This window comes from Arachidicoccus sp. BS20 (assembly GCF_001659705.1).
Lineage (GTDB): Bacteria > Bacteroidota > Bacteroidia > Chitinophagales > Chitinophagaceae > Arachidicoccus.
This window is the reverse complement of the sequence record NZ_CP015971.1, coordinates 1,095,757-1,326,442: the sequence shown is the minus strand read 5'-3', so window position 1 is coordinate 1,326,442 and position 230,686 is coordinate 1,095,757. Positions and strand designations below refer to the sequence as shown.

Genomic DNA, 230,686 nt, shown 5'->3' with positions numbered 1-230,686 from the left:
CATTTATCAATGTCATCAAAAACCATCATCATTACAGGCGGTGCGGGCTTTATCGGTTCGCACGTTGTTCGCCGGTTTGTAAACAATTACCCCGATTATCAAATCATTAATTTAGACAAATTAACCTACGCAGGCAATCTCGAAAACCTCAGAGATATTGAACACAAGCCCAACTATACATTTGTCAAAGGCGATATTGTAGATGCTGCATTCATCAACGGATTATTTGCAGCGGAAAAGCCCGATGCAATTATTCATCTTGCGGCGGAAAGCCACGTGGACAGAAGCATTACCAATCCTACGGAGTTTGTAATGACCAATGTGGTCGGAACTGTAAACTTATTAAACGCTGCGCGCGAAGCGTGGAAAGATGATTATTCAAAATATCGTTTTTACCATGTTTCGACCGACGAAGTTTACGGCGCGCTCGGCGAAACAGGTATGTTTACCGAAGCAACCAAGTACGACCCGCACAGTCCGTATTCCGCGTCCAAAGCAAGTTCCGACCATTTCGTAAGAGCGTATCATGATACCTATAAAATGGATTGCGTTATCTCCAATTGCAGCAATAATTACGGCGCCAATCATTTCCCGGAAAAGTTGATTCCGCTTTCTATCAACAATATTAAAAACAACAAGCCGATTCCGATTTACGGCAAAGGCGAAAACGTGCGCGACTGGCTTTGGGTGGAAGACCATGCAAGAGCGATTGACGTGATTTTTCACAATGCAAAAGCAGGCGATACATACAACATCGGCGGACATAATGAATGGAAGAATATTGATTTGATTCGTTTGCTTTGCAAAATCATGGACAAAAAATTGGGCAGGGAAGAAGGAACATCGGAAAAACTCATCACGTATGTTACCGACCGTGCGGGACACGATTTACGCTATGCCATTGATTCTGCAAAGCTGCAAAAGGAATTGGGCTGGACGCCGAGCTTGCAGTTTGAAGAAGGGTTGGAAAAAACCGTCGATTGGTATTTGCAAAACGAAGAATGGCTGGAAAATGTAACCAGTGGCGAGTATATGAAATATTACGAAAATCAATACGCGACAAGATAATGCACATAGAAGAAACTAAACTCAAAGGGTGTTTTTTGCTTCAACCGAAAGTGTTTAAAGACGACAGAGGTTATTTTTTTGAGAGCTTTAATCAGAAGGTTTTTGAAGAAGCCACGGGCAGTACAAATATTTTTGTTCAGGACAATCAATCATTTTCCACTTACGGAACGATACGCGGTTTGCATTTTCAGCAAGGAGAATTTGCACAGGCGAAACTGGTACGTGTCATCCAGGGAAAAGTATTGGACGTTGCCGTTGATTTGCGTAAAGATTCTCCGACTTACGGAGAGTGGGTTTCCGCAGAACTGACGGATGAAAACAATTTGCAGTTATACATTCCACGGGGTTTTGCGCATGGTTTTTCGGTACTGAGTGAAACAGCAATATTTTCTTACAAGTGTGATAATTATTACAACAAAGCATCCGAAGGCGGCTTGCGCTTTGACGATGCTACGTTGAATATCGATTGGAAAATCCCATTGGACAAAGTGGTGGTTTCGGAGAAAGATAAAGTGTTGCCGACATTATAGTTTTAAGACTTATAATATTGAACAATTTTTGAAAATCGGAACACGCTTGAGCGTCATGCCGAACTTGTTTCGGCATCTCAAAAAACAATTGCCAAGAGATTCCCGCCTTCGCGGGAATGACGGCTAAGGTGTTCATTAATTTACAATTGTTATCAGTATTAAAAGTCAAATGGTTCAATTAAAATTGAATAGAAAATATAAACAAAAAATATGAAAGGAATTATTCTCGCAGGCGGTTCAGGAACAAGATTGTACCCGATTACTTTGGGCATCAGCAAACAACTCATGCCGATTTACGATAAGCCGATGATTTATTACCCATTAACCGTGTTGATGATGGCAAACATCAATGAAATACTCATTATCACAACACGGGAAGACCAACCGGGATTCATTCGTTTGCTTGGCGACGGAAGCCAGTGGGGTTGCCGGTTTGAATATATTATCCAGGAAGTTCCGAACGGACTGGCGCAGGCTTTTGTCTTAGGCGAAAAGTTTATCGGGAATGATAAAGTTGCTTTAGTGCTTGGCGATAATATTTTTTACGGAAACGGTTTTTCAAAATTGTTGCAGAGCAATAACGACCCCGATGGCGGTGTTGTATTTGCTTACCAGGTAAACGACCCGGAAAGATACGGCGTGGTGGCATTTGATGAAAACTTTAATGCTTTGTCGATTGAGGAAAAGCCGAAACAGCCTAAGTCCAATTATGCAGTTCCGGGATTGTACTTTTATGACAACAGCGTGGTGGAAGTTGCCAAGAACATCCAACCTTCGCCGCGCGGGGAATATGAAATTACCGATGTGAATAATTATTACCTCCAACAAGGAAAACTTAAAGTGGGTGTATTAAACCGCGGTACTGCTTGGCTGGATACCGGCACACACGATTCGCTGATGCAGGCAAGCCAGTTTGTACAGGTAATCGAAAACAGGCAAGGACTTAAAATCGGGTCGCCCGAAGAAGTCGCATTCAGAATGAAATTCATTGATAAAGAACAATTAATCAAACTTGCCGAACCTCTTAAAAAAAGCGGTTACGGGGAGTATCTTGTGGGAATCTAAATATAATTTTCATCTGTTTATTTTTTAATTGTTTTTAATGGTCAGATGGAATTGGCTGCGCCGAACTCCGTTTCGCCAAATATCAATTCTTCAAAATAATTTTATATAATAAACTCGTAGTGCATTATAAAAAGAGTTGCTCATTTGACTAAAAATTAGTACATTGTATTGATTACAGTGTGTAATTTGTGCTTCTACCGATCTCCATAAAATAAAACCCAACCCCGCAAAATCCGGTTACTTACGCCCAACTTAAAAGTTGCAGCATAAAAAAGAAGCTGACCTTTTGGGACTCTTAGGGTATTCTCATTTTTCTAATCTTGAATGACGTCCCGACGCCTTCATCAGTTTCGGAAATATATAAATATTTGCCTTTCTTTTTAATGTAGCATATATGATTAAATGAAGCATCCAACCCAACGCCATCTTTTGATAAATGAGAAATATATAATGGCAACGTATCTTTCTGTCCAGCAATTGTAGAGGTCTGCCCCGTGGCGATCGACATCCTATCTATTGTACAGTAATCAATTCGTGGTTTATAAATAACAGTATCGCCCTCACCTAATTCAAAATCCACAAAATTGTTATCATAAATATTTGTGGGATTAATCGAACCTGTTAACATATTAAGCGAATATATTCCATACGCGTTAGACAAATACACATAATTGTTATCTTGAGAAACTCGAAATCCCCTTGCTGTATTATAGGTATCAAATTCAAATGATTTTACCATTCGAAAACTGTCATCAATATTGCATATTGCTAAATTATTTTGGATAGGCATATATGCGTACCCAAGGTATCTATTGTTATGGAGAGTGTAAATAAATAATTGATTGCCGACAACTTGCGCATCGTTTATTTGATATAATAAGCCACTCGTGTCATTACGAGCCAATAAAGTATCATTATACTCATCATATTCATGATACAGATTAGGTGTATATACAACCGTGGAAACCATACCTTTTACATCTATCTTTCTTATAACTTCATAGCCTACCCAATTTAAGGCGTCAATAACATACAAGTTCCCATTTTTATCAATAGTTACTCCAACCGGATCCACGAATTTGGCAGAAAGCCTGTCCCCGTTAATATATCCTGTATCGGTGGGCGATCCCGCATAAAGCGTTACAGTCGATCCGGTAATTTTATATATTGCGCTTTTACATGTGCAAAATATATTGCCAGCACTATCAATAGCCAATCCTGTTGCAGTACCCGGCAAATCTGCAATGGTAGTTACTTTATATAAGGTCGTATCTTCTTCATTTGGGGGAGGCGGTGTAATATTCCCATTTTTATGGCAAGAAGAAAGTATTAATATTACTACAACAAATAAATATATATTTTTCATATAAGGACTATATTAGTTGCAAATTAATAATTTTCTGATAATTCCGTAGGTTTGGAGAAATAATTGCTTTATGCCTAATATCTCTCGAGGTTTTGAAGAATTAAAGATAGCTGCTAAAAAATTAAAAGATTTTTCAAAAAGTGATGTAACATACCCAGGAAGTTATCCGGATTGGGATGACTTTCTTATTCATTTGGAATTATGTTGGAAGAAAACTGAAATTGGCTTCAAAGATATCCGGAATAAATTTCAACCTTATCAAGGAATTTATACTAAAAAAAGAAAAGAAGACGAACTCCTAAGCTATTTGTATCATTCCAGAAACTATGTCGAACATAATATACATTTACCATTAACTGAAACAATAATTGATGAAAAAACTGTCATCTATACAAAATGTGTGTTTTACAACTCTCCGGTAGAGAAAGACAAAGAATTGATTGTACCTTTATTTAAGGCTAAACTCAAATTAAATGCCATACAAGACATTGGTATATATTACAATCCTCCAAAATTTTACTTGGGCAAAATACTAAATAATGGAAATGACCCGATAGATGTTGGTTTGCGAGGAATAAGTTTTTACTTTAATTTCTTAAATGATATAGATAAAAAATTCAATAATAATTCCCTAAGCCCGCATCTTGTTGAATTTTGGAGACAATTAAATATTAATGAGATACTTAAAATTAACTCAAATAATTTTTTAACAACAAAGCATCTTGAGTAGGGAACATTTAAGAATATGAAAATATTTTTTCCTCTCAATAAAAAAAGCCCTCTTTCGAGAGCAAATTCAGGATTTTAATATTCAACACGATTGATTTGTTTCTATATTATTTCTTCTTATTGGAAAGAAATTTTTCTTTTTCTTTTAATAGTCTTATTGCATCATTTTGATTTCTAATATTTTCAGCTTGTGCAGAAACTTGGTTTTCTTTTTGAGCCAGTTGATTCTTTAATACTTCTATTTCTTTTTTTAATTCAGCCAATTCATTTTTTCTAAAAGTCTTTAATGGCTCTATTTGATAGTAATAGTTAAAAAAGTCATGATTAGTCGCTTTACAAATCGACAATAAAAGTTCTGTATCAATTGTTTTTCTTTTATAAATATTTGCGACAGTTTTCTCGTGACGATTTATTAAAGCGCCGAATTGCTTTTGAGTTAACCCCTTATCTTCTGCAAATTGTTTTATCTTTTCTCCTATTATAACTGCCATTAAACAAAGTTCCAATAATGATTTATGGCAATCCTAATATAATGTATCAAATAATTATCTAAAAAGGATGAAATTATTATCTATTATTAAAAAATAATATTACTTTTGTAAAAATTGATTTTTTATAAAAAGGAAAATCAATTTAGTTTTGCGACATCTTCATGTAAAAAATATTGAAGCATATCGCTTAGAGTCTTGACTTGAAACCTGAGAATTTCAACGACGACAAGATAATAAGTGAAGATGCTCACGTCCCGGGCGTGGGTACTCTCTTATTGTTGTCGGGCTTCTCAGGGCCTCAAGTCAGTAAGTTGAGTCTCACGCCTTTCTGTTGCGGTGTAGTTGCTTGTTGCGTTTGCTCACTTACCAAAGGCTCATCCAAAACCTTGGATGTTGTATTTGCTATATATAAAACATAAGCTTTTTGTACTAAGCCATGTGCAGGCAGCCCTGCTGCATGGCATCGAATGCTTGTCAATGTGTGTCTCCATAAAAATATTATTCGCCTGCAAGCCAAAAAATCCCATATAACTTTTGGCGGGTAGCGCAGGCAATCGTTTTTCAATTCATGTACTTTCAACGCATTGCCTGCAAAGCCCGCCGTTCTTGTATTTCAGTCAAAATATTTCATCAAAAGCAAAAGGTATTCAACCAATGGCCTTAGAAAAAAAGCAAAGAATGTATGCACGCAGCCGCTTCGTTCCCGGCCTTATGAAAAAGGCGTTAAGAAAATGATGCAGCGCAGCCGTAAAAAACGGATATGTTTGAGCGTAGCGAGTTTATCCGTTTTTAGGCGAGCAAATCATTTTTAGCTTTTTTCATACAGCCTTGACCTTTTGTTTCTTTTCTGTCAAGAGAAAAGAAAGGAAAAAGGATATAATAGCCTTGAACTTTTGTCTCTTTTGCGTCAGGAAAAAAATTAAATCATTACAAAAAATGAAAACGATACTACTCGTACCGGCATTCCTGTGCCTGTACCTAAGCGCCATTGCGCAAAGCAATCGCCCATTTTACACAGGCGAGCGCGTACCGGATATTACGCTGCACCACATCATCAACTATAAAAATAGTTCTGCTGCATTATCCTCCTTCGGGCATAAATTAATTATCCTCGACTTCTGGGGCATACACTGCGGTTCATGCATCGCCATGTTTCCGTTGGAAGATTCGCTGCAAAAGGCTTTCGGTAAGAATGTACAGTTTATCCTCGTTACATCGGACAGCTTAAATAAGACCCTTGCTTTCATACAACAATGGAAACAAAAGCATCATTCGGGATTTTCCCCGCCCATTGTAACAGAAGACCACCTGTTGCGGAAATTGTTCTGGCATTACTACGTGCCGCACTATGCGTGGCTTGCACCCGACGGCAGCCTGCTGGCGCAAACGCTCGACAATTTCATCAATGCAGAGGTTATTAAAAATATGCTGCTGTCCATTCAAAAGAATGAGCAGCATCTCAAGGACGAACGCGCGCCTTCTGATGCATTCGGGTTTAAAGAGCCAACCCAAAAACAAACCAACTTATTCACTCAAATACAAAACAAAAAATAATTGCCCATGAAACAGAAATTTATAACTGTCATTCTTACCATGTTATGCCTACAATATTCGTATGCACAAAATAGTATCATCAAAGGAAAAGTAACCGGTAAAAACGGAGCCGCTATTATCGGCGCCACCATCCAAAGAGCCGACGGCAAAAACACCGCCATAAGCAGCAGCGAAGGCTTTCAGATAGCAATTCCTCAACTTCCTGAAACATTGACCATTTCTTACGTTGGATACCAAACGAAAAAAATTAAAATAACCGATGCATCGGTATTTTTAAACATCGTACTGGTGGAAGACTCGTCGCAGTTGGAAGATGTAGCCATTAATACGGGTTACCAAAAGCTGAAACCCAATGAAGTCAACGGTTCTTATGTAGTCATCGACAACAAAACGCTGAACCAACAATCAAGCCTGGATATTTTAAGCAGGCTCAACGGCGTTACCAGTAGTTTATTAGTCAATGTAGGCAAAAGCAATCCCAACCCGCAAAACGGCACAGGCATTACCATTCGAGGGTTGAGTACCATTAACGGTCCGCTCGACCCGTTGATTGTCGTGGACAATTTTATTTTCAGCGGGGATATTTCTACCATCAATCCCAATGATGTGGAAAGTGTTACGGTACTCAAAGATGCGGCAGCAACAAGTATATGGGGCGCAAGAGCGGGCAACGGTGTGATTGTCATTACGACTAAGAAAGGGAATTTCAACCAAAAGACAAAGATTGACTTTAACAGCAATATTACTTTTACGGGCAAGCCGGATTTATTTTACCGGCCGCAGATTTCATCTTCGGATTACATCGACATGGAACAGTTCCTGTACAATCAGGGTTTTTACAACAGCTTGCTTACCAACAAAGGGCAGCCTGCCATTCCGCCTGCCGTATTGGTATTTCAGGAGAAACAGAACGGCTTGATTTCCGCAGAAGATTCGGCAGCACAAATTAATGCCATGAAGCAAAACGACAACCGTTCCCAATACATGAAGTACTACGAACGCGAAGGAGTAACACAACAGTATGCACTCAACCTGCGTGGCGGCAGCAATAATATTGCATGGCTGGTCTCCGGCGACTATGATAAAAGCATCGGCAATCAGAAAAACGAATACAACCGTATGAACCTGCGTTTTGAGAATACCTATCGTCCCATAAAAAATATGAGCATTAACGCAGGCGTGTATTATACCTATACCACGAGTAAAGACGGGCTTCCGTCATACAGCAATGTTACTACGCTCAATGGCAATCTCTATGTCCCGTACTTGAATATTGCGGGACCCAATGGCGAATCTATAGCTGTTCCCTACAGGTATAATACCAATTATATCGACACGGCAGGCGCAGGCAAATTATTGGATTGGAATTATTATCCGTTGGATGATTACAAGCACAATGTTTCCAAGACCAATGTAGAAGAATTGACGGCGCACATCGGTTTGGATTACCACATCGTCAAGGGCTTAAACGTATCACTGCTGTATCAGTATCAAAGGCAAAATACTATGTCAAATTCTGTTGCGGATACCGCAAGTTATTATACCCGGGATCTTATCAACACATACAGCCAGTTAAACAGGGCAACCGGCGTGGTCAAATATATCATTCCGCTGGGCGGCATACTAAGTAAAAGCTATGCATCGCTATACGCGTATAACTTTCGCGGGCAGTTGAGCTTTGACAGGACATTCAACGGCAAACACCGCATCAATGCCATTGCAGGTATGGAAGTCCGCAACGAGTGGACGCAGGATGCCAGCGGGGAAACGTTTTATAACTATAACGCAGACCCTACCACATTTACATCCTCGCTTGATTTTTCCGGCACCTATCCCAATTTTATCACAGGCGCTAATTCCCATTTGCCGAGCGGGGCATCCCTGCTACCGGAAACGGATAACCGCTTTGTGTCGTTTTTTTCCAATGCTTCTTATACATACAAAGACCGGTATATTTTATCGGGCAGCGTGCGCCGGGACGGCGCAAATGTTTTCGGTGCCAATACCAATGACAGGTGGAAGCCGCTTTGGTCTGCGGGTTTGGGCTGGGAAATTTCCAAAGAAAAATTTTATCGCAGCAATTGGCTGCCTTACCTCAGATTCTCGGCTACCTACGGCGTAAGCGGCAATGTAGATTTGTCGAAAACGGCGCTGCCCATTGGTGGAACAGGCGTAAATAAGCAAACGGGATTTGTTATCGAAAAAATAAGTTCCATCAACAATCCCGATTTGAGTTGGGAACGTTCCTATCAAACCAATTTCAGAGTTGATTTTGCATCGGCAAAAAATATCGTTAGGGGCTCTTTGGAATATTACCGTAAAAGAGGTACAAACCTCTATGCGCAAACGCCGTACGATTATACGGCGTGGGGATTAAACGAAACGATTACGGCAAACGTTGCAGACATGAAAGGTCAGGGGGTAGATGTGGTGTTACATTCCGAAAATCTCGATAGGAAGCTCAAATGGTCAACAGACTTTCTGTTTAATTATAACAGGGCTATAACCACTGAATATTACGGGAATGCTGCCACCAATATTGCCAAATTTATTGGGCATGGCAACATTATTCAGCCCATCATCGGCAAGCCCTTATACGGTATCGCGGCATACAAATGGGGTGGTCTGGACGCACAAGGCAATCCACGCGGTTATCTGGACGATACGCTAAGTGAAGATTATACAGCAATAATACATTCAACCTTACAGGATACGCTCAACAGGGGCAGTTATAAATATATCGGCTCTGCAAGCCCGGATTATTTCGGTTCAATCATGAACACTTTTGCTTTTAAGGGATTTGAACTGTCGTTCAATATCATTTACAAATTTCACTATTATTTGTTCAAGCCTTCAATATCCTATACAGCACTTGTTAATAATGGAATTGCGAACATAGATTACAACAAGCGCTGGCAGCAGCCGGGCGATGAGCATAAAACTAATGTACCTTCTTTTGTATATCCGCTCAATTCTAACCGTGAAGCTTTTTATACAGGCTCGGAAGTTAATGTAATTAAAGCCGACCACATTCGGTTACAGTTTGTGAACCTGTCTTATTCCTTTGCACTACATAATCCACGACTACCATTCAGGAACATCAATCTGTATGTCAATGCTGCTAATCTCGGTATTCTATGGCGGGCAAACAAAGACCATATCGACCCGGATGCTATTGGCGGTGCACCGAATCCCAAAGTGTATACGGTAGGGTTAAGAACAAATTTTTAATACAAAAAAAATATGCAATGAAACGATTATTTAAAAACAATACCTTCGTCTTATATGCTATCCTGCCGTTGATAGCGTGCTTTTTATTTTCCTGTAAAAAATTTCTGGACAAAAAACCGAACAGCAAGCTCGTTGTACCGGCAACGCTTGTTGATGCACAAGCCCTGCTTGACGATGCAACAATTATGAACCAGCAACGGACGTCCTCATTTGGAGAAGCATCATCTGATGAATACTTCCTGAAACAATCGGATTATAACGCTCTGTCATCGGTAAGCGCCATCGATCTCAATGAATACATTTGGTCATTCTATCCGGTAGATGGGATAAATAATGACTGGGCATACGGTTATCAGCCGGTATATAATGCAAACCTGGCTTTGGACTTATTAAAGGACATCGCTAAAACTTCATCAAACAGCGATGCATGGAATAATGTTAAAGGTTCAGCTTTGTTTTTTCGCAGCTACAATTTCTTGTGGCTGCTGTGGGATTATGCAAAGGCTTACGACAGCACAACAGCCGACAAAGATTTGGGGATTGCGTTACGGCTGACTTCCGATTTTAATATACCTTCAGTAAGGGCTTCTAACCGGCAATGTTATGAACAGGTAATTGCCGATGCAAAAGCGGCGATACCGCTTCTGCCGGATTACCCGCAACACGTTTTCCGTCCCTCTAAAGGTGCTGCTTACGGGCTTTTAGCTCGTTGTTATTTATCCATGAGAGATTATAAGGATGCACTGCTGTATGCCGATTCTTGTTTACAGTTAAACAATCAGTTAATGGACTATAATTCTAATGAAGACCTTAATGGAAGCATATCCGCAAGCTATCCTTTTACACAGTTTAATAAGGAAACCGTATTTTATACGGAAATGAATCTTTGTTACAGCGATTTATATCATACTGCTATTCACGCAAGAATGGATACTATATTGTATCAATCTTACGAAGAAAATGATTTAAGGAAGCTGGCGTATTATTCCAAATCTTCGGACGGGTATTATTCATTTAAGGGAAGTTATGGGGGTAGTGTTTATTTTTTCTCAGGTATTGCTACCGATGAAATGTACCTTACACGAGCAGAATGTTTTGTTAGGATAGGGCAAAAAGAAAAAGCAACAGACGATGTAACTGCACTTATGAGCAAAAGATATGCAGCAGGCACTTATACACTTGCCGCAGGTATAACTCCCGGTGCATTGCTTGATACCATTTTGGACGCGAGAAAAAAAGAGCTGGTCATGCGTGGTATGAGATGGATGGATATTAAAAGGCTGAATAAGGAAAGTAGGAATATAATTTTACAAAGAGTGGAAAATGGGCAGACCTACACGTTACAGCCCAATGCTGACTATTATGCGTTGCCGCTTCCACAAAGCTTGATTGATATTACAAAAATGCCGCAAAATTAGAAGAGGCTGAAAAGGGATGTAAGTTGATTTCGAGGATAGATTACATTGTAATCCTCGGTGCATTAGGATAAAAGAGGGTGCCTAAAAATTAAGGCACCCTCGCTCTAAAACAATAACCGGATTATTGTTTTAATTTGCCTGATTGGAAATAACGGCTCCGTCTTCATCGGCTGAAGTAGAAGTAACCTTAGCTACTCCGTCCGCTTCCGAAGCGGTAATGTTGAAAGTGGAATCCAGAGTAGGATTTGTTGTTCCCTCGCCATCCACATAACCCATGCCGCCCGGCAATTCAATGCTGCACGCTTTAGTGTTGCCTAAACACGGTGCAGGCGCTGCGTTATAATGCCAGTTCGCTAAATCCTGAACGGCATCGGCGGAATAATCTGTTCCACCGGGAGGTGCATATTCAAATGTGTATGTATCATCCACACCTTTTGGATGATGTGCCTGCTTAAAAGCGCTGGTGGTAAATGCCAGCACTACGCCCATTGCCATCGCAGCAAAAGGGGCGATTTTCTTTAACTGTGTCATGTTTATAAAATTTAAAAGTGAACAAAAAATGCCATGCACTCGATTTTAAGTGTCGCAACGGCGGTTAAACAATAAGACCTGCTTCTTGTCAGGCGTTAGGTCGTTTGCCTGTTTATTCGCGAATAATATTTTAAACACTTTGCTCGTCATGCTGAAGTTGTTTCAGCATCAGATGCCGTGGTTCGTGGGGACACGAACCATAAATAAGCAGTTGGTCGTGATGTGCCTGCTGTTCCCTCCGCTGTTCGGGATTTGCAATCCCGAACCTGCTGTTCACGATTTGCAACCGCGAACCCGCCCATGCAGGTACAACCCTGTGAAGCTGCAGGTCATAAACACAATATTAAACACAAGATGTACTCCCCAGGGCATCAGTCCGATAACGCCTGCACAAGGGCAGGGAATATGCCCGAATACTCGTGCCATAGCAAGGATGATATACAACGTAAACAAGAACATCAATATACAAGACAGCATCAAGCCCTTCCGTACAGTTGTACTATATAACAGCATCGCTGCTGTTACAATCTCTGTAAAAGGCAATACCATGGATATCGGTACGATTGACCATTCCGGAAACGGCTGTTTTCTCAATGCTGTAAGAAATACGCCATAAGCCGTCAGCTTGCTAAGCGCCGCGTATGCCCAAAGGGTAATAAGCATTCTGATGATGATATTCATAATATTTATCTTTCGCATGACCTGTTATTTAATTTTGTCATTCACAATTTTTTCGCCCTGCTATAGCTCCTCCCTGCTCCCGCTGTTCGTGATTTGCAATCCCGAACCCGTAAACACCATCACAGTTGAAACAAAAACAATCCGCTCTGCTGTGGCTACGTTCCCGGCCTTATGGAATGAACGTTAAAAAAACAAATGAAATGAGCCGTAAAAATCAAATTCCGTTCAAGCGAAGCGCGTTTATTTGATTTTAGGCGAATGAATTTGTTTTTAGTTTATTCCATACAGGCTTGACCTTTTATTTCTTTTCTGTCAAGAGAAAAGAAAACATATAAAACCCCTTGAAAAAAGAAAGGAAAAAGGATATCATTTTTACCTTTTTTTCGCTCTGGTCAATTATTAATTATTAATTACTAATTATTAATTATCAATTAATCTCCGTGTACAAAGCTATAAGCGTATTTTCGGCAGGTAGTGGCAAATTTGATTTTTTTTCGACCGGCAAAAATTTCACGAAAAATCGCCCGGAACATCCATTTGCCAATGTCTCACATTGAAAATCAATAGGTTAAAAATTCAGGAGTACCGGCAAATCAATTGCCGCGGCGCCGGCGGTAGGCAAGGGGAGTGCAGTCATAGGCTTTTTTAAACGCTTTGAAAAACGCCGATACGTCGCCGAACCCGCACATCCAGGCAATGGATTGTACCGGTTCGCGGGTAGTATCGAGAAGCGCGCCGGCAAGCCGCAGTCTTTGTTGGCTGATATATTGGTGGAGGGGTATGTGTTCATGTTCCAGAAAATCACGCCTGAGCTTTGCCGCGTTCTGTGCATATAAGCGCGCAAGGTGGGGCAGGGGCAGCGACTCAGCCAGGTGGTCGTTGATATATTGTTTTACCATGGATAAGCGGTACCGGGTCGCCCGGTCGGAATCTTGTGTTTCGGTAAGTCCGGCAAGGTATAGTCCTGTAAGTTCCAGCATCCCGGAAATAAGAAAAATCCGTAACCGTTCGCCCCTTAGACGGCTGTTGCACAGGCGGTGCAGTTGTTTTTTGATGGCAGGGGTAATCGTGTAGCTTTTCCCGCAATAATTGTCTAATCCGGGCAGCAGTTGTTTTGCATAGACAGCGGGCATGCCTGCATAAAAAAGCAGCAGCTTTCCGGGTGCAAGGCGTAGTTTTAACGGGGTCATAGATAAGAGTAGGGGCATGTGTTGCCTGGGCTGCAGTGTTACAGCCGGCTGTTTGGGAAGGCTGATTTGAAGGCTGCCTTCTGTTACATAAAAAAACAAGAGCAGGTCGGTGTCGCTTCTTAGTTGCAGTTCCGTAAATGCCCGGCTGCGAAAGCTGTCTATGCCGGCGCACAGGTAATCGCCCGGGTAGTACTGTTGCTCGCATTGCCCGTTTGGGTAGTTGAAAGCAGCGGCAGCCGTAAAGGAAACAGCCCCCGGCAGCATCGGTGGTACGGCAGTTCGCTGTATAGGTCGGCTCTTGTAAAGATACTCCTGCATCGTGGTATATAATAAAATTTGTAACCGGCAATAGCCCGGCAGTTCGCTGCCGCTTGTCTAAGCAGACGGCAGTGCCAGCCCCGATTGCAGTGCATATACGGCGAGCCCCGTTCTGGTTTTTACATTCAGTTTCTTATACAGGATGTCCCGGTAAGAATAAATGGTATTGGCGCTCAGGTACATTGCCGCCGCAATTTCTACATAGTTCATCTCCTTGCAGCAATAACGGAGAAACTGTATTTCTTTATCCGTCAGTTTAACCTTTTTGTTGCGGTTTTGCGACGGATGGCAGGCAGCCGGGTAGAAGCAGCCGTGTTCTGCGATACTGTGGAGCACAGCCATTAGTTCTTCGGGACCGGCATTCTTGTTCACAAATCCGCGTGCACCGCTTTGCAGCATCTTCAGGGTGGTATAGTCATTATTGTACATGGATAGTGCGACAACTTTCATATCGGGATAGAGCTCGCAAAGGCGCCGTGTGGTTGCGTAACCGTCCATGACGGGCATATTAATGTCTATAATGGCTATATCGGGCATCGACAAGCGGGATACACTCCTTAGTTGCTCAATGAAATTCTTCCCGTTGGATGCCGTTACCGTAATGCGGAACACGTCAGCATCTGACAATATCTGTTGCAATCCCCGGATAACCAGCGGATGGTCATCGGCAATGCCTACATTGATGATAGTTTCCATATATGTTATTTTTATGAGTAAAATAAAACTTCCTTACTGCCGCGGCTCTTATCCTCCCCTGTGAGACAGCTTGTTTGCATCTTCCCGTTAAAAACCTCAAACAGCAATAAAGCAATGCCGCAATTCAACAATAAATACAAAGCCTCTTTCTTTCCGGTCAATTATTAATTATCAATTAATTCCCGGTTCCCCGCTGTCCCGCTGTTCGTGATTTGCAATCGCGAACCAGTAATGAAACAAAAACAACCCGCTCTGCCGCGGCTCCGCTTTTCCGGCCTTATGGAAATGAACGTTAAGAAATCGAAGATTCACGAACACAAAAAGACATTCTAAATTTCGTGAGTAAAACAAATGAAATGAGCCGTAAAAATCAAATTCCGTTCAAGCGAAGCGCGTTTATTTGATTTTAGGCGAATGAATTTGTTTTTAGTCCATTCCATACAGCCTTGACCTTTTGTTTCTTTTCTGTCAAGAGAAAAGAAAACATATAAAACTCCTTGAAAAAAGAACACGACTGTTTTAATCATCCTGCATCTCTTTTAGAAAAACAGCCTCGGATTCGGACCTTGCCTTCCCGTTAAAAACCTCAAACAGCAATAAAGCAATGCCGCAATTCAACAATAAATACAAAGCCTCTTTCCTTCCGTTCAATTATTAATTATCAATTAATTCCCGCTTCCCCGCCTGTTCCGCGCTCCCCACGAGCATCCGGAAGGCTGGTTTTCACTCCGAAGGGGGTGATATTTTAATAGAAATTTGATGACAAAATTGTTCGACCCTGAAGGGGTCGTATATAAAATCTATTTCATTTTTCTATTAACGTATAATCCCGGTCAGTTCATAATTCCTAACTTATCAGGCGCCGGTATTCTCTATACAAACCACAACGCGGCATCCCTGTCCCGGCGCCGATATAATGTCAAACGTCCCGTTCAGCAACATTGCCCTTTCCCTCATGTTTTTCAGCCCCATGCCTTTGGCGGTCCGGCAGACATTCATGCCCCTGCCATTGTCTTCGATGCTCAGTTGCAGCCGGCGACTGTCCATGTTCAGCGTACATTGAATCCCGGTCGCCTGTGAATGTTTCACGGCGTTTTGCAATGCCTCCTGGGCAATGCGGAAGAGTAGTAATGTCCGGTTAGACGCCGGTAGAGATATGGACTTGTCGATTGAATGTACAAACCGGCAGGGTATTTTGTAAAGCGATTGAATATAGGACAGCTCCGTCTCCAGCGCATTTGTGATGCTGGTGTCTTCCACCATTTTTCCGCTGAATATATAACTGAGTTTCCGGATGTCTTCAATGCTTTGATTGAGCAGTTCGGCAGACTGCGCAATAAGCGCTTCCGGTATTCCGCCGGATGGTTGTTTTCGGAGAGCGTCTTTCAGCATCATGTGCACCATACAGAGCACCTGCCCGATATTGTCGTGCATTTCCATAGATACAAATTGGAGCGCTTGTTCCTGGACTTCATTCCGGGTTTGTAGTAATACCTGTTCCCAGTGGATGTTTGACCGGTAAAGTGCTTCCCGGTGTTGGGTTGCCCGTCGCCGGAAGAGAAATACAAAGCTGGTAAATGCCGCTGTAAACAGTATAAGCATCAGGGAGCCGGAAATAACAAAGGTAAAAATTTGGAAATGGTTATGCATGGTATAGGTTTTTAGGTGCAGGTCTTGGAAAAATAAGCGTTATGGCGATGCCGGTATAAAAAATAAGGGCAAGGTAATAGACGAGTGCATACAGGCGGTGGACTATTTGCCGGTCCGTAGCGCTGTCCGAAAAGAAAGCTACGCTTGCACGTATGAAAAAGCTTCCCGAAAAAAATAATAAGAACAATAATGAGATAATGAATGCCTGTTTCTCAGGGTAGGCGGGACGCCGCCGTCCGGCGCAAACCGAGTAGCAGTGATAAAGGCTGAATGCCGTAAGCGCCACACATTCATATTGTGTAAAAATGCTGTTGATGCCGGTGCTGTACGGAAGGCAGGCTGCTTGTATGCACACGCCGGCAAAGCCGGCAAGATAGCCGGCGTAAAAGCGACGTAATTGTCGGTTTTTGTAATTGAAATACAGTGATGCAAGCAATAGGTTTACCGGTTCCGTATAGGAATAAGCCCTCAGGTTATTACCGTAATGATAGGCGCATAAGGTTGCGATGCATTCGGCTGTGAAGCTCCAGCCCGTGTAAAGGGCTAAGAACAACCATGCCTTGTCGCCTCTCCGGTATTTGAATGCGCTGCACAAAAAAGCAGCGCTTATGGAGATAAGTGTGCTGTATGTCCTCATTTGGTAGCTCATACTGAAACCTGTTGTCCGCCCATTCCGGGTGGGCGGACCGTTCGAAGTCAGGGCAGCAGGTCGCTGCCGGCGTCGCCCGGAGGACATTCCGTCGGGCAGGGGGATACTTCGTTATACACATCGCCGTTGCCGGTTAAAACATAGTGCTCATCGGCGTCAATCCCGGCAATCACTAATGTGAGCCGGTTGCTGTCTGCTGTTGCCCGGCGGCTTTGTTCATCGACAGGGCGTGCAAGAAAAAATTTTAACGCCCGGATATTCTTGTTGTTCAGGTAATGCCGCAGCGTATCTGCGTCTATAAACAGCGAATGAGTAGCGCCGTTAGCGGCGTTGGCAAGGTAAGCCGATATCATTCGGTTGGCTTGCGCCGTACCGATAGGGGAGCCCCCGTAATGTATCGTGTCGCTTATTCCGGAAGAAGCCGGCTTTGCCGGACCTGCGGTGCAGCCTGTAAGACCGGTTTGAAGTAGCAAAGCGATGGCAGCCGGTAGGAGATTCATGTACTTTCTCATGGCGAATCTGTTTTAAAATAAAAAATGAGTGACAAATATAGCAACATCTTCCTATTCGTTTTTTGGTCTGTTTAGACGAAAATTGTGTCTCTCCACCCTTTTTTAGCATAAAAAACGTTCATTTAGACGAAAAAATATATGTTTTACTGTTGCACCTTTATGCAGTAATACACCTTGTCGTGAAATAAACCGTAAGAATTCTGCCTGCCAGGGTATATGGTTCGGACGGGCGTTGACCATTGGAAAACAATAAAAACAGACCGATGAAATGCCCATCAGTATTTTACATACCCAAAGCGATGAATCGAAGATCGACGGAGTCAAATGTAGCGAAGCGGAGTAATTGAGGAAAGTTGCTGTTCGGGATTTACAATCGCGAACTATTATTTGTGCATTTATAGTGAATCTTATGTGAGAATTGCAAATTCGCCGAATACAGCTTCGACATTGCAAATGTCGAAGAGCGAGGCGAAGAGCGAGGAAAGTTGCTGTTCGGGATTTACAATCGCGAACTATTATTTGTGCATTTATAGTGAATCTTATGTGAGAATTGCAAATTCGCCGATACAGCTTCGACATTGCAAATGTCGAAGAGCGAGGCGAAGAGCGAGGAAAGTTGCTGTTCGGGATTTGCAATCGCGAACTATTATCTGTGTATTTATAGTGAATTTTATGTGAGAATTGCAAATTCGCCGAATACAGCTTCGACATTGCAAATGTCGAAGAGCGAGGAAAGTTGCTGTTCGGGATTTACAATCGCGAACTATTATTTGTGCATTTATAGTGAATCTTATGTGAGAATTGCAAATTCGCCGAATACAGCTTCGACATTGCAAATGTCGAAGAGCGAGGGTCGAAGAGCGAGGAAAGTTGCTGTTCGGGATTTGCAATCGCGAACTATTATTTGTGCATTTATAGTGAATCTTATGTGAGAATTGCAAATTCGCCGATATAGCTTCGACATTGCAAATGTCGAAGAGCGAGGGTCGAAGAGCGAGGAAAGTTGCTGTTCGGGATTTGCAATCGCGAACTATTATTTGTGCATTTATAGTGAATCTTATGTGAGAATTGCAAATTCGCCGAATACAGCTTCGACATTGCAAATGTCGAAGAGCGAGGGTCGAAGAGCGAGGAAAGTTGCTGTTCGGGATTTGCAATCGCGAACTATTATTTGTGCATTTATAGTGAATCTTATGTGAGAATTGCAAATTCGCCGATACAGCTTCGACATTGCAAATGTCGAAGAGCGAGGATACCCGAAGCGATGATTATTTTGGGGCATTCCATCTGGCAATTAAAAAACAATAAAAATAAACACATGAAAACGATTAACATGCCCAAGCGTATTTTTATTTATGCCGCCGATGTTTGTGCCATTACAGGCAGAAGCAGCAGCTATAGCCGCCGGTTGTTGAGGCAGCTGAGAAAGCGCAACCGTAAAAAGCCGCACGCGCTCGTATCCGTTTTTGAATTTTGCGAGTATATGGGGCTTACACCCGAACAGGTCGAACCTTTCCTGGAATAGCCGTCTCCCGCGGAGGTCGATTGTTATATGAAGTAAATTTGAGCAAAACCGGTAATGCCTGGTTTTGATTTCCACCTTACGTTATGATAGTTGTCATTCCAAGCAAGCCTGTCAATGTCGTAATTTGTCAATGCTCTTGGTCCAACAATACTCATATCGCCTTTCAAGACATTTATGAATTGTGGTAATTCGTCAAGTCCTGTTTTTCGCAATAGTTGTCCTGTCTTTGTTGGAACTTCATTTACCATAGTTTGAAATTTCAAGATTTGAAAAGGTTGTTTGTCTTTTCCTATTCTGTCTTGTTTGAACAAAACAGAGTGTCGTTCTTTAAATGTCAGCAAAAGAGAAATGATGATTGTCGGAATTGCGAAAATCAGTAATGCAATAAATGAAAATGTTATGTCAAAAATTCTTTTCAATACGCGGTCTCTTAAAATTACAGCCAACTCCCAAATATACCGATCTCCATTCATATCCATTGCGCATATCTTACCTCAAATAGCATAATATCCGCAACTCCTTAAATCAAAAATATCCAAAACGCGCATCTCCAGAAATTGTTTTATTATTGATTATTCCAAGCAGTGAAGCCCGCAATCCTTTCTTACAAACCTTTACTTTGATTATTCAAATCTAAATATATTCTTTCATATAAAATAAAAATGCCCTCATAATTGAGAGCATAATATATTCATTTTAAAAACTAAGCGATATTGTATTAATGCTTCATCAGTATAGCATTTTCGAGCATTTCATTTACCTTTTTTAATTTATCGGCAAACAAAGACTTACCGACAGGGATTTCACTTTTGGTAAAATAAATTACCTCTTCTTTCTGTACCACTTTTTGTACTTTGGAATTTTTACGAATAGTATGTTTTTTTTCTGCTTGCATTTATACAAAATTAAAATGTTAATTTGCAGAATAGCATAAAAAGGTATGGTTTATAAAAACGAAACCAGATAGTTTGAATTACTTCAGGGACCAACAGGAATAAGATGTAACAAAGGTACTTTAATTATTTTATTCTGCCGATGAAAAAGCTGATTGGGCTTTCTTCCCAAGTCTTTTGCCTGCTATTCGTATTTGGGAAATATTCAACTCGTTTCTTTGCAATTCCAATAATTCTCTTTGTAAATTCATTTTATCAATAAGTTTGATAAAATCCAGTTTATCCTTTTTGGAGATACCTAATTGTAATGTCAGGTATTTTTTTAATAGTTGAGTCAAATCTACTAACAGCTCATCTTTCTTTTCGATATGAACTTCACTTTTATAAGTTCTATTAATCGAAATTGCATGGAATACATTTGACATAGCATTGTCAAATTCATCTTCTTCGATTATATTCTCTTTACTAAATCTTCTAATAGCTGCCGTTGTCATATCACACTTCCTCCATTGTGATTAATAAATGATTTTCTTTTTGCTCAATATCCAAAACTCTGAAATTTCTGTTTGGCTTAAACAAGACTTCGTTTTCATTTGATGCGCCAAATATACCAAATTTAGCAATCTTCTCAATTTCTTTCCCGCTTTTTGAAAATATCACAAAAAGGGTATTTCCTCCGTACGCCATTGCATTTAATCTCACTTTACTTGTTGATACAAAAGCATGTTCTTTTATGATTGTATCATTCTCAAATGCAGAAATATATCTGTTTGTTTCAGTATTTGTCAAATTTACGCTTCTGTACACCAAATCTTCAAAGTTGGCGAGTTTATTCAATATCGAATTTAACAACTTTCCGAAGTCTGTATTAATTTTTCCTTTGGACACTCTTAATGTTTCATTTACACTTTCATATCCATCTTCGGAATACTTGTAAATAAATGCTTTTTCATAAATCGTTAAATGTGGAAATTCTGCAACACGAGCGCTATTTTCAATAGCTCTTATCTCTCGTTCCAAATACTGTTTAGCATATTTTTCAATCGAACTTACAGCCACTTACCTACAAATTAATCATTATTCAATTACCAAAAATAAAACTTTTTCTTCTCAACAAAAACTCCTCAATTCAATTATTTACTCAACAAAACCACGCAATTCAAGATTAGACAGCCATTTCATTTTGTATCAATTATTTCCCTGTAAAGCCCAAACGCTCTTATCTTCAATTTTATCAACCTGCATTTGTGGATGATGCGTGCGGACGCGCACCATGGCGTAATTTTAATCCAAAAATCTTATTTCAGGAAACTCTCTCCCCAGCATATCTCTGATATTATCCTCATATAATGAAAGCGATGTGCAAAGTCTATTATTCCTGTTTAAAAATAAATAACCACTAATGCTGTCTTTATATTTTTGGATAAAATGAGCATTGAGATAATTTTGAATTTCTTCTTGTTGAACAAACAATTTATATACCCTGTATCGTATATTATTTTCAGCATCTTCAACAAGCAATTGTCCATGTTCTTTGTCTTTATAATATCTTCTTTCGCCCATAAAACAAAACGATGCTGTAGGATATTCAGATAGCAATATTTGCAACAAATTAAAATTGGTCATCAAAATATTGCGCACATCGCCTTGATTCGTAAGTACGGCATATTTGTTTTTGCCCGAATGATTTTTATCGTAAAACTTTATGATGAACAATTCTATTTTTCATAGTAGAATGCTTCAATTACGTAGGTAGAGCCGTTTCGCAGAGAATCGAAAGTATAACTGAAAAGCCATCGGCTATGCTTTTTGTTATACTTCTTAAATTTTAAGTGTGGTTGATATCCTTCAAATTGCAATGATGATTGAATTTGAGATTAAACGTGGTGCAATTTTTCTTTTGCAGGAGTGTATGTTTTTATATCGTCCTTCTTGGACAATTCTTTATGCAAGTCAATTGTACCCGAAACTTCCACAGGTTTCCAACCGAGCCTTGTAGCTTTAGCTTTCACAGCAGAACTATTAATTGAATTGCTGCCTTTTGTTGATTTTGTATATGATACGGAAGCTTTCATATTTCTCTATCCTTTATGAAACAAATATACAATTAAAATTTCGCTTTTAAGCAACAATAGAGTGATAACCTTCCTCTCAACAAAAAACCAACCCCTTTCTTCAATTATTCACTCAATAAAAACAAGCCATTCAAGCTTAGCCAGCCATTTGTTTTGTATCGATTATTTTATTGATAAACCCAAAACGTTTTATTTCCAATTTTACCAACCTGCATTTTGTTGATTGTTTATGTCGCGTGCGAACACGCACCACGGCGTAAGCCATTCAAAATTGGTAAATAATATTTTTACTTAATCCGCAAGCACTTTTCATTGGATGTTTGTAATATTGTGTCAATCGCAAAATAGAAAAGATTGCGTTAAGGCGAAAGCACATATTCTTTTACTTTGTATCACTCAAATATTTATCAATATAATCATGAATAATGTAATGAATATTTTTAGAAAACATATACATCTCTTCAGATTTCCCATAATGCTCTCTCAAAATGGGTCTGTCAAGCATTTCCAACATTCTATTGAATCGTTCTATTAATTTTCTCTTTTCTGGCTTGGTTTTAAATGATTTCAATTCTCTGTACGTCTCCAGTCCAATCTCATATAACCAGGGAAAATCATCTTTTAGATAACTGATTGCAATTAGAAAACCAATATTCGGTTCGTTTTCTTGCATATCCACATGAATCATTTCCTCGAGCATCATTGGATGGAACATTCTCCTTTTACGCCTTATGGTGGCAGAATCTAATCTTTCATCAATTTTTGAGGAAAAATTATCTAATAATGTTTTTAATTCTTCAAAAACTTTCGATGAGGAAATGCTTTTGTCTGGCGATGTAATAGTACGTCGTAAATCAGATATTGCTTCAACTACGTCGGCAAAAGAACGTTCTTCAATATTGCCGCTTTCTTTTAATATCTTTAAATCAAGGGAAACCGAAATCGGATTATGAATCTTTGCATTGGTTGTCGCGAGTGATTTTACTTGAGAAATAATTTCTTGCTTTGCCTCCGCAACACTGTCTAAATTATGTATATCAAACTGTATTATTCTTGTAGCGGCAACGTCAAAAGGAATAATTTCTCCTTTCTTTATCATCTGCACAAGAGGTTTTCTAATCGCGTGTCTAATCGCCAATTCATAGAAAACATTGGGATTCTTTTCTGTAAGGTCTGCGATTACTAATTCGGCATTGACAATATGTTCAATTATCTGAGTAGTTATGATACCCGGCTCCGAAATTTTATCTGCTCTAATTACTTCATAACCCAAAGGATTAACAGCTTCGGTAATGATGTGTTTTAATACTTGATCAGAACGTTCTCTTGTTGTAGAACCTTCTTCCCCAATTGGAGATATGACGAAACAAGTTTTTGGGTTTTCTTTGTTGCTCATTGTTTTGATTGTTTTATTTTAACTTGAATTTATTGACTTAATTTCTCATTCAAAATAAAGCCATTTGAATTTCTTTTTGAGGAGAAAAAGTACCAATAATCATAAATGGGTTTCGTGATGTATAATGATGCAATTGAGTAGTGCCAAGATAAAAGTATAAATCTTTCGTTTTTGCAAAATCATCAAAATACTTTTTACGCACATCTGCTATTGCCTTTTTCTCATCTTGGTATTTATCAAAGCAATTCCAATATAGTTGTCCGGTTTCCCAATCTTCAATCATCATTTTACTTTCTTTTCCTTGACTGTCTTTAAAAATGAACCTGAATTTATAAGGAAGTTTTCTAACAACATCGAAAGGGTTTTCAGGCTGTTTAAACAAATTCATCTGACGGCGTTCGGCTTCCAGTCTTGCTAATTTTTTTTTATTCCATTCTCGTTCGTCAGGCTCCGCAATAAAATCAATTATTTCGCTCGGTTTAAACACAGCAAGAGATGTACAGATATTTTTATTTTTCGCTTCTGCAACTAATTCAGTAATATTGTAATAGACTTTGCCTAAACAAAGATTCTTTCGTTCATGCCAGTTTCGAGCCGTATCTATGTGTCCCGTAATTTTTATTTCGTTTTCTAAAGATACGGGGCGGTAGCTTTCGGGACGGAAATCACTTTTATTTTTGACGAGGTCTATTTCTATCCAGTCGTATTTTTTGTATTGCTCGTTATATGATTTTTTCCGGAATGGAATAGGATATATTCTTATCCATGTACCGTCTTCTCTAAATCCTGCAGTACATACGAGTTCCTCGTATTTGGTAGAAATTGTCGGGTAAGTCTTAACTGTAATGAGTACTTTAGTTAATGCCATATCATATGTGCTTTAGCTCAAAACGCCAACCGGGCAGCTTTGTAATCGCTTCAGCTAAATGTTTTCTGTGGCACTGGCAAATGTTCGCTTCAAAGCAGGTCAAAGCAATCCGTTGATGTTGTATGAGTAGTTCTAAAATAGCGTTTTGGGTGTCTTGTGTTTTCGTAAGGTTGTCTTTACGGTAAGCGGCAAACAGTTTATCATAATCAGTTTGCGCTTGCAAAGATTGGCGCTGTTCCGATTGTATGCCCACTTCCGGAAAATGTATATATTTTATTCCAAGATTTTCGCAATATCGATTCAACTGGTTTTTATTAAAACCGTATTTCATGCTCATTGGGTTGTTGCGTACATCTACCAATATACGCACATCGTTTTTAATCAGGCGGTTTAAATATTCTTCCAAAGAAATACCTTCATAGCCTATGGTAAACAAAACAGTCTTATCGCTTTTCGGTCTCGCATCCTCTACTTTTTTTAGCGCTTCGGCAGACAAAAGATTTTTCGCCATTAAGCTGTTAATAGCTAAGTAGGGAAAGTTGGTATAAGTATGCCGTATTAGCGTATTGTTGCTCATGTTGCCATACAATTGCTTTATCTCTTGCAGGCTTCTACGGTCGCTATCTCTTAATTGGAGCAGGTAATCAACACTATCTTGCTTCTTAAAAGTATGGTCGGTTTCTTGCAGCAATCCTTTGCCTGCCATCGCAGTCATATCCGCATTGGCGGAATAAGAAAAACCGCCAAACTTGTACGGAATAAAATCATATACTTTTTCCGTGTTTTGTCTTTGTGTAAAGAGGAAAAGCAATTTCTGCAACGGTATTTTTTCAAGCTCCCCGTTAAACACCTGCAACAATGCCATTATGATTTTTCTCCTGTAAAACATAGTGCGAAGGTAAAGTCTTTTTATTTGCCCAAATATACTAAAATATTTAGTATTTAAAATTTATTTTCTCTTTTCCTCTGCTCGCTCTCTGTGAAACTTACCGCAAATGCCGCTCCCCAAAAAGCAACCATTGCTTTATATGCCGTGTATTTTATTTGTCTATTGAGAATTCGGAAATGCAAATCTTGAATAGTAAGATTATCAAATATTCACACAATACAAATAATGTGCTAGCCATTAAAATGGTAATAAATCTTTATGTTTTTCGATTGAGTAAATAGGATTTGCGTTTTCTAAAACAATTCTCAAGTAATCGAAATTTGAATTCTTAATCTTATTTATTAAGCTCTTTTCTAAATCTTGTAAATTGGAATTAATTCTCCTAATATGTTTACCAAGTATTTCAGTAATGGTTTTTTGATCACCAATTTTGAATTTGTCCAAACAATCTAAAACTAAGTCCTCGAAATCCGAATACTCTTTTATAATGGTATCTAAGACATATTTAGCATTCATGTCAATTAGATATTAATTATTAAGCAAATGTTCAATAATATCCAAAACTAGATATAACCTTTTATCGGATGGAATTTCCATTTCGTGAACAGAGTCGTTTCCTAAAAATCTGATTGTATGTAATCGTTCGGCTTCTTTCTCTGTTATAAGCCTATTTTTTACCAAGTTGTTTATTTTTTGCTCTAGGTTTTGTCCCTTAATTTTCTCTTCAATACATATGGCTTCTAATATTGCCCTAAATCCAACAGCTGCTAATAATCTGCTATCACCTTTTAATGCCAAAATTGTTTGCTCATAAACATCCTGAATTCTTGCGGGTAGATAATATATGGACGAGAGCTCCTTTCTATTTTTTAATTGCTTGGGATATATTGCTATTGTCTTATTACTGTCTGCATTTACGTCCGTTTCCTCGTACTGAGCCTTTAAATAATCAATATATTCAGTTCTAAAAGAAATTGATTCACAACCACAACATTCAAGGATATAATATGTTTGCATTCCATAATCTAAATCATCAATTTCTTTTTCTTTAGGTAAGTCTGTATATTCTTTTTCCTGTTCTTCGGTGCTAAATAATTCTACAAACCCATTCTTTTTATAATAGTGCAATGGCCTCTGTTCATTGTAAGCATCTACTACAATGAAGCGGCACCCTGTTTTATTAGCGTTATCTACAAACCACGCTTTTATAAAATCCATCAATTGGTCTCCAACTCTTTGCTCATCGTCACCAAACTGCCTGTAATTTTTATGTACACCTAACCGCCCAATTAAAACTGCTGGATAGCTGCGCATATGTTTCTGCCGGGGAATAGCTTTAATTACTTTGTCTTTTCTGGAACGCGGAAGAAGTAAGGTTTTAATGCTGTCGTTTGAAATGGTAAATGCACAAACAATAATCTCTGGATGCTCATCTAATGTAAAACAACAGCTTTTGCCCAAAAGTTCGGAGGAATAATTCAAAGCATCATTGGCAAAAAATCGTTGAAGTCTTTGTTGCCGCAATCGAAAGGTTCACAAGACTTTAAAATTTCTTCATTATATATACGAAGAGTACATTTATCAAGTAAAAAGCCCAATTCAAATAAATTTAGATTTTTGCTTTAGCTAAAATTTTAGTTGAAATGCTGATTTGCTTGGTAAATTTTACCGAAGATTTGTCCGCGGAACTTTCGGCTACTTTTTTTGTAAAAGTAACTGCCGCTTTATCTTTAAGTACAGGTACTGATTTAATTGTAATAGCTATAATTAATTTATTTTGCTAATGCAAAGTTACACTTTTATTTCCAATTTTCTCAACCTGCATTTATTGATTATATATGTTGCGTGCGGACACGCACCACGGCGGAAGTCTTTGTTGCCGCAATCGAAAGGTTCACAAGACTTTAAAATTTCTTCATTATATATACGAAGAGTACATTTATCAAGTAAAAAGCCCAATTCAAATAAATTTAGATTTTTGCTTTAGCTAAAATTTTAGTTGAAATGCTGATTTGCTTGGTAAATTTTACCGAAGATTTGTTCGCGGAACTTTCGGCTACTTTTTTTGTAAAAGCAACTGCCGCTTTATCTTTAAGTACAGGTACTGATTTAATTGTAATAGCTATAATTAATTTATTTTGCTAATGCAAAGTTACACTTTTATTTCCAATTTTCTCAACCTGCATTTATTGATTATATATGTTGCGTGCGGACACGCACCACGGCGGAAAAATCCTCATGCTCGCTTCTGAGAGCCCGCCGCAGGCAAAGCGCAATCAAAGTGCAATCAAAGTGCAGGTTAATGGCTGCAAACAGGCTGTGGTGTTCAAATATGGTCAAAATGTACAAAATGTATCAGGAGTGACTGTGATGTCCGTTGCGCACTTTTTTGTTGTCTTTCGGAACCGCCTTATTGACTCCGCTTGCCCGTCCGGCTACCTTCGTTGCGTTAATAATTTTTTTACTTTAAAAAACAGAAAAGATGAAACAGAAAAGTTTCCTGAAGCTCAGAGGTACTATTGACGACCTCACTTTTTACCGGACCAAAGACGGGCACCTCGTACGCAAAGCCGGAGGTATTGACAGGCAGCGTATCCTCACAAGCCCCGATTTTGAACGTACGAGAGAGAACATGAATGAGTTCAAGACGATTTCGGCGGCGACGCATTACTTCCGCGTGGCGCTTGCCGACGTACTGAAAAAAACAAAAGACTATCGTTTGGGGAGAAGACTGTTCCGGTTATTCGGTAAGATTAAGAATATGGACACCGTCTCTGCCCGCGGAGCCAGGCAGGTAACGCTCGGACTCGCAGAGGAGGATGCATTAAACCTTTTACGGGGATTCGACTTTAACAGTAATGCTTCATTGTCATCGGTATTGCATGCTCCTTACACCTTCTCCGTCGCCGAGGGCAAGGTGGATATAGACGCTTTTGACCCCGCCGGGCAGGTGGAGGCGCCGGCAGGTGCAACGCATGTGAGTCTGCAATCGGTGGCAGTAGTCATGGACTTCGCTTCGGGCGTATTTAAGTCGGTGCAGAGTGAGGCGGTCAATATGTCGCTCGATGCCGTTCCCGGCGCGGTGACGTTGCAGCCGGAAACAATGCCCGGCGGCACCGGCTTTTTAATGCTCTTACTGCTGGTCGAATTTTTTCAGGAGGTAAACGGTACGCAATATCCGCTGAACAATGGAGGATACAATGTACTCAATCTGTTGGATATTGAGCCGGCGGCTTAAGCAGGATACAGAGGGGCGCCCGGGCGTCCCTCATTTACCGGCAAAGGGCGTATAACAGTAAAAATAGTGGAAAAAGGGCCGGTGCCCGGTATTTAATAACCTTAAAATATGGAAGTTATGTCTATTCATGATATACAGCTGACAGATGCCGCCGGCGATTTTAAAACAGGCAGGTTCCTCGCCTGGGTGTTGTTGTCGCTTGCTGCGGCTGTTTCGCTGTTGTTTACACTCTATGTAAACGCAAACAATGACAAACTACGGATGGTGCTCGACGCCGGGAATGCCGAGCTGCAGTACATCGAAAAAGACAATGAAAACAAAACGCTTGTTATACGGTTACTGACAGACAGGCTGGATAGCTGTTGGGCTGCCCATACGGATGCGGCTGAACGCTAATTATATTTTAAAACTTATAGACTGTTTAAAATGATGAACAAATATAAATATTTCGCACTCGAAGTAGTCTTGTTATGCTATATCGGTTTTATGGCATGCAGGGTAAAAAAAGAAGTACAGCGCAGTAAGCTGTTAACGGATAGTATCGAGGTGTCGCACAGAAAACTACTGTACCGGGAACTGGGGCTGATGAAAGAATCTGCAACCGGGGAACTGGCGGCCGGGCAACGGCGCCGGTCGGCATGGACGGAAATAGACTCGCTTACCGCAGCGGTAGAAGTCTTACCCGGTAATACAGGGAAAATAACATATAGCATACATGGATTACGGGCTGTCGCGAACAGCCGTGAGCGAATGAGGCGGAGCCGCTCATCCGGCAGTAGGGAAGAAAAGGAAAATCGCATTGCCCTGGGTGTTTTGAAAGACAGCGGCGCGGTATACAAAGAGAAAGCTGTCATGACAAAGCGGGTAAGGCGTTCATTACCGGCGCTTTCCATACCGGGGATAATAACCATAGCAGGCATCCTGTATTGGCTGTACCGCCGCCGCAACGGTAGGGGATAACATACATAAATAACTTTTTTACACTTTGGAATATGAATAGGAAGCTTTTTTTGAGTGCAGGTCATTTTTGGGGCGACAGTGGGGCGGCAGGTATCAATGGCAGATGTGAAAATAATGAAACAATACGCCTGCGTAATGCAATTATTGCTCGTCTGGAGGCAGGTATCTGCCTCACGGTCGATGACGATACGGAATCTTTGGCAGAATACCTGAGCCGTATTCATCCCGGTGAAGACAGCCTGTTGCTGGAACTGCATTTTGATGCTGCCGGCGGTAACGCCTCCGGCTGTACGGCATTTTATAAAAACGACGTAAATGGACGGAGCAGGTCTGTTGCCGCCCGGCTAGCTGCCAGCGCGGCGGCTGCCCTGCAGCTGAAATGTCGTGGTGCAAAGCCCGAAAGCGAAAGCAACAGGAAGCGGTTGGCGTTTCTGCATCAGCGGGGCACGGCAGTGCTGCTGGAAGTTTGCTTTATCGACAATCCTGCCGACATGGCAAAGTATGATGCCCGCTTTGATGAGCTCGTTACAGCATTGGCCGGCTGCTTAAATACTTTAATGCTAAACCGTCAGTATTGACCGGGCTATAAGTGCCGGCTTGGTTGGAGGTATGGCTCTCCAACGATTATGTTCCTTATCTTCGTCGGGTATATTCATATAACGAAATAGTAAGTTGTGAAAATCATCATCTACGGTATTAATTACGCACCGGAACTGACCTGCATAGGGAAATATACAGGCGAAATGGCTTGCAAAACAGGAGCACGAAGTGCATGTGATTACGGCAATGCCTTATTATCCCGAATGGCAGATTCATGGTAAATACAAAGGCAGGAAATGGTTTACCGAAATGCTGAATGGCGTGCAGGTACATCGCTGTCCGTTATATGTACCTCAGGTGGTAAATAGTAAGAAAAGAATTATCCACGAGTTTTCTTTTGTATTGTCATCGTCTTTTGCCTGGTTAAGGCAGTTGTTTGCCAAAAAAGCCGATGTGGTGTTCTGTGTAGCACCGCCTTTCCACCTGAACTATCTGCCTGTCTTTTATAAGTTTTTTAAGAGGACCAAGCTGATTTATCACATACAGGATTTGCAGGTGGATGCGGCAAAAGATTTAGGCATGATTCAAAACAAAGCGTTCCTCAGTCTGATGTTTGCCACGGAACGGCGGTTGATGAAAAAAAGCGAGAGGGTTACGTCCATTAGCGAAGGTATGCTCAATAAAATAAAAGCCAAAGGTATCAGCGATGCGCAGGTATTATTCTTTCCCAATTGGGTGGATAGTAATGTTATTTACCCGCTTTCCAAAGAAAATTCTCTAAGGAAAGAATTGGGGATTGATATGAATGCCGGAGTAGTGCTGTATTCGGGTAATCTCGGAGAAAAACAGGGGCTGGAAATTATTATCGAGGCGGCGAAGGACTTTAAAGAAGAAAAGAATATGCTGTTCCTGATCTGTGGTTCCGGTGGTGGTAAGGAAAAGCTGATGCAGCTGGCGCAGGATGCACAGTTGAACAACATTCGTTTTCTGCCGTTGCAGCCGTATGAAAAGCTCTCCGCATTGTTGGCGGTAGCCGATATCCATTTGGTGTTACAGAAAAAATCTGCTGCGGATTTGGTAATGCCCAGCAAGCTTACCGGTATTTTGGCTGCCGGCGGATGTGCTTTGGTAGCAGCCGAACCGGGCACGTCTCTGTATGAAGTTATAAACGAATACCGGGCAGGCATACTGATAGAACCGGAATCTGTGGAAGCATTAAAAGCCGGTATCAAAAATGCCTTGTCGGCAGATTTGGATTCCTTCCGTAAAAATGCCCGTGCCTATGCAGAACGGTTTTTGGATAAAGAGGCAATATTGAACACTTTTCAACATGAATTGAATGCGCTCACAAGCCGGTAACCGGTGGTTGCATATTGGTCATTTAATATCTACGTGATATTCGTTCTTTGCTGTAGCAAAACGGTAATGCAATGTTTTAATCAAATTTATTGAAAGAGTAAATGGATTACTTTTGGTTTCGCCTGTTTTATAAAATTTATACGGAGCTTTGACAAAGAAAACAAAGAATCTCCACAGATGCATATAATTATCCAAATATTTTATCAGGGATATAGCCATGTCAGCAGATGTTACTGCACATTCTCAAAGAGTTTCGTTTTGCTTGTATAAAAATACAAGCATTTTTTCATCTGTTTATTTTTTATTGTTTTTTAATGGTGAGATGGAATGAGCCAAAATAATTATCACTTTGGGTATGCTAAATGTTTATGGCTCATTTCATTGATAAAATAAAAATGCGACCTCATTCCTGAAACCTCCCTTTGTATCACAAAAAAGCCAACCTTCCGATTGACTTCTATACTGACATTGTTCCTCTGCAAATCAAGTGGCTTAAGATTGGACAGCGCTTTGTTTTGTGCCGATTATTTCCTTGCTAAGCTCCCAGACGCTTTTATTTTCAAATTCATCAACCTGTATTTTGTGGATTATGTATGATGCGTGCGGACACGCATCATGGCGGAAAAACCTCCCTTTGTATCACAAAAAAGCCAACCTTCCGATTGACTTCTATACTGACATTGTTCCTCTGCAAATCAAGTGGCTTAAGATTGGACAGCGCTTTGTTTTGTGCCGATTATTTCCTTGCTAAGCTCCCAGACGCTTTTATTTTCAAATTCATCAACCTGCATTTTGTGGATTATGTATGATGCGTGCGGACACGCATCATGGCGGAAAATTCATTCAACAAGTTTTCCAACATTTCATTTGTATGCATTACAAATTAATATTGTAATAGAGAACGGCTTGTATGGCGCATTCTCACTATACGAATTTCATTTTTTTAAATCCGGTAAGATATTCTGTATTGATATTTTTCAAACGCCCGCCAACTATCGTCGTTGTTTTTCTTGTACTTATCCGGAGGATGCACCTCAGATTTTTAGGTAAGAGAAGAGTCATATCAATAATGGTATCACGAACTTTGGCAGCATTTTGCGGAGAATCCCGATAGATATATTTATAGGCTTGCAACAATTCTGCGGCAGCCCTGCTGCTCTATACGACTACCATTGCAAAGATTCTTTTTTAAGGTCTTCTGCCGTGATAAAATGTCCTTGTTCAATTTCATTGTCGCCTTCAAGTAAATCATTATTGTACTCCTCTAAATTTTGAGGAGTTTCTTGCGTTTTATAATGAATGCCCAAAAGATTAAGAGTGCGAAGCAACCATTCGCTTTTAGAGCTTTCTTTTATATCGTCAATATTGATGATTAATTCCATAATTCTACTTTTTATCTTTTTCAAAGTTAGGGTAATTTCTCACACACTTTTCCCTCAACAAAAACCTTCAATTCTCACTCTGTAAACCAAGCCATTCAAGATTGGACAGCGCTTTGTTTTGTGCCGATTATTTCCTTGCTAAGCTCCCAGACGCTTTTATTTTCAAATTCATCAACCTGTATTTTGTGGATTATGTATGATGCGTGCGGACACGCATCATGGCGGAAAAACCTCCCTTTGTATCACAAAAAAGCCAACCTTCCGATTGACTTCTATACTGACATTGTTCCTCTGCAAATCAAGTGGCTTAAGATTGGACAGCGCTTTGTTTTGTGCCGATTATTTCCTTGCTAAGCTCCCAGACGCTTTTATTTTCAAATTCATCAACCTGCATTTTGTGGATTATGTATGATGCGTGCGGACACGCATCATGGCGGAAAGCCTTATTCATCGCTCACAATCATTTCTCTCACAAACCATTGCTTTAATTATCCAAGTTTAAGCATATTTTCATATAAACAAAAAAAGCCACTCTTTCGATTGCCCTCACTCTTCAATTATCTGCTCAATATAATCAAGCAAATCCGGGAGCTTATTGGTTATAACATCCCAAACAATATCGTAATCTACACCAAAATAATCATGAATAAGTTTATGTCTTGTACCGATGATTTTTCGCCATTCAATTTCGGAATGTTCGGTTTTGAAGTCAGGGTCGTTTATTACTTGCTTCGCCGATAATTTCAAGGCTGCGGATAACTGCACGCGACAAAACGGGGTCATTAATCACGGTTTCTTTATCCTTTCCGTCGGTAGCTTTCAGCACAAAAGAAATTTCATCGGCAATATGTTTCAGCAATTCAAGGTTAGATGGCAACATACTCTGCGCTGTTTAAGATATGCGGGCCAATGTGTTTGTTCAAAGATTGCGGAGTTACAATTTCCACTCTTCTGCCAAGCAGGTCTTCCAGAAAAAAAGAAAGCTCCATAAAGTTGTCGTAGCTTTTTTGGTGTGGGGCGAAGTTCACAAGCAAATCCACATCACTTTCAGCATTGGGCACGCCTTTGGCAAACGACCCGAAAAGGCTTAGGCTCTCAACGCCGTAAGACTTTATTTTCGAACTGTTTTCTTTTAGCACGAAAAGCAAATTATCCTTATCCTTAACACTTTGTTTCACAAACCAAAGATAGCAATTTGTTTTGTATCAATTATTTTCTTGCAAAGCCCGCCGCTTTTATTTTTAATTTTACCAACCTGCATTTTGTTGATTATTTATGAGGTGTGCGGACACACCACGGCGGAAGGACACGCACCATGACGTAAACTACAACAACAGCTATAATCTATAAAATTCGTACTTAACAACAAAATCTATAAAGCGATTACACAAGCAAATAATTGAAATTTTGATATATTTACTTCATATTTCTTAAGATTATGGTTTTATCATTTGAAGGGCATCATGGTACGAGCATTATTTCTGCTAAAGCAATTATCAATTCTAATTATCAATTGTCTTATGGCGACAATGAATGGCTTGGTGATGGTGTATATTTTTTTGTGCAAGGTGTTAGTAGCAAAACTATTGAATTAGCGGAAAAATGGGCAGTAGCTCAAGCTTGGGATAATGATAACAAAGAATATAAATATAAAGAATATTGCATTCTACAATCTTTAATTGATGTTGAGGATGCTGAATTTCTTGATTTAACGATAGAAGATGGTGTTGAAATCTTGAATTATTTGGTTGATAAGTACAAAGATAAAATTGAATCCATAGGCAAGAACATAAAGTTTTATGATGGATTAATTTTGAATCTTGCGAGAAACGAAGGAATTTTGCCGTTAGAAGTTGTAAAAGGAAATTTTTATATTAAATTTGCAAAAGAAAGAATTGAAAAAATAAATTTAAGGACAAATAATTGCACAATTTGCACAGTTTATAATCCCTCTAAAAGCATATCCTCAAATTCTATTATTAAAACGGGAACTATAAAATGAAACTTGAAGACGTAAAAAATAGTATCGATAAATTTTTCGACAATATTACCGCTGAAAATTTGTACGAAATTTCTATTTTAAAATATGGTTTTTCCGAAATCACATTTGATTTTGAAAACGAAAATTTTGAAACAGCTAAAATTTCTTATTACGACTCTTTTTATAATATGTTTAATAATAAGAAAAATGAGGTTGATTGTAATTTATCCATAGCTGCTTAAAATGAAAATTCAGTTAAAATATTGGAAAATAGCTAATTTGAATTTTTCACTTCTTGATGATGTGTCAAAAAGAGAAAAGAATTCTTTTGATTTAGAAACAGGAAGCCATTTTTCTGATAAAGAAAGCAGTGATTTTAGGGTGAATTTTAGACTTAAAATAAAGGACAAAGCATTTGATATTCTTCTTGATGCATTTTTTCAATTTGAGTTAGTAGATGAAAAAATAACAGAAGAATTTAAACTATCTTCATTTCCAAAAGTTAATGCTCCTGCAATAGCGTTTCCTTATTTAAGAGCTTTCATCTCTAATCTTACACTTCAAGCAGGATTCGAACCGATAATATTACCTTCTATAAATTTTATAAATTTAGGAGACAAAGAAGAATTCAAGGAAGATTAAAACATTTTCTACAACATAACTATTGTGCGTATCATACTACTAATTTTTATCTTTTTCAAAGTTAGGTAATTTCTCACACACTTTTCTCTCAACAAAAACCCTCAATTCTCACTCTGCAAACCAAGCCATCCAAGATTAGACAGCCATTTGTTCTGTATCGATTATTTCCTTGCTAAGCTCCCAGACACTTTTATTTTCAAATTCATCAACCTGCATTTTGCTGATTATTTATGATGCGTGCGGGCGTGCGAACCGATAAAGCCTGTGCCGCCCGTAATGATGATGGTTTTTGATGACATAACTAAAATCATAATTGTATAAAATAGAATGCAGATAAAGTATGATAGTCATGATTTTGAATAATAAAATCTTAAATAATCAGTATCATCTGCGTTCTATGTTTTTAATATTTTCTGTGTACGTCCCACGCTTCGATTTCTTTTACGACTTCACTTAAAAAAGTTGAGCCTAAAGCGCCGTCAATAATCCTGTGGTCGTAGCTCAATGAAAGAATCATCATGCTGCGAATACCAATGGTGTCGCCGCCGGGCGTTTCAATAACAACGGGACGTTTCTTGATGGTGCCGATTGCTAAAATCGCTACCTGCGGCTGATTGATAATGGGTGTTCCTGTCAGGCTTCCGAAACTTCCGACATTTGTAATGGTAAAAGTCCCGTCCTGCGTATCGCTTGGTTTCAGTTGATTGTTGCGTGCATTGTATGCAAATGAATTGACCGCTTTGCTCAAGCCAACCAGGTTCAAGTAATCAACGTTTTTAATCACGGGAACAATCAGGTTTCCATTCGGTAAAGCCGTAGCCATACCGATATTGATATTTTTTTTCAGGATAATTTTATCGCCATCTACAGAACTGTTGATAAGTGGAAAACGCTTTATTACGCGCGCTACGACTTCGATAAACATTGGTGTAAACGTGATTCTGGTTTGCTCGCGCTTTTCAAAATCATGCTTTATTTTATCGCGCCACATAACCATATTCGTTACATCTGCCTCGGCAAAGCTTGTAACCGTCGCGCTTGTGTTCTGGCTTTCTTTCATGTGATGCGCAATCAGCTTACGCATTCTGTCCATTTCAATTATTTCTGTATTGGCGCCGCCGAAATGTACGACCGGCGTAGGTTCCGGAGCAGCGATTTCTTCTTTTGGAGCGATTTTGTTTACAGGTTTATTTGTTCTGTTTTTTAAATAATCCAATAAATCTTTCTTCGATAAGCGTCCTTCATTTCCTGTTCCGGGAATGTTTGCCAATTCTTCAAAACCAATTCCTTCCTGCTTCGCAATGCTCAAAACCAACGGAGAATAGAATCCATTATTTTTTTCTCCGGCAGACGGGAGATTGTTATCGGAAGCGTGAATGGGAACGTAAGGCACATTTGTTGGTTCTTCTTTTTGTTCTTCCGGTTTTTGCTCTTTGGTTTCCGCAACAGAAGTTTCGTTTTCAGCTCCCGAAGCTGTTTCAATCAAGGCAATTTTAGAACCAATCGGCGCTATATCATTTTCTTTAAAAAACACTTCTTTAATCACGCCGCCGACAGCAGCGGGAACTTCGCTGTCCACCTTATCGGTAGCGATTTCGAGAATCGGTTCTTCTTCTTCAACGGTGTCGCCCACATTTTTCAACCATTTCAAAACGGTCGCTTCCATTATTCCCTCGCCGAGTGCGGGCATTACCAGTTCAACTAAAGCCATAAATTTTCGTTTTAATGGAGTCGTTTTTTTGAAAAAATTTTCGGTGGAAAAGTACAACATAACTACGATATGGGAAAATGTGGACAATATTGAGATTAGATACCTTTTCAATAAGCTTAAAACTTCTGCCTGAAAAAAATATGTCTAACCGCATTAATGCTTACTTTTGCGCAGCGAAAAAAGTTCTTATACAGATATATGATTAGCAGAAGAAACATCCGAATTAAAGTAATGCAGCTTTTATATGCACTGGAATCTTTGGGTTCGGAGAATGCACAACCGGCACAGCTTGAAAAACAATTGCGTAAGCAGATTGACCAAACACGCACATTAATCGCCTATTTATTGTTGAACATTGTGGAAATTGCCCGCTACGCAGAAACGTACGCACGGCAGCGCGCTTCCAAAAACATTAAAACCGAAGAAGACCTTAATGTTAATATTAAAATTGCGGGCAATGAGGTAATGTGGAAAATATGGGAAAATGCAGGCTTCCGTACCATTGTGGAGCAAGATAAAATCGCATTGATGCCCGATGCCGATTTTATCAAAAAAGCGTTTTTACAATTGAGCGAATCGGATGTTTACAAACAGTATATTGCGGAGCAAAGCCGCAATAAAAAATCGGAAACGGAAATTCTGCAATATATTTTCACGGATATTTTATTGGCAGATGAATCGTTTATATATCAAACGGAAGAATTGTTTCAGAATTGGGATGATGATTGTGAAATCGCGGAACAGATGATTTTGCAATACCTTCAAAAACCGCAATCACTGGATTTGCGTGAATCGGTATCGCCCGATAAATGGACCTTTGCAAAGAACTTACTCGTAACGGTTTTGGAAAAAGAAAACGTGCTGATGGATTTGATAAAACCCAAGCTTAAAAACTGGGACCCGGAAAGAATTGCGGTAGTGGATATGCTATTGTTAAAAATGGGCGTGAGCGAATTGCTTTTCTTTGAAACCATTCCTACAAAAGTTACGATTAACGAATATATTGACGTTGCTAAAGATTACAGCACCAAGCAAAGCGGACAATTCGTAAACGGAATTTTAGATTCTATTCATAAAGATTTAATTTCGCAAAACAGAATCAATAAAATTGATTTCAGAAAAAGATAACCGTTTCTTATGAATAAATATTCTTTACCGGCAATCGTAGTAATTGCCGCATTTAGCGCTTGTAAAAGCAATAATGACACTTCCGGCGTAAAGTCTCCTGTAAGTATTCTCGCAGATACTTCAAATTATACAACCATTCAATGGATTGATTCTGTCCAAAATTTCGGTACTGCAAAATTTGGCGACAAAGTGAATGTTGAATATGCTTTTAAAAATGTCGGCAGCAAACCTTTGTACATTACCGAAGTGCGACCGACCTGCGGATGCACAGTTGCCGATTATACGAAAAGCGCAGTGATGCCCGGCGATAAAGGTTTCGTAAAAGCACAATACGACAGTCATCACGGCACGACAGGCTCAGTGCACAAAAGCATTATTGTAAGTTCCAATACCGTTAACGATAAACATTTTGTTCTTTCTTTTACCGGAATGGTAACAAAATAAGATATTTTCAAACTTTTTATTTCATCAAAACAAAGATTAATGACAACAAACGCAGTATTAATGATGGCAGCGCAGGGTAATGCGCAAAGTTCATGGATTACAATGCTTCCTATGCTGGGAATTATTGTAGTCTTTTATTTTTTCCTGATGCGTCCGCAACAGAAAAAAGCAAAAGACCAGAAAAACTTTATTAATAATTTACAGAAAGGAGATAAAATAGTAACTATTGCAGGCGTTCACGGCACAGTAAATAAAATTAATGAAGACGGTACAACTATTCAATTAGAAACAAGTCCCGGCAGTTACGTGAAGTTGGAAAAATCTGCCATCAGTCTGGAATGGACGACAGCTTTGCAAAAAGCCAATGGCGGAACAGCAACTAAATAAATTTTTTTTCAAAAAAATGTAGCAAAGCCGGAATTAAACACGTTTTAATTTTCGGCTTTGTTTTTTATATAAACAAATTTTACAGACACATAGTCAACACTAGAAATGGTTTTATGCGTTTGTTGGTTTAGTGCAGCGATATGACAAACAACGAATAAAAAATTCTCTTATGCTAAGAATCGGCATCACAGGCGGAATCGGCAGCGGGAAATCCACCGTAGCGCATATCTTTCATACGTTTGGCATTCCTGTGTTTGATGCAGATTCCGCAGCGAAAAATATTATGCAGGGCGATAAAAATGTTCATGCAGCGCTTGTGAAAAATTTCGGAAAGGAAGTTTTTGAAAATGGCACGCTGAACAGAAAATATTTATCCGCCGTTGTTTTTAATGATGAAGAAAAATTAAAAACCCTGAACGCGATAGTGCATCCGGCGACTATCCGGGCAGCCGATGAATGGATGGAAAAGCAGAAAACACCTTACGTGCTTAAAGAAGCGGCTTTGCTGTTTGAAGCAGGAACCGTTGCAGGTTTGGATGCAATCATTGGCGTGTACGCGCCGCTCGAATTGCGCGTACATCGGGTAATGCAACGCAGTAATCTTTCCCGGAAAGAAGTAATGGAACGTGTGGTAAAGCAAATGGATGAAGACGAAAAAATGAGTCTTTGCGATTATGTGGTCGTGAATGATGAACAACAATTGCTTGTGCCGCAGGTATTGCTTCTGCACGAAAGGTTTAGCTCGACTTAACTAAAAAGAAGTTAAATATTAAAATTGATTAATCCTTGCTCGATTCTTATTTGTCAAATACGCAATTAGTTTTATTTTTATCGTATAATTATCTAAAAACATAGTTTTAAAACCACAAACACAAAAGGTTATGAAAAAGATATTTTTATGGTGTATTCCTGCAATGCTCTTATTGGCAAGCTGCAGCACTTCACGCCTCACAACAAGCTGGGTTTCTCCAAAAGCCACGGAAACAGGCAAGCACTTCAACAAAGTTTTGGTACTCGGACTTTTAAGCAACAGAAACAGAGCAGTGAAAGTGAATATGGAAAATGCACTTGCGCAAGACCTCGCAACCATTGGCGTTAAAGCCGAAACAGCTACCGATGTATTTGGTCCTGTGGCATTTAGAGGTTTGACAGAGAAACAAGTATTGCATCGTTTGCATTCGCACGATATTGACGGTGTTATTACAATCGCGCTGATTGATAAAAATTCCGGGCACAGGTATGTACCCGGTTATTGGGGACCGTATTATTCATTTTGGGGATATTATTCTTTTTATTCGCCGTATATGTGGGGAGCGCCTTATGCAGGTTATTACGAAAGAACATCGTCTTATTCGTTTGAAACAAACCTGTATGATTTACAGAATAACAACAAACTGATTTATTCTGCACAGTCCGAAACGGTTGACCCGAGTTCGCCTGAGAAATTGGGATACGACTTTGGTAAAACGATTGTGAACGATTTAAAAATGAAGAATCTTTTAAGGTAAAGTTGTGATATAGAATAATCTAAAGTAAAACGAGTTCGAAAAGAACTCGTTTTTTTTATTTGGATACTTTTGCCAACAAGCAAGGCGACACGTATGTGCTACTCTTTCAACAGCTTTGCAGGAGGAAAAAAATATTATCTGTTTTGTTTATTGCATTCTTTTGTCCTTTCGTACAATAATCTATCCTTTTCAAAGATTTGTCTATTTGCGGCGTCTCTGTCTGTAGTTATTTTTGCCTAACAAATATTAATTAGGGGTTATCGGTTTATGTTGATACAGAAAGAGTTTTTAGGAAAATTAGGAGAGAAAGATATTTTTCTTTTTACGCTCGTCAATAAAAATAAAAATTATGTGCAACTCACGAACTACGGGGCTTCTGTGGTTTCAATTGTTGTACCGGACAAAAACGGAATGAAAGAAAATGTGGTGCTCGGTTTTTCAAATTTAGAAGGGTATTTAAAAGACAAATGTTACATAGGTGCGACTGTCGGTCGGTTTGCAAACCGCATCGCCAATGCAGGTTTTAAGATAGATAATGAACGGTATTTTTTGGAAGCGAATGAAAATAATAATAGCAATCATAGCGGCGCAAGCGGATTTCACAAGAGAATATTCGATTACGAAATAAAAAACGATTCCGTTTCTTTTTCATTGTTGAGCAAAGACGGCGAAGGCGGATTTCCCGGCAATCTTCAACTTGCAGTAGCTTATACCTGGAATGATGAAAATGAATTGCTGATTGAATATAATGCCACAACAGATAAGAAAACGATTGTGAATCTGACCAATCACAGCTATTTCAATTTATCCGTGGGAAGAGAAAATATTTTGTCACATGAATTAAATATCGCTTCCGGTAAAATTGTGGAAACTGATGAGCATTATATTCCGACAGGAAAAATCGTTGACGCAGGGAATAAAAAATTTCATCACAATTCAATAAAAGAAAAATTGATTATTACGGATGATAAAGCAATAGGCTTGAATGATTGTTATGTGATTCAACCAAATTCCGAAGCGCCTGTTTGTGAAGTTTTGGAAAAAGTTTCAGGTAGAACAATGAGTGTTTTTACATCTTATCCGGGCTTGTTGCTGTACACGGGCGATTTTCTGGAAAGTAGTGTGGACGGTTATTTCGGAAGAAAATATCAGCCATTTGACGGCTTTTGTTTAGAGTGTCAGTATTATCCCGACAGTCCGAATCATGCAAATTTTCCATCGACAATTTTGGATGTGAATGAAGAATATAACGAGTTTATCAAATTCAGTTTTGGTGTAAAATAAATTGGAATGAAACCACATATGCACATAGAAATTTTTATAAAACGGTTGATTGTTGAAGTTGATTAATATTTACTCGAGAAGAACATCTTGGCATTTTTCATCGAAGATGAAAATCTATTGTGAACTTATCTTCTTCGCTTCATTCATCTATGCAAACTATGTTTCTATGTGGTTTATTTTATTAAAGAGTATAAATGAGATTTTATAAAATGAAAAAGATTTTTTTGTTACTCGGCATCATCATGTCGAATATCTTTTATGCTAATGCAAATGATATAAAACATTTTTCTTTACAGTCGCCGGACAAAAAAATCAAAGCCGAAATAACCGTTAGTGACAGCATTGTTTATGATGTCCGGTTTAATAATTCTTTGGTCTTAAATTCTTCGGGAATATCGATGACGCTTAACAAAGCGGTTATAGGGAAAAATTGTTCAATCAAAAATATACATACAAAAACTGTCAACCAAACTATTGATTTCATCAACGGGAAATTTGATAAACTAAAAGATAATTACAATGAATTGACGATTGATTTTGACAATAATTATTCCGTCATTTTTCGTGCTTATGATGAAGGCATAGCCTATCGCTTCGTTACAAATTTTTCCGACAGTATTAAAGTAATGCACGAGCAGGCAGATTTTAATATTGTTCATCCTACATCGGCAATTGTTGCTGAAACGGACAATTACACAGCTTGGGAATTGTCTTACACGTATCCTTCGTTCAGTAAAATTCCTGAAGACAAACACGCGATTACGCCTGCATTATTTACCGATAAAAACGGAACAAGAATTGTAATTGCAGAGTCTGACGTGTTGGATTATCCCGGAATGTATTTACAAAAATCAAATAATACAATGCAAGGGCTTTGGGCAAATTATCCTTCAAAAACAGTGATGGGCAGTTGGGGAAATTTTGTTTCCGTTGTCAAAGAAAGAGCGCCGTATATCGCTTACACAAAAGGGTCGAGAAGTTTTCCCTGGCGCATCGTCATGGTTACAAATGACGATAAATCTTTATTGACGAATGAATTAGTTTATAAATTAGCAACACCATGTCAATTGCAAAATACAAACTGGATAAAACCCGGCAAAGCTGCGTGGGAATGGTGGCACGATGCGTTATTGCCCGGCGCTGATATTCCTTCGGGTATGGACAACCGCACAACACAACTGTACAATTATTATGTTGATTTTGCTGCTAAAAATCATTTAGAATATATGATGATTGACGCCGGCTGGTCGAATGTTTACGACATTCAGAAACCAAATCCTAAGATTGATATCCGTGCAGTGATTAGTCATGCAAAGTCGGAACACGTGGGCGTTTTCCTTTGGTGTGTGGCAACATCTTTACTGAAAAATTTAGATGCAAATCTGGACTATATTAAAAGCCTTGGAGCGGCAGGATTGAAAGTTGATTTCTTTGACCGCGACGACCAATTGGCGATCGCTTCGATGGAACAAATCGCGAAAGCCGCAGCAGCACGGCATTTGATGATTGACTTTCACGGCTGTACCAAACCTACAGGCTTGCAACGTGCTTATCCGGATATCTTAAACTACGAAGCGGTGCGCGGACAAGAATGTGATAAGTGGGACACAACGGCAAACCCGGAGCATCATCTCACTTTTATTTTTACGAGAATGTTAGGCGGTCCGTTGGATTATACGCCCGGCGGAATGCGTAACAAAACCAAAGCTGATTTCAAGCCGATTGGCGAAGGCTTGCCTTCCGTGATGGGAACGCGCTGCCACGAACTCGCGATGTACGTTGTGTTTGACCAACCTTTGGCAATGCTTTGCGATGCGCCGACCGTTTATGAAAAATATCCTGATGTATTGAAATTTTTATCTATTGTGCCGACAACTTTTGATGATACAAAAGTGTTGGCTGCAAGGGTTGGAGAGTATGCTTTATTGGCAAAAAGAAAAGGAAACGATTGGTTTGTAGGCGGCATGACGAACTGGACCGAAAGAAATTTAAATATGGATTTTTCTTTTCTGCCTAAAGGAAAAACTTTCACGGCAGAAATTTATTCCGACACCAAAGATGATGCTGAGGATGCAACAAAATATAATTACAAAACAATAACGGTAACGCATGAAACCCGCATTCCGCTTCACTTTGTGAGCGGCGGCGGTATGGCGATGTATATTCATGAATAATTTTTTAAATAGAAAATAATAAATGAGATTCCTCACTTCGGAATGACGGCGCATGGGTTTTCAATTTCGTTCAAATGTTATCATGATTGTATAATAGAATTAAAGAACGTGTTCGTCATTCCGAAGGAGGAACGAGTGAGGAATCTCAATAAACATAAACAGTAAATGAAATTCAACAACAAATACATTCTCCGCATATCTTTTATTTCCGCGCTCGGCGGATATCTTTTCGGGTTTGACTTTGCGGTTATTTCGGGCGCATTGCCTTTTTTGCAAAAGCAGTTTATGTTAGATGCTTATTGGGAAGGTTTTGCAACGGGAAGTTTGGCGTTAGGAGCGATGCTCGGCTGTTTGTTCGCAGGAAGAATTGCAGACAAATACGGTCGCCGTTCCGGCTTGTTAATAGCCGCCGCCGTGTTTGCCGTTTCCTCTTTATTGATGGCATTTTCGCCTGCAAGAAATATTTTTATCTGCGCAAGATTTGCAGCCGGCATCGGCGTGGGAATGGCATCCATGTTATCGCCCATGTACATCGCGGAAATAGCGCCCGCGCACGTTCGCGGAAGAATGGTTGCCATTAATCAACTGACTGTCGTTATCGGAATTTTAATTACCAATCTGGTTAATTATACCTTGCGAAATACAGGTGAAAATGCCTGGCGCTGGATGTTCGGTTTGGGCGTCATTCCATCGGGATTGTTTTTACTCGGCGCGTATTTTTTACCCGAAAGTCCGCGTTGGTTGCTGAAAGAAAACAAAGAAGGGAAAGCAAAAACGATATTGACAAAAATCGGCGATGATGTTTATGCAAGTGAATCAATCAACAAAATAAAAAAATCATTGCAAGGCATTACAAAAGCAAATTACAGCGAAGTGTTTTCCAAAATGTTTTTGCCTGCAACCATTGTGGGCATTGGATTAGCGGTGTTTCAGCAATGGTGCGGCAGCAATGTGATTTTTAATTACGCGCCTAAAATTTTTGCGAGCATCGGCGCTTCGCAGGACAATCAATTATTGCAGACGGTTTTTATCGGAGGCATCAATTTAGTGTTTACCATTCTGGCGATGTTGTTGGTTGATAAAGCCGGAAGAAAACCTTTAATGCTTATTGGCGCAGGCGGATTGACGATTTTGTATATCGTAATTGTACAATTATTAGCAACGAATTCATCATCCGTTTCATGGTTTTTAATGGCGGCAATCGGCACTTATGCCATGTCGCTTGCGCCTGTAACCTGGGTGTTGATTGCAGAAATTTTTCCTACAAAAATCAGGAGCGCGGCAATATCCATAGCAACGATTTTTTTATGGGCGGCATACTTTTTATTGGTGTTTACCTTTCCGCCTTTGTTTGAAAAATTCAAAGACGGAACATTTTATATCTATGCAGCAATATGCGCGCTGGGCTTTGTATTTGTATTGTTTAAAGTAAAAGAAACCAAAGGCAAATCGCTGGAAGATTTGGAAGAAAATTTAATGAGACATTAAAATAAAAACATAAAGGCATTGAGAAAATTAAGTTTTGAGTAATTGGTGCGGAATCTTAATTCACTTAACTTCTTAATGGTAAAAAAAAATAAAAAATGCTTTATCAATTATGAATCAGTCTGTAAAAGTTTGGGAAGAAAAAGTTACGATACCGACGTATGAAGTGGGCAAGCCCGACAAAAATCCGATGTTTTTTGAGAAACGTGTTTACCAGGGAAGCAGCGGCGTGGTGTATCCGAATCCTGTGATTGAAAAAATTTATGACGAGAAAATTGATAAGGAATACATTGGATTATTTTTAGAGAATAAATACCTCAAAGTGCTGATTCTGCCTGAGCTTGGCGGCCGCATTCAAATGGCTTACGATAAAATTAAAGAGCGTCATTTTATTTATTACAACCAGGTCATTAAGCCTGCGTTGGTCGGTTTGACCGGACCTTGGATTTCGGGCGGAATAGAATTTAACTGGCCACAACATCATCGTCCGAGCACGTTCGAGCCAGTTGATTTTACGTTGGAAGAAAATGCGGACGGCAGCAAAACAGTTTGGATAAATGAAGTGGAAAGAATGTTTCATACCAAAGCAACTGTTGCGTTTACATTGCATCCCGATACGGCTTACATTGAGATTAAAGCGAAGCTCTATAATCGTTCTGCGTTGCCGCAAACATTTTTGTGGTGGGCGAACCCTGCGGTGAAGGTGAATGATGATTATCAATCGGTTTTTCCTTCAGATGTGAATGCGGTGTTCGACCACGGAAAGCGCGATGTATCAGCGTTTCCGATTGCAACGGGAACTTATTACAAAGTCAATTATGCGCCCGGAACGGATATTTCCATGTACAAAAATATTCCCGTGCCTACTTCGTATATGGCTATTCATTCCGACTACGATTTTGTGGGCGGTTACGAGCATGACACGCAGGCAGGTTTATTGCACGTTGCCAATCATCATGTGTCGCCTGGCAAGAAACAATGGACTTGGGGGCACAGCGATTTCGGGCAGGCGTGGGACAGAAATTTGACGGACGAAGACGGTCCGTACATTGAATTGATGACAGGCGTTTATACCGATAACCAACCCGACTTTTCCTGGCTGATGCCTTACGAAACCAAGACTTTCACGCAATACTTTATGCCTTATCGCGAACTTGGTGTAGTGAAGAACGCGTCGAAAGATATTTTGGTTTCCGTGAAAAATGAAGGAGAAAAGTTATCGCTGAAAGTGTATGTAACGTCCAAACAAAAAGAAGTACGAATTATTTCGTACTTTGATAATAAAAAAATATTGGATGAAGTTGCAACCATTCTTCCCGAAAATGTTTTCACAAAAGAATTGAGCCTTGATGACGCGTATGATGAAAGCAAAATAAAAATTATCATCTATTCAACAGCAGGAAAAGAATTGTTGAAATATGAACCTGCATTGAATAAGCAAAATGATATTCCAACGCCCGCGCAGCCTGCATTACAGCCAAATGAAGTTGCATCTTGCGAGCAATTGTTTTTAACGGGACAGCATCTGGAACAATATCGTCATGCGACATATAATCCTGTTCCGTACTACGAAGAAGCACTGAAAAGAGATGCGACGGATGTCCGCAACAACAATGCTTTGGGCTTGTGGTATCTGCGGCGCGGACAGTTTGCAAAGAGCGAACCTTATTTCCGCGCAGCGATAAAAACCATCACGCAACGTAATCCGAATCCGTATGACAGCGAGCCTTATTATAATCTCGGATTGAGTCTGAAATATCAAAACAAAATTGAGGAAGCCTACGATGCTTTTTACAAAGCAACCTGGAGCCGTGCGTGGAAAGACATCGGTTATTTATCCGTAGCGCAAATTGATATGCTGCGCGGCGATTATAAATTGGCTTTGGAACACGCAATATCCTCGATTGATAACAATGCAAACAATAGCAAAGCCTATGTGTTGAAAGCTGCTGCTGCAAGAAAATTAAATTTGTTGGATGAAGCGAAAGCTGCGTGCGACGCGGGTTTACAAAGAGATAAATTTAATTTGGGTTTGCTTTATGAATTGAGTTTGACGGATGAAAATTATCTCAATGAGTTGAAAAAATTGTCCCGCGATGCAGCGCAAAATTTTATTGAATACGCTTTAGATTATGCCGATGCAGGATTGTTTGAAGATGCTATTGCATTCATCAATCTTGCGTTGGAAAGCAGCCATTATCCGATGCTGTATTATTATTCAGCATATTTTAATCATCAGTTAAATAAAAAAGAAAAATCGCTGAAATGCCTGCAGCAAGCGGCGTATGCAGATGCTTATCTTTGTTTTCCCGACCGGTTGCAGGATGTGAATGTGTTGCAGTTTGCTATTGACAATAATCCTGCTGACAACAAAGCGCCTTACTATCTTGGTAATTTATTTTATGATAAACGTCAGTATGACGATGCCATAAAATATTGGGAAATATCGGAAAAACGAGATGCGGATTTCGCAACCGTTTACCGCAATCTCGGCATTGCCTATTTCAATAAAAGAAATGATAAGGACAAGGCGTTGGCTTATTTTGAAAAAGCATTTTCTTTGGACAAAACCGATGCGCGTGTGCTGATGGAACTTGACCAATTGTATAAAAGATTGAATCATCCGATTGAAAAAAGATTATTGTTTTTAGAAGAAAATTCGGATGTTGCAAATGAAAGAGATGATGTTTATCTGGAAAAATTATCGCTGTACAATTTTAAAGGCGAACACGCGAAATCCTTACAACTGTTGAATCACAGGAAATTCCATCCGTGGGAAGGCGGCGAAGGAAAAGTGTCGGGACAATATTTGTATGCGCTCATTCAATCTGCAAGAAAGGAGATTGAAGATAAAAATTTTGATGAAGCCATTGAGTTATTAAATACCGCAAGAGCGGATTCTTATCCGCACAATTTAGGAGAAGGGAAATTGTACGGTGCGCAGGAAAACGATATTTATTATTGGCTCGGCGTTGCTTACGAAGGTAAAGGCTGTGCGGAAAAAGCGAAAGAAAATTTCGATAAAGCAAGCGCCGGTTTGGATGAATTGTCGGCGGCTGTTTATTACAACGACCAGCAGCCCGATAAGTATTTTTACCAAGCAATGGCTTGGAAAAAATTGGGCAACTCGGATAAAGCAAATGTTATGTTCAACAAATTAGTCCGGTATGCGGATGAACATATTAATGACGAAATAAAGATTGATTATTTCGCCGTGTCATTGCCCGATTTATTGATATTTGATGCAGACCTGAACGAGCGAAACAAAGCGCATTGTTTGTATTTGAAGGGACTTGGAAATTTGGGGTTGGGCAACAATACAGAAGCAAAAGAATGTTTCCGCAGAGTATTAAAAATTGACAATAATCATTTTGGTGTGAAAGGGCAATTGGATTTCATCGGTTAAGCAAGTATTTTCTTCTTTTCGTTATGCTTTTAATTTTTGACTTTTTTATTAATAATTATGCCTTACTTTTAGCGGACATATTTTATAAAACAAGTTTTTAATGGAAAGAAGAAAATTTATTCAGCAAACGGCATTGGCGGGTGCAGGTGTGTTAGCGTCAAAATACGGGTTAGGGAAGAGCTTGCAGCAGGAGCAATTTCCTGTAGTGCGTGTTCCTTACGGGCAAAGAAAGTTCAAAAGTACAGCCGTTGATAATCTTATCAATGAAGTGCAGCAAAATATCGGAAACAAAGAGATAGCGTGGCTTTTCGGAAATTGTTTTCCCAATACTCTGGATACGACAGTTGAATATTCTTTGATTGACGGTAAGCCGGATACATTTGTAATCACGGGCGATATTGATGCGATGTGGCTGCGCGACAGTACGGCGCAGGTAACGCCTTATTTACCGCTTTGTAAGAATGATAAGCTGCTGCAAAATATGATTGAAGGTGTTATCCGCCGCCAGAATAAATGTATTATCATCGACCCTTACGCGAATGCGTTTTATAAAGATGCTACCAAAGTAAGCGAATGGAAAAAAACGGATGTTACCGATATGAAACCTGGCGTGCACGAGCGCAAATGGGAGATTGATAGTCTTTGTTATCCTATCCGTCTGGCTTATTTGTATTGGAAGCAAACGGGCGATACTGCGCCGTTTGATGAGCATTGGAAACAAGCAATGACGTTGGTAGTGCAGACTTTCCGTGAACAGCAACGTATGAGCGGACAAGGTCCGTACAGCTTTCAGCGCGAAACTTCCTGGGCTACGGACGGTGTGCCTTTAGGCGGATACGGTTACCCCGTAAAACCAAATGGTTTGATTTGTTCTATGTTCCGTCCGAGCGATGATGCAACTATATTCCCATACCTTATTCCGAGTAATTATTTCGCCGTAAAAGTGTTAGGCTGGCTGGCGGAAATGTGGGAAGCTATCGGTAAAGACCCGCAAAAAGCAGCAGACGTGAGAGCTTTGGCGAAAGAAGTATATGTAGGCTTGCAGCAGGCAACGGTAATGCATCCTAAGTTCGGAAAAATTTATGCGTATGAAATCAACGGTTACGGAAGTATTAACCTGATGGACGATGCGAATGTACCGTCGTTGCTGGCAATGCCGTATCTGGAAAGTGTTTTTCCTACTGATATTACTTATGCCAACACGCGCCGTTACGTATTGTCGGACGAAAATCCTTTTTATTTTAAAGGTACGGTCGCAGAAGGAATTGGCAGTCCGCATACGGGTTTGAATAAGATTTGGTGCATAGGTATTACCATGCGCGGATTGACATCTACGGATACAAAGGAAATGGCAAGTTGTATAGAAATGCTGCGCCAGTCGCACGCGGGCACGGGGTTTATGCACGAATCATTTAATCCAAGTGCACCGATTGATTTTACCAGAAAATGGTTTGCCTGGGCAAATACTTTGTTCGGCGAGTTTATATGGAAAATGTACCGCGAGCATAAAGACTTACTGAAAGCACCTGTGGCAATGGTTGCTGCTCCGCCGGCAAAGAGAAGATAAAATATGAACACAAAGTTATAAAAAGCATAAGGTCAAAAACTTTATGCTTTTTTATTTTAATGTAGCTTTCTTAAAACTGCAACATAGGTGCATTTTATTTTTTAGACTAATTGATTTAATTTTTTATTTTCGTTAAAGTTTATGTAAAATATAATTGTCTTATGAGCTATAGTAATGCACTTCGCAATGGAAATGAAGAAATATTCAATCAAGTTTATAATGAGTATCACAAGAAGTTATATAATTACATCATAGCGCGTACAAATTCGGCTTATTGTGCGGAAGAAGTAGTGCAATTAACATTTATTAAGCTTTGGAACAGTCGTAAACATCTTTCGGACGATGTTGGTTTGAATATACAGATTTTTCGTATTGCAAAAACTACGCTAATAGATTTTATCAGGAAGACACAAAGGAATGAGGATGCATCGCTGGTGGTAAAAAATAGAAATGTTGAAGTTATAAATGAGGTTTATAAAAATGTATTTTATAGAGAAACTACTTTGAAGCTGGAAAAAGCAGTTGCTTCTTTGCCGCCTATGAGAAGGAAGGTTTTTGAATTGAGCCGGTACAATGAAATGTCTAATAAAGAAATATCTGAAAAATTAAGTATTGCACCCAAGACTGTTGAGAATCACATAAATCTGGCACTCAGGTACATAAGAGCATTTTTGGGGATGTGCCTTTTGTTTGTAGGTCTATTCGATATAAGCTGACCAAGAAATTGTAATTTTGCCGACAAGTATGAACATTACTGAAGAAGTAATAGATAAATTTTTTACGGGAGCCTGTAGTGTGGAAGAGAAAAAAGAGATAGCCCGTTATTTCGAGGAACATCCTGCGGAAGTGGACAAGTATTTTCCGGATGTAGAATGGAATGATGATTCAAAATGGAATGAACCAATAGATTCTTGTGTGTCTGAAAGAATGCTTGACGAAATTCATTATGCCATTAATAAGAAGCGATTGTACCGGAAATCATTATACTACAAGGTAAGTAGTATCGCGGCTGTTGTTGTGCTATTCATGGGAATTTGGTATTATTTTGAACATAAGCCTGCCGTTGAATCTCCTGTTGCTATTGTTCCGGCTGCTAAAGAAATTATCAAGAGTAATATGGGCACAGCTGTGGAACACTTGATATTGCCCGACAGTACGGTTGTTGAACTGTATCCGCAAAGTACGGTTAGCTACCTTGATAATTTTGAGCCTGCGAAGAGAGACATACATTTGAAAGGTGAAGCCGTGTTTAAAGTGTATAAAGATTCGAAACGTCCGTTCACGGTTTACAGCGACCAAATTTCCACAACTGCTTTAGGTACGCGTTTTCGAGTAAAAACGGGCGTTAAAGAAATAGCAGTAACCTTATATGAGGGTAAAGTGCTCGTAAAAAAAGCAGATGATAATCTGAAAGAATTAAGCGTCCACAACAGAAAATATGTTACCAAGGTGGGTAATGCTGCCACTACGGTTTATAAACGGTATTATTTGAATGCAGGTAATGAAATTGTTTATAATATTCGGGAGAATAAATTTTCTTCTATTATTAATTTCCTGTCTCCAGAAAATAGCAAACCGTCGATACTTATTGCTCATGCGGAAAAGTCCTCTTCCTCTTCAATAGTTATGAATAATATTGCCATGTCATCGGCATTGGATATGCTTGCTGAAAAGTTTAACGTTCAAATTGAATATTCTCCTGCCGATGTTGCGGATATTAATATCATAGCTGCCATTAATCCAAGACAACCGGTAGATAAAATACTTAAAGATATTGCTTCTATGAACAACCTGCGCATAGATAAAACCGATAGCCAAAAGTTTATTATTACCAAGATAACAAAATTATAATTTCCCATTTTTCTTCGCCTAAAACAAGTATCCATTATTTACAAACGGTTGTATGTGATGTAATAAAATATTATATATATTAATATAACATATTTTGTTTGAGCAAACGGGGAAATAATAATTTTTTTTTAAATTTTTTTAATTTGTTTGGGGGATAAGCCATTTTTCATCGTATTAACATTTGAATAGTATACTTTAATTAAAAAATAATCTTTGAGGATGGTGCTAAAATTAAAGGTTCATTACAAGCGAATAGCTTTTTTTGCCATTGGTACATTCTTTTCATTTGCAGCTTTTGCACAGCAACCGACTTCAGTTTCTGGTGTCGTAAACAATGAAAAAGGTGTTCATGTGTCAAATGTCACGGTAACTGCAAAAAATCTTTCGACTAAAAAGTCTTACCTGACTACAACAGATACGGCAGGTGTTTTCAGATTTGATAGTGTAGAGGCAAAAGGAACGTACAGTTTCGTGTTTAGTTGTGTTGGTTATAAGCCGCAAACATTATCCGGTTACACGCTTAAAGCTGGCGGTAATACAGCATTGTTAGTATCTCTTAAAGAAGATTCGAGTGCGTTGGGAGATGTGGTTATTACAGGTTATACCACGGTCAGAAAGAAACTATTTAACGGTTCTGCATCTACATTGTCGGCTAAGGAACTGGAGAGAGATGGTTCTCCTGATGTTACCAAAATGCTGGAAGGTCAATTTGCGGGAGTGTCTTTGCAAAATGTTTCAGGAACTTTTGGTGCTGCACCTAAATTAAGAATTCGTGGAGCGACATCTCTTTCCGGAGATAATAAGCCTCTGTGGGTAATTGACGGAATAATCATAGAAGATGTTGTTAATATCTCTAACGAGGCTTTAACTACCGGAGATATGAATACGCTTTTAGGGTCTTCTATTGCCGGTATCAGTCCGAGCGATATCCAGGATATTACTATTTTGAGAGATGCAGCAGCTACAGCTTTATACGGAGCGCGTGCCATGAATGGCGTAGTGGTGGTTACAACCAAAAAGGGGCGTTCCACTGCCAGTGGGTTTCCTTCAATAAATTATGTAGGTAATTTTTCGAGATACATAAAACCTAACTATGCAGATTTTGACATTATGAACTCCGCTGAACAAATGAGTGTATTAACGGAAGAACTTAACAAAGGGTATTTTCAGGCTAATAGTGTTATGGGAGGCAGCAACGGCGGAATTATTTATCAAATGTATAAAGAGATTGAAGAGTATGATGAAAGCAGTGGACAATATGGTTTGATAAATGACTATACTCACAGAAACGCTTTTTTGCAGAGATATGCGAATGCTAATACAAACTGGTTCGATTTAATGTTTAAGAATTCATTGATGCAGGAACATTCTTTGAGTGTGTCATCCGGAACAGATAAGTTTCAAACCTATGGTTCTTTGGATTATTTAAAAGACGACGGATTTACGTTGGGTAACAGTGTACAAAGGGTAATTGGCGATTTTAGAATGAATTTTAAAGTCGGTTCTAAATTTAAAGGAGAAATATTGTCGGTAGGTTCTGTCAGAAATCAAAGGGCTCCGGGTACGCAAGACCAGGTTTCTGAGCCTGTTTATGGCTCCTATATCAGAGGTTTTGATATAAACCCTTATCAATATGCTTTAGGTACTAGCAGGATGTTAACCGCTTATGATGAAAACGGAAATCTTGAATATTTCCGCAAAAACTATGCACCCTTTAATATACTGAATGAACTGAATACTAACTATATGTAGATGGATGTATTGGATTATAAAATTCAGGGTAATGCTTCTTATCAATTACTGCCATCACTGCAATATAGTTTGGATGCAGCGTACAGATATGTAAAGACAGAGAATCAAACCTATGCTTTGGAAAATTCCAATCTTGTTTTGGCATATCAGGCAAATCTGAATGCATTAATGGTTGGAAGCAATGATTATCTCTACACAGACCCCGATGTTTCAAATGCAACTCCGGAAGTCGTGCTGCCGAGTGGAGGTTTTTACGATATTAACGCTACTACTATGAAGAGCTATTATTTGAGAAACTCTCTGAATTTTAATAAAAACTTCGGAAATGACCATGTATTGACGGCTTTTGCTTCTATGGAAGTCAGGAGCATAGACAGGCAAAATGAATACTTCGATGGCGTCGGTTATCAATATGACAATGGAGGGCTTGTAAATCCATATTACAAATATTTTAAACAAGCGGGAGAGCAAGGTAAAGCATATTTTGGTATGGGTCCCCAATATGACCGATTTTTAGCTTATATGGGACAAGTTACCTATTCCTATAAAAGCAGATATACCATTACACCTTCTATGCGCTACGATGGTTCCAATAAAATGGGAGAAAGCAAAACTGCCCGCTGGCTGCCAACATGGAATATTTCAGGTAGCTGGAATATAGATGCAGAACCCTTCTGGAAAGAAAATAAAATTATAACAAGCGCAGTTTTAAGGGCATCTTACGGCTTAGTCGGAAATATAGGAAATGCTACAAATTCTTCTGCTGTATATTATAACATGATTGCGAGAAGACCATATATTACAGACCAGGAGACCTTAACTTACATTGACCACTTGGCAAATTCTGAATTGACATGGGAAAAGCAACATGAGCTGGATTTGGGAGCAAACATAGCTTTCTTAAGTAACCGAATAAATCTTATGGCAGATTATTATGATAGAAAACAATTTAGTTTGATAGGTCCGGTATTAACTTCCGGTATTGGTGGAGAATATCAAAAACAAGGCAACTATGCCAGTATGAAAGGTCGTGGATTGGAATTTTCCCTTAATGCAGAAGTCATCAGGAAAAGAGATTTTGGCTGGACTGTAAGATTCAATATTGCAAAAAATACCAACAAAATCACATCATTGGAAACCGACCCCAGAATATGGGATGCCGTATCGGGAAACGGGGCTGCGATACTGGGCTATCCGGTAAGAGGTATGTTCTCAGTGCAGTTCGCCGGTTTAGACCATTACTTGGGATATCCGAAATTTATTGGTACAGGAGAGGATAAGCCCGTAACCACATATGTCAATCTTCAGAGTGATGACCTGTCTAATCTAAAATACGAAGGACCCACAGACCCGATTACCACCGGAGGCTTTTACACAAATTTCAGATATAAGAATTTCTCAATTGCAGGCTTAATTAAATTCTCGGCTGGCAATGTTTTAAGATTAAATCCGGACATAAGCTCTGCTTATTCAGATATGCAGGCAATGAGTAAAGACATCGCAAACAGGTGGGAAATGCCGGGCGATGAATTAAAAACAACCATTCCCGCAATAATGGACCAAGTATCTCAGGCACAGATAGTTGATAACAATGGTAATTTGGTCAGCGCTGTTTATCCATACAATTTATACAATTATTCTACGGAACGTGTGGCAAAAGGAGATTATGTGAAAGTCGGGTACGTGAATCTCGCATACAATCTGCCAAATGCCTTATGTAAAAGACTGGGGTTGAAAACGACATCTTTTGCTTTCACTACCAATAATATTTGGACGATATATGCCGACAAAAAATTGAACGGACAAGACCCGGAGTTCTTTAATTCAGGAGGTGTAGCATTGCCTCAGCCAAAGTATTTCACTTTTACTTTAAAAGTTGGATTGTAAAATATTAAAAATTATGAAAACGAATAAATTACTTCTTTATAGTTGTTTAAGTATTACCCTATTTGGATCCTGTAAAAAATTTCTGAATAAGAATCCTGATAATAGGACCCAGATTAACACGATTGACAAACTCAAGCAATTAGTAGGTACTGCTTATCCGCAAGCTGATTATTTAACTTTTGCAGAAACCGCATCTGACAATGCAGAAGATAAAGGTTCGGGAGATATTAACGATTATCTGACAGCTTATTATTTTTGGAATGACTATCCAAATAACGATGCAAATACCGCGATATCATATTGGAATGGTTGCTATACTGCAATTGCTGCAGCGAATCAGGCTTTGGAATCTATAAAAGAAAATAATTTTGGAGCAGATGCAGACCCATATAAAGGAGAAGCTTTGGTTTGCAGGGCTTACGCAGAACACATGTTATCTATATTTTTCGCAAAGCCTTATGTAAATGGAGGCGATAATAGTTCGCCAGGTGTTCCTTATCCCGTTACGCCGGAAACGACCCTTTTGGGAAAATATACAAGAGGAACGGTTCAGTCAACTTATGACAGTATCGAGGCTGACTTAACCGAAGGTATGAAGTTGCTTTCTGCAAATGCTTATGATGTTCCCAAGTATCATTTTACGCCTGCTGCGGCTCATGCATTTGCAGCGAGATTTTATTTGTTCAAGGGAGAATGGCAAAAAGTAATTGACCAGGTCGCTCAGATTATTCCGTCCGGCGACATTAAAGATAATCTAAGACAATGGACATCAGTATTTAAACCTTTAAGTCCCCAGGATTTTAATAATGCATTTACCAAAACCGACGTTAAGGCAACTTTGCTGATGAACAGTTCTTATTCCACATACCAAAGAGTATATACGACACCGGAGTATGGTTATGGTTCTACCTTGTCAAATATGTTTTTGAGTGGAGGTAACTGTATCGGAAAGGCGTTGGACAATAAGGTATTTAACTATGGGCTCCCAAACTATACAACATATAAATGGAAAGAGTATTTCTACTATGCTACGGCAAACACAGGCTATCCGTATTTGCCTATGATTTTGTTTACAGTGGATGAAGCTTTGTTAAACAGGGCAGAAGCCTATGCACAATTAGGTCAGTTTGACCTTGCTTTGCAGGATTTGAATACTTTTTATAGTGTAAGAATGTCTTATTATAATCCGATAAATGATGCTGTTACATTTTCCAAAATTATGGCTTACTATTCCATATCAGATGAGAAAGAAGGCGTTATCCGAGCGATATTAGATGCTAAAAAGGCGGAGTTTTTACAGGAGGGATTGCGTTGGTTGGATATCGTCAGAACCGGAATAACGGTAAGACATAATGTGATTGACAGTAGAGGTGTAGAGACTTTTATAGAATTAAAGCCCGATGACCCACGGAGATTATTTCAGTTGCCGGAAGAAGCGAAATTAGCAGGATTAGAACTTAATCCTCGTTAGAAGAAAACTATTATTTACTTATTAAAAACTATAAGTTCATGTTGCAAAGATTTATAATCAAGTCATTATTACTAGTATCTGTGGCGGCGTTATTTTTTTCTTGTAAAAAAGAAGATTTTACACCAGTTGATATGAGCAGCCTGAATGCTGATAGCACCGCAAGTAATACAGCTTTAGATGCATGGTTAAAAGCTAATTTTTTAGACCCGTACAATGTGGATGTTATTTATCATACTAATTCTTATTTCCACGAATATGACAGAAATGTAACGCCGCCAGACCCGAGCGTTGTTCAGCCAAGTATGCAGACTGTATTAAGCGGATACTATGCGCCTTATAACAAAGTGGCTGGAGAGTCGTTTCTAAAAAAGTATGGGTTTAAGCAGTTAGTGCTTTGGGGGTCCACTTCTTATGATGGCTCTTTGGTGGGATATGCGGGTACAGCTTCAGGAGGAATCCGCGTTAATATTTTTGGTTTGGATGGTTTTTCCACGGGTCCCAGTTTTGTCCCGGGTATGTTACACCTTATTCATCATGAATATACACATATTTTACAGCAGACATACACAATGCCGTCTGATTTTCAACAATTTACTGCTGCATACTATAATGCTAACTGGACGCAAACTCCGGCAGATACTTCTCACAAGTACGGTTTTGTAAGCAGCTATGCGAGTGAAAATCCGGTGGAAGACATGGCAGAGACAAATGCTTATATGCTTGTGTCTGGACCATCATGGTTCGATTATTGGGTCAAAACCTCGAGCGCCGGCGCTACCGGATTGAGGGAAAAAGAATCAAGTATCGTGAATTACTATAATAACATGGGTATTGATTACAGAGCTTTGCAAAAAGAAGTGCAGTTATATATAAAAGATACTGTGAAAGACCCATCAGTAACATTCCCTTATTGGTTAAATCGAGGTACACCATATACTTCATTAACAGTTAATTTGACTGATAATATGTATAATTTGTATGGACAATCAACTTCATTTGCAGAGGAGTATAAAGCGTTACAAGATGCTATAAAGGTACAGACAGGCTGGTTAGCCACTGGCATACAGTTATTGTTTACCAGTAAAAATACCATGACGCTTCGTATTCCTTTTACTTACGGGGACGGAACAGGTAATTTTCTTGGCGATTTTGACTTTTCTATGAGTATCAATGAAACCACCGGTACTGTTCAATTTGCAAAGGTTACTAACAAAACGGGAACAACTTATAGTAACGGCAGTTACTTTGCCAGTTCGGTTACTAATACAATACAAGCGTATTTAACAAGCAATGTTTTCATAGGAGATTGGTTGCAATATAAGCCTCAATATAATGTGCCTGCGAATATGTTTACAAAGACAGGGGGCTTCTACGTGCAATCCGACCCGGACAATTATTTTTATGGACCATTATCTGAATAAAAATTACAAATTTGAATGTTAAAAATCCTCGTATTGTTTTCTGCGGGAACATCATTTTTGCGAATTCTTGGATTGATATTTCCCAAAGGGTTAATTGACAAAATTGGAATGACAAAGCCTTTAACCAAATGGCAACTTTTTGGGTATTATCTTTTAAATCTATTATGTTGTATGTATTATTTTATTTCAAAGTAAGACAACTTTTCAACAAAGGCGTTTAGGCACAATTATAAAACCATAAATATTTTTAACCGCTGTTTAAGTGTCAGCATAATGTATATTCACAGATGAAAAAAATATCTTCTTTTCTGTTTAGTTTATTTGCAATAGTTTTCTTTATAAGCAGTTGCAAAAAAGACTCCTATGTCGCAAAATTTGATAAAAGCCCGGAAGCTAGGATGTCTGACACTATTAACTTCGTTAAAAAGACACTGACATCCGCACCTGACGGTTGGATAGTAACGACACCTGTTTATTTCGGTGGTGGTTATGGATTTTATATGAGTTTCGACGATTCATTGCAGGTTACTATGTATTCAGATTTATTAGACCAGTTCGCAAGTACGTCCAAGCAATCTCAAACGCGTCTGAGGGCTGACATGGGGGCGGCTTTAACTTTTGATACCTATAACTATATTACAGAACTGAATGACCCGGATAATAATGTTCGAAACGGTTATGGGGGAGATGTAGATTATATCTATGACCATACCAATGGAGACAGTATCGTATTTTTAGGTAAGCGGTATCGGATGCCGTTAAGTTTTGTGAAAGCCACCGCAGCACAAAAAGCAATATATACTTCAGGCGGATATCTTACGGCTATTCAGGCATTCAGAGATTTCTTTACCGCAAACAGTAATGCATATATTGCATTGGATGATGGGACGAATATTGCCATAGTACCAAATGCTTCTAACGATTTGGATGCAGGAAAAAGAGTAACGTTTACTACTGTAGATGGCAATGGAGATTTAGTGTCCAGTACAGCAAAATTTGCTTATACGGTAGATGAAATGTCTTTGTTGGATAGTGGCGTGAATATAGCCGGCTTGCAATTCAAAAAAATTGCGTGGAAAGATGCACAAACGTTAGCAGTGTACACATCTACTGGTGGAAAATATCCAATATTGCAAAGCCCGGTTCCACTTATTCCAGCTGTAAATGTTTTTACTGGTGGAGGTAGTGTTATTACAGTCGCAAATGAGACCAGTGCATCCGGCTGGGGTAGCGATTTTGTAACAAGAAGAGCCTCTACCAATGCTGGCATAAATGGATGGAATGTCGGTGGATCGCAACTATCTTTAGGAGAAATATCATTTATGAGCATAAACGGGGCAGCAAAAACATTTACATTAAGGGTTGTTACACCTTATGGCTCTTCCTCTTATTTAAATCTTGATTATTCATATTCATACGAAGTTAACAGCGACAATACGCTTAAGTTTACATATAGGACATCTTCAGGTAATGCAAATGCATTATATAGTACTTTGTCTCCATTGCTACAGGAGCGTATTAATACAGATAATTTTGCACTTGATTATTATATTGATCCTGATACCAATGTTGCATATATGCGATTTACAAGTGTAGATAACCCAACATTTGTATTTACCGGAACCTTTTAATCTGATTATGATTTTTGAGTAAATAACTTAGTGTAACTACTGGGTTATTTTAACGCTTCTGTATGTGTCTTCATGTATCAAAATAAAGGGGCTTGTGCGGATATGTATCGAGGCTGCAGCAGATAAAAACTAAAGTTTGAAGAAACAAAAGAGGCTGTTTTCTCAAAACTCCGAGACAGCCTCTTTTGTTTCGGTAAGGTAATGGAGTGAAAAATCAAATACGCGATTCTTAGAGCTTTCAAAAGCCCTTTGAGACACTAATTGTCAGTTATTTATCAATTAGGCATTTGAAGTCAATGCCTGTTTCACAGAATCTTTATTCATTTTGGAAACAGGTATTTTTATTCCATTATTCAATAACAAACTTCCGCCATCTTCTCTCAGCCAGCTTTTTACAAAAGCCGGATTTGCCAGATGCGATTGATGCGTTCTTATAAAGCCATAAGGTTGCAGCATTTCAGCATATTCTTTCAAAGGTTTGGAAACTAAAATTTTATCGCCGTTGGAAAGATGGAAAAATGTGTAAGAATTTTCCGCTTCGCAACGAACGATGTCATTTACCTGAACATAGCGGATTTCCTGCAATTGCGGTAATGCAATTTTCGGTTGCCTGCGTTCTGTTTGCTTTAAGTTTTGAATTAAAAAATCGAGCTGTGTATTCGTTTTTCTTTCGGTAATTTTCTTTTCGGCTTTGGCAACAGCTTCTTTTAGTTCGTTGATGTCAATCGGTTTTAATAAATAATCCAATGCCGCAAATTTGATTGCCTGAATGCCGTATTTATCATAAGCCGTTACAAAAATCACTTCAAAATTTCTTATTGTCACTTTGCCCAACAAATCAAAGCCGGATTGCTTTCCCATTTGAATATCGAGGAAAATTAAATCGGGTTCCAGTTGTTCAATTTTTGACACGGCTTCATCAACCTGAGAGCAGGCGCACAAAACATTGATTCCGCTGAAATGCTTTGCCAGCAAGGATTGCAGGTTTTCCGAGTTTCCGGTTTCATCATCAATTAAAATTACGTTCATTGTTCGAGCCAGTTGTTTAAAACGATTTGAATAGTTGTTCCGTTGTTGTTGGATGTACTATTCATTTCAATTTTTGTATGTGTGTAAATTGCGTTGAGTAAAGATATTCTTTTCCTCGTCAATTGTAATCCGTAACCGTCGTAGCTTTTTGTTGTGTCGAAACCTTCGCCGTCATCAACAACTTCGAGCAACAGTTTTTTTTCTTTGGATGAAAACCGGATTTCGATATTGCCTTCTTTGTTCAAATCGCTGATGCCATGCTTCACGGCGTTTTCAATCAAAGGTTGTAAAAGCATCGCAGGAATTTCTATATTGTCTGCATCAATATTTTTATCAATGATAATGGAATAATGAAAATTAAAACGAAGCTGTTCCATTTTTAAATAATCATCCAATAAGCTCTTTTCTTCTGAAATGCTGATGAGTGTTGATTTTGAGCCGTCGAGTATATTTCTTGTGATGCGTGAAAAGCTGCTTAAATATTCATTGGCTTTATCGGTTTTATTTTTATTCATCAGGTTTTGAATGCCTGTCAAAGCATTGAACATAAAGTGCGGATTGAGCTGGTTTCTTACAGCTTCGAGTTGCAGTTTGGATGTTTCTTTTTGTTGCGTGGCAAGCGCAATTTTTCTTGCATTTTTTGTTTTGATAAAATAATAAATGACGAGAAACAGCAGTAATAACAAACCAATAAGCAACAACATATCTCTTAAGGAAAAAGAAATTTTATTATGCAAATCGGGCAGCACAGTAAACGAATAATGTTTAGCAAGATTGTTGAACAAAACCCATTTGCCATAGGAAGGTTTTGGAGTGGCCATTGTTACGGCTGTTGGCGTAAAAATGATTTCATATTTTCCCGGTTCGTTCCAATAAGTTTTATCAAGATTGTATGTGTCTGCACAAGTTCCTAAATCAATGGTTGCTGTTTTCCCATTGATTGTTTTTTTCAACGTAAGTCGGTAATCATAATTGAGGTTATAGTTTTTATTGGAGAATTGGATGGTGTAAATAGAATCAGATAATCTGATTAATTTATTGTTCAAATTTTTTGTTTCGATGCAATTATAAAATTGAGGTTTTGCCGTTTCATCAAGATTTGCAGAAAACAATATATTATGGTCAAAGCCTTTAATATTTGATTTGTATTGAAGAAATGCTCTCAGCTGAAATGCCTGAAACCCGCGCCAGTCTGCAATATAAGCCGACCTGTCTGCATAATTATTGACATTATAAATTTCAATTCTTAATGTTTGATTTGGTGTGTAATTAAATTTCCCGAGATAGGCATAACTGTATTTTCCATCTTTTGTTTTTAAAAAATTATCCGGTGTTGTCCATGCAACAATTTCTTTGTTATCGTTTTGAATGACATGATAACGATAATTTTTTGCATTACTTTTATCAATCAGCACATCGGCAAACTCTACATAATTTTTGCCATCGATGACTGTCGATGTTATGGGAATATTTCCCCAAGTCTGATTGTTGCTGCCATTGTAAATTGTATCATTCAAACCTGTTTCAAATCTCGGCACAATCGCATCATGGAAATTAAATAAAGCCTCATACACATTGTACCATGTATGTTCATTATAAATCGCTTCGATGCGGTCATATTTTTTTATGCTTTCCAATTGTTGCGGTGTTGCTTTGCGAATGTCGATTAAGCCTATGCTTATACCATCAGTTCGCAAATATTTTAAATCGGGATTTGATTTATCAACAAAGAAATTTCCTATATGCACATATTTGGATGTGTCGAAATGTTGTGCAGATGCAACACCGCAACTTAATAAAAGTATAAGTGTGATAAATTGTTTCATATCTTTTGAATTATTTAAAGCTAAGGTATAATCCAACGCGCCGAGAAAAAATATGAACATAGTAAATGGCTTGTTTCGATTAGTATGTTATTCTTTTTGCATAGAATTTGGATAGAATGTATTACGCCTCGTTGCGTGAAGGCACGTGCCGAAATAAATAAAGGTTCGTGTCGCACAATAGATGTTCGTGAAAAAGTAATAATATTTGTATGATGTATCTAGGCTTTTACTCCCAACGGGATAATATGTTAATAGAAAAGATGTCGTAGATTTTACATACGACCCCGAAGGGGTCGAACTCATTTTATCATCATCAAATTTCTATTAAAATATCACTCCTTCGGAGTGAAAGCCAATTTTTCGCACATCTGTGGTGCGGACACGAATCCACCGCCTCGGTAAGTGTCTTCATTTGCCAAAATAAAATAGAGGTTCGTGTCCGCACGAACCTCAGCAAAAGAATTATCTTTGCCATACTTCAAAAAATCAATTTATTACTATGGAATTTCGTATAGAAAAAGACACGATGGGCGAAGTGAAAGTGCCTGTTGATATGTATTGGGGCGCGCAAACGCAGCGCAGCATCGAGAACTTTAAAATTGCGCAGGATATTAATAAAATGCCGAAAGAAATCATTAAGGCATTTGCTTATCTCAAAAAAGCAGCGGCTTTAACCAATGAAGAATTGGGCGTTTTATCAAAAGAAAAAGCAGACTTAATCGGTAAAGTTGCCGATGAAATTCTGGATGGAAAATTGGACGACCAGTTTCCTTTGGTTGTTTGGCAAACAGGCAGCGGTACGCAAAGCAATATGAATGCGAATGAAGTAATCGCTTATCGCGCGCACGTACTCAACGGCGGCGCTTTGACGGATAAAGAAAAAGTATTGCATCCGAACGATGATGTCAATAAATCGCAATCGTCCAACGATACATTCCCTACCGCGATGCACATTGCGGCGTATAAAATTTTAATGGAAACAACCATTCCGGGAATTGAAAAGTTGCGCGATACTTTGGCAAAAAAATCGAAAGATTTTATGCACGTGGTAAAAATCGGTCGCACGCATTTTATGGACGCTACACCATTGACTTTGGGACAAGAATTCAGTGGCTATGTTGCACAGTTAAATCATGGATTGAATGCGATTAAGAATACGCTGAAACATTTGTCAGAACTGGCTTTGGGCGGAACGGCAGTTGGTACGGGCATCAACACACCACGAGGTTATTCCGAATTGGTGGCGAAAAAAATTGCGGAACTCACAGGTTTACCTTTCATTACCGCTTCAAATAAATTTGAAGCATTGGCTGCACACGATGCGATTGTAGAAGCGCACGGCGCATTGAAAACCGTTGCCGTAAGCCTGATGAAAATTGCGAATGATATTCGTATGTTGTCCAGCGGTCCGCGCAGCGGCATCGGCGAAATTCATATTCCGGATAACGAGCCGGGAAGTTCTATTATGCCGGGCAAAGTAAATCCCACGCAGTGCGAGGCTTTGACGATGATTGCCGCGCAGGTGTTGGGCAATGATGTTGCGATTAACATCGGCGGAGCGACAGGGCATTTTGAATTAAATGTTTTCAAACCTGTGATGATTTATAACTTCCTGCACAGCGCTCGTTTGATAGGCGAAGGTTGTGTTTCGTTCAACGATAAATGCGCCGAAGGTATTGAGCCGATAGAAGCAAATATTAAAAAACACGTAGATAATTCTTTGATGCTTGTAACAGCTTTGAACACGAAAATCGGTTATTATAAAGCTGCGGAAATTGCGCAGACTGCACATAAAAACGGAAGCACGTTGAAAGAAACGGCAGTGGCTTTGGGTTATCTCACGCCCGAACAATTTGATGAATGGGTTGTGCCAAGTAAAATGGTGGGAGATATTTAAGAGTGTTGTATTATTGAAAACGGAACTGTCGCAATATTTGCGGACAGTTCCGTTTTTTATATATGTAAGAGCTTCAAATAAATGAGAATCGCTACTGTTTATTTTTATTTTTCCCGCCGAAGATTCTTTTTAAAAGTCCTTCTTTTTTCTTTTCGGGCTGCTTTTGTGAAGGAGCCGGCATTACTGCTTTGGGTTTGGTCTGTGGTTTTTTTGCCGGAAGCGAAGAATTATCTCCTCCTACCGGTGCTTGATTATCGTTAATATTATCGCCCGAGTCGCTTTCCGGACCAATGTCCTGCGGCTTGATATTATTTGGAAGTAATTTGTTTTGAATGCTGTCGGTTGAATCGGGAATATTATTTGCCCAGTCATAAATAAGCGATTGTCCACCACTATCGCTATTGAAGTTGTTGTCAAATTTTTGATGGACATTCAAACCTGTACTTGGGTCATTTTCGGCTTTATTGAAAAAATATGCCCATATCGGTAAAGCTACGGCAGCACCTTGTCCTTCGGATTCGCTTTGAATATGGATAAAACGGTCGTCGCAGCCGGTCCAGATGCCTACCAGTAATTGAGGTGTGTATCCAATGAACCATGCATCGCTGTTATCGTTGGTTGTTCCGGTTTTTCCGGCAATATCGCCCTGCACATCGTAGTTGTTCAATCTTCTGCCCGTTCCGTAATTGATAACGTCCTGCATCATTGATACCATAGAGCTTGCCGTAATATCACTGATGATTTGTTTGCGTTTTGGTGTACTTGTAAACAATACATTACCGTGTGCATCTTCAATTCTCGTAATGAGCATCGGCTGTACATTAAAGCCGCGACCGGGAAACATGGAGAATGCCTGCATCATCTCGTATAAAGAAATTTCTTCCGAACCCAAAACAATAGAAGGATAAGGTTCGAGCTTAGAAGATATGCCGCATTGTTGCAGAAAATCTACAAATTTTACCGCACCTTCATTGCTATTCGGACCAAGTTGCTTTTCTATGTAAGCTGTGGCACAGTTGCGCGATTCTGCCAAAGCTTCGGACATTGGCATCGTACGTCCTGTGCAACTTGCACCTGTGGCAGGCACGTAGCCGTAACCGTTGAAATATTGTCGTTCATCTTGTACCGGCGTATTGGGCGTGAAGCCGCCTTTTTCGATTGCAAGACTGTAGAGCAGCGGTTTAATAGTTGAGCCTACCTGCCGTTTTGTATTGATGTTTACGTGGTCGTACTTAAAGTGCCTGTAATCAATGCCGCCGACCCAGGCTTTTACTTCGCCGCTTAGCGGGTCCATCGCCATGAAGCCGGCTTGTAACATTTGCCGCATATATTTGATAGAATCAAGCGGTGTCATTACCGTGTCTTTGTGGCGATAATAGTTGTAGGCAAAAACCGTCATTTTAGTTTTTACGTTGAATGTTTTAACGATTTCGTTGTCAGACAAACCGTCATTCTTTTCATTGTTCCAACGAATGGAATGGCGCATTGCCCAGTCAAGCGTACGCTGATGCGCTTTCCATACACTGCCGTTTTTAATATCGCTTTGCGCATTAAGTATCTGTTGCATATAGCTCATGTGCTTGGCTACTGCTTCCTCGGCGTATTTTTGTAAATGGGGATTAATGGTGGTATATATTTTCAACCCGTCGGTATATAAATCGTACGGCGTGCCGTCGGGCTTTGGATTGTTCTTACACCAGTTTTTTAGTTGTTCCACTAAAATCATTCTGAAGTACGGCGCCAAACCGTTGGCTTCGTTTAGTTTATGGTAATTAAGAACAATGGGAGTGGCTTTTATTTGCTGTGCTTCACTTTGGGAAACAAAACCGTTGCGTACCATTTGTCCTATTACCACATTTCTTCTGGCTAAGGCTCTGTCGGGATGTATGCGCGGATTGTATGCAGTAGAAGCTTTCAGCATTCCAATGAGTACGGCAGCCTGAGCTACGCTCAGTTGCGACGGGTCGGTTTGGAAAAAAGTGCGGGCAGCGTTTCTGATGCCGTAAACATTGTCGCCAAAGGGGACGGTGTTAAGATATAAAGTGAGTATTTCGTTTTTTGTGAAATTACGTTCGAGCTTAACGGCAATAATCGCTTCTTTTATTTTTTGGAAAATGCGAATAAGTGTGTTGCGCTTATAATTGGTAAACAGGTTTTTTGCCGTCTGCATAGTAATGGTGCTGGCACCGCCTTCGCCTCCCAGCGAAAAAAATGCTCTTGCCAAGGCATGGGGATCCACGCCGTTGTGGCTGTAAAAACGTTCATCTTCGGTAGCTACCAAAGCATGTACTACATTCGGACTAATGTCGTTAAAAGATACATTGACCCTGTCTTGCTGAAATACTTTGCCCATCAGGGAACCGTCGTCGGCATAAATCTGGCTTGCTTCAGATGCACTTGGGTTTTGTAATTGTTCTATGGATGGCATTTCGCCCAGCAAACCATAGTTTGCCATAAGCAATAAAAGAACCACGCCGATGATACCCGCGAAAAAAATCATCCAGAGTATGCGTACAGCTATATTTTTAGGTCGTTTTTCTTGTGTGGATGTTGTATTCATTCGTATATTGATTCGTCAATTCTTTTGTCAAAAATATAAACTTGCCGAAAGATAATATAAAAATTCCGGAATGTTTTTCTGCTCGGTAAGGAAAAGAATCTATCCGTTTTGTTTGCGCTATGTATTCTTGGTTTATCGATTACTGTTATTTTATTAATTCTCCGCTTTACTTTCTGCCGATTTATATTTTTCGACGTCTGCTTTTGTGTGTAGTTTATTGAGGTTTTCGGGACTGATTTTGATAAACGAATATCCTGTTGTAATCCATGGAATAATCTCGTTTGAAGCATGTGGCTGAATTTTCGATTGGTAATCTTGTGCTTCCGCATTATTTTTAAACGGACCGATTAATATCAATGTTTCATCGCCTATCTGCTGTGAATTTACGTTGTATTGCTTGTTGGGGAACGTTAATAAATTATAGCGGTTAAATGCGTTGCCTGCTTCGGTTGCATATACGGGAGCAACATTGTCCAGCACTATAGTTACATATTGCGGCGCATTATTATTAAACGTAAATCCGTCAACGACACGAGTGGTATTGTTTACAGGCGGATTAACGGTCACTTTTTGTGGCTTTACAATTGCTGAATCTTTTGACTGCGCGGGTTTCAGCGTTTTCGCAGAATCGGTTGGCGGCGTGTTCGGAACATTTATGTTTACTGCGATTTTATCGGAGTCGGGTTTTTCAATGGCATTATCTTGTGTAGTTACAATATTATTGTTTGCCGTTTGTTGTTGATTGCTTTGTGTTTGTTGCTGTGCAGTATCTGTTGCGGCGTTTTGTATTGCAAATGTTTTGTCCGGCGCATTTAACTGCGTGGGCGAGTTTGTACTAATTTTTTCTTCCGGCATATCCACGAGGTTGCCATCCCGGTATAATGCGACTCTGCGTTCGGGCTGATTCATTTTTTGTGATGCTTCTTCCAGTCTTGCAAGTATATTATTCTGTAAATAATCTTCCGGCGAAATATGCAGACTTCGCAAATATGCTTCAATTTCTTTGCGATGCTTCAATACGTCAATCATTGTTTTTGCCTGCGGAAGCATTGGCGATGAGGCGAATGTTTTTATAAGATAATTCAGCTTTCCGATGGCTGTGGAATCTTCATTTTTTGATACATGATAAATGGCTTCAATGTAGAGTAATTGCGGTGTCCAGTAGAAACTTCCGTATTTTTTGTCGGCAATATTTTTTTGCTGCACAGCCTCTTCAAATTTTCCCGAAAGAAACAAATTGTAAATATCGTTGTATGTTTTTGTAGCGCTGTCGGCAAGGCTTGTGGCGGAAACGGCAAAACGATTTTGCTTTGCGAATAGTTTCTTACTCCAACTATCCGACGGATAATTATTCAGCAAATTATTCTTTACCTGTAAGGCATTTGCAGAATCGCCGAGCAAAGTGTAACAAACGAAAATATTGTACAATGCTTCCGGCACTTGCCGTGATTTGGGGAATGTTTGCAGCAGCGAATCATACACAAAAATAGCACCTCTGAAATTTTCCAGACTGTTTTGCAAAATTTTGCCATTGTCCAAAATTGCTTGCGAAATAATATTATTCGCGTTTGCTTTTTGCGCCGATGTCATTGGCAAACCGGCGAGAAGGTCTTGCGCGGTAATTTCTGAACTGTCCAATTTTAATGTGCTGTCTGCATTAAAAGCGTCCGGTATGTCTTCCGCAGTTTGCGGCGTGTTGCGGATATTTGCTGTTCCGCTGATAGCGCTTAACCGTTGCCAGTTATCCACGTTTGGTCGGTTGCCGAACTTTTGTTTAAAACGCTGATAGCCGCTGCTCTTCAGGGGTTGATTGTTGAAGTACCACGCGGCGGCAGAAGCGCCTTGGCTGAACAAATCGGATGTTGTAGGAGTAGTTTGTTGCTGTCTTTGTATTAACCGGTTGGCAAGCGGAGAATTATTTTCTGCTTCATCTTCTCGTTTATCAATGCTTTTACGTATGCGGCGTGCAGCCTGCTTCAATATTGCCGTGCGGTCTTTTTCCGGCATATTGGCCAATGTCAGTAAGCTATCCTGCACGTGCATAGAATCGGCATTAACAGCGAATAAATGTAATGGATGAGAGCGGTGTTGAAGCGTATGTTTATCTATGCTGTCTGTAATGAAATTGGCTGAAACGCTGTCATAATGGGCGCTTGCGGATGCGAAAAGATTATTGTCGTATTCTGTGTTTGCCAATAAGAAAAATGTTTTGCTGCGTTGTTGTCCATTTTGAGGTTGTATGCTTCTGTTGGCAATGACGCTTTGTTGCAGCAAGTCGATTGCTTTTTTGTCGTCATGATTGGCGCGGGCAATTTCCGCTTGCTGATAATAAATCAAATCTTTGTAGAGAAAATATTTATTCTTCCTAAGTAAGGTGTTCAGGTCATTTGCATCGGACCGGTTGTTTAGTGCAGCAATATTTTTTTCTGCATAAATATCTAATTGCGGGTCGGTAGAGTATTTTTTTGCCGCTTCGTAAAAATGAAGTGCTGCACTGTCTGCGCCGGAAAGCTGATACAGTTGCGCTGTGAGATAATGGCGCCGTGCTTTGAGTGTTTTGGAATCATCGTTAAAATGGCTTCGCGATAAATAATATGCGGCGCTGTCGTAAATGTTTTGTTGATAAAAATAATAGGCTTTGGTTTCGTTTAGTAAAGGTTGTAAACGTTCGGGAAAATGAACATCGCGGCTCAAATTGTTTAGAAGAATTTGCGCCTGCACATAATTTTTTTGTTCTATGAAATTTCGTGCGAGCCATACCAAAGCATCGTTGCGGCGATTGATGTTTTTCAGGTTATTTTTTCCTATTCCGCTTTTCTCTTTGTTGGAAATGCTGAATCTTTTGTCTGCACTACTGCTATTGCTGCCAATCGGAATGTCGTAACCATCGTCTTTCGGTGCGAAAGCATAATTGAGGTATTGAAATGTGTATTGCGAGCTGTCATATTTTTTTTCAAAGAAATAACTCTTACCGGTAATAAAGTATAATTCGTCCACGTAATCGTTTCTTAAATCGTGTAACAAAAGTCCGGCTGTCGCGTGTTGGATTACGGAATCAAACCGCTTGTCAGCAGCCAATGCTTTTTCGTCGTATGGATAAAAACGGAGCAGTCTGGCATAGTCGTCCACATTGGATGCAACAGCTTGCTGCATAATGTCGTTGAAAATCCGGTTGGCGTTGAAGAGAAAATTATAATGAACAAATGTGTTTTGGATAAACTTTTTTGCTTTGCCTATTTTGCCGTAAGGCGTTCGTTCTGCAGGCAATGGTTTGTTGGCGTATTCGGGCGGTTTATTTCCTTTTAAACTAATAGTAGTGCCTACCTGCGAAAATGCAGGTATTGCGCAGATGCAACACTCAAGTATGAAAAGAAAAAAACGCCGCTTCATAAAGCGATAAAGCTAAGTATTAAATTTACTTAACTAAAACGTGTAGCAGGAAAAGATATTGTAATGCCTGAAATCCGGATGTATTTGTAATACCGGGTTTTATTGTGCAAATAACTTTTGTGCGATTTCAGCGTCGTGCCCATAAATATCTTTACGGATGTTGAGTTTTCCATCGTTATCCACCCAAGCGGTAAAATATACTAAATATACAGGCGTTGTGTGATTGAGCGTAACCCATTTTTCTTTCACATTTTTGTTCATTAAAGAATCGACAACTACTGGAGAATAAACGGTTGTGTCTTCATCGCGCAGCAACCAGTTTGCCATTTTTTCCGGGTCGGAAAGCCGTACGCAGCCATGACTCAAGCCTCTGTTGCCGGAGTTGAACAAATCATGATTCGGGGTGTCATGCAGGTAAATATTGTAACTGTTTGGAAACAAAAATTTTACACGTCCAAGTGCATTGTCGGGTCCCGGCAATTGTCGTACAACAGGAATTCCTTTGTTGTAGCCGGTTATCTGCATATGATGATTGGCGATATAGTTCGGATTGTTTTTGATGCCGGGCATTACTTCTTTTTTTACAATACTCTCCGGCACATTCCAGTATGGTGCAAACACAACATATTTGATGTTGCCAGAGAAAATAGTGGTGTTATGTCCTGCGGCGCCCACAATTACACGCATAGTAAAAGCAATGGTGTCGTTTTGATATGCTGTTAATTTGTAATCTGGAATGTTTACCCATACATAATTTTGCGGAAATTCTTTGGGAATCCAGCGTGCGCGTTGAAGATTAACTGCCAGCGTTTTGATAATGGAATCGAGCGGAATATTGATAGTACGCATAAATGCCGGACCAACCACGCCGTCGGCAGACAAGCCGTTTCTTTGTTGGAAAGATTGTACGGCAGCTTTTGTTTCTTTATCAAAAACGCCATTGTGCGTATCGTCGCTTAAATCGCCAAGCAGATACAGGCGGTGCTGAATGGCGGCTACATCTTCGCCCGAATCGTGGAGCTTGAGTTTGGATTGTGCAAGTGCAATGCTGTCCCAGCTTTCGCCGCTCTTTTTTACGTCTATATATTTTTGCAAATAGTTTTGTAGTTGTTTGAACTGAGGATTCAGCAATTCCGACTCTACAAGTTGTTTACCATTAATTGCGGAGTCGAGCAAGCCTGAAAAATCTACTTTTTTCCTTGGGATAAACCAACCCAAATCTTCAGCATTAATATCTTTTCTACCTTTAAAAATTTCCTGAGCATGCTTGAAAAATTCGCCCGTAAGCGTCAGTTCTCCGTTGGTAATAGTCGCGTGCGATTCATTTTTGATGCCGCTTTTAAAATAATCTTCTAAGGTCGTCAGTTTCTTCTCGGCAGCGGTGGAGTCGCTTTGTCTGCCATTGCTCAAAAGATTAATGAAGTTACTCGCTTGTTCTACAAGTCCGCTTGTATCGAACCATGCAAATTCAAAATTGCGCTGGCGGTAAAAGTTGATAAAATCTTTTTCAAAAGGTTTATAACTGGTGTCGCTGTTGATAAAAGCCTCAATAGCATTGCTGTCCAGAAACATATTGTTATACGATGTTTCCTGCGTAATGGTGGTGTCAATTTCAACTTTTTGCTGTTCGCCGCCGCCGCAACTTGCGATTGCAATAACGGCGATAAGTGAAATTATTAAACAGAAAGAGTTTTTGATGCTCATTGGTAATTTACAACTGTTTTACATGGTTAATAAAGTTGCAGCTACGATGCCTGCAGTTTCCGTTCTTAAACGAGTATTGCCCAAAGATACAGGTTGAAATTTATTATCCAGCGCAAGTTGTATTTCTTCTTTTGTAAAATCTCCTTCGGGACCAATCAAAATAATTTTGCTTTTCGCGGAATCTGTTGTTTTTAACCCGGTTTTCTGTTCATTATCCACGCAATGCGCCATGTATTTTTCTTCATAAATATTTTCTTGTACAACTTGTTCAAACGCAGTCGGGGCAATAAGTTCGGGCAAATATACCTGCCGGCTTTGCTGCATGGCGGAAACAAGAATATTGTGTAATCTTTCATACTTCACATTTGTTTTTTCCGTTCTTTCGCAATTGAGCAGAATAATTTTTCTCATACCGATTTCCGTTACTTTTTCTAATAGCCATTCCAGGCGAGCATTGTTTTTTGTAGGCGAAACGGCAAGACAAATATTTTTATTCATATAAGGAAAATTTTCTGTTGCATCAATTTGCACTACGCAATTTTTTTTGCCTGAAGAAATAATGGTTGCCGTTGCCAGCAAACCATTGCCGTCCGTGAGTTGCAACCGCTCGCCCGTTTTCATGCGCAATACTTGCACGGCGTGCTTTGCGGAAGTTTCGCTTAAAGAAAATTGCCTGATTGCTGTATCGATATTTGGCTCGTAGAAATAGGGAAGTTGCATTTGTTGTAACAGAAATTTATTACACGAATTACGGCAAATTACACGAATTATTTTACCGTTTTATTTTGTATTAATTTTCAAATCTTAGTAAAACAACTATTAACTTTTGGCTTAACCTTATTATTTTATTTGCGTAGCAGTAGTGTAATAAGGTATTTTCCGACAATGTTACGCAGGTCACTAAGGTTTTTTTTAAGCGAAAAATAAATTTACAATTTCCTCACAATCCTTAAAATCCCACAAATCATGGTTCAGACAATAAGTCATTTTATCTTACTGCAAATCGTTATTTCCGCCAATTTGTGTTCATCTTTGCGCTTGGTATATTAATTGAAAATAAAAGAACCTGCCTCAAAATAGGTTTGAGGCGACATATTGACTTTGTAAATTTTCTTATGGCACAAAATAAATTTTTCTTTCAAAATACAGACGACAGTGAGTTTTTACCCATTCTCCCGATGAATGAAGAAGATGCGGCGGCGGAAAACCTGGTCGTTCCGGACACAATCAATTTACTTCCTTTACGCAACATGGTGTTGTTTCCCGGCGTGGTGATTCCTATCACTGTTGGTCGCGACAAAAGCATTCAGGCGGTAAATGAAGCTTATAAAGGCGACAAATTGATTGGTGTTCTCGCTCAAAAAGATATGAATGTGGAAGAACCCGGAGCGAACGACTTGTACCGAACGGGAACTGTGGCGCAAATCATCCGTTTAATCAAAATGCCCGATGGCGGAACAACGGTAATTATTCAGGGAAAGAAACGTTTTCAGCTCAAAGAAGTATTGCAAAGCGAGCCTTTTTTCAAAGCATCCATCAATGTTTTGACAGAAGAAAAAATTGTAGAAGACGACGATTTTCTGGCGCATCTCGGCAGCATCCGCGATTTAGCTACGCAGATAATTCAGCTTTCGCCGCAACTGCCAACGGAAGCGTCTATTATTTTGCGAAATATAGAAAACGCGGGCTTTCTCATCAATTTCGTGAGCAGCAATCTCAACAGCGAATTGCCCGAAAAACAAGAGTTGCTGGAAATGGATTCCATCAAAGACCGTTCTTTGAGATTGATTGCTTTGCTGCAAAAACAATTGCAGTTTGAAGAACTGAAAAATAAAGTAACCAATAATGCACGCACCGAAATTGACAAGCAGCAGCGCGAATATTTTTTGCAACAGCAATTAAAAAGCATCAAGGAAGAACTTGGCGGCGACAACGATTTGGAAATCGCTGAAATGAAGAAAAAAGCCGAAACCAAAAAGTGGTCGGAAGCTGCGAAAGAATTGTTTTATGCCAACATCGGGAAGCTTGAAAGAATGCATCCAAGCACACCCGATTATTCCGTGTTGTATAATCATACCGATTTTATTTTGAACCTTCCCTGGGAAGAGTTTTCGGAAGATAATTATGATTTAAAACGTGCGCAAAATGTATTGGATAAAGACCATTACGGCATGAAAAAAATAAAGGAGCGCATTCTCGAATATCTTGCCGTGCTGAAACTGAAAGGCGATTTGAAAAGCCCGATTTTGTGCTTTGTTGGTCCGCCCGGTATCGGAAAAACTTCGTTAGGGAAAAGTATTGCAAGTGCGATTGGTCGTAAATATATTCGCTTGAGTCTCGGCGGTTTGCACGACGAAAGTGAGATTCGCGGTCATCGCAAAACATACATCGGCGCGATGCCCGGAAGAATTTTACAAAGTATCCGCAAGGCAAAAACTTCCAATCCCGTAATTATTTTAGATGAAATTGACAAAGTCGGAAATGAATATCGCGGCGACCCTTCATCGGCGTTGCTGGAAGTGCTTGATCCGGAACAAAACAGCGCTTTTTACGATAATTATTTAGAGCTTGAGTATGATTTGAGTAAAGTGTTGTTCATTGCGACAGCGAATAATTTACAAAGCATACAACCTGCGCTGCGCGACCGTTTGGAAATAATAAACCTAAACGGTTATGCTATTGAAGAGAAAGTGGAAATTGCAAAAAAATACCTTGTTCCTAAACAAAAAGAAGCCCATGGCTTGAGTAGAACAAAGTTCAAAATCAGTGATAAGGTTTTGGAAAAAATAATTGAAAGCTATACGCGCGAAAGCGGTGTGCGCGAACTTGACAGGCAGCTTGCCGGCGTGATGCGCCACATTGCAAAGCTCGTTGCGATGAATGAAGAAGTGCCGGCAAATCTTTCCGAAGAATTCATCAAACAAATTCTCGGTAAGCAAAAATATTCCAACGAAATTTATAAAACGGCAAATATGCCCGGTGTTGCAGTGGGCTTGGCTTGGACACAGGTCGGCGGCGATATTTTATTTATCGAAGCCGTATTGAGCGAAGGTAAAGGCGAATTGAAACTTACGGGAAATCTCGGCGATGTGATGAAAGAAAGTGCCGTTACGGCTTTGACTTATGTAAAAGCAAATGCTGAAAAACTGCACATTCCCGCAGATAAACTTGCAAATAAAAATATTCATATTCACGTGCCAGAAGGCGCTGTGCCTAAAGACGGACCAAGCGCGGGCATTACCATGTTGTCTGCAATTGTTTCGGCATTTACCGGGAAAAAGCTGAGACCTTACCTTGGTATGACTGGCGAAATCACGCTACGGGGGCAAGTATTGCCTGTAGGTGGAATCAAAGAAAAAATTTTGGCAGCAAAGCGTGCGGGACTTAAAGAGCTGATTTTGTGCGAAGAAAACGAAAAAGATGTGCAAGAGATTGACCCTGCGTTTATTAAAGGTATGAAATTTAGATATGTAAACTTAATGGATGATGTGGTAAACTTTGCTTTAGGTAAATAAATTTTCCATAAAATTTGGTTATATTATTTCGCTTATTTACTTTTGTGAACGTTGACAGGGAAGCAATTTTTTCTTGTGTCTGAAGTACGACAAATTCTATTGGTTAGATATAAACTTTTTTCATGTTGGTTGTTTTAAGGGTTAAGTTCCCGCATTTCCATGCGGGAATATTTTTTATATAGACACATCTGTCTTATTGCGCATTTTTTATTGCTTTTATTTACTGTATGGCAATCCTGCAATTAATATTGCTTCTGATATATAAGATTCTTCTGCTTCATTTCATTTTTTTTGCTTAAAATTGCGTTTCTCTATATTGAAAAATAAACAAACTCAATGTACCCGAACCTCTATTATTTCTTTTTTGATGTATTCGGAATAAAAATCCCCGTTTTAAAAGTATTCAATTCGTTCGGTTTTTTTGTAGCCATTGCATTTTTGGTATCGGCATGGTTTGCTTCCAAAGAATTTAAAAGAAGACAGTTGCTCGGCTATTTTACTTATTCGGAAAGAAAAATTACGGTAGGAGAGCCGGCAGGTGTTGGCGAGCTTGTTTCTAATTTTTTGGTCGGGTTTGTTTTGGGTTATAAGATTGTCGGTATTTTTTTCATCAAAGATGCGTTGAGCAACCCGCAGCAATTTATTTTTTCGCTGGATGGAAACTGGCTGATTGGTATTTTACTCGGAGCCGTTTTTGCCTTTTTTAAATGGAGAGAAAAAAACAAAGTAAAGCTCGCAACGCCCGAGACTCGTACATTACGCATCTGGCCCAGCGACCGTTTGGGGGATATTGTGATTATTTGCGCAGTTGCCGGGTTTGCAGGTGCAAAGGTTTTTGACAACCTTGAAAACTGGGACAGATTTATTCAAGACCCCATTGGGAATTTGTTTTCGGCGAGCGGACTTACTTTTTACGGTGGTTTGATTTTCGCTATTATTGCTTTATATATTTATTTTAAGAAAAACAACATCAGCTTTATTAATGTGGCGGATGCATTTTCTCCTTCATTAATGCTGGCTTATGGTTTAGGGCGAATCGGTTGTCAGGTAGCGGGCGATGGCGACTGGGGCATTATCAACAGCGCGTATCTTTCAAATGCAGACGGAAAAGTGCATTTATGTACGCCGCAACAATTTCAGCAAGCGGCAGTTATTTTTAAAGACCATACAGAGCAATTCGGCATTGTGGGCGAAATTCAGCACGCTGCATTTAAAGGTGTAAGTTGGCTGCCCGATTGGTTGTTCGCTTATTCTTATCCGCATAATGTAGGTAGCGAAGGCGTGCCGTTGGCAAACTGCAACTGGGGCGAATATTGTAATTATTTGCCTTTGCCGGTTTTTCCGACACCTCTTTACGAAATTATTACGTGTGTGATTTTGTTTGGTGTGCTGTGGAGCATTCGCAAAAAAATATCATATCCCGGTATATTGTTCGGATGGTATTTAATTTTAAACGGAACGGAAAGGTTTTTGATTGAGCATATCCGTGTAAATACGAAATACGATATTCCTTTTCATCCTTCGCAGGCAGAAATTATTTCTTTATGCCTGATAATCATAGGAATTGTTTTGGTTACGATGGCAAGAAAAATTTTCAAGCCTGTTAATATTGCATATACACAAACTTCGTGAAGAAAAAGTTTCTTGTAATCCGCTTCTCATCTATCGGCGATATTGTATTGATGACGCCGGCTGTCAGATGTTTAAAACTTCAATACCCGAATGCGGAAATACATTTTCTTACAAAGAAAAAATTCAAAGCGGTTACGGTTGCTAACCCGTACATTGATAAATTTCATTATTATGATGATAATTTTTCAGAACTGAAAAAAGAACTGCAAGCCGAACGTTTTGATTACATCATTGACTTGCATAAAAATCTTCGTACGCTTCGTTTGCGATTCTCTTTGCGAAGCAAATGGCTTGCTTATAAAAAACTAAGCGTTCAGAAATTTCTGCTTACAAAATTTCACATCGATGTAATGCCCCGAACGCATATCACGCAACGTTCTTTGCAAACTTTGTTGCCGCTTGGCGTGAAAGACGATGGCTTGGGTTTGGATTATTTTATTCCTAAAGAAGACGAATTGTACAAGAGCGATTTGCCTTTAACGCATCAAAACGGTTTCGGCGCAATCGTTATAGGTGCATCTTATTTTACCAAGAAATTACCGGTTTATAAATTGGTTGAACTGTGCGACAATATTGACTTTCCGCTTGTTTTACTTGGAGGAAAAGAAGATGAAAAAGAAGCGATGGAGATTATTACAAAAACAAAAAATAAAAATGTTTGGAACGCTTGCGGAAAATTTAATCTCAATCAGTCTGCCGACCTTGTAAGAAAATCTTCCTGGGTTATTTCGCACGATACGGGCTTGCAATACATTGCTTGCGCATTTCAAAAAACGGTAATGGCTGTTTGGGGCGGCACTTCGCCGAAACTTGCGGTAGAGCCTTATTACGGCACAATGAACGAGCCTTTGTATAAAAATTTTATTGTTGCAAACCTTTCTTGTCAGCCCTGCTCCAATTTTGGGACAAAGGCTTGCCCGAAGAGACATTTCAATTGTATGAATCAACAAAAAATTTCTTTAATAATTGACGAATTAAAAAGAAGAAACTGTTTGAGTTAATTTGCTGTGTACGATGTCCTCGCCGCACAGCATTATTTATTTTCTGTCGCTTCCGGATATATTCAAAAAATGTAACTAATTGGTTAAATAAGTATTATCTTTCAACTTTTGGATGTTTTAACTTTGGCACTCAATTTTCTTAAGTTTATGCGAATCAATAAATTTCTTTTCTCATCGATTATAGTTGTGCTTTGCACGAATGCTTTTGTGTCTGCACAAGTAGAACAAACAGAATTAAAATCTTTCCAACTTCAGTCTTCGACGCAAGTCCCGAACGATGGTAAAATGCTTTCTTCGCCGGATTATCGCCCCAATGTTTTGTGGTACAAAGCAGAAGTCCCAAGCACAGTTCTCACAACTTTGGTCAAGAATAATATTTATCCCGACCCTTATGTCGGATTAAATAATATGTTGATTCCCGATGCTTCGGACACATTCAATGCAATGTACGATTTGGAAAAATATTCTTATTTGCCCAATGTAAAAAATCCGTGGAAAGACCCGTATTGGTATCGCACAAGTTTTGACGCTTCGGGTGCGGACAAAGGCAAAACCATTCAACTCATTTTCGACGGAATCAATTACCGCGCAGAAGTTTGGTTGAACGGAAATCTCGTTGCCGATTCTTCGCAAATGGTCGGTATGTTTCGCGGTTACAATTTTGATGTGAGCAAGTTTGTAAACTATGGCATGAAAAATTATTTAGCCGTAAAAATTTATCCTTTGGATTATGCCGGCTTGCCGGATAGTGCACAGCTCAAGGCTTTCGGTCCTTTTTATTTAAACGGCGGACCAACTGGCGATATTGGTAAAAATGTAACAGAACTTTGCAGCGTAGGTTGGGATTGGGTGCCGGCAGCGCGCGATAGAAATATAGGTATTTGGCAACCGGTTTATATTCGTAAAACAGGCGGTGCTACTTTGAGCAATATTAAATTGGTTACAGATTTGCCCAATCTTCCCGATACAAATACAGCAAAACTAAATTTATCGTTATCTATAAATAATCATTCAAATAGTTCTGTAAATGGCAATTTAAAAATCACTATTTCGCCCGAAAAAAGTACCGAAAATTCTATCGTAGTTAATCAATCTGTTCTGCTGAATGCTTCGGAAAATAAAACCGTGCAATTAGATGCTTCTTCCGTCAAACAATTCATCATCAATCATCCGAAACTTTGGTGGCCCAACGGCTACGGTAATCCGAATTTGTACAGAATAAGAATCCAATTATTGAATAATAATTCCGTTTCCGACGATACAAGTTTTGTGTTTGGTATTCGCTCCGTAAGTACAAAAACATTTACTGAGAACGGAAGATTCAGAAGAGAGTTTTATGTGAACGGCAAAAAAATACATCTTGTCGGTGGCGCTTGGGTTCCCGATTTTCTGCTAAACAGAGATTCGCTGCGCAACGATTATGAATTACATTTATGCCAGAATGCAAACCTTAATCTAATCAGAATCTGGGGCGGCGGCGTTACACCCGAAGAACCTTTTTGGCAAGCCTGCGACCGTTACGGTTTGCTGGTTTGGAACGACTTTTGGGTAACGGGCGATACGCAAGGCGAGTTCAAAGGCTCGCCCGATTATCCGTATCAAAGCAATGTGTTTATCGATAATGTAAAGAGTTCAATTTTACGCATTCGCAATCATCCGAGTCTGTTGGTTTGGACAGGCGGCAATGAAGGCCATGCGCGTAAAGAATTATACGATGCCATGCGCCAACTTGTGATTGACATGGACGGAACTCGTCCGTTTATTCCGAGTTCTTCGGGTTTTGCAAAAATGCAGCAAGGCTGGGACGGCGCATATCCCGATAACGAAACGCCCGGCGTTTTCAGCGGCGGTCCTTACGCTTGGAAAGACCCGAAAGTGTATTACGATTTGGCAGACCATGCAAAAGACTGGGGCTTTAAAGATGAAACAGGCATTCCGTCGATGCCACCTTTGAATACGTTGAAAAAAATTATTCCCAATCTTTGGTGGGATAAAACTTTGCCTTTCCCATTCAACAATTCTTGGGGTTATCATGATGCCTGCACAGGCGCGGCGCAGTATGATAATTATTACAAAGACATGGTTCAACGTTACGGACAGCCAATGGATTTGGACAGCTTCGCCAATAAAATGCAGTTGATGGATGCAACCGGTTATCAGGGAATTTTTGAGGCGGCAGGTTCTAAAATTAATACAACTGGCGGCGTAATGTTGTGGAAATTAAACCCTGCGTTTCCAAGTGTTGTATGGCAGATTTATGATTACTATCTCAATCCGAACGCGGGATATTATTTTATCAAAAAAGCGTGCGAGCCTTTGCACGTGCAATTTAATCAGGATGATTCAAGTGTAGCGATTATTAATCGTTCAAGATTTGATGCGAGTGATTTAACGGTGACTGCAAAAATTTATTCAATAGATGGAAAAAGAATTTTTGAAAAATCGGCAAGCGTAAAATCTATTGATGATATGAATGCTGCAAATGCGCTATCATTGAAAGATGTTTTGCAACAGCATTCGGATTTTAATTTCATTATTCTTTCGTTGAAAAATAATAAAGGCGAAGAAGTTTCCAAAAATATTTATTGGACTGCGAAAGGAAATGATTACAAGGCTTTGAACGAAATGCCGCAAACAAAATTGCAAACAACAATTATCAACTCTTCTATTCGAGGAACTGAAAAAGTTGTTATCATAAAAGTAAAAAATACAGGTAATCAAATTGCTTTCTTTGCCCGAACACAATTAGTACAAAACGGCGAAGAAATTATGCCCAGCTTCTGGAGCGATAATTATTTTTCTCTTGAACCGAATGAAGAAGAAACGCTTACTGTAAAAGTTCCGGTTAAAGAACTGAAAAATGTACCGATTGTTATAAAAATTTCAAGCTGGAATAGTCAAGAAAATTCTGTTGATGTGAAATAAAACTGAGGCAAGAGTTTGCTTTAAAAGCTTCGTGCAACTCTGTGTAAAACCTTTGTGTAACGCTGTGCTAAAGCTATTCCGCAAAGAGCCGTGAAGCAAACACAAAGTTTCGCGAAGTTTTGATTATTCAAGAGGGTTCTTATTTTTCTCTTTCTTCAAAGAAGACTCTCTGATAATCATTTTAGAAGGAATTACAATTGATTTAAACGAAGTTTTTTTATGTCTGTCCACTGATTTTAGTTGCTTAATCAATTCATGTGCGGCTACCTCGCCCATTTGTTTTCCGGGATAATCTATGGTCGAAAGTCTTGGCGTTATCAAATCGCCGATTAAGTCGTTATTGAAGCCAAACACGGCAATATCTTCCGGCACGCGCAAACCTTTTTTGTGCAAAACATCTATGCACACGGCGGCGGCAAAGTCATTGGTAATAAAGAATGCGTCGGGCTTTTGTCCCAACAATTTATCGACGGCTGCAATTGTTTCTTCTTTGTTGCTCACATTGCATATTTGCAATAGTTTTTTGTTGAATTTTATATGATGTTCTTCCAGTGCTTTTTTATATCCTTCAAAACGGTCGTTATACACGTTGCGCGTAAGGTCTGCGGTAATGTGCGCAATTTTTTTACAACCTTGTTCTATTAAGTGTTTGGTGGCAAGTTCGCCGCATTTAAAATTATCGATCACCACTTTGCTACAATTTGCATCGCCGGGTACGCGGTCGAAAAATACAACAGGAATATTTCTTTCAAAGAAAGGATTGAAGTGCGCAATATCTCTCGTACTTAACGTAAGAGAAACAATGACGCCGTCCACTCTTTTGTTTAAAAGATTTTTAGTGTTGGCAATTTCGCGGATGCTGTCTTCTCCGGCATGCGTAATCAGTAAATCGTATTGTTCGGCAGTAGCGACTTTTTCAATGCCTGCGAGAACCGCGGTAACAAAATAACTGTTCACTTCGTGCAGTAAAATGCCAATGGTTTTTGAATGACGCTTCCGCAGATTACTGGCAATTGTATTGTGCCGGTAGCCCAGTTCTTTTGCTGTCTGATGAATTTTTTCGCGTGTCTTTTTGTTGATAAGTGGATTATCGTTCAGACCGCGGCTGACGGTAGTTGCAGAAATGCCGAGTTTTTTTGCAATGTCGTATATTGTAATTTCTTTGTGCATATATTGTTGTTCAAAAATAGAAATATTTAGAACAAAAACCGGTTACGGACTGAAAAGCTTATGTTTTTAATATTACACTTTATCTCTGACACTTGATTCACGAATAATAAGTCTGGAAGGAATAACTATTGTTTTACTATGCCCTGTTTTGCCTTTTGATTTCAGCAGGCTGAAAAGTTCTTTAGCCGCCGATTCTCCCATTTTTATGCCCGGATAATTGATAGTTGAGAGTTTGGGCGAAATAAGATTTCCTAATGTATCGTTGTTGAAACCGAAAACTCCTATATCATTAGGAACGTGAAATCCTTTTTCCCGCAGTTCTTCAATGCATACTGCTGCGGCAAAATCGTTTGTTATAAAAAAGGCATCCGGCTTGTGCTTCAGTAATTGATTTATGACTTTGATAATGTCTTTTTCACTACGGCTGCATATTTTCATTAATTTTTTTTTAAAGATAATGCCGTTATCAGTTAAAGCCTGTTTGTAACCGTTAAACCTGTCGTTGTACACATTGCGCGACAAGTCTGCGGTAATGTGTGCAATGTTTTTGTATCCGTTCTGTATCAAATGGGCGGTTGCTTCATAACCGTTTTTATAATTGTCTATGACAACTTTTACACAGTCTATATTTCTTGGTACGCGGTCGAAAAAAACTACCGGGATTTTTCTTTCAAAAAATGGATTAAAATGCTCTGTGCCTTTAGCACCCAACGACATGGATGCGATGATACCGTCCACTCTTTTGCTCAATAAGTTTTTCGCGTTGGCAATCTCGCGCTGCCCGTCTTCGCCGGAATGCGCAATAAGCAAATCATAACCTTCCTTTGTAGCAATTTTTTCAATGCCTGCAAGCACTGATGTTACAAAATTGCTGTTCAGCTCATGTAACAGCAAGCCAATAGTTTTGGACTGTTGTCTGCGCAAATTGCTTGCGATTGTATTATGGCGATAACCAAGCTCTTTGGCTGTATGATGTATTTTGTCACGTATTTCTTTACTGATAAGCGGGTTGTTGTTAAGCCCGCGGCTAACTGTGCTGGCGGAAATATTCAGGTTTTGAGCAATGTCGTATATCGTAATTTCTTTATGCATTTGTTATTGCTTGATTTATGCAATCGATTGTAATTTACAGAATATTTATAAAATTTATTGCCGGGAACAAACAAATATTTTTTGAAAAAAAATATGCAATCGATTGCAATTGTTTAGAAAAAATATTTACTTTAGCACCTGAAACAGCTTACGAACATAAGTTATAAAGTCATTGAGAAAGTTTGAATAATGTTTCGTCGATTTGTTTATCAGTGTCATTTCCTATAAATATTTAGTCATTTTTGTCTTTCAAAAAAGAGTAAAGCAATGAATTCATCATAGATAAAATACGGACATTAGTAATTTTTAATTGAATGCAATCGATTGCATTCAAAATTTTAGACTTAATTTTTTTTCACAAGTTAAACATTGCTATTATGCAAAAATTCAATTTTCGAAACGTTCTTATTGCTGTGATGTTCATGACGGCAATAAGTCTGTTTGACTCTTCACCGCTGTTTGCCCAACAAGGTCATGCGGTGCACGGGGTTGTAACCGATTCAAGCGGAACAGCTATAAACGCTGCTTCCGTATTAAATGTGAATACAGGTAAAGGAACTTTTACAGACCAGAGTGGCAGTTTTTCCATCGACGTTGAAAAAGGGCAGGTTTTGGAGGTATCCTACATTGGCTACCAGACTAAAAAAATTACTTATTCCGGAGAAGCAAATGTTTCTGTAGTACTTTTTTCTGCTGTTGCAACAAATCTTAATGATGTAGTTGTAATTGGTTACGGTACGCAACGCAAAGAAGCGGTTACAGGATCGGTAGCATCAATAGGAGGAAGCGCCCTCCGGGAAGTGCCGTCAGCCAATTTTACATCTGCTTTGCAAGGGCGTATAGCAGGGGTAACTATGACACAAACCTCTACAAAGCCGGGGGCTACCATGCAAATCCGTATTCGCGGTACACGTTCAATCAATGCCACTAATGATCCGTTGATAGTGCTTGATGGTATTCCTTTTCAGGGAAGTATCTCAGATATTAGCACGGATGATATTAAAAGCATCGACATTCTGAAAGACGCTTCGGCAACGGCTATTTACGGTTCGCGTGGCGCTAATGGCGTTATTTTGATAACTACTAATTCGGGGGGTAGAAATCAAAAAGCACAAATAAGTTATAGTGGATATTTTGGTATGAATAAAGCCGTTAAATTCCCTATGATGAATGCTACTCAATTCGCTGCGCTTCGTGCAGAGGCGAATATGAATAACGCAGGTGCGGACGAACCTACGGACAGCGCCGGCAATTATACGACCAGTACGGATTGGCAAGACCTCTTTTTTAAAACCGGACTTGTAAATAGTCATGATCTAAGTATTATAGGTGGTACTCAGAATGGAAGTTATAAGTTTGGTGCGGGGTTCTATAACGATCAATCGGTAGTTCCTTTGTCTTGGTACAAACGTTATTCTTTGCGTGGATCTGTTGATCAGAAGATTGGTATATTTCGGCTGGGCTTTACTACCAACAATAACTTTAGTTTTACAAATGGAGCAAGCATTGGATTATACAATGTATTGGCAATGAGTCCTCTGGCAAATCCGTACGATTCGACTGGCGCTATAAAGCCAGTTCTGGATATTTCTTCTAATCACGATCAATATTGGACTTATACACGGTCAACGCTAGATGCCTTAGGCGACAGGTTTGCCGATTTGAACAAAGGATTTGCTTCATACAACTCTGCGTATGCTGAAGTTGAAATCCCGGGAGTACAAGGTTTAAAAGTCCGTGTTAACCTCGGTGGAGAATATCGGCAAAGTAACAGCGGAAATTATACTGGTGAGGGCGTATTTAGTAATAATCCCCTAAATCCAAGTAATGCGTCTATCGGTAACTCGACCACATATAGCTGGACGGATGAAAACTTGGTGATGTATGACCGTACATTTGGAAAACATCAGATAGATGCTGTTGCGTTGTATTCTGCCGAACAGGATTATTACAACAGTTCATCTATTTCTAGAAAAAATATTGCTTCTGACCAGTTCCAATATTTTAACCTTGGACAGAGCTCCACCAGTTTAAATGACGACATAACAATAAATCCAGCTAATCAGGGCTATTCGGTAAGTGGATTATTGTCGTATATGGGGCGCGTAATGTATTCGTATGACAGCCGCTATATGATAAGCGCAACACTTCGTTCCGATGGCTCTTCTCACCTGGCTTCGGGCCACCAATGGCATACCTATCCGGCTATTTCTGCAGGTTGGAATATTGCCAAAGAATCTTTTATGAAAAGAATTTCCTGGATAGATGAATTAAAGTTGCGCTTAGGGTTTGGGCAAACTTCTAACCAGTCTGTACCGGCGTATTCTACTTTGGGATCTCTAACCACAGTACCTTACAATTTTGGCCAGACCGGCTATGCCACTGGGTATTATGTATCTACATTGCCTAACCCGACCTTAGGCTGGGAATATTCTACAACTCAAAATGCAGGATTGGATTTTACTTTCTTTCATAACCGTTTATCCGGTACGGTCGAATATTACTCAACACGTACTAAGGATCTTTTGTTAAGCGTGAATCTGCCTTCTACATCGGGTGTAGGTAGTTATATAGGTAATGTTGGACAGACTTCCAATAAAGGCTGGGAACTTTCGTTAAACGGTACTATTATTAACAACGTAAACGGCTGGACTTGGGATGCGGGCTTTAATATATACGGTAACAAGAATAAGATAGTTAAACTGGCATCAGGAGAAACGCAAGACATAGCTGACCTGTTATTTGTAGGGCATCCATTGAATGTTATCTACGACTATAAGAAAATAGGTATCTGGCAACAGAACGATTCTTATTTGAGCATTTTGGAGCCAGGTTCGAGCAATAAACCCGGCATGATCAAAGTACAATACACAGGAGACTATAATGCCGACGGTTCGCCTACAAGAGCGATAAGTTCTGCAGATATGCAGATTATGAATGCAGACCCAGTATTCATGGGCGGCTTCAATACGCACGTAGGATGGAAAGGTATTGACTTAACTATTGTGGGAATTTTCCAGGATGGAGGCATCCTTAACAGCACCTTATACGGCGCATCCGGCTACCTTAATCTGGAAGACGGACGCAGGAACAATATCAATATTGATTATTGGACTCCCACTAATACAAATGCCAAATTCCCCGATCCCAATGGTCCTAAAAACAGCAATAATCCAAAATATGGTTCCACATTGGGTTATTTCAGCGGTTCTTATTTAAAAATAAGCACAGTTACGCTTGGATATAATTTTGATTCAAAATGGATGAAAAAGGCAGGGATAAAAAGATTACGTCCTTATTTTACCGTACAAAATGCACTGGTACTGTTTTCGCCTTATCATAAACAATCGGGTATGGATCCACAGACAAACTCATATGCCAATGATGGCAGTACGATGGCAGTGCCATATTCATCGGTCAGCCGTTTGTTGACCGTGGGCTACAATACTCCTTCAACGCATAATTATATACTGGGTATTAATATAACATTTTAAATTAATAAGACGATATATGAAATCCTGTATGTAAAGCTATGATTATTGGCAGAATCCCTGCCCGTCTGGTCAGGGGGTATCTGGTAATTAAAGAACAATAAAAAGATAAACAGATGAAACGAATAAATAAGACTTTAACTGGAACACTTCTCGTTGGTATGCTTATGACGGGTTGCTCCAAGATTTTAAAAGAAACACCCCGTTCCACATTTACTCCAGCTTATTTTCAAACAGAAGCAGGCGTAGAAGGTGGATTGACATCTTTATATGCTGACCTTCGTTTATGGGGCAGCGGTTATTTTCTTAATGCCAACCAGGACGGAACGGACGAGTCGACCTGGGGTGGAAATTCGGATAATAATATCTGGCAGCTTGATTTTTCCGGAAAGAGTACCATTGACCCTCAAAGTAGTAATACCGGATTCTTGTGGCAGACAGCCTTTCCTGCTATTAATACTGCGAGTGGTGTAATCGAAAATGGTACTGAAGCAGGCATATCAGCTTCATTACTTGCGGAAGCCTATTTCTTCCGTGGATTTTACTATTTCTATTTGGTACAAACTTATGGCGGCGTGCCGTTGGATCTAGGAGCTGGTGAGCTGAAGTTCAATACTTCTACGGTCAGAACTTCGGTACGCAATACCGTCCCCGAAGTTTATACAAAGGCTATTTTCCCGGATTTATTACAGGCTATAAACAATCTTGGTGATTCCCGTTTACAAGGTGGGGTAAGTAAAACGGCTGCGCAGTTATACTTGGCAAAAGCATATCTGACTTATGGCTGGTGGTTGCAGAATCCTAACAATATCCCTACCTATCCGGCAGCGGACAGAACGGATCCGGACGGACATAATGCTGTCTGGTATTTTCAGCAGGCTTATGATGTAGCTACAGCTGCTATTGCCAATCCAAGTAAGGGCTACTTCGGAGATGCACAGACTTTCGCGACTTTTGGGTTGCAGCCAACATTCTATGATGTGAGTAATGGCGCTAATGACCGCAATAGTGAAATACTTTTATATGCCGACCACACACAATCAAGTGAACAATATAATGGGGCCAGCCTTTCGTATAGTTCGGGCGCTCTCGCAGGTCCGGATAACTTTATCGGATGGTTTGAACAGTTCAATTACACGAGTGTATTTAGCAGCACTTCTAATACGTCATGGGCTACAGTTGCATCTGTTCAACGCTCGGATGATCAGTCACTGGGACGTCCGTGGACAATGAATGCTCCTCCGCAAGGCGTATTTTACAATACTTTCGCAGATAAAGCCAATGATACCCGCTTTGATGGAACGTTCGTAACTTCTTATCGTTCCAATTTTAGTCAAAGTGGCCTCGCAGCTAAATATTCACAATTTTATGGCGCTAATTATTTGCCGTTAGGCCAGGATGATGCTGTTTTTACATTTTTACCCGAAGATGTTGGCGGTGTTGATTATTCTAATTCGGTGTTCAATAGCGGTATCGGAGCTGGCGTATTACCGGGCAGGGCTGATTTTGTTGTAGAACCGAGCCATATCAGTAGAACCCGTTATCCTGGTAACTGGAAAATAGGTCCTTATCGCACCGATGCTAATGGCGGATTGGGCAACCCAAATGGCAGTAGCACGCGCCCAGTTAATATTGCTAAGTTTTCGGAACTGTATTTAATAGCTGCAGAGGCTGCTGTAAAAGGTGCAACAGGTTCTATGAGTGCACGCGATTTGGTCAATGTGCTTCGCGCTCGCGCCGGTAAACAAACTTTTAGTAACGGTCTTCATAAAACAGTATCTATTGATAATAGCGCAGCTATGGTTGCAGCGACGCCCGCTACTATCGATATTAATTATATTCTGGCAGAGCGCAGCCGTGAATATTTCGGCGAAGGTTATCGTTGGTTGGACCTCGTTCGCACACAGAAGTGGAACGAGCTTGCTGGTAGCTTTACTATTGTGGATTCTCAGAATGCGAGTGATTGGAGTAATGCTGCGCCAAAAACAATTACGCGCACCATAACTCCGCAAAATTATCTTCGTCCTATCCCTACATCGCAACTTAATGCTATGGATATGAGTGCTGATGCATTGGCAGCTTATCAAAACCCGGGATATAATTAATATTTAATTGTAGACGGTTGGTGAAATAAACACCAGCCGTTCTATTTTATTGACGGACTAAGATTTTTTGATTCAGAGATGCCATACATTCAGTCAAAAGACCTACTACTACAGCAGTAAAGGGAAAATTTATACGAATGAGAAAGAAAGGGATAATATGTTTTGCAATCTTCTATTTTCTTTTTGCAAAAGCTCATGCACAGATTTTTGTAAGCGAACAAAAAAGCGCAACTGATTTTGCGATCGTATCGCAGCATCAGGATGCACATATTTATATTGATGAAGGCGACAACTGGCTGGTGCATAAAGCCGGGGAATTGTTGCAGCAGGACATCCAATCTCTTACCGGGAAAAAATTGATGCTTCTTCACGACAGTATTGATACGAATAAAAATTTTATTATTATCGGTACGCTTGACCATTCTTCTTTTATTAAAGACCTTATTCGCTCCGGCAAAATCAGTATTGCTTCTGTTCAAAACAAATGGGACGCGTACGCTATTCAAACGGTTCAATTAAATGCACATTCGAAAGGCATTATCATTGTCGGAAGTAACAAGCGCGGGGCTGCATACGGTACATTTGAATTGTCGAAACAGATTGGCGTTTCTCCCTGGTATTGGTGGGCGGATGTGCCGGTAAAAAAGAAGAAAGAAATTTTTGTCAGACAAAATATTTCCATCGCTGATTCACCCCGGGTTAAATACCGCGGCATATTTATCAACGATGAAGCGCCTGCTTTCAGCGGCTGGGTAAAGGAAAAATTCGGCGGCGCCAACCATCTTGCTTATGAAAAGATATTTGAACTGTTGCTTCGCTTAAAAGCCAATTATCTCTGGCCCGCAATGTGGGGTAATGCTTTCAACGATGACGATACGCTGAATCCCGTATTGGCCAATAAATGGGGAATCGTGATGGGCACTTCGCATCACGAGCCGATGATGCGCGCGCAGCAGGAATGGAAACGTTATGGAAAAGGCGCATGGGATTATACCACGAACGAAGCTGAGCTGAATGCTTTCTGGAAGAAGGGTATCGAAAATATGGATCATCACGAAAGTGTTGTTACTATTGGTATGCGCGGCGATGGCGATAAGCCTATGACACAGGGGACGGCAATCGGTTTGCTGGAAAAAATTGTTAAGAACCAGCGTAAAATAATTTCGGACGTTACGGGCAAACCGGCTTCCGAAACACCGCAGGACTGGGCTTTGTACAAAGAAGTTCAGGACTACTATGACCAGGGAATGCGCGTGCCGGACGATGTTACTTTGCTGCTCTGCGACGATAACTGGGGCAATATCCGCAGGTTGCCGAAAATAACGGACAAGCCAAGAAGTGGCGGCTATGGAATTTATTATCACTTCGATTATGTGGGCGGTCCAAGGAATTATAAATGGATCAATACAAATAATATTGCAAGAGTTTGGGAACAGATGCATCTGGCGTATGAATATGGTGTGAAAAATATATGGGTGGTCAATGTGGGAGATCTGAAGCCGATGGAGTTTCCCATTTCGTTCTGGTGTGATTATGCCTGGAACCCCGAAAAAATAAATGAAGACAATCTCCCGGACTATTATAAACATTGGGCTTCGGCGCAATTCGGAAAAACTTACGCGGACGAAATCGGAAGCATTTTAAAAAGATATTCGCAATATGCTTCGCGCAGAAAACCCGAATTGCTGGATGCAAATACATACAGTATAGAAAATTATGATGAATGGAAAAATGTTTTACAGCAATGGACAGTTTTATTAGCCGATGCAGGAAAAATAAACGAAGCCCTGCCGGCGGAATATAAAGACGCTTATTTTGAACTCGTACTGCATCCTGTAAAAGCAATGGAAAATTTGCATGAATTGTATTACGATGTTGCCATGAACAAGCTGCTTGCTTCGCATAACGATATTGCGGCAAATGATTATGCCGATAAAGCTAAACAAGCTTTTATCAACGACTCTTTAATATCGCTTCAATACAATCGGTTAAACAATGGCAAATGGAACCACATGATGGATCAAACGCATATCGGCTACAGGTCGTGGCAGGAACCAAGAAGAAATTCGATGCCCGAAGTGGAATATATTTCTAATGATAGTGTTTCTCATACATGGACAAACGACCCGGGTAAAATAAAAGTTAAACTTCATGCCAATGCGTCCAAAAATTCATTCTATCAAAAAAATAATTTTATTTCAATAGAAGCATCCCATTATACCAAAGCCATCAACACAAAAAATATCCAATGGAAGATGATTAAAGATATTGGACGCGATGGCGGTGGTATTACCACTTTTCCCGTAACAAAATCCCTTGAAACGCTTGCTGCATCAAATCCGCAGTTGCAGTACGAAATTTATACAACAGATACAGGCGATGTAAAACTTAACGCTTATTTTTCGCCTACATTGAATTTTCATAACGACTCGACGGGCTTGCAATACGCCGTTTCTATCGACGATGAACAGCCGCAAATTGTTTCGCTGAACAAAGATGATAATAAAGACCGGGTTTGGGGAAGATGGGCGGCCAATAATATTATTATTAAAACAACGCGGCATCGTCTTTCAACAAGCGGAAGGCATATTGTAAAATATTGGATGATTAGCAACGCCGTTGTGCTGCAAAAAATAGTATTAAATTTTGGTAACGGGAAATACAGCTATCTCGGCGCGCCGGAAACTTTATATAAAAAGAAATAATGATGAAAACAATTTGCTACAAAGACACAATGGCACGAAGATGCACAAAGTTTTTTCTTAAAGTTACTTTGTGTCTTTGTGTCTTAATGGTTCTAAACAATACTTCTTTTTCACAAATAAAATTGCCGCAGTTGGTAAGGGACAGCATGGTTTTGCAAAGAGATGCGAAAATCAATATCTGGGGCTGGGCGTCAAAAGGCGAAACCGTAAAGGTTAAGTTCAACAACCAAACGTACAAAACCAAAACAGGTTCCGACGGCAAATGGAAGTTGCAATTGTCTCCTATGAAAGCCGGCGGTCCTTATACAATGGAGATTAGCGGTAAAAACAAAATTATACTGCACGATGTATTGCTGGGCGATGTATGGTTTTGTTCCGGTCAGTCCAATATGGTGCATCAGTTAAGGTTGCACAGTGTGTATTATCCTGATGCGATACCCGATGCGCATTATCCTGAGATAAGGCAATTCTGGATCCCTACATTGACCGCTCTGCAAGGCCCGGCCGATGATTTGCCTTCAGGCTATTGGAAATCTGCCGTTCCGCAGGACGTGGGGGATTTTTCTGCTGTCGCATATTTTTTTGCAAAAGACCTGTACGAAAAATATCACGTTCCCATCGGTATTATCAATGCAAGTGTCGGCGGTACACCAATCGAAGCATGGATAAGCGAAAGTGGTTTTAAAGGTTTTGCTTCCGAACTAAAGACAATTGAAAAGAACAAAGACACGGCTTATATAAATAGTTTAAGTAGAAGAAAAAATACCGGAATGGGAATGTCAAAGCCAATCGATAAAGGACTTGCCGGACAGGCGCCTTGGTACAGTTCTGATTATATTCCCAACGAATGGCGGCAGATAGGCATTCCGGGCTATTGGGAAGACCAGGGATTAAAAAATCTTGACGGCGTTGTTTGGTACAGAAAAGAAATCAACGTGCCTGCTGCAATGACAGGGAAACCTGCAAAAGTTTTTCTCGGAAGAATTGTTGATGCCGATGAATTGTACATCAATGGAAAAAAAATAGGCAACACCACGTATGAATACCCGCAAAGAAGATACGATGTTCCCGCAGATTTGCTGAAGCCCGGCAATAACTTATTTGTAATCCGTGTTACCAATAATTTCGGCAAAGGCGGCTTTGTTCCCGACAAACCTTACTGCTTGTTTGCGGGCAAAGATACGGTTGATTTAAAAGGTTATTGGCAATACAAAGTGGGTGAAGTTTTTGTGCCGCATCACGGCTTTGGCGGCTTTGGTTTCTCTGCACAAAATGCGCCAACGGCTTTGTACAATGCAATGGTAGCGCCGGAAATTAATTATACCATCAAAGGATTTGTTTGGTACCAGGGAGAAAGTAATGCAGGTCGTGCTGCAGAATACGCAAAGCTGCAACCCGCTCTGGTTGCGGACTGGCGCAACAAATGGAACGAAGGCGATATTCCGTTTTTATACGTGCAACTTCCAGGCTATGGCGATTATAATTATTTGCCTGAAGAAAGCGGTTGGGCGGAACTGAGAGAAGCGCAACTGCAATCATTATCCGTTCCAAATTCTGCAATGGCTGTGGCGATTGATTTGGGCGAATGGAACGACATTCATCCCGACAGGAAAAAACCTGTAGGCGACCGTTTGGCGCTGGCTGCGGAAAAAATGGTTTACGGCGAAAAAAATATTGTTACAAGTCCTTTGTATCAATCATCAACGACTGAGGGAAATAAAATAATTGTTTCATTTACCAATGTTGGCAGTGGTTTGATTTTTAAAGATTCTTCTTATACATCGCCGAATACAGATGAAGTGAATGGCGCATTTGAAATTGCCGGTGCAGATAAAAAATTTGTTTGGGCAAATGCAAAAATTGAAGGCGATAAAGTGGTTGTTTGGAACGATGAAATACAAGCACCGAAATATGTGCGTTATGCGTGGGCGGACAATCCTGTAAATCCTGATTTGTACAACAAAGAAGGATTGCCTGCAAGTCCGTTTGAGACTGAATAATGATTTTTAAATTTTAAGACGATGAAAAATAACAGATGAAAAAGTTTATTCTTATTTCCGCCGTCTGTTTTCTGACTTCTTTGTGCATTGCACAAAACCCGATTATCAGAAATCAATATTCTGCCGACCCTTCGGCAAGAGTATTCGGCGACAGCGTTTATGTGTATCCTTCGCATGATATTCTTGCCACAAAAGAGCATGGTCGAATCGGTTGGTTTTGCATGGAAGATTATCATGTTTTTTCTTCCGCAAATCTTACGGATTGGAACGACGATGGTATTGTGGTAAGTCAGTATAATGTGCCTTGGGCAGATTCAACGGCATACAGTATGTGGGCGCCCGATTGCATTTTCAAAAATGGAAAATATTATTTCTATTTTCCCACGAAGCCCAAAGACACGAGCAATGGAAACGGTTTTGCAATCGGCGTTGCAGTGTCCGATAAGCCGTCGGGAAATTTTGTTCCGCAACCTCAACCGATTAAAAATGTTCATGGCATTGACCCGAATGTTTTTATCGATAGAGACGGACAGGCATATTTGTATTGGGCGGAAGGAAATATTTATGCGGCAAAGCTGAAAGACAATATGCTTGAGCTTGCTTCCGAACCGGTTGTGCTGAAAGCCTTACCGGACAAAGGTTTGAAAGAAGGTCCGTATATGTTTGAGCGCAACGGTATTTATTATTTGACATATCCGCACGTAGCAGACAAAACGGAGCAACTTGAATATGCTGTCAGCAATAATCCTTTGGGACCATTTAAAGTTACAGGCGTTATCATGGACGAATCGCCCGATTGCTGGACAAATCATCATTCCATTATTCAGTTTAAAAATCAATGGTACTTGTTTTATCATCATGATGATTACTCGCCGGATTTTGACAAAGCAAGGTCTGTAAGAATTGATAGTTTGTTTTTTAATTCGGATGGTACAATTAAAAAAGTTATTCCCACGTTTAGAGGTGTCGGTCTTACCAATGCCTCTAAGAAAATACAGATAGACAGATATACTGCTAAAAGTAATAATGGCGTTTCCATAAATTTTATTGATACTGCGAATAAATTTCTCGGATGGAAAACTACCTTTACTAAAGCCAATGCCTGGGTGCAATATAGTAGTATTGATTTTGGAATGAAACCATTGAAAATACTTGCTGTGCGAGCGTTTTCTGCAACAGGCGGTGCTATACAAATACGAGCAGATGATATAAACGGAACTGTAATCGCAGAAGCGAAAATTCCTAAAGGCGATGATTGGAAAGAAATAAAAGCTACCGTAAAAAAATATGAATCAGGAATTCATAATTTGTTCATAGTAGTGAAAAATAATTCCAATGTTGCAATTGATTGGATAAGTTTTAAATAAAACATTTTTTGAGAAATAATAAAACCTACATTGATGAAATGAGTCATAAGAACTTCGCATATCCAAAGCGATGACTGTTTTGGCGAAACGGAGTTCGGCGCAGCCAATTCCATCCGGCAATTAAAAACATAAAAAATATACGAATGAAAAAACATTGCATTAAAATTATCTTCGTTTCGTGTTCATTCATTGCAACACATTTCGTGCAAGCACAAATTTTCAGAGACCCTTCAAAGCCTTTGAATGCAAGAGTGAACGATTTTATTTCACGCCTTACACCTGACGAAAAAATCGATCAGTTGATGAACGCAACACCAGCCATTCCGCGATTAAACGTGCCTTCTTATAATTGGTGGAATGAGGCTTTGCACGGCGTAGCGCGCTCCGGCATGATGACAGTTTTTCCGCAGGCAATCGGCGAAGCTGCAACCTTCGACCCTGCGTTGCTTTCAAAAGTTTCTTCCGCCATTTCAAGTGAGGCGCGCGCTCAATTTAATATCGATAGAAAGCGCGGTTACGAAGTTTGGTACGGCGGACTTTCTTTCTGGACACCGAACATCAATATTTTCCGCGACCCGCGCTGGGGCAGGGGACAGGAAACTTACGGTGAAGACCCATACCTCACTTCGCAAATGGGCGTTGCATTTGTCAAAGGTTTACAAGGTAACGACCCAAATCATTTGAAAACGCAGGCAACTGCAAAACATTTTGCGGTGCATAGCGGACCTGAAAAATTACGTCATGGCTTTAATGTGAATGTGAGTAAATTGGATTTGTACGAAACCTATTTGCCGGCCTTCCATGCCTTGGTTAAAGCCGGTGTTGAATCGGTAATGGCTGCATACAATAGTGTAAATGGCGAACCTGCCAGCGCCAGCGGATTTTTGTTGGATACCATTCTTCGTAAAGATTGGGGTTTCAAAGGACACGTGGTTTCCGATTGCGATGCGGTCGATGATATTTATCACGGACATAAAGCCACAGCATCGTTGCAAGATGCGGCTGTGTGGGCAATCAAGTACGGCTTGGACCTCAATTGCGGCAATGCTTTCGGTACGCTGCATGCTGCATTAAAAGCAGGCGCCATCAAAGAATCTGTAATTGACAGCGCGTTGGCAAATGTAACGCGCACGCGCATCAAACTGGGGTTGTTCGACCCGGTCGGTACAAATCCTTATGATAAAATCGGCGCAGATGAAATCAACAGCGAAGCACACCGTGCACTGGCGCGCAAAGCAGCACAGGAGTCTATTGTAATGCTGAAAAATGATGGTGTATTGCCATTGAAAAATGACTTGCCTAAATATTACGTTACAGGACCAAATGCCTCCACCATTACATCTTTGATAGGCAATTATTACGGCATTAATGATAAAATGTCCACAATTCTTGAGGGCATTGCAGGGCATGTTGCAAAAGGAAGCCAGGTGCAATACAAACAAGGAATTTTATTGAATTGGCCCAACTCGAATCCTGAAGACTGGACAACCGGCGATGCGAAACAGTGTGATATTATTTTTGCCGTGCTGGGCATCGACGGAACCATTGAAGGCGAAGAAGGAGATGCGTTGGCTTCGCCTACATTTGGCGACCGAATGGATTATAATTTACCGAAGAATCAAATTGAATTTTTGAAAAAATTACGCGATGGTTATAAAGGAAAAATTGTAACCATTATCACAGGCGGCAGCCCTATGAATTTGCAGGAAGTGCATCAGTTATCCGACGCCGTTTTGCTCGTTTGGTATCCGGGCGAAGAAGGTGGAAATGCAGTCGGCGACGTAGTTTTCGGCGATGTATCGCCTTCGGGAAAACTGCCTGTGACTTTTCCGATGTCGTTGGACGATTTACCTGCATATACCGATTATTCCATGAAAGGTCGCACCTATCGTTATATGGGAAACGCGCCTATGTATCCTTTTGGATTTGGATTGTCTTATGCAAAATTTGAATATAGCAATATTACGATAGATAAAAAATCCATTCATAAAAATGAATCTTTTGAAGTAAAAGTAGCGGTTACCAATCAAAGTAATGTTGCTTCGGATGAAGTTGTACAATTATATATTTCCGCACCGCAACAAAATTATTTAACGCCTTTATATTCATTAAAAGGTTTTCAGCGAATTTCGCTGAAACCCAATGAGAGCAAGACTTTGAATTTTACCGTAACGCCCGAAAAAATGCAAATCATTAATGAAAACGGCGATGCGGTTATTCCAAACGGAACGTATAAAGTTTATATCGGCGGAAGTTCACCTGTTGCACGCAGCCGGGAATTAGGCGCGCCGGCAATGGCTGAAACGAATGTGGTAATTAATTAAAATTTAGAGTTAAGAATTTGAATGCGCTCGCTGTTTGAAGCGTCCTCGCTTCAAACCTTTATTCTGTCGGCTCTTGCCGACTTGTTTTAGTTGCCACGAGGCAACAGAATATTTATGCGAAGCGAGGACACTTAGCATAGCATTGTTAATTAAAAATTTTGTAATTAAAGAATTAATAATTTTTAATGTTGAAGATGATTGAACAGAAATGAAAAACCTTTGCACGTATTCTGAACCCGTTTGGCTTCGCCGATTTTCGATTCAGCATCTCAAAAATGCACTCGTCAAGCGATTGCCGCCTACGCGGCAATGACAACCAACGTTTTCCTATTTTTCAATTATCATCAATCTTTAATAATTAATAAATTTTTCCCATGAAAAAAATATTCATATCGTTTTCAATCGTAGCATTTTTGTTCGGATGCAATTCAGCGAATAATCATCCGAAACCTAATACAAACAAAGGGTTGAAAGATTATTACAAAAATTATTTTCCGATTGGCGTTGCCGTAAATGAACATAACATTACAGGCGTGCAAGGCAAATTGATTTTAAAAGAATTTAATAGTGTAACGCCCGAAAACGCGATGAAATGGGCGCCGATTGAACCTTTTCAAAATGTATATTTTTGGAAAAATGCAGACTCAATTGTCGCATTTGCGAAGCGCAATCATATTCGCATTCGCGGACATAATCTTTGCTGGCATCAGCAAACGCCGCCGTGGTTGTTCGTGAATAAAAACGGTAAAACGGTTTCCAAAGACACGCTGTTGCAGCGTTTGAAGTCGCATGTTTTCACGGTCGTCAATCGATACAAAGATGCTGTGTATGCGTGGGATGTAGTGAATGAAGCGATTGACGATGATAGTACTAAATTTCTGCGTAATTCAAAATGGTATCAAATCTGCGGCGAAGATTTTATCGACAGCGCTTTTGTTTGGGCGCACGAAGCCGACCCGAAAGCACAGTTGTTTTACAATGATTATAATGTCATTCGTCCGCAAAAAAGAGAGCGTGTTTACAAATTGCTCAAAGGTCTACTGGCAAAGAAAATTCCAGTTACGGGCATCGGCATACAAGCGCATTGGTCGGTGTACGAACCTACACAGGATGAATTGGAAACAGCGATTAAAGAGTTTGCTTCGCTCGGTTTGAAAGTGCAATTTACCGAAGTGGATATTTCTATTTTTCCTTGGGAGAAAAATCAGCGTGCAAAGAAACCAAATGAAAACGATACCTATACCGATGCGCTGAAAGCCAAGCAGGCTGCGGAATACAAGATGGTGTTCTCTGTTTTTCGCAAGTACAAAAAATATATCAACAGTGTAACTTTTTGGAACTTGTCCGACAAGGACACATGGCTTGACCATTATCCTGTTGAAGGCAGAAAAAATTATCCGTTGCTGTTTGACACGGCATTGCAACGCAAACCTGTGTATTGGGATGTTGTGAAATGGTAATTCATTTACATTAGGTGTGAATTGTTTTTATTTTATGAAAAAATAAAATTGCAATCGATTGCAATTTTAGAAATTTTAGCTACTTTAGCTTCCAAATTGTTGCATACAAACATAAGTTTAAATTCAGATTTTTAATGATTGACAAAATTGAGCATACATTATTACTCGGCATAGACGTAGGAACGTCGTCAATAAAGGTTTCCGTAGTAGATGCGGAAACACAGCGCAGCGTGGCTTCCGCCACTTTTCCCGAAAATACGGAGCGTGAAATAAAATCTCCCAAGCCTGATTGGGCGGAGCAATCGCCGGAACAATGGTGGAGCGATGTGAAGGCTGCCATTAAGCAAACACAATCAATAAATACATATAATCCTGAGAATATTGTTGCCATCGGTATTACATATCAAATGCACGGATTGGTAATTGTAGATAAAGAAAAAAATGTATTGCGCGATTCAATTATCTGGTGTGACAGTCGTACGGAAAAGCAGGCAGAGAAAGGCTTGCAAGCGATTGGCGAAGAAAAAGCATTATCTCATTTATTAAATTTCCCCGGAAACTTCACGGCATCAAAATTGGCTTGGGTAAAACATAACGAACCTCAAGTTTATGAGAAGATTGATAAGTTCATGTTGCCCGGTGATTATATCGCGATGAAATTAACGGGCGAAATTACTTCCACCATTTCCATGTTGTCCGAAGGTGTGTTTTGGGATTTTAAAAACAAAGAACTATCGAAAGATATTTTGAGTGCTTATGATTTTGATGAATCTGTTTTTCCTGAAACAAAAGCATTGTTCGGCGTGCATGGAAATGTTACAAAAGAGATTGCAAAAGAATTGAACATTCCTGCAGAAATTCCTGTTACCTACAAAGCCGGCGACCAACCGAACAACGCTTTGTCGCTGAATGTTTTTGAACCCGGCGAAATCGCTGCAACTGCCGGCACAAGCGGCGTTATCTATGCCGTTGCAGACGATTTGGTGTATGATAAACTCTCGCGCATCAACACATTTGCGCACGTCAATCATACGAATGAAAATAACAGGCTTGGCGTGTTATTGTGTATCAACGGAACGGGCATCAGCAACCGCTGGATAAAAAATATGGTGGATGAAAAATTATCTTATCAGGAAATAAATGAGCTTGCTTCAACGATTGAGATTGGCTCGGAAGGCTTGCTGTTCCTGCCTTTCGGCAACGGTACTGAAAGAATGTTGTGCAACAAACACGTAGGCGCAGGCTTTTCCGAAATCAATTTTAATATACATAATAAGGCGCATTTGTTCCGCGCGGTGCAGGAAGGTATTGCGTTTTCATTCCGTTACGGATTGGACATTATGCGCGAAAACGGTATGCAAACCAAAGTGGTAAAAGCAGGCAAAGCCAATATGTTTTTAAGCAAAGTGTTCACGCACGCATTTGTAAATACAACAGGCTTAACGGTTGAACTGTACAACACGGACGGCAGTGTGGGCGCGGCTTTGGGCGCAGGCATCGGTTTGGGAATTTTTGAAAAACCGCAGGATGCTTTTTCCAAATTGGAGTTGCTGGAAACCATAGAACCCGATGAAGAATCGGTAAAAAAATATGAAGCAATTTATCGGAAATGGAAGAGTCGTCTGAACGAGGAATTAGTCTGAACCATGATTTGGGAGGATTTTTAAGATTATGGGATTAATCATAACTATCATAAAAAATCAGCGTTCAAATCAATTCGTGTAATTAGTAATAATTCGTGTTATCAAAAAATATTAATAACAAATAAAAATCAATTACAATGGCAATTATTAAAGGAGAAAAAGAATACTTCAAAGGTATTGGAGAAATTAAATTTGAAGGACGCGAAAGTGACAATCCGTTGGCGTTTAAGTGGTACGACGAATCAAAAGTGGTTGCAGGAAAAACCATGAAAGACTGGTTCAGATTTGCATGCGCGTATTGGCATTCGTTCAACGGAAGCGGCGCAGACCCGTTCGGCGGAAGAACGCATTTCTTTCCATGGGACGAAAGTTCAGATGCCGTGCAACGCGCGAAAGACAAGGCTGACGCGGCTTTTGAGTTCATTACAAAAATGAATATGCCGTTTTACTGTTTTCACGATGTGGACTTAATCGACTACACGAATGATGTAGCCGATAATGAAAATCGTTTGAACACGATTACCGATTATCTTGCAGAAAAACAAAAAGCTAGCGGCGTAAAATTGTTGTGGGCTACAGCAAATCTCTTTTCGCATGAGCGTTATATGAATGGCGCTTCGACAAATCCTGACTTTCATGTGCTGGCACACGCGGGTGCGCAAGTGAAAGCGGCGTTGGATGCGACTATAAAATTAGACGGCGAAAATTATGTGTTCTGGGGCGGTCGCGAAGGCTACATGAGTTTGTTGAATACAAACATGAAAAAAGAGCAGGAGCATCTTGCAAAATTCTTGCACACAGCAAAAGATTATGCACGTAAGCAAGGTTTTACAGGAACATTCTTTATTGAGCCGAAACCGTGCGAACCTACGAAGCATCAATACGATTATGATGCGGCAACGGTTATCAGCTTTTTGCGCCAGTATGATTTGATGGACGACTTCAAATTAAACCTTGAAGTAAACCATGCAACACTTGCCGGACATACATTTACGCACGAGCTGCAAGTGGCTGCTGATGCGGGTTTGTTAGGTTCGATGGATGCCAACCGCGGTGATTATCAAAACGGCTGGGACACCGACCAGTTCCCGACAAACCTGAATGAATTGGCGGAAATATGGTTGATAATTCTCGAAGCGGGCGGCTTTAAAGGCGGCGGCGTAAACTTTGATGCAAAGGTTAGACGCAACTCTACGGATTACCAGGATTTGTTTTATGCGCATATCGGAGGCATGGATGCGTTCGCAAGAGGATTGATTGTTGCAGATAATATTTTGCAAAAATCGGAATATAAAAAGCTGCGTGAGGAAAGATACGCTTCTTACGAAAGCGGTGCGGGTAAAGACTTTGAAGACGGTAAATTGTCTTTGGAAGACCTGAGAAACTTTGCTGCGCAAAATGGCGAACCGAAGATGATTAGCGGCAGGCAGGAATATTACGAGAATATTATTAATCAGTATATTTAAAAAAGCTGAACCACAACGACACTTGACGGCACGGCGAAACCGCAACGTTGAGAAACGTTTTGTCATCGTGCCGTTGTGGTTATAAAAATATTATTTCATTCTGATGCCTCGGTACGTGTCTTCACGTACCGAAAATACTAAGCGGTTTGTGCGGACACGAACCACGGCTACAGAAACAACAAAAAACATTCATCCACCAAAAAATAAACTTCGATGGCATTCATCAACACAGGCGGAAGCAACGCTTCGCAGGGTATTCAGAAAAGTAATAATTTTTACATCATATTACTAACATTAGTTGCCACTTTGGGCGGTTTGCTTTTCGGCTACGATACGGCGGTAGTCAATGGTGCAGAGGAAGCGCTTGGGAAATATTTTGTGCAGTCAAAGCCAAATGATTTCTCTTTGTTGACAACTCCATTAATCAATCAATATCGTTGGTTGATGGTCATCGTTTTGTTTATTGTGGCAATTATCATATGCATACAAATGCTCAAATTGTTGGGCAAAAATCGAGGGATAATTGTAAGCGTTATCATTCTCGTTGCATTGATTGTTTGGTCATATTTTTCTGTAAATGAAATAATGCCTTCCGGTGCTGATGCATTGCAAAACATGGCAAATTCCATCAAAGGGTTTATACTTTCCAGCGCGTTGATTGGCTGCATCATAGGTGGCGCTTTGGCGGGAGCGATTTCAAAATCATGGGGAAGAAAGACAGGATTATTCATTGCTGCGTTATCATTTTTATTTTCGGCGATAGGAGCATGGAAACCTGAAGCGTTCAACATTTTCGGTGTGCTGCCCGTTTATTCGTTTGTTGTTTATAGAATTATCGGCGGCTTCGGCGTAGGACTTGCATCCATGATTTCGCCGATGTATATTGCTGAAATAGCGCCTGCAAAAATTCGCGGAAAATTGGTTTCTTTCAACCAGTTTGCGATTATCTTCGGAATGTTGGTTATTTATTTCGTGAACTACGTCATCGCCGGAAAAGGCGATGAACAGTGGCTTACAACGGAAGGCTGGCGTTGGATGTTTTTCTCCGGTGTAATTCCGGCAGCAATATTTTTCATCCTTTTATTTTTTGTGCCAGAAACGCCGCGCTATCTTGCGATGAAAGGCAAAGACGCCTCTGCATTGAAAGTGTTGGGGAAAATAGGCGGCAAAGAAGAAGCACAATCTGTTTTAGATTCTATTAAAAGTACGCTACACGAAACAAGCCGTCCGTGGTTGTCTTACGGTTCGTTATTGATTATCGTAGGTATTTTGCTCTCTGTATTCCAGCAATTCGTAGGTATTAATGTGGTACTTTATTACGCCGGAAATATTTTCCGCAACATGGGTTCTTCCACCGATTCATCTTTGCTGCAAACGATTATTGTAGGTGTTGTGAATTTGTTGTTTACGGTGGTTGCAATTTTTACGGTGGATAAATTCGGTCGCAAACCTTTAATGATAATCGGTTCCGTAGGAATGGCTGTAAGCATGATAGCGCTTGGATTTCTGTTCTATTCCAATAATCTCGGCATTGTTGCCTTAATTTTTATGCTGATATACACGGCGGCATTTGCCATGAGTTGGGGTCCGGTTTGCTGGGTGTTGCTGGCAGAAATTTTTCCCAACAGTATCCGCGGTGCGCTATCCATCGCAGTAGCGGCACAATGGATTGCGAATTGGGTCGTGTCATTCACATTCCCGATGATGAACGATAATGTTGCATTGACCAACCAATTTCATCACGGGTTTGCTTACTGGATTTACGGTGTGATGGCTGTTTTATCTGCATTGTTTATTTGGAAATTAGTTCCTGAAACGAAGGGAAAGAGTTTGGAAGAAATTGAAAGTATTTGGAAGAAATAGTAGTATAACACTCGTGGTGCATTATTAAGCGAGATTAATTTTAATGTTATTGATATTTCTGTTGAAAACAAATTTGTTTAAATATTGAATGGTCGTGAGTGCTGTTATTTTAGCAAGTATTCTTGTTTTAAAACCATCAAAAGATTTTGCATAATTACGCCTAATCATAAATTGGTCGCATAACTGTGAAAACAAGGTTTCGATTCTTTTGCGATATTTTCTGAAAAGGTAGAACTGCGGCTTATAATCTTTCTGATTGATTCTTTTAGGCACTTCCAATTCAATATTTACTTCGTTAAACAAATCCAATTGTATGCTTTGAGAGAGATAGCCTTTGTCAGCGAGCAAAGTACAATCAGTGATTTGCGATTTAATATCTTGCAGATAATGAATGTCGTGAACAGATGCAGGCGTTATATCAAAACTTTGGAAAACTCCGCTAACAGAACACACGGCGTGTAATTTATAGCCGTAAAAAGGTAAGTTCTGCGAAGCGCAGAAACCTCTGTCGGGAAAAGCATCATCATTTTCTTTACAGATTTTACTTCTGGAAGAACGTGATATTTTACAGACTTCCAAAGGCATACTGTCTACCACAAAATAGTTTTCAAAGTCATTAAATTTCTGAGCCATTTTCTTTCTCAAACTTTCTATGTAAGGAAAAAGTTTGCGCTTTCTTCTGTTATAAACACTACGTTCTATCTTGGATGCAATGCCAAGTTCTTCTATTTCTCTGAAAAGTTGTCGTTCCGAGTCAATGGATTTGAACTCTGCCAGAATGACTAAACTTATCAACTCTATGTCGGACAGCTGAGGTCGTATCGGTTTGTAATACATATTTTCACTTTCTGTGATTTTACGCAATTCTTTTAAAATTAGTTCGTAACTTGCTCTCAGGTTGCTCATAATTGTATTCGACTGGTAATCAATACAATATACGACTATGTAGTCTAATGAGCAACTCTTTTTTATAATGCACCACGAGTGTATAACTATTTTTTTTAGTTTGTCATCCCATAAAGTCTCGCAAACTTTATGGGATGCTTTATTTAAAGTAAGAAATGTAAATGAAAAGGACTCAGATTCTCTTTATCAAAGCATTTTGATTGTACATAGCCAAAGCGTGCAAAAGCGATAACACCATGTATGACGTGTGCAGATTGTACTTTGCAAATGATGCTTCGCTTCCGACTTTGATACTAAAAGCCTGAGGCAGCTTTGCTACTTTGAGGAACATATCCTCATCGGTACGATCGTCGCCGACTGAAAGAATAAAATCATATTTTTTTGACTTGATAATTTTCTCTGCAGCCGAGCCTTTGTTGTTGCCTTTGAATTTTACTTCAATTACTTTATTGCCCATCAACACGTTTAAAGGCAATGCGGCAACGGTCTGCTGAAGTTCCGCTTGCAATTCTTTGGCTCGAACTTGTCCCAATGCAATCTCTACGTTTCGGTAATGCCACGCAATTGAAAATTCTTTTTTCTCGATAAATGAACGCGGACATTTTGCCACGTATTTATCCATAATGTCTTCTACTTTGTGCATCCACTCTGTTGCACTGGTCAGTCCTGAAGTCGCGCGCCAACCATTGTTTCCGGTGCGTATTTTGGCACCATGTTCAGCTATTAGTCCCAATGACGGCAGATGACCAAGCCAGCGTTCAAGCGTTTCTCCATCTCTGCCGCTGATGATATAGACATCGTTTTGCGGGTCGCGGGAAAGCTGCTCTAATATTTGTAGTAATTCTTCTGATGGCACGGCTTCTGACGGTTGTTCGGAAAATGGTGTTAAAGTGCCGTCGTAATCGAGTAGTAATAATCTTTGCGAAGCATCTACGTAGCTGCTTAATAAGTTGGCTTTGCTGATATTATCGAGAAATTTCACTTCAAATTTTAATTGTAAATCTTTGATAGAATTAAGTTGTGTAAAGAAATCTGTTGCCCACGCATTTACATCATATTTTTTTATTCTGTTTTGCATGGTGGTTATTCTCTGCGATTGTTCTTCGGGCTTCATTTCAAGTCCGTATTTTATCATCGTGGCAATTTCCTTGTTGTCGTTTGGATTGATTAGCAACGCTTCGGACAATTCTTTGGCAGCGCCGGTCATTTCGCTTAAAATAAGAACGCCCAGTTTGTCTTTCCGGCTCGCAACAAATTCTTTTGCCACGAGGTTCATACCATCGCGTATAGGTGTTATCAATGCCATATCACAGGCGGTGTATAAGGCAATTAGCTGTTCAAATTTTAAATGTGCATATTGATACAAGACGGGCTGCCAGCCAATGTTTCCAAGGCGGCTGTTGATATCGCCAATGTATTCGTCTATCATTTGCTTGCTTTCAATATACTTGGAAATGGAATCGCGCGAGGGTACTATATTTAGTACAAAAATTACTTTCTCCTTATAATCGGGATTATCGAGCAGAAATTGTTCGTAACCGGTTAAGCGTTTGTAAATGCCTTTTGTATAATCAAGTCTGTCCACAGAAAAAATCAGCTTTTTATCTTTTTTTAAATCAAGATATTGCTTTCGTATGGCAGCTATTTCAGGCTTGTCATAAGAGTTGAAAAACAAATCAAAATCAATGCTTACCGGGAATGCGTCTATTTTAATCTGCCGGTTTTCCCAAGCGACATTTTGCCCATTGGCTTCAATTTTTAAAATGGTTTCGAGGCAAAATAAAAAATGCGAAGCATAGTCGAGTGTGTGAAAGCCTATCAAATCGGCGCCAAGCATTCCGGTCAATATTGCGTGCTGCCATTGCTTTGGAATGACTCTGAACAATTCGTATGACGGAAACGGTATATGCAGAAAGAATCCGATAGTAAGTGAAGGTTTTTTCTTGCGCAATATCCCGGCGAGGGGCATCAGATGATAGTCGTGAATCCAAACTACATCGCCGTATCTTAGCTGTGGCAGCAGCGCATCGGCAAACATTTCGTTTATTTCCATATACGCATCAAAGTGCGTTTGATCGTAGTTGGCAAACGATGCGAAATAATGAAACAGCGGCCATACCAGCGAATTGGCAAAGCCGTTGTAATATAATTCATATTTTTCTTCTTCTACAAAAATGGGAAGATAGTCGTAATTTTTATTCTCAAGCTTGTCGATGGCACTTTCCCAAATTTTCTTGCTGCAATCAGGAATTCCTACCCAAAAGGTCTGTGTGAAAGAAGATTGATTGTCTGCTTTCAAATAAGTATTAATGGCAGAAATTAATCCGCCGGACGATTGTCTCAGTACATAGCTATTATTTTTTTGTTTAATAGATAAAGGCAACCTGTTGGATACCACAAATAATCGGTTACGCATAGTTTAAAAGATTTTTCAGACTTGACCGATATGGTCGTGATAATAATGGTTAAGCCGACGCTAAATGATAAAAGATGGAGTATGCCGACCTGCGATTATTGCGAAGTTAATAAAAAATAGTGAAGTTTCCGAATGTGAAGCGCTTGCTTGCATACGTAAGCGCGTGAACACAAAGCTGAATACTTATGGAAATGTATAAAACACTAAAAGATGTTAATTGTACACAATGAAAGTAAGGAGCATAATATATTTGGTTGTTTTATATGTGTATTCTGTTGAGTAAAAATCAATATACTGTTTTCCTTTTTCCACTTTCAAAATCTTTGAAGATAAAAGAGCCGAGATTGTCGAGCGTAGCGAAGTAAGCTTTACCATTGTTCATCTCGGTAAATTCGGTTACAAAGGCTTGCAGATACGGGTCGGAAGCAATCATAAAAGTGGTAATGTCAATCTTCAGCTTTTTGCACTGTGCTGCAAGACTGATGCAGCGGTTGGTAATTTTCCCGTCTAACCCGAACGCATTTTTATAGTATCGTCCATTGATTTTAAGACAAGTAGGTTTACCATCGGTAATCATAAAAATTTTCTTATTGGCATTTTTACGGCGGCGGAGAATATCCATTGCCAATTCAAGTCCGGCAACAGTATTAGTATGATACGGACCGACTTGGAGGTAAGGCAAATCGTTTATATCAACCGTCCACGCATCGTTGCCGAAAACAACAATATCGAGTGTGTCTTTCGGATATTTTGTAGTGATTAATTCGCTCAACGCCATTGCTACTTTTTTCGCTGGCGTAATGCGGTCTTCGCCATACAAAATCATAGAATGAGAAATGTCAATCATCAACACAGTTGATGTTTGCGCCTTGAAACTCGTTTCGCGAATTTGCAAATCATCTTCATGCAACGAGAGAGATTCTGCACCATGTCTTATTTGCGCAGAGCGAATGCTTTCGGTAAAATCTATTTGTTCCAGTTTGTCGCCGAACTGATAATTGCGTATGTCGGAATTTATTTCATCGCCGCTGCCCGTTTTCTTTGTGCTATGTTCGCCCTGTTTTGATTTTTTCAGCTTGTTGAAAACCTCTTCGAGGCTGCGTTGTCGAATGCTTTGCTTGCTCTTCGCTGTCAATGACATTTCGCCGGACAATTCATTTTCTTTCAAATAGCCCTTGTCTTTCAGGTCTTGAATAAAATCGCCCATGCCGTAATTATCGTTGGTAAGATTGAAGTACTTATCCAACTGATTCATCCATTCCAATGTTTCCTGCACGTCGCCGTTGGTATTGGGTAGTAGTTGCATAAAAATATCAAGCAACTGTTCAAACTTGCTTTTACTTTCGTCGGAAATAAATTGGGAAAATTCAAAACCTATCATTTCTAAAAATTGTTGTATAAAGGTACGATAATTTTGATGCGAATGTTGTTAAGATTTATTCGCCGTTGCCTTTGGCAAGTTTATCGTCGCTGTCCAATGGCTGGCTGTATATAAATAACTTTCCGTTGCTGGTTGCCACTTCATTTTCGCGAATGCTTTGTCCCATATCTGCCGGGTCGTTTCCGCCGCCGAGCAGCCATTTCCCCTTTGTATGCTTGATTTGAATACCCGCGATGGAAGCGATGTTCAACCCGAAATCGGTACAGTTGTTTTTACTGAGATGATAGCGTTTCTTTGCATATTTTTTTGTAAGGTCGAGAATCAAATCGAATTGTTTTTTATCGATAAATTTTCCTACGGCTTCGTCCCAATCGTGCCGGGCATCGTTTTTAAAATAAGACGGTGTGTTTGGGAAAAACGGAGATGCTTCAAGAGGCAGCGATTTTTTAGGGTAAAACCCGAAAGTGCGTTGCACGCTGCTTCCGTCTGCGTTGAATTTTATCAATGTAATAAAAGTATGACCAACATTGCCCGGCAGCTTTATTTTTCTTCGCTTGCCGCGCACGGGCTGTTTTACATGCACAATCACGCCATAAGCGCTTGCGGTCTTATGGTCGAGAAACGGATTGACGATGCTTGAATCTTCTATCGGCTTTGAGCTTTCGCCTCTTTGTTTTATTTTATTGACCAGAACTGTATCGCCGAAAATAGCAATGGCTTCGCCGGATGATGTTTGTAAAATATTTTCTCTCGCTTGTTTCAGTGAAGCATAAAATTCATCTTGCTCTTTGGTTGCACTGTCTGCGTTGAACGATTTTCTTGCTTTCTTTTTTGTAGAAAAATAAAAACATTTTAAAGCCAAAGGATACATTTTCATTTTGGCAAAACCCACAGCCAGCCTGTAATACAGGTTGGATTTACGAACCGGTCTTGATTGGATTCCGTTTAGTGAGTCAAGGGTTTTTTGTACGTCGAGCAATACCGGCGATTGTATTTCAGGTTGGATTTTTGCGATACTTCTGGCGCTGTCGGCAACAACGATTGTATCGTTTTTATACAATGGTTGCGCCGATATTGCAAAGGGTATAAACAGTAAAATTAATTGTATATATATTCTTCGGGTAAAAATAAAATTCATGCTCATGCTGCAAATCGATAAAAGTTTATTGTACACGAACGATAAAGATACAAAACAGAGATTACTTATACAAGTAATCCCTGCTTCTTCGATTTAAAAACGGACTGATTTAAGGAATAATTTTAACCACACAGATACATAGAATTAGAACCACGTTCCTATACGGTTTTATAGTTTAGTATTAAACTTTTTCCAACTGTTTCAGCCTTTGTGCATTTTGATAAACATTCGTCAGCAATTGTCGCACAAAATGTTGCCCGTCGAAATGGTCATACTTGTACGAACGGAAATTATAGTCAATGTAATGATATACAATTTTCCCATCGGGATTGATTACATAATAAGCAGGCAACGAAATATCGCCTTCGATGCCTGAAAGCCAGTCACTTATTTGATTTTCTGAATTATACAAACCGAAGAGTTCTGCGATTTTATTTTCTGTATCGGAAAAAATATGCAGCGAATTTGGTTGATGTAATCCTGCGCTCAACGAACGGATTGTTGCGTTTGTAATGATGGTTAGTTTGCCGCCCATAACATTGATATCGGCTTGCAGGCTTTCCAGAAACAGCCTTTGAATATCTGCATCATTATGAAATATCGGGCGAAATACAAGTACCACCGGCTTTTCGTTATTTAATATTTCATGCGAAGTTGTAAGCTCGTTGAAAACAAATTTTGTTTTATTTTTATTTTTCGGATACAAAACCTTTTCCAGCGGATGATGAAAATAAGGAACGCTGTTGCCCGATTTCAACGGTGTGTAACCGTAATAATTACTGATAGGTTCGCTGCCGTCATCGGTTTTATCGAAAGACCTTACATAATTATTTATTTTAACGGATGTTATTGCCATAATATTTTTGTTTTTTAAAATTGAAGGAATATGATTTGCTTTTCCAAATAACGCTTGCCGCTTAACATCGTGCTTTGGAATTTTGATAAAATAGTATTTACATAGGTTAGATATTAGTCTATAAAAATAATAGACTTTGTGATAAAAATTTTTTGAAACCTAATTCGCATAAACCAAACGGTTATTTTCCAGGCGAACTTTTTGCTGTACACGCAAGCCGTATTTGTTTAATACAATGCTGCAATCAAAATCTCTGTTGAGAAATTCGTTTTTCAACGCAGATAAATAAACACGGCGAATGGTATTTCCGCTTAAACATCGCACCTGCTTGTTGAAGCATTCGACCAACCTGTCGTTGGGCAAAGTTTTGAATTGGGACTGAAACTTTTGCTCTTGTTCCTTTAATAATAATTCTACGTACATCGCAATAAAATTTTAAATGGTTAAAAATAGTATTGCATCAATAAAAACTAAGAAACGTTAAAAAGTCGCGGCTGACTTTTGAACTTTTTTGGTTTTTGAAACCCTCATCGTTTTACCACCGTGGCTTTTCGCGCTCGGTTGGCGTTACAGATTGAATGAGTAACTTCTTGATGCCGGAACAAAAATAGGAACAAATTTTATTTTGCCAAAAAAATATTCTACTTTTTTTATAGACTAATGAAATATTTTATTTCAGGCAATAAATTGAATAACAATTTAAGAGAAAAATTCCCCAAAAATCTGTTCCTTTGCGCAACGAAATTTTTACGAAAAAATGTCCAATTCAATCCCCGCAGTTTTATTGTTAGCCGACGGCAATGTTTTTCACGGAAAAGCATTCGGAAAAATAGGAACCGCCGCAGGCGAAATTTGTTTCAATACCGGAATGACCGGCTATCAAGAAGTATTTACCGACCCAAGTTATTACGGTCAAATATTGATTATGAACAATGTTCACATCGGTAATTACGGAACAAAGAAAACAGATGTGGAAAGCGACACCGTAAAAATCAAAGGCTTAATTGGTCGCAATCTCGAAGATAAATATTCGCGCTACCAAGCCGATGATTCTTTGGGCGACTATTTAATCAAGAACAATATTGTTTCCATTGCAGGTATTGATACGCGCGCGTTGGTTGCGCATATTCGCCATCAAGGTGCGATGAACTGTATCATCTCTTCTGAAATTACAGATATTGAAAAGCTGAAAGAAGAACTCGCAAAAGTTCCGAACATGGAAGGTTTGGATTTGGCAAACGAAGTAAGCACAAATAAAGAATACGAACTTGGTAATCCTGATTCCGATATAAAAGTTGCTGTGCTTGATTTCGGTATTAAGAAAAATATTTTGGACAATCTGGTTGCACGCGGTGCGCACGTGCGCGTACATCCTGCGAAAACGCCGGTTGCGCGTTTGAAAGAATTTTCGCCCAACGGATATTTTTTATCTAACGGTCCCGGCGACCCGTCGTCAATGGATTATGCGATTGCAACCGTGAAAGATATTTTGAAAGAAGATAAGCCTGTGTTTGGCATTTGTCTTGGACATCAGTTGCTGGCTTTGGCAAATAATATTCCTACTTTTAAAATGCACCACGGGCATCGCGGACTGAATCATCCCGTTAAGAATTTAATCTCCGGAAAAAGTGAAATAAGTACGCAGAATCATGGTTTTGCGGTAGATGCGGAAAAAATAAACGCAGCAGAAAATCTCGAAGTAACGCACGTAAATCTAAACGATGACAGCATCGAAGGTTTCCGCATGAAAAATAAGCCGGCGTTCAGCGTACAGTATCATCCTGAGGCAACGCCCGGTCCGCACGATAGTCGTTATTTATTTGATGATTTTATAGAACTGATAAAAAAGAATTAATTCAAAAACTAATAATTATTTGTTTGTTTTAATGGTGTATTAGAAAAGTTATATATTTGCGTTAGCAAACTTTTATTTGACTTTTTTGAAAGTTCAAAAATTTTAGAACGTCAATAGATGAGTTTAGCAACCGCCCAAGTGAGGAGTTGCGGCTTTTACAAAATACAGATTGAGCGTTTGGGCTTGTTTACTAATTGTAATGTGAAGTTTGTGCAGAAGCATGAACTTTTTTTGTGTATGAATATAAAGAATGGTTGCGAAAAGAGCAATGCTTAAAACAACCAACCGCTTTCATAGCGGCTCTTTAAACAACCAAAACGCGCCCCGAAACCGGGGCGTTTTTTTATTTTAATTTTGAATAATGAACAAGAATATTTCAATTGTAGAAACTACGAAATTTTTCGTACAACGAACTTTGCAAAACGCCGAAGGTGGACACGACTGGCAACATATTAACCGCGTATATAAAAATGCTATGAAGATTGCAGAGCAGGAAATCTGTAACAAAGAGATTGTGGCGCTTGCTGCTTTGCTGCATGATATTGCCGACAGTAAATTTCACAACGGCGATGAAGAAATAGGTGCGAAGACAGCCGAAAAGTTTCTGAAAGAAAACAATGTGAATGAAGATATAGTTAATGCCGTCGTCCAAATTATCAAAAATGTCTCCTTCAAAGGGGGAAAAGAAAAACGCAGTTATTCAACTGTTGAGTTAGATATTGTGCAGGATGCGGACAGGCTCGATGCGCTTGGAGCGATTGGTATTGCACGCGCGTTCAATTATGGCGGATTCAAAAACCGGGAAATTTTTAATCCTGATATTCCGCCCGATTTGAATATGGATAAGGAAGCTTACAAAAAAAGTACGGCGCCTACGATTAATCATTTTTATGAAAAACTCTTATTGCTGAAAGATTTGATGAATACCGAAACAGGAAAGCAACTTGCCGAAGAAAGACACGAATTTATGAAATTGTATCTCCGACATTTTTTTGAAGAAGTAGGAGAGAAGGCGTTTGAAATATAGAAACTTAAATCATATAAAAATAAACCACATAGTAACATGGTCTTTGCATAGAAGAATGGAGCGACAAAAGTTGCACGATAGATTTTCATCGAAGAGGAAAATACTATGACATTCATCTCTACACAGAAACGCAATATTAAAATCTCATAGATAATCGATTCTATGTTTCTATGTGGTTTTAAAAATGGTATGGCTTTATTTTTTTACTTTTGACCTGAAAAATTCATTTATGCAAATCGCTATCATCAACGGACCGAACTTGAATTTATTAGGAACTCGCGAACCTGAAATCTACGGCTCGCTTACGTTTGAACAATATTATGAAAAACTGAAAAAGAAATATCCACAGATTGAATTTCATTATTTTCAATCAAACGTTGAAGGCGAACTGATTAATGAAATTCAGCGTGTAGGTTTTTCTTTTGACGGCATTATTTTAAATCCCGGCGGTTATACACATACGTCTGTTGCGCTGGGCGACTGCATTGCATCGGTAAAAACGCTTGTGATTGAAGTACATATCTCCAACGTTCATGCACGAGAAGAATTTCGTAAAATATCGCACGTTTCGGCAAAAGCAAAAGGTACAATAGCCGGACTTGGATTAAAAGGTTATGAGCTTGCCGTGAATTATTTTTCGGAAAAATAATTGTGGAAGAAAAGCATTTGGTATTGTACCAATATTTCAGACTCTTTTTAGGTTGGACGCGTTATTCGCTCAATCTCTGTAATCGTTCAAAAGATAAACAACCGGAAACGATTTTGTTGAAGAACATGGTTAAAAGAAAAACGGCAACTACAAGGCTGTTTTTTGCATAAAATAAATTTATGATACAACAATAATGCTAGTGACGGCGATAAATACTGAATCAGTTTCCCTCATCCATAAATTGTTTCAACAACGTGAATACTGCAATTGTTGTTGCTTCGTTGTTGCGCTCGCGCGTGTAGGACAAATTTAGTTTTTGTGTTTTGATTATTTGGTTGTTTGCAACGGCAATCCAAACAGTGCCAACAGGTGTTTCGTCTGTTCCGCCGCCGGGACCGAAAATGCCTGTTGTGGCAAGCGCGTAATCGGTGTTCATTTTTTCACGTACATTCCAAACCATTTCTTTTACGGTTTGTTCGCTCACGGCTGTAAACTCGTCGAGCGTCGATTTTTGCACGCCCAATACATTTGCTTTCACGTCATTAGTATAACTCACGATGCTTCCGTAAAAATACTGCGACGCACCTGCCACCGACGTGAACAAATGCGCGAGATAGCCGCCCGTGCAGCTTTCAGCCGTTGAGATGGTTCTATTTTTTTGTAATAATAATTTCCCAATTGCTGCGGAAACAGAAATGTCTTCATTGGCAACCATTACGTCGGGAAGTAAATTTTGCAGTTCACTAAATTTTTCGTCTATGAGCGAATTGTTTGAAGAAATATGTTCCGTCAAACGTAAGCGCACCATGCGCGTTGCAGGCAAATAGGCGAGTTTGATGTTTTGCGGAAGATTTGCTTCAAAGTCTTTTATTCTTTCTGCCAAAAAAGATTCGCCGATGCCAACGGTTATTAATGTTCTGTGTTCGACAGGCGATAGTTTAAAATGAGATTTTATTTCGGGTAAAACGGAGCGCTCGAACATCGCTTTCATTTCGTGCGGCACGCCGGGCAGACTGAAAAATAATTTACCGTTTTTCTCAAACAACATTCCGGGGGCAGTGCCTCTGTCGTTGAGTAAAACTTTGCATACGTCCGGAACAAGTGCCTGATTGTAATTTACTTCCAACAACGGACGATTGTATTGCTTGAAAATGGCTTCCACATTTCGCAAAGCGTCTTCATTCAATACGAGTTTTCCGTTGAAATATTTGTTGAGAATATCTTTTGTAAGGTCGTCTTTTGTAGGTCCGAGTCCGCCTGTGAGAATGATAATGTCGGACGATTTTTCTGCATCCTGCAAGCCTTTCAGTATTTGTGTTTCATCATCGCCAACACTTGTCTTTTGTTCGAGCCAAACACCGGTTTTGTTGAGTTCCTGCGCCAGCCATGCGCTGTTGGTATCTATGACTTGTCCTATCAGTAATTCGTCTCCAATGGTAATTATGGAAGCGCTTATATGCTTCATTTAAAATAATTTTTGATGCAAATTAATTCAATAATTGTTTCCGTTTGCACAAAGAAAGAAGCGCCGCAAAATTTGCAACGCTTCCTCATCTTCCATTAAACAACAATTATCAAATCATTTTCAAAAATGCTTTACCTACAAGCACTGCAGGCATTTCAAAATTGGCGCTAATCGTATTTATTTTCTCACTGTCTTTTTTCAATTGCTGAATCTGTTCTTGCAATTTGTGTTTCTTTTCTTCATTTTGTTGTCTCAGGCGTTCTTTCTGCTCGTTTAATTTTTGTTGCTGTTCCTGCAATTTTTGTTCGGACAAAGTGTTTTCATCGTTATCATTGTCGTCATCGTCTGTATCGACGTGTGTGCGTTTCAAGCCGTCTTTTGTCATTACATATTCTTCGTCAAACTGCATATTTTTTCTATGAGAATAACTTAAATAGCTATCATCATTATTATCATAAAAATCTTGAAATCCTAAATCAATTTCATTGGCATAACCATCGTTTTGATGCACAATTATTTTCTTTCCCAAAGGCACGGCAACCGTAATTACCACAAACTGATTGCGAAATTTATCCGTCGTATTCAACGTGAAATAACTCGGAATATTTAATACGGAATCTTGTTGCGCAATGCCGGAATAATTAATTCTTTCTGCTAACAAATTCGCATTGGCAACAGAACTTCCGTTGGATAATTTTGTGATATCCACTGCGAAAGAATCGTTGAGCGACGGCACAAAATGCAGGCTTGTATTATTAAGTAAAACCGAGTCTTTAATGGATGATACGAAATCATCAAAAATCGTATGCCTGTGATAATATGTTCTTGTGGTTTGAACGCTGTAAGAGCTGCGCCCAAACATCCAATTTCTGCTGAATCGATACGGGCGATTTTCACGGATATAATTAATCTCCAACTTCTGAACCATAGGATTGGTAAGAGTTACAGCCTGTTCAACAGGATTATTTACTTCGCGTACATCGTCCCAAACCGAACCAATTAATCCGATTAAAGAAATTAATCCGGCGAGCCAAAGTCCTACAAAAGTCATGCGCAAATAACGATTGCTTTTTGTATGAGTAATCGAACGGATTATCCAGATAATAATACCGACAATCGGCAGCCACACAACTAAAATAAACGCAATAATCGCCAGTGTATTTTGCCATGTACCGCCAATGATATAGCCTTTCAACGGGTACAAACCAAACATTGCAATGCCTATGGCAAATAAGCCGCAAATAACGCCGATTAAAATACAACCTAAAATAAAGTAGGCGAAAACTTTGAGCAGCGTAACAATAATGTTGCCCAACGTCGAGCGTTCGCGCACGGGAATTAGTTCAGGAGCAGATGAAGTTTTCATATTATTGACTTTTTTTTTACCGTCGCTCAAATCTTCCTGCACAGTATCTTTAATATTGTTTAAATCCACATTTTTCCCTTTCATGGAAAGCTTGTCAGATGCCGTAACTGCGGCGGGAACAACTGCCCAAAGAATAATATATAGCGTGATGAAAAATCCGTTCATACCCGGAAAGAAAAAATTGCCATGATGAATAATTCCGAATGCAATGCTCAACGGAAACGAGCAAAACGCGCCAATCAGGAAAATGACTTTCGGAATCCAAAGGCTGATGCTGAAATAATTGGCAATGCCGGAGCAAACGCCGCCAATGGTTTTGTGCGACAAATCCCTATAAAATCTTTTGTGTGTTGAACCGATGACCTGCGTTGCAGAACTTGGAACGGCAATCCACAAAATGATATAAGGAATAAGTCCTACACCGTAAATTATCAATAAAATAAGTGCAATTAAACGCACAACCGTTGGGTCGATGTTGAAATAATTGGCAATGCCTGCACACACACCGCCGATTTTTTTGTTGGTTTCGTCGCGGAAAAACTGTTTTTGTCCGCTTGTATTTGTTTGCTGAAATGCTTGCTGCGAGCGTGTTTCAGAAGACTGCTGTTGTGAAGAAGACGCTGTTGCCGTTTCTTCATCTTCCAAATCTTCCGGACGACCAATGCTGTGAATAATGGCTTCCAAATCGCTTTCGCTCACGCATGGATTTCCTTTTTTAATCACTTCAGCAAACAGTTCGGAAATACGGTTTTCAATGTCGTTGATGATTTCGTCGCTGCCTTCTTCGTTGGCAAAATGTCTGCGCAGGCTTTCGATGTAAGACTTCAGCTCTTCGTAGGCTTCTTCTTCAATCATCACTACGCGCCCCTGAAAGTTTATGTTTATTACTTTTTTCATTCGTAACTTTTTTAATTGTTTTTTAATGGTCGAATGGAACCTCGCTATTAGTTTTTATTTTATTAGAAATGCAATGCTCGGTTTCATTTTAAAAAAATTTATAATGGCATTTATGAATTTTGATTTGTTACCAGATTCACTGCATCTGCAAGTTCTTTCCATGTTTTTTCCAGTTCTTGCAAAAAGGAAAGTCCTTCGTCCGTCAGGCTGAAATATTTTCTTGGTGGTCCCGACACGCTTTCTACCCAACGGTAGGTTAATAAACTTGCATTTTTCAGTCTGGTTAATAAAGGGTACAATGTTCCTTCCAGCACGTTCAAATTCGCGGCTTTCATTTTTTCCGCAATATCGCTCGGATATGCTTCCGCCTGTTTGATGATGGATAAAATGCAAAACTCCAAAATCCCTTTCCGCATCTGGCTCTGTGTATTTTGAATATCCATGATTTTGTCTTTTGTAACGCAAAGATATGTACATTTTTAAATACTATGCAATACATAGTACTAAAATATTTTTATGAAAATAATTAATATTCTTATAATTAATTGAAAATCAATTTATAGTAAATATTTTTTTCGTAAAAAAATTTTTTGGGTAAAATGATGGGCGGAAATTTTTTGTGGATGAATGGCGGGAAAATGATTGTAATAATGGATAATGATTGCCGCCATGCCGAACTCGTTTCGGCATCCCATAGATGCTGAAATAAATTCAGCATGACGCGCTGAGGTGTTCCTATATTCAAAGCATTATCAAAATTGAAACTCCAATTCATAAATCGCAAATCATAAACTCAAGACATTATCTTTGCGCCGATGAAATCGAGCAATCAATTTTTTAACATCAATATGGCGGTATTCCATTCGACCATTAAAAAACAATAAAAAATTCTGAATGAAAGTTTTAATGGTTTGTCTCGGCAACATTTGTCGCAGTCCTTTGGCGGAAGGCATTTTACAACACAAAGCCGACGAGCAAAATTTAGGTTGGGAAATCGACAGTGCAGGTACAGGAAGCTGGCACACAGGCGAAGCGCCGCACAGGCTTTCGCAAAAAATTGCGAGGAATCACGGCATCGACATTTCGCATTTGCGCGCGCGGCAATTCAGGAAAGAAGATATGCTGAACTTCGATAAAGTTTATGTAATGGACAATGAAAATTACAACGATGTACGAAGAATGAGCGGAAATTTGTTTGATGAAAACAAAGTGGATTTAATACTGAATGTATTGCATCCAAACCGCAACGAAGAAGTTCCCGACCCCTGGTACGTCAATACCGACGCGGCTTTTGAAGAAGTGTTCCAAATGTTGGATGAAGCGGGCGAAGCTATTATAAAAAATAATCAATCTACAATATTCGATAACCAATGAGCAAAGTTTCTCTTCCACAAGGCACACGCGATTTCAGCGCGGACGTTGTTCGCAAGCGACAGTATATTTTCAATACAATAAAAAATGTTTTTGAACTGTACGGTTTTCAACCTTTGGAAACACCGGCGATGGAAAACATCGAAACCCTGATGGGAAAATATGGCGACGAAGGCGATAAACTCATTTTTAAAATTCTGAATAACGGGTTGGATAATCCTGCAAAAGCAGAAAAAACAAAGCTGGGTTTTGAAGATATTTTGCAGGGCAAAACCAATAAAAATATTACCGAACGCGCCTTGCGTTACGACCTTACCATTCCTTTCGCGCGCTATGTTGCCATGAATCACGGGCAGCTCACATTTCCATTTAAGCGTTATCAAATTCAGCCTGTGTGGCGTGCGGACAGACCGCAGCGCGGGCGTTACAGGGAATTTTATCAGTGCGATGCAGATGTTGTCGGCAGTAAATCTTTGCTGAACGAAGTGGAACTGACCAACATTTATGCGACCGTTTTTAATCAACTGAAAATTGATGTTGAAATAAAAATCAACAGCCGGAAAATTCTTTCTGCACTCGCAGAAATTTGTGGCGGCGCAGATAAAATGCTCGATATTACGATTGCCATTGACAAGCTCGATAAAATAGGTTTGGAAAAAGTGAAAGAAGAATTGTCGCAAAGAGGTTTGAATGAAAGTCAGATTGCGACAATTGAACAATATTTAAACATCGCCGGAAGTAATGACGAAAAAATTAGTTTGATAAAGGATTTATTCGGCAATAACGAAGCGGGCAAAAAAGGCATTGAAGAAATTGAGTATGTTTTAAGCAATTTCACGGCTCACGATTCACGGCTTGCGGTTGATTTTACTTTGGCGCGCGGCTTGAATTATTACACGGGAATTATTTTTGAAATCAAAGCAAAAGACGTACAAATGGGCAGCATCGGCGGCGGCGGTCGTTACGATGATTTGACAAGTTTGTTCGGCGTTCCCAATATTGCTGGCGTGGGCATTAGCTTTGGCGTGGACAGGATTTACGATGTGATGGAAGAACTGAATTTGTTTCCGCAGGAAGTCCAGACGGGTACACAGGTTTTATTTTTCAATCTTGGAAATGAGGAAGCAAAAGTTGCTTATCAATTAATGCAAACATTGCGCAGCAAAGGTATTCGCAGCGAATTGTTTCATGAAAATTCAAAGCTCGACAAGCAATTCAAATACGCCGAAAAGAAAAACATTCCTTTCATCATTATTATAGGCAGCAAAGAAATGGAAGAAAAAAATTGTACCATCAAAAATCTGCAAACAGGCGTGCAACAGGCATTTCCTTTGCAAAGTGCTAATGATTTGGTAGCTTTGATACAAGCATAATTTTTTGGATTGATAATTGCTTAATTGTCGAAAACGATTTTTAATGAAAAATTTATTTTACATAGCATTTGTCTCCGGCATGGTATTTATCTCATGCGGAAGAAGAACTGTTCCCCAGCAAACAACAACACAACCTGTACATCCAAAGGTTGCGCCGGATAGAATCCAGAAGCCGCAATATGTTAAGAAAGCTGTTATCCTGGATTCAAACACGTTTCATAATACACAGAAAAATATTCAGGATTCTTATAATAATAAAGCTGACAGCGTTGCCGTAAATGCAGCCGTTCCGGTTGCAAACAGCGTAGCTGCTACGGCAACTGTTGTTATTGACAGTCATGGAATGTTGCAGATAGATTCTGCAAATTTGCCACCGGATGTTTCACATAATTTGGATTCGCTAAATCAGGCTACACGTGCGTTTACGCCGAATCAGGTAAAGAATCTGGCATATCGTTTTAAAGAAATTCCGCCGAGAGTTTTGCTCGTTCCAGATACGCTTGCAAAGAAAGGCGTGAAAGGTTATTACTACAAATACGATAATAAGTTTTGGTATTGGAAGAAAGACGACGGTTATTTTTATTTGGATGAAAATTATTATCAATAATCTTTCGTGAGGTGTGAAACGTCAGTCCTGAGTATGGGTCTTTGTGCAACTTCGTGTATTTTCTCTGTGGTAAAACTATCTTACCAGAAAACCCAAAATCAATTTTGTTTCCAAAGCATTTTGGACAAACTGCAAAAGCATTGCATCAATTTCATTATTTCTTTCAAAATTCATTTCCTTGCAAATGCTTGCTGCGACTGCGTTTGCAGACATTGGTTCTTCTAACAACAATTCAAGAACTCTTAATAATGCAGGCGACAAAGAAGTGAAAATCACTTCGCCGCTTTCCGGCTCACGATGCAGGGAAAGAAAATAATTTCTTTTATCATCTTCGGAAATTTCTTTCGCATTTTTCAAATGAACCGGATAATGAAAATGTTGTAAATGAACTTCAGGATTTATAACCAATAAATCATTTTCTATGTTCCCGTCAATTGAATAATCAACAGCTTTATCTTCCATCATAAACATTTCCACTTCGAGCCATTCAAACCATAATAGCTCTAAAATGAAAGGATATTTTTTTATCAGAAAATGATTTTCCCCTGCCGATAAATATTCATAAAACTCTTTCGGCATAGACCAAACCTGCGGAGAAATGCAGGCATGATTGGCAAAAAATTCTTTGGTAATATTTGTCCATTCATCTTTTGTTAATAACTCGAAAGTCAATGGATACGCGGTTTGCAGCATATCGTCCACAACATTAAACACCAAACGACGATACTGTGAAACATTCTTTTCATTTACATTTTCCAATATTTCGTATTCGCCCGTACGGCAATAACTTGCCAGCTTAGATTGCTGTTCAAATGTATTAGTGAGCGATTGCATGAGAAGATTTCTTTTTCAAAGAAGATTTGATAATGTCGCGCAGATTATCCATTTCGGTTTGCAGTTCTTCCATTTCAGGAATATTAAAATCGCGTTCCAGCAGCACGGGAACTTCACGATTTAACTTCTTCATTGTATAACTAAATAAATCGTACACAGGATCTATAATCGCTTCGCCGTGTGTATCGATAATCAAATCGTCGGAGACTTTTGTATGTCCCGCCATGTGGATATAATGCACTTTATCCAAAGGCAATTTATCAATAAATTCTTTCGCGTTGTAATGATGATTAAAGCTGTTGACATACACATTGTTCACGTCCAAAAGCAGCTCGCAGTCTGCATTTGCAACGATGGCGTTGATAAATTCCACCTCGTTCATTTCGGGCGCAAGCGGCGTATAATAGCTTACAATTTCAATTGTTAATTTCCTTTCCAACAAGTCCTGCACAGTTTTGATTCTTTCCGAAACATGATTGACTGCATCTTCGGTAAAAGGTATCGGCAGCAAATCATACAAGTGCGCATTGTCGCATTTTGAATAACTCAAATGCTCGGAATACACCTGCGCATTGGTTTCTTTCAAAAATGATTTTATTCTTTTTAAAAATTCAAAATCCAGTTCATCGGGACTGCCGATGGATAGAGACAATCCATGCGTAAACAAGGGAAATTTTTCCAATGCTTTGTGTAACTGCTTCTTCCAATAACCGCCGATGTTCATCCAGTTTTCGGGTGCAACCTCAATAAAATCGGGCTTTAGCGCGTTATCGTCAATCAGTTCTTCCGCAAAATCTTTTCTTAATCCTATGCCGACCATATAGTTGAAAATTAAAAATGGATAGTTGAAAGTTGTTTAAAAATTTGCACTTTCAACTATCCATTTAATAAAAGATTACATTTTTCCACCACAACCGCCTTCGCCGCACTTGCCGTCTTTGCCGCATTTGTGGTCTTTACCTTTTTTCGCTTTCTTTTCTTTCTTGGTAGATGTAGTATCGGACTTGTCTTTTTTGCCGCATTTCAGTTCAAAATTTTTATCGGAGTTTTCATTGTTAGACAAATTTGCGCGTACATTTTCGCCGTTGCCTAAATTGCTGAAACCGAATGCTGATGCGGGATTCACGCTTGCACCTATTAGCAAAGCGCTTACCGCCAAAGTAGAAGCCAGTATTGTTTTTTTGTTCTGCATTATTTTAAAATTTTTGAATGGATAAAAATTAATCCCAATAAAGTTGAGAATTTTTATTGAATGATGAAATATATTTTCCGTTAAGATTTATAAAAGAAGATAATTACCCGAAACCTTTACCGAACGGCGTAAAGCAAAGGCTCATCAGTTTAAAATGTTGTCTGCCGAAAGGAATGCCGATAATGGTAATGCAAAACAGCAAACCGAAAACCAAATGTGTAAGTGCAATCCAGATGCCGCCGCAAAAAATCCAGATGATGTTAAAAATAGTGGTAAGGCAACCACCTGTAATTCCAGGCGGACGATTATAAATTTTTAAACCGAACGGCGCGAGCGATGCCACGCCGATTTTAAAACATTGCAAGCCAAACGGAATGCCGATAATAGTTACACACAACAGCAAGCCGCTCACGATGTATTCGAGAAAAACGATGAAGCCTCCAAATATAATCCAGATAATATTGCCGATGAGTTTCATAAAAACTTAGTTGAGATGCCATAGATATACAGATTCTTTTATTATTTATCTGTGCATTTGCGGCAATTATTCTTCCGCATCTTTCAATGCATTGTGCGTAAGAAATTCGTATAGCTTTTGCGATTCCAAAGTAAGTTTATCAAAATCAATCTGCAACTGCGGAATTAAATCTGCCAACGTGTTGATACGTCCTTCGGTATCTAAAAATTTGTTCAGCACTACAATACCTTTTTGCTCCAGCAAGCACCAGCCGCTTTGAAAATTGCCGCGTTCATAGCGTGTCGAATATCCTGCTTCGTGCAGCACATTTTCCAACTTGTTTAAAAATGCAGGCGTATATTTTATCATAACATTTATCCGGTTTCTTCAGTCGCAAAGTTCGTAAAGTTTTTCTTAAAGAGTGAAGATTGTCTTTTGGACATTGTAGTCGCGAAAAATTACTTCAACACTTCCGCCAGTTTATTGTCCAGGTCGTCGCCGCGCAAATCGTCGGCAATAATTTTTCCTGTCGGGTCAATCAGCACATTAAATGGAATGCCTTGGAATCCGTATGCCTGCACAGCCGCGCTGTTCCATTGTTTTAAATCGCTCATGTGATTCCATGAAAGCTTATCGTCTTTAATGGCTTTAATCCACGCATCTTTGTCGTTATCCAATGATACACCAAGAATCGTAAAATTTTTATCCTTGTATTTATTGTAAACCTTTACCACATTAGGGTTTTCGCCGCGACAAGGTCCGCACCAACTTGCCCAGAAATCAACCAGTAAATATTTGCCTTTAAAGTCGCTGATTTTCATTGGTTTCCCGTCAGGTGTTTGCATTGTCAAGTCCGGCGCTTGCTGATTAAGCAACGCAAAACTTGCATTCGGGTTTGATTCATTTGTTGCGGCTTCCTTCACGCGGCTTGCAAAGCCGGCAAGGCTTCCGTCTTCTTTGAAACGATTACTCGCAGCCTGTGCCAAAGGAAGTAAATCCTGCGGAGCAAGCGTATTTGGTGCCATCGTACTTAATACATAAAAAACGGAAAGTGCATTGTCGGAAGTGTTTACAAAGTTTTTAATATCGCTATTGATATCGGCAATTTTTGCATCACGGTTTTTTTTCAATGCGCCGATTAAAGAATCTTGTGCGGGTGTAGTCGTTGCTTGTTTTCCCAACGAATCTAACTGAATCAAAGCCGCATTAAGCACAGAATCTTTTGCACTTTCCTTATTGATAAAAGCATATAATTTTGAAGTTACTTCGGAGCCTGAAATGCTTGGATGGAGCGGGCTTGCAGGGTCAAATTCAATGTTGATTTTGTCGTTGTCATTGATAAATATAAACGGGAAACCATTATCAACACTCAGCAAAAACAAATGTTGTCCTGTAACTTTCGAGCCTGATTTTAATGCAAAAGAACCATCGCTTTTTACATCTTGGGAATCGATGGAAATGGTTGCCTGATTGGCAAAGTCTATTTCCCTTAAATAAATCTTTTTGCCGTTTTGGGTTTTTACTTTTCCCGTTACTTCAAACGAACCACCGTTGTTGGATTTGCAGGCTGTTGTTGCAAGTAATGTAACGATGCCGCCTAATAAAAATAGTTTTTTCATCTGTTTATTTTTTAATTGTTTTTAATGGTCAAATGGAATTGGCTTCGCTGAACTCCGTTTCGCCATGAATAATCATCTCTTTGGGTATGCAAAGTTCTTATGGCTCATTTCATAATAATTAAATATTCAACCACATAGTTCCATAGTTTTTATATAGATGAATGAAGAGAAGAGTAAAGCTGCACATTAGATTTTCATCGAAGATGAAAATACTATGATTTCCCACTCGGTTGAATTGTAAACAAACTTCAATTCTTAACTTAAATTCCTATGTATCTATGTGTTTTCGTTTTAAAAAATATTGTTACTGTAAAAACGGATTATGCAATTTTTCATAACCGATAGTTGTTGCTGTTCCGTGCCCGGGATAGACAACAGTTTCGTCGGGCAAGATGAACAATTTTTCCTTAATGCTATGCAAAAGTTGTTCATGGCTGCCTTTGTATAAATCTGTTCTGCCGATGCTTTCGCGAAAAAGCACATCGCCGCCGATAAGAAAATTTTGTTCTTCGTTGTAAAAACAAATGCTTCCTGGCGAATGTCCCGGCGCAAGAATTACCCTCAGTTCGTCATTGCCTAAAGTTATCGTTTCGCCTTCGTTTACGAAATTTATTTTTGCTGTAAAATCTTCAACATTCAGTCCGAATTTTTCGCCCGATTCTTTTGCTTTCGCTATGATTTCTTCTTCCAATGGATGAATGAATAATTCCAAATTATATTTTTTACCAATTGCTTCAATGCCGAAAATGTGGTCGAGATGGCAGTGTGTATTCAGTAAAAATTTAGGTTGCAAACCTGCGCGCAAAATGTAATCGTACAGCGTTTGAACTTCCGCGGGAAAATAGGCACCTGCATCTATGATAATTGCTTCGCCTTTGTCATTGCGCAGCACATAAGTATTTTCCTGAAACGGGTTGAAAGTAAATATTTGAATTTTCAGCATGATGAATTTTATTACACGAATTAAGGCGAAATGTATATTTGACGAAGTCAATTACACGAATTACTTTGTGTCGTTGTGTCTTTGTGGTTCAATATTTTTTCTCAGATTTAAAAACCGTTTTTCAAAGTAAAATCTTGACAATGATGCAACCAAAATCACAGCCGGCGTGATGATGGCGTAAAACACAATTGTTCCCGTCGCAAGATTCAGATGTATCAGATATCTTTTCAAAAACAAAATTATCGCAAACACCAGAATCATGTGATACATATAAATTCCGTAAGAAATTTCGCCGAGATAAGACAAGGTTTTTGACCTTAGTTTGATGATGTTGTGTTCAATCAGCGATACGCCGATGATTAAATATAAAAATAAAAAGTCTATCAAAATATTTGAAAAAACGGGGGCGTTAAAAACTGTATTCCACACAACATTATGAATATTGATGTTGAATAACAGAAAGATAAACAGCGCGAAATAAACAACAATTTGTACTGGCATTTTATACATCCATAAACTGGAAATCGGTCGTTGTCTGTTATAAACGAAACACGCGCCAAGCCCGCCAATTGCCATTGCTTCAAAGTTGAACGTATTTACAATGTAATTGAATAATTCATTTTTAATTATGGTAAGCGAGAGTGCGATTAAAACGATTTTTATACAAATGACAGCGAAAAGAATAAACAAAATTCTTTTTCTGAGAAATTTAAACAGCGGTGCCCAAATCAAATAAAAAACTTCTTCCACACCGATTGACCACAATGGCTCTAACAAATGATGCCCGAAATAAAACGTAACTAAACCCGGAACAAAAAATACGAAGTAAAACCAGCTTTGCCCAAATGTGTAAGGCATTACATAATCAATGTGCAACAGTTTGATAAATGCAGGAATCACAAGCGTTCCGGCGATTACGAGTAGGAAATAAAGAGGCCAAATGCGCAAAATTCTTTTGATGTAAAAGTTTCTGATGCTGATGCTTCCTGTGCGCTTATGTTCTTTCAGTAACAAATAGGTAATTAAAAATCCACTGAGGACGAAGAAGAAATTCACGGCATTTGTACCGTTGCGGAAAACGCTGAACCATTCAAAATTGGCAATGCCGTTTTTGCGGCGAATCGTTTCCGCATGGTGCATTACCACCAAATAGGCAGCAAAAAAACGTAAAGCATTCAGTCCTTTGAAAAAGGAAATATTTTTATAATCGTTCATTAATTTTTCAGTATGCTTTATATTACACGATTTTTTAGTTGATATTATGATTCAATCCTCGTAATCCTGCAATCTTCCCGAATCCTCGTTCAGACAATGAGCCATTCAATCTCCCCGAAAGTAAAAAACGGTTTCGGCGCGCCGTCAATCCGGAGGTTGCCCTGCTCATCAGCATGTCGGATGATTGCTTCAAAAGTTTGTCCATCGTATTTTAAACGTGTTGCTTCATTTTTCCGGAACAGGTTTTCATTGTATTCTTCCAATAATTCGTCAAATTTTTTTGCTTTGAATTGTTCAAATCTTTTATCCAGAAAAGCACATAATTCTTTTGCGAGTTCAACGATGTCAAATTCCTTTCCTGTAATTTGTTTCAGCGAAACGACTTTCTTCCCGAGCGATTCATCAAACGAAGTTTGATTAATGTTCATGCCGATTCCTGCAATCGCCCACTGCCAATTTTGTCCGATGAATTTGTTTTCAATCAAAATGCCGACTGCCTTTCTGTCGCGCCAGTAAATATCATTCGACCATTTTATTTTTGTTTCGTCAAGCGCATATTTTTTGAACAAATCATATGCAGCCAATGCAACTGCCGTATTCAGCAGAAACTGTGTGTTTACAGGTGTTCCGGACATATCGAGCAATATTGATAGCGCAATGTTTTTGCCTGTTTCATCGTTCCATTGCTTGCCTCTTTGCCCTTTGCCTGCCGTTTGATGCAATGCCATAAATGCCGCGCCGTGCTTTGCCGTACCCCTCATAGCTTCGCTCATGGCATAGTTGTTGGAACTATCAATCTCGTCCAGAATCGTAAGCGATTTACCAATCATGTAATTTAAGAAGAATAAGAAAAAAGAATTAGTATTTTTGCGAAGATAGGACATTAGCCCGATGCAAAGGAAAGGGCATAGCGTTTAAGATTATTGTTTCATTTATTTAATACAAGTTAATTATTGGCAACAAAGACATCAGCAAATAAGGTAAAAAGACTTACCAAAAATTCTAAACTACTGAAAGTAATCATTCAATCTATTCAGGAAAAAAAAGGTGCGAACATCATTTCTCTCGACCTTAGGAATATACCCGAAGCTGTTGCAGATTTCTTCATTGTATGCGAAGCGGACAGCACTACGCAAGTAAAAGCCATCAGCGATAATATTGAAGAACAGGTAAAGCTGGAGTTGGGCGAAACACCTTACCGCAGCGAAGGGCGTACGCAATTGCACTGGGTTTTAGTCGATTATGTAAATGTGGTAATTCATGTGATGCTGCCGGAAACCAGAAAACTTTACAAGCTCGAAGATTTGTGGAACGACGCGCCTGAGCAACGGTTCGAAAATTAAAAAACAGATAAAATACGTATCAACCGGAGTATAACATTAAAAACTTAACATTAGCAAGTATATTTGCAACATTTTACAATTTATGGCACAGGAAAACGATAAGAGAAAAATGCCCAATCTCGGCGGCGGTATGGGTGGAAATAACCGGAAAAATCCGAAAGGCTCCAATATCTATTTGATTTGGGGATTGGCAGCATTGGCATTGTTCGCGTGGGCGTATTGGGCGCATTCAACGCCGGATACGATTTCCGTTTCAGAACAACAGTTTTTTAATAATATGCTTGTACAGGGCGATGTAACCAAGCTTGATTTTGTGGACAATTCGCAGGCATCTGTACGTGTATATGTAAATAAAGACAGTCTGTTTAAGCCGTTTTACAAAGAAGCTTTGAAAGATAATCCGGTAAATATCGGAAATTATGCCAATGCGCCATTGTTTCAGTTTCGCGTGGTAAATTTGGATGAGTTTCAAAAAAGATTGGAGTCATTCGAGAAAGCACATCCCGATATTACAGCGCCGGATACGCCTGTCGTGAGTGATTCCAACTGGATGAACAGCAACTTGTTTGTTACCATACTTTCTTTAATTGGTATGGCGCTTATCTGGATAATGCTGATGCGCAAAATGGGCGGCGGAGCCGGTGTCGGCGGCGGCGGAATTTTTAGTGTGGGAAAATCCAAGGCGCAGTTATTTGAAAAAGGTGCTAAAATGAACATTACTTTCAAAGATGTTGCAGGATTGGACGAAGCAAAAGTGGAAGTGATGGAGATTGTGGACTTTTTGAAAAACCCGAAAAAATATACCAATCTCGGTGGTAAAATTCCAAAGGGTGCATTGCTGGTAGGTCCTCCGGGAACAGGTAAAACTTTGCTGGCAAAAGCAATGGCCGGCGAAGCGCAAGTGCCGTTTTTCAGTATGTCCGGTTCGGACTTCGTGGAAATGTTTGTCGGAGTAGGAGCGAGCCGTGTGAGAGATTTGTTTAAGCAGGCAAGAGAAAAAGCGCCTTGTGTAATCTTTATAGATGAAATAGATGCGATCGGTCGTGCACGTGGTAAAAACGCCATGATGAGCAACGACGAACGCGAAAATACATTGAACCAGTTGTTGGTTGAAATGGACGGCTTCGGCGGCGATAGCGGTATTATTATTCTTGCAGCAACCAATCGTCCCGATGTATTAGATACAGCGTTGTTGCGCCCGGGACGTTTCGACAGGCAAATTTCTATTGACCTGCCCGATTTGAAAGGTCGTGAAGATATTTTGCGCGTGCATTTAAAACCTATCAAAATTTCGCAAACACTGGATATTCACAAGCTCGCAGAACGTACACCCGGGTTTGCCGGTGCAGATATTGCAAATATTTGTAACGAAGCTGCATTGATAGCTGCACGTAAAGGGAAGGAAGGTGTGGATATGATTGATTTTGACGATGCGATTGACCGTGTCATCGGTGGATTGGAGAAAAAAAATAAAATTATTGCACCGCACGAAAAAGAAGTAATTGCTTATCATGAAGCGGGGCACGCCATCAGCGGTTGGTTTTTGGAGCATGCTTATCCTTTACTGAAAGTTACTATTGTGCCGCGTGGTTCCGCTGCACTGGGTTATGCGCAATATACGCCGAAAGAACATTATCTCTATACGACAGAACAATTGATGGACGATGTGTGTATGACTTTGGGCGGAAGGGCTGCGGAGCAGATTTTCTTCGGGAAAATCTCCACCGGTGCATCCAACGATTTGCAACAGGTTACACGCACGATTTATTCCATGATTACCGTTTATGGTATGAATGATAAAGTCGGAAATATCAGTTATTACGACCCGCATCAGGACAATCAGTTTACCAAACCTTTCAGTGAAGAAACAGGTAAATTGATTGACGAAGAAGCGCGCAAGCTGATTGATGTTGCTTACCAAAGAACGTTGAATTTGCTTACCGAAAAGAAAAAAGAAGTAGAAATACTTGCCAAAGCATTATTGGAAAGAGAAGTGATTTTTAAATCCGATGTTGAGGCTTTGATAGGCAAACGCCCTTTCAACGATGATGAAACCGTTACGCCGGGCGTGAGCGAAGGCGTGCCGCCCTATGACAGCAGTACGCTAAATCAAGTGCCGGCAAGCAACAGCAATGAAGGTAACGACTGATAAACAAAAGAAATAAGATTTTAATTGAAGCCCGCTTTCAAGGCGGGCTTTATTTTTGCGAAGCATTCATTATTTTTACTCTTTAATTTGAATTATGCAATCGTCCAAGGAACAAATACTGAATAAGATAAGAAAAGCATTAGAACATTCTACACCAATGCCTTTTCCCGAAGTGCAGAGCGTGCACAGAGAAGAAGTTGTAAACTCTGTAAAAGATGAACTGACTGTAACTTTTGCAGAAAGTTTTTCCAAAGTAGGCGGGCAGTTTATTTATTGTTCAACACCGAAAGAATTGGTTGAACAACTAAATGCTTTGCAGCAAGCGAAAGGCTGGAAAAAAATATTCAGCAGGGAACCTTCAATAATTGATTTTTTACAGAAAAATGATTTTCACGGATTGGAGTTCAGCAACTTTATGGAATGCGAAGTTGCCGTTACGAATTGCGAAAAGTTGATTGCACGTACGGGCAGTATTTTGATGAGTAGTGCGCAAACAAGCGGACGAACCACGAGTGTATATGCACCGGTTCATATTTGCATTGCGTTTACCAATCAGCTTGTGTATGATATTTACGAAGGCTTTGATTTTATGCAACAATCAAAAGAAAAATTGCCATCATTAATCACGCTGGCGACAGGTCCAAGCCGCACGGCAGATATCGAAAAAACGTTGGTTGTAGGCGTTCACGGTCCGAAAGAAGTGTTTTGCTTTGTGGTGGAAGAACCTTGATTTGAAAGATTTAAGTATTTGTTTGATTACACGAATTCATTTTATCGTACGTTTTGGCAAATTTATTCTATATAGAAACCTACTTAAATCATAATTATCCTAATCCATAATTCGTGTAATTCGATAAAATTCGTGTCATAAAAATATGCCTCAAATTCCCGTTAATAAAAAAATATATTTCTTATCCGACTTCCATCTCGGTGCGCCGGACTATGAAAAAAGTTTGCTGCGTGAGAAAAAAATTATTGCTTTTTTAAACAGTATAAAAGACGAAGCGAGCGAAATCTTTCTCATGGGCGATATGTTTGATTTTTGGTACGAATACAAAAAAGTAGTACCGAAATATTTTGTGCGATTGCTCGGAAAGTTTGGCGAAATCAGCGATTCGGGGGTTAAGATTCATTTCTTCATTGGCAATCACGATATGTGGATGAACGGTTATTTTGAAAAAGAACTGAACATAAAAACATATTCCGAACCGCAACATTTTGAATACAACGGAAAGAAACTTTTAATTGGTCATGGCGATGGTTTAGGTCCGGGCGATAAAGGCTATAAATTTCTTAAAAAGATATTTCGCAACAAATTTTGCAATTGGTTGTTTGGTCAGTTGCATCCAACTTGGGGAATTGGTTTGGCAAATTATTTCAGTCGTAAAAGCCGTGAAAAAACAGGCGATGCAAATGCAGAATGGCTGGGCGAAGACAAGGAATGGCTCGTGATTTATTGCAGGGAAATTCTGCAAAAAGAAAACATTGATTATTTTATTTTCGGACATCGGCATTATCCGGTTGATTTGAAGTTGAACGAAGAAAGCCGCTACATCAATCTCGGCGACTGGATTACCAATTTTACTTATGCCGAATTTGACGGCAATGACATAAAACTGAAAAAATGGGAAAGCTAAAACTATTGCTGTGCTTGTGTTTCAGCGTTTGCTCATTGTTTCCGAAGGCGCAGGAAGGCAATGTGCTGAACATTGAATTTGAAAAAAAAATCGAAGGGTACTTCTCTAAATTTTATGTAGATAATCAGGAAAATATTTATGTGTTGAAAGATGATAATATACAGATAAAGAAACTCAGCAACAAAGGCGATTCATTACAGATTTTTGATAATGTAACACAGTATGGAAATGTCTCTTCCATGAATGTTTCCAATGCACTGAAGCTATTGGTTTATTACAAAGACTTTTCGACCGTATTAATGCTTGACAGATTTTTGAATGTTGTGAATACAATTGATTTGCGGCAAAGCGGCATTGCGCAATCGCACGTAGTAGCAAGCAGTTACGACGGACAAATCTGGACATATGATGAACTGAATGCACAAATAAAAAAACTCAATGCGCAAGGCGATGTTACCTTTACTTCGACCGATTTGAGAACCGTTTTTGGCAATGCGCCAAATCCCGATAAAATTATTGATAATAACGGTGTTTTGTATTTGTACGATAAAAATCAAGGCTGGCTGTTGTTTGACTATTACGGTGCGTTCAAACAAAAATTGGAGTATAAAAATTGGGAAAATGTATCTGTGATGAACAATATTTTATTTGGCAGAACAGGCGATACATTGTGGATATGCAACCCCAAAAAACTGATTGCACAATCTTTCAAAACATCGATGAATATTGACTTTCAGCAAGTAAGGCAACTGTTTTTCGGTGGAGGAAAATTGTATATTTTAAATAATGACGGGATAGATGTGTATGATATAAAACAGTAAAATTTATGACAAACAGTTTCTTTCATACAGTGTTTTTAGACAATACAATTAAAGCGTGGTTCATTTGTGCCGGAGCTATTTTGCTGGCGTTGATTTTCAGCAGATTTATTTCCAAAGGCTTGGCTACATTGTTTGTAAAATTATTTACGAAAGTCAAGCACACCGATTATTCAGATGTCTTTAAAAAGAACATCGTAAAGCCTTTGAGCCATTATATTTTTTGGTCGGTGGTAGTTTTTTCTTTAGAAAAACTAAGTTTTCCGCATCAGATGGAATTTGACTTTTTTAAAACGAAATTCAGCAAAGTGCTGGATGCAATAAGCATGGGCTGGCTCACGGTTTGCTTTTTTCAATTAGTGATAGGTATTGCTATGTTTATCGCATTTGTTTTAAAAGAAAGCGCTGCCAAAAAGAATGACCGCCCTATATTGCAAATGATTTCTTTACTGGCAGATTTGGTGCGTGCCGTGCTGATTGTGTTTTGTATTTTATTTGTGCTGAAAGTGTCATTTAACTATTCGCTTAGTTCCTTTGTTACAAGTTTAGGTTTGGTTACTGCGGCGCTTGCGTTGGCTGCAAAAGAAAGCGTGGAAAACATCATCTGTTCTTTTGTTATATTTTTAGACAAACCGTTTTTTGTGGGCGATACTATTAATGTCAATGGAGTAAGCGGCACGGTGGAGAAAATCGGTTTGAGAAGCACGTTATTGCGTACCGATGCGAAAACTTTGGTTAATATGTCTAACAGCAGCGTGATTGGCGGAACATTGGAGAATAAAAGTAATCAAACATACCGGCACACAGTGCAGACATTGGAACTGGATTTAGATACAACGCCCGAAACTATTCAGGAATTGGTTAATCATATTAAAAAGTTATTACAGAATATGAGCAATGAAAGTATTGTCAATCCCGCAGTTTATTTTAAAGATACAGGAATTAATTCTCATAAAATTTTTGTAGAGTATTTTGGATTGATGAATATGACATACGCTGATTTTACTCAACGTGTGCAACAAATAAACATTGAAATAGTTACAATAATCAAACAATTGAATATTTCACTTGTTAAGCTGAATGACAGATGAGTTTAACTACCGATAAAAATTTTATGTGTATATCCCATCATTCTTTATAAGTCTTCCGTCGTAAATTTTTTTACAATAATGAAATAAAATGCAATGAGATACACAACCGTAAATATAATTAGTAAAGGCACATTCGGCGGTGTGAGAAAGTGAATCTCTTTGGAAAATTTTTGGATAAGCGGATTCTGTATTAAATTATCTGAACTCTTTATGGGGAAATAATCGCCTATGCTTGAAAAATAATGATTGATGAAGAAGGTCAAAATATTTTTCAGAAAGAATAAATAAATAAAATAAAGCGCAATCGCTAATCCGGAACGCTTGAATAAAAAACCGAACACCAATCCCGCAAGCGAATAAGTTAGCGCCTGTAAAAAGAAATACCACAAATAGCCTGCATGGTCAAATGAAAAAGATGTATTGCCCGAAATGCCTATAAATACTGCAATTAGCGCAGCTATTATTGTTGCAAATACAGAAAGTTTTAATACAACTAATATTTTAGTTAATGCGAAGTCGAAGCGACTGATACCATCAATAATGTTTTGCCGGTGCGTTTTGAAATTGTATTCGTTGGTAATCAAAATCAATACAATTAATCCCGGAAGAAACAGTAAAAAGCTGCTGATGTATGTAACCGTTTGCCACACATCTGGAAACTCAAACGGATTACCGATAAACATAGATACGGCTTGAGTGCCAACTTCTTTTTTTAAGTGGTAAACAACATAATTTACACCAATCATACATACGACAAATAAAATCAACAATACCCAAAAGGTGCGGTAATTGCGGACTTTCAGCCATTCTATCATTAAGTTTTTATACATTTTTATTGATTTGTAATTTCAAGGAATTTTGTTTCCAACGATTTTTTATGAACGCTTAAATGTGTAAGTGTAACGCCGTGTTCAAAGCAATATTTGTTTAGCGCCTCCAAAGAAATTGCGTCCGGTTCATGATGCAGCAGCAATAAATCTCTTTGTTCTTCCATCGAAGTGTAGCCTGTAAAGTTACTCAAGACTTCTTTCAGTTTTGTAAAGTCGGGTGCAGATAATTCAATAATATCATTGCTTTTCAAAACAGAGTTTACGTTACCATCGGCAAGTAAAGTTCCTTTCTTTAAAATGGCTACATGCGTGCATACTTTTTCCACTTCGTCCAGCAAATGACTTGCCATTACAACCGTTTTTCCTTCGTTTGCCAGACTCTTTATAAGACTGCGGATATCTGCAATTCCGTTCGGGTCAAGACCATTTGTCGGTTCGTCTAAAATCAATATAGACGGACTTCCCAGCAAAGCTGCCGCAATTGCAAGGCGCTGTTTCATGCCGAGAGAAAATGTACTGAACTTGCTGTCTTTTCTTTCATACAAATCGACTCGCTTCAGTACATCATCAATTGTTGAAAAATCGTAACCTTTAATTTGTGCAGTAATTTCCAGATTTTTTCTTGCCGATAAATAATGATAGAAGTTAGGCGTTTCAAGTAATGTGCCTGTTTGCCTGCGCAGTTTGGAAGTGATAGGCTCTCCGAATAAGGAACAAGTGCCTGCGTTGGCTTTCAACACATTTGTTACAATGCCTAATAAAGTGGTTTTACCGCTTCCGTTGGGTCCAAGAATACCGAAAATACTGCCTTGCGGCACATCGAATGAAACATTTTTCAATGCTGCAATCGCTCCGTAATTTTTTGATATTTGATGAACAGATAATGCTGTCATGCTGTTAAGTTTTGCTAAGTAAAGTTGGGGAAGTTTATGTACAAGAAAAAATTTATTTGATGAACGGCAGATAAACGAGACAGCCGCAGCAGAAAGGCTGCGGCTGAGCAAGCAACTGTATCAAAGTTGACTGTTTTAATTATTCCAAAAATATTTTAGTCATATCGTGATACTGGTTTTGTAACTGGTGTACATAATGCACATTCGGGAAACGTCTGATATCTTCGCGATACCACATTTCCACAGAAGAAAAATCATCGCGCTGTGGAATGACTAAGCGAAATGCGTCTTTCTTGTACTTTACAGCATCATCTTCAAGGTCTTCTTTTGTGAAGCCGAGATGCCCCATTTCGGCATCGGTCAAAGGAATCGGGTAAACATTTTCGACATCATACCAAAAATCCTGGTTACCCTCATCAGTGGTTACGCACACTTGTTTATCTTCCGGTGCAATGCCCGATACAGTCCCTTTTCTTTTCTGACCTTCGTAGTCGGCAACTACATAATTGTTGTGTTTCAGTTCGTGAATGTTAATCATGGCTTATGATTTTTGTTGCATAAATTTACGAATATTTGTCAGTATGTTCCAAAAGAAAATTTGAAGATGCAATTTACCTACAACTAATTTTTTAATTTTTATTAGGATATTTTAAATAATCTTGTGTAAACTTTGTTGGGTTTTGATAGTTTAATAAAGAATAACAATTGATAAATTTTTAATAATGAAAAAGTTAAGTTTGGTCTTGCTGTGTGGTATTCCGGTAACAATATGGGCGCAGGCGCCGTTTCAGATTTCCGGTTCGGTAAAAGGCGTAAACCCGTCTGTAGATAAAGTATATATTTCTTATGCTGCTAACGGACAAAATGTTTTGGATAGCGCAAATGTGCGTGGCAACAAATATAAATTCACAGGCTACATTACGCAACCCACGCGTGTTGAACTGAAAGCCGCATATAATAATGATAGAGCTTCTTTGCAGCGAGACGTAATAACGCTTTTTGCAGAGCCTTCAGATATTACAATCAATAGCGTAGATTCTTTCTCCAATGCAACCATTACCGGCTCGCAGGTAAATGTTGAGTTTCAAAAATTACAAACTGCGGCAAAACCTTTTCAGCCTAAAGTGATTGCTTTGTCAAAAGAAATTGCTCAATACAGAAAGGAAAAAAATACGCAGGAACTTGAGCAGGCACAACTGCAATTAGACGAAGTAAATGCGCAATTAAATGAAGCCGTGTACGCCAAATATATTCAACAAAATCCAAATTCGCCGTTGGCATTTTTTGCTTTGCAGCAATATGCAGGACCAACAATGCCGAAGCCGCAGGAAACTTTGCAACTGTTTAATTTGTTGCCCGAATCAATGAAGCGGTCGCACGATGGAATGCGTATGAAAGATTTGATTAGTCGTGTGCTGCGCGCAAGCGCGGGAAAACCTGCGCCTGATTTTACACAAACTGATATGAACGGAAATTCTGTAACACTTTCATCATTCAAAGGAAAAACGGTGCTGATTAATTTTTGGGCAAGCTGGTGCGGACCTTGCCGTGCACTAGATGCAGATTTGGTAAAATTGTACAATACATATAAAGATAATAATTTTACTATTATCAACGTGTCGCTTGATAAACCGGGCGAAAAAGATATTTGGTTGAAAGCCATACAGGAAGATGGTTTGAGCATTTTCCCACAAGTAACAGATTTGCGTTTTTGGAACAATGCTGTTGCGAGATTGTATGGAATTGTTTCCGCTCCGCAGAATATTCTTGTGAATGCAGACGGTGTTATTGTGGCAAAAAATTTAAAGCCGAATCAGTTGAATGATAAAGTGAAATCTTTAGTGGAGTAGTGGATTTTAATTACACAAATTAGGACGAATTACACGAATTATTTTTTGAACTTTTAAAAGTTGCTTTCACTAAAGCTATATTTTATGAAATTCGTGTAATTCGCCTTCATTCGTGTCATCAAAAATTAATTATAATTCGGATTTGCTGCCAATGCCGCCAAATCTTCTTCGCTGTAATCTTTAATCACATTATATAAAGTATCGCGTTCAACAGGCGCGCGACCTGCTTGTTTGATGAGCGCAACCAATTCTGCAGTTGATAAAGACGGTTTTTGTTCTTCACTTCCTGCCATCGAATAAATCTTGGTAGTATCATCAATTGTTCCGTCTAAATCATCTACGCCAAAGCTTAAAGAGAGTTGCGCATTTTGCCGTCCAAGCATGGGCCAGTAAGCTTTTACGTGCGGAAAATTATCTAAGTACAATCTCGAAATTGCATACAGGCGCATATCTTCCACCACACTGCTTTCGGGAATGTGAGACATATCGTTATTCTGATTACGAAACTTCAGAGGAATAAATGTGTTGAAGCCGCCGGTTTCATCTTGTAGTTGTCGCAACCGTTCCATGTGGTCGATGCGATGTTCATATTTTTCAATGTGCCCGAAAAGCATTGTTGCGTTGGTGTGCATATTCAATTTGTGCGCTGCACGATGAATTGCCAGCCAACCGTCTGCATCCACTTTATCGGCACAGATTTGTTCTCTTATTTCAGTATGAAAAATTTCCGCGCCGCCGCCGGGCAATGATTGCAAACCCGCGTCTTTCAATAATTGCATTCCTTCTTCAACAGAAACTTTTGCTTTGCGGAACATATAATCCAACTCGACAGCCGTGTAACCTTTGATGTGTAAATCTGGACGATGCGCTTTGATTTTTTTCATCAGGTTGATGAAAAATTGCAAGTTCAGTTTTGGATGAACGCCACCTACAATATGCACTTCCGTTACAGGTTTTCCGTCGTAGCTTTTGACAATGTGCATCATTTGGTCTTCGCTCAGTTCCCAACCTTCTTCGCGATGTTTGTACAAGCGTGAGTAGGAACAAAACGCACAGGTAAACACGCACACGTTGGTCGGCTCAATATGAAAGTTGCGATTGAAATAAACGATGTTGCCGTTCTTTTTTTCGCGCACATGATTTGCGAGCGAGCCCACAAAACCGAGCGAGCCTTTTTCAAAAAGCGTAACACCTTCGTCGAAACTGATGCGTTCACTATTTAATATTTTATAACCGATGGTTTTTAAACTTTGGTCTTTTTCTTCTTCCACCAATCTTTCTACACCGTTAATTGCCACATCCTGCATATCAAAAAAATTTAGGGTACAAATTTAGGAGTTATCCATTAATGGAACAGGTTTCTTTTTGTTATAAATCATGATTTGCTGCGTGGGTTGTTTTAATGAAAATATATGCATCAAACAGTTGCGGCAAATTTGTTTTGTCGGAATATCCAATGCCTTCGGGCGTTCCGTAACCGACCATTCTTAATGGTAATTTTGTCGTATCATTTTTAACTTTATCGAAATTGATAAAAGATGCAGGCTGATTTTTATCGGCAAAATATTTATCCCAAGTATTTTCTTTTACAGTTGGAAGCGGATATGAAAACATTGGATTAATGTGCGTATCAAACCGTTCGGGCGTTCCGCTGTATGTGCCATTTGCTGTGCCTGTTCCGAGAACAAAGTAGTCGGGAATTTGCTGTTTTATATATCCGCCGCAACCGCCGACACTATTATCTTGAAAGGCTGACTTTAACGCCAAATGTATTGCGTGTGCCCATACAATCATTTTATTGTTCTTGGCAATATTTACAGCCATTTCAGCCATTCCTTTGTCTCTGTTTTCTTCGCCGACAATCCAAAATTTACAATTTAAAACAGCAGTTTTGAAAGTGTCGTTTACATCAATATTTTCGGCTTTTACAAGACTGTCTATTTTTTGCGAAACGGAATAACCTTTCCGCATTTTTGCAAAAACAGCATCATAGTTTATGTTTAATGTTGTATCGTTCTGCACTGTCCAAATAGAATCGTAATAATGTGTGCAAGCAATTAATGTATCGGACAAATTCAGCAGCGTTTGGTTATTGGAATGAAGCAATTCATTTTTGATAATTTTTGCCGTATTTTCCATGTAATTAAAATCCATTCCTGTAAACATAATTTTATTTGAATGTTCCTGATTAAACTTTCTTATCCATTTAAACAGCATCTCAATTTCCTTTGTTTGCCATAGTGAAATGAGATATTTTTTCATCCCAATTTTTATGTTTTCTTTGGAATTGATAAACCGATTAAAGTAATAGCTGTCGCCGAAAGCATTTTCAAAACAAATTATTCTAAAACCTTTTTTCTCGACAAGTTCTTTAACTATATCAATTCTCAAATCGTTAAATTCTTTTGTTCCGTGTGTGCCTTCGCCAAGTCCTACGATTTGATGATTTCCCATTTCATTTACTAAAGACTGAAGTTGTTTTATGGAAATTTTTCCTGATTCAATGTTTAATGATACAATATTTTTGTCCAATTCATTTTGTGCTTTCGCAAATATTACCGCGATTGAAAGCGTGCATACAATTGTGATTCTTTTCATAAAATAATTTTTAGTTTATAACACGAAATTATTTTGACTGTACACGCTCAAAAAACTTGTTCTGTCAACCTCTTCAATTATTCGACAAAAAATTTATACTCAATTTTCATCGAAAAAACAGATGGTTTCATCGAATAGAAATGCTCATATTTTTATTTGAGATACTTTTATATTCGTAATGAAAAATGAAATTCAGATAAAGGATAAAAGTAAGTTCCCGCTTGTGTACGAAATTGTTGTTTGGTTGTTGTATGTGTCTATGTTTAAATATTCATATTATATTGACTTGGTTAATTTTCGTGATACACAATCTGATTTACCGCACCCTCAAATTATATTCTATGTCATTGCACTATCCTTGTATTGGCTGTTGTATTATCGTCTTGTAATTCCTTTTCTGTTAAGAAAGAGAAGCTATTGGTTGATATTGGCAGCAGCATTTTTGTTTGTAATTATTTTATCGTTGCCGAATAATTTTATTGTAAGTTACGTCTTTGAGCATTTCGGTTTTGATAAAGTATTGCAGGAATTTTATCAAAAGCAACATTGGTTTTACGGTTTGCGATTGAAACAATTTTCAGGCTGGGATTTGGAAATATTACTGCCAGATTTAATTGCATTCAGTTCGATTGCATTTCTGCGTTATGCTTTTGAAAATGAATACAACAAACGGCAATTGCAACAACACAATTTTGAATTGCAATTAAACGCTTTGCGCGCACAGTTGAATCCGCATTTTTTGTTCAATACTTTAAACAGCATTTACGGAATGAGTTTATTGAACAATGAAGAAACGCCGCAATACATTTTGCGTATGTCCGATATGATGCGTTATGTTTTGTATGAAAGTAATGACGAAAAAGTACCGCTTGAAAAAGAAGTTGCATTTATCGAAAATTATTTGCTCATGGAAAGCAAACGATATGAAAATATTACGCTTACATTTTCTTCTGATAATGTAGATGAAACAACTGAAATTGCGCCATTGATTTTGTTGCCTTTTGCAGAAAACGCCATTAAACATGGTGCGCATCATATAAATGAAAAAGCTGTTGTTAATTGTAAAGTTGTTTTGAATAACGATAAATTATTTTTCAGATTGGAAAATGATGTTTCGCCTGAAAGTAAGTCGGAATCAGCATTTGGAGGAGTTGGTATTGAAAATGTAAAAGCAAGGTTGGAATTGTATTATGCAGGAAAATACGATTTGAAAATTTCGGATAAAGAAAATGTTTACGTTGTTGATTTATCAATTGAATTAAGCCATGATCAAATGTATTGTTGTCGATGACGAGCTCATTGCTCATCAGATTTTGGAGAAATATATTTTGAAATGCGAGAGTCTTGCATTGATTGGTCATTGCCGCAATGCAATGGAAGCATTGGCGATGCTGGAAGCGCATGAAGTAGATTTGATTTTTCTCGATATTCAAATGCCGTTGATTAGCGGGTTAACTTTTTTAAAGAACCTGAATAATCCGCCGCAAATTATTTTCACGACTGCGTTTCAGGATTATGCGCTGCAAGGTTTTGAATTGAATGCAGTCGATTATTTGCTTAAGCCTTTTTCTTATGAAAGGTTTTTAAAAGCTGTCGGCAAAGCTGAAAAATTATTGGAAAACAGAAGTGCCGAGAAAAGTGATGAAAATTATTTTATCATAGAAAGCAATTCTGTTGCAGTAAAACTTCTTTATAAAGATATTTTGTACATCGAAGCGCTTGGCGACTATATGAAAATTTATACCCCCGAAAAATTTTATCTGCAACACACAACACTAAAATTGTTGGAAGAACAATTGCCGAACGATAAATTTATCCGTGTTCATAAATCATACATTGTTGCTATCGGGAAAATAAAGATGATTGCGAAAGACGAACTCATTCTTTCAAATGATATTCATGTTCCAATAGGTCAATCTCATAAAGAAAAACTGAATGAGGTTTTCAGAAAGTAAAAGATACAACTGAATGACAAAATCAATTTGTTTGCCACAAAGGAAGATATTGCCAACCTGTGATTGTTGCCATAGTAAATTTTGTAAAATCATTTCCCCATCAAATAAACGCTATCTCCGCTTATCAGGGAAACTTTGTAAGTAATGTTGGTAGCTTTTTTCTCATTAGGGACTTTGACTGATGCGGTTTTTCCTGTGCCAATATTTTCTGCCTGCAAAGTCTCGCCGCGTATGATTTTGCCATCTGCATCGGTATAAGACACATCGATGATGGCAATGTTTAAAGGTTGGTCGCTGATGTTTTTTACATTTATTTTAATGTTTTTTACTTCCTTGTCCGGCGTTTTGTTCAGCGACAGCGTTACATAATCCGAAATAAACTTTTGTTTAGCCACAGGTTTCTTCTCAACAGGTTTTACGGCAGCTATTCCGGTGTTGTGGGGTGCGATTGCGGGAGTGCTATTTTCGGTAATTTTAGTTTCAATCTTCGGAATCTTTTTTCTGCCGGCATCTTCGGAATCTATCGCGATGTTAGCTCTTGCGGTACGAGATAATGTATCCTTTTTTGCTTTTATGACAGAGTCTTTTTTTACAATAGTCATAGCGCTGTCTTTGACGTGTTTGACAGACGCCATTGTAATTGTTTTTTCCGATTTGTGTGTAGAGGTAGTAGCAAAAGGTTTTTTGATTGTGCTGTCTGCGGTAACCGGCGTTTGTACAATTGCAGTAGGCGCCGCATCGTCCGATGTCATTTTTTTATAGCCGAACCACACGCCCGCACCAATGCCGCCAATGATAAGCAACGGGAGAACTAATTCTTTCGTTATGCTGGAGTTGTTATCTCTTCCTGCTGCCTTTGAAGGTTTGGGTGCGACAGTTTTTTTGCGCTCTGTTTTTTCAAGACGCGGCGCACTGTCTATGTGATGTACCAGCGGTTTTGCTGCTGTGTGATGCGTTTCTTTTTCAGGCGTTTTTTTATCGTTTACGGTCAGGTCGTTTGCTCTTTTTTTAGGAACGGCAGAGGGCGTTCGTTTGAAAGGCGAGTTGACGGGCGGTGTAGGTTGTTGCATAGGTGGTTCAGGTTCTTTTTTTATTTCAATCAATTCCTTGTTCGCGGTTATTTTGAATTTGGGTTTTGGCGCATAAGCCAGCGCATCTTTAAACTCTGCAAAGCTTGCTGCCGCGCGCCATTCATTGCTGTCGGCTGTCCTGAGTTGGTCGGTATGCAGAATGCCTTGCTGCAACAATGCTTCCCTCGTAAAAGGGCCCGTTACAATATTGTTTCGCAATAAATGATACACGGAATTCCGCTTATTTATTTTGTGCTAAAAGTAAGGAATTATCAAGATTTCTGAACGTGCCCTATGCAGATAAATTTTGGCTGTGGTAGCCGAAATGGATCCCGGACGTATTGATTTTTAGCAATAATGCTGCCATTCTTTTTATAAAAGAAAATCCAATTATTTTTTTTCGTTATTTTATTGTTTATGTGTCGGTGTTTTTGCAGGTAAATGCGTATTTTTGAGACCTTGTGTATCCCACACAGATATTTTGTATTTTTTTTAAATTTTATGGAAGAAAACAATAGCAATCTCACTCCGGAAGAGACAGGCGATATAGACAGAATTTTGCCCGTGAGTATCGAAACAGAAATGAAAACCGCTTACATCGATTATTCGATGAGCGTGATTGTAGGGCGTGCATTGCCCGATGTACGCGATGGGTTTAAACCGGTGCATCGCCGCGTGTTGTACGGGATGAATGAACTCGGAAATAACAGTAACAAACCTTATAAGAAAGCGGCGCGTATTGTGGGCGAAGTGATGGGTAAATATCATCCTCACGGCGACTCCTCGATTTATTTTACCATCGTACGTATGGCGCAGGATTTTACCATGCGCTATCCGCTGGTGGACGGTCAAGGTAACTTTGGTAACCAGGACGGCGACCCGCCGGCGGCCATGCGTTATACCGAAGTTCGTTTGGAAAAAATTGCCGAAGCCATGCTGGAAGACATCGAAAAAGATACGGTGGATTTTCAACTCAACTTCGACGATTCTCTGGAAGAACCTGCCGTGCTGCCCACGCGTATTCCGCAGCTTTTATTGAACGGATCGAGCGGTATTGCCGTAGGTATGGCAACGAATATGATGCCGCACAACCTGAGCGAAGTAATCGACGGCTGTATTGCTTATATCGATAATAAAGAAATAACAGTTGAAGAATTGATGCGCCATGTGAAAGCGCCGGATTTTCCAACGGGCGGTATTATTTTCGGTATGGATGGCGTGCGTCAGGCAATGCTTACCGGTCGCGGTCGAGTAATGGTGCGCGGAAAATGTCATATAGAAACTGAGAAGTCGGGCAAAGAAAAAATTATTATCACAGAAGTGCCGTATCAGGTCGGTCTGGATGCTTTAACGGATAAAATAGGACAGCTCGCTTCCAACAAGATTGTTGATGGTATTTCTTATGTAAACAACGAAAGCAGCAAGCGCGAAGGCATTCGCATTGTAGTGGAACTCAAGCGTGATGCGGTTTCCAGTGTTGTTATTAATCAATTGTACAAATATTCCGAGCTGCAAACCAGCTTTGGAATCAACAATGTTGCCATTTGTAAAGGGCGTCCGCGCACGCTGAACCTGAAACAGCTTATCCAGGAATTTATCGAGTTCAGAATGGAGGTAATTACGCGACGTACGAGATTTGAATTGCGAAAAGCACAAGAGCGTGAGCATCTGTTAAAAGGCTATCTGATAGCCTTGGATAATATTGATGAAGTCATCAGTATCATTCGTGCATCGGCTAATCCGGAAGCTGCAAAAGAAAATTTGGTGGCTGCGCAGTTCCGGCTAAAAAATTCTCAAATTATCCGGTTGCTTGGCGAAGAAACAGCCAACGAATTTCTGGACGAAGTACAGGCGAAAGCTATTCTTGAGATGCGCTTGCAGCGTTTAACCGGAATGGAACGCGATAAGATTCGCGATGAATATCTGGAACTGATGAAAACCATTGAACGTCTGAAACAATTGCTGGCAGATGAAGGCTTGCGTTATGATGTAATCAAAACCGAATTACTCGAAATAAAAACAAAATTCGGCGATGAACGTAAAAGCAGTATTGAGTACAACGCAGACGATATCAGCATCGAAGATTTGATTGAAGAAGAAGATGTGGTAGTTACTATTTCGCACCTCGGTTATATCAAACGTACGCCGGTTTCGGAATACCGGCAGCAGCGTCGCGGCGGTCGCGGCGGCAAAGGCGTGGCTACCCGCGAAGAGGATTATGTGGAGCATTTGTTTGTACCTTCTACACATGATACTATGATGTTCTTTACGGAGAAAGGACGTTTGTTTTGGCTGAAGGTTTATGAAATTCCTGAAGGAGAAAAGAACACTAAAGGTCGTGCAGTTCAAAACCTGATTCAGATTCCGGGCGATGATAAAGTGAGAACGATTATCAATGTGAAGAAGCTCACGGATGAAGAGTATGTTAAAAATCATTTTATCGTTTTGTGTACACGCAAAGGAATTATTAAAAAAACGGCGTTGCAGGATTTCAGCCGTCCGCGGGCAACAGGCGTAAATGCGATTACCATTAATGAAGGCGACCAGCTTTTGGAAGCTATCGTAACAGACGGAAACAGCGAAATAATGCTTGCCGTAAAAAGTGGTCGTGCTATTCGTTTTCCCGAAGAAAAAGTTCGTCCGACCGGGCGCGGCGCTATCGGTGTTACAGGAATTGAGGTCGATGATGAAACAGATGAAGTAATCGGTATGATTTCTGTAAATAAAAATGATAAAGAAAAAACCGTACTCGTTGTAAGCGAAAAAGGTTATGGCAAACGAACTCCATTAACCGATGAAGATGGAGAAGATGTTTACCGCATTACCAATCGCGGCGGTAAAGGAGTGAAGACAATTAATATAACGGAAAAAACCGGCAAACTCGTCGGCATATTGGATGTAACTGAAAAGCAGGACTTAATTATCACTTGTAAATCGGGCATTACGTTACGTACAGGCGTTGCAAGCATTAAAGAAGCGGGACGAAATACGCAAGGTGTAATTTTGATGAGGCTTGACAATGGCGACGAAATTGCGGCAATATCTAAAATTGAAGAACAGGAAGATGAAGATGCAGCAGGCGAGGATGAGGCTATATCATCAACAGAGAATAATAACTTGCCGGAACAAACAAGTAATGATGATAATACGCTTCCTGACAATGAATCTCAATCAATTAATAATTAAAAATAATAACAATGAAAAAGGTCTTATTTTCTATGTTGCTTGCCGGTTCCATATCGGCGGTATTTGCACAAAAAAAGGACAAACCGGTAAAGTATGACAATAGTGAATTACAAAAGTATCTTGTCCTTAAAAATTATGTACAGGCTAAAGATTACATTGATAAAGTTCTTCAAAATCCGAAGGAGCAGGATAATAAAGAAGCGCTTACATACAAGGCTTTTATTTATTCTCAGTTAGCTTACGATTCGGCTACAAAGGCAAATTATCCGGATGGAATTAGCATTGCAGACAATGTGTTGAAACAATTGCAACAATCGACCGATACGGCTCAGTTCAACAAATTGATGCGTCAAAATCAAGGCATAAACGCTGTATCGGCAGTATATGCAGATGCTTTCAATAAGGGAAAAGAAGAATTTGCCAAAAGCCAGTGGGACAGCGCTTATGTTAATTTCCGCGAATCATCGCATTGGTCCGGCTATATTCTTCAGAATGGATTTAGTACCAATCCGGACAGAAACGCAATAGACACATTTCCGGTTTTGTACACAGGCTTTTCGGCTCAAAATGCCGCCGGGTTTGACGCAGAATCTGGCAGTTTCAAAAATCCGGCTATGGCAGATTCGGCGATGTCTATTTATACAGCCCTCGCCGACAGAGGAATCGCAATTCCGGATATGGCAGCCATGTACCAATTCATGATTCAATATTATCAGACAAAAAAAGATAATGCCAATACAGACAAGTACCTTGCTATTGCAAAGCAACATTATCCTGATAAGAATGATTTGTGGGAACAATTGGAAACAAATGCGATGACAGCCGGTGGCGATGTACAAAGTATTATAGATAATTATAAGCAAAAAGATGCCGCTGGCGATATGTCGGAAGACCAGTATGCGCAGATTGCAAATAGCTTGGCTAATGCAGAAAAAAAAGTAACAGATTCTGCTTTATTCATTCAGGTTAACAATACTGCCATAGATGCTTATGAAAAGGCTTTTGCTAAGAATCCGCAAGGGTTATATGCTTACAATGCCGGCGTATTGAATTATAGTATGTTTTTGAAATTGGACGATGAATATTATGCCAGTAGGGGCGAAGGCGCCGCACTGAAAGCTAAAAGAGCATCTATTGAAAAACAACAAGCTCCGTATGCCGATAGCTCAGCTTATTGGTTCGAAAAAGCGTATAGCATTTTATCTGCAAAAACCAATAGAGAGAAAATTGAAACTATTTCAGGTAATAATGCGGTAAAATCGCTTGAGAGTATCTATGGCTGGAAAGCCGGAAAAGCGCAAGGGCACGATGCTGCCGCTTTTGATAAATATGACGCATTGAGTAAAAAGTATGGTAATCTGGAAGGGTCGTTGAAATAACTTTTATAAGTTGTTTGAGACAAAAGCGGGAAGCATTTAAATGCTTCCCGCTTTTGTCTTATCAGAGGTTTTGTTAAGGTTAATTAAAATTAGTTTTCTTCAATAATTATATTAAACTTCGGTACACTTATTATCGTCTTATATATGTATTGGTTATTTAGAAAGAATTGGCTTTATCATTTAATAACTAAAAATACTTAAAATGAAAAAGATAATATTTACAGCAGCAGTCGCATTCATTGCATCTCTAACGATAAATTCCGTATCTGCACAAAGCCGTCATTATGAAGGACGCGGACATATAAAAAACAGTTCGGCACATACTTATACAAGCAGCAGAAGAGTGGCTGCGTATAACAATCATAATAATAGCCATTATAACTATAATAATCGTTCAAACAATAATCATTATTATAATAATAACCATAACTATGGTAGTGTAGCGCATGTTTCGCATTACTACAATAATCGTCGCCCTGTATTTGCAGGCAGAAGAAGAGTAGTCGTTCCTTGGGGCGCAGCACATCGTTACGCTTATGCTCGTCCGGTTTATTTTCCTGCGTATCATTTGTATTACGACCCTTACCGTTGCGGTTATACTTATTGGAGCGGCGGACGTTGGTTGTTTTCAGTAGCGCTTCCTTCAATTTTTGCAGGAATTAATTTAGCCGCAGCAAACATGGCGTATCTGGATAATGTTCCGCAGGCTGCTTATTATCCTGATGGATATAATGATGGTTATTATGCTCAACCCGTTGCGCCTGTAGTTGCAGCACCCGGAGTGAGCTTAAATATACATATTGGTTTATAGAGTTGGATTTTTGATAATTGTGTTTAAACAGAAGCCTCTGTAAAGAGGCTTTTGTTTTGCTTGTATTTTAAAGTTTATCTTTGCCGCATAACTATTCATAAATGATTGTAATCGACAATATTTTAATCAGCGACGAAGTGATTAGCGAACAATTTGTTTGCGACCTTAGCAAATGCAAAGGTGGTTGCTGTGAAGACGGCGATGCTGGCGCTCCTTTGGAAGATAAAGAACTGAAAGAACTTGAAAATAATTATGAAGTCGTGAAGCCATACATGACCAAAAGTGGTATTGCCGAAATAGAAAAGCAGGGACTGTATGTACACGACAGATATTTCGGGTGGGTAACGCCTACGATTGATAATAAAATTTGCGCTTACGGTTATCGCGACGAAAAAGGCATTATCAAATGCGCGATTGAACAAGCGTATAACGATGGAAAACTCGGTTGGAAAAAACCCATTAGTTGTCATTTGTTTCCGATAAAAATTCAGCAAAGCCAAATTGATGAAGATTTGGAATATGTAAACTACGAACCGCGCGAAGACTTATGCGCCTCCGCGTGTAAATTGGGAAAATCACTGAAAGTACCGGCTTACCAATTCCTGAAGGAAGCGATTGTACGCAAATATGGCGAAGCATTTTATGAAAGCCTCGATGCAACCGCCGAACATTTAAAAAATAGCTGATTATTGTTGCAATGACTTCCGAACGAAAAGATAAACTAACCCGTGTACTGAATCATCGTCAAACTGATATTGCCGTTGTATTTGAAAATGTGGAAGACCCGCACAATATTTCAGCTGTGCTGAGAACCTGCGAATCGGTTGGCATTCAGGACGTGTATATTCTCAATCACACGATTCCGCCGCATCCGAAATTCGGGAAAGAACTTGGCACGCGAAGCAGCAGCAGCGCATGGAAATGGGTCTCGATTCATTATTTCGAAAATCTGCAAGAATGTATTTCTTCGTTGAAAAATGAAAACTTTACATTGATGGCAACACATCTTTCTGCTGCTGCAGTTGATTTGTACGAAATAGATTTTACACAAAAAATCGCTTTGATCTTCGGCAACGAACGCAAAGGCGTAACTGAAGAAATGCTGCAACATTGCGATGGGAATTTCATTGTTCCGCAGGTTGGAATTATTCAGAGTTTAAATATTTCTGTCGCCTGCGCTATCAGTATTTATGAGGCTTTCAGGCAAAAAAGACTTGCCGGACATTATGAAAAAACACGCTTGCAGAATGAACGATTAGTCGAACTGAAAAATGAATGGGGCTTGAAAGAAGATTAAAAACCTATTTAAAATTCGGAATAATTATAATCACATAGAAACATAGCTTTTATGTAGAAGATGACGGTAGAGAAAGACAAAGCTGCACAATAGATTTTCATCGAAGATGAAAATACTATGATTTTCAACCTGTTTAAATAAGAGATGTATTTCCACTTTCTATGCTTCGATTATATTTCTATGTTGCTATGTGGTTAAATATTATTATCGCAGTTTCATCTAATATTGAAATTGTTTTAATTTTAAACAAGCTCTAAATTTTTTTACAAGAATATTTTTTTATATAAAATCACTTCCCTACTTTAGCTCTGCAATTAAGCAATGAATAATCGCAGCATAAATATTATCTCCACTTCTTCAGTAGTTCTTCGCGGGACTATTGCTACGATTATTATTACAACCCTGTAAAGGGTTAAACATTGCACATATCATCCTCCGGGCTTTATGCCGTTTTTTACAGATTCTCTGTTTTATTTTTATCATTAAACAATTCTTATGCGCGTTCTCAAATTTGGCGGTTCGTCCGTCGCCAACGCTGAAAATATCAAAAAAGTTAAAAGCATTATTTCATCGGATAATGACAAAAAAATTGTGGTTGTATCTGCCATGAGCGGTGTTACAAACCAATTGCTCGAGATAGGCATCGCAGCTTCAAATGCCGATGAATCCTATAAAAATATTATTCAGCAGTTATTGGATTATCATTTAAACGAAGTCAGGCATTTGTTGCCTGTTACCAATCAAAGCGCGTGTTTGAGTTTGGTAATGCAACTCTTCAACGACTTGGAAGATATTGCGGAAAGTGTTTTTCGTTTGCAGGAATTTTCGCCTGCAACAAAAGATAAGATTTTAAGTTTCGGGGAAATTTTATCCACCAAAATTATCACTGCCTATTTTCAATCGGAAAATATTGCGCATCGATTAATAGATGTGCGCGAAGTGATAAAAACCAATTCAAAGTTTGGCAATGCCGAAGTAAATTTCAATATCACTAATCAGTTAGTTGTTGATAACGTAAAAAATAGTAAACAACCTATTTTGCTCGTTCCGGGATTTATTGCTTCAAACAAATCGGGACAAACTACAACTTTAGGTCGCGGTGGTTCGGATTATACGGCGGCAATTTTTGCAGCAGCAACCAAGGCTGACGCTTTGGAAATATGGACAGATGTTCCCGGCATGATGACCGCCGACCCGCGTTGGGTAAGCAACGCAAAACCCATAGCACACTTGTCTTACAGAGAAGCGATGGAACTTTCGCACTTTGGTGCGAAGGTTATTTATCCGCCCACGATTATTCCGGCAATGGATGCAAATATTCCTATTAAAATCAAAAATACGTTTGCGCCTTACGAAGCAGGAACGTTGATTGACGAAGGCGAAAAAAGAGAAGCTGCGGAAATAGTTACAGGTATTTCGAGCATTACAAATATTGCGTTGTTAAGTCTTGAAGGAAGCGGAATGGTAGGCGTGCCCGGTATTTCAAAAGTTTTGTTTGCTGCATTGGCAGCTGCGCAAATCAACGTGATATTGATTACACAAAGTTCTTCCGAGCATTCGATTTGCGTAGCGATTAACGCGAATGATTTGGATAAAGCCAAAGAAACTTTGGAGGAAGCTTTCCGTGATGATATTCTTGCAAAAAGAGTAGAGCCTGTAAAAGAAGAACAGCAACTTTCTATTATTGCACTTGTTGGCGATAAAATGAAAAGCCATCCCGGAATCAGCGGAAAAATGTTTTCTGTTTTCGGGAGAAACGGTATCAATATTCGTGCGATTGCGCAAGGCAGTTCAGAAAAAAATATTTCTGCCGTCATTGCTTTTGACGATGTGAAAAAAGCGGTGAATGTACTGCACGAAGCCTTTTTTGAAAAAGTATATAAGCAGCTGAATGTGTTTATTGCAGGAACGGGAAATGTCGGAAGCCGCTTGCTTGCGCAACTGAACCAGCAAAAAGATTTTCTGTTGAATAATCTTAATCTGCAATTGAGAATTGCAGGATTAGCAAACAGCCGCAAGATGTTGTTTTCCGATAACGGCGGTATTCATTTGGATAATTGGCAAAATAATTTGCAAAATGCACAGCAATATGATTTGAAAAATTTTATTAACGAAGTTATTAGTCGTAACCTGAGAAACTCAGTATTGGTCGATGTTACAGCCGATGCAAACTTGGCAAAGACGTATCATTTATTGTTGGAAAAAAGTATTTTCGTTGTGGCTTGTAACAAAGTTGCGTGTTCGTCTTCTTACGATTATTATAAACAATTAAAATCTTTGTCGAAAGAATTTAATGCGCAGTTTTTCTTTGAAACCAACGTGGGCGCGGGTTTGCCCGTGATTGGAACGTTGAACGATTTATTAAGAAGCGGCGACGAAATTGTAAAAATTCAAGCCGTACTTTCAGGAACATTGAATTTTGTTTTTAATAATTATGACGGAAAAACAACATTCGCAGAAATTGTGAAACAAGCGCAGGATGCGGGTTACACCGAACCTGACCCGCGTTTGGATTTGGGCGGAACAGATGTAATGCGCAAGATTATGATACTCGCACGTGAAGCGGGAAATGCTGTAAGCATGGAAGATATTGCAAACACACAATTCCTGCCTGTGTCATGTTTTGAAGGAGGCGTAGATGATTTTTATAAAGAATTGGCGAAGCACGAAAATCATTTTAAAACATTGTATGAAAATGCCGCGAAGAAAAATTGCAAGCTGAAATATGTGGCAAGCTTTGAAAACGGCAAAGCATCTGTGGGTTTACAGGAAGTGAATGAACAATCGGATTATTATCATCTTTATGGGAAAGATAATATCGTGTTGTTTTACACAAAGCGTTATCCCGAACAACCTTTGGTTATCAAAGGTGCAGGCGCGGGTGCAGATGTTACAGCAAGCGGCGTTTTTGCAGATTTGATTAAAGCAGTTTCGTAAAGAGAATAGAAGAAGTTAGAAGAAATTCAAAATATTTTCAAAATTATTATATTGTCATCATCAAATTGAAAACTATGTTCAAGCATTATTTTAAAACCGCGTGGCGTAATCTTCGAGTAAATAAGTTTTATAGCGCGCTTAATATTACAGGACTTGCAATTGGCTTGGCAACAGGTATTATGTTGTTGCTTTGGGTGCAGAATGAATTTAGCTATGATAAGTTTAATAAAAATGTAAATGATGTTTATAGAATAAATTCTCTTTTCAAAGGACAATCGAACGGTGTGAAAGAAATTATTTATGATGTAACGCCACCGATATTGGCGACTTACGCAAAATCGATTCCTGATGTGAAATCTGTTGTTAGAATCACGAGCGATTATGGGGCATTTTCTGCTGATAACATTGCAAAACCTTTAAATCTATCTTCAGCTTTTATTGACGATAATTTTCTTAATATTTTCAGTTATAAACTGCTGTATGGCAATCGGGAAAAACTTTTTCCAAATCCTTATTCTATTGCTGTTACGACATCCGTGGCACGAAAATTTTTTGCCACAGTAAATGTTTTAGGCAAGAGATTATTGTATAATAATCAAGTATTTGTGATAACAGCTGTATTGCAGGATTTTCCGAAAAATTCGTCTTTGCAATATGATGTATTATTACCAATGAGTTATTATGCTATTCAGTTTTCAAAAGATAACAAAGAGCCTTTAGATGCCAATGAAAACAGTTACACCATGAACACTTATGTGCTGCTGCGACCAAATGCAGACAAAGACAAAACTGCAAAAGCATTTACGAAATTGCATGAAAAAGCTACGACCGATACGAGGTTCGAGTACAAATTACAAAGTCTTAACAAGATACATTTAATTACGGCTGACGGCGACAGTAGTGCGTACAGAATGGCGCAAATATTTTTAATAATAACTGTGATGTTGTTTGTGATTGCAAGTATCAATTACATAAATCTTTCGACGGCGCGTTCCTTAATACGCGCAAAAGAAGTCGGCATTAAAAAAATTATCGGTGCAAGTAAAAAGCAATTGTTTTTTCAATTTATCATTGAAACTATTTTACTATTTGTTTTTGCAATTATCATTGCAATCGGTCTAATATTTATATTGATGCCGGTGTACAATCGCCTTTCAGGTAAAGAACTTCGTCTCGCTTTAAATAATATTCAAGTATGGAAAGCATTGGCGATTGCAGTAATTGGTACGTTATTGCTTTCAAGTATTTATCCCGCAATTGTGCTTTCTTCTTTTAAGCCTTTACAGATATTGAAAGGAAAAACAAACAAAGGGAATCGCTCCGCTATTTTAAGAAAAAGCCTTGTAGTTTTTCAGTTTGCTATTTCAGCTGCATTATTGTTTGCAACAATTGTAATAAGTAAACAAATGCATTTTGTACGCAACATGAAATTGGGTTATGATAAAACTTATGTTTTCTCTGTAACTTTTCCCGATGCAGCGATTTCGCATCTTTCGGCTATAGAAACAAAATTATCAAGTCAGAAAAGTATTGTGAATGTTGCAGCGTCCGATGCCCCTGATTTTACAAGCTTAGGAACTACAACAACAGCTATTCATTGGCAAGGCATGAATGAAAAGAACTCTGTGTTTATCTACGAAACTTCCGTTGATGAAAATTTTATTCCTACAATGAAAATTGGTTTTTTGGAAGGACATAATTTTACAGGAATGCCGATTGACAGCGCAAGCTTTATTCTGAATGAAACCGCCGTGAAGCAAATGGGATTGAAGCCACCTTATGTTGGACAAGAAATTACATTCGGCGGACATAAAGGAAATATTATTGGTATATTGAAAGATTTTAATTTTCAGTCTTTAAAAACGGCAATTGCACCGCTTATTTTTTATTCCTTCAATAAAGAAAAAAATACGCTCTATGTGCGCACAACTGCAAAAAATGCTCAAGCTGCCATTGCTGCCGTGAAAAAAGCATATCAAAAGTATGCCGATAATAACTCCACTTTTTCTTATAGTTTTTTAGATAAGCAGTTTGAAGCACAGTATCGTTCTGATATTCGCACGGGTACATTATTTACAACGTTTACAGCGATTGCCATCTTCATTTCATGTCTTGGACTATTTGGTTTAGCGACTTATACAGCAGAAGTAAAGACTAAAGAAATAGGCATTCGCAAAGTGTTGGGCGCGAGTGTTGGAAGCATTGTAAAACTCATCAGCAGAGATTTTTTAAAACTTGTTATTATCGCCATTGTTATCGCAACTCCAATTGCTTATTGGGCAATGAACAAGTGGCTGAATAATTTTGCTTACAAAACAAATATTGGCATTTTCACTTTTATCATAGCGGCTGTAACCGTGATGTTGATTGCGTTTGGAACGATTGGCTTTAAAGCCTATAAAGCTGCGCGAGCCAATCCTGTAAAGAGTTTGAAGACAGAGTGATTTAATAATTTAGAACTAATATAATTAAAATGAATTTCTGTACAGTACACGCGCCGGGAACGGTTGCAAATTTGGTTTGTGGCTTTGATATTCTTGGTTTGTGCCTCAACGAACCTGCGGATAAAATGGAAATAAAATTATTGGACGAAAGAAAAATAATTGTCCGCAGCGCAGATGGTTATCCTTTGCCCGAAGACCCTGCGTTGAACACGGCTGGCGCGCCGTTGCTTGAAATGTTGAAAGATATTGATGCGAATATTGGCTTTGAAGTTTTGATACATAAACGCATCAAACCCGGCAGCGGCGCGGGTTCCAGCGCGGCGAGCGCGGCAGGTGCAGTCGTTGGCGCAAATTATTTGTTGAACAATCGTTTTACAAAACAGCAGTTGATTCAATACGCAATGTTCGGCGAGAAAGTTGCAAGCGGCGTGAAACACGCGGATAATGTTGCGCCTTGCATTTACGGCGGCATTACGTTAATTCGCTCGATTAATCCTTTGGATATTATTCCGTTGCCCGCGCCCGATTTGTTTGTAACGCTTGTGCATCCGCAAATCGAAGTGCGCACCGCAGACGCGCGTGCAGTGCTTCGCCAACAAGTTGAATTGAAAAAAGCCATTCGCCAATGGGGAAATATTGCGGGGCTTGTCGCAGGCATTTTGCAGAATGATATTGATTTAATCGGTCGTTCATTGGAAGACCATATTATTGAACCTGTGCGAAGTATTTTAATTCCGGGTTTTGCAGAGTTGAAGAAAAAATGTTTGGATGCAGGTGCGCTCGGCGGCGGTATTTCGGGTTCTGGTCCATCTATTTTTATGTTGAGTAAAGACGAAACGACCGCACATAAAATTGAGGATGAAATGAAGCAGGTTTATACAGAACTGCAAATAGATTTTCATACTTATGTTTCTAAAATAAATAAAGACGGAGCAAGAATTGTCTGAACCATGATTTATTGGATTATAATGATTATAGGAAAATAAAATAGGACACACATGATGCAGATAATTATGATTGATTAAGATGAATACAAATCATAATTATCATAAAAAATCGGCGTTCCATTTTGTACAAAATAATTCGTGTAATTTGCTCTAATTCGTGTCATAAAAAACAAAAAATGAAATATTACAGTTTACATAAAGCCGCGCCGGACGTGGATTTCAGAGAAGCGGTCGTTAACGGACAAGCGCCGGACAAAGGTTTGTATTTTCCTGAAAGCATTCCGCAACTGCCGAAAGATTTTGTGGAACGGCTTTCTTCATTATCAAAAGAAGAAATTAGTTTTAAGGTAATGAAACCATATGTCGGCGAGAGTATTCCCGATGATGTATTGCAGAAGATTGTGAGTGAAACAATCAACTTTCCGTTTCCGTTAATTCGTGTGGATGAAAATATTTTTTCACTCGAATTGTTTCACGGACCAACGTATGCTTTCAAAGATGTTGGCGCAAGATTTATGAGCCGGTGTTTGGGTTATTTCAACCAGTCTTCATCCAAAAAAACAACAATACTTGTAGCAACTTCCGGCGATACAGGCGGTGCAGTTGCGAACGGATTTTTGGGTGTTGAAGGCGTTGAAGTAATTATTTTATATCCATCAAAAAAAGTAAGTCCTGTGCAAGAATTACAACTCACAACTTTGGGCGAAAACATTACTGCGCTTGAGGTTCAGGGAAGTTTTGACGATTGTCAGGCAATTGTGAAACAGGCATTTATTGATGAAGATTTGAAACAAAAATACCAGCTTACATCGGCAAACTCGATTAACGTTGGTCGTTGGTTACCGCAACAGTTGTATTACTTTTTTGCCTTGCAAAATTGGCAAGAAAAAGAGCCGCCTGTGATTTGTGTGCCAAGCGGAAATTTCGGAAATATTTGTGCGGGCGTTTTGGCGAATGTTTCGGGTATGCCCGTGAAACATTTTATTGCGGCTTGCAATGCCAACGATACAATTCCTTTGTTTTTAGAAACAAATAGTTATCAGCCTAAAAATTCAGTTTCGACTATTTCAAATGCAATGGACGTAGGCAATCCAAGCAATTTTGTAAGAATTTTGGAATTGTTTCATCAGCAAACGAATGATTTAAAAAAACATTTTACAGCGGTTTCTGTTTCCGATGATGAAACAAGAAAAACCATCAGCGATGTGTATGACGATGCCGGTTATTTGCTCGACCCCCATGGCGCGGTGGCTTATAAGGCGTTGAGCGATTACTTAAAAATCAATAAAAGCGATAAAGGAATTTTCTTGGAAACCGCACATCCCGTGAAGTTTCCCGATGTGATTGAAGAATTGTTACAAATCAAAATTCCTCTTCCCGAAAATGCAAAAACATTGTTTGCAAAGGAAAAACAAAGTATTTTGATAGATGCAAGTTTTGATAAAGTTAAAGATTGGATGATGAACCGGTAATATATTTTATCCCGGTAAGTGCAGCAATGAATGCAACATCCAGTACACAAGTGCGGCAACGCCTGCACTTACGGGAATCGTTAATATCCATGCCCAGATAAGATTAACCGTAACGCCCCAACGCACGGCTGACAAGCGTTTTGTTGCGCCTACGCCCATAATTGCGCCGGTTACGGTGTGTGTAGTGCTTACGGGAACGCCCAATGCCTCTGTCAAAATTAAAGTGGATGCCGATGCTGTTTCAGCCGCAACTCCTTCAATCGGCGTTACTTTGGTAATGCGCGACCCCATTGTTTTTACAATGCGCCAGCCGCCGCTCATGGTGCCTAAACCGATTGCAGTATAACAAGCAAAAGGAATCCAGTTGTTCTGCATCATAGTCTGAAGAATAGGTGCATTTTCGTTTAATGCTTGCCCGCCGTTTTTATCCAACAATAAAGCAACGGTAATTAACCCCATTACTTTTTGTGCATCATTTCCACCGTGTCCCAAACTAAAGGCTGCGGATGATAAAAGCTGCAAACGCTTAAACCATTTTTCTGCGCGGTAGGGATGCGATTTTCGTGCGACCCAGTTGATGATAATGGTTATAATAAAAGAAAGTATCATCCCGATAATGGGAGAGAGGAAAATAAACAAGACTGTTACGCCCACATTACGTAATTCCACTACGTTGATGTTGCCGCCGGTATGTGCCAAAGCGGCACCAATGAATCCGCCAATCAATGTATGTGAAGAGCTTGACGGAATGCCAAACCACCAGGTAAGCAAGTTCCAGAAAATGGCGGCGAGCAAGCCGGCAAGAATTACCGTAAGTGTTACAAATTCGGGATGGATGGTTTTTGCAACTGTGTTAGCAACTTTGTGTTCTTTGAAAACAAAATAAGCAACAAAATTCCAAAGCGCCGCCCACAATACAGCCTGAAACGGCGTAAGTACTTTTGTTGAAACTATAGTAGCTATTGAATTTGCGGAGTCGTGGAAACCGTTGATATAATCAAATACCAGCGCAAATGCAATAATTACAATCAGCAAGGTGGAAAATCCGAACATTCAATTTTGTTTTGATAAAAAAAAGAAAGAGACAGAAAGGTTTATGAATATTTGATAATAATAGACTCAACCGTATTGGCTGCATCTTCCATTTTGTCCACCACTTTTTCCAATATCTGGTACACTTCCCTTTTCTTAATCAATGCTTTTACATCCTGCTCCAGTTCAAACAATTTTTCGATGCTCAGGTCATAAATATCATCTGCCTGATTTTCGATACTGTTGATTTTGATAAGAGATTCGGTCATTTTGCGAAGATTTTTCATATCACGCAAACCGTTTACGGCGTTTTTCAATTCCAGTGTTCCTATTTCAATCAGTTCCACCATGCGTGTGATTACGGAATCATTTACAGGATTTACATTGTAGAATTGTATTTTTTTCATAGAAGCGTAGATGCAATCTGCCACATCGTCCAAAGACATTGCCAAAGCGTGAATATCTTCCCGGTCAAAAGGCGTAATGAAATTTCGGCTCAATTCCGTCATTACGCGGTGTGTACTTTCGTCGTTTCTGTGTTCAAAATCTTCCATCGATATAAGCGCAGCCGAGCGCTTGTCTCTATCGGGTTCGTTTGCCGATTTTTTCAACAATTGTCCCATTTGGTAAAGCGTTGTTGCTACATCTTCAAAAATCTCGTAGAAGAGATTATTTTTGGGCATGAAGATTTTTCCGAAGTTGTTAAATCCCATTGTTTAATGTTGAGTATGCGGCAAAAGTAAGATTTGCTTTCTTAAAAAGGTAATATTAAAATAACAATTAATCAACATTTGATTAATATTAAATGATTAAAGACAAATTATCCTTCATAAATTATCGTATTACTGTTTATCTTTGCAGCGAAATTTTGCTCATCTGAAATATGAGTCCTATTTAATCATGGAACATTTGTTTGGTAAAAACAGATGTCTAAAATTTAAAATATAATGGCAGTATTACACAACCGCGTTTCAAACGAAGTGTTGAAACAGCAGCTTATGGAAGAAACTTTCAAGAGAACTACAATAAGTTTCTACGAGTATTTCCCCATTCAAAATCCGCAGGAGTTTCGCGATTTTCTGTACAAAAATCTGAATGCGTTAAATGCGTTCGGCAGAATTTATGTGGCGAAAGAAGGTATCAACGCACAAATGAGCGTGCCGGAAGAAAACTTTGAAGCGTTTGAAAAATTTATTCATTCCATTCCTTTGTTGGAAAATTTAAGATTAAACGTTGCGGTAGATGACGATGGAAAATCTTTCTGGGTGTTGAAAATAAAAGTGCGTGAAAAGATAGTCGCAGATGGCATTTCAGACGAATCGTTTGATATGCGCAACAAAGGGAAATACGTGAACGCCGCGCAAATGAACGAAATGCTGAACGACAAAGAAACGATTGTGATTGATATGCGCAATCATTATGAATACGAAGTCGGACATTTTGTAAATGCAGTGGAAATTCCGTCCGATACTTTCCGTGACCAGCTCAACATGGCTGTTGATATGCTGAAAGATAAAGCCGAAGACAAAAATGTAGTGATGTATTGTACCGGCGGCATTCGTTGCGAAAAAGCCAGCGCATGGATGTTGCACAACGGGTTTAAAAATGTGTATCATCTCGAAGGTGGTATTATCAATTACGCGCAACAGTTAAAGAAAGAAAATCTGGAAAGTAAATTTATTGGCAAAAATTTTGTGTTTGATAATCGTCTTGGCGAACGTATTACAGACGATGTAATTGCGCGTTGCCATCAATGCGGAAAGCCTTGCGATACGCATGTGAACTGCAAAAACGACGGCTGCCATTTGCTCTTTATTCAATGCGATGAATGCGCCGCAAAGTATGATAATTGCTGCTCTGTTGAATGCAAGGAAACTTTGTCCATGCCTTTGGAACGGCAAAAAGAATTGCGCAAAGGAATCGATAAAGGACAAAATATTTTCAACAAATCGAAAGTGAGATTAAGACCGAAATTGTCGGAGTTGGGAAGGACGTTATAATAAAATATAGCCCACGATTTAAATCGTGGACTTTTTATTAATACCTCAAATGTCTTACCGTAAGCCCGTTATTGATTAACTGCTTTAAAGAATCTATGCCGATTTTCAAATGATTGTCCACATACGAAGAAGTAACTTTTTTATCGCCGGCTTCAGTTTTTACGCCCTCGGGAATCATTGGTTGGTCGCTTACAAGCAGTAATGCGCCTGTGGGAATATGATTGAAAAATCCGACGGTAAAAATGGTTGCAGTTTCCATATCCACCGCATACGCGCGAATTTTTACAAGGTAGTCTTTAAAATCGTCGTCGTGTTCCCACACGCGGCGGTTGGTGGTGTAAACCGTTCCCGTCCAGTAATCGACTTTGTAATCACGAATAGTTGTAGAGATTGCTTTCTGCAATGCAAACGCAGGCAGCGCGGGCACTTCAGGTGGAAAGTAATCGTTGGATGTTCCTTCGCCGCGAATAGCTGCAATGGGTAAAATCAAATCGCCGAGTTTGTTGCGCTTTTTCAGTCCACCGCATTTTCCTAAAAACAAAACTGCTTTCGGATTAATTGCAGACAACAAATCCATTACCGTAGCTGCACCAGGACTTCCCATCCCGAAATTGATGATTGTAATATCGCCGGCAGTCGCACATTGAAAAGGTCGGTCTTGCCCGATGATTTTTACTTTATTCCATTCGGCAAACTTTTGAACATAGTTAGAGAAATTTGTCAGTAAAATATATTCTCCGAAGTTCTTTAATTTCTCGCCTGTGTAGCGTGGCAACCAGTTTTCAACAATTTCTTGTTTAGTCTTCATAAGGATTACTTTTTACGAAGATATTGAAATTATTGAGTTTATTCTTCCATCGCTTCTTTAATCAACGAATAAGATTTATTCCTTGCATCGGCATCAAACACATTTCCGCTAATCATTACTTCATTCAAATTTAATTCCTGAATAAAGGAAGACAATTCTTTGCGAATGGTATTTTTTGAACCAATAAAACTGCAAGCTGTCATTTGTTCAACGGCAGCTTTTACAGGTTCGTTCCACAAGTAATCCAGCGAATCGACAGGCGGTTGTAATGGTCTGCGATTGTTGGTTATAATCCCAATAAATAGCTGATAAACCGATGTTGAGAGATGCGTCGCTTCTTCGTCCGTATCGGCTGCAATCGCATTGACACAAGCCATTGAATAAGGCTTATCCAAAAATTCCGACGGCTTGAAATTGTTTTGATAAATATGCATCGCCGCAGACAAATGCGCAGGCGCAAAATGCGCTGCAAATGCATACGGCAAACCCAATTCTGCCGCGAGATACGCGCTGTCGGTACTCGAACCTAAAATCCAAATGGGAACATTTGCGCCTTCGCCGGGAAACGCGCGTACTTTGGCATATTCATCGGTGTTGTAAAAAAATTGTTGCAGCTCTGCAATGTTCGCCGCAAAATCATATTCGTACCGCATATTGTTTTTGCGTAAGGCATAAGCTGTTATTTGGTCTGTGCCGGGGGCGCGTCCAAGTCCTAAATCAATTCTGTTAGGGTACAATGCTTCTAAAGTTCCAAACTGCTCTGCAATCTGCAACGGAGAATGATTGGGCAACATAATGCCGCCCGAACCGATGCGCAATGTTTTTGTTTTTCCTGCAACATGACCAATCAATACAGATGTTGCAGAGCTGGCAATATTCGGCATATTGTGATGCTCTGCCAGCCACAATCTTTCATAACCTGCTTGTTCTATGTGCTGTGCTAATTTTACTGTTCGTTCTATGGCGGTTAATGTATTGCCGCCTTGCGGAACAATTGCCAAATCCAAAGCGGATAGTTTTATATCTTTCATTCGTATACTTCTATATTGTTTTTTGATGGTCGTATGTTACTTCGCATAGTAAATCTTTCTGAAAAAAACGCTATGTTTTGTTTCATCCCTGTTTTAATTCAGACTGTAAAGATATTTCAATCAAGATAGAAGAATTAGTTAAAGAATCTATTACCTACAGAAAGACTTGTACTATCTGATACCATAACGCAGTTGTTGCCAAACCAACGATAATGCTGATGCCGATAATCAAATTGGTCAATCGTGCATTCAGTCTGTATTCTTCTGCAATAATACTTGATGTGAGCAACGTTGGCATGGCGGCTTCAAACACGCTTATCTTGGCAATATCTCCTTTCAAATGAAGCACGAGCACAAGTATAAGAACAAGCACGGGCGCCAGCAATAATTTATAAATCTGCGACATACCTATTTGATAAATTTCCTGTTGCCAGCCTTTGAATTTTAATTGTAACCCTACGGAAAAAAGCGCAAGTGGCGCAACCGTTGCAGCAAGTTTATTGAAAAACGGTTCAGTAGGCTGTAAATTGATAAAGTGTGACAGCACAAGAGAACTTACACAACCGATGAACGGCGGAAATGTAACCAGTCTTTTTAAAATAAAGCGGGCATCAGGTTTGTTTTGTTGTGAGCCGCCTTTCAATGCCGCCACGATTCCGGCGGTAGATAAAATTACAAACATCGCCTGGTCGCAAATAATAGCAATACTCAAATACTGCTCGCCAAAATAAGCCGAAATAAGCGGAAACCCGATGAAGGATGTATTGGCAAAGCCGGAAGCTATTTCGAGTGAGCTGCGCGTGCGCTGTGCGTAATGTTTGTGGCGACAGTATATTTCCATAAAAAGCCAGCTTCCCGCCCACACTATAAGAGAAGATATTGCGGGCAGCAACATTTCTTCCGACCACCGGATTTTGGGAATGTATTCAAATGAAACTGCGGGCAGCGCAATGTATAAAATCCACGTGTTGATGCTTTTGTGCGCATCGGGATGAATGGATTTGGTAGCTGTGAAAATCATACCTGCCGCGATGCAAAACGCAATCAATATAAAATTGACCATGATAACTAAAACTTTGTTTATCGGGCTGCAAAGTTCGCGCAGCTATCATTGGCAAAATTGTACTTTTAGTCAAATGAATTGTATTCTTGTGCAAGCCGTTTATAGCTTGTGATGTTCACGGTAATTCGCAGGTGTTGTGCTCATATATTTTTTGAAAAAACGGTTGAAATAGGCGGGGTCGGCGAAGCCGAGATGATAACAGATTTCTTTAATGTTCATGGACGACGAAGCAAGCAATATGCAGCTTTCCATCAGCAGGCGTTTTTGGATTAAATCGTGCATGGTAATGCCGTAAAATGTTTGCAGAACAGCGTTTAATTTGCGCGGGCTAATATTCAGTTTGTCGCTGTAGAACTGTGTTTGTTGTTGTGTTTTGAAATTTTGTTCCAGTAATGTTTTGGCTTGCTTAACGATGCTTTTCGCTTCATTGGACTGAATTGTGTTTACATTATTTTCGGCAACATACATATTGTTAGCCGTGATAAGCATGGAAGACAGATAGGTTGCAAGTAATTTTATATCGGGCGTTATTGAGTTTTGCTCTTCGATCAACAAAGGCAAAATATTTTTGTAAACCAAAATACCTTTCTCATCCAAGTCTATAAAAGGCTGCGGCGCGGTAACATCGAGCAAACCGTGTTGTTCCAAAGCGGGAAACAATTTGATGATTGCATTGTACAATACGTCGCTGAACAGAATCATCCAGCCGTCGCGTTGCAGGTCTTCCATTTTGTGGATTTGTCCGGTTCGGATAAGAAACACACGGTTTGTTTGCATTGGATAACTGATGCCGTCAATGGATTGACTGCCATGTCCTTTGGTAATCCACAGTAATTGATAGTGGTCGTGCCGATGCGGAACTTCGGATAGTTCGTGGATATACGATTTGAGAGAAATGATTTTTAGTGCCTGCCGTTCGGGAAGAATAAGCTGCTTAGGAATTTTGTCTTTAGGCATATTGTCGATAATATTCGACAGCTAAGTTAAACTGTTTGGGATAATTTAGCCGGATGAGCCTTTTAATTTGTATAATAATGATAAGAAACCTGGGCTGAACCGTGGAGACTTCTGCTGTAAATCAATTGGTTTTGCCGCTCAAATGCCCATTCCGGGCGCTTACCGAAAAGAATTTCAAATTCATTGGCATATTGTACTGCGTTCGTTACCTTTGCCACTCAAAAAATTGGGGTAGATAAAAGAATTTTTCAGCAAATAAAAATTAATGAAGGCAGATAAAAACACCGTCATCGGGTTGGCATTGTTAGCAGTTTTGTTCGTGGCATATTTTACGCTCAACAACCGCGAGCGCAAGGCTTATGAAGCGCAGCAAAAGCATATTCAGGATTCACTCGCTTTGGTGCAGAAGCTGCATCAGAAACCGGTAAGTGTTACCGATTCTTTGTACGCAGATTCTCTCACAAAAGTAACTGCTGCCGGCGGTTTTGTTGCGGCAGCCAGCGGAATAGAGCAAACACAAACAGTGGAAAATGATTTGATGAAAGTTACTTTTTCCAATAAAGGCGGGCAAATTGAAAAAGTAGAACTGAAAAAATACAAAGTTTACGATTCATCGCTTGTAACATTGGGCGGTGCAGACAATCAGATGGGTTTTGCGGTAAATACATCCAATAATAGTTCTGAATATACGAATAATCTATATTTCACTGCATTGCCTGTTACAAAGAATGCAGATGGAAGTCAAATAGTAACTTATCAGCTGAAAGATTCAAGCGGAAGGATTATAGAAAATCAATACATCATTCCGAAAAATGATTACCTGATTGACTGGAATGTAAACCTGAACGGCGCACAGCAATTGCTTACGGCAAATACGCTGAATTTACAATGGAACACAATATTGCATCGCCAGCAATATGCAACTAAATATGAAAAAGAACAGTCGTACCTATGTTACAATACGCACGACGACGGATATGATTTTACACGTGCAGGCAGAGGTAGCGCCAGCAAAACTTTTGACAAAGGAGCCGACTGGATTGCTTTCAAACAGCAGTTTTTTAATCAGACTTTAATTGCGAAAAATAAATTCAAATCTGGTAATGCAACTATGACGCTTACTGCAAAAGATTTGGACGATACTTCGCGGCAAATATTCAACGATACGGCAAATTTGCAATTGCAGGTTCCTGCAACGGCTGCGGTTTCTATTCCGTTGCAATTGTATTACGGACCGAATGATTATTATGTGCTGAATAAGTACGACAATGGCATGAAGAATATGATTGATTTGGGTTCCGGTATTTTGGCTTTTGTAAAATATGTGAACCTGTGGATTATCATGCCGGTGTTCAAATTCATTGCAAGTTTTGTAAGCAACTACGGTTGGGTAATTATTTTATTGACTATTTTTATCCGTCTGGTTACATCGCCGCTTACTTATAAAAGTTATTACAGCAGTGCAAAAATGAAGGTGTTGAAGCCGGAGCTGGATGAGCTTAAAAAGAAATTTCCAGAGCAACAGACTTTTGCCATGGAGCAAATGAAGCTCTTCCGTGAGGCGGGCGTAAATCCATTAAGCGGATGTTTCCCTATTTTGCTGCAAATACCCATATTCTTTGCATTGTACCGCTTCTTCAATTCGAGCATTGCACTGCGCGGACAAGGATTTTTGTGGGCGAAAGACTTATCGGCTTACGATTCCATTATCCATTTTTCTTCCCACGTTCCGTTGCTTGGCGACCATCTGAGCTTGTTTACAATTACGTATTGTATCACAAGTTTGTTTACAAGTATGTATAACATGAATATGTCCACGCAATCCAATGCGCCCGGTCAGGAAATGATGAAATATATGCCTTACATCATGCCGTTTGTGTTCTTCTTTGTGTTCAATGGATTGCCGGCGGCGCTTACTTTGTATTACACTGTGAGCAATTTGGTAACGCTCGGCATACAGCTTGTGATTCAAAAATATATCATTGACCATGATAAAATATTGGCACAGATAAATGAAAAACGTAAGCAACCGAAGCAAAAGAGCAAGCTGCAAATACGTATGGAACAAATGCAGGAGCAACAAAAGAAAATGCAGGATTTGCGAAAGAGAAATTAAGTTAGCGTATAAAATAAAAAGGCTGTAAACTTTTCGGTTTACAGCCTTTTTATTTGTGTAATTTTTTATTTTTTTACAAATTTTAATCCTTTCTGACTGATGCCGTTTCCGGATATTTGAATGAAATAAATGCCTGCCGGCAAATCCGAAACATTAATACTTGGCATATCGGCAGAGACGATTTGATGCGCTACTTGAGTGCCCGCAATATTGATAATGCGGATTTCTACATTTCCGGTCATATTACTAAACTCAACTTTATCTTTGATGAGAGTATATTTTAATGAAACCGGCTTTTCGCGCGTGATTGATTTTACAGCGCTTTCTTTAATTGTACCGTCAATATCCTCCATTGCCAGTTTGTAATAAGCTGTTCCGCCGGTATAGGTTTGGTCGGTATAGCTATAGCTTGCGCCGGACAATTTGTTCTGCGCCATAACAGTAGCAATAGTTGTGAAAGACTTGCCGTCTGTACTTTTTTCAATATTGAATTTGCTGCTGTTAATTTCGCTTGCAGTTGTCCATTGCAATAACGCTCCTTTATTCTTAGATACTGCAAATGATGACAATGTAATAGGAGTGGCAGAGGCTGAGGCAACGGTACTGATAGACAGATTATTTACGTCAAAAGAAGATTGGTATCCCGAACCCGTCGATATTTTGAAAGAAGTAATTACGTTGCCGGTTGCATTATTTGCAGCTATACCGTTAAGCGCTTGCGTATTGTCGAGCCACAAGTCCCAATTGTCCGGCGCTATGGTGTGTGCCGTGCCATCGGGCGCCTGATAGCTTACAGAGGAACTGCTGTTATTGACATACCACCGAATGGTAACGGCAGAAGAGGCATCTACAGTTGTAGTGCTTGTAACAGTATTTGCAATATCCACCGGCGTTATTTGCGTGTTCTTGGATTGTACTGCGCTTGTTCCAAAGCCAAAGTAGGCGTACATCTTGGATGAAGAAATAGACGAGCGCGTTGTAGGATTGTTACCCAAGCCGAAAACAATGCTATTGCCACTCGATGTACCATGCGTTACAGTATTTAATGTGAAATCAAATTTTACCAGCAGGCAATTGCCGTTGGCAGCATCGGTAAGACTGTTGGTTTGTATCGTCTCCACGTTTGTGCCCGATTCTTCAAATTTAAGGTCTGTAATGCCGGATGCTGAAATGGCGCTTTCCGGGTCTTGGGTTGCGTCATAGCCGCCAATGCCGTTTACCGCAGCGCTTAAAAGACCATTGGAAAAGTCCTGTTGAAAAACTGTTGTTTGTGCATTCAGCGCATTGCTTGCCAATACAGTAAATACTAATGCGGGTATTTTTTTAAGCACAGGTTGGAGCATACGAAAACTCAGGAGTAGTGTTTGTTGCATAAGGTAAGAGTTTAAGGTTAAGAAAAAGTTATTTACAAATATAAATAAAAATTAATTAATGTTCGTCGTGCATAGCGAGGGAAGGCTGGTGTTGAGGTTAATGTTATTTGCTGTGTTTTTCCAATAAGTTTTGATTGAATACATTTTTGTTTTAAAAATGACGTCGTTTAAGTCGCAAAAAACTACGAAATTTTCGTAGAAAAATTTGTTTAATTACGAAAAGTTCGTAGTTTTACGAAAAATTCGTAGATGTGAACAAGCTTACAATTCAGGAAGAAGAAGCATTGCAGGCAGTTTTTAAAATAGGAGAGGGAAATGTAAAATCCATTCTCGATGCTATGGACGGCGATGTTCCTTATACAACAGCAGCTTCCACCGTTAAAAATTTGGAGAAGAAAGGTTTCTTAAAAAGCCGCATGATTGGCAATACTTATTTGTATAAGCCTGCCATCAGTCATGCAGAATTTAAAAAGAAATTCGTTGGCAATGTGGTAAAAAATCATTTTTCCAATTCGTACAAAGAACTCGTTGCGTTTTTTGTGGAGCAAAAAAAATTATCTGCAAGCGAGTTGAAAGAAGTATTGAAGATGATTGAAAAAGGGAAATGATAATTGGAACACGCTCACCGTCATGCTGAATTTATTTCAGCATCTTTTTAGATTCCGAAACGAGTTCGGAATGACGTGAAACTGCGTAATTATTTTTCAATCGTTATCAACTTTGAAGAAAAGATAACCTCAAAATTATTTCAACAATAAAACTTTTAACTATGACCATCTTTTTTCAATACCTGCTTCGGCTGTCCATCAGTTTTGCGGTTATGTATTTGTTTTACGCACTTGTATTGCGCAGGCTCACGTTTTACAATCACAACCGTTGGTATTTGTTAGGATATTCTGTGTTGTGCTTTTTCATTCCGTTAATCAATATTGCATCGTTTTCTTCTGTGCCGCGACAAAGCGAAGCAACGATTATGAACACATCTGTTGTGCGTATGATTCCGAATATTACATTCACCGGAACACCTGAAACGCATACAGTGCGTGCATTTGACGCAGAGCAACTCATTGTGTGGATATTTTTTGCGGGCATTGTTATTATGTTGTTGCGGTTGTTGTTTCAATTATTTTCTTACAAAAAATTAGCGCGCAGCGCAAAAATTATTTCTGACGAAAACGCTGTAAAATTGTATCAAATAGATGAAGAGATTGTGCCTTTTTCTTTCGGCAATTCCATTTTTATCAACCGGGATTTGCACGATGAAAATGCTTTGCGGGAAATTTTACAACACGAATTTGTTCATGTAAAACAAAAGCACACGCTCGATATTTTGTGGGGCGAAATTTTGTGTATCATTAATTGGTACAATCCTTTTGTGTGGTTGATTCGCAAAGCCATTCGCGAAAACCTTGAATTTATTGCCGACGACAAAGTGGTGCAAAGCGGCATCAACAAGCAACAATATCAATATTTGTTGCTGCGCGTGATGGGCAACAATAATTTTTCCATTACCAACAATTTCAATTTTTCTTCACTTAAAAAACGTATCGCTATGATGAACAAAATAAAGACAGCAAAGATTCATTTGCTTAAATTTTTATTCCTGATTCCTTTGTTGGGAATACTGTTGGTTTCTTTTAGAGATGTGATTAAAACAAGCCGAAATGCAGGCACAATCACAGTTTCAGGCATTGTGGTAAATGAAAATCTACAACCTTTAAGCAATGTATCGGTTGAAGATAATATCAATCATGCTAAAGTAATGACAGACAAAAACGGATACTATTCATTTAAAATACAACCAAACAAAAATGACAAATACAAAACGTTATTAAAATTTACAAAGACGGGGTTTGAGAATTTTACTACATCTTCTTATTTACCTTCGATTAAAAACGGGTTCATTGTTGCTAATATCGGATTAAGAAAATTGAATGTAATTAACGCGAATGGTTCTGTATTTCCTTTTGCTTCATGGGGTAAAGATTATAATCATTCGATTAGTTATAACGAAATGTTGCAGCAATTAAAGCACTCTGTTGATGAGTTTAAAAAAGATGATAAGATGGATAAGATAGAAACTTCGGAAGATAGCCTTGAAAAGTTAGAAGATAGTATTGAAAAGAAAAATAATAATAAAGGCATAATCACGGTTTCGAGACAGATAAATCTTGCGGGCTTAGTCGTTGATGCTGAAACAAAGACAGGCATTGCGTTTGCTAAAATTTATGATAACAAAAATCATTTTTTAGGCGAAAGCGATAAAAACGGATATTTCAAAATCAGTATTGATTATAACAAGGAGGGAGAAATACAATTTGCACTAAATCTTTCTGCAAGTGGCTATAAAAAATTTAGGGACAAAGAACATTGGGGCGATTTGAGAAACCCTAAAACTTGCATCTATTTTGGATTGCAAAAAATCGGCTCTCATGCTGAAGCATTTTCTCAGCTGGGTAATAACGATGATTTGAACTATGAAACTGTATCTACAGAATTTTCAAATTTGAAAAAAGAAATTGACGCACAAGATTTACTCAAAGAGAAAATAGCCAAAGCACAAAAAGGGAATGAAAATGTGTTAATCAATATCGGAAATGATTTGTATCTAACAGACAATTCGGGTTGGATAAAAATAAATTCTTTGAATGATGTTATTGCTGTAAATGAAAATCAATACGTTACTGCCGACCAGATTAATTCTGTTATAAAAAGAAAAGATATAAAATTTATGTCGCCTTTGGATAAAGGATTGAAAGCGCAATACGAAATTGATACGAAAAAAATCAAAGATAATGGTAAGCATAAGTCGGCTGTGAATAGAAATGATTCGCTTGTTTTTGTAGAAGGCTCTTTACTTGTTTTTAATAGCGATAACAAGAATAAATCAAAACCGGATATCACGATTACAGCCGATACAATTGTTTTAAAGAACCATAAATTTTAGCGTGTTATTTTTATTAGTTGATTGATAAATAAAAGCCCAGGATTTTTAATCATGGGCTTTTGTTTATTTTATGGAAACAACACTTCCGCTTTTGCAATACTTTCCGGCTTACCTACATCAATAAATTTACTGTCGGAATGATTGTAATAACCGATATTATGCTCTTTGGATAAATCCAAATAAACATCTACCATTGAGAATTTCCCTTGCTGTTTTATTAACGGAAAAATTTTTGTGCTGATACAATGAATGCCGCTAAATGCAAGCTGCGTCATAGTTTCAGCGTTTCGGGTAATTTTTCGTTCGCCTGTGTTTACATTTTCCCAACCGCAAAGGTTTTTGTTTTCATCAAACAAAAAATAGCGCGAAGATGTACGGTTGCTTACAGCAAGCGTTGCGAGATTATTTGCCTGTTGATGTTGTTGTATCAAATCGTACAAATTCAAATCTGTGAGAATATCCACATTCATCAACAAGAAATTTTCTTCATCTTTAAAATACCAATTTGCTTTTTTCAAACCGCCCCCTGTTTCCAGCACTTCATTGGTTTCATCGGAAATGGTAATGTTAGAATTCCAACCGTTGCTTTGATGAATTGCCTCAATAATTTGGTCAGCAAAATGATGCACATTTACAATCACGTCTTTAATGCCGTATTGTTGTAAATATTCAATATTGTGTTGCAATAAAGATTTGTGATTGACAATAGCCAATGCTTTGGGATGCTTGTCAGTCCAGGGTTTCAGCCGAGTGCCGAGACCTGCGGCGAGTAACATTGCTTTCATACGTATATTTTTTGTTTGCCACTAAGGCTCAAAAGCACTAAATTTCACAAAGACTTTGCGTTGCTTTGTGGCTTCGCGTCTTAGTGGCTCAAACCTTTTACCCAATTCGCTTCGTTCGTGTGGTTCAGTACCACATTTACCTTGTATTTATTGCGTAAATGCCTTGCCGTTTGTGCGGCGGCAAAAACGCTGCGATGCTGACCGCCCGTGCATCCGAAATTGATTTGTAAATGATGAAAATCGCGGCTTAAATAATTCTCAACAGAAATATCCACCAAGTCAAAAACGCTGTTGAGAAATTTGTTCATCGAAGTGTGTTGCTCCAAAAAATCCTGCACGGGTTTGTCCATGCCTGACAAAGTTTTGTATTCATCAATTCTTCCGGGATTTAAAATTCCCCGGCAATCAAATACAAATCCGCCGCCGTTGTCGCTTGTATCTTTCGGGATGCCTTTTTTGTAAGAGAAACTATTTACTTCGATAACTAAAGGTGTAGTTTCGTTTGCCTGCGGCGGCGAAAAACGCTGCACAATTTTATCATCCACAATAATGCGCAGCATCTTCTCAAACTCCGGCAGTTCAATGCCGAGCGAGCGATTGGTTACGAACCAACGCAAATTTTTCAGCGCCAGCGGAATGCTCGTGAGGAAATGCGCTTTGCGTTCAAACAAGCCGCGAAAGCCGTACGCGCCCAGCACTTGCAGCAAACGAATCAGCACGTAACCTTTGTATTGATTCACAAAAATATCTTTGTCCACCGGCGTTTCAAGAATGCTGTTGATTTCATCAATATAATAATCCAGCAGCGATGCTTTCCATTCATCGCTCAGGTTTGCTTTGGCTTGCCACAGCAAAGACGCCACGTCGTATTGCAGCGCGCCGTTCATGCCGCCTTGATAATCGATGAAAAAGACTTCGTCGTTTTTAATCATTATGTTCCTGCTTTGAAAGTCGCGGAACATGAAATATTTGTAGCGCGTTTGCGTGAGAAAAACCGCCAGCGCTTCAAACTCGTTGATTAACGCTTGCTTGTCGTATGGCAATTCCAATGTGTCGAGAAAATAATATTTGAAGTACAACAAATCGCTCAAAATCGCTTGTTTGCCAAACTCGCGCGCCGTCAAAGACATATCGTAATTGATGCCTTTGTGCCCTTCAATTTGCAGGCGTGCCAACTGTTTCAAGCTCTTTTGAAACATGGCATAGACTTCATCGGTATGACCATATTTTTCTAACATTCCCGACAAAGATTCGTTCCCCAAATCTTCCTGGATATAAGTCAGTGAATCGTCCGAAACCGCGTAAATATCAGGCACGGGAAGATTCAGCTTCCTGAAATGCAGCGTAAAATAAATAAAGGTTTTATTTTCTTTTTCGTTGTTGTTTACGGTAGCGATAAACGTTTTTTCATTATCGGTAAAAACACGGAAATATTGCCGGTTGCTGCCGCTTTGCGGCAACTTCTCAATTCTGCTAATCGGTTGTTTGCTGAATGTAGCAAAGGTTTGTTTAATCTTGTCTTCAATCATTTTTCAAAAATAGAAGATTTGGATATAATCACAAAGTTCACAAAATGATTGCCACAGATGCACAGATAAAAATTCATCCGTGCATCTGTGGCGGATTTCCTAAGTTCGTACTCCAAAAAATCACACAATGCCCAACCATTTAATTAAAGAAACAAGCCCGTATTTGTTGCAGCACGCGCACAATCCTGTCGATTGGTATGCGTGGAGCGACGAGGCTTTGCAAAAAGCGAAAGATGAAAACAAACCGATACTTGTGAGCATCGGTTATTCGGCGTGTCATTGGTGTCATGTGATGGAAAAAGAAAGTTTTGAAGATGCGGAAACAGCGCGGCTGATGAACGAATATTTTATCAATATAAAAGTGGATAGGGAAGAGCGACCGGACATTGACCACATTTATATGGATGCGGTGCAGGCGATGACGGGACAAGGCGGCTGGCCCCTGAATGTTTTTCTTACGCCGGACAGAAAACCGTTTTACGGCGGTACCTATTTTCCGCCGAAAACATACGCTAATCGACCTTCGTGGAAAGACGTTTTATATAGTATTCATGTGGCTTTCAGCGAAAAGAATGAAGATGTTTTTGCGCAGGCGGATAATTTAATTGCGCATCTGCAAAACGCCAACAGTTTTGGTGTTGCGAAAAAAGAAGATGATTTTTTTACGGAAAAATCATTGCAATCGGCAACGGAAAATTTATTAAAACAAGCCGATACAGTTTGGGGCGGATTTGGCGCTGCTCCTAAGTTTCCGCAAACATTTTCCATCCGGTTTTTGTTGCGCGATTATTATTTTTCAAAGAATGAAAATGCTTTGCAGCAAGCGTTGTTGAGTTTGGATAAAATGATTTGCGGTGGCATTTACGACCAAATTGGCGGCGGCTTTGCGCGTTACAGTACGGATGCGAAATGGTTTGCGCCACACTTTGAAAAAATGTTGTATGATAATGCTTTGCTGCTCTCGGTTTTATCGGATGCTTATAAAATAACTAAAAATATAGTTTATAAAAGAATTATTCAGGAAACAGTTCAATTTTTAGAAAGAGAAATACTCGATGCTTCGGGCGGATTTTATTCAGCATTGGATGCCGACAGCGAAGGCGTGGAAGGAAAGTTTTATACCTGGAAAAAAGAAGAAATTGATAATATTTTAGGCGATGCTTCCAAAATTCTTTGTGCGGCGTACAATGTGAAAGCAAGCGATAATTGGGAAGACTCGAACATTCTTTGGTTGCCGCACGATTTGAATGAAACGGCAAAACAATTCTCTGTTTCGTTGGAAGAACTGGAAAATATTTTACAACAATCCAAAGAAAAATTGTTGGCAGAAAGAAACAAAAGAATCCGCCCGAATACGGATGATAAAATTTTATTGAGTTGGAACGCTTTGCTGATAACCGCGCTGTGCAAGGCTTTTGGCGCGTTGGATAATGAACATTATTTGCGTTTGGCAGAAAACTGTTTTTCGTTTTTAGAGAAAAATATGTTTGATGCGCAGCGAAATATTTGGCTGCATACATGGAAAAACGATGAAGGAAAAATCGATGCTTTTCTGGACGATTATGCTTCGTTGATAGATGCGTGTATTCATTTGCAGGAAGCAACAGGCAATGTTTCTTATTTACAAAAAGCAAAAACAATTGCAGAATTTATAATAGAAAATTTCAGCGATGAAGCGGAAACGTTTTTTTATTTCACACAAAAAAATCAACGCGATATTGTGGTGCGCAAGAAAGAAATTTATGACGGCGCTACGCCTTCGGGCAACGGCGTGATGGCGAATAATTTGTTGTATTTGTCCATCGTTTTTGACAAGCCTGAATGGAAAGAAAGAGCGATTGTGATGCTGCAATCTTTGGGAAATTCCATTGTTCGTTATCCTACTTCTTTTGGTGTTTGGTGCGATGCGTTGCAGAAAATTGTTCGTGGTGTAAACGAAATTGCCATTGTGGGAAAAAACGCAAAAACCTTATCACATCAGCTTTTTCGCGAATTTATTCCGAATAAAATTTTGATGCAGTCGAATAACGAAAATAATAGTTATCCTTTATTAAAAGATAAAAAAGTGCCTGCGGATAAAACATTGATTTATTTATGTAAAGATTACAGTTGTAAGCAACCTGTGGAAAGTGTGGAAGATTTGTTGTTGCAAATTACGCTGGCTTAATATACCGGCGGACAATTACAATTTCTTTTTCTTCTGCCCGTACCAAAGCTTTCCTTGGCTGCAATAGGGGAGAATCTGAAGCTGATGCCCAAAGAAAAAGTATAAAATTTATCATTCTTTTTGTCGGCGGAATAATTGTCTATGTACGGATTGGTTAAGAAACGATAATTTCCTTCTGCATTCAAAATTACGTTTGGAGAAATCGCATATTTGATGCCTATGCCAAGCGGAATGCTCATTTGCCAGTTGCTGTAATTTTCCACTTTCGGCATGGCAACATTTTGATAACGGAACGTGCCGTTATCTCTTATATTTTCCACAATCTGGTAAGGCTTAAAATTGTAATATCCGATGCCTGCAAAAATATAAGGCGTAAACTTTGCACCTGCATTAATGTTGAAAAAGTCATATTCCGGCAGCAGGCTAAATTCGTTGATATTGGTATGAAAATAATAAAACTGTGAGCGAGTATCATTGCCATTGTTGGCTGCATTGTTTAAAGAAGAATCGCCGCCGCCCGTTTCCGTTGCTGTAAACTGAAAACGTATATGAAGCTTATCCGTTATCTCATATCTGAAATTAATTCCTGCCGCGCCGCGTGTTAATGTTTGCGGCATGGAGCCTTCGTATTTCGATACACCACCGAAAAATCCAATGCTCGTTTTTTCGCCGAAACTTTGTGCTTTTGTTTGAAGGCAACAACAAACAATCAGCAAGAAAATAAAATATTTTTTTATCATCATAAATTCGTTCGCAGGTAAAAATAATATAATGAATCTTTATAACGGAAAAAATACGGAAAACGTATTTATAACGGTTGCCAAATTTTTTCTATAAGTAAATAAAACAATAACATTTAAAGTTGTTTAACTTTAGCCCCGAACCATACTTTTGCAAAAATCATCGGAAAAATGTCAGAAGAAACAGAAGAATTGGAACAAAACCTGATAGATGCTCAATTTGAATTATTGCTTCACGAAGGCGATAAGGAAAAGTTGCAGGAGTTTCTGAACGAACAGAATATCAGCGATGTGGTGGAGCTTATCGACCGTTATCCCGAAGAAGCTTCGGAAATAATCTCGAATATGGCTATTCACAGGGCTTCCAGCGTTTTTAAGCTGTTGGATTTGTCTGTCCAAAAGGATGTAATTCATGGCTTGAAAACATTTAAAACGGCTGAATTGCTGAACGACTTATCGCCGGACGACCGTATTGATTTTTTACAGGAATTGCCCAAAAGTGTACTGCGGGATTTGATAAAATTACTTAATCAGGACGAGCTGAAAGTTACCTTGCGAATGCTTGGTTATCCCGAAGACAGCGTTGGTCGTTTGATGACACCCGATTATATTTATGTGTACGAAACCGATTCGGTTGCCGACACATTCCGCGTGATTCGCAAAAACGGAAAGAACACTGAAACAATTGACGTAATTTATGTTATTAATAAAAAAGGAGAATTAGTCGATGACTTCCGAATCCGTGATTTAATTCTTGCAGCGCCCGATACAAAAATCAGCGACATTATGGACGGAAGAATTATTTCGCTGAACGTAAATGACGACCAGGAAAAAGCTTCGCAGATTTTCAGAATGAATAACCGCGTGGCATTACCGGTTACAGACGATAATGATATTTTGCTCGGCATCGTAACTATCGATGATATTCTTTGGGTTACCAATGAGGAATTTAGTGAAGATATGCAAAAGATGGGCGGTACAGAAGCGTTGGACGAACCATATCTGGACACGCCGTTTTTCAAACTCATTCGCAAGCGCGCACCATGGTTAATCATTTTATTTTTAAGTGAAATGCTTACCACAACTGCGATGACTTATTTTTCCGATGAATTGAGTAAAGCAACTGTGCTTGCATTATTTATTCCGTTGGTTATGTCAAGTGGTGGAAACAGCGGTTCGCAGGCTTCAACGCTTATTATTCAGGCGATGGCGGTGGGCGATGTTACTTTGAAAGATTGGTGGCGCATCATGCGGAGGGAAATTCTAAGCGGTTTGATGCTTGGACTAATTCTTGGTATCATCGGGTTTTCCCGCGTCTCGCTGTGGCAATGGTTTCACGATATTGGAATTATGAATTTTACTTATGGAACACATTGGTTGCTGATTGGTATTACCATTGGATTTTCTCTCATTGGAATTATTCTTTGGGGTTCGCTTGCGGGTTCTATGTTGCCGATTCTTCTAAAGAAACTTGGCGCTGACCCTGCAGCTTCTTCCGCACCATTTGTAGCAACGCTGGTAGATGTTACAGGTATTGTTATTTATTTCAGCACGGCATATTTGGTGTTGGGAAATTTGTTGCAGTCAGGAGCATTGAATCATTAGTATAAAATTAATTATCGCGAAATTTGTTTGTTACAAAATATTCGTTTTACATTTGCGCCATGATTTTAAACGTACATACACATCATCATCATTTCTTATCCAAAGGGTAAGCTGTAATGTTTTGTGTGTATTCAAAATAAAACATAGAGGCTTGCCGGTTGGCGAGCCTTTTCTTTTTCAAAAAATCAACATCAATGAATTTAAAATTAGCCATTCAAAAGTCGGGACGATTGTACGACGATTCAGTGAAACTGCTGAAAGAATGCGGCATTGACATCAACAACAATGTGAAAAACCAACTGAAAGCAACAGCATCCAACTTTCCGATTGAGGTGTTCTTTTTGCGCGATGATGATATTCCGCAATATGTGGAAGACGGCGTTGCCGACATTGGTTTTGTAGGCGAAAATGTGATTTACGAATCGCAGAAAAAAGTGGATATTGTAGAACAATTGGGTTTTGGAAAATGCCGTCTTTCGTTTGCTGTTTCAAAGAGTGAAAATTATACTGGAAAAGAATTTTTACAAGGGAAAAAAATTGCCACGAGCTATCCTGTATTGGTACAAAAATTTTTGGACGAAAATAATATTCAGGCAGAAATTCACGTCATCAGTGGAAGTGTGGAAATAGCGCCGGGCATAGGTTTGGCAGATGCAATCTGTGATTTGGTCAGCAGCGGTTCTACGCTTTTTATGAACGGATTGACGGAAGCAGAAATCATTTTGCAATCACAATCGGCTCTGATAAAAACGCCTGAACTGAGCGAGGAAAAGCAAGCAATTTTAGACAAATTATTGTTCCGCATTCAAACAATTAAAAAAGCAAAAAATAAAAAGTATGTACTGATGAATGCGCCCAACGAAAAAATTAGTCAAATCGTAAATGTATTGCCCGGCATGAAAAGCCCGACGGTGTTGCCTTTGACCATTGAAGGCTGGAGCGCCATTCACACTGTGTTGAGCGAAAGCGAATTTTGGGAACATATCCAAGAAATAAAATCCATTGGTGCGGAAGATATTTTGGTATTACCGATTGAGAAAATGGTGGTTTAATGTATAGCTAAAATTAATAATCGTAAAGTATGTTTTTTCTCTGGACGAGAACGATAAGAGAGTTTCTAAAAACGGAAGTATGTTTTGAAGTTTCTTGATTTTTTATTTAAGTATAGCACATTTTGCGCTTAATTTAGCAAGATATTTCACTACTTAAAATCAATATTTATGAGAAAGATTATTTTATCCTGTATGATTCTTTTTTGTGGTAAAGCTTTTTCACAACAGCTTGCGCCGCTTACTGTTGAGAAAATCATGCGCGACCCAAAATGGATCGGGAGTTCTCCCTCTAATATTTTCTGGAGTCCCGATGGGCAGAAACTCTATTTTAACTGGAATCCCGAACAGTCGCTCGACGAAAATGAATCTATCTATGTAGGCGGCGGCGCGGGTATTTCTCCATCAGATTCTCTGTATTACATTACATTAAAAAATACAGTACCTCAAAAAGTGCCGACGGAAGACCGCAGCCTTATTGAAGCGGAAAAAGATGGCTCATGGAATAGCAGTAAAACAAAATTGCTTTATACAAAAGACAATGGACTTTATTTGCTTGATGTCGCTTCCGGAAAATTGAATATGCTCATTCAAACTTCCGATGAAATACGCAATCCGGTTTTTGCATTTAACGATACCAAAATTGTGTATCAGCAAAATAATAATTTATTTTCCAGAGATGTTGCAACGGGACAGACATTGCAGCTGACCAATTTTAAATCATCCAATGAAACCGCACCTTCGCAATTTTCGGGAATGGCTGGTCGGCGGCAGGCGGGTTTTGCGAACGGCAGGCAAAACAATTTGTCGTCTCAGGACGAATTTCTTCAAAGCGACGCATTGGCAAATTCTATAGTTCTTCAAGAAGAAAAAAAGAAAAGAGATTTGAGGGAAAAGACAAACAGAACACAACTGAAAAATTCTTTTCCGAAGGCTATTAACATCGGAGATAAAATACTCTCAGGACTTGAGGCAAGCCCTGACGGACGTTACGTAACATATAATTTAATAGAACGCCCGAAAGGTGTGAAGCGAACGGAAGTGCCCAATTATGTAACACAATCCGGGTACATTGAAAATATTCCCGGTCGGACAAATGTAGGCGCGCCCGGTTATTCTTCCGAGAGCTACATATTTGATTGCCAAAAAAATACTTTTTATCCGATTAAAACGGAACAAATTCCGGGCATTCATGACTTGCCGGCTTATTTAAAAGATTATCCTAAAAAAGATTCTATACTCGCAAAAGAACCGCCAATGAGAAAAGTAAGCATACTTTCTCCTGTATGGAATGCGGACGGTTCAAAGGCATTTGTGGTAATAATGTCTGCCGATCATAAAGACCGTTGGATTATGTTATTGGATGCGGCTACGGCTAAGCTTACACTTATCGACCGGCAACACGATGATGCGTGGATTGGCGGTCCGGGAATCGGCTACGGCGGAAATGTCGGATGGATTGATGAAAACACAATGTGGTATCAATCCGAAGAAAGCGGCTATTCGCATATATACACGGCGAACGTAGTTAGCGAGAAAAAGAAAGCTTTGACTTCCGGGAAATATGAAGTTCAAAGCGCAGAACTTTCGCCCGATAAAAAATATTTCTATATAGTTACCAATGAAATTGAACCCGGACAAACACAGTTTTATCAGTTAGATATTCAGTCGGGAAAGCAAACTCGAATTACGAATAAGACAGGCGGAAACGTAGTAACGATTTCTCCTGACGGGAAAAATATTGCCTTTCTTTATTCTACATCTGTTCATCCTTGGGAATTGTATTTGCAACAAAACAAACCCGGCACAAAAGCCGTTCAAATTACCAACAAGGCAGAAAGCGCCGAATATAAATCATACAACTGGCGTGAGCCGGATATTATTACTTTTAAAGATAAAGACGGCTTTGATGTGTATGCAGATGTTTATAAGCCCGAACATCCCGCGCCGTCTCATCCGGGTGTAATATTTGTGCATGGAGCTGGCTATCTGCAAGATGTTGAAAAATGGTGGAGCTATTATTTTCGCGAGCACATGTTTATGAATTTATTGGTAGATGAAGGTTATACGGTTATGGATATTGATTATCGCGGAAGCGCCGGGTATGGTAGCAAATGGAGAACGGCAATATACCGGCACATGGGAGGCAGCGACCTTGACGACATTGTAGATGGAGCAGATTATATGGTCAATACTTTGGGGGTGGACAAAAGCAAAATAGGTATTTGGGGCGGCTCTTACGGTGGGTTTATGACATTGATGGCAATGTTTAAAACCAAAGCATTTGTATGCGGAGCAGCGTTGAGGTCTGTAACGGACTGGGCGCATTACAATGATGGTTATACTTCCGAAATATTAAATAATCCGCAGGACGATAGCTTGGCATACGTAAGAAGCTCGCCGATATATTTTGCTAATGGTTTAGACGGTTATTTATTAATGTGTCATGGCATGGTAGATACAAATGTTCACTTTCAGGATATAGTCCGGTTGAATCAGAAGTTGATAGAACTTGGAAAGAAAAATTGGAAATTAGCTGTATATCCGGTAGAAAGTCATGATTTTAAACAGCCCAGTAGCTGGACTGATGAATATTCACGGATATATCAATTGTTCCAATCTCATTTAAAATAACTATCGTAATGTCAGGGTTAGATTTATAGATAATTTAGCCCATACCATTTTTGAATATTGTATCAAAAATGATATGGGCTATCAAATAAATGAAATGAAAAAATACATTAATCCGAATAGGGAGCAATGGGCTGAAATTATTGCCAGACCTGTGTTTGACAATACTTCGCTCAAAGAAAAAGTGTCTTCTGTTTTGCAGGATGTAAAGCAAAACGGCGATGATGCAATTAAAAAATATACCGAACAATTTGATGGTGTTTCTTTGGAAAATATTGAAGTAACCAAAGAAGAAATAGACGAAGCTGTTGCGCTCGTTTCTGATGAATTAAAACAAGCGATTGAAGCGGCTGCGAAAAATATTCGGGCTTTTCACGAGAAGCAAACTGCAACGGTTGAAATCGTTGAAACGCAAACAGGTATTGAATGTTGGCGGAAAAGTGTGGGCATAGAAAAAGTCGGTTTGTACATTCCGGGCGGTTCTGCGCCGCTGTTTTCAACAGTATTGATGCTCGCAATTCCTGCGTCAATTGCGGGTTGCAGCGAAATTGTGTTGTGTTCGCCGCCGAACAAAGAAGGCAAATTGCATCCTGCGATTTTGTTTTCGGCGCAGTTGGTTGGTGTTACAAAAATTTTCAAAATTGGTGGTGTGCAGGCAATTGGTGCAATGACTTACGGAACGGCAACTGTTCCTAAAGTGTATAAAATATTCGGACCGGGAAATCAGTATGTAACCTGTGCAAAACAACTGGCGCAGGAAGACGGCGTTGCAATCGATATGCCTGCAGGTCCGAGCGAAGTGTTGGTCTTGGCAGATGATTCGGCGAATGTCTCGTATGTCGCGTCGGACTTGCTTTCGCAGGCGGAACATGGCGTGGACAGTCAGGCAATTTTGATTACAATTTCACAAAATTTGTTTGATAATATTGATGAGGAAATAGAGAAGCAATTAAATGAATTGCCAAGAAAATCCATTGCGGAAAAAGCGTTGGATAACAGTAAAATTATTTTGGTAAAAGATATTGAGGAAGCAGTTGAATTGGCAAATTATTATGCTTCGGAACATTTGATTTTGGCTTGCAATAATGCAGAAATTGTTGCAGAAAAAATTATCAATGCAGGTTCCGTTTTCATCGGGAATTATTCGCCCGAAAGCGCAGGCGATTATGCAAGCGGAACAAATCATACATTGCCTACAAATGGTTTTGCGCGTGCATACAGCGGTGTAAGCGTGGATAGTTTTGTAAAGAAGATAACCTTTCAAAAGCTTTCGCAGCAAGGGTTACAGCAAATTTCGCAAACAGTTATTGCAATGGCAGAAGCGGAAGGATTGCAGGCGCATGCGAATGCGATTAAGTTGAGAGTGAAGAATTAGTAATTAATAATTGATAAAGTTGAAGATGATTAAGCAATAATGAACACGTTTGCACGTCATTCCGAACTTGTTTCGGAATCTAATATAGATGCTGAATTGAAAATCGCAAAGCCAAACGAGTTCGGCATAACGGCGGGAATGTTCAAATGTTTCAATTGTTATTAGTTTTTTAATACAGGCATCTTTAAAATTTAATAAATAACGTAAAATTTAGTTTGTGTTTAACCTCGATAATCTCTTAAGAACAAACATTAAAAAATTAAAGCCTTATTCATCAGCGCGTGATGAATTTTCCGGCGATGCAAAAGTGTTTTTAGATGCAAATGAAAACAGCTTGGGTTCGCCGTTGTTGAAGTGGTACAATCGTTATCCCGACCCGCATCAAAGCAAATTAAAACAAGCCATCGGCGCAATTAAAAATATTCCCGCACAGCATATTTTTCTTGGCAACGGCAGCGACGAATGTATTGATTTGCTGTACCGCAGTTTTTGTAATCCTGCGAACGACAATGTAATTATTTGTCCGCCTACTTACGGAATGTACGAAGTTTCCGCAAATATCAATGACGTTGAAACCCGCGTGGCGCCTTTGTTGGACGATTTTCAACTTAATCTCGCACACCTTGAACAATTGGTGGATGAACACACAAAAATCATTTGGCTTTGTTCGCCCAATAATCCGACGGGAAATTCTTTGAAACGCGAAGACATTGAAATTGTGCTGAACAATTTTAACGGCATTGTTGTGATTGACGAAGCGTATATCAACTTTGCAAAACAAAAATCTTTCATACAGGAATTGGATGAATATCCGAATCTTGTAGTGCTGCAAACATTCAGCAAAGCCTGGGGTTTAGCGGGTTTACGTTTGGGATTAGCTTTTGCTTCGAAAGAAATTATTGAAATTTTGGATAAAGTAAAACCGCCGTACAACATCAATCAGGCAACGCAGGAATTGGCATTGAAAGCGTTGGAAGAAGTGGGTCAAGTGAATGATATGATTCGTGAAGTTGTGGATATGCGCGATGCTTTGGGCGAAGTATTGGCGCAGTTTCCGACAGTTGAAAAAGTGTATCCGAGCGATGCAAATTTTTTGTTGGTAAAAATTAAAGATGCAAGAAAAGCGTATGAATTTTTATTGACTAAAGGAATAGTTGTGCGCGACCGAAGCAAAGTAAAATTGATTGAAGATTGCCTGCGCATAACAATTGGTACGGAAAAAGAAAATACGGAATTTGTGGACGTTTTGGGCGAATTTATTACAAATCAATCTGCATAAAAATTTAAAAAATAAATGAAACAAGTATTATTCATCGACCGCGACGGAACGTTGATTTACGAAGTACCGCCGACTTATCAAATCGACAGTTTTGAGAAGCTCGCGTTTTATCCTGAAGTATTTCAATATCTTTCGCGCATTGCGAAAGAACTGGACTTTGAACTCGTCATGGTTACCAATCAGGACGGACTTGGTACGGAAAGTTTTCCCGAAGCGCCATTCAATGTTGTCCAAAATTTTATTATGGAAACGTTGAAAAATGAAGGTATTATTTTCTCGGAAGTTTTTATTGATAAAACTTTTAAGAAAGACAATATACCAACGCGCAAACCGGGAACAGCAATGCTTACAGCGTATATCGACAATCCTGATTATGATTTAACTAATTCTTTCGTTATTGGCGACCGAATTACCGATGTACAGCTGGCAAAGAATTTAGGCGGCAAAGGAATTTGGCTTAATAATGATGAGGCGTTGGGTGCAAGTGAGATACAGGATATTGATGCTTTGGAAGAAGCAATTGCTTTGCGTACAACCTCGTGGAAAGAGATTTATGAATTTCTGAAATTAAAAACCCGTTCCGTTCATCATGAACGCAATACAAACGAAACACAAATTTCCATTGACTTGAATTTAGATGGAAACGGCAAAGCCAGTATCCATACGGGTTTGGGTTTCTTCGACCATATGCTGGAGCAAATTGCACGGCATGGAAATATTGATTTGTCAATTACTACGAAAGGCGATTTACATATCGATGAACATCACACAATTGAAGATACAGGTATTGCGCTTGGCGAAGCATTTGCAAAAGTCTTGATTGACAAACGTGGCATGGAACGCTACGGTTTTGCATTGCCGATGGACGAGGCAGAAGCGAAAGTGTTGATTGATTTCGGCGGTCGTAACTGGATTGTATGGAACGCTGAATTTAAGCGCGAAAGAATAGGAGAGATGCCTACGGAAATGTTCTTTCATTTTTTTAAATCGTTCAGTGATGCAGCAAAATGTAATTTGAATATCGAGTGTAAAGGCGAAAATGAACACCACAAAATTGAAGCGATTTTTAAAGCATTTGCAAAAGCCGTTAAAATGGCTGTAAAGCGCGACTCGCTTAGCGATGCGCTGCCAAGTACAAAGGGTGTTTTGTAATTATATTATTCAATAATTTTAATCTTTATCTTATGAGCAGATACGACAATATGCAATACCGTCGTTGCGGTAAATCAGGCATCAAATTGCCGGCAATTTCATTGGGTTTGTGGCACAATTTCGGCTTCGTGGATGTGTACGAAAATTTTCGTAGAACATTAATTACCGCGTTTGACAACGGCATTACACATTTGGATTTGGCAAACAATTACGGACCGCCGCCCGGCTCGGCAGAACTGAATTTCGGAAAGATTTTAAAAAGCGATTTTGAGCATCATCGTGATGAGTTAATTATTTCCACAAAAGCGGGCTATACCATGTGGGACGGACCTTACGGCGATTGGGGTTCTAAAAAATATCTCGTTGCAAGTCTTGACCAAAGTCTGAAAAGAATGGGGTTGGATTATGTCGATATTTTTTATCATCATCGTCCCGACCCGGAAACGCCTTTGGAAGAAACAATGGCAGCGTTGGATTTAATTGTGCGACAAGGCAAAGCGTTGTATGTGGGCATCTCAAATTACCAGCCGAAAGAAGCTGCGGAAGCGATTAAAATTTTGAAAAGTCTGGGTACGCCTTGTTTAATTCATCAGCCGAAATATTCCATGTTTGAGCGTTGGGTGGAAGATGGTTTGCTGGATTTGTTGGGCGAAGAAGGTATTGGCTGTATTCCGTTTTCGCCGTTGGCGCAAGGCTTGCTTACCAATAAATATTTGCATGGCATTCCCGAAGATTCGCGTGCGGCAAAAGCGCATGGATTTTTGAAAGTGGAACAGGTAACAAAAGAAAAAATTGCGCAAATAAAACAATTAAACACAATCGCTGAAAAACGCGGACAAACGCTCGCACAAATGGCTTTGAGTTGGTTGCTGAAAGATGAAAGAATTACTTCCGTACTGGTCGGTGCAAGCAGTTCGGAGCAATTACTTGATTCGCTGAAATGCTTGGATAATCTTGAATTTGATGATGAAACGTTGAGTGAGATTGAAGGAATTTTAAAGTAATTTTTCTTACAGGTGGATACGCGAAAAAACGATGCAAATCGAAGTATAGCTGCGGGAAAATCTTAAACGTTAAAGCAAATTGAATAAATTTTAAAATGATGTTTAGGCAACCGTCATCATAAATTTGTTGTTTATCTTTGATAAAATCATTTTATGAAAAAACATTTCATCGTTCTTGCAATATTCATTTTCGTAGGATTCACACAAGCGGCATTCGCACAAAAATCAAAAACAAAAAATACAATTATGGGTACAACTATCACTTTGAAAGGAAACGAAATTCATACAGTCGGTACATTGCCGTCGGTTGGTACGGAAGCAAAGGATTTTACATTAACAGCAGATGACTTGTCGGATAAAATGTTGTCTGAATACAAAGGCAAAAATATTATTCTCAATATTTTTCCAAGTGTGAACACAGGTGTGTGCGCAGCCTCGGTAAGAAAGTTTAATGAAGATGCCGCAGGGCTTTCAAATACGATTGTGTTGTGCATTTCAAAAGATTTGCCTTTTGCGCAGGCGCAATTTTGCGGGGCGGAAGGAATTAAAAATGTAGTAATGCTTTCCGATTTTCGTACCGATTTCGGGCATGAATACGGCGTACAAATTGCCGATGGTCCGTTGAAAGGATTATTGAGCCGTGCAGTAGTTGTCATTAATCCTGAAGGAAAAGTTGTGTATGAAGAACAAGTTCCTGAGATTACGCACGAACCTGATTATGCAGCGGCTTTGGCGGCTGTGAAATAAAAAATATTCAATGATATCAACAATGAAAAATGCGAAGATTAGGGCTTCGCATTTTTTATTTCACGACATTTTCGTATGTTTTCCGTTTTTTCTTGCGTTAAACTACCATTGAATATTTTTATTGATAAAAGCAATCAGTTGGTCAGCCATTGCCCGCTGCGCTTTTTCGTCGGGATGACCGGGCGTGCCTTTGTAAGGAAAGATGCACGTATCAACATTTTTATTGTTGATGTCAGCCACCGCTTTTTTAATGTAATCAATCCAAGGCGAACCTTTTTTGGAAGCGTCCATATTGCCCAAAGCGCAAATAATTTTTGACTTTGGATAATGTAAAATCAAATTTTTAATAAAGGATTCGTAAGCGTTAACGATAGACGCAGAAGTCGGCGGTGTTTTGTCGAAAAGCCTTTTAAATTCCGCATTGTCGGGCATATTAACAAGCCATGAATCATTCTGAAATAAATTGACCACCACAATTTGCGGAGTGTATTTGGTAAAGTTCCATTTGATATCCGGCTTGTTGTAATAAAGCCTGTCGTACATTTCCGGCATCGTGAGTGGAAACCAACTGATGACAATGCCGATGCCGCTTTTGGAAATACAATGAAAATCTGCGTGGAAATGATGCGCAGTAACGGTTGCATAAGAAAGATAACCATTCTCATATTCCGGTGCGCCATTGTTGCCCGACGAATCTTCAACCGCATATCCGCAAGTGATGGAATTACCGTAAAAAACTATTTTTCTTTTTGGAACGGGTGGCGGCGGCAAAAGTTTTGCATCGCTGTTCAGCCGGAATTGATAAACCCAGGTTTTACCGAACGCGGCTTCGGTAATTTTAAACAATTGAAGAGAATGTTTTGTGTTTTTCAGTCCGCTGCACAAAATATATTCATGTTTGCCTTTTGTCAAATGCAGTCGTTGCAATATTTGGTTATCGACAATCACGTTGTAATAATTATTCCCGTCCTCATCGCGCAGCAAGGCTTTTACGGATGTGCCGCGAAAATTAAATTGCACGCTGCTGCCTGTCCACGAAATGACGGCGGCAGTGTCGTTCAGTTCCATTCTGCCGGAATATTGTATATCGGGATTATTGTCTTTGACAATTATTTCCTGCGAAAAAACGCCGGACGATAATAAAACCGATACTATTAAACCGATGTATTTTGCTGTGAATAATTTGGCGAGAGTCCTCATTGTAAAATAATTTCAGCTAAGATATTGGATTTTTTGATGAATAAAATAAAGCCGCGAATGCATGGATAAAATTTGTCATTCGTGGCAAATTAAATTCATAACTCATAATTTACAATTTCCTTTCGCCTTTCGGCTTATCTTTGTGTCATGCAGTTTTATTGTAATTCTCTTACAAAATACAGCCGCTTAAAGACGCGCGAAGTCAAGGTCGGCGATTTGCTGATTGGCAATGGTCATCCTATTCGTTTGCAAACGATGACGACTAAAGACACGATGGACACTTTGGCTACGGTTGAAGAAGCCATTCGCTGTATCGAAGTCGGTGCAGAACTGGTGCGCATTACAGCACCGTCGAAAAAAGAAGCGGAAAATTTACTCAATATAAAAAATGAATTGCGTAAGCGTGGTTACAACACGCCGTTGGTTGCGGATATTCATTTTACGCCGAACGCTGCGGAAATTGCGGCGCGCATCGTGGAGAAAGTGCGCGTAAATCCCGGCAATTATGTGGATAAGAAAAAGTTTGAACAAATCGATTATACAGATGCGGAATATGCAGAAGAAATTGAACGAATAAGAGAGAAATTTGTTCCATTGATTAAGGTGTGTAAAGAACACGGAACTGCTATGCGTATTGGTACAAATCACGGAAGTTTGAGCGACAGAATTATGAGCCGCTACGGCGATACGCCCAATGGAATGGTGGAAAGTGCCATGGAATTTTTGCGTATTGCGCGCGATGAAAATTATCACGAGATTGTGCTGAGCATGAAGGCGAGCAACACGCAGGTAATGGTACAGGCGTATCGTTTGCTGGTGCAGCAAATGGAGGAAGAATTTGGCGAACTCTATCCTTTGCACCTCGGCGTTACGGAAGCCGGCGACGGCGAAGACGGGCGCGTGAAATCTGCTGTAGGTATCGGCGCTTTGCTGGAAGACGGCATCGGCGATACCATTCGTGTTTCATTGACCGAAGACCCTGAATTTGAAATCCCGGTTTGTAAAGATTTAGTAAAAACAATCGTGAGACCTGAGTCCTCAGACGTGGACGTTCCTGAACTCACGATTCACGATTCACGATTCACGTTGCCATATTCTCCTTTTCAATACAACAGAAGAAAAACTTTTGAAATTGATAATATCGGCGGGCATCATGTGCCTGTTGTGATTGCCGATTTGTCAAAGCTAAATCACATTCAGCCGGAAGATTTAAAAAGCGTAGGATACACGTATGACGCGGCTTTGGACAAATGGAATATTAGTGATTCTGCGGCAGATTATATTTTTATCGCTTATCAGAATATTGATTTTCCGTTGCCCGGAACGCTAAAAGTAATTGTATATCCGCCTGCGTATGATTTGCAGGAAAATAAGGAAAAATATTTTCCGTTGTTCGATGCAAAAATTTATTTGCAAAACATTCATCAAAGAGCTACGAAAAATTTCGTGCTTGTGAATTGTTATGATGAAATGGAAAATTATGATTATCTCGATGAATTAGCCAAAGATAAATCCGTAGTGTTTTGTCTGAAAAGTAAGCGCGACAATGCGATGCAAGCCATTCGCAGAATGTTTATCGAGCTGCTTACCCGCAATATTGAGAATCCTGTCATCATTTTTTCGGATAGTCATTGGCAAACAACAGATGAACATTTAATTCATTTTTCAACGGAAATCGGTGCATTGCTGATTGATGGTTTCGGAGATGGTGTTTGTTTGAGTTTATCGTCCGAAGCGTATGACAATTTGCAGAAAAATTCTGTGCCCGCTGTCGAACAATTTTTAAACACATCGGCATTTAGTATTTTACAGGCAGCACGTACGCGCATTTCCAAAACGGAATATATTTCTTGTCCGAGTTGTGGAAGAACATTGTTTGACTTGCAGGAAACTACCGCAAAGATCCGCAGTCGAACCAATCATTTAAAAGGCGTGAAAATTGCTATCATGGGTTGCATTGTAAACGGTCCCGGCGAAATGGCTGACGCCGATTTCGGTTATGTCGGCAGCGGCGTTGGCAAGATTACTTTGTACAAAGGAAAAGACGTTGTAAAACGCAATATCGACAGCGACGTTGCAGTAGATGAATTGATTAATTTATTGAAAGAAAATGATGCGTGGGTGGATGTGGATGCAAATGAATAAGAGATATTTAGTTTATAAAAATGTCTTCAACAAAAACAGTCGAAGACATTTTTACTTTGATATAAATTTAAAATACAACGCTTTTGTTTAGTCCTGCCAAAAATTTCTGAGTTTGTGGATGGAGCAATAATTTAGCTGCTGTTAAGGCTCTTTCATGTAGTAAGGTATTCCAGTTTTCCGTTCCTTCCCACAACATTTTTTTTAGCGAAGCATTTGCTTCTGTATTATTTTGAGACAAAGATGTAGTAAGCCTTTCAATGGAATCTTCCATGCTTTCGATGTTGGGATGAAGTTCTGCAAAAATGCCTTTACGCCTTGCCCAGTCGGCGTTACGCCAAAGATGCGAGTCAATAGCAATCTGGCTGAATGCAGATAAACCCATTTTCCGAATCAGCGCAGGCGCTATCACATACGGACCAAAGCCGTAGCTTAATTCATTTAGTCGTACTTCTGCACCCTCAAGAGCGATGGCATAATCTGCCGCCGCCGCAATGCCTACACCGGCTCCGGCACATTTTCCATGGATGCGTGCAACTATGAGCTTGGAACATTTGCGCATAGCATTTATAACATTACCATAGCTGTGAAAATATTTCACAGCGTCTTCTTCGGAAGTAATCGCAATCATTTCTTCCAGAGAGGCGCCGGTGCAAAACACGTCGTGCTGTTCGGAGCGAAGCAGTACCACACGCGTATTTTCATCGTGAGAAATATGGTCTATTTCCTGCGTAAGTTTTGCAAGCAGTTTTGTAGGCAATGAATTGCCTTTCGGATGAAAAAATTCAATCGTTGCAATGTGGTTGTGTACTTCAGCTTTAACGTATCCGTCCTTTACATCTAATTCGTCAACAATCATAGGATTTCTTTTTTTAGATAAAAAATTTAATAAGCGAAAATAATAAAATTCTTCTCCGTTTGCTTCTGCTCTGTGAAAAAAGGATATTAAAAATTGTGAACATTGTGTTTGTAATAACTTTAATTTTAACAAGTCAACTAAAGAATGTATGAAATCTATATTTCCTGTAACAAAGAAAACTGTTTTTGTATTATTCATCGTATTGCAGATAAGATGTGGCTTTTCACAAATTGTTACGAGCAATAGTGCCTCCGTATTTCTTTCACTGAAAGAAGGAGTATATGCAAACGGAGCTGTTTCCTGCGCACATCCTTTGGCGGCACAAGCAGGTGCGATGATTTTGCGAAAAGGTGGAAACGCTTTTGATGCTGCTATTGCTACACAGCTTGCGTTGGCGGTTGTATATCCGCAAGCGGGCAATATCGGTGGTGGTGGATTTATGACGGCGCGTGAAAAGAGTGGGAAATTAATCGCTCTTGATTTTCGGGAGATTGCTCCCGGCAAGGCTTCGAGGGATATGTATCTCGATAGTAACGGGAAAGCAAATACACATCTTTCGCAGGATGGTATTTTGGCTATAGGTGTTCCGGGTTCTGTCGCGGGTATTTTTGCGGAGTTGAAATACGCAAAGCTGCCTTTTAAAACATTGATACAGCCTGCTATTGACCTTGCACGCAAGGGCTTCGCATTGTCAAAAGAAGATGCACGCTTATTAAATGAATATAAAAGTGATTTTGAAAAATACAATCCCGGCGTAATCATTCCTTTTGTGAAAAATGTGCAGTGGAAAGCAGGCGATATTTTAATACAAGCAGATTTGGCAAATACGTTGGAACGCATACGTGATAAAGGTTTACAAGAATTTTATTCGGGAAAAACGGCAGACTTGATCGTAAAAACCATGCAAAGTGCGCATGGATTAGTCAGACATGAAGATTTAAAAAATTACCAGGCAAAAAAACGTGTGCCGATACAGTTTGATTATCGCGGTTATCGTATCATCAGCTTTCCACCGCCGAGCAGTGGCGGGCTTTTACTCGGACAAATGCTGAAAATGGTTGAACCTTTTTCATTGAAAGAAATGGGGTTTCATTCTGCGGCAACTATTCATTTAATGGTAGAAGCGGAACGCCGCGCTTATGCTGACCGCGCCGAATATATGGGCGACCCCGATTTCTGGAAAGTGCCTGACAGCGCACTTTTGAGCGAAAATTATCTCAAAGGAAGAATGAAAAGCTTTGACCCGAATAAGGCGACACCGAGCGGTAGCATTGGCGCAGGAAATCTTCACGAAAGCAACGAGACAACGCATCTTTGCGTGGCTGATAAGTACGGCAACATTGTTTCCATTACTACGACGCTGAATGGTTTGTACGGCAGCCGTGTTGTAGTGCAAGGTGCAGGATTTTTGTTGAATGATGAAATGGACGATTTCAGTGTGAAGCCCGGCGTGCCGAATATGTTTGGCGCTGTAGGCGGCGAAGCCAATGCGATTGCGCCCAATAAAAGAATGTTGAGTTCCATGTGTCCGACTTTGGTGTTGAAAAATGATAAGCCGTTTATGGTTGTGGGAACGCCGGGCGGAACGACTATTCCGACTTCGGTTTTTCAAAGCATTGTGAATGTGATTGACTTTGGTATGAATGCCGCCGAAGCTATTGACACGCCTAAATTTCATCATCAATGGCTACCCGACGTAATCAAAATGGAGAGAAACGGTTTTGACCGAAATGTAATTGACAGCCTAACGCAAATGAATTATAAAATTAACTTTGTGTCGGGCATCGGGCGCACGGAAATGATTTTATTTGAAAACGGGAGAATGCACGTTGCTGCCGACATTCGCGGCGATGACAGCGTTGCGGGATATTGAAAAATTAATAATTATGAGCGACAAATTAAACATCATCAACAACGAAGAAAATATGCAATTCGAGTATCACGAAGGCGATGAAATTGCCAAGCTCGAATATCGTTTTTATAAAAAGGATATTGCTTTTATGCACACCGAAGTGCCGAAAACACTGGAAGGCAGAGGCATTGCATCTGCGCTGGCAGAATATGCCTTTGATTATGCAAAGAAAATCAACAAGCCTGTGTTGAATTATTGTCCGTTTGTGGGCGTGTATTTGAAACGGCATCCTGAATTGAAGGAGCAGTTGGATGAGGAGTATTATAAGGGATGAAAAAACTTCGCTGTTTGTAATGTTGCTGCCTTGGTTCGTGTCCTCACGAACCAACAAAAGGACCAACAAAAATTTTCAACATGGACAAAAACATATTTATACCGAAACGCAAGTCGTATATGGAAATCGGCGATATATTCTTTTGGACGGCGACTGTTAATAATTGGTACCGGCTTTTGGAAAATGATTTGTATAAAGAAATAATTATCGGTTCATTGAATTATTTGAGTGAAAAAGGCATTGCGGATATTTTTGCTTTTATCATTATGCCAAATCATGTTCATTTTATCTGGCGTGCGAAACGTAAAAATGGAAAGGAAACCATGCAGGGTTCGTTCTTGAAATACACCGCGCACGAATTTAAAAAACTATTGTTCAAAAACAATTCCGCTCAATTACATTTGTACAAAGTAAGCGCCATCAACAAACATTATGAATTTTGGCAGCGCGACCCGTTGGCAATTCATTTGTTCACGAGGGAAGTTGCTTATCAGAAGTTGGATTATTTGCACAACAATCCATTGGCAGAACGATGGCAGTTGGTTACTCATCCTTGCCATTACAAATATTCAACGGCAAGATTTTATGAAGAAGGCAAGAAAGATTTTTCTTTTATAAAAGATTTGAGGAATGAGTTTTGATATTTTTAATTTTATAGGTGGTTCGTGAGGACACGAACCACGGCGGCAATGTGAAACAAATAAGGAAACAGAAGAATGGTTAGAAGAATTGAATTAATACATTGGTTTATTAAGACACGAACTAAGGCAAGAATAATATCTGTGTTCAATAATCTTAACAGAATACTTATTGAGTGCAGAGATATTGAAACTGATTTAGGAAACAAAAGTTTATATAAATATCATATAGAAGCAACCGAGTCTTTAATATATAAACTAAAACAAGTATCAAAAAAAGAAGGTAAAAAAGAAATCGCAAAATATTCTCAGAGTGAAAACAGAGGTTACGGTTGGTCATGCCTCCCAAATGAAAATGGTAAAAAAGCAGAATGCACATATTGGAAGTTAAGTGAATTATTCGGTTATTATAAAAGATAAGCCTTGTCGTCTTGACTCATATATTCACGAACTAATAAAATCTTAAATCAAAAATCACACATCATAAATCTCAATGTATTCTTTAGGACAAACTAAAATATTTTCGCCGCGGTTCGTGTCCTCACGAACCGGTTAAATCCTAAATCAGACATCAAAATCATATATCAAACAATGTATTCTCTCGAACAAACACAATTATTAACGCAGCAATCTCAACAGTTTTTACAAAGCAAAGAAGCCGTGAAAGTCAATGAAATTGAGGCTTTGCGCAATGTGCTGCGTTTTCACGAATATCGTTATTATGTGCTCGACAATCCTTTGATTACCGACACGGAATATGATACTTTGTATAAAAAATTAGAAAAATTCGAGGCAGAAAATCCGTCGCTGGTTACGCCCGATTCTCCCACGCAAAGAGTAGGGCAAAATCTTACGAATAATTTTGCTACAGTTCCGCATCTTGTTCCGATGTTGTCTTTGGAAAACTCTTACAACGCCGATGATTTGGTCGATTGGGACAGAAAAAACAAGGAAGCAGAAAATCTTTCGCACGTGGAATATTGCGTAGAGCCGAAGTTTGACGGTGCAAGTATTTCGTTGTTGTATGAAAATGATTTGCTCGTGCGTGCGCTCACGCGCGGCGACGGCATCGAAGGCGAAGACATTACTACAAACATTAAACAAATTCGCTCAATTCCTTTAATGGCGCGATTTTCGGCGTATAACATTCAGCAGATTGAAATTCGCGGCGAGGTGCTGATGTCCAAAAAATCGTTCAAAGAATTTAATGATAAACAAGCAGAACAAGGCTTGCAAATTCTTGCAAATCCACGCAACGCTGCAAGCGGAAGCCTGCGTATGAAAAGCCCGAAAGCGGTTGCGGAGCGCGGATTGGAAGCGTTTTTATATCACATTGCGTATGTGGTTTATAACAACGATGAAGTTCCCGAATTGATGAGGACACACAGCGGAAACCTTGAACTGCTGTGGCTTTGCGGCTTTCGTTCGCCGCAAAAAGAGAAGAAAGTTTATCAAAGCATTGAAGAAGTAATTGCGCACGTAAACGATTATGAGCAACTGCGCGACACGCTTCCTTACGAGATTGACGGCATGGTTATTAAAGTCAATTCGCTTGCGTTGCAGGAACAGTTAGGCATGACTTCGCATCATCCGCGCTGGGCAATGGCGTACAAGTTCAAAGCGCGACAAGCCACATCTATATTGCGTTCTGTTGAATTTCAGGTTGGTCGCACAGGAACGATAACGCCTGTGGCAAAGATTGACGCGGTGTTCATTGGTGGTGTTACGGTTTCATCGGTTTCACTGTTTAATGAAGATATTATTCGGGAGAAAGATTTGCGCATTGGCGATACGGTTTTGGTGGAACGTGCGGGCGACGTAATTCCTTATATTGTGAAACCATTGGAAGAACTGCGCAAGGGAAATGAAGAACCGATTATCTTCCCGAAGCATTGTCCTGTCTGCGATTCAGCATTGCACAAGCCCGAAGGCGAGAGCGCTTGGCGCTGCATCAATCCGAATTGCGAAGCGCAGGTCGTGGAACGCATGATTCATTTTGTAAGTAAAGATGCGATGGATATTCGCAGCTTCGGCGAGGCAAATGTGCGCAAGTTTTATCAACTGAAATTACTGAAAGATATTCCTGCGATTTATCAATTGGATTTTGATGAAATTGCAAAACTCGAAGGCTTTGGTAAAAAATCGATTGATAATTTAAAAGCCGCGATTGAGGCGAGCAAGCAACAAAGTTTGAACAGATTAATTTTTGCTTTGGGCATTCGTTATATCGGCGAAACGACAGCGAAAACATTGGCAAATAAGATTTCAAATCTGTGGGAACTCAAAAACTTTTCCATCGAAGAATTGATGAATCTGGAAGATGTAGGACCGAAAGTTGCGGCAAGCGTGTACGATTTTTTCCAATCGGAAGAAAGTATTGAGCTATTGAAAAAATTAGAAGAAGCAGGATTGAATTTTAATAATCAAAAATCTTCCAACGCCAATGCCGACGGTAGTTTGCAAGGATTGACATTTTTGTTCACAGGCACATTATCACAACTCAAGCGCAGCGATGCGGAAGCCATGGTTGAAGCAAAAGGCGGGAAAATTTTAAGTGGCGTTTCTTCCAAACTCAATTATCTTGTAGCGGGCGAAGAAGCCGGAAGTAAACTGGAAAAAGCGAAGAAACTGAACACGGTAAAAATTATTTCGGAAGAAGAGTTTTTGAAAATAGTGAATGAATAATTTCCCCTACTTTTGTCTAAATAACATTAATACATGAAATGCCCATAAGGATTTTTACATACCCAAATCAGTGATTATTTAAGGGTATTCCATACGGCAAAAAAATAATGAAAATATATACAAATGAAAAAAGTCATTCTAATAATTACATTAGCAATTTATTGTATTTCCTGCTCTAAGAATGATACTATTTCAAATGATGCCGATGAAAATAATAACGATGTCTTCAAATTTGAAAGCATTCACTTCTCGATTGAAGACGGCGACGGAATTACAACTGATACTATTCCTCTTCATCAGGCAACTTATACCAATAACACGTCGGAAAAAGGAACATATTTATTCCATCCGGTACTAAGAGAATATTCTTTATTCAAAAACGACAGCGCCTCGTTCAGCGACTTAATAAAAGATTCCGTTGCAGTATCCATTCCGAGTGATATATTTTCAAGCGACAACTTTTTTTTAAGCAATAATACTGTGCTGCTTTGCGATACCTTGACTTCGCAACCCGCACCTTATATTGCTGAAGATTCTGTATTTGTTCAGGCACATACGGAAATGACTTTTAAGGCAAGCCAGATAAATAAAGCTGTTACCGCAACCTATTATGCCGTATTTAAAGATTCTGCTTCGGGCGCAGAGAAAATTATCAGAGGTAAATGGGAAGGAATAATCCCTTTTTCGATTCAGAAGGAAATAAACTTTAAGCCTCTAAAGTAGCTTAGCTTAATCAATCCACAAATGCCAATTGCCTTTTACAAGTTCTTTATACGTCATGCTTAAATCCATCGGTATTACAATATCGGGCATTGCAGTATCAAGACCGAAGTTTGGTTCTGTAACAAAATTTTCTAATTGATAATTATCGCTGTCGGATTGCTTAACAAGAAAAGCGCTCATCAGTTCTTTATTGTACAAATCTTTTTTATCCAATTCTTTTATCAGCAAATCGCCCTCTTTAATCGGCTGATGTTTTAATTTTATCCACATATATTTTTGTTTAAAGTTATCGATTTGTCTTTGTTCAGAAAACATAAAATTCTATTCGCATGAATACGGAAAATAAATTAAGCGTTATCATCACAGGTTCCACCGGAATGGTAGGCGAAGGAGTGCTGCACGTGTGTTTGAACGATGCAAGAGTGGAAAATATTTTGGTTATCAATCGAAAGCCGTGCGGAATTGTTCATCCGAAATTAAAGGAAATTATCCGGTCCGATTTTTTCGATTTGTCTTCCATAGAAAATGAACTGAAAGGTTATAATGCGTGTTTCTTTTGTTTGGGCATTACTTCGCTTCGCGCGACAGAAGAACAATATTCAAAAATTACTTACGACCTCACTTTATACATCGCGAATGTACTTTGTAAACTCAATCCCGATATGACTTTTATTTATGTTTCGGGCGCGGGAACGACAGGCGACGAAAATGCCCGGCTCATGTGGGTGCGCGTAAAAAGTAAAACAGAAAATGCGTTGGCAAAACTGCCTTTTAAAAAACAATTTAATTTCCGTCCCGGATTTATAAAACCGATTAAAGGATTGAAGCGCGTGCATCCTTTTTATAAATATATTACCTGGATTTTTCCGATTGGTCGCGCGCTCTATCCCAACGGTTTCGCTACTTTGAGAGAAATAGGCAATGCCATGCTTAATGCTTGCTATATCGAAGATGACCGGAAAAATTTTGAAGGGAAAGATATTATTGCGTATGGGAAAACGAAAAGTGAGGAGTGATTTATTTTCTTAACTTCGATAAAACATTTTGTTATGGACATGGAACTTCGCAAGATTACATTTGTTCGGGAGTTTCTTCGTTGGGAAAATGAAAATGTAATTGACAGTTTGGAAAAATTACTTCGGAAAAGCAAGGCAGATTTGTACGAAGAAAAAATAAAGCCGATAAGCGAAACCCTCTTGAATGCTGAGATTGACGAAGCTTTGGACGATTCTGAAAACGACAGAGTGATTAAAGCAAAAGATTTAAAGATTGCTTATGAAAAACCTAAACACACTAAAAAAGAACTTTAACCTAAAGCGATTTTTGGTTTTGCTTGTTGTAATTTTTATAATTGCGTTTCTAACATTTGTATTCTTATTTGCAATAGGAGAAAGAGCAACTTCTGATGAAAAAGGACTGCTCAGATTTTTAGAAATATTGTTCGGTGCCGAGTGTTTTCCTGCCTATATTTTTCCTAAATTATTTTTTGACGGCAATATTTTCCTCACATTTTTTATTAGTTCTTTAATAGATGCTTTTTTAATCGAAATTATTCTTTCCCTTTTCAGCAAAAACAAATAATTCTCCTAACATTTGTTCATGCAATTTTAATCTCGCTTTTTTTATTATCTAATAAATAATCGATAACATTGCAATCCAAATTTTTCTATTCATTTTAAACAAAAGCAAGATGAGTTTTATAGCAGACATTCACGCGCGTCAAATCCTCGACAGTCGCGGGAATCCAACGGTTGAAGTTGATGTATTAACGGACAATGGTGTGCTTGGTCGCGCGGCGGTTCCATCGGGTGCGTCCACAGGTATTCACGAAGCGGTTGAGTTGCGCGATGGCGACAAGAGCGTGTATCTCGGCAAAGGGGTATTGAAAGCTGTTGAAAATGTAAACGATATTATTGCGGAGCAATTGCTCGGCTGGAGCGTTACCGACCAAGTGGGAATCGATAAGAAATTAATTGAGATTGACGGTACAGATAATAAAGGTAAACTCGGCGCGAACGCAATATTGGCGGTGTCTTTGGCGGTTGCTAAAGCAGCGGCGCAGGAAAGCAATTTGCCGTTGTATCGTTATATCGGCGGCGTAAATGCAAGCGTGTTGCCTGTTCCGTTGATGAACATTTTGAACGGCGGCGTTCATGCAGATAACAAAATCGATTATCAGGAATACATGATTGTTCCACACGGTGCAACTTCTTTCAGCGAAGCATTGCGTTGGGGAACAGAAATTTTTCATCAGTTAAAATCTGTATTGAAGAAAAAAGGTTACAGCACAAATGTTGGCGATGAAGGCGGTTTCGCACCCGACATTCAAAGCAACGAAGAAGCGATTGAAACAGTGTTGGAAGCCATTAAAGCTGCGGGTTACGAGCCGGGCAAAGATGTTTCCATCGCGTTGGATGCCGCGAGCAGCGAGATGTTCAAAGACGGAAAATACAAGTTCTATAAAAGCTCCGGCAAAGAATTAACTCCCGATGAAATGGTGGCTTATTGGGTGGAATGGGTAAATAAATATCCGATTGTTTCTATCGAAGACGGCATGGCGGAAGAAGATTGGGACGGTTGGAAAAAACTGACCGAAGCTTTAGGCGATAAAATCCAATTGGTGGGCGATGATTTGTTTGTTACCAACAGCAAAATTTTGAAGCGCGGTATTGATAACAAAACCGCAAACAGCATCCTGATTAAAGTAAACCAAATCGGTTCTTTAACGGAAACAATCCAAGCGGTGCAAATGGCGCAGAATGCAGGCTACACAACGGTTATGAGCCACCGCAGCGGAGAAACGGAAGATACAACCATTGCAGATTTGGCGGTTGCATTGAATTGCGGACAAATCAAAACAGGCTCTGCAAGCCGCACGGATAGAATTGCAAAATACAACCAGTTAATCCGTATTGAAGAGCAATTGGCTGACGATGCCATTTTTCCGAGTTTGTTTAAGAAATAAATTTTCTTTTTGAAATAAATAGTTGCTATGCGCGGCGAAGACGCCGCGCATTTTTATTTTGTCGGCTCTTGCCGACAATTGCCATGAGGCAATAAAATAAAAGTGTGAAGCGACGACGCTTCACACAGCGGAAAGACCGATTCAAATTTTGAGTCGGTTTTTTTGTGGCTTTGTGTATTCTTTGTGCCTTTGTGCCTTCGTGGTTCAATTAAATCACAAAGACTCGAAGGCACAAAGTTTCACAAAGAAATTTAAGAATTAGATGATTATCTTTAAGCGATGAATTTTACCCGCAGATTTTCGCAGATATTTTACGCAGATTTTCGCAGACTTTTTCTGCGCTATCTGCGTGTATTCAATCTGCGTTTATCTGCGGGAATAATATTTTTATTGTGTTCTCAAACGCTGACTGCACAAGTGTTTGGCGGCAATCCGTCTTCATTGAAATGGAAACAAATCAACACCGATTCTTTCAGAATAATTTTTCCGAAAGGCTTGGATTCAACGGCTTTGAATGTGGCTTCGCTTGTTCAGTTTCAACAAAGAAACATTGCCAAAACGATGGGAGCGAAGCAACGAAAAGTGAATATTGTTTTACAAAATCAAATCACATACAGCAACGGTTATGTAGGTCTTGCGCCGTTTCGCAGTGAGTTTTATTTAATGCCGCCGATGGATGTAACGCAGCTTGGCGCGCAAAATTGGGCGGATAATTTAGCCATTCACGAATATCGTCATGTGGAGCAATACAACAATTTTGATGTGGGTTTGTCGCACGCATTTAAAATTGTTTTCGGCGAAAACGGACAAGCATTTGCGAATGCGCTTGCCGTTCCCGACTGGTTTTTTGAAGGCGATGCTGTTTATAACGAAACATTACTAAGTAAGCAGGGTAGAGGTCGCGTGCCTTATTTTATGAATGCTTTCAAGGCTTTGTATTTGGGCGACAAACATTACAATTATCAGAAAATACGGAATGGTTCGTACGTTGATTATGTGCCTAACTGGTACAATCTCGGCTATATTTTGGTGGATTACGGTTATCAAAAATATGGAACAGATTTTTGGAAAAATGTAACGCACGACGCAGCTGCGTTCAAAGGTTTGTTTTATCCTTTGCAGAAAGGGATTAAAAAATATTCGGGGCTTTCGTTCAACGATTTTAAGGATAGTGCGTTCAATTATTATCAACAGCAATGGGCAAAAGAGCCGAAAGATTCGTTGCAATATTTGACCAAAACGGAAAAGAAAAATGTTGTCAGTTATCAATATCCTTATCCAACCGGGAATGGAAATATCATTGCGTTAAAATCGGATTACAAGCACGTTTCTATGTTTGTAAAATTAAAAAATGGTGTTGAAAAAGCGATTGCCGTAAGACCGATTTCCAATGACGACTATTTTAGTTACAACAACGGAAAAATTATTTACAGCAAGCTGAAACCCAATGTACGATGGGGTTACAAAGAATCGAGCGATATTGAATTGTTCGACATTGATACAAAACAAAAGACAACCATCACACACAATCAACGATATTTCACGCCCGATATTTCGCACAACGGAAAACTGATTGCAGCGGTTTCATTTACAACCAATCAACAATCTTCGATTGATTTATTGGACTTGAAAGGAAATATTATCAAACATATTTCTGCGCAGCAAAACCATGTGTATTCTTATCCGAAATTTTCCGACGATGATAAATCTGTTTTTGTTGTTGAAAGAAATAAAGTGGGAGAGATGGCGATTCAACAATTTGATGTTGCAAGCGGCGATGAAAAAAATATTCGTCCTTTCGGAAACCGATTAATCGGTTTCCCGGTTGTGCAAAATGACACGTTGTTTTTCACTTGTTCATCAAACGGCTATGATGCGAGCTGGGCTTATGTTTCAGCCGAGAATAAAGTTTATCGATTGGCAAAAACTCAATTAGGTATTTATCAATCATTCATCAAAAACGATACATTGGTTGGAAGCGTTTTTTCGGCGGACGGTTATCGTTTGGCAAAAATAAAATCGTTCTTTCAGCCTGTTGAAAATTTAGAAGCAGACACTTTGGTTCGTTTATATCACGATGCGCCAAAGCATGATTATTCCTATGTTTTAGCAAATATTGATTCCACAAATTATACAATTACAAATTATCCAAAGCTGCATCATCCAATCAACTTTCACAGTTTGCAACCCGATTTTGAAGACCCGAATTACAATTTCACATTGTATGGCGAAAACGTGCTGAATACTTTGCAGACGAATGTTTCTTACACATATAACCGCATTGAAAATTATCACGAAGTTGGCGTAGGTTCTGTTTACGGCGGTTCTTTTATTGAACCTTTTATCAATGGAAATTATATTTTCGACAGAACGGCGTATAGCACAAAAGGTAAGCAGAATGTGCATTTCAGCGATGCGGGATGGCAATTCGGTTTGCAGTTGCCGCTGAATTTTTCTTCAGGAAATTTTTATAAATTCTTTACTTATACAACTTCATTCAATCAACGGTTTATTCACTGGAATGAGAATAATTTGGATTTAAAAAACAGAAGCGCAAATTATTTAAGTAATCAAATTTCTTTTGTAAACCAGTCGCAGCAAGCGTTACAACAAATGTATCTGCGTTTTGCACAAAGCATTTCTACACTTCTTAGAAATACAATTGACAACAATTCGGCGTGGCAGATTTTAATCAAAGGGTCATTTTATTTTCCTGCAATCTTACCTACGCACAGTTTTCACGTTGATTTGGCTTGGCAAAAACAAGACACGTTAAGCCGTTATGCTTTCAGTTATAATTTCCCTTTTTCTCGTGGCTACGATTTGTATAATTTTCCGGAAATGTGGAAATTCGGTTTGAACTATACTTTACCAGTCATCAGTCCTGATGCTGGTTTCGGCAATTTAATTTATTTGAAAAGAATACGCGCGAATGTTTTTTATGACAATACTTTCGGAAAAATTCCGCAAGAAAAAACAACAAATTTCGCCTCCTTCGGCGCAGAAGTTTCTTTCGACTTAAATGTGTGGAATCAACAATCTACGGGTTTTATTATTCGATACAGCCGTTTGTTGAACAATCAAATTTTAAGTTCCCGCAACCGTTGGGAAGTTATTCTGCCCGTGAATTTGTTTTGAGAATTTTCGCCAACAGATATACCGATTGAATGGAAGAACAATGGACATTTTTCTGCGTTATTGTGAAATATCAGACTGCGAATATTAGCCATGAATGACAAAATATTAACTCCTTTATCAACACATTATTTTTCTCTTTACATTTGGCTTCAAACTTTTCAAAATGAACAAAACCAAATTTTATTTCAGCTTTTGTTTTTTATTTATCGCGTGCGCAACCATTGCGCAGCCCTATGTTACAAAATACAAATGGTCGAAAGACGGTAACAGTTATTACACGATTGATGCTAATCAAATCGTAGAAGTTGCGCTTCCTTCTCAAGCAAAGCAAACCACTCTTTCTACACAGGATTTAACGCCGAAAGATTCGTTAAAACCTTTACGTGTAGCGGATTTCAGTATTTCTCAGGATGGAAACAAAATATTGATTTATACCAACACTAAGAAAGTCTGGCGTTATCATACACGTGGCGATTATTGGTTGTACGACTTGGGAACTAAGAGTTTATTTCAGCTTGGGAAAAGCTTGCCTGTTGCATCTTTAATGTTTGCGAAATTGTCGCCCGACGGAACAAAAGTTGCATACAGCGCAAAACATAATGTGTACGTGGAAGATTTGGCGTCGCACAAAATCACAGCCTTGACAACCGATGGCACAGACAGGATTATCAACGGGACTTTTGATTGGGTGTATGAAGAAGAATTTGGTGCACGCGATGGATTTCGCTGGTCTCCGGACAGTAAGAAGATTGCTTTCTGGCATGTGGACGCGCGCAGTATCCGCAATTTTCTAATGATTGATAATACCGATTCTATTTATTCATTCACAAAACCTGTTGAATATCCGGTGGTAGGACAAGAGCCTTCTGCTGTAAAAATAGGCGTTGTAAATGTTTTGACTAAGAAAATAGTTTGGGCAAATATTCCGGGCGACAACCGTGAACATTATTTGCCGAGAATGGAATGGGCGGATGATAATAACATTGTTGCACAGCAATTGGACAGAAAACAGCAAACTTCTATTTTGTATTTTGCAAACGCTGAAACCGGTATGGCTAAAGCATTTTACAGAGAACACAGCGATACATGGGTGGATATAAAATCGCGCTGGCATGGCGATAATCCGATTGGCTGGGACTGGATTGAAAATGGAAAAGCATTTCTTTGGGTGACGGAAAAAGATGGCTGGCGGCACATTTACCGTGTGGATAAAAAAGGTAATGAATCGCCGGTAACAAAAGGTAATTATGATATTCTTGATTTGCTTGCAGTAAACGAAACAGAAGGTTATGTTTACTTTTTAGCTTCGCCAAACAATGCGACGCAGCAATATTTATACAGAACGAAACTGAATGGAAAAGGCGGTTTGGAATTACTCTCCGATACGACCGAAAAAGGCACTAACGATTATGCAATTTCGCCGAACGGTAAGTATGCGGAACATACATTTTCCAACGCTAATACATTTCCTTACACCGATTGGGTTGCGCTTGAAACGAATACGATTATAGGGGAAAAGCCGCAAGTACACGCGCTTCCGGCAGGTGCTCCGCAGGTAAAATTCATTCAAATAACGACGGATGACAATGTTACCATGGATGCATCTGTTTTGTTGCCGACCAATTTTGATTCTACGAAAAAATATCCTGTGGTATTTTATGTTTATACCGAACCTGCGGCGCAAACGGTAATTGATTCCTGGGGCAATGGGCGCAACTTTTTATACAACGGCGATATGTCGGCAGACGGTTATATTTACATCAGTATTGACAGCCGTGGGACGCCCGCACCTAAAGGAACAGCATGGCGGCATTCTATTTACAAAGGTGTTGGCATCATTAATATTCACGACCAATACGAAGCTGCAAAGCAAGTAATGAAATGGAAATATGTAGATACAAGCCGTGTGGCGGTTTGGGGCTGGAGCGGCGGCGGTTCTACTACTTTGAATCTGATGTTTCAGCATGGCGATGTTTATAAAACGGGTATTGCTGTGGCGCCGGTTGCCTATCAACCGACGTATGATAATGTATATGAAGAACGGTATATGGGCTTGTTGAGCGATAGTGATAACACGTATGAAAAAGCATCGCCGTTGAGCTATGCACAAGGTTTGACAGGTAATCTTTTATTGATTCACGGTTCCGGCGATGATAATGTCCATTATCAAAATTCTGAAATGGTAGTGAACAAGCTGATTCAGTATAATAAGATTTTCAGCTTTATGGAATTTCCGAACCGCACGCACGCTATTTCGGAAGGAGAGGGAACATCAAGATTTCTGTCAAATCTTTATACGACTTATTTGAAGGAACATTGCCCGCCGGGCGGCAGGTAGTAAATGCGCAAAAAAAGAGGCTGTCTAAAAAGTCAAGACAGCCTCTTATTTATTCGGACACCTGACGGAATCATAGTGTCGTTTATGCAATTCTCAGAAACTTCGTCAACCTTTTTAGACAGCCCCTTTTTTATTACTCTTTTTTATAAACTTATTTTACAGAAGCTACTAAAGCTTTGAAAGCTTCAGGTTCACTGTAAGCCATATCTGCCAATACTTTTCTGTTTAATTCAATTCCTTTTTGAGAAAGTTTGTTGATGAACTGGCTGTATGTCAAACCTTCTTCGCGAACGCCTGCGTTGATACGCGCAATCCATAATTGACGGTATTCGCGCTTTTTCAATTTGCGACCAACATAGCTGTATGTCTGACCTTTTTCTACAACGTTTTTGGCTACGGTATATACGTTTTTACGTTTGCCGTAAAAGCCTTTGGCTTGTTTTAATATTCTTTTTCTGCGTGCTCTCGAAGCAACTGCATTTACTGAACGTGGCATAATTTAATTATTTTGTGCGGAGCAACTCCGGCGATGATTAAAATTTGTTTAACTGAAAAAATCCTGCTTATCTTAAACCCAATAAACGTTTTACAAACGGTTTCATGTTTGGGGAAACTGTTCCTTTGATGCCCAATGCACGTTTGCGTTTTGTAGATTTTTTGGTAAGGATGTGGCGTTTGAATGGTTTTTGATGAGCAATTTCGCCTGTTGCTGTTACCTTGAAGCGCTTCTTTGCGCTTGAGTTTGTTTTTACCTTTGGCATTTTAATTAATAATCTAAAAGATTACACTCTGCCGGCGCTCCCGAACGGTCGGGAAACTTGTTGAGCCATACGAGTAATGTGTTTTTCCGAAATTTTTCGGACGGCAAAGGTATGAATTTGTTATAATTTGACAAATTTAATTTCTTTTTCAAATTTTATTAGCGCTAAACGCAACATACGGTTATTTTGGATGGCAGCGGGTTTTCGTGTTGTGTTACCATTGTGCAGGTGTTTTTTATTTAGCAATATATCAAACCGGCATGAAATTTTTCATCTGTTTATTTTTATTGTTTTTTAATTGTCAGATGGAATGCCTTGAAATAATCATCGCTTTGGGTATGTGAAATACTTATGGGCATTTCATGTCAAAATTATGCGAAGGGTATGAAAAATTTCATCAAAGGTTCCTCTTGACCAAAAAACAATAAAAAATTCAAGAGAAATTTTACAAATTATATTTTCTTATTTCAATTACCTTCGCAGCATTCAGTTCTTACCCCCAGATTTAGTTTTAGAATGTACCGAAAAATAATAAAAACGTTTTTTACGCAGCTTCGCTATGGTGTTTTACTTTTAAAACGCCGACTGACCGAAAGACAATTTTTGCTTCTTTGCTGTGTAATCGTTGGCGCGTTGGCGAGCCTCAGCGCTATTGTTTTGAAATTATTTGTTGTAAAGCTGGAGCATTTTTTCTTTGAAAGCTCAAGGTTTGGCGACATTGTTTGGTATCAGGCGTTGATACCCATTTTAGGAATAGGTGCGAGCAGTTTGCTCATAGAAAAAGTATATCGGAAAAATTTTCTTAAAGGCAACGATAAGATTGTATATGCAATTGCCAAAAAATCGTCCGATTTGCCGTTCAGCCAGTGTTATTCGCATATCGTTACATCGGGTGTTACGGTTGGGCTTGGCGGGTCGTGCGGTTTGGAATCGCCTATGGTGGCGACAGGTGCAGCTATTGGCTCTAATCTCGGACGTGCTACTTTTTTGCCTTACAAGGAGAAAACTTTATTGCTCGCTTGTGGTATTGCTTCGGGCATTTCTTCGGCATTTGGAGCACCTATTGCGGGCATCGTGTTTGCGATGGAAGTATTGATTATCGACGTCTCTATTAATTCATTCATTCCGTTGCTGATGTCTTCGGCAATAGGAGCATTGCTGGCAAAAATTATTCTTGGAGATAATGTGCTGCTGACGTTCAATACCATTAAAGATTTTGATTACAACAACATTTTTTTATATGTGGGTCTAGGCTTGCTTGCCGGCTGCCTGTGCTTGTTTTATGCAAGAAGCTTCCATTGGATGGAGCACAAGTTTGCAGAGCGAACACCGGTACAGCGTTGGTTGGTTGGTTCCATATTATTGGCAGTACTCATCTTTTTGTTTCCGCAATTATTTGGCGAAGGATATTCGTTTGTAAAGACATTGGCGGAAACCGGTCAGATTCCTAAAAACTCCATATTGATTGCGCATACCGATAATCAATGGTGGATTCTTTTGTTTATTGCCGGCATCATGTTCTTCAAAATTTTTGCTACCGGTTTTACGATTCTTGGCGGTGGAAACGGCGGAAGTTTTGCTCCCTCGCTGGTAATAGGCGCATTGCTCGGATTTGTTGTAGGACGGTTTTTTCAGTTAATAGGTTACGCAAATGTTCCTGTAACTAATTTCATAGTTGTAGGCATGGCAGGGATGCTGAGCGGTTTATTTTTTGCTCCGCTTACGGCTATCTTTTTATCTGCGGAAGTAACCAATGGTTACTCTTTGTTTATTCCGTTGATGTTGGTAGCGGCTATCAGTTTTTTTGTGGTAAAATCTTTTGAACCTTTGTCGCTGGAGATGAAAAAGCTTTCGCAACAGTCGGAGCTTGACCCGACCGATAAAGATAAATTTTTGTTGAGCAGGCTGGAATTGAGATTTTTGATAAGAAAAGATTTTCCCGCATTTAATGTGAATGCTACGCTGAACGACATTTTGATTTCGCTGCACAATACGGATAAAGATGTATATGCCGTGATAGACGATAAAAATGTTTTACAAGGTGTTATTTATCTTAATGATGTAAAAAACATATTGTTCGACAATGCGCAAAGAGCCGAGGATATCGCCATTTCTGCCGGCGATTTGATGATGAAGCAAACGCCTTTGACGATTGAAGACGACATGGAATCTGCCATATTGAAGTTTGAAAAACTTACTTCGGCAAAAAATATTCTTCCCATAATAGATAAGGAGGGTAAGTGGCTTGGCTTCATTTCGAAGTCGTCCATTCTGGACAAGTATCGCTCGGAAATTATCAGAAGCTCCTGATATGCCACCAATCACTGGTAATAACCGTAAATCATTAATAAACTATTTCATTAGTTTAAGAAGAGCTATTTTTGTTGAAATATTTTTTAATTAAACAACAACATTATGCTCAAACATTCTTTACCCAAATTGTTGTGTTTTGTGGCAGCATTGCAATTTTCTGTTGCACATGCCCAAAATTTGGATTTATCTCAACCATTACCGATTGATTCAACCGTAACCAAAGGAAAGCTCCCCAACGGATTAACTTATTACATTAAGCCCAATGCGAAGCCTGCGCAAAAAGTAGAATTGCGTTTAGTGGAAAATGCAGGCTCTCTTCTTGAAAATGATAACCAACAAGGTTTGGCGCATTTTATGGAGCACATGAACTTCAATGGTCTGAAGCATTATCCTAAAAATCAATTAGTAGATTATCTGCAAAAAATAGGTGTGCAGTTCGGTGCAGATTTGAATGCCAACACCGGTTTCGACAGAACCTATTTTATGCTGCCGATTCCTACCGATAAACCCGGAAATCTGGAAAATGGTTTTCAGATTGTTGCCGACTGGGCAGGCGGGGCACTAATCACAACAGATGAAGTGAATGATGAACGGCACGTGATTTTGGAAGAGCTGAGAATGAGAAATAAGAACGCTAATATGCGTATGCTGTACAAAATTTTACCGGAATTGACAAACCATTCGCGCTATGCCAGCAGGTTTCCGAGCGGTTTGGACAGTATTGTTTTACATGCGAGCCCGGACAGAATAAGGGAGTTTTATCACGATTGGTATCGTCCCGATTTACAAGCCGTAATTGTCGTTGGCGACATCACGGTAGATAAAGCAAAATCATTAATAGAAAAATATTTCGGCGCATTAAAAAATCCTGCCCATGAACGCACGAGAACTGTTTACGAAGTAGCGCCTTACACACAAAAGAAAGCGCTGATTGTTACCGATTCGGAAGAAACTAATTATAGCTTCTCTTTATATTATCCCACACATAAAGCCAAAGTGGAAAAAACACTCGGCGATTACCGTGAAGATTTGATAAAAAACATCATGATTCAAGGGCTAAACAGAAAACTGAGAGACCTTGCACAATCGGCAAACCCGCCGTATGCAAGTGCTTCAGGGTATTTTACAGAGGGCTTTTCTTTGCATGACGAACAATTTGCTTTAGACATTGTGCCCGTTGATGATTATAAAAAAGCCATTAATGCTGCTGTGGGCGTACTGCTGCAAGTGGAAAAATACGGATTGACCGATGCTGACATTGAAACATCCAAAAGAAGCTATCTTGCAGGGTACGAAAAAGCGTTTAACGAGCGCAACACGACGGAATCTGCCGCTTACACCGATGAACTGGCAGATAATTTTATGACCAATGAACCCATTCCCGGGATTGTGAATGAATATAATTATGTAAAGGAATTGTTGCCGACCATTACTGCAAAAGATGTAAATGCAGCTGCACAAAAATGGCTTTTGGAAAATCAAAATTATTTTGCATTAATTTCTGCGCCGTCAACAGGTAAAATTCAGTTGCCTGATGAAAGCGGTTTATTGTCTATGGTAGATGCGGCTTTTAAACAAGATGTAAAACCAGCCGAAACAACGGGAACAGCGACATCATTATTACAAATGCAACCCGTTGCCGGGAAAATTGTTTCCGAAACAAAAGATGCCGATTTGGGAACAACTACTTATACATTGAGCAACGGCGTAAAAGTTACCATTAAGCCTACCGATTTTAAAAACGACGAGATTGTATTAACCGGCGGAAGACTGGGCGGTACAGGACAGTTTAGTGTTGCCGATAAAGCCAATGTTACTTTTCTTGGAAGTGTTATCGGAGCAATGGGTTACGGGCAGTTTACGCCGTCTGAACTGAATGATTTTCTTTCGGGAAAAAATGCGAAGGTAGGCGTCGGTTTCGGTGCCGCAACAAATGGGATTAGCGGTTCTTCATCTGTAAAAGATTTACCTACATTGCTTGAGCTGATGTATCTCAAGCTCACTTCTCCAAGAAAAGATACAAGCCTGTACAAAGGTTATATGACCAAGCTGAAATCACAGTTGCAGTTTCTGAAAGCCAATCCGCAATATGCTTTTATTGATTCATCCAATAAAGTAATGTATGGCAATAATCCTTTAACGCCCATCAGCGTTCCTACGGAAAATGATTTAAACAGTATCAATCCCGACAGAATATTGGATATTTACAAAGACCAGTTTGGCTATGCTGATGGATTGCATTTATTCTTTGTTGGTAACGTTAATGCAGACTCGTTGAAACCGTTGCTGGAAAAATATGTGGCAAGCCTGCCGGTAAAAGGCGTGAAACCTGCGTATAAAGACAACGGGCTTCGCATGGTGCCGGGAGACAAAACATTTAAGTTCTATAAAGGCACTGACCAAAAAAGTCTGATTCTCGATTATTATCACGGCGATATTAAATATTCCGAAGATGCCGATTTGAAGCTGGATATGCTTACGCAAGCGATGACTATCAAAGTATTGGACACCATCCGGGAAAAGATGCAGGCAATATACAGCGGCGGTGTGTATGCTTCTGTCGCAGAGCTGCCGTATGGTCATTATTCCATTATTGCGCAACTGCCTTGCGGTCCTGAGAATGTAGATAAAATACTGGCAGAATATGCAAAAGAAGTTGCCGGTTATAAGAAAAACGGCGTATCAGCTACCGATTTGGAAAAAGTAAAAAAAGCAATGCTTGAAAAATACAAAGAGAGCATGAAGCAAAACGGCTATTGGGCCGGAGAGCTGCAAGACATTTATATGTTTGGACACAGCAAAGATTACCTGCTTAATTTCGACAAGAAAATAAATGCCGTTACAAGCGAAGATTTGAAAAAATTTGCAGATGAAGTATTGAATAACAATAATAATTATAAAGCCATTTCTTATCCCGAACAGGCAAGCGGGAAATAGTATTTTTAAGTTTCTTTAGTGAAAACAAAGAGCGGCTTCATTTTGGAGCCGCTCCTTTGTTTGAAGATTACTTTGCTGCACACACGTATGGACTAATATCCGTGCATCTGTAGCGATGGTTACAGTACAAAGCTTTTTACCTCGTCGCTCCAGTTTTGTGCAGGATTTGTACCCAATGCTGTTACACGAAAGCTGTACTGCTGTCCGCTGGTTAAACCTTCGACTGCTGTTTTAGCCTTAGTGGTATGGATTTCCATCCACGCATCTGCACCTGCTAACTTGTACTGCCATATATACCCTGCGGCATGAGGCACGGCATACACCGACAGTAATATTTCTCCGGTAATGCCCGGTACGGCTTTCAGGTTTTCTGACTTGGAAAGCATACCCACAGGTGCAGGCGTTTTTGCCAGCGTAAATCCGGAGCTGAGTGCAACAGCCGCATCATTGTTGCTGTGCAGCTGCACGTATAAGCCCAATTGCGACAGCAGGGTTTCCAATGTTTCGCGTTTCTGGTTTTTAACGGCGGTCAGTTGTTTGCCGCCTGTGGCTGCCTGCGCAAGCGCTGTTTCATAGTCGGTTAATGCCGATTGCACATCTGCAAGTGCGGGAGCGGGGGTAGGAAAAGCGGCATTGTCTGTAAGGCTGTCTACGATGTGTTGCGCCTGAACGGCGAGGTCGCTGTCCGTTACACGGCTGAAGCTAATGATCACTTTAATCATGACTTTAGAGTTTTGAAGGTTAAAAAATAAAAACAAGCTAATCTTTGACGGCGATAAGGCAATCAAAATAAGATGTAGTATGCCGGTTGTGTCTGTTCCATTGCAGCTTTAATCTGTTTTATTGTTTATCTGCAATGTTTTGTTGTACGTTGAATTTATTCTATTGTTGGTCTGCAAAGCTTCGATGTAGGTTAACAATACTTTATTGCAGGTCTGCAAAAGATTTGTGCAGATGAACATTCAGCCATTGTATATGTACAACGATTTGTTGCAGGTTGCATTTGTTTCATTGTTGGTCAGCAATGCTTTCTTGTTCATGTACAAAGCCCTGTTGCAGGCTATATTTGTACCCGTTTCATGTTTTTGTACCATTTTGAGTTGTTTTGTGTTTCCTGTTTTTTGCTTTTTGTACAGTTGGGCATTTTGTGCCGGTGCGTTTTTCAATATTCATACAATCTTTTTTGGGGTTAGCAACATACGCGCATTGCAAGTGTACTCAATTATTTTATGCCAAAAAATACTATTACACGAAATGCACGATTCTATATGTGAAATGCAGGATTCTGTATGTGAAAGGAAATGAGGATGCTTGTTTTGGGGTGATATTTTTTACTGATGTAGATGTCTTTGCGAACTTTTTATGTTATTTGAACACACGAGATATGTATCAAGACTGAGAAAATGTGTATGGCGCGTGTTCACACGCCACGGCGTATTAGAGTGGAAGTTTTTATTTTACCAACTAAAGTACACACCCGCCAAAATATTGAATGGACGAATTTTATAATCTTGTGTCATATAACTTGCGTTATTGAAGACAGTATATCGAAAATCTTTTTGATTAAATAAATTATATGCGGTTATTGAGTACTGCCAATTTTTGGATTTCTTAGGTATATATCTTATTTGAAAATCCGAAAACAATGTACTGTTTGATTGAGAGTTTGTCAATTGGTTATTGTAATGCTCTATAATAAATTTAAAATTCCATGATTTTGAAACAATGCCGCCGATATTAATATTTTCCGTGAATTGATTTAACGGCGATGTTGTATTGCTGTTTGAAACAGAGAGTTTATTTCTTATGAATGAGCTTTCATAGCCTAATATCAGCCATTTTGTTAGACGCGCATCTATTTTGGGAGAAAGCGAAAACGTTGTGTTTTTATTCGATATAAAAATATTTTGTTGTACAAGATAATTGCTGTAGCTGCTATAACTTGTGGCAATAGAAAATGTACTTTTCCATGAATCTATTGTTTTGCTTATTCTTGCAGATAATCTGACTGTATTCTTCGTATTGTTTTGCAGCATATAACCTATTATGTTCATGTAGCCAGAGAAATAATTATGGGCAAGTAAATTATTATTGGACGGTGCGTAGCTCGCATTCATGTAGAAAAATAATTCATGGACAGCATTTTCATAAGTTGCTCCAAATGAGTAAATATTGCTTTTTTCTACGGAAGGTCGGTTAATCCCAACATTGAATTCCCTGTAATTTTCCAGTATATATGCTGCTGGCAAATTGTCCAAAGAGGTGTGTACGTCATAACCGGCTAAAGCATTCAACTTCCAATAAGCATTTAACTGATACGACATATTCAATTGCGGACAAGGATATACCGATGTAGTTTTAGAATTGTTTAAATTATCGTTTTCATTAAATAAAAATGTACGAACAGGGAACCGAAGCGATGCGTGAAACAATTCTCTGTCATAATATAATTTAGGAAGAACATAATATTGAAATAACGAGTAATTATATTTGTTGAATAAAGAGTCCGGAGGAATAATATATGTATTAATGCCTGATAAATTGGTAACATAATTTCCTTTTGTGTATTGAATGCCAGCCTGAACGGAAAAAGACATACGCCAAACAGGAAAGCTATAAGAAACATTAGGATGTACAAACATTTGCTTTTGCGTTGTCTGCTGTTTTTGTAAATTACTGTCTGGAATATCAATTACCAAATTTTGAGGTAGCACAGCATAGTGTATAAATGTTCCTATTTTGAGAATATGATTGTGTACTGTTTTAACTAAGCTGAAATCATTCTCTAAAAAATGAATGGGCATTTTTCCTCTCTGTACATTTGGTAGTGTTCCTGTTGTTTGAAGATTCACATTTTGAAACAATGCCTGAGCATTAAACTGATTATTCAAGTAATAATTTTTATTATTGATATTGATATTTAGACCGGCTTCCAGTTTTTTGTTATACATAACAGAGAATTCTGTTTCCAGGCAATGTTTTAATACTGAAAAATGTAAACGAACCTATTCCTCTTAGCAGAAGCTATAGGGATGCTTTTCTTAGCCGAGTTCAGAAGCTGTTTCATGGGAAGGATATAATAATTTCTGACGGGGAGTAGCTTAATCAATATGATGGAAAAAGTCGCATTATGGTATTTTAGATTATACTCATTAATCCTCTTTTTTGTTTTAGAAAATATTTGTACAGATGCGCTTTACTGCTATATGCAGAAATCTTTAAAGTATCCTTTCCTTATATCGCTTGTATGTTGCAGGTAACTGTTAATTATCTACGGAAATAATACGCACCTGATACGGACTTAATACGCACTTGACTCTTAATATATGGACTACTTTAAACGTTACAGTCAACTGAAAGGATTGTTTTTTATTTAACGGCGGTGTTGAGCAAAATGGTTCATTACGGATAAGAAAACCGAAGGAAATTTTTTGTTATAACAGCAATAGCAACAACAGATGCAGCTACGGCACGGGAAAGACTTCATTACATTATAGATGACATTGAAGATATGCGTGCAATCAGCCTTTATGAATTTCTAAAAGTAGAAATTGATGAGGAAGAAGGTATTCAACTTTCTGACGAATTGCAAGCAGCACTTAATGAAATGGACGATGATTTGGACAAAGGCTTTGCTACGCAAGAAGATTTCAGAAACTATGTGAAAGAAAAAGTTTCAGCTAAATAACCTGTCGCGCTTTTAATAAGGGTTACACAACTATGATTTGCAAACTCATGGTAAAACGGCAAAAAATGCCTGTACTCACAGCTTAAGCAGTCTGTTTATTTGTTATTTCCGCTATGAAATTTGATAGAGGTTGTTGTTCAAAATATCATGATATGACATATAAAACGTTAAAGAGGGTGTGTAAAAAGGTTGATGAACTCTACAAGAGAATTGTATAAGCGACACTATGATTCCGTCATGTGCCCGAATAAGAAAGAGGCTGTCTTGACTTTTTAGAAGACAACCTCTTTTGTTATAATGTTTCAGATGGAGAATTATTTCTTCTCTCCAAACAAGCTCTTTTGGAAAATAATCAAGATGAAAAAGCTGATGGAAATATAAGAGTCTGCCAGGTTAAAGACCGGGTCAAAAAATGTAAACCTTGTTCCGCCATAATAAGGAACCCAGTTGGGAAGAAAGGTATCGATAAGATTAAAATGCAGCATATCTACAACCCTGCCGTGCAGGAAAGATGCATAGCCGCCGCCTTTGGGAAGAAAATGCGCCACATTCTGTAAGTCATAATCACTGGCGTTGAAAATTAGCCCGTAGAATAGACTGTCAATCAGGTTGCCGGCAGCGCCTGCATATATCAAAGCGACACAAATAATGAAACCTGTTCTTGCTTTCTTGCGGATTAATTTACTAATGTAAAATGTTCCCCAAATCACGGCAAACAATCTGAACAATGTCAGTATTATTTTTCCGAAACTGCCGCCGAATTTCCAGCCCCAAGCCATGCCTTCGTTTTCCACAAAACTCAGTTGAAACCAATGTCCTAAAACATTGTGTGTTTCGCCGAGAAAATAATGTGTCTTGATATAAAATTTCAGCGACTGGTCGAATATCAACAGCAATACAATAAATGCCGCGACGTATATTTTTTTTGTTGAAGATTTCAATGGAATTGTCTTTTAATCGGCGCAAAGGTAATTGAAAATGTATTGGATTAATAACTGTTTTTGGCTCTTTGCAATTGGTATTTTTTTGTGATTGCACGAATGACAAAATAGGCAATGATTGCACCTAATGAATCTGCAACCATATCGCCGTACGAAAAATCGCGCGTGGTAAAATACTTCTGCACATATTCCATTGCGATGCCGTAAATGCAGGCGACAATAGTAATAATAACTGTTCCCCGGCGTGTTTTTGTACGGTCAATATTTATCCATGCAAAGCCAAACCAAAACACCACGCCGCCAAACAAACCCATGTGTACGAGCTTGTCAAGGTTGGGAATATCTACCTCTACACTTCCAAAATCTTTGCCCGGCAGAGTGAGTAAAATATAAACAAGAATTATCCAAAACAGGAAAGGAATAAATCTTATAAAATTGAAGGACGGTTTCATCTGTTTATTTTTATTGTTTTTTAATTGCCAGATGGAATGCCTTTAAATAATCATCGCTTTGGGTATGACGAAGGCTTATGGGCATTTCATGTGTTTATTTTTTGATGTTTTTAATTGTCACATAGAAATCGAAGATTAGCTTCGCTCAGTTCGAGCAAGCTCTCGTGTCACGAACACCATCTTAAATATAAAAATACCGTGAGTAATGCCTCTAAATAATCATCGCTTTTGGTATGTAAAATACTTATGGGCATTTCATCATTGTTTTGCGTGTTTCAAATGTAATTGCAATAAGCCTAAGCAGATTATTTTTTCATCACTTTTTCCCAAAGTTCCGGAATACGTTTTATCCAAACAAGCTCTCTTCTTTTGCCGCTTGCTTCTTCCGCAGGATAACCGAAATAGGTTTTGCCACCTTTCAAAGAAGAGGGAACGCCGCTCTGTGCCAGCACCACAGCATTTTTGCCGATAGTCAAAGTTTTACTTACGCCCACTTGTCCCCAAAGTGTAACGCCGTCTTCAATAACTGTTGCACCGGCAATGCCTACCTGTGCCGCGAACAAACAATTCTTCCCGACAAACGTATCGTGTCCAATGTGAACCATGTTGTCCATCTTAGCTCCTTCGCTGATGATGGTCGATGCCGTAACGCCTCTGTCGATGGTGCAGCCGGCGCCAATTTCTACAAAATCTTTAATCACAACATTACCGCAGCTTTGCATTTTTTTGTACCAAACATCCCGGTCTTTTTTTGTGTTGTAATAAAACGCGTCGCTGCCAATTACAGTCCCCGCCTGAATTACAACGTTGTTACCAATCTCTGTATAATCCATAATGGCAACGTTCGGATGAATGATACAGTTATTGCCAATCTTTACATTTTTCCCGATAAAGACATTCGGCATAATGATGGTCCCTTCGCCAATTTCAACATCGTCGTTGATGGATTTTGTTTGCGAAGTGAACGGTCTGAAATGATTGACAATCGTAAGATATGCCTCAAAAGGTTGCTCGCAGTACAGCAAATTTTTCCCTTCGGGAACTTGAACATCTTTGTTGTTGATGATGATATGTGATGCATTGCTTTGCAGACAAACATTGTAATATTTAGGATGGTCCACAAAAACCATATCGCCTTTTTCAACTTTATGAATCTCGTTGATGCCCGCCACCACTGCATTTGCGTCGCCTATTACTTCTGCGTCGATGAGTGTTGCAATCTGTTGTAATGTTATTTGTTTAGGAAATTGCATGATGATGTATTTGTAATTTTTTCAAAAATAGTATTGTTGAAAAACATTCGCTGTTAAAATTTTAATCGGCTGAAACGCTTTGTTTATCATTGTTTCAGGTAAGTGTATTTTTTTATTTTTAAATAAAATTGTTTCGTATGGTAATAAAGAAATACACAATTCGTATTCATTTTGTGAATAAAAAATATAGAAATTATTTTGTATTCGCAGAAAGTAGTTATAATATTGTGGTTGGAAATTTTGTTTCCATACTTACTAACACATTTTTATCCGGGTCCTGCACATCGCAGGACTTTTTTATTGCGCTGAAATCCATGCCAGGCTTAAGTTTGAGAAGATGCTGTAATTAGTTTTCAGTTCAGTTTTTTTATCTTCTTTTAAAAAGATAGTTGGTATAATTCCTTCATCGCCGAAGGAAACCGGTTGCAATAAAATGTTCTCTTTAAAGTTTAATAAACCATAGCTGTACCATTTATAAGTTGCTTCTTTTGCGCACCAAAGCGTAGTCAATAATTTTTTATCATCGTTGTATTGCGTAGTAAATTTTTTTTCTTCTTCGTTCAAAAACTTCTCTTTTACTTTTATGACTTTATCGGAAAATAATTCGGCATCGATGCCTACACGTTGTGTTGTACTTGCGATGGCGGCTGCATAATCGCCGCAATGCGAAATGGAAAAATGATACGCTTCGTTTTGCAAAAACGGCTTACGGCTGTCGGCAATTAAAATCTCCTCCAAAGGAAAATCGGAAAACAGTAGCGGCAATAAAAATCTTCCCGCAAGATGCTGCAATCGCTTTTGCGGATGCGAAATATTTTTTTTCAACGGAACTTTTTGAAGAAAGAAATTCTCATCCTCTTCTATTTTCCAAATAGCGAGTTTGGTATTTGCGTTTATTTTCTTTTGATAAAAAAGCGGCACGGTATGAAATATGATTTATGAATTTTATTTTTATTGAACCCTTCCAGGGTTCTGTTATTGTGTTTGTTCTTTCCTCCGCATTTCATGCGGGGTTATTGATATTGAAGCCCTTCGGGCTTCGTACATACTTTATTATTTTTTCATTTGCTTTTCTTTTCCTCCGCATTTCATGCGGGGTTATTGATATTGAAGCCCTTCGGGCTTCGTACATACTTTATTATTTTTTCATTTGCTTTTCTTTTCCTCCGCATTTCATGCGGGGTTATTGATATTGAAGCCCTTCGGGCTTCGTACATACTTTATTATTTTTTCATTTGCTTTTCTTTTCCTCCGCATTTCATGCGGGGTTATTGATATTGAAGCCCTTCGGGCTTCGTACATACTTTATTATTTTTTCATTTGCTTTTCTTTTCCTCCGCATTTCATGCGGGGTTATTGATATTGAAGCCCTTCGGGCTTCGTACATACTTTATTATTTTTTCATTTGCTTTTCTTTTCCTCCGCATTTCATGCGGGGTTATTGATATTGAAGCCCTTCGGGCTTCGTACATACTTTATTATTTTTTCATTTGCTTTTCTTTTCCTCCGCATTTCATGCGGGGTTATTGATATTGAAGCCCTTCGGGCTTCGTACATACTTTATTATTTTTTCATTTGCTTTTCTTTTCCTCCGCATTTCATGCGGGGTTATTGATATTGAAGCCCTTCGGGCTTCGTACATACTTTATTATTTTTTCATTTGCTTTTCTTTTCCTCCGCATTTCATGCGGGGTTATTGATATTGAAGCCCTTCGAGCTTCGTACATACTTTATTATTTTTTCATTTGCTTTTCTTTTCCTCCGCATTTCATGCGGGGTTATTGATATTGAAGCCCTTCGGGCTTCGTACATACTTTATTATTTTTTCATTTGCTTTTCTTTTCCTCCGCATTTCATGCGGGGTTATTGATATTGAAGCCCTTCGGGCTTCGTACATACTTTATTATTTTTTCATTTGCTTTTCTTTTCCTCCGCATTTCATGCGGGGTTATTGATATTGAAGCCCTTCGAGCTTCGTACATACTTTATTATTTTTTCATTTGCTTTTCTTTTCCTCCGCATTTCATGCGGGGTTATTGATATTGAAGCCCTTCGGGCTTCGTACATACTTTATTATTTTTTCATTTGCTTTTCTTGTTCTCCGCATGAAATGCGGGGTTATTGATACTGAAATCCTTCGGGCTTCGTACACACTTTATTATTTTTTCATTTGCTTTTCTTGTTCTCCGCATGAAATGCGGAGAAAATCCGAAAAAATATGATGATGGCTAACCACGAAGTGGTTGAACACTGCTACAACAAATACTTTTCATCGGACTCAACGTTATGCTCTTTTAAAAGCTCTTTATATTCTTCAACAAATGTTTTCTTTTTATGGCGTTGCTTCCCTGTTTTTTGTGCTGTAAACAATTTGATATATGTACTCATATTATCTTCTTCAATTAAACAATAAAGCAATTCAACAATTTCCATGAACCATGAACTATTTGCTATGAACCAATATATTTGCAAATATAATTTTTAAACAAAGCAAAAATGATTTTATCCGATACACGTATTTTGGAAGAAATAGAAAAAGGTACGATTTTAATTGAGCCATACTCGCGTGAATTTTTGGGGAGCAACAGCTACGATGTGCATCTTGGCGCTACGCTTGCGATGTATGAAGATGAAGAATTGGATGCTAAAAAACACAATGCGATAAGATATTTTGACATTCCCGAAGAAGGCTTTGTATTGCAGCCGAATAAATTTTATCTTGGCGTAACGCAGGAATACACCGAAACGCACGCACATGTTCCTTTTCTTGAAGGGAAATCTTCCACAGGTCGTTTGGGCATTGATATTCACGCGACGGCCGGGAAAGGCGATGTAGGGTTTTGCGGCAACTGGACTTTGGAAATTTCGTGCAAGCAACCTGTAAGAGTGTATCGTCTTATGCCGATTGGACAATTGATTTATTTCCCTGTGGAAGGCGAAATTGAAATTAAATACAACCAAAAGCAAAACGCCAAATACAGCGGACAACCTAATAGACCCGTTGAAAGCATGATGTGGAAAAACAAGTTCTGATGAGGTGCTTGTTTAAACGTATGTGCTAAATTCTTTTAATTTACCTATTCCTTTGCGGATTCTACCGAATAGCGTGGTTTCGGACAAAAGCCCGATTGAACTTTGCATAAAATTTTCAGTCAGACTTTTTCAGAAATTCATTTCTCTATCAAACAATGCATTATGCGTAAACTACTTGGGTTCTTTTTTTTATTTTTCTGTTTTTCGTTTGCAGCTCATGCGCAGCAAACAACCGGGACTTTAACCGGAACAATTGTCGATACAATTTCGCACAATGTGAACAAAGCCAGCGTCTCGCTGATGAACGCTGCGGACACCACCAAAGTGTGGCACACCTTGTCTGACAATGATGGCAAATTTTCTTTTTCCGGTCTTGATTTAACCACTTATGTTTTAAGAATCTCTTTTCAGGGATATGAAGTGTTGAACCGGTACGTGGCGTTAACCAAAGAAAAACCAAATGTAGATTTGGGCGAAATTACTTTGCAACAAACGATGAATGAGTTGGGAACAGTTGTGGTTACGGCTGTGATTCCAATGACGATGAAAGGCGATACCACAGAATATAGCGCAGATGCGTTTGGTACAAAACCTAATGCAACAGTCGAAGATTTATTGAAAAAGTTGCCGAACGTGCAGGTTGATAAAAACGGCGGCATAACGGCTCAGGGAGAATCTGTAACAAGAGTGTTTGTAGATGGTAAGCGCTTCTTTGGCAACGACCCGAAGCTTGCTACACAAAACCTGCCGAAAGACGTAGTGGATAAAATTCAGGTATTCGACGGCAAAAGCGACCAGGCAGAGTTTAGCGGTTTCGACGATGGTAATACCATTAAAACGATAAATATAGTTACCAAGCGGAATATGCGTCATGGATGGTTTGGAAAGTCCACCGCAGGTATCGGCAACGACGAAGCAACGCTGAAAGACCCGTTGTATGCGGTATCTCCGCGTATCCTGTATTTCAACGGAGATATGAAAGCCGGTTTGTTTGGCAACCTGAATAATATAAATCAGCAAAACTTTACACGAGACGACCAAACGAGTAAAAACGGTTTGACCAAAACAAGAATGGCAAATCTTTTCTTTGGAAACACTTTCGGTAAAACCGATTTTAACGGCAACTATCAATATGCAAATACCGGCGTAAATCTCAACTCAAATTCTATTACACAGTATTTTTATAACGACTCATCGTTTAATACTAATAATTATGCAAACGATACGACAGACAGGACTACGCAGAGACATTCCGTAAATCTTAATTTCGATACCAAGTTTGATTCTGCCAACGAACTTAGGGTAAGACCAAATGTATCATTTACAAGTTCGCATAGTACAGATAATTCGCTTACGCGAATCGACAGCCTTTTCCAAGGCAATGAAATTTTGAAAAGCAACACCAATGCAAACCGGGTTAATAATAATGACGGTCGAAATACGGGCATTTCAGCAACCTATCGTCATGCGTTTGCTAAAAAGGGTAGAACCATATCGGTAGATCTTCAGTATTCCAATACGCACAGCAACAGCAGCTCGTTATATGTGTCGGATTATTATGATGCTGTTTTAGGTAAAGACAGCCTGACAAATCAAAGAGCGTCAACAATAAATAACGGGAATTCTTTAAATACAACACTTACCTATACCGAGCCGATAGCACAACATCAGCAGTTGCAAATAGAATACAGCAACTCATTTTCAAAGAATGTATCCGACAGGGAAACATTTAATTTCGATAGTACGAAGATGGATTACTCGGCAATTAACGACGAGCTGACCAATAAGTTTGACAATAAATATACTTCTAATCGAGGTACATTGGGTTATTTGTTCAACAATGGCGTTATTAATTTTAATGCAGGTATTGGTGTTCAGTTCGGTAAAACAGAAAGCAATAATCTTACTCATTCCGATAAATCTGTTCCTGAATATACTTATACCAATTTATATCCAACGGCAAATTTTACTTACAATATTTCCAAGGAGAAAAAGTTTATTTTTAAATATCAGGGACGTACCAGTCAGCCATCTATTCAGCAATTGCAACCTATTAAAGACAGCTCCAACATTCTTGCAATCACATCGGGTAATCCAAATTTGAAACAAGAATTTAATAATCATTTCCAGTTCAGGTATAACAATATAGACCGTGTGGGCGGCAAGTCTTTCTTTGCTTTTATAGATGCGTCTATCGTACAGCATAATATTACGAGCGATATTGAGAGATTGGATAATGGCGGACAATCGACTACTTATATCAACATGAATGGGAATTATAATGTCAGAGCGTTTGTCGACTGGAGTTTCCCTATTATTTCTCCAAAATCCAATATCGATTTTTCGACCAATATCAGCAATGCCCGTTCGGTAACTATGTTGGACAATGCAAAGAGTTATACTTACAATACTTCACTATCGGAAGGTATTAAATGGTCCACCAACATGGAAAAATCCTGGGATATAAATTTTTCAACGACGCCTACTTACAATATTGCAAAATATTCGGTAAACAAGCAGTCCAACAGCAACTATTATTCGCAATCGACATCGGTGGATGGAACTTGGTATTCGGAATCGGGCTGGCAGCTTGCTACCGACTTTGATTATACGTTTTATACAGGAAATGCTTTAGGGCAAAATGTAAGCATTCCGCTGTGGAATGCAAGCATTTCAAAGAGTGTATTTGCAAATCAGGCAGGACAAATTACGTTATCGGTCAATGACATCCTGAACCAGAACAAAGGCGTGGAATTTACAAGAAGTTCAGATTATAGCAGGCAAACACGAACCAATATTCTCAAGCGTTATGTGATGCTCACATTTACATACAATCTTAAATCATTCCCCGGAATGGGCAAGAGGGGCAACAGAAACCATGGCGACAGACCCTGGATGCGCGGCGGCGACGGACCTCCTCCGGGCGGCGGTGGATTTGGAGGTGGTCGCGGTCGCGGCGGTTTTTAATTTAAAACAAACAACAGAAAGAGGCGAATTGTATAGTTCGCCTCTTTTAAATTTTTGTCAATTCATTATATCTGAAAACAAAAGAAATTAATTTGCTTAATTTAGCATTGTTTGATTTTTACTATTTTTAGTTTGAATGATTCTATTGCGAAAAAACAATTATACCCAATTTTGCATCATCTCTGTAATTTATCATCGATTTAAAAACAATAATAACTATGAGTACAACAGCAAAAGCTTACGGAACAAATGCTGCGGAATTACCCTTGGTACCGCTGAGTATTGAACGTCGCGAGCCTACGCCTCACGATGTGGAAATAGAAATATTGTATTGCGGTGTATGTCATTCCGATTTACATACGGCGCGTAACGAGTGGAAAGGAACAATTTATCCATGTGTTCCCGGACATGAAATTGTAGGGCGTATCACAAAAGTCGGCGACCATGTAAAGAAATTCAAAGTAGGAGAGTTGGCAGCAGTTGGTTGTATGGTCGATTCGTGCCGCGAATGTGAAGAGTGTAAACAAGGATATGAGCAGTATTGCGAGAATGGTTTTACCGGAACATACAATGCGCCGGATAAACATTTGAATGCGCATACTTTCGGCGGCTATTCGCAAAGTGTTGTGGTGGATGAAGATTTTGTTCTTCATGTTCCGGAAAATCTTGATCTTGCAGGTGTTGCACCTTTGTTGTGCGCCGGCATTACAACATATTCTCCGTTAAGACATTGGAATGTTGGTCCCGGTAAAAGAGTGGGCGTTGTAGGCATCGGAGGTTTGGGGCACATGGCAATCAAGTTGGCTCATGCAATGGGCGCGTATGTTGTAGTATTTACAACATCGGAAAGTAAGAAAGAAGACGCAAAACGGCTTGGTGCAGATGAAGTAGTATTGTCCAATAATGTGGAACAAATGCAACAATCGCAAAAACTCGATTTTATTCTGGATGCAGTTTCCGCAGAACACGACATCAATGCTTACCTGCATCATTTGAAGCACGATGGTAATTTGACAATTGTGGGCGCGCCCGAAAATCCGCTGCCTGTTGCCGTGTTCAATTTGATTTTGGGAAGAAAAAGTTTTTCAGGTTCACTTATTGGCGGCATTGCTGAAACGCAGGAAATGCTTGACTTTTGCGGCAGGCACGACATTACTGCCGATATTGAATTAATCAATATGCAGGATATTAACGATGCGTATGAGCGCATGCTGAAAGGCGATGTGAAATATCGTTTCGTAATAGATATGGCTTCTTTGAAAAATTAATATTTACTTGTGGAAATAAAAAACAGACTGCTCATAAACAGTCTGTTTTTTTTATAATGTTAGTGCATAGCCTAACATTATAGTTGCAGCGCCCGAACGGTTTGCACCGTTTGCGGCATCTTTCTGAATATTCAGAAAACCGTAATTGCCGCCCCCTTCGATAAACAGCGTATGTTTTTTAAATTTAAAAGCGAGACCAACATTGCCCTCAACGCCAAAATTAAATTTATGTGTTTCATCTTTGATATTCGTTGTTTCGCTTAAATCTGCCGACAAAGGTTGATAATCTTCGTCTAATACAGGGTGTGTGCCATCGGGGTAAAAATATAATTGGCTCGTGCCCGATGTGATTGTTTTGGCTGAGAGCAGCAAGCCTGCAAAAGGTCCTGCATCTGCATATACCCGCCATCGTTTCGTTTTCCCTAAGTTCCATCCGAATTTTGCCAATACAGGCAACATCAGGTAATCCAGTTTTGCTTTGTTCTTTACATCTGCGTCAATGTATTGCGGTGTTATATCGCCATTTATAGGAGCTAATTGTGTTGCGGCTTCTGCCGGGACACCAATGGATTCTATCGACGCTATTGCTTGTATCCCATCGCGTTTGCCGCCTTGTTGCGAATATTCAATCATTGGTTGAATGGAAAATAAATTGCTTACTTTAAACTCTGCAAATACGCCGAAGCCCGCGCCTTCAATAGAAGAAAATCCTTGACTAAGCGGATTTGCACCGCCGCCTGCGCTAAGATTCGGAATGGTAAGACCGCCGCGTATGCCGATAGATACATTTTGTGCGGAAGCTGAAGATATGACTAACACGAAGACAAACACACTAATTACGGGAATGAGATTGCTTCTCATAATTACGATTGATTTAAGTTTTGCAATAATAGCTAAAGATACGAAGTGCAAACGATTATCAATAAAATAAAAACGCCCAAACCATGAAGTGAGTTTGAGCGTTTTTCCATCATAAAAATTGTTCTTATAAATTATACATCAATCCTACGCCAAGTATAGATTGTGTCTGAATCTTTGGACCTTTGGGCGGTGTTGGTCTGTACAAATCATCATACGCGAGATTGAAGTTCCACGTAACGGCAATAGCTTTTGTAAGTTTTGCCGCAAAAGTATTTGTCCAGAAAATGTAAATGTTTTGCGGGTTGTGCAGGTAATTGCTATACAATTCGAGATTGCCTGCATAAGTAATCGTCTTTGTGATATTTGCTGCATATCCTGCATTCAGCAAAGCGCCGAACTGAAACTTAAACGTTTTGCCGGTGTCCACGCCGTACGCGCCTTGGTCGGACAAGAAATGATTCGCAACAATCAGTGCACGGGCTGCAACAGGAGAGAAGAAGATGTTTAAATTTTTTACGGGTTTCCATGTAATGCCCGGTGCGAGTGTAACGTAAGCGGGTGCAAAGAATGTAGAACTGAAAGTTTTGCTTTGCCCGTCCGAACCGTACGTATAGCCGTCAAACGGTTGTGTGCGCACACGAAACAATGCGGATACATCTAATTTGGAACTTACCGAATGCCCGTATAAGGAAAGAAAATCCAAAAGGTTGGCGCTGCTTTGTCCAATGTTGCCTTTGGTTTTGATATAGCCGTATTGTACGTTCAGGTTGTTGTCCCAGCTGTCTTTATTTTTTTTATAATCGGCATACAGGTTTACCACGCCTGTAACGGAATACGCATTTGTACCGCCGCCTGCCCAGTTACTGAGCGATGTTTGTCCTGCTGTTAGTGATAATGCACCACCTTTGTTCCAGAGTTTTGTGGTATCAGCTTTATGACCTGATTTATCAATTTTTGAATCTAAGTCGCCTTGAATATCCGAGCGGCTATTGTCTTGTGCCATTGCCATTGTAGCTGAAAAAACAGCAAGCCCTAAAAAAATTTTTTTCATCATTTGAAACTTCTTTTAAGAGTTCTAAAATAGGTTAAGTAATTATTGCAAAACAGCTTGTAAAACACGGAAGCTTTTCATTTCACTTGTATTTTGCAAATGCAAAGAAAAGAACTGTTGATAATATTTCAAAAGTTCTCGGCGAATTAAATGATTCAATTGTAAAGATTTGGGAGCGGAATGTGTTTCAAGATTATTTAGTTCAGACGTGATTGCGGCATAATTATCTTCTACAACGTAGTTGTGGTAAGGCTTTTCGGCTACAAACATTCCTTCCTGCAAATCCAGTATCGGTGTTTTGGACGAATAATTTCCATGGATTTGAAAGCCTAAAAACTTTGCAAGATGCAGTGTAAACGTAAGCGGATAATCGGCAATTTCCTCTAAATTTTGTTTGTCCAGCGATATGAAAAAATGTTCAAAAAAATCGAAAAGCTCGTTATTCGTTTCCTCTTGTTTGATGCAATGCAAAATCAGTTCAAGCATATACATGGCAATTGCGCTGCGCGTAACATGAAAAAATAATTCGGTGTATAAATAGCTCCACTGATATTCCTTAATGAATTGTAATGATTTAAACGGATTATGATATGCCTGCAATTCAAGAATGGCACCAGGTTGGAAATAATTTATTTTAGAAGCACCGCTTTTGCTGCTTTTGCGCACGCCTTTTACAAGATAACTTTGTAAGCCGAACAAATCGGTGTACAACGTAGCAATCACGCTGGTTTCGCCGTACTTGACCGTGCGCAAAACAATGCCTTTTACTTTATGCGTCATAAATAATGGAAGCGAAGTTAACCAATAAAAAACGCACCAATAAAAATTGATGCGCTTAGGATTGCAATTGATTTTGGTTACTGTGCAACATCCATCGTGCTGACTTGATAGTCGGACGATTTATTATTTGCCGGGATAGCGTTTTTGATAAAATCGCGAATATCTTTATCGCCCTGAATCATGGTAGGTTTGTCCATGTACACCATGTGTCCGCAGGGATAGCCTTTCCATTCCATGCGCGCTTTTAAATTTGCAGAAGTCGCCATTTGCCACATGCTGTATTTAGCATTAAAAAAGTTGCAGGATGAACCGTCATAATATCCCGATTGCACCAGCAAATGCAGCGACGGATTTTCTTCCATTGCTTCGCGCAATTGTGCGCCCGTTCTGTCGCCTTGCGAATTCCAGGGATAAACCTGGTCGGACAAAACAAGATAAGGAACATCGGTTTTAAAGTTCAAATCGTTGCGCATATAATAGTTTGCGGCAGGAGAGAAGGAACGCGACCATGCGGGAATTTCGGCATTAAAATCGGGATAGCTTCCCGAAACTCTTTCATCAATTCCAAGATAGCGGGAATCGAGGCGACCGATGGTGTAGCCCTTGTCGCGCAGCAATTCTTTCCAGAATAAATTGGTATTAACATCTAAATTGTTTTGGTCCCATACTTCTTTCTTGATGGAAGTGTAGCGTTCCAACTGTGTTTCTATATTTTGCTTTTCGCTTTCAGAAATAGAGCCGCCTTTTGCAATAGCGGGAATCAATTGATTAACGGTAAAATCTTCAATCTGCGGAAGAATATCAGTCAGTTGTTTTTGTTGTAAATCTGCAGGCAGTTTTTTATAGTACCAGGCGGTTGCTGCATAATACGGAATATTAATTGCTTCATTAATCGGTCCGTCGCGGCGAATGCCCAGTTCGGTAGGAGAAACCAGAATTACGCCATTCAGAAACATCCCGATTGTTGGTTCCTGCAAGGCAGCGGCAAGCCCTGAAACACGCGTGGTTCCATAGCTTTCGCCGATTAGGAATTTTGGCGAGAGCCAACGGTTGTTGCGTGTAACAAAAGTGCTAATCCATTTTGCGAGATAGTCGATATCTTCATTTACACCAAAAAACATGGAAGGCTTCGCGTCTTTATCCA

Annotated in this window: 191 protein-coding genes, 1 pseudogene and 1 riboswitch (1 of these 193 cut by a window edge); of the genes and pseudogenes, 106 read left to right on the top strand and 86 right to left on the bottom strand. The window is 39.3% G+C overall.

Annotated elements, in window-relative coordinates; genetic code table 11:
• Nucleotides 1–9: 9 nt before the first annotated feature.
• The 3 genes from rfbB to rfbA all read left to right on the top strand — a co-directional run bounded on the left by rfbB (nt 10) and on the right by rfbA (nt 2,663).
• A complete protein-coding gene (rfbB, locus tag A9P82_RS05890) occupies nt 10–1,068 on the top strand; it encodes a dTDP-glucose 4,6-dehydratase (protein ID WP_066205318.1) in 1,059 nt (352 codons plus the stop codon).
• Complete coding sequence (gene rfbC, locus A9P82_RS05885; protein WP_066205315.1) at nt 1,068–1,598, top strand: dTDP-4-dehydrorhamnose 3,5-epimerase; 531 nt, start codon at nt 1,068–1,070, stop codon at nt 1,596–1,598. Before rfbB ends, rfbC begins: the two co-directional genes overlap by 1 nt.
• A gap of 210 nt (nt 1,599–1,808) precedes the next feature.
• Entirely contained in the window at nt 1,809–2,663 is an 855-nt protein-coding gene (rfbA, locus tag A9P82_RS05880) for a glucose-1-phosphate thymidylyltransferase RfbA (RefSeq protein ID WP_066205313.1), read from the top strand.
• Between the two features lie 295 nt (nt 2,664–2,958).
• Here the strand turns inward: rfbA and A9P82_RS05875 are convergent, their stop codons facing one another.
• The gene (locus tag A9P82_RS05875; RefSeq protein ID WP_066205311.1) at nt 2,959–4,029 is read right to left on the bottom strand and encodes an NHL repeat-containing protein; all 1,071 of its coding nucleotides are present in this window, start codon (nt 4,027–4,029) and stop codon (nt 2,959–2,961) included.
• A 70-nt stretch (nt 4,030–4,099) separates the two neighbouring features.
• On the opposite strand from A9P82_RS05875, the gene A9P82_RS05870 reads away from it, so the two are divergent.
• A complete protein-coding gene (locus A9P82_RS05870; RefSeq protein WP_066205307.1) occupies nt 4,100–4,759 on the top strand; it encodes a hypothetical protein in 660 nt (219 codons plus the stop codon).
• Nucleotides 4,760–4,865: 106 nt separating this feature from the next.
• On the opposite strand, the gene A9P82_RS05865 is transcribed toward A9P82_RS05870, so the two are convergent.
• Both A9P82_RS05865 and A9P82_RS05860 read right to left on the bottom strand, forming a co-directional pair.
• A complete protein-coding gene (locus A9P82_RS05865; protein ID WP_066205305.1) occupies nt 4,866–5,249 on the bottom strand; it encodes a helix-turn-helix domain-containing protein in 384 nt (127 codons plus the stop codon).
• 298 nt (nt 5,250–5,547) lie between these two features.
• Nucleotides 5,548–5,814, bottom strand: coding sequence for a hypothetical protein (locus tag A9P82_RS05860; RefSeq protein WP_156522613.1), 267 nt, complete (start codon nt 5,812–5,814; stop codon nt 5,548–5,550).
• 371 nt (nt 5,815–6,185) lie between these two features.
• Between A9P82_RS05860 and A9P82_RS05850 the strand changes: the two genes are divergently transcribed.
• The 3 genes from A9P82_RS05850 to A9P82_RS05840 are packed head-to-tail and all read left to right on the top strand — an operon-like array spanning nt 6,186 to nt 11,452.
• Nucleotides 6,186–6,803: a TlpA family protein disulfide reductase gene (locus tag A9P82_RS05850; RefSeq protein ID WP_066205297.1), complete on the top strand. Its 618-nt coding sequence runs from the start codon at nt 6,186–6,188 to the stop codon at nt 6,801–6,803.
• A gap of 6 nt (nt 6,804–6,809) precedes the next feature.
• On the top strand, nt 6,810–10,034 hold the full coding sequence (locus A9P82_RS05845) for a SusC/RagA family TonB-linked outer membrane protein (RefSeq protein ID WP_066205294.1): 3,225 nt from the start codon (nt 6,810–6,812) through the stop codon (nt 10,032–10,034).
• A 17-nt stretch (nt 10,035–10,051) separates the two neighbouring features.
• A complete protein-coding gene (locus A9P82_RS05840; RefSeq protein ID WP_066205291.1) occupies nt 10,052–11,452 on the top strand; it encodes a RagB/SusD family nutrient uptake outer membrane protein in 1,401 nt (466 codons plus the stop codon).
• Nucleotides 11,453–11,581: 129 nt separating this feature from the next.
• Here A9P82_RS05840 and A9P82_RS05835 read toward each other — a convergent pair whose 3' ends face one another.
• The 8 genes from A9P82_RS05835 to A9P82_RS05800 form a co-directional block, all read right to left on the bottom strand.
• On the bottom strand, nt 11,582–11,983 hold the full coding sequence (locus tag A9P82_RS05835) for a hypothetical protein (protein WP_066205288.1): 402 nt from the start codon (nt 11,981–11,983) through the stop codon (nt 11,582–11,584).
• Between the two features lie 130 nt (nt 11,984–12,113).
• On the bottom strand, nt 12,114–12,260 hold the full coding sequence (locus A9P82_RS15850; protein ID WP_156522612.1) for a hypothetical protein: 147 nt from the start codon (nt 12,258–12,260) through the stop codon (nt 12,114–12,116).
• Nucleotides 12,257–12,646 carry a MauE/DoxX family redox-associated membrane protein gene (locus tag A9P82_RS15845; protein ID WP_369815750.1) on the bottom strand — a complete coding sequence of 130 codons (390 nt, stop codon included), beginning with the start codon at nt 12,644–12,646 and terminating at the stop codon, nt 12,257–12,259. The genes A9P82_RS15850 and A9P82_RS15845 overlap by 4 nt, the downstream gene beginning before the upstream one ends.
• Nucleotides 12,647–13,257: 611 nt before the next feature.
• Complete coding sequence (locus A9P82_RS05825; protein WP_082915251.1) at nt 13,258–14,172, bottom strand: helix-turn-helix domain-containing protein; 915 nt, start codon at nt 14,170–14,172, stop codon at nt 13,258–13,260.
• A 57-nt stretch (nt 14,173–14,229) separates the two neighbouring features.
• Nucleotides 14,230–14,868 carry a response regulator transcription factor gene (locus A9P82_RS05820; RefSeq protein ID WP_066205282.1) on the bottom strand — a complete coding sequence of 213 codons (639 nt, stop codon included), beginning with the start codon at nt 14,866–14,868 and terminating at the stop codon, nt 14,230–14,232.
• 855 nt (nt 14,869–15,723) lie between these two features.
• Nucleotides 15,724–16,518 (bottom strand): sensor histidine kinase, encoded by a 795-nt coding sequence (locus A9P82_RS05810; protein ID WP_082915250.1) that lies wholly within the window; start codon nt 16,516–16,518, stop codon nt 15,724–15,726.
• Complete coding sequence (locus A9P82_RS05805; RefSeq protein WP_066205274.1) at nt 16,511–17,167, bottom strand: hypothetical protein; 657 nt, start codon at nt 17,165–17,167, stop codon at nt 16,511–16,513. The genes A9P82_RS05810 and A9P82_RS05805 overlap by 8 nt, the downstream gene beginning before the upstream one ends.
• A gap of 47 nt (nt 17,168–17,214) precedes the next feature.
• Nucleotides 17,215–17,679, bottom strand: a complete 465-nt coding sequence (locus A9P82_RS05800; protein WP_156522611.1) for a hypothetical protein — start codon at nt 17,677–17,679, stop codon at nt 17,215–17,217.
• A 1,318-nt stretch (nt 17,680–18,997) separates the two neighbouring features.
• On the opposite strand from A9P82_RS05800, the gene A9P82_RS05790 reads away from it, so the two are divergent.
• Nucleotides 18,998–19,204, top strand: a complete 207-nt coding sequence (locus tag A9P82_RS05790) for a hypothetical protein (RefSeq protein WP_066209643.1) — start codon at nt 18,998–19,000, stop codon at nt 19,202–19,204.
• 23 nt (nt 19,205–19,227) lie between these two features.
• On the opposite strand, the gene A9P82_RS05785 is transcribed toward A9P82_RS05790, so the two are convergent.
• The 10 genes from A9P82_RS05785 to A9P82_RS15615 form a co-directional block, all read right to left on the bottom strand.
• Nucleotides 19,228–19,683 (bottom strand): sugar transferase, encoded by a 456-nt coding sequence (locus A9P82_RS05785; protein WP_066205264.1) that lies wholly within the window; start codon nt 19,681–19,683, stop codon nt 19,228–19,230.
• Between the two features lie 239 nt (nt 19,684–19,922).
• Nucleotides 19,923–20,099 (bottom strand): hypothetical protein, encoded by a 177-nt coding sequence (locus A9P82_RS15380; RefSeq protein ID WP_156522610.1) that lies wholly within the window; start codon nt 20,097–20,099, stop codon nt 19,923–19,925.
• Between the two features lie 129 nt (nt 20,100–20,228).
• Nucleotides 20,229–20,591 carry a hypothetical protein gene (locus A9P82_RS05780; RefSeq protein ID WP_066205261.1) on the bottom strand — a complete coding sequence of 121 codons (363 nt, stop codon included), beginning with the start codon at nt 20,589–20,591 and terminating at the stop codon, nt 20,229–20,231.
• Between the two features lies 1 nt (nt 20,592).
• On the bottom strand, nt 20,593–21,117 hold the full coding sequence (locus A9P82_RS05775) for an ADP-ribosyltransferase (RefSeq protein WP_231891210.1): 525 nt from the start codon (nt 21,115–21,117) through the stop codon (nt 20,593–20,595).
• A gap of 264 nt (nt 21,118–21,381) precedes the next feature.
• Nucleotides 21,382–21,813 (bottom strand): hypothetical protein, encoded by a 432-nt coding sequence (locus A9P82_RS05770; protein WP_066205255.1) that lies wholly within the window; start codon nt 21,811–21,813, stop codon nt 21,382–21,384.
• 161 nt (nt 21,814–21,974) lie between these two features.
• A complete protein-coding gene (locus A9P82_RS05765) occupies nt 21,975–22,172 on the bottom strand; it encodes a hypothetical protein (protein WP_066205252.1) in 198 nt (65 codons plus the stop codon).
• Between the two features lie 382 nt (nt 22,173–22,554).
• Complete coding sequence (locus A9P82_RS05760; protein ID WP_066205250.1) at nt 22,555–23,568, bottom strand: hypothetical protein; 1,014 nt, start codon at nt 23,566–23,568, stop codon at nt 22,555–22,557.
• 49 nt (nt 23,569–23,617) lie between these two features.
• Nucleotides 23,618–24,436: a hypothetical protein gene (locus A9P82_RS05755; protein ID WP_066205247.1), complete on the bottom strand. Its 819-nt coding sequence runs from the start codon at nt 24,434–24,436 to the stop codon at nt 23,618–23,620.
• Between the two features lies 1 nt (nt 24,437).
• The gene (locus A9P82_RS05750; protein WP_066205244.1) at nt 24,438–25,325 is read right to left on the bottom strand and encodes a DUF488 domain-containing protein; all 888 of its coding nucleotides are present in this window, start codon (nt 25,323–25,325) and stop codon (nt 24,438–24,440) included.
• A gap of 528 nt (nt 25,326–25,853) precedes the next feature.
• Nucleotides 25,854–26,849 (bottom strand): DUF4145 domain-containing protein, encoded by a 996-nt coding sequence (locus A9P82_RS15615; protein WP_197492252.1) that lies wholly within the window; start codon nt 26,847–26,849, stop codon nt 25,854–25,856.
• 675 nt (nt 26,850–27,524) lie between these two features.
• Here A9P82_RS15615 and A9P82_RS15610 point away from each other — a divergent pair.
• From A9P82_RS15610 to A9P82_RS05705, 6 genes are all read left to right on the top strand, one after another.
• Nucleotides 27,525–27,848, top strand: a complete 324-nt coding sequence (locus A9P82_RS15610; RefSeq protein ID WP_066205229.1) for a hypothetical protein — start codon at nt 27,525–27,527, stop codon at nt 27,846–27,848.
• Complete coding sequence (locus tag A9P82_RS05725) at nt 27,808–28,563, top strand: hypothetical protein (RefSeq protein WP_066205226.1); 756 nt, start codon at nt 27,808–27,810, stop codon at nt 28,561–28,563. Before A9P82_RS15610 ends, A9P82_RS05725 begins: the two co-directional genes overlap by 41 nt.
• A 117-nt stretch (nt 28,564–28,680) precedes the next feature.
• Nucleotides 28,681–28,959, top strand: a complete 279-nt coding sequence (locus A9P82_RS05720; protein ID WP_066205223.1) for a hypothetical protein — start codon at nt 28,681–28,683, stop codon at nt 28,957–28,959.
• 30 nt (nt 28,960–28,989) lie between these two features.
• The gene (locus A9P82_RS05715) at nt 28,990–29,523 is read left to right on the top strand and encodes a hypothetical protein (protein ID WP_066205220.1); all 534 of its coding nucleotides are present in this window, start codon (nt 28,990–28,992) and stop codon (nt 29,521–29,523) included.
• 32 nt (nt 29,524–29,555) lie between these two features.
• On the top strand, nt 29,556–30,101 hold the full coding sequence (locus A9P82_RS05710; RefSeq protein WP_066205218.1) for an N-acetylmuramoyl-L-alanine amidase: 546 nt from the start codon (nt 29,556–29,558) through the stop codon (nt 30,099–30,101).
• 154 nt (nt 30,102–30,255) lie between these two features.
• A complete protein-coding gene (locus tag A9P82_RS05705; RefSeq protein ID WP_255364078.1) occupies nt 30,256–31,422 on the top strand; it encodes a WcaI family glycosyltransferase in 1,167 nt (388 codons plus the stop codon).
• A 1,166-nt stretch (nt 31,423–32,588) separates the two neighbouring features.
• On the opposite strand, the gene A9P82_RS05685 is transcribed toward A9P82_RS05705, so the two are convergent.
• From A9P82_RS05685 to A9P82_RS05675, 3 genes and pseudogenes are all read right to left on the bottom strand, one after another.
• A complete protein-coding gene (locus A9P82_RS05685; protein WP_066205204.1) occupies nt 32,589–32,804 on the bottom strand; it encodes a hypothetical protein in 216 nt (71 codons plus the stop codon).
• Between the two features lie 546 nt (nt 32,805–33,350).
• A pseudogene (locus A9P82_RS05680) lies at nt 33,351–33,684 on the bottom strand (HepT-like ribonuclease domain-containing protein).
• Nucleotides 33,671–33,982, bottom strand: coding sequence for a nucleotidyltransferase family protein (locus A9P82_RS05675; protein ID WP_066205195.1), 312 nt, complete (start codon nt 33,980–33,982; stop codon nt 33,671–33,673). Before A9P82_RS05675 ends, A9P82_RS05680 begins: the two are co-directional and overlap by 14 nt.
• Nucleotides 33,983–34,242: 260 nt before the next feature.
• On the opposite strand from A9P82_RS05675, the gene A9P82_RS05670 reads away from it, so the two are divergent.
• The 3 genes from A9P82_RS05670 to A9P82_RS05660 are packed head-to-tail and all read left to right on the top strand — an operon-like array spanning nt 34,243 to nt 35,427.
• Complete coding sequence (locus A9P82_RS05670; protein WP_066205192.1) at nt 34,243–34,806, top strand: hypothetical protein; 564 nt, start codon at nt 34,243–34,245, stop codon at nt 34,804–34,806.
• Nucleotides 34,803–35,027 (top strand): hypothetical protein, encoded by a 225-nt coding sequence (locus A9P82_RS05665; protein WP_066205190.1) that lies wholly within the window; start codon nt 34,803–34,805, stop codon nt 35,025–35,027. The genes A9P82_RS05670 and A9P82_RS05665 overlap by 4 nt, the downstream gene beginning before the upstream one ends.
• Nucleotide 35,028: 1 nt before the next feature.
• Nucleotides 35,029–35,427 (top strand): protein-export chaperone SecB, encoded by a 399-nt coding sequence (locus tag A9P82_RS05660; RefSeq protein WP_066205188.1) that lies wholly within the window; start codon nt 35,029–35,031, stop codon nt 35,425–35,427.
• Between the two features lie 228 nt (nt 35,428–35,655).
• On the opposite strand, the gene A9P82_RS15770 is transcribed toward A9P82_RS05660, so the two are convergent.
• Complete coding sequence (locus tag A9P82_RS15770) at nt 35,656–35,778, bottom strand: hypothetical protein (RefSeq protein WP_255364064.1); 123 nt, start codon at nt 35,776–35,778, stop codon at nt 35,656–35,658.
• A 52-nt stretch (nt 35,779–35,830) separates the two neighbouring features.
• Nucleotides 35,831–37,138, bottom strand: coding sequence for a dihydrolipoamide acetyltransferase family protein (locus tag A9P82_RS05655; protein WP_066209641.1), 1,308 nt, complete (start codon nt 37,136–37,138; stop codon nt 35,831–35,833).
• A gap of 198 nt (nt 37,139–37,336) precedes the next feature.
• On the opposite strand from A9P82_RS05655, the gene nusB reads away from it, so the two are divergent.
• The 17 genes from nusB (at nt 37,337) to A9P82_RS05570 (ending at nt 60,534) form a co-directional block, all read left to right on the top strand.
• On the top strand, nt 37,337–38,266 hold the full coding sequence (gene nusB / locus A9P82_RS05650; RefSeq protein WP_066205185.1) for a transcription antitermination factor NusB: 930 nt from the start codon (nt 37,337–37,339) through the stop codon (nt 38,264–38,266).
• A 9-nt stretch (nt 38,267–38,275) separates the two neighbouring features.
• On the top strand, nt 38,276–38,710 hold the full coding sequence (locus tag A9P82_RS05645; RefSeq protein ID WP_066205182.1) for a DUF1573 domain-containing protein: 435 nt from the start codon (nt 38,276–38,278) through the stop codon (nt 38,708–38,710).
• Between the two features lie 39 nt (nt 38,711–38,749).
• On the top strand, nt 38,750–39,097 hold the full coding sequence (yajC, locus tag A9P82_RS05640) for a preprotein translocase subunit YajC (protein WP_066205180.1): 348 nt from the start codon (nt 38,750–38,752) through the stop codon (nt 39,095–39,097).
• Between the two features lie 169 nt (nt 39,098–39,266).
• Nucleotides 39,267–39,848, top strand: a complete 582-nt coding sequence (gene coaE / locus A9P82_RS05635; RefSeq protein WP_066205178.1) for a dephospho-CoA kinase — start codon at nt 39,267–39,269, stop codon at nt 39,846–39,848.
• 130 nt (nt 39,849–39,978) lie between these two features.
• The gene (locus A9P82_RS05630; protein ID WP_066205175.1) at nt 39,979–40,605 is read left to right on the top strand and encodes a hypothetical protein; all 627 of its coding nucleotides are present in this window, start codon (nt 39,979–39,981) and stop codon (nt 40,603–40,605) included.
• A 267-nt stretch (nt 40,606–40,872) separates the two neighbouring features.
• Complete coding sequence (locus A9P82_RS05625) at nt 40,873–41,889, top strand: aldose epimerase family protein (RefSeq protein ID WP_066205173.1); 1,017 nt, start codon at nt 40,873–40,875, stop codon at nt 41,887–41,889.
• A gap of 209 nt (nt 41,890–42,098) precedes the next feature.
• Nucleotides 42,099–44,063, top strand: coding sequence for a glycoside hydrolase family 97 protein (locus tag A9P82_RS05620; RefSeq protein WP_197492248.1), 1,965 nt, complete (start codon nt 42,099–42,101; stop codon nt 44,061–44,063).
• Nucleotides 44,064–44,228: 165 nt separating this feature from the next.
• Nucleotides 44,229–45,551 (top strand): sugar porter family MFS transporter, encoded by a 1,323-nt coding sequence (locus A9P82_RS05615; protein ID WP_066205168.1) that lies wholly within the window; start codon nt 44,229–44,231, stop codon nt 45,549–45,551.
• Between the two features lie 109 nt (nt 45,552–45,660).
• The gene (locus tag A9P82_RS05610; RefSeq protein WP_066205165.1) at nt 45,661–48,954 is read left to right on the top strand and encodes a tetratricopeptide repeat protein; all 3,294 of its coding nucleotides are present in this window, start codon (nt 45,661–45,663) and stop codon (nt 48,952–48,954) included.
• A gap of 100 nt (nt 48,955–49,054) precedes the next feature.
• Entirely contained in the window at nt 49,055–50,521 is a 1,467-nt protein-coding gene (locus tag A9P82_RS05605; protein WP_066205162.1) for a glycoside hydrolase family 125 protein, read from the top strand.
• A 161-nt stretch (nt 50,522–50,682) separates the two neighbouring features.
• The gene (locus A9P82_RS05600) at nt 50,683–51,237 is read left to right on the top strand and encodes a sigma-70 family RNA polymerase sigma factor (protein ID WP_066205159.1); all 555 of its coding nucleotides are present in this window, start codon (nt 50,683–50,685) and stop codon (nt 51,235–51,237) included.
• Nucleotides 51,238–51,265: 28 nt separating this feature from the next.
• On the top strand, nt 51,266–52,372 hold the full coding sequence (locus A9P82_RS05595; RefSeq protein WP_066205157.1) for a FecR family protein: 1,107 nt from the start codon (nt 51,266–51,268) through the stop codon (nt 52,370–52,372).
• Nucleotides 52,373–52,591: 219 nt separating this feature from the next.
• Complete coding sequence (locus A9P82_RS05590; RefSeq protein ID WP_066205154.1) at nt 52,592–54,124, top strand: carboxypeptidase regulatory-like domain-containing protein; 1,533 nt, start codon at nt 52,592–52,594, stop codon at nt 54,122–54,124.
• Entirely contained in the window at nt 54,125–56,011 is a 1,887-nt protein-coding gene (locus A9P82_RS05585; protein WP_066205151.1) for a SusC/RagA family TonB-linked outer membrane protein, read from the top strand.
• 13 nt (nt 56,012–56,024) lie between these two features.
• Entirely contained in the window at nt 56,025–57,482 is a 1,458-nt protein-coding gene (locus A9P82_RS05580; RefSeq protein WP_066205149.1) for a RagB/SusD family nutrient uptake outer membrane protein, read from the top strand.
• 131 nt (nt 57,483–57,613) lie between these two features.
• Nucleotides 57,614–58,903, top strand: coding sequence for a substrate import-associated zinc metallohydrolase lipoprotein (locus tag A9P82_RS05575; protein ID WP_197492247.1), 1,290 nt, complete (start codon nt 57,614–57,616; stop codon nt 58,901–58,903).
• A gap of 287 nt (nt 58,904–59,190) precedes the next feature.
• Nucleotides 59,191–60,534, top strand: coding sequence for a DUF4302 domain-containing protein (locus A9P82_RS05570; protein ID WP_066205144.1), 1,344 nt, complete (start codon nt 59,191–59,193; stop codon nt 60,532–60,534).
• Between the two features lie 279 nt (nt 60,535–60,813).
• Here the strand turns inward: A9P82_RS05570 and A9P82_RS05565 are convergent, their stop codons facing one another.
• Nucleotides 60,814–61,563, bottom strand: coding sequence for a LytR/AlgR family response regulator transcription factor (locus tag A9P82_RS05565; protein ID WP_066205141.1), 750 nt, complete (start codon nt 61,561–61,563; stop codon nt 60,814–60,816).
• Entirely contained in the window at nt 61,560–63,449 is a 1,890-nt protein-coding gene (locus tag A9P82_RS05560; RefSeq protein WP_066205138.1) for a sensor histidine kinase, read from the bottom strand. Before A9P82_RS05560 ends, A9P82_RS05565 begins: the two co-directional genes overlap by 4 nt.
• A gap of 439 nt (nt 63,450–63,888) precedes the next feature.
• Here A9P82_RS05560 and fumC point away from each other — a divergent pair, with 439 nt between their 5' ends.
• Nucleotides 63,889–65,286 (top strand): class II fumarate hydratase, encoded by a 1,398-nt coding sequence (fumC, locus tag A9P82_RS05555; RefSeq protein ID WP_066205136.1) that lies wholly within the window; start codon nt 63,889–63,891, stop codon nt 65,284–65,286.
• A gap of 91 nt (nt 65,287–65,377) precedes the next feature.
• Here fumC and A9P82_RS05550 read toward each other — a convergent pair whose 3' ends face one another.
• The 4 genes from A9P82_RS05550 to A9P82_RS05535 form a co-directional block, all read right to left on the bottom strand.
• Nucleotides 65,378–67,846, bottom strand: coding sequence for a penicillin-binding protein 1A (locus A9P82_RS05550; RefSeq protein ID WP_066205133.1), 2,469 nt, complete (start codon nt 67,844–67,846; stop codon nt 65,378–65,380).
• Nucleotides 67,847–67,999: 153 nt separating this feature from the next.
• The gene (gene porW, locus A9P82_RS05545) at nt 68,000–71,236 is read right to left on the bottom strand and encodes a type IX secretion system periplasmic lipoprotein PorW/SprE (protein ID WP_066205130.1); all 3,237 of its coding nucleotides are present in this window, start codon (nt 71,234–71,236) and stop codon (nt 68,000–68,002) included.
• Between the two features lie 99 nt (nt 71,237–71,335).
• A complete protein-coding gene (locus A9P82_RS05540; RefSeq protein WP_066205127.1) occupies nt 71,336–72,940 on the bottom strand; it encodes a L,D-transpeptidase family protein in 1,605 nt (534 codons plus the stop codon).
• 18 nt (nt 72,941–72,958) lie between these two features.
• Nucleotides 72,959–73,660, bottom strand: a complete 702-nt coding sequence (locus A9P82_RS05535) for a 16S rRNA (uracil(1498)-N(3))-methyltransferase (protein ID WP_066205125.1) — start codon at nt 73,658–73,660, stop codon at nt 72,959–72,961.
• 395 nt (nt 73,661–74,055) lie between these two features.
• Here A9P82_RS05535 and lon point away from each other — a divergent pair, with 395 nt between their 5' ends.
• From lon to A9P82_RS05515, 4 genes are all read left to right on the top strand, one after another.
• Nucleotides 74,056–76,455 carry an endopeptidase La gene (gene lon / locus A9P82_RS05530; RefSeq protein ID WP_066205122.1) on the top strand — a complete coding sequence of 800 codons (2,400 nt, stop codon included), beginning with the start codon at nt 74,056–74,058 and terminating at the stop codon, nt 76,453–76,455.
• Nucleotides 76,456–76,791: 336 nt separating this feature from the next.
• The gene (locus tag A9P82_RS05525) at nt 76,792–78,087 is read left to right on the top strand and encodes a prolipoprotein diacylglyceryl transferase (protein ID WP_066205120.1); all 1,296 of its coding nucleotides are present in this window, start codon (nt 76,792–76,794) and stop codon (nt 78,085–78,087) included.
• The gene (locus A9P82_RS05520; protein WP_231891209.1) at nt 78,084–79,088 is read left to right on the top strand and encodes a glycosyltransferase family 9 protein; all 1,005 of its coding nucleotides are present in this window, start codon (nt 78,084–78,086) and stop codon (nt 79,086–79,088) included. Before A9P82_RS05525 ends, A9P82_RS05520 begins: the two co-directional genes overlap by 4 nt.
• A gap of 147 nt (nt 79,089–79,235) precedes the next feature.
• Nucleotides 79,236–82,013: a glycoside hydrolase family 2 protein gene (locus A9P82_RS05515; protein ID WP_082915247.1), complete on the top strand. Its 2,778-nt coding sequence runs from the start codon at nt 79,236–79,238 to the stop codon at nt 82,011–82,013.
• A 123-nt stretch (nt 82,014–82,136) separates the two neighbouring features.
• On the opposite strand, the gene A9P82_RS05510 is transcribed toward A9P82_RS05515, so the two are convergent.
• A complete protein-coding gene (locus tag A9P82_RS05510) occupies nt 82,137–83,183 on the bottom strand; it encodes a LacI family DNA-binding transcriptional regulator (RefSeq protein ID WP_066205114.1) in 1,047 nt (348 codons plus the stop codon).
• A 72-nt stretch (nt 83,184–83,255) separates the two neighbouring features.
• Nucleotides 83,256–84,275 carry a LacI family DNA-binding transcriptional regulator gene (locus A9P82_RS05505; RefSeq protein WP_066205112.1) on the bottom strand — a complete coding sequence of 340 codons (1,020 nt, stop codon included), beginning with the start codon at nt 84,273–84,275 and terminating at the stop codon, nt 83,256–83,258.
• 422 nt (nt 84,276–84,697) lie between these two features.
• Between A9P82_RS05505 and A9P82_RS05500 the strand changes: the two genes are divergently transcribed.
• The 10 genes from A9P82_RS05500 to xylE all read left to right on the top strand — a co-directional run bounded on the left by A9P82_RS05500 (nt 84,698) and on the right by xylE (nt 104,699).
• Nucleotides 84,698–87,769: a SusC/RagA family TonB-linked outer membrane protein gene (locus A9P82_RS05500; RefSeq protein ID WP_082915396.1), complete on the top strand. Its 3,072-nt coding sequence runs from the start codon at nt 84,698–84,700 to the stop codon at nt 87,767–87,769.
• A gap of 113 nt (nt 87,770–87,882) precedes the next feature.
• Nucleotides 87,883–89,871 (top strand): RagB/SusD family nutrient uptake outer membrane protein, encoded by a 1,989-nt coding sequence (locus A9P82_RS05495; RefSeq protein WP_066205109.1) that lies wholly within the window; start codon nt 87,883–87,885, stop codon nt 89,869–89,871.
• Nucleotides 89,872–90,008: 137 nt separating this feature from the next.
• Nucleotides 90,009–92,576 carry a glycosyl hydrolase 115 family protein gene (locus tag A9P82_RS05490; protein ID WP_066205105.1) on the top strand — a complete coding sequence of 856 codons (2,568 nt, stop codon included), beginning with the start codon at nt 90,009–90,011 and terminating at the stop codon, nt 92,574–92,576.
• A complete protein-coding gene (locus A9P82_RS05485; protein ID WP_231891208.1) occupies nt 92,576–94,576 on the top strand; it encodes a sialate O-acetylesterase in 2,001 nt (666 codons plus the stop codon). The genes A9P82_RS05490 and A9P82_RS05485 overlap by 1 nt, the downstream gene beginning before the upstream one ends.
• A gap of 35 nt (nt 94,577–94,611) precedes the next feature.
• On the top strand, nt 94,612–95,943 hold the full coding sequence (locus tag A9P82_RS05480) for a family 43 glycosylhydrolase (RefSeq protein ID WP_066205102.1): 1,332 nt from the start codon (nt 94,612–94,614) through the stop codon (nt 95,941–95,943).
• A gap of 143 nt (nt 95,944–96,086) precedes the next feature.
• The gene (locus A9P82_RS05475) at nt 96,087–98,267 is read left to right on the top strand and encodes a glycoside hydrolase family 3 N-terminal domain-containing protein (RefSeq protein ID WP_066205099.1); all 2,181 of its coding nucleotides are present in this window, start codon (nt 96,087–96,089) and stop codon (nt 98,265–98,267) included.
• Nucleotides 98,268–98,641: 374 nt separating this feature from the next.
• A complete protein-coding gene (locus A9P82_RS05470) occupies nt 98,642–99,727 on the top strand; it encodes an endo-1,4-beta-xylanase (RefSeq protein ID WP_066205096.1) in 1,086 nt (361 codons plus the stop codon).
• Between the two features lie 134 nt (nt 99,728–99,861).
• Entirely contained in the window at nt 99,862–101,370 is a 1,509-nt protein-coding gene (locus A9P82_RS05465; RefSeq protein ID WP_066205094.1) for a xylulokinase, read from the top strand.
• Between the two features lie 137 nt (nt 101,371–101,507).
• Nucleotides 101,508–102,836, top strand: a complete 1,329-nt coding sequence (gene xylA / locus A9P82_RS05460) for a xylose isomerase (protein ID WP_066205091.1) — start codon at nt 101,508–101,510, stop codon at nt 102,834–102,836.
• A 213-nt stretch (nt 102,837–103,049) separates the two neighbouring features.
• A complete protein-coding gene (gene xylE, locus A9P82_RS05455; RefSeq protein ID WP_066205083.1) occupies nt 103,050–104,699 on the top strand; it encodes a D-xylose transporter XylE in 1,650 nt (549 codons plus the stop codon).
• 24 nt (nt 104,700–104,723) lie between these two features.
• Here the strand turns inward: xylE and A9P82_RS05450 are convergent, their stop codons facing one another.
• The 6 genes from A9P82_RS05450 to A9P82_RS05425 all read right to left on the bottom strand — a co-directional run bounded on the left by A9P82_RS05450 (nt 104,724) and on the right by A9P82_RS05425 (nt 111,819).
• Nucleotides 104,724–105,605: an IS982 family transposase gene (locus A9P82_RS05450; RefSeq protein WP_066205080.1), complete on the bottom strand. Its 882-nt coding sequence runs from the start codon at nt 105,603–105,605 to the stop codon at nt 104,724–104,726.
• Nucleotides 105,606–105,777: 172 nt separating this feature from the next.
• The gene (locus A9P82_RS05445) at nt 105,778–108,021 is read right to left on the bottom strand and encodes a bifunctional alpha,alpha-trehalose-phosphate synthase (UDP-forming)/trehalose-phosphatase (RefSeq protein WP_066205078.1); all 2,244 of its coding nucleotides are present in this window, start codon (nt 108,019–108,021) and stop codon (nt 105,778–105,780) included.
• A gap of 286 nt (nt 108,022–108,307) precedes the next feature.
• On the bottom strand, nt 108,308–109,402 hold the full coding sequence (locus A9P82_RS05440) for a vWA domain-containing protein (RefSeq protein WP_066205075.1): 1,095 nt from the start codon (nt 109,400–109,402) through the stop codon (nt 108,308–108,310).
• Between the two features lie 55 nt (nt 109,403–109,457).
• Nucleotides 109,458–110,546, bottom strand: coding sequence for a hypothetical protein (locus tag A9P82_RS05435; RefSeq protein ID WP_066205072.1), 1,089 nt, complete (start codon nt 110,544–110,546; stop codon nt 109,458–109,460).
• A 175-nt stretch (nt 110,547–110,721) separates the two neighbouring features.
• Complete coding sequence (locus A9P82_RS05430) at nt 110,722–111,396, bottom strand: thioredoxin domain-containing protein (protein WP_066205069.1); 675 nt, start codon at nt 111,394–111,396, stop codon at nt 110,722–110,724.
• Nucleotides 111,397–111,555: 159 nt separating this feature from the next.
• Complete coding sequence (locus tag A9P82_RS05425; protein WP_066205065.1) at nt 111,556–111,819, bottom strand: hypothetical protein; 264 nt, start codon at nt 111,817–111,819, stop codon at nt 111,556–111,558.
• Nucleotides 111,820–111,893: 74 nt separating this feature from the next.
• Nucleotides 111,894–111,998: riboswitch (SAM-I-IV-variant riboswitch) on the bottom strand.
• 155 nt (nt 111,999–112,153) lie between these two features.
• On the opposite strand from A9P82_RS05425, the gene carA reads away from it, so the two are divergent.
• From carA to A9P82_RS15375, 4 genes are all read left to right on the top strand, one after another.
• Nucleotides 112,154–113,251: a glutamine-hydrolyzing carbamoyl-phosphate synthase small subunit gene (gene carA / locus A9P82_RS05420; protein WP_066205057.1), complete on the top strand. Its 1,098-nt coding sequence runs from the start codon at nt 112,154–112,156 to the stop codon at nt 113,249–113,251.
• Between the two features lie 361 nt (nt 113,252–113,612).
• On the top strand, nt 113,613–114,278 hold the full coding sequence (locus tag A9P82_RS05415) for an HD domain-containing protein (protein WP_066205054.1): 666 nt from the start codon (nt 113,613–113,615) through the stop codon (nt 114,276–114,278).
• Between the two features lie 229 nt (nt 114,279–114,507).
• Complete coding sequence (aroQ, locus tag A9P82_RS05410; protein WP_066209632.1) at nt 114,508–114,927, top strand: type II 3-dehydroquinate dehydratase; 420 nt, start codon at nt 114,508–114,510, stop codon at nt 114,925–114,927.
• A 2-nt stretch (nt 114,928–114,929) separates the two neighbouring features.
• On the top strand, nt 114,930–115,097 hold the full coding sequence (locus tag A9P82_RS15375; RefSeq protein ID WP_156522609.1) for a hypothetical protein: 168 nt from the start codon (nt 114,930–114,932) through the stop codon (nt 115,095–115,097).
• A 50-nt stretch (nt 115,098–115,147) separates the two neighbouring features.
• Here the strand turns inward: A9P82_RS15375 and A9P82_RS05405 are convergent, their stop codons facing one another.
• The 3 genes from A9P82_RS05405 to A9P82_RS05395 form a co-directional block, all read right to left on the bottom strand.
• On the bottom strand, nt 115,148–116,392 hold the full coding sequence (locus A9P82_RS05405) for a competence/damage-inducible protein A (protein ID WP_066205050.1): 1,245 nt from the start codon (nt 116,390–116,392) through the stop codon (nt 115,148–115,150).
• Nucleotides 116,393–116,501: 109 nt separating this feature from the next.
• Nucleotides 116,502–118,655 carry a PspC domain-containing protein gene (locus A9P82_RS05400; protein WP_066205047.1) on the bottom strand — a complete coding sequence of 718 codons (2,154 nt, stop codon included), beginning with the start codon at nt 118,653–118,655 and terminating at the stop codon, nt 116,502–116,504.
• Nucleotides 118,656–118,765: 110 nt separating this feature from the next.
• Entirely contained in the window at nt 118,766–119,098 is a 333-nt protein-coding gene (locus tag A9P82_RS05395) for a PadR family transcriptional regulator (RefSeq protein WP_066205042.1), read from the bottom strand.
• A gap of 451 nt (nt 119,099–119,549) precedes the next feature.
• Between A9P82_RS05395 and A9P82_RS05385 the strand changes: the two genes are divergently transcribed.
• From A9P82_RS05385 to A9P82_RS05375, 3 genes are read left to right on the top strand one after another with little or no spacing between them, the layout of a single operon-like run.
• Nucleotides 119,550–120,029: a low molecular weight protein-tyrosine-phosphatase gene (locus A9P82_RS05385; RefSeq protein ID WP_066205036.1), complete on the top strand. Its 480-nt coding sequence runs from the start codon at nt 119,550–119,552 to the stop codon at nt 120,027–120,029.
• Nucleotides 120,026–121,399, top strand: coding sequence for a histidine--tRNA ligase (gene hisS, locus A9P82_RS05380; protein ID WP_066205033.1), 1,374 nt, complete (start codon nt 120,026–120,028; stop codon nt 121,397–121,399). Before A9P82_RS05385 ends, hisS begins: the two co-directional genes overlap by 4 nt.
• A gap of 43 nt (nt 121,400–121,442) precedes the next feature.
• Entirely contained in the window at nt 121,443–122,006 is a 564-nt protein-coding gene (locus A9P82_RS05375; RefSeq protein WP_066205030.1) for a hypothetical protein, read from the top strand.
• A gap of 75 nt (nt 122,007–122,081) precedes the next feature.
• Here the strand turns inward: A9P82_RS05375 and A9P82_RS05370 are convergent, their stop codons facing one another.
• The 9 genes from A9P82_RS05370 to A9P82_RS05330 form a co-directional block, all read right to left on the bottom strand.
• Nucleotides 122,082–122,840: an HvfC/BufC N-terminal domain-containing protein gene (locus A9P82_RS05370; protein ID WP_066205027.1), complete on the bottom strand. Its 759-nt coding sequence runs from the start codon at nt 122,838–122,840 to the stop codon at nt 122,082–122,084.
• On the bottom strand, nt 122,824–123,660 hold the full coding sequence (locus tag A9P82_RS05365; RefSeq protein WP_066205024.1) for an HvfB family MNIO-type RiPP peptide maturase: 837 nt from the start codon (nt 123,658–123,660) through the stop codon (nt 122,824–122,826). The genes A9P82_RS05370 and A9P82_RS05365 overlap by 17 nt, the downstream gene beginning before the upstream one ends.
• A gap of 75 nt (nt 123,661–123,735) precedes the next feature.
• A complete protein-coding gene (locus tag A9P82_RS05360) occupies nt 123,736–124,032 on the bottom strand; it encodes a hypothetical protein (protein ID WP_066205021.1) in 297 nt (98 codons plus the stop codon).
• A 103-nt stretch (nt 124,033–124,135) separates the two neighbouring features.
• Nucleotides 124,136–124,510, bottom strand: a complete 375-nt coding sequence (locus A9P82_RS05355) for a YccF domain-containing protein (RefSeq protein WP_066205019.1) — start codon at nt 124,508–124,510, stop codon at nt 124,136–124,138.
• A gap of 66 nt (nt 124,511–124,576) precedes the next feature.
• Entirely contained in the window at nt 124,577–124,858 is a 282-nt protein-coding gene (locus tag A9P82_RS05350; RefSeq protein WP_066205016.1) for a hypothetical protein, read from the bottom strand.
• 89 nt (nt 124,859–124,947) lie between these two features.
• The gene (locus A9P82_RS05345) at nt 124,948–126,108 is read right to left on the bottom strand and encodes a TlpA family protein disulfide reductase (protein WP_066205013.1); all 1,161 of its coding nucleotides are present in this window, start codon (nt 126,106–126,108) and stop codon (nt 124,948–124,950) included.
• Between the two features lie 304 nt (nt 126,109–126,412).
• The gene (locus A9P82_RS05340) at nt 126,413–127,051 is read right to left on the bottom strand and encodes an MBL fold metallo-hydrolase (protein WP_066205010.1); all 639 of its coding nucleotides are present in this window, start codon (nt 127,049–127,051) and stop codon (nt 126,413–126,415) included.
• Between the two features lie 60 nt (nt 127,052–127,111).
• Complete coding sequence (locus tag A9P82_RS05335) at nt 127,112–128,266, bottom strand: acyltransferase family protein (protein ID WP_066205007.1); 1,155 nt, start codon at nt 128,264–128,266, stop codon at nt 127,112–127,114.
• A gap of 89 nt (nt 128,267–128,355) precedes the next feature.
• The gene (locus A9P82_RS05330) at nt 128,356–129,096 is read right to left on the bottom strand and encodes a biotin--[acetyl-CoA-carboxylase] ligase (RefSeq protein WP_066205004.1); all 741 of its coding nucleotides are present in this window, start codon (nt 129,094–129,096) and stop codon (nt 128,356–128,358) included.
• 123 nt (nt 129,097–129,219) lie between these two features.
• On the opposite strand from A9P82_RS05330, the gene rsfS reads away from it, so the two are divergent.
• The 6 genes from rsfS (at nt 129,220) to A9P82_RS05300 (ending at nt 135,304) form a co-directional block, all read left to right on the top strand.
• The gene (gene rsfS, locus A9P82_RS05325; RefSeq protein ID WP_066205001.1) at nt 129,220–129,609 is read left to right on the top strand and encodes a ribosome silencing factor; all 390 of its coding nucleotides are present in this window, start codon (nt 129,220–129,222) and stop codon (nt 129,607–129,609) included.
• 82 nt (nt 129,610–129,691) lie between these two features.
• Entirely contained in the window at nt 129,692–131,758 is a 2,067-nt protein-coding gene (ftsH, locus tag A9P82_RS05320) for an ATP-dependent zinc metalloprotease FtsH (RefSeq protein WP_066204999.1), read from the top strand.
• A 94-nt stretch (nt 131,759–131,852) separates the two neighbouring features.
• Nucleotides 131,853–132,488, top strand: a complete 636-nt coding sequence (locus A9P82_RS05315) for a LutC/YkgG family protein (protein WP_066204997.1) — start codon at nt 131,853–131,855, stop codon at nt 132,486–132,488.
• A gap of 145 nt (nt 132,489–132,633) precedes the next feature.
• Entirely contained in the window at nt 132,634–133,395 is a 762-nt protein-coding gene (locus tag A9P82_RS05310; protein WP_066204995.1) for a UDP-2,3-diacylglucosamine diphosphatase, read from the top strand.
• Nucleotides 133,383–134,216 carry a hypothetical protein gene (locus A9P82_RS05305; protein WP_156522607.1) on the top strand — a complete coding sequence of 278 codons (834 nt, stop codon included), beginning with the start codon at nt 133,383–133,385 and terminating at the stop codon, nt 134,214–134,216. Before A9P82_RS05310 ends, A9P82_RS05305 begins: the two co-directional genes overlap by 13 nt.
• 5 nt (nt 134,217–134,221) lie before the next feature.
• On the top strand, nt 134,222–135,304 hold the full coding sequence (locus tag A9P82_RS05300) for a mechanosensitive ion channel family protein (RefSeq protein WP_082915246.1): 1,083 nt from the start codon (nt 134,222–134,224) through the stop codon (nt 135,302–135,304).
• Between the two features lie 44 nt (nt 135,305–135,348).
• Here the strand turns inward: A9P82_RS05300 and A9P82_RS05295 are convergent, their stop codons facing one another.
• From A9P82_RS05295 to A9P82_RS05285, 3 genes are all read right to left on the bottom strand, one after another.
• Nucleotides 135,349–136,134 carry an ABC transporter permease gene (locus A9P82_RS05295; protein WP_066204988.1) on the bottom strand — a complete coding sequence of 262 codons (786 nt, stop codon included), beginning with the start codon at nt 136,132–136,134 and terminating at the stop codon, nt 135,349–135,351.
• 2 nt (nt 136,135–136,136) lie between these two features.
• A complete protein-coding gene (locus tag A9P82_RS05290; RefSeq protein ID WP_066204985.1) occupies nt 136,137–137,027 on the bottom strand; it encodes an ABC transporter ATP-binding protein in 891 nt (296 codons plus the stop codon).
• Nucleotides 137,028–137,166: 139 nt separating this feature from the next.
• On the bottom strand, nt 137,167–137,565 hold the full coding sequence (locus tag A9P82_RS05285) for a hypothetical protein (protein WP_066204982.1): 399 nt from the start codon (nt 137,563–137,565) through the stop codon (nt 137,167–137,169).
• Between the two features lie 184 nt (nt 137,566–137,749).
• On the opposite strand from A9P82_RS05285, the gene A9P82_RS05280 reads away from it, so the two are divergent.
• On the top strand, nt 137,750–138,877 hold the full coding sequence (locus A9P82_RS05280; RefSeq protein ID WP_066204978.1) for a TlpA disulfide reductase family protein: 1,128 nt from the start codon (nt 137,750–137,752) through the stop codon (nt 138,875–138,877).
• Between the two features lie 125 nt (nt 138,878–139,002).
• Here the strand turns inward: A9P82_RS05280 and mqnE are convergent, their stop codons facing one another.
• Nucleotides 139,003–140,184, bottom strand: coding sequence for an aminofutalosine synthase MqnE (gene mqnE, locus A9P82_RS05275; RefSeq protein ID WP_066204975.1), 1,182 nt, complete (start codon nt 140,182–140,184; stop codon nt 139,003–139,005).
• Between the two features lie 61 nt (nt 140,185–140,245).
• Entirely contained in the window at nt 140,246–141,475 is a 1,230-nt protein-coding gene (locus tag A9P82_RS05270; protein WP_066204974.1) for an erythromycin esterase family protein, read from the bottom strand.
• A 178-nt stretch (nt 141,476–141,653) separates the two neighbouring features.
• Between A9P82_RS05270 and A9P82_RS05265 the strand changes: the two genes are divergently transcribed.
• Both A9P82_RS05265 and A9P82_RS05260 read left to right on the top strand, forming a co-directional pair.
• Nucleotides 141,654–142,766, top strand: coding sequence for a sensor histidine kinase (locus A9P82_RS05265; protein ID WP_066204971.1), 1,113 nt, complete (start codon nt 141,654–141,656; stop codon nt 142,764–142,766).
• Nucleotides 142,741–143,430 carry a LytR/AlgR family response regulator transcription factor gene (locus A9P82_RS05260; RefSeq protein ID WP_066204968.1) on the top strand — a complete coding sequence of 230 codons (690 nt, stop codon included), beginning with the start codon at nt 142,741–142,743 and terminating at the stop codon, nt 143,428–143,430. The genes A9P82_RS05265 and A9P82_RS05260 overlap by 26 nt, the downstream gene beginning before the upstream one ends.
• An 89-nt stretch (nt 143,431–143,519) precedes the next feature.
• Here A9P82_RS05260 and A9P82_RS05255 read toward each other — a convergent pair whose 3' ends face one another.
• Nucleotides 143,520–144,731: a hypothetical protein gene (locus A9P82_RS05255; protein WP_066204965.1), complete on the bottom strand. Its 1,212-nt coding sequence runs from the start codon at nt 144,729–144,731 to the stop codon at nt 143,520–143,522.
• A gap of 270 nt (nt 144,732–145,001) precedes the next feature.
• Between A9P82_RS05255 and gyrA the strand changes: the two genes are divergently transcribed.
• From gyrA to thrC, 9 genes are all read left to right on the top strand, one after another.
• Nucleotides 145,002–147,686 (top strand): DNA gyrase subunit A, encoded by a 2,685-nt coding sequence (gene gyrA, locus A9P82_RS05250; RefSeq protein ID WP_066204962.1) that lies wholly within the window; start codon nt 145,002–145,004, stop codon nt 147,684–147,686.
• A gap of 11 nt (nt 147,687–147,697) precedes the next feature.
• Nucleotides 147,698–149,065 (top strand): hypothetical protein, encoded by a 1,368-nt coding sequence (locus tag A9P82_RS05245; protein ID WP_156522606.1) that lies wholly within the window; start codon nt 147,698–147,700, stop codon nt 149,063–149,065.
• A gap of 202 nt (nt 149,066–149,267) precedes the next feature.
• Nucleotides 149,268–149,876: a hypothetical protein gene (locus A9P82_RS05240; protein WP_066204956.1), complete on the top strand. Its 609-nt coding sequence runs from the start codon at nt 149,268–149,270 to the stop codon at nt 149,874–149,876.
• A gap of 101 nt (nt 149,877–149,977) precedes the next feature.
• The gene (locus A9P82_RS05235; protein ID WP_066204953.1) at nt 149,978–150,562 is read left to right on the top strand and encodes a DUF3109 family protein; all 585 of its coding nucleotides are present in this window, start codon (nt 149,978–149,980) and stop codon (nt 150,560–150,562) included.
• An 11-nt stretch (nt 150,563–150,573) separates the two neighbouring features.
• Nucleotides 150,574–151,173, top strand: a complete 600-nt coding sequence (locus A9P82_RS05230; protein ID WP_066204950.1) for a TrmH family RNA methyltransferase — start codon at nt 150,574–150,576, stop codon at nt 151,171–151,173.
• 495 nt (nt 151,174–151,668) lie between these two features.
• The gene (thrA, locus tag A9P82_RS05225) at nt 151,669–154,110 is read left to right on the top strand and encodes a bifunctional aspartate kinase/homoserine dehydrogenase I (protein ID WP_066204948.1); all 2,442 of its coding nucleotides are present in this window, start codon (nt 151,669–151,671) and stop codon (nt 154,108–154,110) included.
• A 74-nt stretch (nt 154,111–154,184) separates the two neighbouring features.
• Complete coding sequence (locus A9P82_RS05220; RefSeq protein ID WP_066204946.1) at nt 154,185–156,554, top strand: ABC transporter permease; 2,370 nt, start codon at nt 154,185–154,187, stop codon at nt 156,552–156,554.
• 29 nt (nt 156,555–156,583) lie between these two features.
• A complete protein-coding gene (locus A9P82_RS05215) occupies nt 156,584–157,501 on the top strand; it encodes a homoserine kinase (protein ID WP_066204944.1) in 918 nt (305 codons plus the stop codon).
• Between the two features lie 176 nt (nt 157,502–157,677).
• Nucleotides 157,678–158,973, top strand: coding sequence for a threonine synthase (gene thrC, locus A9P82_RS05210; protein WP_066204942.1), 1,296 nt, complete (start codon nt 157,678–157,680; stop codon nt 158,971–158,973).
• 6 nt (nt 158,974–158,979) lie between these two features.
• Here the strand turns inward: thrC and A9P82_RS05205 are convergent, their stop codons facing one another.
• Both A9P82_RS05205 and A9P82_RS05200 read right to left on the bottom strand, forming a co-directional pair.
• Nucleotides 158,980–160,026, bottom strand: a complete 1,047-nt coding sequence (locus A9P82_RS05205; protein ID WP_066204939.1) for an inorganic phosphate transporter — start codon at nt 160,024–160,026, stop codon at nt 158,980–158,982.
• Nucleotides 160,027–160,067: 41 nt separating this feature from the next.
• Complete coding sequence (locus A9P82_RS05200; protein ID WP_066204937.1) at nt 160,068–160,718, bottom strand: DUF47 domain-containing protein; 651 nt, start codon at nt 160,716–160,718, stop codon at nt 160,068–160,070.
• Between the two features lie 234 nt (nt 160,719–160,952).
• On the opposite strand from A9P82_RS05200, the gene trhO reads away from it, so the two are divergent.
• Nucleotides 160,953–162,005, top strand: a complete 1,053-nt coding sequence (gene trhO / locus A9P82_RS05195; protein ID WP_066204935.1) for an oxygen-dependent tRNA uridine(34) hydroxylase TrhO — start codon at nt 160,953–160,955, stop codon at nt 162,003–162,005.
• Nucleotides 162,006–162,042: 37 nt separating this feature from the next.
• Here trhO and A9P82_RS05190 read toward each other — a convergent pair whose 3' ends face one another.
• The 5 genes from A9P82_RS05190 to A9P82_RS15370 all read right to left on the bottom strand — a co-directional run bounded on the left by A9P82_RS05190 (nt 162,043) and on the right by A9P82_RS15370 (nt 166,082).
• Nucleotides 162,043–162,813 carry an AMP nucleosidase gene (locus A9P82_RS05190; protein WP_066204932.1) on the bottom strand — a complete coding sequence of 257 codons (771 nt, stop codon included), beginning with the start codon at nt 162,811–162,813 and terminating at the stop codon, nt 162,043–162,045.
• Between the two features lie 38 nt (nt 162,814–162,851).
• Nucleotides 162,852–163,844 carry an LLM class flavin-dependent oxidoreductase gene (locus tag A9P82_RS05185; protein WP_066204928.1) on the bottom strand — a complete coding sequence of 331 codons (993 nt, stop codon included), beginning with the start codon at nt 163,842–163,844 and terminating at the stop codon, nt 162,852–162,854.
• Between the two features lie 154 nt (nt 163,845–163,998).
• Complete coding sequence (locus tag A9P82_RS05180; protein WP_066204925.1) at nt 163,999–164,907, bottom strand: AEC family transporter; 909 nt, start codon at nt 164,905–164,907, stop codon at nt 163,999–164,001.
• Nucleotides 164,908–165,006: 99 nt separating this feature from the next.
• Complete coding sequence (locus A9P82_RS05175) at nt 165,007–165,864, bottom strand: helix-turn-helix domain-containing protein (protein WP_066204923.1); 858 nt, start codon at nt 165,862–165,864, stop codon at nt 165,007–165,009.
• A 62-nt stretch (nt 165,865–165,926) separates the two neighbouring features.
• Nucleotides 165,927–166,082 carry a hypothetical protein gene (locus A9P82_RS15370; protein ID WP_156522605.1) on the bottom strand — a complete coding sequence of 52 codons (156 nt, stop codon included), beginning with the start codon at nt 166,080–166,082 and terminating at the stop codon, nt 165,927–165,929.
• A 47-nt stretch (nt 166,083–166,129) separates the two neighbouring features.
• Here A9P82_RS15370 and yidC point away from each other — a divergent pair, with 47 nt between their 5' ends.
• Complete coding sequence (gene yidC, locus A9P82_RS05170) at nt 166,130–167,980, top strand: membrane protein insertase YidC (RefSeq protein ID WP_066204920.1); 1,851 nt, start codon at nt 166,130–166,132, stop codon at nt 167,978–167,980.
• Nucleotides 167,981–168,045: 65 nt separating this feature from the next.
• Here yidC and A9P82_RS05165 read toward each other — a convergent pair whose 3' ends face one another.
• A complete protein-coding gene (locus A9P82_RS05165) occupies nt 168,046–169,353 on the bottom strand; it encodes a T9SS type A sorting domain-containing protein (RefSeq protein WP_082915245.1) in 1,308 nt (435 codons plus the stop codon).
• A gap of 251 nt (nt 169,354–169,604) precedes the next feature.
• On the opposite strand from A9P82_RS05165, the gene A9P82_RS05160 reads away from it, so the two are divergent.
• Complete coding sequence (locus A9P82_RS05160; protein WP_066204915.1) at nt 169,605–169,961, top strand: BlaI/MecI/CopY family transcriptional regulator; 357 nt, start codon at nt 169,605–169,607, stop codon at nt 169,959–169,961.
• A gap of 161 nt (nt 169,962–170,122) precedes the next feature.
• Nucleotides 170,123–172,300 (top strand): M56 family metallopeptidase, encoded by a 2,178-nt coding sequence (locus A9P82_RS05155; protein WP_082915244.1) that lies wholly within the window; start codon nt 170,123–170,125, stop codon nt 172,298–172,300.
• A gap of 68 nt (nt 172,301–172,368) precedes the next feature.
• Here A9P82_RS05155 and A9P82_RS05150 read toward each other — a convergent pair whose 3' ends face one another.
• Nucleotides 172,369–173,085: a nucleotidyltransferase family protein gene (locus A9P82_RS05150; protein ID WP_066204910.1), complete on the bottom strand. Its 717-nt coding sequence runs from the start codon at nt 173,083–173,085 to the stop codon at nt 172,369–172,371.
• A gap of 80 nt (nt 173,086–173,165) precedes the next feature.
• Entirely contained in the window at nt 173,166–174,614 is a 1,449-nt protein-coding gene (locus tag A9P82_RS05145) for a RapZ C-terminal domain-containing protein (protein WP_066204907.1), read from the bottom strand.
• Between the two features lie 127 nt (nt 174,615–174,741).
• On the opposite strand from A9P82_RS05145, the gene A9P82_RS05140 reads away from it, so the two are divergent.
• Entirely contained in the window at nt 174,742–176,781 is a 2,040-nt protein-coding gene (locus A9P82_RS05140; RefSeq protein WP_066204905.1) for a thioredoxin domain-containing protein, read from the top strand.
• Here the strand turns inward: A9P82_RS05140 and A9P82_RS05135 are convergent.
• A complete protein-coding gene (locus tag A9P82_RS05135; RefSeq protein ID WP_082915243.1) occupies nt 176,778–177,524 on the bottom strand; it encodes a DUF6089 family protein in 747 nt (248 codons plus the stop codon). The two genes, A9P82_RS05140 and A9P82_RS05135, sit on opposite strands and share 4 nt — an antisense overlap.
• A 168-nt stretch (nt 177,525–177,692) precedes the next feature.
• Here A9P82_RS05135 and mgtE point away from each other — a divergent pair, with 168 nt between their 5' ends.
• From mgtE to tpx, 8 genes are all read left to right on the top strand, one after another.
• On the top strand, nt 177,693–179,126 hold the full coding sequence (gene mgtE, locus A9P82_RS05130; protein WP_082915242.1) for a magnesium transporter: 1,434 nt from the start codon (nt 177,693–177,695) through the stop codon (nt 179,124–179,126).
• Nucleotides 179,127–179,320: 194 nt separating this feature from the next.
• On the top strand, nt 179,321–180,178 hold the full coding sequence (hisG, locus tag A9P82_RS05125; RefSeq protein ID WP_066204900.1) for an ATP phosphoribosyltransferase: 858 nt from the start codon (nt 179,321–179,323) through the stop codon (nt 180,176–180,178).
• 168 nt (nt 180,179–180,346) lie between these two features.
• Nucleotides 180,347–182,809 (top strand): S9 family peptidase, encoded by a 2,463-nt coding sequence (locus A9P82_RS05120; protein WP_066204898.1) that lies wholly within the window; start codon nt 180,347–180,349, stop codon nt 182,807–182,809.
• Between the two features lie 94 nt (nt 182,810–182,903).
• Nucleotides 182,904–184,181 carry a histidinol dehydrogenase gene (gene hisD / locus A9P82_RS05115; protein ID WP_066209629.1) on the top strand — a complete coding sequence of 426 codons (1,278 nt, stop codon included), beginning with the start codon at nt 182,904–182,906 and terminating at the stop codon, nt 184,179–184,181.
• Nucleotides 184,182–184,398: 217 nt separating this feature from the next.
• Nucleotides 184,399–185,460, top strand: a complete 1,062-nt coding sequence (hisC, locus tag A9P82_RS05110) for a histidinol-phosphate transaminase (RefSeq protein ID WP_066204895.1) — start codon at nt 184,399–184,401, stop codon at nt 185,458–185,460.
• 15 nt (nt 185,461–185,475) lie between these two features.
• Nucleotides 185,476–186,612 (top strand): bifunctional histidinol-phosphatase/imidazoleglycerol-phosphate dehydratase HisB, encoded by a 1,137-nt coding sequence (hisB, locus tag A9P82_RS05105; RefSeq protein WP_066204893.1) that lies wholly within the window; start codon nt 185,476–185,478, stop codon nt 186,610–186,612.
• A gap of 32 nt (nt 186,613–186,644) precedes the next feature.
• Nucleotides 186,645–187,616 carry an L-glyceraldehyde 3-phosphate reductase gene (gene mgrA / locus A9P82_RS05100; protein WP_066204891.1) on the top strand — a complete coding sequence of 324 codons (972 nt, stop codon included), beginning with the start codon at nt 186,645–186,647 and terminating at the stop codon, nt 187,614–187,616.
• 153 nt (nt 187,617–187,769) lie between these two features.
• Nucleotides 187,770–188,363, top strand: a complete 594-nt coding sequence (gene tpx / locus A9P82_RS05095) for a thiol peroxidase (RefSeq protein ID WP_082915241.1) — start codon at nt 187,770–187,772, stop codon at nt 188,361–188,363.
• Between the two features lie 102 nt (nt 188,364–188,465).
• On the opposite strand, the gene A9P82_RS05090 is transcribed toward tpx, so the two are convergent.
• A complete protein-coding gene (locus tag A9P82_RS05090; protein ID WP_066204888.1) occupies nt 188,466–189,563 on the bottom strand; it encodes an SGNH/GDSL hydrolase family protein in 1,098 nt (365 codons plus the stop codon).
• Nucleotides 189,564–189,710: 147 nt separating this feature from the next.
• Here A9P82_RS05090 and ispG point away from each other — a divergent pair, with 147 nt between their 5' ends.
• Nucleotides 189,711–191,708 (top strand): (E)-4-hydroxy-3-methylbut-2-enyl-diphosphate synthase, encoded by a 1,998-nt coding sequence (gene ispG / locus A9P82_RS05085; protein WP_066204886.1) that lies wholly within the window; start codon nt 189,711–189,713, stop codon nt 191,706–191,708.
• 67 nt (nt 191,709–191,775) lie between these two features.
• Here ispG and A9P82_RS05080 read toward each other — a convergent pair whose 3' ends face one another.
• Entirely contained in the window at nt 191,776–192,564 is a 789-nt protein-coding gene (locus A9P82_RS05080; RefSeq protein ID WP_066209626.1) for an enoyl-CoA hydratase/isomerase family protein, read from the bottom strand.
• A 148-nt stretch (nt 192,565–192,712) separates the two neighbouring features.
• On the opposite strand from A9P82_RS05080, the gene ggt reads away from it, so the two are divergent.
• The 6 genes from ggt to A9P82_RS05050 all read left to right on the top strand — a co-directional run bounded on the left by ggt (nt 192,713) and on the right by A9P82_RS05050 (nt 198,796).
• On the top strand, nt 192,713–194,437 hold the full coding sequence (gene ggt, locus A9P82_RS05075) for a gamma-glutamyltransferase (RefSeq protein ID WP_066204883.1): 1,725 nt from the start codon (nt 192,713–192,715) through the stop codon (nt 194,435–194,437).
• A gap of 13 nt (nt 194,438–194,450) precedes the next feature.
• Nucleotides 194,451–194,750: a GNAT family N-acetyltransferase gene (locus A9P82_RS05070; protein ID WP_066209623.1), complete on the top strand. Its 300-nt coding sequence runs from the start codon at nt 194,451–194,453 to the stop codon at nt 194,748–194,750.
• A gap of 80 nt (nt 194,751–194,830) precedes the next feature.
• Entirely contained in the window at nt 194,831–195,391 is a 561-nt protein-coding gene (locus A9P82_RS05065; RefSeq protein ID WP_197492246.1) for a transposase, read from the top strand.
• Between the two features lie 75 nt (nt 195,392–195,466).
• A complete protein-coding gene (locus A9P82_RS05060; protein WP_066204879.1) occupies nt 195,467–195,808 on the top strand; it encodes a hypothetical protein in 342 nt (113 codons plus the stop codon).
• A 171-nt stretch (nt 195,809–195,979) separates the two neighbouring features.
• The gene (gene ligA / locus A9P82_RS05055) at nt 195,980–198,073 is read left to right on the top strand and encodes an NAD-dependent DNA ligase LigA (RefSeq protein ID WP_066204876.1); all 2,094 of its coding nucleotides are present in this window, start codon (nt 195,980–195,982) and stop codon (nt 198,071–198,073) included.
• A 123-nt stretch (nt 198,074–198,196) separates the two neighbouring features.
• The gene (locus tag A9P82_RS05050) at nt 198,197–198,796 is read left to right on the top strand and encodes a hypothetical protein (protein ID WP_066204873.1); all 600 of its coding nucleotides are present in this window, start codon (nt 198,197–198,199) and stop codon (nt 198,794–198,796) included.
• 6 nt (nt 198,797–198,802) lie between these two features.
• On the opposite strand, the gene A9P82_RS05045 is transcribed toward A9P82_RS05050, so the two are convergent.
• A complete protein-coding gene (locus A9P82_RS05045) occupies nt 198,803–199,111 on the bottom strand; it encodes a hypothetical protein (RefSeq protein ID WP_066204870.1) in 309 nt (102 codons plus the stop codon).
• A gap of 14 nt (nt 199,112–199,125) precedes the next feature.
• Here A9P82_RS05045 and A9P82_RS05040 point away from each other — a divergent pair, with 14 nt between their 5' ends.
• From A9P82_RS05040 to A9P82_RS05015, 6 genes are all read left to right on the top strand, one after another.
• Nucleotides 199,126–199,812: an NAD-dependent epimerase/dehydratase family protein gene (locus tag A9P82_RS05040; protein WP_066204868.1), complete on the top strand. Its 687-nt coding sequence runs from the start codon at nt 199,126–199,128 to the stop codon at nt 199,810–199,812.
• A gap of 33 nt (nt 199,813–199,845) precedes the next feature.
• A complete protein-coding gene (locus tag A9P82_RS05035) occupies nt 199,846–200,106 on the top strand; it encodes a hypothetical protein (RefSeq protein ID WP_066204865.1) in 261 nt (86 codons plus the stop codon).
• Nucleotides 200,072–200,377 carry a hypothetical protein gene (locus tag A9P82_RS15600; protein ID WP_197492245.1) on the top strand — a complete coding sequence of 102 codons (306 nt, stop codon included), beginning with the start codon at nt 200,072–200,074 and terminating at the stop codon, nt 200,375–200,377. The genes A9P82_RS05035 and A9P82_RS15600 overlap by 35 nt, the downstream gene beginning before the upstream one ends.
• A 109-nt stretch (nt 200,378–200,486) precedes the next feature.
• Nucleotides 200,487–201,761 (top strand): phosphopyruvate hydratase, encoded by a 1,275-nt coding sequence (eno, locus tag A9P82_RS05025; protein ID WP_066204860.1) that lies wholly within the window; start codon nt 200,487–200,489, stop codon nt 201,759–201,761.
• 390 nt (nt 201,762–202,151) lie between these two features.
• Complete coding sequence (locus A9P82_RS05020) at nt 202,152–204,899, top strand: TolB family protein (RefSeq protein WP_156522603.1); 2,748 nt, start codon at nt 202,152–202,154, stop codon at nt 204,897–204,899.
• Between the two features lie 163 nt (nt 204,900–205,062).
• Nucleotides 205,063–207,237: a S9 family peptidase gene (locus tag A9P82_RS05015; protein WP_066204855.1), complete on the top strand. Its 2,175-nt coding sequence runs from the start codon at nt 205,063–205,065 to the stop codon at nt 207,235–207,237.
• 151 nt (nt 207,238–207,388) lie between these two features.
• Here A9P82_RS05015 and rplT read toward each other — a convergent pair whose 3' ends face one another.
• Both rplT and rpmI read right to left on the bottom strand, forming a co-directional pair.
• On the bottom strand, nt 207,389–207,733 hold the full coding sequence (gene rplT, locus A9P82_RS05010) for a 50S ribosomal protein L20 (RefSeq protein WP_066204851.1): 345 nt from the start codon (nt 207,731–207,733) through the stop codon (nt 207,389–207,391).
• A gap of 67 nt (nt 207,734–207,800) precedes the next feature.
• Complete coding sequence (gene rpmI / locus A9P82_RS05005; protein ID WP_066204848.1) at nt 207,801–207,998, bottom strand: 50S ribosomal protein L35; 198 nt, start codon at nt 207,996–207,998, stop codon at nt 207,801–207,803.
• 516 nt (nt 207,999–208,514) lie between these two features.
• On the opposite strand from rpmI, the gene A9P82_RS05000 reads away from it, so the two are divergent.
• Both A9P82_RS05000 and A9P82_RS04995 read left to right on the top strand, forming a co-directional pair.
• A complete protein-coding gene (locus tag A9P82_RS05000) occupies nt 208,515–210,308 on the top strand; it encodes a chloride channel protein (protein ID WP_082915240.1) in 1,794 nt (597 codons plus the stop codon).
• A gap of 105 nt (nt 210,309–210,413) precedes the next feature.
• Nucleotides 210,414–213,248 (top strand): M16 family metallopeptidase, encoded by a 2,835-nt coding sequence (locus A9P82_RS04995; RefSeq protein WP_082915239.1) that lies wholly within the window; start codon nt 210,414–210,416, stop codon nt 213,246–213,248.
• 119 nt (nt 213,249–213,367) lie between these two features.
• Here A9P82_RS04995 and A9P82_RS04990 read toward each other — a convergent pair whose 3' ends face one another.
• The 3 genes from A9P82_RS04990 to A9P82_RS04980 form a co-directional block, all read right to left on the bottom strand.
• Nucleotides 213,368–213,970 carry a fibronectin type III domain-containing protein gene (locus tag A9P82_RS04990; protein ID WP_066204843.1) on the bottom strand — a complete coding sequence of 201 codons (603 nt, stop codon included), beginning with the start codon at nt 213,968–213,970 and terminating at the stop codon, nt 213,368–213,370.
• Nucleotides 213,971–214,210: 240 nt separating this feature from the next.
• Entirely contained in the window at nt 214,211–214,342 is a 132-nt protein-coding gene (locus tag A9P82_RS15765) for a hypothetical protein (protein ID WP_255364056.1), read from the bottom strand.
• Between the two features lie 363 nt (nt 214,343–214,705).
• Nucleotides 214,706–216,199 (bottom strand): hypothetical protein, encoded by a 1,494-nt coding sequence (locus A9P82_RS04980; protein ID WP_066204837.1) that lies wholly within the window; start codon nt 216,197–216,199, stop codon nt 214,706–214,708.
• A 560-nt stretch (nt 216,200–216,759) separates the two neighbouring features.
• Here A9P82_RS04980 and A9P82_RS15365 point away from each other — a divergent pair.
• A complete protein-coding gene (locus A9P82_RS15365) occupies nt 216,760–216,936 on the top strand; it encodes a hypothetical protein (protein WP_156522602.1) in 177 nt (58 codons plus the stop codon).
• Nucleotides 216,937–217,250: 314 nt separating this feature from the next.
• On the opposite strand, the gene A9P82_RS04975 is transcribed toward A9P82_RS15365, so the two are convergent.
• The 5 genes from A9P82_RS04975 to A9P82_RS04950 form a co-directional block, all read right to left on the bottom strand.
• Nucleotides 217,251–217,877, bottom strand: a complete 627-nt coding sequence (locus A9P82_RS04975; protein WP_066204835.1) for a lipoprotein signal peptidase — start codon at nt 217,875–217,877, stop codon at nt 217,251–217,253.
• Nucleotides 217,878–217,924: 47 nt separating this feature from the next.
• Nucleotides 217,925–218,329 (bottom strand): VanZ family protein, encoded by a 405-nt coding sequence (locus A9P82_RS04970; RefSeq protein ID WP_066204832.1) that lies wholly within the window; start codon nt 218,327–218,329, stop codon nt 217,925–217,927.
• A 305-nt stretch (nt 218,330–218,634) separates the two neighbouring features.
• Nucleotides 218,635–219,582: a UDP-3-O-(3-hydroxymyristoyl)glucosamine N-acyltransferase gene (locus tag A9P82_RS04965; protein WP_066204829.1), complete on the bottom strand. Its 948-nt coding sequence runs from the start codon at nt 219,580–219,582 to the stop codon at nt 218,635–218,637.
• A 297-nt stretch (nt 219,583–219,879) separates the two neighbouring features.
• Entirely contained in the window at nt 219,880–220,503 is a 624-nt protein-coding gene (locus A9P82_RS04960; protein ID WP_066204824.1) for a 4'-phosphopantetheinyl transferase family protein, read from the bottom strand.
• Between the two features lie 1,332 nt (nt 220,504–221,835).
• On the bottom strand, nt 221,836–222,015 hold the full coding sequence (locus A9P82_RS04950) for a hypothetical protein (RefSeq protein ID WP_066204817.1): 180 nt from the start codon (nt 222,013–222,015) through the stop codon (nt 221,836–221,838).
• 63 nt (nt 222,016–222,078) lie between these two features.
• Here A9P82_RS04950 and dcd point away from each other — a divergent pair, with 63 nt between their 5' ends.
• The 3 genes from dcd (at nt 222,079) to A9P82_RS04935 (ending at nt 226,850) form a co-directional block, all read left to right on the top strand.
• Nucleotides 222,079–222,615: a dCTP deaminase gene (gene dcd / locus A9P82_RS04945; RefSeq protein WP_066204815.1), complete on the top strand. Its 537-nt coding sequence runs from the start codon at nt 222,079–222,081 to the stop codon at nt 222,613–222,615.
• A 162-nt stretch (nt 222,616–222,777) separates the two neighbouring features.
• Nucleotides 222,778–225,582, top strand: coding sequence for a TonB-dependent receptor (locus A9P82_RS04940; RefSeq protein ID WP_066204813.1), 2,805 nt, complete (start codon nt 222,778–222,780; stop codon nt 225,580–225,582).
• Nucleotides 225,583–225,800: 218 nt separating this feature from the next.
• On the top strand, nt 225,801–226,850 hold the full coding sequence (locus tag A9P82_RS04935) for an NAD(P)-dependent alcohol dehydrogenase (protein ID WP_066204810.1): 1,050 nt from the start codon (nt 225,801–225,803) through the stop codon (nt 226,848–226,850).
• Nucleotides 226,851–226,901: 51 nt separating this feature from the next.
• Here A9P82_RS04935 and A9P82_RS04930 read toward each other — a convergent pair whose 3' ends face one another.
• The 4 genes from A9P82_RS04930 to A9P82_RS04915 form a co-directional block, all read right to left on the bottom strand.
• Nucleotides 226,902–227,711, bottom strand: coding sequence for a porin family protein (locus tag A9P82_RS04930; protein WP_066204807.1), 810 nt, complete (start codon nt 227,709–227,711; stop codon nt 226,902–226,904).
• Nucleotides 227,712–227,835: 124 nt separating this feature from the next.
• The gene (locus tag A9P82_RS04925) at nt 227,836–228,765 is read right to left on the bottom strand and encodes a DUF3078 domain-containing protein (RefSeq protein WP_082915238.1); all 930 of its coding nucleotides are present in this window, start codon (nt 228,763–228,765) and stop codon (nt 227,836–227,838) included.
• Nucleotides 228,766–228,804: 39 nt separating this feature from the next.
• Complete coding sequence (gene recO / locus A9P82_RS04920; protein ID WP_066204802.1) at nt 228,805–229,542, bottom strand: DNA repair protein RecO; 738 nt, start codon at nt 229,540–229,542, stop codon at nt 228,805–228,807.
• A 77-nt stretch (nt 229,543–229,619) separates the two neighbouring features.
• On the bottom strand, nt 229,620–230,686 hold the 3' portion of the coding sequence (locus A9P82_RS04915; RefSeq protein WP_066204799.1) for a S10 family peptidase. 445 nt of this gene lie beyond the right edge of the window; only the last 1,067 of its 1,512 coding nucleotides appear in the window; its start codon lies off the right edge, out of view; the stop codon is at nt 229,620–229,622.

Excerpts from the sequence above, each read along its gene's own strand:
- A9P82_RS05345 (WP_066205013.1), bottom strand. The coding sequence starts at position 126,108 with ATGAAAAAACTATTTTTATTAGGCGGCATCGTTACATTACTTGCAACA.
- xylE (WP_066205083.1), top strand. The coding sequence starts at position 103,050 with ATGGCATTCATCAACACAGGCGGAAGCAACGCTTCGCAGGGTATTCAG.
- carA (WP_066205057.1), top strand. The coding sequence starts at position 112,154 with ATGTCCAATTCAATCCCCGCAGTTTTATTGTTAGCCGACGGCAATGTT.
- A9P82_RS05365 (WP_066205024.1), bottom strand. The coding sequence starts at position 123,660 with ATGGTCGGCATAGGATTAAGAAAAGATTTTGCGGAAGAACTGATTGAC.
- thrC (WP_066204942.1), top strand. The coding sequence starts at position 157,678 with ATGAAATATTACAGTTTACATAAAGCCGCGCCGGACGTGGATTTCAGA.
- A9P82_RS05405 (WP_066205050.1), bottom strand. The coding sequence starts at position 116,392 with ATGAAGCATATAAGCGCTTCCATAATTACCATTGGAGACGAATTACTG.
- A9P82_RS05000 (WP_082915240.1), top strand. The coding sequence starts at position 208,515 with ATGTACCGAAAAATAATAAAAACGTTTTTTACGCAGCTTCGCTATGGT.
- A9P82_RS15380 (WP_156522610.1), bottom strand. The coding sequence starts at position 20,099 with ATGCAAGCAGAAAAAAAACATACTATTCGTAAAAATTCCAAAGTACAA.
- A9P82_RS04965 (WP_066204829.1), bottom strand. The coding sequence starts at position 219,582 with ATGCAATTTCCTAAACAAATAACATTACAACAGATTGCAACACTCATC.
- A9P82_RS05050 (WP_066204873.1), top strand. The coding sequence starts at position 198,197 with ATGAAAAAAGTCATTCTAATAATTACATTAGCAATTTATTGTATTTCC.
- A9P82_RS05445 (WP_066205078.1), bottom strand. The coding sequence starts at position 108,021 with ATGCGTAACCGATTATTTGTGGTATCCAACAGGTTGCCTTTATCTATT.
- tpx (WP_082915241.1), top strand. The coding sequence starts at position 187,770 with ATGAAAAAACATTTCATCGTTCTTGCAATATTCATTTTCGTAGGATTC.
- A9P82_RS05655 (WP_066209641.1), bottom strand. The coding sequence starts at position 37,138 with ATGGCTTTAGTTGAACTGGTAATGCCCGCACTCGGCGAGGGAATAATG.
- hisD (WP_066209629.1), top strand. The coding sequence starts at position 182,904 with ATGAAAAAATACATTAATCCGAATAGGGAGCAATGGGCTGAAATTATT.
- A9P82_RS05440 (WP_066205075.1), bottom strand. The coding sequence starts at position 109,402 with ATGATAGGTTTTGAATTTTCCCAATTTATTTCCGACGAAAGTAAAAGC.
- A9P82_RS04940 (WP_066204813.1), top strand. The coding sequence starts at position 222,778 with ATGCGTAAACTACTTGGGTTCTTTTTTTTATTTTTCTGTTTTTCGTTT.
- A9P82_RS04925 (WP_082915238.1), bottom strand. The coding sequence starts at position 228,765 with ATGATGAAAAAAATTTTTTTAGGGCTTGCTGTTTTTTCAGCTACAATG.
- A9P82_RS05755 (WP_066205247.1), bottom strand. The coding sequence starts at position 24,436 with ATGGCATTAACTAAAGTACTCATTACAGTTAAGACTTACCCGACAATT.
- A9P82_RS05340 (WP_066205010.1), bottom strand. The coding sequence starts at position 127,051 with ATGCTGAAAATTCAAATATTTACTTTCAACCCGTTTCAGGAAAATACT.
- A9P82_RS05765 (WP_066205252.1), bottom strand. The coding sequence starts at position 22,172 with ATGAAAGCTTCCGTATCATATACAAAATCAACAAAAGGCAGCAATTCA.
- A9P82_RS15770 (WP_255364064.1), bottom strand. The coding sequence starts at position 35,778 with ATGACTATCATACTTTATCTGCATTCTATTTTATACAATTATGATTTT.
- A9P82_RS04980 (WP_066204837.1), bottom strand. The coding sequence starts at position 216,199 with ATGTATAACAAAAAACTGGAAGCCGGTCTAAATATCAATATCAATAAT.
- A9P82_RS05155 (WP_082915244.1), top strand. The coding sequence starts at position 170,123 with ATGACCATCTTTTTTCAATACCTGCTTCGGCTGTCCATCAGTTTTGCG.
- A9P82_RS05450 (WP_066205080.1), bottom strand. The coding sequence starts at position 105,605 with ATGAGCAACCTGAGAGCAAGTTACGAACTAATTTTAAAAGAATTGCGT.
- A9P82_RS05760 (WP_066205250.1), bottom strand. The coding sequence starts at position 23,568 with ATGAGCAACAAAGAAAACCCAAAAACTTGTTTCGTCATATCTCCAATT.
- A9P82_RS05045 (WP_066204870.1), bottom strand. The coding sequence starts at position 199,111 with ATGTTTTCTGAACAAAGACAAATCGATAACTTTAAACAAAAATATATG.
- A9P82_RS05845 (WP_066205294.1), top strand. The coding sequence starts at position 6,810 with ATGAAACAGAAATTTATAACTGTCATTCTTACCATGTTATGCCTACAA.
- A9P82_RS05230 (WP_066204950.1), top strand. The coding sequence starts at position 150,574 with ATGACTTCCGAACGAAAAGATAAACTAACCCGTGTACTGAATCATCGT.
- A9P82_RS05610 (WP_066205165.1), top strand. The coding sequence starts at position 45,661 with ATGAATCAGTCTGTAAAAGTTTGGGAAGAAAAAGTTACGATACCGACG.
- A9P82_RS05580 (WP_066205149.1), top strand. The coding sequence starts at position 56,025 with ATGAAAACGAATAAATTACTTCTTTATAGTTGTTTAAGTATTACCCTA.
- A9P82_RS04935 (WP_066204810.1), top strand. The coding sequence starts at position 225,801 with ATGAGTACAACAGCAAAAGCTTACGGAACAAATGCTGCGGAATTACCC.
- A9P82_RS05540 (WP_066205127.1), bottom strand. The coding sequence starts at position 72,940 with ATGAGCATCAAAAACTCTTTCTGTTTAATAATTTCACTTATCGCCGTT.
- coaE (WP_066205178.1), top strand. The coding sequence starts at position 39,267 with ATGCTAAGAATCGGCATCACAGGCGGAATCGGCAGCGGGAAATCCACC.
- A9P82_RS05470 (WP_066205096.1), top strand. The coding sequence starts at position 98,642 with ATGAAAAAAATATTCATATCGTTTTCAATCGTAGCATTTTTGTTCGGA.
- A9P82_RS05605 (WP_066205162.1), top strand. The coding sequence starts at position 49,055 with ATGGAAAGAAGAAAATTTATTCAGCAAACGGCATTGGCGGGTGCAGGT.
- A9P82_RS05805 (WP_066205274.1), bottom strand. The coding sequence starts at position 17,167 with ATGAGCTACCAAATGAGGACATACAGCACACTTATCTCCATAAGCGCT.
- thrA (WP_066204948.1), top strand. The coding sequence starts at position 151,669 with ATGCGCGTTCTCAAATTTGGCGGTTCGTCCGTCGCCAACGCTGAAAAT.
- A9P82_RS05425 (WP_066205065.1), bottom strand. The coding sequence starts at position 111,819 with ATGTACGTAGAATTATTATTAAAGGAACAAGAGCAAAAGTTTCAGTCC.
- mgrA (WP_066204891.1), top strand. The coding sequence starts at position 186,645 with ATGAGCAGATACGACAATATGCAATACCGTCGTTGCGGTAAATCAGGC.
- eno (WP_066204860.1), top strand. The coding sequence starts at position 200,487 with ATGAGTTTTATAGCAGACATTCACGCGCGTCAAATCCTCGACAGTCGC.
- A9P82_RS05570 (WP_066205144.1), top strand. The coding sequence starts at position 59,191 with ATGAAAAAAATATCTTCTTTTCTGTTTAGTTTATTTGCAATAGTTTTC.
- A9P82_RS05840 (WP_066205291.1), top strand. The coding sequence starts at position 10,052 with ATGAAACGATTATTTAAAAACAATACCTTCGTCTTATATGCTATCCTG.
- A9P82_RS04930 (WP_066204807.1), bottom strand. The coding sequence starts at position 227,711 with ATGAGAAGCAATCTCATTCCCGTAATTAGTGTGTTTGTCTTCGTGTTA.
- A9P82_RS05710 (WP_066205218.1), top strand. The coding sequence starts at position 29,556 with ATGAATAGGAAGCTTTTTTTGAGTGCAGGTCATTTTTGGGGCGACAGT.
- A9P82_RS05285 (WP_066204982.1), bottom strand. The coding sequence starts at position 137,565 with ATGATTAACATTCACGAACTGAAACACAACAATTATGTAGTTGCCGAC.
- A9P82_RS05485 (WP_231891208.1), top strand. The coding sequence starts at position 92,576 with ATGATGAAAACAATTTGCTACAAAGACACAATGGCACGAAGATGCACA.
- A9P82_RS05330 (WP_066205004.1), bottom strand. The coding sequence starts at position 129,096 with ATGATTGGTAAATCGCTTACGATTCTGGACGAGATTGATAGTTCCAAC.
- A9P82_RS05645 (WP_066205182.1), top strand. The coding sequence starts at position 38,276 with ATGAATAAATATTCTTTACCGGCAATCGTAGTAATTGCCGCATTTAGC.
- A9P82_RS05725 (WP_066205226.1), top strand. The coding sequence starts at position 27,808 with ATGAAACAGAAAAGTTTCCTGAAGCTCAGAGGTACTATTGACGACCTC.
- trhO (WP_066204935.1), top strand. The coding sequence starts at position 160,953 with ATGGCAGTATTACACAACCGCGTTTCAAACGAAGTGTTGAAACAGCAG.
- A9P82_RS05350 (WP_066205016.1), bottom strand. The coding sequence starts at position 124,858 with ATGATAAAATATACGCCTGCATTTTTAAACAAGTTGGAAAATGTGCTG.
- A9P82_RS05415 (WP_066205054.1), top strand. The coding sequence starts at position 113,613 with ATGAACAAGAATATTTCAATTGTAGAAACTACGAAATTTTTCGTACAA.
- A9P82_RS05490 (WP_066205105.1), top strand. The coding sequence starts at position 90,009 with ATGAGAAAGAAAGGGATAATATGTTTTGCAATCTTCTATTTTCTTTTT.
- A9P82_RS05620 (WP_197492248.1), top strand. The coding sequence starts at position 42,099 with ATGAAAAAGATTTTTTTGTTACTCGGCATCATCATGTCGAATATCTTT.
- aroQ (WP_066209632.1), top strand. The coding sequence starts at position 114,508 with ATGCAAATCGCTATCATCAACGGACCGAACTTGAATTTATTAGGAACT.
- A9P82_RS05245 (WP_156522606.1), top strand. The coding sequence starts at position 147,698 with ATGAAAAAGGTCTTATTTTCTATGTTGCTTGCCGGTTCCATATCGGCG.
- A9P82_RS05035 (WP_066204865.1), top strand. The coding sequence starts at position 199,846 with ATGGACATGGAACTTCGCAAGATTACATTTGTTCGGGAGTTTCTTCGT.
- A9P82_RS05215 (WP_066204944.1), top strand. The coding sequence starts at position 156,584 with ATGAATTTCTGTACAGTACACGCGCCGGGAACGGTTGCAAATTTGGTT.
- A9P82_RS04950 (WP_066204817.1), bottom strand. The coding sequence starts at position 222,015 with ATGGAAATTGTTGAATTGCTTTATTGTTTAATTGAAGAAGATAATATG.
- A9P82_RS15845 (WP_369815750.1), bottom strand. The coding sequence starts at position 12,646 with ATGCTTATTACCCTTTGGGCATACGCGGCGCTTAGCAAGCTGACGGCT.
- gyrA (WP_066204962.1), top strand. The coding sequence starts at position 145,002 with ATGGAAGAAAACAATAGCAATCTCACTCCGGAAGAGACAGGCGATATA.
- A9P82_RS05480 (WP_066205102.1), top strand. The coding sequence starts at position 94,612 with ATGAAAAAGTTTATTCTTATTTCCGCCGTCTGTTTTCTGACTTCTTTG.
- nusB (WP_066205185.1), top strand. The coding sequence starts at position 37,337 with ATGATTAGCAGAAGAAACATCCGAATTAAAGTAATGCAGCTTTTATAT.
- A9P82_RS05875 (WP_066205311.1), bottom strand. The coding sequence starts at position 4,029 with ATGAAAAATATATATTTATTTGTTGTAGTAATATTAATACTTTCTTCT.
- A9P82_RS05175 (WP_066204923.1), bottom strand. The coding sequence starts at position 165,864 with ATGCCTAAAGACAAAATTCCTAAGCAGCTTATTCTTCCCGAACGGCAG.
- mqnE (WP_066204975.1), bottom strand. The coding sequence starts at position 140,184 with ATGCAGGATGTGGCAATTAACGGTGTAGAAAGATTGGTGGAAGAAGAA.
- rfbA (WP_066205313.1), top strand. The coding sequence starts at position 1,809 with ATGAAAGGAATTATTCTCGCAGGCGGTTCAGGAACAAGATTGTACCCG.
- A9P82_RS05135 (WP_082915243.1), bottom strand. The coding sequence starts at position 177,524 with ATGATGATAAAAAAATATTTTATTTTCTTGCTGATTGTTTGTTGTTGC.
- A9P82_RS05585 (WP_066205151.1), top strand. The coding sequence starts at position 54,125 with ATGGATGTATTGGATTATAAAATTCAGGGTAATGCTTCTTATCAATTA.
- A9P82_RS05590 (WP_066205154.1), top strand. The coding sequence starts at position 52,592 with ATGGTGCTAAAATTAAAGGTTCATTACAAGCGAATAGCTTTTTTTGCC.
- ggt (WP_066204883.1), top strand. The coding sequence starts at position 192,713 with ATGAAATCTATATTTCCTGTAACAAAGAAAACTGTTTTTGTATTATTC.
- A9P82_RS05615 (WP_066205168.1), top strand. The coding sequence starts at position 44,229 with ATGAAATTCAACAACAAATACATTCTCCGCATATCTTTTATTTCCGCG.
- A9P82_RS05300 (WP_082915246.1), top strand. The coding sequence starts at position 134,222 with ATGACAAACAGTTTCTTTCATACAGTGTTTTTAGACAATACAATTAAA.
- A9P82_RS05525 (WP_066205120.1), top strand. The coding sequence starts at position 76,792 with ATGTACCCGAACCTCTATTATTTCTTTTTTGATGTATTCGGAATAAAA.
- porW (WP_066205130.1), bottom strand. The coding sequence starts at position 71,236 with ATGAAGCGGCGTTTTTTTCTTTTCATACTTGAGTGTTGCATCTGCGCA.
- A9P82_RS05750 (WP_066205244.1), bottom strand. The coding sequence starts at position 25,325 with ATGTTTTACAGGAGAAAAATCATAATGGCATTGTTGCAGGTGTTTAAC.
- recO (WP_066204802.1), bottom strand. The coding sequence starts at position 229,542 with ATGACGCATAAAGTAAAAGGCATTGTTTTGCGCACGGTCAAGTACGGC.
- A9P82_RS05550 (WP_066205133.1), bottom strand. The coding sequence starts at position 67,846 with ATGAATACAACATCCACACAAGAAAAACGACCTAAAAATATAGCTGTA.
- A9P82_RS15600 (WP_197492245.1), top strand. The coding sequence starts at position 200,072 with ATGAAAAACCTAAACACACTAAAAAAGAACTTTAACCTAAAGCGATTT.
- A9P82_RS05375 (WP_066205030.1), top strand. The coding sequence starts at position 121,443 with ATGAAAAATTTATTTTACATAGCATTTGTCTCCGGCATGGTATTTATC.
- xylA (WP_066205091.1), top strand. The coding sequence starts at position 101,508 with ATGGCAATTATTAAAGGAGAAAAAGAATACTTCAAAGGTATTGGAGAA.
- A9P82_RS05630 (WP_066205175.1), top strand. The coding sequence starts at position 39,979 with ATGAAAAAGATATTTTTATGGTGTATTCCTGCAATGCTCTTATTGGCA.
- A9P82_RS15765 (WP_255364056.1), bottom strand. The coding sequence starts at position 214,342 with ATGGTACAAAAACATGAAACGGGTACAAATATAGCCTGCAACAGGGCT.
- hisG (WP_066204900.1), top strand. The coding sequence starts at position 179,321 with ATGAATTTAAAATTAGCCATTCAAAAGTCGGGACGATTGTACGACGAT.
- A9P82_RS05575 (WP_197492247.1), top strand. The coding sequence starts at position 57,614 with ATGAGCAGCCTGAATGCTGATAGCACCGCAAGTAATACAGCTTTAGAT.
- A9P82_RS05080 (WP_066209626.1), bottom strand. The coding sequence starts at position 192,564 with ATGATTGTTGACGAATTAGATGTAAAGGACGGATACGTTAAAGCTGAA.
- yidC (WP_066204920.1), top strand. The coding sequence starts at position 166,130 with ATGAAGGCAGATAAAAACACCGTCATCGGGTTGGCATTGTTAGCAGTT.
- A9P82_RS05290 (WP_066204985.1), bottom strand. The coding sequence starts at position 137,027 with ATGACAGCATTATCTGTTCATCAAATATCAAAAAATTACGGAGCGATT.
- A9P82_RS05315 (WP_066204997.1), top strand. The coding sequence starts at position 131,853 with ATGCAATCGTCCAAGGAACAAATACTGAATAAGATAAGAAAAGCATTA.
- A9P82_RS05395 (WP_066205042.1), bottom strand. The coding sequence starts at position 119,098 with ATGGATATTCAAAATACACAGAGCCAGATGCGGAAAGGGATTTTGGAG.
- A9P82_RS05435 (WP_066205072.1), bottom strand. The coding sequence starts at position 110,546 with ATGAGCATGAATTTTATTTTTACCCGAAGAATATATATACAATTAATT.
- A9P82_RS05720 (WP_066205223.1), top strand. The coding sequence starts at position 28,681 with ATGTCTATTCATGATATACAGCTGACAGATGCCGCCGGCGATTTTAAA.
- rpmI (WP_066204848.1), bottom strand. The coding sequence starts at position 207,998 with ATGCCAAAGGTAAAAACAAACTCAAGCGCAAAGAAGCGCTTCAAGGTA.
- A9P82_RS05565 (WP_066205141.1), bottom strand. The coding sequence starts at position 61,563 with ATGAACGTAATTTTAATTGATGATGAAACCGGAAACTCGGAAAACCTG.
- rplT (WP_066204851.1), bottom strand. The coding sequence starts at position 207,733 with ATGCCACGTTCAGTAAATGCAGTTGCTTCGAGAGCACGCAGAAAAAGA.
- hisB (WP_066204893.1), top strand. The coding sequence starts at position 185,476 with ATGAAACAAGTATTATTCATCGACCGCGACGGAACGTTGATTTACGAA.
- A9P82_RS04970 (WP_066204832.1), bottom strand. The coding sequence starts at position 218,329 with ATGAAACCGTCCTTCAATTTTATAAGATTTATTCCTTTCCTGTTTTGG.
- A9P82_RS05200 (WP_066204937.1), bottom strand. The coding sequence starts at position 160,718 with ATGGGATTTAACAACTTCGGAAAAATCTTCATGCCCAAAAATAATCTC.
- hisS (WP_066205033.1), top strand. The coding sequence starts at position 120,026 with ATGAGCAAAGTTTCTCTTCCACAAGGCACACGCGATTTCAGCGCGGAC.
- A9P82_RS05670 (WP_066205192.1), top strand. The coding sequence starts at position 34,243 with ATGGTTTTATCATTTGAAGGGCATCATGGTACGAGCATTATTTCTGCT.
- A9P82_RS05865 (WP_066205305.1), bottom strand. The coding sequence starts at position 5,249 with ATGGCAGTTATAATAGGAGAAAAGATAAAACAATTTGCAGAAGATAAG.
- yajC (WP_066205180.1), top strand. The coding sequence starts at position 38,750 with ATGACAACAAACGCAGTATTAATGATGGCAGCGCAGGGTAATGCGCAA.
- A9P82_RS05715 (WP_066205220.1), top strand. The coding sequence starts at position 28,990 with ATGATGAACAAATATAAATATTTCGCACTCGAAGTAGTCTTGTTATGC.
- A9P82_RS05040 (WP_066204868.1), top strand. The coding sequence starts at position 199,126 with ATGAATACGGAAAATAAATTAAGCGTTATCATCACAGGTTCCACCGGA.
- A9P82_RS05140 (WP_066204905.1), top strand. The coding sequence starts at position 174,742 with ATGCCCAACCATTTAATTAAAGAAACAAGCCCGTATTTGTTGCAGCAC.
- A9P82_RS05295 (WP_066204988.1), bottom strand. The coding sequence starts at position 136,134 with ATGTATAAAAACTTAATGATAGAATGGCTGAAAGTCCGCAATTACCGC.
- A9P82_RS05265 (WP_066204971.1), top strand. The coding sequence starts at position 141,654 with ATGAAAAATGAAATTCAGATAAAGGATAAAAGTAAGTTCCCGCTTGTG.
- A9P82_RS04990 (WP_066204843.1), bottom strand. The coding sequence starts at position 213,970 with ATGATTAAAGTGATCATTAGCTTCAGCCGTGTAACGGACAGCGACCTC.
- A9P82_RS05625 (WP_066205173.1), top strand. The coding sequence starts at position 40,873 with ATGTTGATACAGAAAGAGTTTTTAGGAAAATTAGGAGAGAAAGATATT.
- A9P82_RS05180 (WP_066204925.1), bottom strand. The coding sequence starts at position 164,907 with ATGGTCAATTTTATATTGATTGCGTTTTGCATCGCGGCAGGTATGATT.
- A9P82_RS15610 (WP_066205229.1), top strand. The coding sequence starts at position 27,525 with ATGTTGCGTGCGGACACGCACCACGGCGGAAAAATCCTCATGCTCGCT.
- A9P82_RS05305 (WP_156522607.1), top strand. The coding sequence starts at position 133,383 with ATGGGAAAGCTAAAACTATTGCTGTGCTTGTGTTTCAGCGTTTGCTCA.
- ligA (WP_066204876.1), top strand. The coding sequence starts at position 195,980 with ATGTATTCTCTCGAACAAACACAATTATTAACGCAGCAATCTCAACAG.
- A9P82_RS05060 (WP_066204879.1), top strand. The coding sequence starts at position 195,467 with ATGGTTAGAAGAATTGAATTAATACATTGGTTTATTAAGACACGAACT.
- A9P82_RS05810 (WP_082915250.1), bottom strand. The coding sequence starts at position 16,518 with ATGCATAACCATTTCCAAATTTTTACCTTTGTTATTTCCGGCTCCCTG.
- A9P82_RS05070 (WP_066209623.1), top strand. The coding sequence starts at position 194,451 with ATGAGCGACAAATTAAACATCATCAACAACGAAGAAAATATGCAATTC.
- A9P82_RS05495 (WP_066205109.1), top strand. The coding sequence starts at position 87,883 with ATGAAACGAATAAATAAGACTTTAACTGGAACACTTCTCGTTGGTATG.
- A9P82_RS05510 (WP_066205114.1), bottom strand. The coding sequence starts at position 83,183 with ATGCACAAAGAAATTACAATATACGACATTGCAAAAAAACTCGGCATT.
- A9P82_RS05505 (WP_066205112.1), bottom strand. The coding sequence starts at position 84,275 with ATGCATAAAGAAATTACGATATACGACATTGCTCAAAACCTGAATATT.
- A9P82_RS05235 (WP_066204953.1), top strand. The coding sequence starts at position 149,978 with ATGATTGTAATCGACAATATTTTAATCAGCGACGAAGTGATTAGCGAA.
- ftsH (WP_066204999.1), top strand. The coding sequence starts at position 129,692 with ATGGCACAGGAAAACGATAAGAGAAAAATGCCCAATCTCGGCGGCGGT.
- A9P82_RS05185 (WP_066204928.1), bottom strand. The coding sequence starts at position 163,844 with ATGAAAGATATAAAACTATCCGCTTTGGATTTGGCAATTGTTCCGCAA.
- A9P82_RS05335 (WP_066205007.1), bottom strand. The coding sequence starts at position 128,266 with ATGAACGATTATAAAAATATTTCCTTTTTCAAAGGACTGAATGCTTTA.
- ispG (WP_066204886.1), top strand. The coding sequence starts at position 189,711 with ATGCAGTTTTATTGTAATTCTCTTACAAAATACAGCCGCTTAAAGACG.
- A9P82_RS05560 (WP_066205138.1), bottom strand. The coding sequence starts at position 63,449 with ATGTTCATATTTTTTCTCGGCGCGTTGGATTATACCTTAGCTTTAAAT.
- A9P82_RS15365 (WP_156522602.1), top strand. The coding sequence starts at position 216,760 with ATGCGTGCAATCAGCCTTTATGAATTTCTAAAAGTAGAAATTGATGAG.
- lon (WP_066205122.1), top strand. The coding sequence starts at position 74,056 with ATGGCACAAAATAAATTTTTCTTTCAAAATACAGACGACAGTGAGTTT.
- A9P82_RS05500 (WP_082915396.1), top strand. The coding sequence starts at position 84,698 with ATGACGGCAATAAGTCTGTTTGACTCTTCACCGCTGTTTGCCCAACAA.
- A9P82_RS05090 (WP_066204888.1), bottom strand. The coding sequence starts at position 189,563 with ATGAGGACTCTCGCCAAATTATTCACAGCAAAATACATCGGTTTAATA.
- A9P82_RS05835 (WP_066205288.1), bottom strand. The coding sequence starts at position 11,983 with ATGACACAGTTAAAGAAAATCGCCCCTTTTGCTGCGATGGCAATGGGC.
- dcd (WP_066204815.1), top strand. The coding sequence starts at position 222,079 with ATGATTTTATCCGATACACGTATTTTGGAAGAAATAGAAAAAGGTACG.
- A9P82_RS05150 (WP_066204910.1), bottom strand. The coding sequence starts at position 173,085 with ATGAAAGCAATGTTACTCGCCGCAGGTCTCGGCACTCGGCTGAAACCC.
- A9P82_RS05820 (WP_066205282.1), bottom strand. The coding sequence starts at position 14,868 with ATGGAAACTATCATCAATGTAGGCATTGCCGATGACCATCCGCTGGTT.
- A9P82_RS05310 (WP_066204995.1), top strand. The coding sequence starts at position 132,634 with ATGCCTCAAATTCCCGTTAATAAAAAAATATATTTCTTATCCGACTTC.
- A9P82_RS05190 (WP_066204932.1), bottom strand. The coding sequence starts at position 162,813 with ATGAAGACTAAACAAGAAATTGTTGAAAACTGGTTGCCACGCTACACA.
- A9P82_RS05465 (WP_066205094.1), top strand. The coding sequence starts at position 99,862 with ATGATTGACAAAATTGAGCATACATTATTACTCGGCATAGACGTAGGA.
- A9P82_RS05790 (WP_066209643.1), top strand. The coding sequence starts at position 18,998 with ATGAAAACGATTAACATGCCCAAGCGTATTTTTATTTATGCCGCCGAT.
- A9P82_RS05120 (WP_066204898.1), top strand. The coding sequence starts at position 180,347 with ATGAGAAAGATTATTTTATCCTGTATGATTCTTTTTTGTGGTAAAGCT.
- A9P82_RS05515 (WP_082915247.1), top strand. The coding sequence starts at position 79,236 with ATGCGAATCAATAAATTTCTTTTCTCATCGATTATAGTTGTGCTTTGC.
- A9P82_RS05535 (WP_066205125.1), bottom strand. The coding sequence starts at position 73,660 with ATGCAACTTCCCTATTTCTACGAGCCAAATATCGATACAGCAATCAGG.
- A9P82_RS05475 (WP_066205099.1), top strand. The coding sequence starts at position 96,087 with ATGAAAAAACATTGCATTAAAATTATCTTCGTTTCGTGTTCATTCATT.
- A9P82_RS05370 (WP_066205027.1), bottom strand. The coding sequence starts at position 122,840 with ATGCAATCGCTCACTAATACATTTGAACAGCAATCTAAGCTGGCAAGT.
- A9P82_RS05355 (WP_066205019.1), bottom strand. The coding sequence starts at position 124,510 with ATGAAACTCATCGGCAATATTATCTGGATTATATTTGGAGGCTTCATC.
- A9P82_RS05065 (WP_197492246.1), top strand. The coding sequence starts at position 194,831 with ATGGACAAAAACATATTTATACCGAAACGCAAGTCGTATATGGAAATC.
- A9P82_RS05015 (WP_066204855.1), top strand. The coding sequence starts at position 205,063 with ATGAACAAAACCAAATTTTATTTCAGCTTTTGTTTTTTATTTATCGCG.
- A9P82_RS05430 (WP_066205069.1), bottom strand. The coding sequence starts at position 111,396 with ATGGCAATAACATCCGTTAAAATAAATAATTATGTAAGGTCTTTCGAT.
- A9P82_RS05205 (WP_066204939.1), bottom strand. The coding sequence starts at position 160,026 with ATGTTCGGATTTTCCACCTTGCTGATTGTAATTATTGCATTTGCGCTG.
- A9P82_RS05280 (WP_066204978.1), top strand. The coding sequence starts at position 137,750 with ATGAAAAAGTTAAGTTTGGTCTTGCTGTGTGGTATTCCGGTAACAATA.
- A9P82_RS05600 (WP_066205159.1), top strand. The coding sequence starts at position 50,683 with ATGAGCTATAGTAATGCACTTCGCAATGGAAATGAAGAAATATTCAAT.
- A9P82_RS05685 (WP_066205204.1), bottom strand. The coding sequence starts at position 32,804 with ATGGAATTAATCATCAATATTGACGATATAAAAGAAAGCTCTAAAAGC.
- A9P82_RS05165 (WP_082915245.1), bottom strand. The coding sequence starts at position 169,353 with ATGCAACAAACACTACTCCTGAGTTTTCGTATGCTCCAACCTGTGCTT.
- A9P82_RS04995 (WP_082915239.1), top strand. The coding sequence starts at position 210,414 with ATGCTCAAACATTCTTTACCCAAATTGTTGTGTTTTGTGGCAGCATTG.
- A9P82_RS05145 (WP_066204907.1), bottom strand. The coding sequence starts at position 174,614 with ATGATTGAAGACAAGATTAAACAAACCTTTGCTACATTCAGCAAACAA.
- A9P82_RS05240 (WP_066204956.1), top strand. The coding sequence starts at position 149,268 with ATGAAAAAGATAATATTTACAGCAGCAGTCGCATTCATTGCATCTCTA.
- A9P82_RS05665 (WP_066205190.1), top strand. The coding sequence starts at position 34,803 with ATGAAACTTGAAGACGTAAAAAATAGTATCGATAAATTTTTCGACAAT.
- A9P82_RS05385 (WP_066205036.1), top strand. The coding sequence starts at position 119,550 with ATGAAAGTTTTAATGGTTTGTCTCGGCAACATTTGTCGCAGTCCTTTG.
- A9P82_RS05260 (WP_066204968.1), top strand. The coding sequence starts at position 142,741 with ATGATCAAATGTATTGTTGTCGATGACGAGCTCATTGCTCATCAGATT.
- A9P82_RS05595 (WP_066205157.1), top strand. The coding sequence starts at position 51,266 with ATGAACATTACTGAAGAAGTAATAGATAAATTTTTTACGGGAGCCTGT.
- A9P82_RS05800 (WP_156522611.1), bottom strand. The coding sequence starts at position 17,679 with ATGAGAAAGTACATGAATCTCCTACCGGCTGCCATCGCTTTGCTACTT.
- A9P82_RS05785 (WP_066205264.1), bottom strand. The coding sequence starts at position 19,683 with ATGGATATGAATGGAGATCGGTATATTTGGGAGTTGGCTGTAATTTTA.
- mgtE (WP_082915242.1), top strand. The coding sequence starts at position 177,693 with ATGTCAGAAGAAACAGAAGAATTGGAACAAAACCTGATAGATGCTCAA.
- rfbC (WP_066205315.1), top strand. The coding sequence starts at position 1,068 with ATGCACATAGAAGAAACTAAACTCAAAGGGTGTTTTTTGCTTCAACCG.
- A9P82_RS05360 (WP_066205021.1), bottom strand. The coding sequence starts at position 124,032 with ATGCAGAACAAAAAAACAATACTGGCTTCTACTTTGGCGGTAAGCGCT.
- A9P82_RS05870 (WP_066205307.1), top strand. The coding sequence starts at position 4,100 with ATGCCTAATATCTCTCGAGGTTTTGAAGAATTAAAGATAGCTGCTAAA.
- A9P82_RS05400 (WP_066205047.1), bottom strand. The coding sequence starts at position 118,655 with ATGAAAAAAGTAATAAACATAAACTTTCAGGGGCGCGTAGTGATGATT.
- A9P82_RS05660 (WP_066205188.1), top strand. The coding sequence starts at position 35,029 with ATGAAAATTCAGTTAAAATATTGGAAAATAGCTAATTTGAATTTTTCA.
- A9P82_RS05780 (WP_066205261.1), bottom strand. The coding sequence starts at position 20,591 with ATGACAACGGCAGCTATTAGAAGATTTAGTAAAGAGAATATAATCGAA.
- A9P82_RS05270 (WP_066204974.1), bottom strand. The coding sequence starts at position 141,475 with ATGAAAAGAATCACAATTGTATGCACGCTTTCAATCGCGGTAATATTT.
- A9P82_RS05850 (WP_066205297.1), top strand. The coding sequence starts at position 6,186 with ATGAAAACGATACTACTCGTACCGGCATTCCTGTGCCTGTACCTAAGC.
- fumC (WP_066205136.1), top strand. The coding sequence starts at position 63,889 with ATGGAATTTCGTATAGAAAAAGACACGATGGGCGAAGTGAAAGTGCCT.
- A9P82_RS05825 (WP_082915251.1), bottom strand. The coding sequence starts at position 14,172 with ATGCAGGAGTATCTTTACAAGAGCCGACCTATACAGCGAACTGCCGTA.
- A9P82_RS05220 (WP_066204946.1), top strand. The coding sequence starts at position 154,185 with ATGTTCAAGCATTATTTTAAAACCGCGTGGCGTAATCTTCGAGTAAAT.
- rfbB (WP_066205318.1), top strand. The coding sequence starts at position 10 with ATGTCATCAAAAACCATCATCATTACAGGCGGTGCGGGCTTTATCGGT.